Raw genomic sequence first — 224,904 nt, forward strand, 5'->3', positions numbered from 1 at the left:
TCGGTCAGTGGCAGGCGCTGACGACCGAGCAGCAGGAGGCCGTGATCGGCCGCAAGAAGGCCGACAACGTCGAGCTCGACGATGCGGCCGTCGGGCAGAAGTCCCACAAGACCCTCGCCACGATCGTGGTCGACGGTGTCGAGCACGACATCCTTCGTGACAACATGCCTTTCGGCAGCCCGGGCTCGTCGTCCTTCGGCACCTACTTCATCGGATACTCGCGCTACCTGTGGGTCATCGAGAAGATGCTCGAGAACATGTTCATCGGTGACCCGCCCGGCGCGTACGACCGACTCCTGGACTTCTCCCGCGCCACGACCGGCAGCACCTTCTTCGCGCCGTCCGCGGACTTCCTCAGCGGGTTCGCCGACGAGCCGATGCCCGTGCAGCGCATCTGACGGCAGACGAGCGGACAAGAGTCACCTCCCATCTCGCGCCGCACGCGCGTAGCGTTGATTTATGGGAAGACTCTTCTACGGAGCCGCTCAGCCGCCGATCCTCATCGAGGACCGAGCGTTGGCTCACCTCAAGATCGTCGTCACGACGAAGCTGCGCCGCAACGAGAGCTTCACCCTGTCGTGGATCCACAAGGACGGCGAGGCCCCCGGTCGATCGACCATCTGGCTGCATCCATCGATCCCGCTGCGCTTCGTGTTCGACGAGACGGAGGCACCGACGCTGAACCGTCGGTGGATCGAGGAGCTCTCTCAGACGCTCAGCAGCACGGGCGGCGTCTGCCTGACTGCGGAGATCATCGATCCCACCGAAGGCGGGGAATCGGAACGCGCAGGCGGAGGGCGGTGACCGACTCGCTCACAGGGTGAGGCGGCGGTCGACGATCTGCTGCGCGACATCGTGCAGTCGCCCACCGACAGAGCGCGCGTGTCGTCGAAGGATGGTGAAGGCATCGTCGGTGGTGACGCTGCGCTGAAACGACAGCGCGCCCTTCGCCTGCTCGATCACGATCCTGCTGTCGAGCGCGTGCTGAAGCTGCGCGGTGCGGTCGGCGTGCGCGCGGAGCGTGCGATGCTGCACCAGACCGATCGTGGCGAACTCGCCGAGTGCCTGAGCGACGGCCGCATCCTGGTCGGTGAGCACGCCGACCCTGTCGAAGAAGAGGTTCAGCGCACCGAGGTGCTGATCGCGAAGCGAGAGCGGCACCGCGTAGCCGGCGCGAAGGCCGCGTCGCACCGCGAGAGGAGCGAACTCGGGCCAGCGATCGGCGCTCGCCCGCAGATCGGGTGTCTCCACCACGCGCCCGGACCGGAAGCTGTCGAGGCAGGGGCCCTGCTCGATGCCGAGCTCTGCCTCCTCCACATCGCTCGCGCGCTCACTCGTCGAGCCCAGCACGTGGAGTTGTCCTCCGGCATCGGCCAGGACGATGCCGGCGTCGACCGCAGGGGTGAAGTGCGTCGCGGCCTCGACGAGGAGGTCCACGGTGTCGATGACGTCATAGTCCGGATCCAGAGCGTCAGCCAGGCGGCGGAAGACAGCGGTCAGGTCGTTCGGCGAGTGCGGGTCGCGGATCACATCGAACGGCATTCGGATGCGATCCTCAACTCACGCCCACGGCATGGCCCTGCTCTGCGCCCACGTTCTCGGGTTCGTGAACCAGATACAGTCCGGACGGCGCATTCGCGGTGAACGCGAGCGCGTCGATCCAGTGCCGATTGAGCTCGGGGACTTTGCCGCCGGTGTACTTGAAGACGAGGTTGCAGCCGGGGTGCATCCAGACCGAACTCCGACCTCCGCCGATGCTGGCGTCCTCCCTCCAGGTGAAGAGGAACGGCTCGCCGCGGCGCAGCTTCGTCGTCATCACGACCTGCAGATGATGGAGCGCGCGGTCGTCGATCTCCACCTTCTGATTTCCCTCGTACACGAACTTGCCCATGATGGGACGTCCCTTCGTAGATCTCCTTCTGTGCCCAGACCTACAGGGGTGGGGTGCCCCCCGCAAGGCCCTTGCAGACCGATCGAGAGTGTTCCTGCGCCGTTCGCAGGCGTCTAGGTCGGACGCCTTTTACACCCGAGACCTCGATTTCGGCAAGGGTGCTGGAACGGCTTTCTCACCCCGTTAGACCAGTGCTCACCAATCCAGCGGATCGGTCGACGAAGTCGTTCGATCCGAGACGACCCCGCACGAAGGAGCACTGATGTCGGACACTTATGGCACGACGAGCCCGAGCGGCTCGGACGCGCATCACGAGCAGGATTCAGGGAAGGCGGAGGCTGCCAAGAACGAGGCGGCCGGTCTTGCCGACACGGCCGGCGCTCAGGCGAAGGACGTGATCGGCACCGCCAAGGCAGAGGCGGCGAGCGTCGTCGGCGAGGCCAAGACGCAGGCGAAGGACCTGTACGCGCAGACCACCCGTGAGCTGAAGGAGCAGGCGCACACGCAGCAGCAGCGCCTCGCCGGTGGGCTTCGGTCGGTCAGCGACGAACTCGGTTCGATGGCTGCGAACTCGGAGGGCAGCGGTGTCGCGAGCGATCTGGTGCAGCAGGTCGCCGGACGGCTGTCGGGCGCGGCGAGCTGGCTCGGGGACCGGGATCCGGCCTCCGTGCTCACGGAGGTGAAGCGGTATGCGAGACGCAAGCCCGGAACCTTCATCCTCGGGGCGGCGATCGTCGGCGTCGCCGTCGGCAGGCTCACCCGAGCGCTGGCATCGAACGCCTCGGCAGATGACACGCATACATCTCCACGGCCGGTGACGCCGCCCCGTGAGGTCCACCCGGACCCGGCCGTACCGGTGCCGGTCGGCTCTCCCGCGGGCGGTGCCGCCGACAGCGGCGGGGCGACGGCTGCAGACCTCACCGGCGCTCCGACACGCACGGAGACAGAAGGTCTCACACCTCCGACCCGTCGCGGCGGCGCACAGACCGCCTGGACCGGATCGGGCGCACTCGGGGAGGGTGGCGATGAGCGACCCCACACCCTCTGAGACGAAGGCCGCGTCGAACTCGCTCGGCGATCTGCTGGGTGAGGTCTCGCGAGACCTGTCGACGCTGATGCGTCAGGAGCTCGCACTCGCTCGCGCGGAGCTGCGGGAGACCGCGACGAAGTCCGCGAAGGGCGCGGGCATCATGGGTGCCGCCGGCTATGCGGCGCTGATGGCGGTGTTCTTCCTGTCCGTCGCACTGTGGTGGGCGCTGGGCTCGCTCATGGGGCGCGGCTGGTCGGGCGTCGTCGTGGCCGTGATCTGGGCGATCGTCGCGCTGATCCTGTTCGTGGTCGGCCGAAGCCAGCTGAAGCAGGTCGAGGGCATGCCGCAGACCGTCGACACGGTCAAGGAGATTCCGGAAGCACTGAAGAGAAATGAGGAGAACCGATGAGTGATTCACCCGACGAGATCCGCGCGAACATCGAGCGGACGCGACAGGAGCTGGGGTCGGATGTCGACGCGCTCGCCGACAAGGTGACGCCGTCGAAGATCGTAGACCGGCAGATGGGGAAAGTGCGCGGTGCTTTCACCTCGGTGCGTGAGCGCGTCATGGGGTCGGCGGACGATGCGGGATCCACGCTCTCGGACGCCGGTGACCGCGTGACCGAGGTCAAGGACCGCGCCATCGCGAAAGCCGAGGGCAATCCGCTCGCGGTCGGCCTGATGGCCTTCGGGGCGGGGCTGCTGATCGCATCGCTCGTTCCGGCGTCGTCGAAGGAGCAGCAGCTCGCGAAGACGGTCAAGGACCAGGCCCAGCCGCTCCTCGATGAGGTCACCGACGTGGCCAAGGAGGTCGGCGAGCATCTGAAGGAACCGGCGCAGGCGTCGGTCGAGTCCGTGAGGGAAACGGCGCAGGAATCCGTGGCTGTCGTGAAGGACGAAGCGCAGACCGCGGCCGGTGAAGTGACCGATCAGGCGCAGCAGGCGCGCGAGAACATCGCGGGCAGCTGACCGCCATCGACCGGACGGACCCGTCGCACGCGGGTAGGCGACGGGTCCGTCCGTCATGAGAGGAATGAAGATGTCGCAGCCGCACACGGAGGCCCGAGACGGGAATGTCGATCCCGAGGCCTCGAGCAAGCCCGACTCCCCGGACGATCTCCACGGACGATCATGGAAGTACGTGGCGAAGAAGGCCTTCCGTGAGTTCTCGTCCGACCAGTGCACCGATATAGCTGCCGCGCTGACGTACTACGCGGTGCTGTCGATCTTTCCCGGTCTGATAGCGATCTTCTCCCTCCTCGGCGTCGTCGGTCAGGGACAGGCCGCCGGGGAAGCGGTGATCGGCATCGTCGAGCAGGTCGCCCCGGGCGACACGGCGGACGCCCTCCGGGGCCCGATCGAACAGGTCGCGGACTCGCCGGCCGCCGGGTTCGCACTGATCAGCGGCATCCTGCTCGCGATCTGGTCGGCGTCCGGGTACGTCGGCGCCTTCAGCCGAGCGATGAACCGCATCTACGAGATCGACGAGGGGCGACCGTTCTGGAAGCTCAAGCCTGCACAGCTGCTCGTGACGGTGATCACCATCGTGCTGTTCGTCATCGCGGCGATCATCCTGGTGGTGTCGGGGCCGGTCACACGAGCCATCGGCGACTCACTCGGACTCGGCACCGTGCCTCAGGCCATCTGGTCGATCGCGAAGTGGCCTCTGTTGGGGTTCATCGTCGTCCTCGCCGTCGCGATCCTCTACTACGCCACTCCCAACGCGAAGCAGCCGCGCTTCCGGTGGATCAGCCTCGGGGCGCTCCTCGCGATCATCGTGCTGGCTGTCGCCACGGCGGGCTTCGCCTTCTATGTGGCGAACTTCTCGAACTACGACCGCACTTACGGCTCCCTCGCGGGCATCGTGGTGTTCCTGCTGTGGCTGTGGATCGCCAACCTGGCGCTTCTCGTCGGAGCGGAGTTCGACGCCGAACTCGAGCGAGGTCGCCAACTGCAGGCGGGCATCGCCGCAGAGCGGGAGATCCGCCTTCCTCCGAGGGACACACGCAAGAGCGACAAAGCCGCAGAGAAGGAGCGGCAGGACATCGACGAGGCCCGCCGCATCCGCGAGCATGCCGATGCAGAATCGGGGCACCGCGAATCCGACGGGTCCGACCGTCGATGACCGATCAGCGTGCGGTCGGCGGAAGCTTGTCCACGCCGTGCCGGTTCGGCTTGTCGGGCTCCGCGGCGGTATCGGGAGACGCGTGCGCGGGTCCGGTCGGCCCCGCTTCGGACGTCGGATAGTGCGGCTCGTCGATCTCGACGGCCTTGTCTCGCTCGTCGAGAGGAGGCAGATGGTCGAGCGGTTGCTTGATGTCGTCTGGGTGGCTCATGCAGACAGGCTCCGCCACCGGTGACGTGGGCGAACAGGGGCTTGTCATCGAAAGGATGATGTGGTGGGCGACTGCTCTCCGGTGAGGCGTAGGGTCGATTCCATGCACGCCCGGCCACTTCTCGTCTATGACGGCGATTGCGCGTTCTGCACCTCGTGGGTGCAACGACTCGAACGCTGGCTCGGCAGGTTTCCCGAGGCTCAGCCGTGGCAATGGCTCGACCTCGATGAAATCGGACTGAGTTCCGCGGATGTCACCCGCTACGCGTGGCTGCTGGTCGGCGCGCGTCGGATGCGCGGACATGCTGCCTTCGCAGGATTGCTCCGCATGCAGCGATCCCGGCTGCTGCGCTTCGCCGGCGTGCTCCTCGTCACGCCCCCGTTCTCCTGGGTCGCTGCGCTGGGCTATTCGCTGATCGCGCGCTTCCGCCACCGTCTTCCCGGCGGCACGGCCGCCTGTGCGCTTCCGCGGGCCTGAGACAGCACCCGACGATCCTCCGGTTGTCAACGCCCCTTCACCCGGGCGGGCGCTCACCTAGCATCGCCGGATGGGACGCCTCAGGTATGACAGCACACTCGACCCGATCGTCATCGACGATGTGACGCTCGCGCACATGAAGATCGTCGTCGGCACGAAGCTCAGGCGGCAGGAGAGCTTCATGATGTCCTGGATCCCGGGAGACGATTCCCGCGACGGCCGACTGACCGCATGGATTCATCCGAGCATTCCGCTCGTCCTGGCGTTCGACAGCGTCGAGCCGATTCACGTGGATGCCGAGCGCGTGTCACGGATGATGAACAGCCTCAACGCTCACGGAGAACTGCTGATCGAGGATATGTAGGCCGCTCACACCACTTACATCGGGATCCCGTCGGCTGTCAAGAGAGGCGAAGTTCGGGCCGCGCGGTCCGAAGAATGAACCGCATGAACCCATCGCCCCATGCGCTTGCCGCCCACCCCTCCTCCGACATGAGACTCGCACGGACCCTCCGGAGCATCGACTACCCCGCGACCAAGGACGATCTGCTGAGGATCGCCGTCGTCGATCATCTCGAGGTCGCGACCATCGACGCCATCCACGAGCTGCCCGCCCGCGACTATCACGGAGTCGCCGAGGTGCTGAAGACGCTCGATGGCGCCTGACTGACCCGCGGGCACCGTGCAGGGTGAGGGCGAACTTGTCAATACCCTGCGATAGCGCCCGCTGTCTTCCTAACCTGGCGCCATGTCCGACCTCACCGGCGCGCCACTGACGCTCACGTGGCCGCACGAATCCGATACATCGTCGCCGTCGCGACTCACCATGCACGCGCCGCAGGGAGGTGCATGATGGGCAGATTCATCTATGAGGGCTCGATCAGGATCGAGATCGAGGATCGCGCGCTCAGCCACCTGCAGCTCGTGATCACCGCGAAGCTCCGGCGGGCCGAGCCCTTCAACTTCAGCTGGCGCGAGGATCAGAGCATCGGGGGAGGCCGCACCACCGTCTGGCTGCACCCGGGGAGTGCGCTGGTCTATCGGTTCCTCGGCAGCAGGCAGCCATCGATCAACCGGCGGTGGGTCGATGCGCTCGCATTCACCGCGAATGCCCCGACCGGGCTGTACCTGGTCGCAGAGCCGGATGAGCTGTCATCGGGGGAGAAGCTCGGAGTGCCCGCCGACCTGTAGCCGCCAGCTGCCGCGATCCTCGGTGCGAAGACGGGCTGAGGATCTTGTCAATACCCGAGAAGAGGCGAGCGGACGCGATCTATCGTGCCGCCATGAAAGGCGCTCCACTCCTGGACATCGAATACGTCCTCCCGCTGCGATGGGGGAGTGACGAGACGATGGACGATCTCACGGCCTACCTCACGCGTCTGCGCGCGTGGGCCGACGTGACGGTGGTCGATGGATCCGACCCCGACCGCTTCGCCTCGCACGCGTCGGCCTGGTCGAACCTCGTCCGGCACATCCCGTGCGACGAGACCACGGGAGCGAACGGCAAGGTGCGGGGCGTGCTCACGGGCATCGCATCCGCTCGGCACGAGCGTGTGGTCATCGCCGACGACGACGTGCGGTACGACTATCGCGCGCTCGCCGCGGTGGTCTCCGAGCTCGAACGCGCGACCCTCGTGAAGCCGCAGAACCATTTCGCTCCGCTGCCCTGGCATGCCCGGTGGGACACCGCTCGCAGCCTCCTCAATCGCGCACTCTCGGACGACTATCCCGGAACCTACGCTCTGCGGCGCTCGGCACTGCTCTCATCAGGCGGATACGATGCGGACACGCTCTTCGAGAATCTCGAGATGGAGCGCACCGTCCGCGCGACCGGCGGTCGAATCCACTCCCGACCCGACATCTACGTCATGCGGCGCCCACCCACCGCCCGGCACTTCCTCTCGCAGCGGGTCAGACAGGCGTACGACAGCTGGGCGCAGCCGCTGCGCCTCGCGATCGAGGCGGCGATCCTTCCCACGGTGTGGATCCTGCGCCACCGACCGGGCTCGCTGGCGCTCGTGCTGCTCATGATCGTCGTGCTCGCCGAGCGCGGCCGACGACGGCTCGACGGCCGTTCGGTGTTCCCGGCGACCAGTGCATTGTGGGCGCCGCTGTGGGTCGCCGAGCGTGCGGTGTGCTCGTGGCTCGCCATCGCCGCGCGGCTGCGCGGAGGGGTGCGGTACGGGGGAGCGCGTCTGAGTGTTGCCGCCCATAGTCGGCGCCGCATCCTGATGACGATCCGAGAGCGGAGAGATCGGCACGAGAATCGCCACGTCTCGTCACGCTGACTCCGGTAACCTCATGCGCATGGCCACCGCAACGACGCAGACCCCGAAACGCGAGGCCTTCGGCTCGCGCAACGTCTTCATCCTCTCTGCGATCGGCTCTGCCGTCGGGCTGGGGAACATCTGGAGATTCCCCTACGTGGCGTACGAAGGCGGAGGCGGGGCGTTCCTCATCCCGTATCTGTGTGCGCTTCTCACTGCCGGAATCCCGCTCCTCTTCTTCGACTACGCGATCGGCCACCGGTTCCGCGGCTCCGCGCCGTTGGCCTTCCGACGGATGCACCGCAGGGCCGAGCCGCTCGGCTGGTGGCAGGTGCTCATCTGCGTGGTGATCGCGGTCTACTACGCGGTGATCATCGCGTGGGCTGCGATGTACACCTGGTTCTCGGCGCAGCTGACCTGGGGGCCGGGCAACGAGAACGACTTCTTCTTCATCGACTTCCTCCGCTCGGCCGATGTCGCCGAGGTGGGCATCTCGACGGACTTCGTGCCGCAGGTCGGCCTCCCGCTCGTGGCGGTCTGGCTGATCGTCATCGTCATCATGGCGCTGGGTGTGAAGCGCGGGATCGGCCGGGCGAACATGATCCTGATGCCTCTGCTCACGGTGATGTTCGCGATCCTCGTGGTGCAGTCGCTGTTCCTGCCGGGCGCCATGGACGGGCTGAACGCCTTCTTCACCCCCAACTGGGAAGCGCTCGGCGACCCGGCCGTCTGGGCATCGGCCTACGGCCACATCTTCTTCTCGCTGTCGGTGGCCTTCGGCATCATGGTGACCTACTCGTCGTACCTGAAGCGCAAGACCGACCTCACCGGTTCCGGTCTGGTCGTGGCGTTCGCGAACTCCGGCTTCGAGATCCTCGCGGGAATCGGCGTGTTCGCGGCCCTCGGCTTCATGGCGCAGGCACAGGGGACCGAGGTGGCCGGTGTCGCGTCGTCGGGAATCGGCCTGGCCTTCATCGCCTTCCCCACGATCGTCTCTCAGGCGGCAGGCGGCTCGATCATCGGCGTCCTCTTCTTCGGAGCGCTGGTCTTCGCGGGGGTGACCTCGCTCATCTCGATCCTCGAGGTGATCGTCGCGGCGCTGCAGGACAAGCTGGGCTGGGCGCGCATCCGCACGACGCTCACGGTGTCCATCCCGCTCGCGATCGTCTCGTTGGCACTGTTCTCGACGACCACCGCGCTGTCCGTGCTCGATACCGCTGACGCCTTCGTCAATGCCTTCGGCATCATGGCCGTCGCACTGGTCGCGGTGATCGTGGTCGCATGGCTGCTGCACAAGCTGCCGGCACTCGTCGACCACCTCGATCGTCGGTCGAGCTTCCGGGTCGGGCGAGTGTGGATGCTGCTCGTCGGCGCGCTCGCGCCCCTGGTGCTCGGGTACCTGCTCGTCACCGAGCTGATCTCGAAGATCTCCGAGCCGTACGGCGGCTATCCGGGATGGTTCCTCGCCGTCTTCGGATGGGGCATGGTCATCGCGCTCGTCGTGATCGCACTGCTGCTCTCGGCGCTGCCATGGAGCGGCCGCTCCCACGCCAAGGATGATCCCGAGTACGACGAGTTCCTCACCGAGGAAGACTACGAACCGGATGCCGAGACCTCGTCGATCCCGCTGATCGCGACCTCGGAACCGCGCGCGACGGAGAAGGGAGCGGGCGCATGACCACGACAGCGGTCGTCATGATGATCATCGCGATGGTCACGATCTGGGGCGGCCTCATCGCCGCCGTCGTGAACCTCGCTCGTCACCCCGAGGCCGCGGATTCGGAGCCGGCGCCGCCCGTCGAGCTCTGACCGTCTTACCCGCACGGGGAGCGGGAATCAACCCGCTCCCCACGTTCCTCGATCCTGACTACTTTCTCTTCCAGAAGCACTGTCGACGGAAGAGGAGCCCATGAGCAGGACGCGGCCGAGATTCGATATCGACGAGTGGAGCATCGGTGCCGACGGCATCGACGTCGAGAACCTCGCCCATGAGGAGTCCGTCTTCGGCCTCTCGAACGGTCATGTGGGCTGGCGGGGGAACCTCGACGAAGGCGACCCGCGCGGCGTCGCGGGAAGCTATCTGAACGGCCTCTTCGAAGAGCACCCGATGCCGTATGCCGAAGAGGGATACGGCTACCCCGAGTGCGGGCAGAGCGTCATCAACGCGGCCAACGGCCAGCTCATCCGGCTGATCGTCGGGGACGAGCCGTTCGACGTCCGTCGTGGATCGCTCACGTCGCACACCCGTCGTCTCGACTTCCGCGCGGGAACTCTCGAACGCGAGGTCGAGTGGACCAGTCCGACCGGCCAGCGGGTGCGGATCCGGTCGACGAGGATCGTCTCCTTCGCGCACCGCTCCGTCGCTGCGGTGCGCTACCGTGTGCAGGCGCTCGGCGGTCCGGCGGACGTCACCGTCATCTCCGAACTGCTGGCGAACGAGCCGCTGCCGATCACGCACGACGACCCCCGGGTGCAGGAGCTGCTGAGCGAGCCGCTCGAGGGGGTGGCCTCGGCCGCCGACGCGCGTGCCGCCACCCTCGTGCACCGCACGAGGAAGAGCGGGCTCACGACCGCTGTCGCGATGGACCATCGCGTGAGCGGTTCTCCCCGGAACGAGCCGAGCGTCGAGACGGATGTCGATGCGACGGGCGACCGTGCGCGTACCACGGTGCGCGCATCCCTGGCTGCCGGAGAGACGCTCGAGATCGTCAAGCTCGTCGGTCATGAGTTCTCGTCCGACCTCTCGACCGCCGCTCTGCGCGACCGGGCCGAGACGGCGGTCGGCGACGCGCTGCGGGCCGGATGGGACGCACTGGTCGCCGATCAACGGGCGCGGCTGGACGACTTCTGGGAGTGCGCCGACGTGCGGGTCGACGGACCGGCACGGCTGCAGCAGGCCGTGCGCTTCGCGCTCTTCCAGGTGTTCCAGGCCTCCACCCGCATGGAATTGCGATCCGTTCCGGGCAAGGGGCTGACCGGCTCCGGATACGAGGGGCACACCTTCTGGGACTTCGAGGCGTTCGTGCTCCCCGTCCTCACCTCGACCCTCCCGCACGCCGCCGAACAGGCGCTGCGATGGCGACATTCGGTGCTCGACCGCGCTCGTGACAGGGCGGCGCAACTGCATCTGCAGGGTGCCGCATTGCCGTGGCGAACCATCGACGGCAGAGAGTCGTCGGGGTACTGGCCTGCCGGCACGGCCGCGTTCCACATCAACGCCGATGTGGCCGGAGCGGTTCTGCACTACGTGCGGGCGACAGGCGATGTCGACTTCGAACGGGAGGCCGGCCTCGAGATCCTGGTCGAGACCGCTCGCCTCTGGGCCTCGCTCGGTCGGTGGGATGCGCACGGCGGCTTCCACATCGACGGCGTCACGGGGCCGGACGAGTACTCGGCCATCGCGAACGACAACGTCTTCACGAACCTGGCGGCTCAGAAGAACCTTCGAGGGGCGGCGGCCGCTGCCCGACGGCATCCGGAGGCCGCGTTGGAGCTCGAGGTCGCAGACGACGAGATCGCGAGGTGGGAACTCGCTGCCGCGGCGATGACGGTGCCCTTCGATGACGAACGGGGCGTGCACCCGCAGTCCGCCGGATACACCGACCTCGAGCGGTGGGACTTCGAGTCGACCGCCCCGGACGAGTACCTGCTGCACGACCACTTCCCGTACTTCGACCTCTACCGCAAGCAGGTCGTGAAGCAGGCCGATCTGGTGCTCGCCCTGTTCTTCTCGCATGAGTCGTTCACCGCGGAGCAGAAGGAGCGTGCGTTCGAGTATTACGAGGCGATCACCGTGCGGGACTCGTCGCTGTCGGCGGCGGCGCAGGCCGTGGTCGCCGCAGAGGTCGGTCACCTGGATCTCGCGCTCGACTACCTCGCCGAGGTCGCGACTCTCGATCTCGACGACCTTCATGGCAACACCGGTCAGGGGCTTCATGTCGCCGCTCTCGCGGGGGTCTGGACGGCCATCACCGCGGGCTTCGGCGGGATGCGCGACAGCGACAGCGGCCTGCGGTTCTGCCCGCGTCTTCCGTCCGAGATCGACGGGCTCGAGTTCGGGGTGCGCATCCACGGCTGCGTCCTGCGTGTCGATGTCCGCCAGGCGGAGGCCACCTATCGGCTCGCCTCGGGCGACCCGCTCACCATCACCCACTACGACGAGCAGGTGACGCTCGACGCCGGACATCCCGTCACCAGAGGGATCCCACCATTGCCGCCGCGGGGGCCGCATCCCCGGCAGCCTCGAGGACGAGCGCCCCGACCGGCGCTCGAGGCGTTCAGCGGCTGAGGTGGCAGAGAGAGGAGACAATCATGTCGGATCGAACCGTCGGTCGCGCATCGATGCGAATGGCGTTCTGGTCATGGACGCTCATCATCGTGGTCGGGCTGGCGACCATGATCGCCCTGCCTCTGACGGGGAGGTGAACGAGATGCGTCGCTTCGTCAGAGACGGGGGACTCAGCCTCGTCTTCCTCGCGATCTTCGCGCTCAGCCTGATCGGGCAGTCGATCACGGGACACGCCTACAACAATCAGGAGCTGGCTCAGCACGGTCAGCCGCCCACTCCGTATCTGGAGTTCATCACCTCCTCCGACTTCCTCGTCGATGTGGCGGAGAACTGGCAGTCGGAGTTCCTGCAGTTCTTCCTCTTCATCCTCGCGACCATCTGGTTCATCCAGCGAGGATCACCTGAATCCAAGAAGCCGGGCGACGAGGGAGTGGGGTCGGACGCCGATCAACTCGTCGGAGAGCACGCGCATGTCGACTCCCCGCGCTGGGCGAAGGTGCACGGACTGCGCGGGTGGATCTACTCCAACTCGCTTCTGCTCGCGATGGGAACGATCTTCCTGCTCTCGTGGCTCGCCCAGTCGCTCGCCGGCCATGTCGTCGCCAACGAGCAGAACGCGCAGCACGGCCTGCCACCGGAGACGTGGATCGACTATGTCGTCTCGGCGGAGTTCTGGAACCGCACGCTGCAGAACTGGCAGTCGGAGTTCCTGGCTGTCGGCGCGATGGTCGCCTTCTCGATCTATCTGCGGCAGCGCGGCTCGAGCGAGTCGAAGCCCGTTGGCGTGCCGCATCACGTGAGCAGCGTCGAGTCCGAGTAGCGAGGACCTTCTCGCGTCGATCGTCAAGCCCCTGTCTGCAGCGAAGTCGGAAGGGTTGCCTGGCACGAAACCGATCGAGAGGAGCGGATGATGAAGCACGTGAAGTACGCCGAGAAGTCGGTTCTCGTGGGTGATGACGCGGCGGACACGCTGATGGACTACGCCCGGGTGCTGGCGAGTGAGGGGAGTGCCGACACGGTGACGCTGCGGGTCGTCAGCCCGGACGGGAACATCGTCGACGCGTCTTTCCTGCTCACCCCGAGCACCGAGCTCATGGTCGAGTCGACCAATTCCCAGCTCGAGGAGCCGGACAACGGGGAGACCGTGCAGGAGATGCGCGACCGCATCGCGTCGTCGCGCTCCACCGTCGTGACCGAGACGGAGCCTCCGTGGCTCCTCGAGACCACTGAGGAGATCTAGCTGCGCGCGGGGCTCAGGCCTTGCGCCACTCGTGCGACTCGATGCTCGCGCCGGCCTGCGGCCCCATCTGCAGCATCCCTCCGTCGATCACCACCGATGCTCCGGAGATGTAGGCGGCCGGCGGCGACGCGAGGAAGGCGATCAGCGAGGCGACCTCGCGTGCGTCCCCCGGGCGTCCCAGCGGGATGCCGGGGCGGTCCTGCGTGTGAGGATCCACATCCGTCTGCCCGGTCATCGGGGTCGCGATCTCGCCGGGGGCGACGCTGACCGCGCTGATCCCCGCCGAGCCCAGCTCGAGGGCGAGGTTCTTCATCAGTCCATCGAGTCCGTGCTTCGCGGCGTCGTACGCGCTCGAACCGACCATCGGCTGATGCGCATGCACGCTGGTCACGGTGATCAGACGGCCGCCGTTGCCCGCCGCGACCATCGCGCGCGCGGCGCGCTGCAGGCAGACGAAGGCGCCGGTGAGGTCGGTGTCGATGACGTGCTTCCAGTCATCCAACGAGAGGTCGAGGAACGGAGTCGACGTCCCGGTCCCCGCGTTGTTCACGAAGACGTCGAGGCCGCCCAGTTCCGCGATCAGGCCGTCGATCACGTCGCCGCACGCGGGGATGTCGGCGACGTCGAGCTGCCCCGTGATCGCCCGCGCTCCGTGGGTGCGCACCTCTTCGGCGGTCTGCTCGGCGCCCGCCTGATCGGAATGCCACGTGATCGCCACGTCCATCCCGGCGGTGGCGAGCGCCACCGCCGTGGCGCGTCCGATTCCCGAATCGCCGGCGGTGACGATCGCCCTACGGGGTGTGTGTGCGTGGTCGGTCATGCCGTTCTCCTCATCGTCGGGTCTTCTCATCCACCGGGCCTGGCGATCAGCCGGCCGTCTTCTCGTATGCGCGCATCGCCGCGTCCTGCGCGTCAGCCAGGGCATCCTCGATGGACTTGTCGCCGAGCAGCGCCGCAGTGATGGCGTTGTTGAGCTCGTTCTGGATCTCCTGACCGGCGGGCGACGAGCCGAACGACTCTCCGTACTCGACGACGTCGTAGTAGGTCGAGATCACCTGATCGAATCCGGCGTTGCCGCTCTCGGTGACCCACTGATCGCGGATCTCCTGGTCAGATGCCGGCGACCCGGTGAAGAGGCCGGTGTTGATGCCGCCGTCCTGCTCGCGGACCTCGGCGCGCGCCTCGCCAGCCGCGTTCCAGGCCCCGTCGGAGGTGAGTTCCACCATCCATGCGCAGGCAGCCGCGGGGTTCTCCGCACCGACCGGGATCACGAACGCCGTGCCTGACGCGACCGAGAAAGGCTCGCCGTCCGATGAGCGGAACGGGACCGCTTCGAGCTCGAGCTGGTCGACATACGGGGAGAGCACGTTGGGGTACCACTGGGCGTTGACCTGACCGCCGACCTGTCCCGCCACGTACTGGTTGTTGTCGCCGAAGGTGTCGAAGGAGTCGGTGAAGCTCTTCACCGACGCGAATCCGCCCTGGGCGTCCGTGATCTCCTTCAGCATCTCCAGCCCGGCGACGTTGCTCGGATCGTCGAGCGTGGGAGCCCCTTCTTCATCGTTGAGCTGCCCGCCCATCGCCAGCACCCAGAGCCCGCCCTGGCCGGTCGCGACCGGGTCGAAGCCCAGGCGGGTCGGCACTCCTCCCGACTCCTGGTAGATCTTCTCGATCGCTCCCATCAGGGCATCCGGCTTCGACGTGTCGAACTCCTCAGCCGAGACACCGGCCTCGGCGAGCACCGCCTTGTTCAGCAGGATCGCCGGCGGCTGGTAGAACTGCGGCACGGCCCACACGCCGTCCTCGTACGTCACATCGTCGACGACGAAGGGATACCAGTGATCGCGCGGCGAGACGTCGTGCGCCTCGAAGCACGCGTCCAACGGCATGATCAGATCCTGTGCCGCATACGTCGTGACGTAGCGTCGGTCCATCTGCACGACATCGGGCACATCGCCGCTCGCGATGCGGGTGGTGAACTTCTGAGCGTCGAACGCCGTGGCGTCGAGGTCGACCTCGACGTCCGAGAGCTGCTCGGCGGCATGGTCCATGCGCGAGGTGCCGACATCATCGGCGTTCTCGAAGCCCCAGGCCTTCAGGGTTCCGGTGGCATCCGCGCCGAAGTCGACCGACTCTGCGGCGCTCTCGCCGCTTCCCCCACCGCACCCGCTGAGCAGCAGAGCGGATGCCGTCACGGCGGCGGCGGCTCCGAGGATTCGTGTCTTCATGTCGTTCTCCATTCATGTGGGGGCGGATACCCGCCCTGCGGGATAGGGATCAGCCCTTGCGCCCCTGCGTCGCGACGCCCTCGATGAAATACCGCTGGCCGAAGGCGAAGAGCAGCAGCATCGGCAGGGTCACGATGAGCGATGCCACCATCACGTACTGGTAGTCGCCGTGACCACCGGCCGTCGGGCTGTACTTCGTCATCGCGTAGGCGATGCCGAGAGGCGCGGTGAACTCGTCGACGGATCCGGCGTTGAGGTAGATCAGCGAAGCCTGCAGGTTGTTCCAGCTGGCCTGGAACTCGAAGAGGAACACGATCACGAACGACGGGATCGAGAGCGGCATCGCGATGCGCCAGAACAGGCCCCAGGCGCTCGCTCCGTCGAGTCGCGCGGCCTCGAACAGCTCTCGGGGAAGTCCGAGGAAGAACTGGCGCTGCAGGAAGATGTAGAAGGCGGAGCCGAACAGGTTCATGCCCCACAGCGGAACCCAGGTGCCGAGCATGCCGGTCTGCTTCCAGATGAGGTAGACCGGGATCATCGTCACCGCTCCCGGCAGCATCATCGTCGCCAGCACCAGCCCGAACAGCAGCTTGCGGCCCGGGAATCGGAAGTAGGCGAACCCGAAGGCCACGATCGAGCTCGAGATGGCGACGGTGCCCGCAGCGAGCAGGGCGATGGCGACGCTGTTCCACACCCAGCTCAGCAATGGCAGCTGATTCCACACCTCGATGTAGTTCTCGGGAACGAAGGTGCGCGGGAAGAGACTGTTGTCGAACACCTCTCCCCGGGGCTTCAGGCTCGCGGCGATCAACCAGACGAAGGGGTAGAGGAACAGCAGGCCGAAGCCGATCAGAACGATCGTGAGCAGGATTCTTGCGACCAGGCTCTTCGGTCGAGCGAGGCGTCGACGTCTGCGCGGCTGCCCGGGGGTCGTGACCGAGACCGTGTCGGTGCGCGGTTCCGGTCCGGGAGGCGGGGTGAGCGGGACAGGTCGGATCGTCGTCGACATCAGCGGTCTCCCTCGTAGTAGACGAAGCGGTTGCCGACCTTCACCTGGATGAGCGTGATCAGCATGATGATCACGAACAGCAGCCAGGCCATCGCGGCCGCGAAGCCGAAGTCGAACTGGCGGAAGGCCTGCTGGAACAGGTAGATGGCATAGAACAGCGACGCCTCGGGGGAGGCGTTGCTCTGATCTCGCCAGAACAGCAGATAGGCCTGGTCGAAGATCTGGAAGGCCGCGATCGAGAGGACAATGACGTTGAAGAACATCGCTCCTGAGATCATCGGCAGAGTGATCGAGAAGAACCGGCGGATGGGCCCCGCGCCGTCGAGCGACGCCACCTCGTAGAGTTCGGTCGGCACGTTCTTGAGCGCGGCGAGGAAGATGACCATCGTTCCGGCGACCGTCCAGAGCGTCATGATGACGATGCTCGGTTTGACCCATGCCGGGTCGACCAGCCACTGCGGCCCCGAGATGCCGAACACGCGGAGGAACTGGTTGATCGCCCCCGAGTTGCCGTTGAGCAGGAGGAAGAAGACGGCGGCCGTGGCGACGGCGGGGGTCATCTTGGGCAGGTAGTAGAGCACGCGGAAGAAGCCGGCGCCGCGGCCCACCCGGTTGAGCAGCAGTGCGAGGACGAGCGCGAAGATGATCTCGAGAGGCACGGCCATCACGACGTAGAACAGCGTGTTGGCGAGCGAGAGCCCCACCCGAGGGTCGTCGAAGAGCTCGGCGTAGTTGGCGATGCCGATCGGACGCGCCGAGTTGGTGGCGAGGTTGTAGTTGCTGAACGAGATGTAGAGGCTGTACGCCATCGCACCCGCCGTGAAGATCAGGAATCCCAGGATCCAGGGCGAGATGAACAGGTATCCGGCCAGGACCTCACGCCTGTTGTACGGATCGCGCTGCCGTCGCTGCGGGTGTGCCGTCTTCATGAGACGAGAAGTTAGACGCGCGGGGAGAAACCGGCCCGGGGCTTGTCACCGACCGGTTGTTGTGCAACTCTCGGACTTCGTAGGTGCCTCCATCGCGCGGGCAATCCGGTGGCGGTATCGTGAAGAGCACTATGAGTGAGTCATTCGACGATGCGCTGAACGATCTGGAGCGCTCCGGTCGTCAGCTGGACGCGCTCAGTGGTTTCTTCGTCGATCGGTTCCCGGTCACGGGTGCCGCGGTCTCGACCGTAGGGGACGTGCTCGGGAGCGAGACGATCTCCGCGACCGACGACGTGGCGGCACGCCTGGATGAGCTCCAGTTCGACCTCGGCGAAGGCCCGTGCTGGGAGGCCATGCGCACCTCTGCCGCTGTCCTCGAGCCCGACTTCCGGCACCGCGGCGTCTCTCGGTGGCCCGCTTTCGCCTCGGCTGTGGAGGACGACGCGGAGGTCGCGTCGATGTTCGCCTTCCCGCTGTCGGTCGGCGAGATCAAGATGGGGGCGGTCGACCTCTACTCGACAGCACCCGTGGCGCTCACTCCGAGCGAGTGCACGCAGGCGCGCGCCATGGCGGATGTGGTGAGCCGGCATGTGCTGAGGGACGCGCTGTCGGACTTCGCGGACAACGACGCGCAGACGGGCATCTACTCTCGACGAACCGTGCACCAGGCGACCGGCATCGTGCTCGCGCAGCTCGACATCGGTCCGGACGACGCGCTGCTCATGCTTCAGGCGCGGGCGTTCTCGACCGGGCAGCGCGTCATGGAGGTCGCGCAGGCGGTGGTGGACGGCTCTCTCCGCTTCTCGCGCACGTCAGGCGGCATCGAGGCGGGCTCATGACGACGCCTACCCGCGAGGCTCGGTTGTTGGAGCTCTTCGCCACCCTCGCCGACACGATGGTCGACGACTACGACGTCGTGGATCTGCTGCAGACACTCGTGGATGCGTGCCAGGAGCTGCTGGATGCGAGCGACGCCGGAATCCTTCTCGCCGACCCCTCCGGTGAACTCGAACTCGTCGCATCCACGAGCGAGGCGACCGAGCTCGTCGAGGTGATCCAGCTCGCCGCAGAGGCGGGACCCTGCATCGAGTGCTTCCTGACGGGGACAGCGGTGTCGGTTCCCGACATCGCCGCCGGTTCAGAGAAGTGGCCGGTCTTCCGCCAGGCGGCGTTGGAGAACGGCTTCGCGTCGATCGAGGCGATACCGATGCGGCTGCGGAACACGACGATCGGCACCCTCAACCTGCTCCGATCCGATACCGGGTCGCCGCCCCCTGAAGACCTCTCCGCGGCGCGAGCGTTCGCCGATGTGGCAACGATCGGGATCCTGCACGAGCGCAGCCTCCGAGAGCAGGAATCGCTGTCGTCGCAACTGCAGACCGCACTGAACAGCCGGGTGATGATCGAGCAGGCCAAGGGTGTGGTCTCGTTCACGGCGGGGGTGCCGATCCCCGATGCCTTCACGCTCATGCGCACCTTCGCCCGTGATCGCGGCCTGCGTCTGAGCGAGGTGGCTGAACGCATCGTGCGGCGGGACATCAGGCTTGAATCACCTGAATCCTGAAAGCGCAAGGGGGGTCGACCTCGCACACGATCGGGCCTAGCGTGAAATCGCTGCCCCGGACCCGGTAGCGGAAATGCAACCGTCGAGAGTCCCGGGAGTGATCATGAAGTCCCTCATCACCCAGGTCGGCACCTACCTGACGGGTGACGCGACCGCAGACGCGGTGCTGGAGTACTGGAAGGCGTTGGCGGAGGAGCGGCGCTCGGATGTCGTGGAGATCCCCGTCGTCGGCCCCGCGGGCGGTCGGTCGAGTGTGCGGGTGACGCTCGGTGCCATGCTGCCGATCGCGGTGGCGCACTCGGAGTTGTCGCCGCAGATCGAGGACGATGATGGCGCAGCTGAGGGGATCCGGGCCCGTGCTCTGGCGCTTGTGCCGACGGCGACCACGGCATTCGAGCCTGACGACGTCCGTGAGGTGTTCGACGCCGAATGCGACTCGGGCCCCGTCTGAGCGCCGGTCGCCGACGAGCGAGCTAGTCGCCGTCGGAGGCCCACTCCAGGCGGGACAGAGCCCCGACATCGAGCGAGTACCGCCCGTCGATCTGAATACAGGTCAACAGGGTGTGTCCGCATCCGCGACACAAGAGGATCACGCCGGCCGGATCCAGTTCTGCGACCGCGTCGCCGAGCACGGCCTTGCGATCGCAGCGCGTGCAGGTGGCCCGAGCACCGGTCATGTCCCTGCCGAACACCTCGATCAGGATCCCGCCAGCGGCGTTGCCGTCGACTCTCGTGCGATGGCCGGGGTGGGCAGCCTCCATCAGGCACCTCCGAAACGCTCGGTACGGATGCGGTCGGGCGGATGCCCCGCCGCGACGAGCAGATCGGCGACCGCCTCGACGAAGCGGGTCGGCCCGCAGACGTATACCGAGGGGCGCTGGGCGGCGGGGATGGTCGAGGCCTCGAGCGTCGCGGCATCCACCCTGCCCGCGGGGCGAGCGAAGCCGACCGGTGCCGAGCGGCTGTACGCCCAGTCGACGCTGAAGGCGTCGTCGGCGAGATCGCCCAGTTCGGCCGCGTAGAAAGCGTCGTCCGCGGAACGCACCGCGTACAGGAGCCGCATCGGTGCGGAGCTGGCCGAGCGCGCATGCTCCCGGGCCATCGCGAGGAGCGGCACTATCCCTGACCCGCCCGCGATGAGCTGAACGGGCTCGGGCTGGGCAGGGGTCCACACGAAGTAGGCGCCGATCGGACCGCGGACCTCCAGCTCGTCGCCGGGCCGGACATCCTCGACGAGATACGGAGAGACCTCGCCCTCCGGCACCTCGTCGACGGCCAGCTCGAGCACGTCACCCTCTCCGGACGATGCGAGCGAGTACGACCGCACGGCCTGATAGCCGTCCTCAGCGGTCAAACGCACATCGACGTGCTGTCCGGCGAGATTCCCCGGCCACCCGTCGACCCGGAGGGAGAGCACGCGGCCATGGGGTGTGGCTCGTCGGACCTCGATGACACTGGCGACAAGCCACAGCGACGACGAGGTCACCAGTAACGCTCCTCTTTCCACGGATCGCCGTACATGTTGTATCCGTTCTGCTCCCAGAACCCCGGTTCGTCGTTCTCGAGAAGATCCAGGCCGTGGACCCACTTCGCGGATTTCCAGAAGTAGAGGTGGGGGACGAGAAGCCGGGCGGGACCGCCGTGCTCTGCCGCGAGCGGCTCGCCCTCGAACTCGAATGCGATCCACGCCTTGCCGCCGGTCAGGTCGGCGCGGGGAACATTCGTCGTGTACCCGCCGTAGGAGAAGACCCGCGTGAAGTCGCCGTCTCCGGCATCCTGCAGCAGATGATCGAGCGAGACTCCGCGCCACTGCGTGCCCAGCTTCGACCACCGCGTCACGCAGTGGATGTCGGTGGTGATCGTATCGATCGGGAGCGCCTGCAGCTCATCCCACGACCAGGTGCGTCGAATGCCGTCGAGCCCGACGACCGCGAACTCCCAGGTGTCGGTCGCGACTCGGGGTGTCGGTCCGGCCGAGAGCACCGGGAAGTCCTCGGTGAGGTACTGACCCGGGGGGAGCCGGTCATCCGACTCGCGTCGCCGGGCGCCGAAGCCGCGGGAGATCACAGCCATGATCGCCTTCTTTCGTTGGTCCCACTCATTCCACCCGATTGAACGGGCGGACGCCTCCTGCAGGTGTCGAACGCGGCACGCGCGGGTCGCCCCGATTCTAGGACCGTGGGGCGCGGTGTCGCACCATTCGAGGGCGGAGAGCGCCGGACGGCGTCTCCGCCCTCGAGAGGTCAGACGACCTCGGCAGCCGCCTCGACGATGAACTGGATGACGTCCTGGGGGAGGGCGCGCATCACGAGGTGCGGTGCGTCGAGTTCGATGACGCGACGGAAGTTGCCGCGGGTGTAGCCGAAGCGCTCGACGTCCGGGTTGATGGTGTGGTCGGCAGCGGACACGATGCCGAAGGCAGGCTTGTTCTTCCACGCAGCGACCGGTGCGGCCTCGCTGAACGCAAGGGCTGCGAGGGGGCGCTGTGCCACGGCGAGGACCTCGGAGATGGCGGGGTCGATGCCGGCAGCGAAGACCTGCGGGAAAGCCTCGACCTTGACCGAGACGTCCGTGCCGTCCTCGGCGCCCGGATTCGGGAACGGTGTGTAGACGAGGTTGGCGGCCAGCTCGGAGTCGGGGAACCCGCCCTGCAGCTGGCCGAGGCTCTCGCCTTCTTCGAGTGCGTAGCCCGAGAGGTAGACCAGCCCCACGACGTTGTCCGCAGCACCGGCGACCGTGATCACTGCGCCACCGTACGAGTGGCCGACCAGGAGGACGGACCCCTCGATCTTCTCGACGACAGAGCGGATGTACGCCGAGTCGCCGAGCAGACTGCGGTTGGGGAGGGCGGGGACGACGACCTCGTGGCCGAGATCGAGAAGACCGCGAGTGACGGGCTCGAAGCTCGCGGCGTCGGCGAATGCGCCGTGGACGAGGACGATGGTGAGGTTCGACATGGTTTCCTTTCGGGGGTGGTGGTTATGACGCTAGGTTCGGCGGCCGATCCTGTGGTGTCCCTCCCAGGGTCCCCATCCGGCGGGCGTGCTGCGTCCTACTATTTGAGCGAGAGTGCGGGATGACACCAGCGGGAGAGCATGAACGAACAGCGGACGCCGGTGTCGGAGTATCTGCGGGCTCGGCGCAATGTGCTGCAACCCGAGGATGTCGGCCTGCCCCGTACCCCGGGACGACGCGTCGTCGGGCTTCGCCGCGAAGAAGTGGCGGCACTCGCAAGGATCAGCCCGGAGTACTACGTGCGGCTCGAACGCGGCCATGACCACCAGCCGTCTGCGCAGGTGCTGCTGGCGCTCGCCCAGGCGCTGAAGCTGGACGACGCCGCCACGACGTATCTGCTGCGGTTGAACAGCGGGTGGAGTCCGTCTGCGATGGAGCGATCACCTGCCTCCCAGAAGATCCCGGAGTCCGTCTCAGCGCTTCTGCGAACACTGCAGGACGTGCCCGTAGTCGTCGTCGACGGCAACCAGGACGTACTCGCTGCCAACCCCCTCGCGCAGGCTCTCCAGCCGGCTTCGATGCAGCCGGGACGGAATCTCCTCCTGGCCACTTTCAGTGCCGGCGCGCGGGACCGGGTCGGTGAGACCTGGAGGAGTCTGGCCGAAAGGCTTGTGGCGTCATTCCGTCTGCGGAGCAATCCGAACGATCCCCGTTTTCGGGAACTCCTCGCGAACCTGCTTATTCAGGATGCCGACTTTCCGGGGATCTGGGCACGGCACGAGGTCGCGGATCTCAGCTTCGACACCACCCAGCACCGGATCGAGCCGTTCGGAGTCGTGACCGTCTCCTGGCAGCACTTGCAGGTACCCGGTACTGACACCTATCTCGTGCTGTTCGCGGATCCACCGGGCTCGCCTGCCGCGGCGGCCATCCGCTACCTCGCCGAGTCGATCCGCTGAGCGGGCACCTGTCGGGTGCGTGACCACAGTTCGCGCACTGCGGCCGCCGAAGAGTCGTCGGCGGGAATCCACAGCAGCACTCTGTGGTCGCTGCCATCCGCCGATATCCGCGCCTCGTACTGCTGCCGTCCTGTCATCGGGTGGAACACGTCGATGAGCTGGGAGGCGGGGCACTCATCGAGCTCGGTCCGCGCCCACTGCTCCCTGAATTCCTGGCTGTGCGCCCCGAGCTCGCCGATCAGGTGCGCGAAGCGGGGGTCCTGTCCGAATTCGACGAGGTTCGCGCGCAGCAGGCCGGCGACCTGTCCGGCGATCTCACTCCAGCGCCCCAGCGTCTCGGCCGCTTCGGGATTCAGGAAGAATGACCGCGCGAGGTTGTTTCCGACGGTGAACGCGGCCGTCAGGGCCATCGCCAGAGGCGTCGTCGACACGACATCCAGATGACGGTTCACGACCACCGTGATCTGGGGTGATGGTGATCCGGAGTGCTCCATTGCTGTCTCGCGATCCATGACGGCCACGATACCTTCGGCCTCGGGCCCCACAGGGTCCCTCTCAAGGCCTGCCACGGGGCGTCCAGGCGTGCACAATGCCCTGCAGGCCCCGCCGAGTCAGGGGCTGCGATTATCGTGTCTTCTCATAGTCCGCCGCCAGCCAGTCGTGTCGCATGGGAAAGGTGTCGAGTGAGCCGTCATACTCCACTCGGATCCGAACGCACGCTGACCGTGCGCGGGATGCGGTTCCGCGTGATCGAGAGCCGGGCGGATGACGCGACCGAGACGATCGTGCTGATCCACGGCATCGGGATGTCTCACCGCTACTTCGCGCGACTGCACCACGTGCTCGCTCGGTCGGTTCGCGTCGTGTCCCTCGACCTGCCGGGGTTCGGGGGGCTCCCCAAGCCCGGCCACGACATCACGATCGAAGAGATGGCCGACGCCATCCGAGAGCTGGTGGTCGCAGTGAGCACCCGCCCGGTGATTCTCGTCGGCCACTCGATGGGAGTCCAGTGGGCAGTCGAGACCGCGGTTCGCCATCCGGCGCGGATCGCCCGAGTGGTCGCGATCGGGCCGGTCGTCGACGACGCGCATCGCAGCCTCGGCGCACAGGCGCGTGCGCTGGCTGTCGACACGTTGGGGGAGACCCCGGCCACGAACGTCATCGTCTTCAGCGACTACGTGAGGTGCGGCCCGCGCTGGTATCTGCGACAGGCTGCTCACATGCTGCGTTATCCCACCGAGGATCGGGTTGGGAGTCTCACCGTGCCGCTGCTCGTCCTCCGCGGAGCGAAGGACCCGATCGCCGGTGCCGCATGGTGCGATCGCCTCGCGTCCAGCGCCCGCGACGCGGACATCGTCGCGATTCCCGGCAGACATCACGTCGTACAGCGATCTGCGCCGGATGCGGTTGCAGACAGCATTCTGGAACCGACACCGGGATGGCGGTCGGGGCGACCGTCGGAGTCGCCGCGCCGATAGTGCTCCTTCGATCAGCGCGATGTCAAGACCGTCTCCGACGAGAGTCGGGATTCGTAGCGTGGCCGCATGAATCGCACTCGATCCTTCACCGAGGTGGCACCCGGCTTCTTTTGCGTATCGGTCGCCGAGGTGAACTGCTACCTGATCAAGACAGGCGATGGACTCACGCTCGTCGACGCAGGACTGCCCGACAGTCGACGACCGCTGCACGCGCTGCTCGAACACCTGGGCGCCCGCGAGTCGGACATCGACGCGGTCATCCTCACCCACGGGCACTTCGATCACGTCGGAGTCGCCTCGAGCATCCGCGCTCACGGGGCGACGGTGCTCGTGCATTCCGCGGACGCGCGCCTCGCCCGGCATCCGTACAGCTATCGACCTGCGAGTCCGCGGGTGCCGTATCTGCTCTCGCACCCGCGCGGCATCCCCGTGATCGCTCGGATGGCGGCGCACGGGGCGCTCGGCGTGCGCGGCGTGGACGCCCTCGGTCGGATCCACCACGGGCAGCCCGTCGACGCCCCCGGTGCGCCGACCGCGCTCTGGACTCCCGGTCACACGGCAGGGCACTGCGCCGTGTTCTTCGAGGACGAGGGGATCCTGCTCTCGGGCGACGCGCTCGTGACCCTCGATCCCTACACCGGCGAGGCAGGTCCCCAGATCATCGCGCGCGCCGCGACCGCCGACACCGCACGGGCGCTCGCCTCGCTCGACACACTCGCCGAGACGTCGGCTCAGCTCGTGCTGCCCGGACACGGCGTGCCCTGGCGCGACGGGATCGCGGCGGCGGTCGCGGAAGCCGCACGACGCGGCGCCCACTGAAGACGGGCGCCGCGCCATCCGTGCTCAGCGCGATCGACGGGCGCGCTGCACCGCTGCCGCAGTCGCCGCGACGGCGAGGATCCACGGGCCCGCGACGATGATGGGGTCGAGCCAGGCGTGCCGCAGATCGCGGCGTCCGCGTCCGAATCGAGATGCGATCGGGCGGTGGCGCGGTTCGGAGGTCACACCGGTCAGGGTCACGGGATCGTCGGGCCGGGTCGTGAGGAAGGACCTGGCGTGAGCGGTGACGGCATCGATCCGGTCGCCGAGCACGAGCAGCAGCCACCGGGTGTTCTTCGTCTCACTGAACCGGTCGTACGCGAATCGACGGATCACGCCGGAGACCCCGTGCAGCGGCTGGGCGGTGCCGAACACGGGAGGGAGCATCGAATGCTCGATCGACTTCTCCCGCCGGGGGTCTTCGTCCTGACGCTCGGGGAACGTCCACCGAGCCCCCGTGTCCGGAAGGTCATCCCGCTGGTCCCAGGTTCTGCGGTGCTCAGGGTCGAGATCGGCGCCCCACCCGGGGATCCGCTCGCGCAGCTCGTCGGCGGAGGGCGCGAGGCCCGGACGATCGGCCGTGTAAGGCATGATCACTCCTCTCCGACGACCACGAGCGGTTTGACGCAGTCGTCCAGCTTGGCGGAGAACACGTGATAGGCCTCCGCGATGTGCTCCAACGGGAACCGGTGGGTGAGAAGCTCCGACGGGCGCACATGGCCGTCCCGGATGTGTTCGAGCAGCCGTGGCCACTGGCGCTTGACCGGAGCCTGATTCGCGCGGAGGGTGAGCCCCTTGTTCACGACATCGCCCATGCGCACAGCCGAGGTGAGCGGGCCGTAGGCACCGATGACCGAGACGGTGCCGCCCTTGCGCACGGAGTCGATGGCCCAGTTGAGTGCGACGGGTGACCCGCCCTGGAGCTTCAGCTTCGCGCCGGTGACGTGCTGGACGACGCTGCCGTCCGCTTCTGCCCCCACGGCGTCGATCACGACGTCGGCCCCCAGATAGCCCGTCGCCTTCTTCAGCGCGAGCACGATATCTCGCGCCTCGGCGAGATGGATGGTCTCGGCGTGGGCGAACGTGCGCGCCTTCTCGAGTCGGTAGTCGATGTGGTCGACGGCGATCACGCGTCCCGCGCCGAGGAACCACGCCGAACGCGCGGCCGCCAGGCCGACTGGACCCGCGCCGAAGACGACGACCGTGTCGAGCGGAGCGATCTCGCCGAGCTGGGCACCGAAGTACCCGGTCGAGAACGCGTCGGTCAGCAGGAGGGCGTCCTCCGAACTCAGCCAGTCGGGGATGACGGACGGGCCCACGTCGGCGAACGGGACGCGCACGAACTCCGCCTGACCGCCGTCGTATCCTCCCGTGCTGTGCGAGTAGCCGTAGATCCCGCCGACCGCGGTCGCGTTCGGATTCACGTTGTGGCAGTTCGAGAAGAGCCCGCGACTGCAGAAGAAGCACGAGCCGCAGTAGATGTTGAAGGGAACCATGACCCGATCGCCGCGCTGCAAGGTCTGGACCGAGGAGCCCACCTCTTCGACGACGCCGACGATCTCATGCCCGAAGGTGTGACCGATGCGCGTGTCCGGCATCATGCCGTGGAACAGGTGCAGGTCGGAACCGCAGATGGCCGCCCTCGTCACCCGGACGATCGCGTCGTTCGAGTGCTGGATGCGTGGCTCCGGTTTCTCTTCGACCCGCACCTTGTACGGGCCGCGGTAGGCCATCGCCTTCATCTCGGTGCCTCCGTCTGTCGGTGCAGTGTGGTCATGGTCGTGCGCTCCTTCGACTCGCTTATCGGGTTATCCGTCGGCTCCCCGCCGGTCGGGTCGGCCCCCAGCGCCGACCCCGACCGGACGTCGTGGCCTCACTCCTTGTTCGTCATGTCCTGAACCGCTCCCGCCACCTTCTCGACGACGTTGGGCAGCTCCGTCGTGCCGTAGAAGCGCGAGTCGGGGTGCGTGGGCGGAGGCATCGGCGCGGTGGTCGTCGGACCCTCGTGATAGCTGAACTCGCCGTGGCCGTCAGGAGTGGGTCCGCTCGCCCAGCTGCCCTCTGCGGCGGCGGGGCCGTCGCTGAAGTTCAAGTACTGGTACGAGACGTCGCGGTGCTCCTTCGACAGCGGGAAGTTGCTCGGGACGGGAAGGGTCTCGGCGCCTTCGGCCTTGAGCTCCTCGACGGCGGCGAGCCACTGGTTCTGGTGCATGGTGTCCCTCGCGAGCAGGAAGCTCAGAAGATCGCGCACTCCGTGATCGTCGGTCATGTGGTACAGCCGGGCGACCTGCACGCGGCCCTGCATCTCGGCGTTCGCGTTGGCGGTGAAGTCGGCGAGCAGATTCCCGCTCGATGTGATGTACGAGCCCTGCCACGGGTTGCCGTTGCTGTCGACGGGTCGCGCTCCGGCGCCCGCGACGATGCCCTGCTGGACGTCGGTGCCTCCGATGATCGCGGCGACCGTCGGGTCGTCCTGGACGGCATCCTCGGTGATTCCGAGCGGCGACTTCTCGAGCAGCTGCGCGATCATGATCGCGAGCATCTCGACGTGACCCATCTCTTCGGCACCGATGCCGAAGACCAGGTCGCGGTACTTGCCGGGGATGTGCATGTTCCACGCCTGGAACTGATACTGCATGGCGACCGTGATCTCGCCGTACTGGCCGCCCAGGACCTCCTGGAGCTTTCGGGCGTAGACGGCATCCGGGGCTTCGGGGGTGGCGGTGAACTGAAGTTCCTGACGATGGAAGAACATGGCTGCCTTTCTGGTCGGATCGTGATGGGTGCCCATGAGACCGGTTCTCGCTGCGACGGAATAAGGGCTTCACAGACCGCCGGGCGACGAGGATAATCCGCGAACCGGATCCGGAGAACTGAGCGACTCGAGGATTGAGTTCCGCGTTTTCTGCTCATAAACGTGTTGTTCGTGCTAGCTTCACTCGTAAAACAGTTGTTCTAGCCACGGAGTCACATTGCTGAGTAGTTCTGCTGTTTCCGCTGATTCCACTCAGCCCCCGGAAGCCCCCGCTTCGCCCGAGAAACTCGCACGCGACAACATGCCGCTCGCCACCTTCCTGGCTGTGGAGAAGGCGCGGTCGGCGACGCACGTCGATCTGGACGACCTTCTCTCCGCCGCCCGCCTGGGCCTCGCCCGCGCGGCCATGTCGTATGACGCCGCGCGTGGCATTCCTTTCGGTGCGTTCGCGAGCAGCCAGATCAACTGGGCGATGCTGTCGGAGATGCGTCGCGCCGACCCCGCCGGCGAGCGAGGACGCGACAAGATCGAGCGCGTGAGAGTCGCCGCCGAGGCGGTGCTCGCCCGCTCCGGCCGAGCCGCGAGCACGGCGGAGCTCGCGCGGGAGTCGGGGCTCACCGCCGAGGTCGTCTCGGAGATGATGAAGCTCGACGAGATGGTGCGCACCGCGATCAGCTTCGAGGAGCACTTCGACGCCGAGACCGGCCGACAGGCGGTCGATCTCACCGACAGCGTCATCCTCCCCGAGCACGCCGTCGAGCAGTCCGAGACGCGAGCGATGATGAACCGAGTGGTCGACGCTCTGCCCACGGCGATGCAGCAGGTCGTGCGCGGCATCTATCTCGAAGACCGCATGGTGAAGGACATCGCCGAAGAGCTCGCCGTCAGTCATGCCTATGTGTCGAAGCTGCGCTCGCGTGGTCTCGAACTGATGCGCGAGGCCATGGAGGCCTGGGAGAACGGCACGACGGGTGACCGATCGACCAAGGCCAGGGCCGAGTTCTTCGAGGCGCTCTTCGGGCCCGTCCGCGCCGAGATCCGCGACCGGTCGAGCGAGCTCCTCGCCGCCGTGTGACGCGACCCGTGGAATCTTCCGGATCCGTGGTTACGCCGGCGGCCGATGTCGCGAATATCGGTTGTGCAGGCCCACGGATGGGCCCGCGTCCAGCCCCATAACCACGGAGGAATTCTCATGGGTCTTCAGATCGCAACCAACGTCGGTGCACTCAACGCGTACCGCAACCTCTCTGTCAACCAGAACGACGTCTCGAAGTCGCTCGAGAAGCTCTCGAGCGGTCTGCGCATCAACCGTGCAGCCGATGACGCCGCCGGCCTCGCCATCTCCGAGGGCCTGCGTTCGCAGGTCAACGGTCTGAACGTCGCAGCCCGCAACGCTCAGGACGGCATCTCGGTCATCCAGACCGCAGAAGGCGCGCTCACCGAGGTCCACTCGATCCTGCAGCGTGTCCGCGACCTCGCGGTCCAGGCCGGCAACGACTCGAACAACACCGAGTCGCGCGACGCCATCAAGACCGAGATCGACTCGCTGGGCGAGGAGCTCACCCGCGTCGCCGCCAGCACGAACTTCAACGGGATCAAGCTGCTCGACAGCGCGAACACCCTGACGTTCCAGGTCGGCGCAGGCTCCGAGGCCGCCGAGGACCAGATCGGCGTCACGCTGACCGACTTCTCGGGCCTGGGCGCCACGATCGGCGCTCTGACGGTCGACACCGCGGCCAACGCACTCACCTCGATCGGCGCGATCGATGACGAGATCACGGCCGTCTCGACCGCTCGTGCGGGTCTCGGTGCGGTGCAGAACCGCTTCGAGTCGACGATCAACTCGCTGCAGGTCTCGGCCGAGAACCTCGCCGCAGCGAAGAGCCGCATCGCGGACACCGACATGGCCGCCGAGATGGTCAAGTACACCGCCTCGAACATCCTGCAGCAGGCCGGCACCGCCATGCTCGCTCAGGCGAACCAGTCGGGCCAGGGCGTCCTGCAGCTTCTCCGTTGAGTCGCTGCGCCTGAGGCGCACAGGGCGCCCGGGCGGAGTCACCTCCGCCCGGGCGCCTTCCTGTAGGACACTCTTGACCGCAACGCACGGAAGACGACCGGGATGAAACTCGACGGACTGGTATCAGGGCTCAAGACCGAAGAGCTCATCAAGGCGCTCATGGACGTCTCGGCGATCCCGAAGACGCTCATCACGAACAAGATCACCGACCGCAACTCGGTCATCACCAACCTGCAGTCGCTGAACAAGACGCTGCAGGAGCTCGTCGACAAGGCCAAGACCGCCGCGGGACCCAGCTCTCTGGCATCCTTCACCGCGTCCTCGTCGTCCGAGACGGTCACGATCACCGCCGGCAGCAAGGCGACCGCATTCTCGACCGCCATCGTGGTGGATGCCGTCGCCACAGCGCACTCCGTCGTCACCGCTGCCGCAGGGGGAACAGCGTGGGGCGGCACCTTCACCCTCGTGGGATCCGACGGCGAAGCCGTCGAGGTCACTCCGCTGGGCACCGGTCCGCAGGACCTCGCGAAGGCGATCAACGCGTCGAAGGCCGGCGTGAGCGCGACCGTCGTGCCCGCGGGAACGGATGCCGACGGCAAGCCGCTCTCGCGCATCCAGCTCACCTCCGCCGAGACCGGCGCGGCTGGTGCCTTCACCCTGCACCGCGGAACCGCGGCGGAGGTCACCTCCGGAACCGCGGTCGATCTCGGTGCCGCCCCCGGCGCCGCACTGCTCACCCAGGGCGCGGATGCCCGCATCCGCCTCTTCGCCGGCACCGACGCCGAGCAGACCCTGAACAGCGCGAGCAACACCATCACCGTCGGAGAGGGCATCGAGATCACCGTCACGAAGGCCAGTGCCGACCCCGTCACCGTGACCGTCGCACGCGATGCGAAGAAGCAGAGCTCGACGGCGGAGGCGTTCGTCAAGGAGATCGCCGCGCTGCTGGTGCGCATCGACAACGGCTCGAAGGCGACCATCGGCGAGGTCGGCGAGACCACGACCCTCGGCGTCTTCACCGGCGACAGCACGGTGCGAAACCTCCGCGGCGCGCTGGCGACCGCCGTGCAGCATCCGATCGACGGCATCTCGCCCTCGACGATCGGCATCACCGTCAGCGACAAGGGCGTGCTCTCGTTCGACGCCGAGAAGTTCGCCGCAGCTCTCGCAGAAGACCCGGAGGGCACGCAGGAGCTGTTCTCGGCGGTCTCGGCGCGGGTGCAGGACGTGACGACCCAGTACTCCGACAAGTACGACGGCCTCCTGACCAAGCGCATCACCGGCCAGGAGGACGAGGTCAAGACGCTCAAGACCCAGGTCGAGCGCTGGGACATCCGGCTCGAACAGCGCCGCGCCACCCTCGAACGCACGTACGCGCAGCTCGAGGTGCAGCTCTCGAAGCTGCAGTCGCAATCGTCGTGGCTGACCAGCCAGCTCGCCGGACTCACCCCGTCGGATTCCTGACCTCGTCCTCGTGACATCGCATCGCATCGGAGCACGTACTCATGGCACTCACCTCACTCGACCGGGCCAAGCAGCAGTATCTGGAGCAGCAGGTGGCCTCCGCCACGCCTGAGCGCCTTCTCGTGTTGCTCTACGACCGCCTCCTGGTCGACATCGAGCGCGCGGACGCCTGCCAGGAAGCGGGGGAGTGGGCGGCTGCGGGGAACCACCTCGTGCACGCGCAGCAGATCGTCGCCGAGCTCAACGGCTCGCTCACCGATGAGTGGGACGGCTCTGCAGAGCTGCACGGCGTGTACACCTACCTCACGGGACGCCTGATCACCGCCAACATCGCTCGAGACCGCGCGGCCACCGCGGAATGCCGAGCTCTCGTCGTGCCGCTCCGTGAAGCGTGGCATGCGGCGGCTGCGGCGGTCTCGTCGACCGCGCAGACCCCCATCACGGCCCTGGCCTGAGCGATCGTGCCCGACACTCTCTCGGCCTGGCTGACGGTGCTCGACCAGTTCGAGCGCGCCCTCGACGCCGCCGACGAGCACCTCGACGAGCAGTCCTTCGAGGCGCCGGACGGCCCCGTCCCCGAGGAGCTGCGTGAGCGTGCCGAAGCCGTGCTCGCGCGGCAGCAGCTCATGATCGGCGGACTCGTCACATCGCGCGCCAATGTGGCTCGCGAGATCGCCGCACTGCGGCGCGTGCCGACCTCCACCCAGAATGTGCCGGCATATCTCGACGTCGAGGGTTGAGCACAGCGGTTACATGGATGCCCGGGTGTCGCGATAGTCGGCACAGAGCACGGATCGCTCGACGATTGGCCAGGGATCGGCCTCTCCACCAACATCCCGGAGTGCCCCCGTGCTCGAATCCGTCACGTCCTCTGCGCTCATCAGCGCGCTCGACGGGCTGGCCCTGCGCCAACGCTCGATCGCCGAGAACATCGCCAACGTCAACACGCCGGGCTACCAGGCCCAGCGCGTGCGGTTCGAGGATGAACTCCGTTCTGCTGTCCAGGGCGGCTCCGGAAGCGTCGCCGCGACGGTCGAGCGCTCGCTCGAGCCGACCAGGCTGAACGGCAACAACGTCAACCTCGACACCGAGACGCTCTCGACCATCGACACCGTGCTGCGTTTCCAGTTCGCGAGTCAGGCGATCGGCGGTCAGGCGGCCTCGATCACCAAGGCGATCGGGCAGGCCTCCGCATGACCTTCGACGCGATCGGCATCGCCGGCACCGGCCTGACCGCGCACCGCAAGTGGCTCGACGCGCTCAGCGACAACATCGCCAACGTGAACACCGCGACACCCGCAGGCCAGGAGGCGTTCCGGGAGAAGTTCGTGACCGTGCAGGCCGGCACCGACAGCCCCGGCGTGTACGTCGCCGGCGTCGTCGAATCCGAGGCCGACGCGAAGCTCGTGTACGACCCCGAGCACCCCTATGCGAACGAGGACGGCTACGTGCAGTACCCGAACGTCGAGCTCGGCGACCAGATGAGCATGCTGATCCTCGCCCAGCGCGGATACGAGGCGAACGCCGCTGTCGTCGACCGGGCGAAGACGACCTACGAGGCAGCGCTGCAGATCGGCCGCAACTGATGTCGGGCATCGAGGCCATCGGTGCCTCCGGTGTCGCGCCGCTCTCGGCGCTCAGCTTCGAGACGGGCCCGGACGCGACCAGCGCTCCTGCCTCCGGCAACGCCTTCGCCACGACGCTCTCGGGGGCGATGGAGAACCTGCAGCAGCTGCAGTCGACGTCGAACGAGCTCGCGGTGCAGGCGGTCACGGGAGACCTGCAGGACATCCATCAGGCGATGATCGCGTCGACGCGCGCCTCGGTGACGCTCGACCTGGTGGTGGCCGTGCGTGACCGCAGCGTCTCGGCGTTCAACGAGATCATGAGGATGCAGGCCTGACGATGCCCAAGATGCTCACGACCTACTACGACCGCGCCAAGCAGGTCGTCTCAGGATTCTCCCTCGCACAGCGCACGATCGCCATCATCGGTGTCGCGCTGCTCGTGATGGGCGCCATCGCCCTCGGCGCGTGGCTCACCAAGCCGCAGATGAGCCCGCTCTTCACCGGCCTGAGCGCCGGCGACGCGTCGGCCGTCGTCGAGCAGCTGAAGTCGGCAGGCGTGACCTACGAGCTCGCCGAGGGAGGCGCGACGATCCTCGTTCCCGACGACCAGGTCTATCCGCAGCGTCTCGCGGCGGCATCCGCCGGGCTGCCCGGCGACACCAGCGAGGGCTACACCCTGCTCGACGAGATGGGTGTGACGGCGAGTGAATTCCAGCAGTCGGTGACCTACAAGCGTGCCATCGAGGGCGAGCTGGCCAGCACGATCGGCGCGATGGAGGGCATCTCGACGGCGTCGGTGCAGCTGGCGATCCCGGAGGAGAGCGTCTTCGTCTCGGAGCAGCAGAGCCCGACCGCATCCGTGTTCGTGAAGACCCGCAACGGCTCAGGGCTCAGCGACGAGAAGATCGAGGCGATCGTGCACCTCACGAGCGCCGCCGTGCCGGGGATGACGCCGGAGGACGTCGCGGTGACCGATCAGGACGGCCGCGTGCTCTCGGCGGTCGGCACCGGGCTCACCGGGAACTCCTCGAAGCAGGCGACTGAGCATGAGGCCAAGGTCGCGGCATCCGTCAGCAAGATGCTCGAGACGATCGTCGGACCCGGCAACGCGACGGTGACGGTATCGGCCGATGTCGCGAACTCCACATCCGAGCGCATGGACGAGACGTACTCGGCCCCCGAGGGCGAGCTGAGCGCATCGGAGCAGACCAAGACCGAGACGTACAACGGCGGCGAGGGTGGAGGTGCCGGCGTGCTCGGCCCCGACAACATCGCGGTTCCCAACAACGCCGAGGGGACCGGCGCCTATGAGTTCGAGGAGACCTCTCGCAACAACGCCGTCAACAAGTCGACGGAGAAGACCATCACCCCCGCCGGAGAGGTGACGCGGCAGACCGTCAGCATCGCGCTCAACCGAGGGACGGTCACCGGAGTGACGGCGAACCAGATCGAATCGCTCGTGGCATCTGCGGCCGGGATCGACGTCGAGCGCGGCGACGAGATCGCCGTCGAGTTCGTCGAGTTCAACCAGGCGGGTGCGACGGCGGCGCAGACAGCGCTGCAGGCGGCGGAGGCCGAGCGCGACGCGCAGTTCCAGCAGGAGCTGCTGCGCTCTGCGATCATCGGCGGCGCGATCCTGCTCGCGGCGATCATCCTGATCGTCTTCCTCGTCGTGCGCCGCAAGATGAAGCGTCGGGTGATGTACACCGAAGACGGACCGATCGAGTACTTCGCGACGGTCACCGAGAGCGAGGAGCAGAAGCTCCGCTCGCTCAGAGGGCTGAAGGAGGCCGAGGCGATCATCGCCCCGGCGCCGACCAAGCTGCTGCCGTCCGCGTCGGCCGATCTCGACGACGAGCCCGAGCCCGACAAGGTGCTGGTCGAGCGCCGTCGCCGGGAGATCGACGACCTCGCCAAGCGCGAACCCGACACGATCGCCAGCGCACTGGCCGACCTGATGGATGAGGCGACCGTATGAGCGCGCTGACCGAGCTGCTGGACGCGCAGGCCGACACGGTCGAGGTGTCGGCCGTCGAGGCGCCGGCACCCGTGGCTGCGCCGGAGATGAGCGGACTGCGCAAGGCCGCGATCGTGCTGATGAACATGGATCGCGCCGCCAGTGCCGAAGTGCTCCGCCACCTCGGCGAGGAGCGGTCCGAGATGCTCGCGGCCGAGCTGACACAGCTCGGGGGAGTGGACGTGGCCTCGACGGCCCGTGCTCTCGGCGAGTTCCGGCGCATCGCCACCGGCGGCTCGGTGCCGTCGCGGGGCGGACAGGAGCTCGCCACCGGACTGCTCGAGACGGCATTCGGCCGCGAGAAGGCGGTCGGGATGGTCGGCCGAGTCATGTCGCAGGGGTCGGTCTCGTTCGACTTCCTCAATGCGGCGGACCCGGCCCAGCTCGCCACGATCATCGAGGGTGAGCTTCCGACCACCGTCGCCGTCGTACTGGCCAATCTCAGAGCCGATCGTGCGGCGGCGGTTCTCGCCGCCCTGCAGGATCCCCTGCGCACGGACGTCGCTCAGGCGATCGCGACGATGGGCACCGCCACGCAGGAGGCGATCTCCATCGTGGCCGACTCGCTGCGCTCACGCACCGGCGTCTTCGCGATGCGCGACAACCATGAGTCCATCGGAGGCGTGCAGCCTCTCGTCGAGATCATCAACCGCTCGGACACCGCGCTCGAGAAGTCGCTCCTCGCAAGCCTCGAAGGCCGTGATCTCGCCCTGGCCGAGGACATCCGCAGCCGCATGGTCACGTTCGCCGACATCGCGCGCCTCGAGGATCGCGACGTCCAGCGGGTGATGCGCGGTATCGACCTGCGCATGCTCGCCCTCGCGCTGAAGGGCGCGGACGACCAGATCACCGACAAGGTGAAGAGCAACATGACGGAGCGCAACCAGGAGAACCTCGCTGAGGAGACCCGAGTCCTCGGTCCCGTGCGCATGCGTCAGGTCGATGAGGCCAGAGCCGAGATCGTGCGCATCATCCGCGACCTGGAAGCCGCGGAGGAGATCACGATCTCGCGCGAAGACGAGGATGAGCTCATCGAGTGATCCCTCTGACGGCAGGTGAGTCGGCCGATCCGGTTACGGACGCAGCCGGGTGTCGCGATAGTGGGTCTGGAGCACGGATCGCTCGACCTACGGGCCACGGACAGGCCTCGCCCTTCGATTCCGAGGTGTCCGCCGTGCTCGATTCCGCCTTCACGCCACTGGTCGTGCCGCGCGTCGGCGAGACGCCCATGGACCTCCGCGGCGAGGCCGACAGGGCCCGCACCCGTGGCTATGCCGACGGCTTCGTCGAGGGCCGCAGGCTCGCCCTCGACGAGGGAGAGGTGCAGCACGCCGCGCAGCAGCAGCGGATGCACGAACTCCAGGAGCTGTACCTGCATGAGCGCGGCTCGGGTCTGCGCGCGTTGGAGAGCGCGCACGCGGCCCTCGACCGCCGCATCGACGAGCTGAGCATGCTCGCCGCCGATCGCATCGAAGAGCTCGCCGTCGCCCTCGCCACCACGATCCTCGGAGCAGAGCTGTCGGATCCGGCACGTTCGGCGGCGCATGCGCTGCGCCGGGCGCTCACGGAGATGCCGGCGGAGCGCTGGACAGGGGTCGCCTTCAGCGAGCAGGACGTCGCAGTCCTGCAGGACGAGATGTCGTCGATCGACGCGTTGCGCGGCATCCGGATCTCCGCCTCTCCGGCCGTGGACAACGGCGGCGCCATCGTCGAGATCGAGAACGGGGCCGTCGACACGCGCATCACGTCGGCGCTCGCCCGCGCGGCCGCAGCACTCGACGGCGACGAACAGGATGCCGAGGTGATCGTGTGATCACCGCGACGCGGTCGTGGAACCGTGCGCTGCTGGCAGCGCGCCCGGAGCGCTCAGGAACCGTGAAAGCCGTGCGAGGGCTCGGCGTCGAGGTGCTGGGCATCGACGGCGCGGTCGGCGACCGCATCCGCATCGACGCGACTGACGGCCGTGTGGTGGATGCCGAGATCGTCGCCGTCGACGGAGCCGCCGCCCGCTGCATGCCGCTGGGCAGGCTCGACGGGATCACCGCCCGTGCCCGGGTGCGGCACGGGGGAGCGCCGCTGCAGGTGCCGACCGGACGAGCGCTGCTCGGACGCGTGCTCGACGGACTCGGGCGACCGATCGACGGCAAGGGGCCGCTCGACCGGGGTGTCGCTCCCGTCTCGCTCGACCACGATGCGCCGAGCGTCATGGATCGCCAGCGCATCGATCGTCAGCTCGGCCTCGGCGTTCGCGTGCTCGACACGATGACGCCGGTGGGCTCGGGGCAGCGTCTCGGGCTCTTCGCCGGCTCGGGCGTCGGCAAGTCGTCGCTGATGTCGATGATCGCCCGTGGCTCCACTGCCGATGTGAACGTCATCGCCCTCGTCGGGGAGCGCGGTCGCGAGGTGCGCGAGTTCCTCGAGGACGACCTGGGCCCCGAGGGTCTGGCGCGGTCGGTGGTGGTCGTCGCGACCTCGGATCAGCCCGCGATGGCGCGCCTGCGCTCGGCATTCGTCGCGACCAGGATCGCCGAGGCGTTCCGCGACGACGGCCTCGACGTGGTGCTGATGATGGACTCCCTCACGCGCGTCGCCATGGCGCAGCGCGAGATCGGGCTCAGCGCAGGCGAACCGCCCGCCACCCGCGGGTATCCGCCATCGACGTTCTCGGTGCTGGCCCGCCTGCTCGAGCGCGCAGGAACCGGACCCGTCGGATCGATCACCGGCCTGTACACGGTGCTCGTCGACGGCGACGACCACAACGAGCCGATCGCGGACGCCGCGAGAGGAATCCTCGATGGCCATGTGGTGCTCGACCGCGCGCTGGCGATCCGCGGACACTTCCCCGCGATCGACGTGCTCGGCTCGGTGTCTCGCGTCGTGTCGAAGATCACCACTCCTGAGCAGCGTCAGGACGCGGTGATGCTGCGCAGCGTCCTGGCGGCTCGTCGCAGCGCGAACGACCTCATCGAGATCGGCGCCTACCGCCAGGGAGCGAACCCGATGGTCGACGCCGCCCTCGCGCACGAAGGCGCGATCTCGCGCTTCCTCACCCAGCGGATGGACGATCTTGCGGCATCCGACGACTCCTGGCAGCGGCTCGCCGCCCTCACCACCGACTTCGGAGGACTCACCCCATGACCTTCCCACTGGCTGGCCTGCTGCGCGTGCGCGGCGCCCAGGAGCGTGTCGCCGCCGAGCAGCTGTCGCGTGCGAGCGCGGAACGGGCGCAGGCCGAGCTCGACGAGCAGACCGCGATCTCGAGCCTCGCCGACATCAGCGCGCAGATCGACGATCCACGAGCGCTGATGGCCATGGCCGCCGCTCGCGCCGCGGGACGCAGCACGCTCAGCGATCTGCAGGCGCTCGTCGAGATGAGGCGCGGCACGGAGTCGGAGGCGAAGTCGGCCCACGTCGAAGCGCGGCGCGACCTGAAGGGACTCGAGCGGCTCGAGAGCACCCACCGCGTGGAGGCGACCAAGGCCGAGCTCGCCGCGGAGCAGTCGGCGCTCGATGAGATCGCTGTGGTCCGCACCGCGCGACGTGAGGGGAGCGCCGCATGACCGGGCTCGCGGCGGTGATCGCCCGCGTCGACGCGATCGAGACGCAGATCGTGTCGCTGGATCCGGCAGGCCGCGCGGCGGCGGCGTCGGCTGCAGCGACCGCGACCGCGGCGACCGCCGAGACATCGGCGGCGAGCGCGACGACGTTCGCTGGAGTCCTCGAAGCGGCGAAGGCGGCGTCGACCCCGGAAGCACCCGCTGCCGGCCAGACCCCCCAGACTGCGGCGGCAGCCGGCACGGGAGCGGGCGGCGACGCGAGCGCTGAGGTCATCTCGGCGCTGCAGACGCTGTTCTCGGCCAATGCCACCGGCGCAGACGGCTCGACGGCGTCGATGCAGAAGATCATCGAGATGCTCCGATGACCGCCGTGGGGCTGCTCGCGACGGTGGCGGGTTCAGGAACCGGCGAAACGGAGACAGGTGGACGATTTTCGGCCGTTTCGGGCTCTCTGTTCGGCGACGCGCTGATCGCCGCTGGCCGGGTGCTCGACGGTGCGACGGATCAGGACGCAGCGACGCTCACGCCGGACGGACAGGACGCGCCGACTGCCGAGGAGACTGCGGCATCCGACGACGCGAGCGGGGCAGAGGCGCCGATCGCGACCATGATGCACCTCACCGCGCAGTTCGCTCCGGCCGCGGCTGCGGCGGCCCCTGCATCCACGTCGACGCCTGCTCAGAGGACGCCGGATGCGACGACGCTCGATGGGACGACGCTCGTGCAGACGGCGCCGGAGGCGTCGGAGGCAGCGGGGAGCGCCCGCAGCGCTCTCCCCGCTCCCGCCGCAGCGTCGGGTGAGGCGCGCCCTGCCGAGCTCCCCACAGGCCCGGCCGCGGCAGCCGTCGAGACGGGCGCGACGGTGACCTCCCCGCCTCTCGGCGTGTCGGCGCCGGAACGGACACCTGCGCCCGAGATCTCATCGGCATCGGCGTCGGCGTCGGCGAGGGGCGCTGACGGGGCGCCTCCGGTGGCCGGCGCCCGAGTGCGCCCGGAGACCCTGTCGAGCGACGCTCCCCGTGACGCTCCGGTGACGGGTCAGCAGGACCCGGCGGAGGGCGTTGCCGACCCGGCGACATCCTCCGCTGCCGCTGCGGCTCCGCGGTCCGAGTCCCCGCGGAACGCGGCACCGTCGACTCCGATCCCGACCACCGTCGGCGTCTCCGCTGCGTCCGTGATGGGCGGCCAGGCAGAGCCGCTGCCGTCGAGCGACTCCGTCGATCCACTGCCGGGTCCGCAGCCCGGGTCGCCTGCGACGACTCTCGCTCCGGTCGCATCTCCGGCTGCGGCGACGGCCATGCCCGTGTCCTCGCCCGAAGCGGCCGCGTCGACCAACCGGGCCGTCGCCGCGCAGGTCGCACCCGTGGTGGTGAGCATCGCGCAGCGCCCGATGGGCACCCATCAGCTCACGATGACGGTGAACCCGGACAGCCTCGGCCCCGTCACCGTGCGCGCGCACATCAGCGCGGCGGGCGAGGTGCAGGTCGAGCTCAGCGGCGCCACCGATGCAGGGCGCGACGCGCTGCGGACCATGCTCGTCGACCTTCGCCGTGATCTCGCCGCGGTGATGCCGCACGCGACTCTCAACGTCTCCCACGGGGCATCGGCGGACACCGCCGGAGACCGCGGCCAGCAGGGCGCGGGCGATGCGTCACCGGAGCAGGGCTCCGGTGATCGCGACGCGCAGCGCGGACGCTCCGACCAGCGCCGCGGGGCCGAGCAGAGCCCCGATCTTTCCCGCATCATCCCGACGACGTCCTCTGCCGTATCCGGTGCAGGGCTCGACATCTTCGCCTGAGAGGACGACCGAATGACTGTCGACGCAGTGACCGCACCGAGCTCCATCCACACGGGAGGGACGACCGATCCCGCAGCCCGCAAGCAGGTGCTCGACGGCGAGGTGTTCCTCAAGCTGCTGGTGACGCAGCTAACCCACCAGGACCCCTCGAGCCCGATGGACACGAACGAGATGATCTCGCAGACGACCCAGCTCGCCATGATGGAGCAGCTCACCACGCTCGCCGACAACGGCGCCGAGGCCTTCGCCCTGAACATGCGTCAGGCGGCGAGCGCCCTGATCGGACAGGAGGCGAGCTACAAGGACGCCGACGGCAAGACCGTCTCGGGCATCGTGACCAAGGTCTCGTTCGACGGACCGATCCCGCAGGTGACCATCGGCGACAAGACGGTCGCGCTCGACGTCATCACCGGAGTCGTGACCGCACCGACCACCCCCGCACCGACCACCCCCGCTGCGCCCACCCCCGCCGCAGTCTGACCCCGTCTCACCCAGGAAGAGAGAAACCCCATGCTTCGCTCGCTCTACTCCGGAATCTCCGGCCTCCGCTCGCACCAGACCATGCTCGACGTCACGGGCAACAACATCGCCAACGTCAACACGGCAGGGTTCAAGGGCTCGTCCGTGCTGTTCCAGGACTCGCTGTCCCAGCTCATCGGCAACCCGGGCATCCCCGACGACGAGGTCGGCGGTCGCAACCCCGCCCAGGTCGGTCTGGGCGTGCAGGTCGCCGGCGTGCGCACCAACTTCGCTCAGGGTTCGGCCCAGGCGACAGGCCGCGGTGGCGACCTGATGATCTCGGGCGACGGCTTCTTCGCGGTCCGAGCCGGCGGAGAGACCCTCTACACGCGGGCGGGCGGCTTCTCGTTCGACCCCACTGGCAAGATGGTGACCGCCGACGGCTCGATCGTGCAGGGCTGGTCGGCGCAGGACGGCGTGGTGAACACGGGGCAGGCGACCGGCAACATCGTGCTGCCGCTCGAGGCGGTGTCACCTGCGAAGGCGACGACCTCGGCGACGGTGACCGGCAACCTGCCCTCGACCGCCGCGGTCGGTGACGAGCTGGTGCGCGACGTGACCGTCTACGACGCCCAGGGCACGCCGTCTACCCTCAGCCTGACCTTCACGAAGACGGCGGCCGGATGGGACGTGACCGAGCCGACCAGTGGCGCGACGGGGGCGCTGACCTTCACCGACGGCAAGCAGGCCGGCGCAGGCCTCACGCTCGCAGCCGGCGCCGTGAGCGTCGACCTGGGTGCGGTCACGGGCTACGCGAACATGTCGACGGTCGCCGTGACGGAGCAGGACGGATCGGCTGCCGGCACGTTGAAGTCCTACAGCATCACCGGCGACGGATCCATCGTCGGCACGTTCAGCAACGGTGCGACGCAGACGCTCGGCAAGATCGCCATGGCGACGTTCGCGAACCCCGAGGGGCTGGAGAAGGCGGGCGGCACGGCCTACCGCGCATCCGTGAACTCCGGAGCTGTGCGCATCGGGGAGCCGGGCCAGGCCGGTTTCGGCAACCTCGTCTCGGGTGCGCTGGAGATGAGCAACGTCGACCTCTCGCAGGAGTTCACCAACCTCATCGTCGCCCAGCGCGGGTTCCAGGCCAACGCGCGCATCATCACCACGAGCGACGAGGTCCTGCAGGAGCTCACGCAGCTCAAGCGCTGATCGCGTGCGCCGACTCGGTCGGACACGCGCGACGAGGCCCGCCCCTGGTTACCGGGGGCGGGCCTCGTCGCGATAGTCGGAGCAGACTTCCCCCTCTCATCCGAAGCCCGGAGAACCCCCGATGATCATCGTCACCCGCCTCGACCGCACCCGGTTCGCGGTGAACCCCGACCTGATCGAACGCATCCACGCCTCGCCGGACACCACTCTGCACATGGTCGACGGTCATGTGTACGTGGTCGAGGAGGATCTCGACGCCCTGATCGATCTGATCGTCGCGTACCGGGCGCGCGTGCTCGGCGCAGCCCAGGCACTGACCTCGCAGACGGGGGCATGACGGTGGATCCCGCATTCATCATCGGGGTGATCCTGGCGTTCGGCGCGCTGGTGGCGATGATCACGATGGAGGGGGCGAGCTTCGAGGCTCTGCTCATTCCGGCGCCCATGATCCTCGTGCTCGGCTCGACGATCGGCGTCGGCATCGCCAGCCACACCCTCCGCGACACGATCCTCGCTGTGAAGAGCCTCGGGCGCATGGTCAGGGGCCCGAAGATGACGCCGGAGGCGGTCATCCCCTTCCTTGTGGGGTATGCCGAGAAGGCCAGGGGTGAAGGTCTGCTGGCACTGGAGCAGGAGCTCGACTCGGCACCCGATGCATTCACCCGACAGGCGCTGCAGGCTCTCGCCGACGGAACGGATGCCGAGGATCTGCGCACGGTGATGGACGACGAGATCGCCGCGACGTCGTCGCGCAACCGCGTGGCATCGAAGTTCTTCGGGTCGCTGGGCGGATATGCGCCCACTATCGGGATCGTCGGCACCGTCGTCTCGCTGACGCACGTGCTCGAGAAGCTCGACGAACCCGACCACCTCGGGCCGATGATCGCCGCGGCCTTCGTCGCCACGCTCTGGGGTCTGCTCTCGGCCAACTTCATCTGGAACCCGATCGCCGGTCGCCTCGGACGGATCGGAGCCGTCGAGCTCGAGCGGATGACCCTGGTCTCGGAGGGCATGCTCGCCATCCAGGCCGGAAGCGCACCGCACCTGCTCCAGGAGCGCCTCGAGGCGCTGTCGACCGTGAAGCCCAAGGCCACCAAGAAGAAGCGCGAGCCCGAACGGGCAGAGGGCGTGCAATGAGCACAGCCCGTCGAGCTCGCGGGCGCGGGCATGAAGATGACTCGCACGATGAGCCGGACGAGCGCTGGGCCGTCTCGTACGCCGACATGGTCACGGTTCTGATGTGCCTGTTCATCGTGCTCTTCGCCGTGTCGAACGTCGACAAGACGAAGTTCGAACTGCTCGCGAACAGCCTCGCCACGGGCTTCGGGCAGGAGAGCACCGAGGGCGGTGCCGACACGGCCGAGGGAGTGATCGTGCCGCCTGAACTGCAGGACGATGACGGGGTGGTCGACCTCGCGGCGCGGGCCGAGATCGAGTTCGAGTCGCTCGAGGGACTGCGCGATCGCATGAGCACCTCGCTGGCGGCACAGGGCCTGCAGGACACGGTGCAGTTCGTCATCGACGACCGAGGGCTCCAGGTGGGGCTGGTCGGCGCAGAGACGTTCTTCGCCGACAACAGCACCGACCTCTCGGCGAAGGCGGACGCCGTGCTCGACACGATCGGAGACGTGCTCGTCACGGTCGACAACCAGGTGAGTGTCGAGGGGCACGCCGACCACCGCGTCTCCGCCGCACCCTTCGCCACCAACTGGGAGCTGTCCGGCGGGCGCGCGACCCAGGTGGCGCGGTTCCTCGTCGAGCACGAAGGCGTCGGAGGACCCCGTGTGAAGGCGACGGCGTTCTCCGACACCCGACCCATCGTGCCGGGCGACACCCCTCAGGCGCTGGCCAGCAACAGACGCGTCGACATCATCGTCGAATCGAACGAAGAAGAGCAGGTGAGAGCGCTGATACCCGCTCTCGCGGCTGCTGCGAACAACTGAGCTCACGTGAACACCACCGTCGAGGAGACCGTCATGACCGCATCCGCCGTGCTCGATGACCCCGCCCTGCGCCATCCGGCATACGATTTCGGACGCCCCGCCCAGCTCGGACGCGAGAGCACCCGCCATCTCGAAGCGGCCTTCGAGTCGTTCGCCCGCCTGTGGTCGTCCCAGCTCACGGCGAAGATCCGCGTGCGCGCCCACCTCGCACTCGAGACCGTCGAGCTCGTGTCCTACGAGGAGTACGCCGACACCCTGCCCGGCACGACGGCCATGGTCGCCGGCTCGTTCGCCGACCGCGACGAGCCGTGCGTCGTGCAGTTCGGTCTCGACAGCGCCCTGCTGTGGGTGGTGCAGATGATGGGCGGCAGGAGCACGTCGCTTCCCGAAGCCCGCACATTCACGCCGATAGAGCTCGCCCTCGTCCGCAACCTGATGGAGGGCACCTTCGAGCACCTCCACGCCAGCCTCGGCGCCCTGCTCCCTGGTGCACCGCGCTTCACCGCGGTGCACTACAACCCCCAGTACATGCAGGTCATCTCCGCGACGGCGGCGGTGATCGTCGCCCGATACACCATGCGTCTCGGCGATTCCGAGTCGACCGCGACGGTGATGCTGCCGGCGACCGCGGTCGTCGACCGCCTCGCGGCCACGGGATCGGACGCTGCATCGGCGCATTCGACGGATCAGACCCTGGAGCAGGTGCGCAGCACGCCGTTGGAGCTGACGCTGCGCCTCGCGCCCATCACGATCGGCACCGGAGAGATCCTCGATCTCGCACCGGGCGACCTGCTGCGCCTGCCTCACCCCGAGACCCGGCCGTACGAGCTCATGGCCGGGCAGACCCGGATAGCTCTCGCGACACCGGGCAGCAGAGGCTCGCGCCTCACCTGCAAGATCACGACCACCCATGAGGAGACCCACTGATGAGCACCTTCCACGAGACCGCCATCGCCGCGGCGATCGCCGGCAAGCTGCCGTTCGGCTACCCCGTGATCCCGGCACCGTCCACCGACCCCGGCGCGTCGGGCGACGCGGTGGTCGTCACCTTCACGGGCAGCCCCGGGGCCCGGATCGCGATCCAGGTCATCGACCCGTCGCAGCTCGAGGACGGCTCCAAGAACGCTCAGCTGGCCGATCGCCTGCACCCGATCTTCGAGGCGGCCGCCGCCGTGCTCGGCAGCGGCTCGCTCGGCGACGGAGCCGTGGTCGACGCCGCCGAGGTCTTCACCGATTCGGGGACCCAGGTGTTCGACATGGTCGACGCCGACGGCAGCGTCGTGGCGCGCGCATCCGTGCGCATCGACGGAGCCAGGGCGGCATCCGCGTCGGGTCCGCAGCGGCTCAACCGCATCGCGGGGGTCGAGATGGAGCTCGTGGTCGAGATCGGGCGCACGCGGATGCCGGTGCGCGACGTGCTCTCGCTCGAGCCGGGCCGTGTGGTCGAGCTCGACCGCGCCGCCGGGTCTCCCGCCGACATCAAGCTCAACGGCCGACTGATCGGGCACGGCACGGTCGTCGTCGCCGAGGGCGACTTCGCGATCCGCGTCGAGCGCATCCTCGACAGCGCCGAGACGGTCTGAGCGTGGACGACATCCTCGTCGCGCTCCGTGCGATCGTCGCGCTGGGAGCGGTGCTCGGGCTGCTGCTCTTCCTGAGCCGCCGCCTGCAGAAGTCGCAGGCGAAGGGCGTGAGTCCGCTGGCAGGGCTGATGCCGAAGAAGCTCGCCAAGCTGACCGAGCTCGTGCCGACGCGGCCCGCCGCGGCGCCGCGTGCGCGCCCGGAGAAGATCACCGTGGTGGCGAGGTCGGGCATCGGCGGCAAGGCACAGCTCGTCGTGGCGGAGTTCGGCGGCATCCGCTACGTGCTCGGCGTGACGGAGCACGGGATCAACGTCGTCGACACCCAGGAGGCTCCTCCTCTCGAGCAGGAGGAGGTCGTCTCCTCGGACGTACGATCCGCCTCCGTCGAGATGCCCGATGACATCGTCGACCGCGCGCTGCGCTCGGTCGCCTGATACGCGGTCAGCGCATCGGCCGACGCGGTTACGTGCACCTCGTGATGTCGCGATAGTCGACTGCGAGCACGGATCGCTCGACCCCCTGGCTACGGATCGGCCACGCCACCCATCTTCGGAGTGCCGCCGTGCCCGCATCCGCCGCAGTCGCCGCGCCGACGTCTGCGCGCGCACCGCGACTGCCTCGCCGCGTGTGGGTGCTGCTCGCCGCGGTGCTCGTCGTCGTGACCGCACTCGTGCTGCTGCAGGCCACAGGGGCGCACGCAGCGGCGATGCACGTCCCGACTCAGGTCGGTGACGGCGAGGGCGACGGCGTGACGATCAACGGCATCAACGGGGCGCCGTCCGACAGCATCATGACGTTGCTGGGCATCACCGTGCTCAGCGTCGCTCCGGCGCTGCTGCTGATGATGTCGAGCTTCACCAAGATCTTCGTCGTGCTGGCCCTCACCCGGAACGCGCTCTCGCTGCCGTCGATCCCGCCGAACCAGGTGCTGGCCGGTCTCAGCCTGTTCCTGACGCTGTTCATCATGTGGCCGGTGCTCACCGACATCAACACCGTCGCCGTCGCGCCGTTCACCGACGGCCAGATCGACTTCGGCAGGGCGTTCGAGCTCGCCCAGGAGCCCCTGCGGCAGTGGATGCTCTCGTACACGCGCGAAGAGGACATCGCGCTGATGCATCGCGCAGCGCAGATGGAGAACCCCACCGACGCCGCGAGCATCCCGCTGCAGACGCTCGTCCCGGCCTTCATGATCAGCGAACTGCGCGCGGCGTTCCTGATCGGGTTCATCATCTTCGTGCCGTTCCTCGTCATCGACCTGGTGGTCGCGAGCGCACTCATGTCGATGGGCATGATGATGCTGCCGCCCGTCATGATCTCGTTGCCGTTCAAGATCCTCCTGTTCCTGCTCATCGACGGATGGGGCATGGTCATCACCGCGCTCGTCCAGTCCTACAACGGGGGTGGCGGGTGAACCCCGAAGCGGTCATCGACATCGGTCAGGCGGCGCTCATCGTCGGTGCGAAGCTCTGCGCGCCCCTGCTCATCACCGCCCTGGTGGTGGGCTTCGCGATCTCGCTGCTGCAGTCCATCACCCAGGTGCAGGAGATGACGATCTCGTTCGTGCCGAAGCTCGTCGCCGTCGGCATCGCGCTCCTCGTCACGGGGCACTGGATGATCGCCGAGATGATCGCGTTCACGAACGAGATGTTCGCGCGGATACCGTCGCTGCTGAACGGCGGCTGATGAACATCCCGATCGATTTCACCTGGCTGGAGGCGACCTCGCTCGCCTGCGTGCGGATCACGGCATTCCTGGTGCTCGCCCCGCCGTTCAGTCACGGCACGATCCCGATGCGGATCCGCGCGATGCTCGGCGTCGGTCTCGCTCTCGCCGTGTCGCCGGTCGTGACCGCAGGATATGAGCGCCTCGACACCGGGGCCTTCATGCTCGCACTGGCAGGGCAGGCCCTCACGGGGGCGCTCCTCGGCTTCCTCGTGATGGTGCTCTTCAGCGCGATCCAGGGCGCCGGCCACCTCGTCGACACCTTCGGCGGGTTCCAGCTGGCTCAGGCCTTCGATCCCGGCATGGCGATCAACGGCGCACAGTTCACCCGACTGTTCCAGATGACCGCGATCATGCTGCTGTTCGCCTCCGACGGATACCAGCTCGTGCTCGGCGGTCTGTTCCGATCGTTCGACGCGGTGCCGGTCACCGGCATGATCGATCTCGCCAAGCCCGCCGAGGCGCTCGTCGGCGCTGCGGGACAGATGATGCTCAGCGCGGTGCAGATCGCGGGACCGCTGCTCATCGTGCTCTTCCTCGCCGACGTCGGACTCGGTCTGGTCAGCCGCGTCGCGCCCGCCCTGAACGCCTTCGCGATGGGCTTCCCGATCAAGATCGGTCTCACGCTCCTGCTCGTCGGATTCGTCTACGCGGCGCTCCCGAGCGTGGTCGCCGTGATCGCCGAGGAGGCTGCGCGACTGCTCCTGGGGGTGACCCGATGAGCGAGACCGACACCGGCGAACGCACCGAGAAGGCGACCGAGCGTCGCCTGAAGGAAGCGCGGAAGAAGGGCCAGATCGGCCGCAGCCAGGACTTCACGGCCTGGGTCTGCATCGCCGCCGCGGCCGTCATGATGGTGCCGACGATCGCCTCGGGCACGCAGGTGGTCACAGAGCTCTTCCTCGCCGTGACGCCCGTCGCGATGAACCCCACCGACGGCGCCGCCATGGATGTGCTGAGCTCGGCCATCACCTCGCTCGGGGGCATCCTGCTTCCGATGCTGGTGGTGGTGCTGCTCGCCACCACGGCCACCGCGGTCGCGCAGGGCGGCATCCACCTGCGCGGCGTGACCATGCGCACCGAGCAGTTCAACATCGTGTCGGGCGTCAAGCGCGTCTTCGGCCGGCAGGCGCTCTGGGAGGGCGCCAAGGCGCTGCTGAAGACCGTGGCCATCGGGCTCGCACTGTGGATCGTCGTCTCGGGTCTCGTCCCGGTACTGATGGCCAGCGGCAGCCACAACATCACCTGGCTGCTCGAGCAGGCGGCCGGGGGAGCGGTCGCGCTGCTGCAGGTCGCCGTGGCGGTGGGCATCCTGCTCGCAGCGATCGACGTGGCGGTGGTCATGCGGCGCAACCGCAAGCACACGCACATGACGAAGAACGAAGCCAAGGACGAGCACAAGAAGACCGAGGGCGACCCGCTCGTGCGCTCCCAGCGCCGCTCGCGGCAGCTCGCCATGAGCCGCAACAGGATGATCGCCGCGGTGGGCGACAGCGACGTCGTGCTCGTGAACCCCACGCACGTGGCGGTGGCGCTGCGCTACGAGCCGGGCAAGTCGGCGCCACGGGTCGTGGCGAAGGGCGCGGGGATCGTCGCGCAGAAGATCCGCGAGAAGGCGGAGGAGAACGGCGTGCCGATGATCAGGGACATCCCTCTCGCACGTGCGCTGCACTCGGCCTGCGAGATCGGGCGGGAGATCCCCGAAGAGCTCTACACCGCGGTCGCCCAGGTGCTCGCCTTCATCGAGCACCTCAAACGTCGAGGCTCGGCCAGGGGAACGCACACGATGCCCTTCGCCAGCACCAGGGACCGCGGCCTGTGAGTCCGGCCGCGAGCACATCAGAACGAGCAGAGAGAATCAGAAGGCGAGACGCATGATCGGTCAGCTGTTGTCCAAGGGGGCTGTTCCCGTCGGTGTGGTGGGGATCATCCTCCTGCTCATCGTGCCCATCCCGACCGGTCTGCTCGACGTGCTCATCGTCCTGAACATCTCGTTCGCGCTGCTGATCCTCCTGACCGCGATGTTCGTGAAGAAGCCTTTGGACTTCTCGGTGTTCCCGAGTCTGCTGCTCGTCGCGACCCTCTTCCGGCTCGGCCTCAACGTCGCGTCGACCCGCCTCGTGCTCAGCGAGGCCCACGCGGGTCAGGTGATCCAGGCGTTCGGTCAGATCACCATCAGCGGCTCACTCGTGATCGGTGCCGTGATCTTCCTCATCCTCACAGTCATCCAGTTCGTCGTGGTCACCAAGGGTGCCGAGCGCGTCGCCGAGGTGGGCGCGCGCTTCACGCTCGACGCCATGCCGGGCAAGCAGATGGCGATCGACGCCGACCTGAACGCCGGTCTGATCACGGATGACGAGGCGCGCAGGCGACGCGCAGAGGTCGCCGCGGAGGCGGACTTCTACGGTGCGATGGACGGTGCGTCGAAGTTCGTCAAGGGAGATGCGATCGCGGGCATCGTGATCGTGGTCATCAACTTCGTCGGCGGCATCATCATCGGCATGGTGCAGCACGGCATGGAGGTCGGCGAGGCGCTCGAGACCTACAGCATCCTCACCATCGGCGATGGGCTGGTGACCCAGATCCCCGCCCTGCTCATGGCGGTGTCGACCGGCATGATCGTCACGCGTGAGAACGCGGAGGCCGAGATGGGTCAGGCCGCCGGCCGTCAGCTCATGCAGTCCCGCAACGCCCTGGTGATCACCGGACTCGCCGCCATCGCCATGGGGTTCATCCCCGGGATGCCGCTCGTGATCTTCCTGGCGATCGGTGCAGTACTGCTGTTCGCGGCATCCCGCGTGAAGGCGAACGAGGACCGCGATGCCGCACGTGAGGCGGATGCCCTGCAGCAGGAGGCCGTCGAGGCCGGCACCGAGGGCCCGGAGGATCTCATGGACCGGATGCGCGTGCACGCCCTCGAGATCTCGCTGTCTCCCGACATCGTCGATCTCGCCTCAGGGGGAGCGGGAGATCTGCTCACCCGGGTGAAGTCCCTCCGCCGCAAGCTCGCCCTCGACATCGGCATCCTCATGCCGCCTGTGCGCACGCGGGACAACATCGAGCTGCCCGCGCAGACGTACTCGATCCTCATCGCCGGGGTCGAGGCCGGACGCGGGTCGGTTCCTCGGGGCCACGTTCTCGCGATCGGCACGGGACTCGAGCAGCTTCCGGGCACGGCCGTGGTCGACCCGGTGTTCGGTCTCGAGGGCAAGTGGGTGCCCGCCGAGATGTCGCACGCCGCCGACATGGCCGGCGCGACGGTGATCGATCGGGCGAGCGTCATCATCACCCACCTCTCCGACATCGTGCAGAGCCAGGCCGACCGCCTGCTCTCCCTCGAAGACGTCCGCCAGCTGACCGAGCACTTGAAGCAGTCCAGCCCTGCGACGGTCGAGGAACTCACCCCGGCCGTGCTGTCGCTCGCCGCGATCCAGCGCGTGCTGGCGGGGCTCCTCTCCGAGCGGGTGCCGATCAACGACCTGGCGCGTATCTACGAGGCGCTCGCACTCCGAGGCAAGACGTCGACGGAGACGGCGGGTCTCATCGACGCGGCCAGGGCGGCGCTCGGGCCGGCGATCGCCTCGCGCTTCGCCGAGGACGGACGCATCCGGGTCGTCATGTTCGAGCCGATCCTCGAGCAGCAGATGCTCGAGGGCATGCGCGTCGTCGACGGTCACCCGCAGATCGTGCTGACGCCGGAGGCGACGATGCAGGTGCTCGAGAACGTGCGTCGCACTGTCGCCGAACTCGACCAGGTCGGTCCGGAGCCCGTTCTGGTCTGCGCGCCGTCACTGCGACAGGCGGTGCGTCGGATGGTGTCATCGCAGGTCAGCGGCCTTCCGGTGCTCTCCTACGACGAGGCTGCGGCGGGCGGTCTCGCGACCGACGTGGTCGGCGTCGTCCGCATGACGCAGTCGGCTCTTCCCAGCGGCGCGTTGTAGCGTTCGATTCTGCTCATTTATGAGTTGAGTGCGATACGTTTGTGAGCAGAGGGCGCACCGGCGCTCACGCCATGGAAGGCAGACGACGCATGCTGGTACTGACGAGACGCGCCAACGAGAGCATCGTGATCGGCGACGACATCACCGTCACGATCCTCGCCGTGACGCCGAGCGGTGTCCGTGTCGGCATCGACGCCCCTCGCGACAAGCGCATCAACCGCGCCGAGATCGTCATCGCCGTGAGCGATGCGAATCAGGAGGCCGTGCAGACCTCCTCCGGCGACTCCGCCGAATCGCTCATTCTCGGCGCCCTGGGCAGAACCACCCCTGCTCCATGATCGGACGCTCGGAGTGTCATCTCCGGGACTCCGAGTTACTGCGTCGAGCGTTGTCGCGATAGTCGTTCATGTGACGGGCGATCCCGTCATGGAAACCGCGACATGACGAGGTGACGAATCGTGGCCGCTCACGACCTGAGCATGCAACTGATGCGAGAGCGCGATCTGCTGGAGGTGCTGCTGTTCAAGCTCGACGAGCAGCAGATGCTGCTCGCGACCGGACGCAACCGGTGGATCCACCATGCGGCGAACGAGATCGAGCGGGTCCTCGCGGCCATGCCGACCGTCGCACTGTCGCGCGACACGCTGGTCATCGCGGTGGCTGACGAGTGGGGCGTACCCGAGGCGACGACGCTCCGCGATCTGATCGAGGCTGCGCCGACCGACGCGTGGCGCGAGATCCTGTCGGGTCATCTCGAGGCCATGACCACTCTGGCCGACGAGATCGGCGACATGAAGAAGGTCAACGAGCAGCGTCTGCGCACGGCGATCCGGGTGACGCAGGAGACGATCGCCGGCCTCGGGGTGCCGACCGGCGAGTACGACACGCACGGCGACGTCGTCCGCGGCGCGGACGCCCGACTTCTCGACACCAGGGTCTGAGGTAACCATGTCTTCCTTCGCAGGGCTCCGCCTCGCAGAATCCGCGCTCTCGGCCGCACGCGCGGGGATGACCGTCACGGGTCAGAACATCGCCAACCAGACGACTCCGGGCTACACGCGCCAGCGGGTGGAGCAGACCTCGCTCTCGGCGCCGGGGCAGACGGGGCTCTGGCCATCCGGCATCGCCATCGGCGGGGGAGTGGGCGTGACCGGGATCGCGAGGCTCGGCGACGACATCCTCGATGCCCGTGTGCGCGACGCGCTGTCGACCTCCGGCTTCTGGTCGGCTCGTGCGACGGCAGCGAGCCGCGCAGAGGACGTGCTGGCCGAACCCACGAAGGACGGTCTCGCCGCGAACCTCAACAGGTTCTGGTCGGGCTGGTCCGACCTCGCCAACACGCCGGATCCGGCAGCGGCGCAGGTCGTGCTCTCGAATGCCGACGTGCTCATCGGACAGATCGCGGAGGGCTACCAGACCATTGCGGGGCAGTGGAACGACCTGCGCAGTCAGGTCGACGGTCAGCTCGCCGACGTCAACGCCGCTGCGAGCCAGGTGGCCACTCTCAACGGGCAGATCAGGGAGGCGCTGCAATCGGGGCGCAACGCCAACGAGCTCATGGATCAGCGCAGCGTCCTCGCCCAGCAGCTCTCGTCGGCCGTCGGTGCGAAGGGCATCGTCGAGCCGGACGGCACACTGACTCTTCGCGTCGACGGCAATGCGCTCGTGTCGGGCGACAGCAGCCGAGCGCTCGTCGCAAGCGGACCGCGTGACATCGCGGACGCAGGTCGGATCACCGTCTCATGGGCGGATCGACCGAACCTCGCGGTGCCGATCACGGGTGGCGTCGTCGGCGGCACGATCAGCGCTCTGGCCCCCGCGTCCGACGGGGGGACGCTCGCCGGTGTCGCGGCCGCCTACAACGAGACGGCGACCGCGCTCGCGACCGCCGTGAACGACGTGCACCGCACCGGCGTCACCTCGTCGGGGGCGGCCGGAGGCGACTTCTTCGCGCTCGACGGTTCGGGTCCGGCGGCGCTGGGACTCCGTGTCGTCCCGACGGGACTCGATCAGCTGGCACTGGCAGCGCCGGGTGCGGGCGCGAAGGACACCACCATCGCCGACCGCATCAGTGCGCTGGGGACATCTGCGGCGGGGCCCAGCAAGACGTGGTCGACGTTCGTCACCGGCTTCGCAGTCGCCGTCGCCGGGGATCTGCAGCGCGCGGACATCGCCGATATGGGCGCGGTCGCGGCGGTCACCGCGCAGCAGTCGAACGCCTCGGTGGACGGCGATGAGGAGACGATCAACCTCCTGACCTACCAGACCGCATACCAGGCGGCGGCTCGCGTTCTGACGGCCGTCGACGAGGCACTGGATCTGTTGATCAACCGCACCGGCCTCGTCGGCCGCTGACTCTGGGGAGAGTGAAATGATCGGTCGAATCACGACCAGCACCATGACGCAGCAGTCGCTGCGCACACTGCAGACCAACCTCGCGGATCGCGCACGGCTGCAGGATCAGGCCGCGTCGCAGCGCGCCTTCCGCTCGCCGAGCGACGATCCGGCCGCCGCGGCCACGGCGCTCGGTGTGCACGGTGATCAGGCGCGCGTCGCTCAGTTCGCCCGCAACCTCAGCGACGGGATGGCGTGGGTGACCACGGTCGACACCGCTCTCGGCGCGAGCGCCGATCTGCTCAACCGCGCGCGTGATCTCACCGCACAGGGAGCGAACTCGGGCGCGCTGAGCCCGACCGCTCGCGAGTCGATCGCCCAGGAGCTCGAGTCGATCAGCGCAGAGCTGCTCGCCAAGGCGAACACGAGGGTGCTCGGCCGCAGCGTCTTCGCGGGAACGAGCGATGCGGGAGCCGCGTTCGATCCCACCACCTTCAGCTTCAACGGAGGCGCGGGCGACGGTGTGCATCGCCGCATCAGCGAGAACGAGACCGTGCGCGTGGACTTCGACGGTGCTCAGGCGTTCGGCGAAGGGGCCGACAGCGCCTTCGCCCTGCTGAACGACATCGCGGCCGAACTGCGCAGCGGTGCCGAGGTCGGCTCGCGTCTCGGCGACATCGATGCGCGGCTGAAGGACGTCACCGCGGCTCGCGGATCCACGGGCGCTCGTCAGGTGCAGATCGAGCGGGCGTCGGCGCAGAATCTCTCCTCGTCGATCGACCTCGAAGCGCGCCGTGCCGAGGTCGAGAACGTCGACAGTCTCGAGGTGCTCGTGCACCTGCAGTCGGCCGAGCTCGTGTTCCAATCCGCCCTGCAGGTGACGGCCCGCTCGCTGCAGACCAATCTGATGGAGTTCCTGCGATGAGCGCACCCACTGACCGGACGACGGCGACGGTCGACGTCGAGTTCGCTTCGCCGATGCCCGGACTCGCTCCGCACACGTCTTTCACCCTCGAGCAGATCGACGGAGCGGAGGGCCTGCACGCGCTGCGCGCGACGGATGCCGACGTCCGCCTGTTCCTCCTCGACCCGCGATCCGGGGACTACGGCTACGAGCCGAGCATCCCCGCGGACGTGCGGTCCGAGATCGGCGCCGCCGACGAGTCGGAGATTCGGGTGTTCGTCGTGGCGAACCCCTCTGCCGACGGCGTGTACATCAACCTGCGTGCGCCGATCCTGATCCACACCGGATCCGGCCGTGCCGCACAGGCGATCCTCGAGGATCAGCGCTACCCGATCCGCGCCCTGCTGGGTGCCTGAGCAGGGCGTGACGTTCGACGGCTCTTTCGACAGGTGGACTCCCGGCACGGGGAGAATTCCGAGATTCACCGCATATACCAAGGAAGAGCATCTATCCTCTAAGAGCACAGGCTGGGGTACTGGCGGGATCCCGGCGTCGTCGCAGGAGATCGGGACCTGGGGCACGTCATGGATGCGGTTGGTAGGGGTACAGCGCACGACGCTCGGTGACGAGCGACATTCCATGGGACGGAAGACGACATGAGCACATCAAGGACGCTCGAGACGAATCGGGTGAGCAAGCGGGAGTTCGTGCAGAGATTCGCACGACGCGGTGGCATCTCGGTTCAGGCCGCACAGACGGCGTACAACGCGATGATCGACGAGCTCCTCGACCTCGTGGGCCGCGGGAACACGGTCACACTCACCAACTTCGGCAAGTTCTATCCGCAGACGCACAAGGGGCACCGGGTGCAGTTCGCGAAGGACGACGGAGACGCCGAGGTCAACGACTACACCGTGCTGAAGTTCTCCGCGACGCGCGAGGTGAACCGCCGCGTCAAGGTGAACGATTAGTCATCGTTATCTGAACGTAAACGAGAATCCCCGGAGGTTTTGGCCTCCGGGGATATTTCTTGCCCGTCGCACCCCTAGTCTGTAGTCAGATGTAGTTCTGGCCACTGGGGAGAGGCCGCGCTGTGAGTCGCTGGGGAGGGCTTGCACTTACAGTGAAAGAGGCGAATCCGATGCCTATGCGTGCCCGCAACCAGCTCGTGGTCGATCACCTGCACATCGTCGGTGCGGCGACGGCATATGTGGCGTCTCGACTCACGCATGTCTCCCGTGACGACCTCGCCTCTGCCGGTGCGTTCGCGCTGGTCCGCGCCGCCGAGAAGTTCGACGCGACCCTCGGCGTGCCCTTCGGCGCGTTCGCTCGAGGACGCGTCAACTGGGCGCTGAAAGACGAGCTGCGGTCGATGGACTGGGCGCCTCGAGATGTTCGGGTGCGAGCCAAGCAAACGACGAAGGTCCGACAGACACTCACGGCCGCCCTCGGTCGCACGCCCACTGTGGCGGAGATCGCGGCAGCCATGGGCGTCGACACCGCCGTCGCGCGCGAAGGGCTCGCCGACGCCGAGCGTCTGCTGACGAGTCTCGATGCGCCGGACGCACCGGAGATCGTGTGGACCGGTTACCTGCCCGAGGAGCTCGCGATCGCCTCCGAGCGCGACGAGTTCCTGCGGCGCGCCGTCGACGCGCTGCCCGAGCGCAAGCGGGCGATCATCACGGCGATCTATTTCGAGGACCGCACGGTCAAGGATCTCGCGGAGCAGCTGGGCGTCTCCCACGCCGCCGTCTCGCAGCAGCGTGCGGAAGCGGTGCGCATGCTTCGAGATGCGCTGGATCGGCACTACGCCGACACCCCTCAGCGTGAGGCGGCACCGGCAGCGCGGTCCTCCGCGTCGGCGCTGGACGCGTACTTCGAGCGCCTCGCGGCCGGCGGTCAGCGGTTCACGCGCGCGATACTGTCGCACGCGGTCGGCGTCTGATCCGTCGCGCGCACGCGCGTGGCCGCAGGGCCGTCAGAGACCGAAGCCGTAGCTGGGCTGACCCACCAGGATGAGACTGACCGTCGTCGGGTAGACCTCGGGCTCTTCATCCTCATCGTCGAGCAGCTCGAGCTTGTGGATCGGCACGAAGATGCCGCCGTCCGGCTCGAAGATGAGATCCTTCGGCACGAACGAGGCGAAGATCGACCGTGTCGCGTGGCGCAGCTCGAACGTGCGACCGACGTCGCCGCGCTCGAAGAGGTTCATCTCGACCTCATCGGACCACACCTTGCCGTCGGGGAAGCGAGCCTCGATGCGATAGGTGCTCGGTTCGACCGCCTTGATGTTGAGATCCTCCACGACGTCCGCGAACAGTGCGTCCGGCTGCTCGAGTTCGAAGGCGATGGCGCGGAGGTGGTCGTAGTTGAGGCGAGCGCGACGCGAGAACAGTGCGACGTTCTCGATCTCGTCCGGGTCCGCGTGCGGGGCCTGATCGATGAGGTACTGGCGCACCTCGTCGGGACCGGGGTACTCGAATCGCATGTGGTAGTGGAACCGGCCGGGGCGATTGACGATGTACGTGCTGACGTCGCTGATGTCGTTCACCGTGAGGCAGTAGATGCGCTTCACGGACGAGAGGCCGTCGAACAGGGACAGGAACTGGTTCTGTCGATTGCCTCCCTCTGCGCCCCCGCGGCGGCCAGCGGGGAAGATCTTCTCGAACTCGTCGAAGATGATCAGACACTCGTCGAGGGTGTCCAGGAACTCCACGATGCCGTCGTTGTCCTCTGAGACGATCACGACGGGCAGGCACTGCTCGAGGGCCTCCTCGGCGACCATGCGAAGGAACAGCGTCTTGCCGATCCCCTTGTCGCCGGAGAGCATCACGCCCAGGCTGCGGTCCGAGAGGGCGTAGGACCGGAAGATCTTGTCGACCTTCCTGTCTCGGCCGCCGTAGACGCGCTCGGTGCCGACGGTGAGGTCGTCGATCTTGATCAGGCTGAAGCCCTCTTTCGAGGTGAAGTGCACCCGATAGGTGCCGAGAGGGAACTCATGATGCGTGCGGACGGCGTCGTCGTAGACGCGGACGTGTCCGCCCGTCTCGATGTAGGTGCTGGTCAAGATCCTTCTCCTTTGCTCCCCGTGTTGATATATCGGTTGCGATCGGACTGCCGTAAGGCGTTCGGCGAGATATTTTCGCAGTACCCTGAGCGGACAGCGGGCGTGGGGACGCCCGGGTCAGGGGAACCGCTATGGGGACGAACGCAGGCGAGCAGCCGATCGCGGGGTCGATCGTCATCGTGGTCGAGGCCGCGCCGCAGGGGCTGCTGCAGTACACGCTGGATCCTGACGATCGTCAGCCCGAATGGCAGGTGATCCTCATCGCCCATGACGATGCCGTGATGGGCGCCGCGACGACACCGGAGCAGACGGCGGAGCTGCTGGTGCGCGGCAGCGTCGAGTGCATCAGGCAGAGCATCCCGAGCCTCGAGGTCGGCGGACTCACCATGCGGCCGGAGCTCGGGCCGAACGACAACGCCCAGATCGTCGCCGCCGGCGAGGCCACCTTCCTACAGTCCGAGTGGGATGCGGTCGTGAAGCAGGCGGGCGATCTCCCCGAGGGCTGAGCGCGAGCGTGCCACTCCCGGCGGCACCGTCAGGCCGGCGTCAGGAACGCGTCGACGATCAGCGCCCCGCGGATCTCGCGAAGCTCGTCGATGATGCGATCGATTCCCCGCGCGGTCACCGAAGGCATCTGCAGATCGTGGGGTCCCAGTGGTTCGAGCCGTCCGGTGCGAACCCGGATGACCTCCCAGCCGGCGGAGCGCAGCGCGCGATCCTTGCGGAGATCGGTCTGCTCGCGGGTGCCGACATGCTCGAGTCCGTGGCGCCCGACCGTGTCGTACTCGATCGCGACACGGAGCTCCGGCAGCAGGATGTCCGGCCACACCTCGGTATGGCGGAAGAACGGGCGAGAGACTTTGACCGCGTTGACACCGGTCGTGACGGAGATGCGGGCGGCGAGCATCGCGCGGAGTCTGGCCTCGGCGGCGGATGCCGGTGCCGGGGCGCAGACGCTGGAGAAGGCTTCGCCGGAGAGGAGATCGGGGGTCTTGCTGCAGAGGGTGAGCGGGCGTTTCGGCCGCCGGGGTATCGCGCGGGCTTCGCCCAGCACGACCGGCTGGGGCCTGGCGAGCGTCGAGCATTCCGGGCACCACGCCGACTGGCGGCGCACCCGACCGGGGCGTTCGCGCTGCTCAGCGGGGGTGGCGGCGAAACGATGGCCCACTCGGCATTCCCAGCACAACAGCACATCGGCCGCCAACGGCACCTGCGAGAGTGCGATGCCGTGATTGAGTTCGGGGTGGTACTGGCGGATCAGTTCGGGGTAGGCGGCCCACTGCGAACGATAGGTGCCGATCTCGTAGGGCACCTCCCGTCCTCGCGAGAACTGGCGTCTCGCCCACCACGACTGCACGGGTTCGGTCACGTCGGGCAACCTACCGGGCACTCCGGACATCGCCAGGAGGGGCTGGACGTGACAGACTCGCGGAGAGCAATGAGTCCGATGAACGGACAGAGGGAGTCGTCATGCCGCAGCGGATCGTGATCAGTGGCGCATCGGGCCTGATCGGCACGGCGCTCGCCTCGTCGCTGCGGTCGGACGGTGTGGAGGTGACGACCCTCGTGCGTCGCCCTCCGCGTGATCCCTCCGAGGTGCAGTGGATGCCGGGGGAGCGCGAGCTCGACCCCGATGTGCTGGCGGGCGCTGTCGCCGTGGTCGCGCTGGGTGGTGCGAGCGTCGGGCGTCTGCCTTGGACGCGACGGTATCGCCGCGAACTCGTCGAGTCCCGACTGACGGGCACCCGCACGCTCGCGACGGCGGTGCGCACTCTGCGAGACGATGCTCCGGCGTTCGTGTCGGCATCCGCTGTCGGCTACTACGGCTCGGCGCCGGGCGAGGTGCTGACCGAGGCGTCGCTCGCGGGCGACACCTTCCTGGCGCAGCTGTGCGTCCGATGGGAGCAGGAGGCGCTGCGCGCGGGGGAGCAGACGACGGTCGCGCTGCTGCGCACCGCTCCGATCATCCATCGCAAGGGTGTGCTGAAGCCGCTCATCCAGCTCACTCGCTTCGGGGTCGCCGGTCCGATCGGGCCCGGCACCCAGATCTGGCCATGGATCTCTCTCGACGATGAGGTGCGCGGCATCCGACACGTGATCGACCAGCGCCTCGAGGGGCCCGTCAACTTCACCGGGCCGACGCGTGCCTCGGCGAACGACATCGGTCGCGCCCTCGCGAAGAGGATGCGCCGACCGTTCTGGATCCCGGCTCCTGCCTGGGCCCTCCGGCTCGCGCTGAGTCGGTCGGCCGCCGATTCGCTGCTGCTCTCCGATGCGGACGTCAGACCCGGCGCGCTCGAAGGCTCGGGCTTCGAGTTTCGGCACAGGACAGCCCAGCAGGCCGTCGACGCCGCGCTGTGATCGGGCGACGACGACGGCCGTGCAGGCTCAGTGCCCGTGCGGGTCGCGCCGATTGAGTGTCTCGACCACCTGCGCATAGTCTCCCCGTGCTTCGCCGTAGCGCAGGAACTTCACGTTCTCGACCTGGATCTCGGTCGCATCCGGCTGGGTCTCGATCAGGTCGACAACCTCGCTGACGAACTCGTCGAGCGGCATCGCGAACTCGCTGGTCTCCTGCCCCGGCATGAGCGAGGTGCGGACGGAGGGCGGTTCGAGCTCGAGCACGCTCACACTCGTGTCGGCGAGCTGCAGACGCAGAGATTCGCTGAGCATGTGGATGGCCGCTTTCGTCGCGTTGTAGGTGGGCGTCACGCGAAGCGGCGCGAAGGCCAGACCGGACGACACGGTCATGATCGTCGCGTCCGGCATGGTGCACAGGTGCTCGATGAAGGCCGCGATCAGCCGGATCGGACCCAGGAGGTTGGTGGTGACGGTGGCCTCGGCGTCGTCGAGGAACCCCTCGGGCGACGTCCAGTCCTCGACCCGCATGATCCCGGCCATCGGGATGACCACGTTGAGCGAGGGGTGGGCGGCCATGACCGTCTGCGCGGCCGCCCGGATGCTGTCGGCGTCCGTCGTATCGATCCGGACGGTGTGGATGCCCGGGTTCGCCGCGGCGATCTCGTCGAGCAGCTCGGCGCGACGCCCGCCCACGATCACGCTGTTGCCCCGATCGCTGAGCCGCAGAGCGAGGGCGAGGCCGATACCGCTCGTGGCACCGGGGATGAAGATGGTGTTTCCGCTGATGTTCATACGTCCACTCTTCGTGCTCTCGCCCAGGCCCTCCAGAGATGGCGCATCCAGGGATCGGGCGTCCCTGGATGCGCGAGGCAGAGCACGAGATACTGCAGAGGTGGACAGAGAAGCACTGGCCGAGTTCCTCGTGCGTCGCAGGGAGCAGCTGAAGCCGTCCGACGTCGGCCTCGGTGCGGGGGCGCGTCGACGCACCCCCGGGCTTCGACGCGAGGAGGTCGCGCAGCTCGCCGCCATGTCGACCGACTACTACGCGCGGCTCGAGCAGCAGCGCGGGCCGCAGCCCAGCGTGCAGATCCTCGGCTCGCTCGCACGGGCGCTGCGTCTGACCCCCGACGAGCGTGACTACCTGCATCGGGTCTGCGGACACAGCGCACCGGACCGCACGATCTTCACCGACTACGTGCATCCGGGGATGCTCCGCGTGCTCGACCGGCTTCACGACACGCCCGCATTCGTCGTCTCCGCGCTCGACGAGGTGCTGATCCAGAATGACGCAGCACGCGCTCTGCTCGGCGACGCGAGCGGTCTGGAGGGGATCGAGCGCAGTGGGATCTACCGCTGGTTCGCGCACCCGGACGATGAGCGCCGGCGGTACCCGGAGGAGGATCATCCGCGTCACAGTCGTGTGCTCGTGGCCTCCCTCCGATCCGCCTATGGCGCCCTGGGCGAGCGGTCTCGCGCCGGCGAGATCGTCCGCGAGCTCGCGTCGCGCAGCTCGGAGTTCGCACAGCTGTGGGAGGTGCACGAGGTCAGGCGGCGCTTCGAAGACCACAAGGTCCTGATCCATCCCGAGATCGGTCCGATCGAAGTCGACTGCCAGGCGCTGTTCACCGAAGACGAATCCCAGGCGCTCATCGTCCTGACAGCGGCGCCGGGCAGCGACGCCGAGAGCAAGCTCGAGCTGCTCAGAGTGCTCGGGACGCAGCGCGTCTGAGAGCCGTGACGCGCCGTCGTCCGAGGCTCTACGACCGAGACGCCTCAGGACGCCTCAGGACTCCTCGTGCGATGCGGGATCCGCGTCGAACAGTCGCCCATCGGGGCGTCCGAGCGCCGTGATCGCCTCGACCTCCGCATCCGACAGCACGATCGCTCCGGCCGCGAGGTTCGACACCTGATGCTCGAGCGACGACGCCTTCGGGATCGCGACGGTCTCGCGTGCCACATGCCAGGCGAGCACGGTCTGCGCGGAGGAGATCCCATGGGCGGCAGCCACCTCGCCGATCACCCTCTCCTCGATGAGTTGCTTCGCCCGACCGAGAGGACTCCATGCTTCGGTGAGGATGCCGTGCTCCCGGTGGTAGGCGAGCTGATCGGTCTGCGGGAAGTACGGGTGCACCTCGATCTGGTTCACGACGGGCCTCACCCCGGTCTCCCGCTCGATGCGCTCGAGGTGCTCCGGCAGGAAGTTCGAGACGCCGATCTGCCTCACGACGCCGCGCCGCTGAGCGTCGACCAGCGCCTCCCAGGCCTGCACGTACTCGTCCTGCTGCGGGTTCGGCCAGTGGATCAGATGCAGATCGATCGCGTCGACCCCGAGCCGCGACCGGCTCTCCTCGATGCTCGTCCGCGCCTTCGCACGCGGGTGATGGCGTCCGGGCAGCTTGGTCGTGACGATGAGCTCTGCGGCGTCCACGTCGGATGCGCGCACGCCGCGACCGACTGACCCCTCGTTCTCGTAGTTGAAGGCCGAGTCGATCAGGCGGTATCCGGCCCCGATCGCCGTGGTGACCGCATCCGCACCCGCGTCGCCGTCGAGCGCGTATGTTCCGAGTCCGAGAGCCGGAAGAGCGAAGCCGTTGTGTGCCGTGAAGTGAGGAAGAGCCGTCATGGCGCCAGCGTACGCTGGAGCGATGAGCGTGGTGCAGAGGATGGCGTCGGATGACGGTGTCCCCGATAATGCCGAGCGGTGTCCCTGTGGCTCCGGAGATCTCTTCGGCGGATGCTGCGGCCCGCTGCTCGGCGGCGCCGCTGCGCCGACGGCCGAACGCCTGATGCGCTCCCGGTTCACGGCGTTCGCGATCGGGGATGCCGCGTACCTCCTGGCGTCCTGGCATCCGTCGACCCGTCCGACCGACCTCGACCTCGACCTCGACGTGGTGTGGCGGCGGCTCGTGATCATCGATCGGGTCGACGGCGGACCCTTCGACCGAGAGGGCGTGGTCGAGTTCGAGGCGTTCTGGCGGCAGGATGCCGAGCGCGGTTCGCTGCGTGAACGGAGCCGCTTCGTGCGGGAGGAGCGCAGTTGGCTGTACCTCGACGGACAGGTCGGGTGATGGACGGGGCTGGGCAGCGACTAGATTTGAGAGCGTGAACGCCAGCCCAGAACACCAGCGCATCCTGCTCGACGTCGCCGACCTGGACCGGCGCATCGCGCAGGCTGAGCGCGCGCGCACCAAGCCGCCGCAGGCCGCTCGCATCGCCGAGCTCGTCGCCATCCGTCAGGAGCAGCTCCGAGAGCTGACGACTCTGACGGGTGTGCGCGATGACGTTCGCACCGAGCTCACGCGTCTCGAAGCCGATGTGAAGCTCGTCGAACAGCGTCGCGCCCGTGACGCCGATCGACTGGCCACGGCGACGAACTCGAAGGAGGCGCAGGCTCTCGAGCACGAGATCGCCAGTCTCGCCAAGCGCCAGAGCGATCTCGAGGATATCGAGCTCGACGTCATGGGGCGCGTGGAGGACGCAGACGCGGCGGTCGCCGCTCAGCAGGCACTGCTCGGGACGACCACCGCGGAGGGCACCGCGCTCACCGCTCAGGTCAAGGCCGACGTCGCCACTGCGACCGATCTGATCGCGCAGTTGACTCGCGACCGTGAGGCGGTCACGGCGACCCTTCCGGCGCCGCTCCTCGCCGAGTACACGCGTCGCGCTGCGAACAGTGCCGGTGCGGCGCTGCTCACCCGCGGAACGTGCGAGGGATGTCGGATCCTGCTCCCCGGCACCGACCTGAACGACATCCGCAATGCGGCAGACGACCTCGTGGTGTCCTGCCCCGAGTGCGGGTGCATCCTGGTGCGCACCGAGGAATCCGGGCTGTGATCCGCGCGCCGCGAGCGCGACGGCGGTGAGCTCGCGGCTCCAGACCGAACGTCGGATCGCCCTGGTCAAGGGCGCGACCGGTGCATACATCGCCGTGGAGCTCGACTCGGACGATGTCGAGGTCGCGCGCACAGAGCTCTCTCCGACCGAGATGCCGGTGTGGGTGGCCGAGCAGGAACGCGTCGATCCGCCCCGGTGGGTGATCCGCAGCGCCCGGGAGATCTACCCCGTGCTGCTCGCCTCGGGTGTTCTTCTCGGCCGATCGCACGATCTGGTGCTCTGCCACGCGATCCTCCGCGACACCGACACCGTCGCTCGTCCGCTCGCACCGTCCGCATCGTGGGTGCGACGCGAACCCGTCGACGACGCACCGGCATTGTTCGAGGTCGCCGAGCACAGCGATTCGCACGACCCCGTGGCGGATGCGCTCGATCAGTACCGCGAGCAGCGCCGAGTCCTGCGCGACAGCAAGGACGGGCGGCTGACCCTGCTCACGTCGGCCGAGTCGTCGGGTGGCCTCATCGCCGAGGAGATGCGCGCTGCCGGTCTGCCGTGGAACGAGTCCGTGCACGACGGCATCCTCACCGAGATCCTGGGCACTCGACCGATCGCGGGTGGCCTTCCCAGCCGCATGGTGGCTCAGGGTGAGAGGGTGCGCTCGATCCTCAGCGACCCCACGCTCAACCTCGAGAGCCAGCCGAAGCTGCTGCGCGCTCTGCACCGCGTCGGCGTGCAGGTCGAGTCGACGAGCCGGTGGGAGCTCGCCCAGCACAGCCACGCCGTGGTCGAACCGCTCCTGGCCTACAAGAAGCTGTCTCGGCTGCTGAGCGCGAATGGGTGGGCCTGGCTCGCCGAGTGGGTGCACGACGGCCGGTTCCGACCGATCTACATCACGGGCGGCGTCGTGACGGGACGATGGGCATCGGCGGGTGGCGGCGCCCTCCAGCTGCCGCGCAATCTGCGCGCCGCCGTGCGCGCTGACGACGGATGGACGCTCGTCGTCGCGGATGTCGCGCAGCTCGAGCCGCGGATGCTGGCCGGCATGGCCGGTGACCGCGCGATGGCCCGGGCGGCCCAGGGCAAGGACCTCTATGAGGGTGTCGTCGAGTCCGGCGCGGTCGCCACGCGAGAGGAGGCCAAGTACGCCGTCCTCGGGGCGATGTACGGCGCGACCACCGGTGACAGCGGCAGGTTGGTCCCTCGATTGCGCAAGGTGTACCCGCGCGCGATGGCCCTCGTCGACCGCGCCGCCCGTTTCGGAGAGGACGGGGGAGTCGTCTCGACGTGGTTGGGACGATCGTCTCCTCGCCCGTCGACGGAGTGGGAGGCGATGCAGGCTGCGGCTACGGGCGCGGATGCCGACCCTGCCGAGGTCGCCCTCGCCCGGCGTCGGGCCCGGGACTGGGGTCGCTTCACCCGCAACTTCGTGGTGCAGGGGACCGCAGCCGAGTGGTCGTTGATCTGGTTGGCTGAGATCAGGCATCGCCTGCAACTGCTCCCCGTCGCGGAGCGCGAAGCGCCGGCATCCGGGATCTTCGGCGCCCGCGCACACCTGGCCTTCTTCCTGCACGACGAGGTGATCCTGCATGTCCCGCAGGAGCAGGCGGATGCTGCGGCCGACGCGGTGCGCGAGGCCGCGGCTGTGGCCACCCGCCGCCTCTTCGGCAACTTCCCGATCGAGGTGCCGCTCGATCTCCGCATCGCGGAGTCGGCGGAGAAGTAGCGCAGCCTGGTCGTAGACTGGAGCTGTGAATGGGTCGACTGGACGGCCGCGTGGCGGGCAACCGCACCGAGGAACGTCCGGGCTCCTCAGGGCAGGACGGTGGGTAACGCCCACCCGGAGCAATCCGCGAGAAAGTGCCACAGAGAGCAGACCGCCCCGCAAGGGGTAAGGGTGAAAGGGTGGTGTAAGAGACCACCGGGGGCCATGGTGACATGGCCCGCCAGGTAAACCTCGTCCGGAGCAAGGTCAGACAGAGGATGTTGACGCGGCTCGCCGAGTCCTCGGGTAGACCGCTAGAGTGCCACGGCAACGTGTCGCCGAGAGAGATGGCCGTCGAAGGGGCGAAGAACCCCGGAACAGAACCCGGCGTACAGGTCGGCCCATTCGCACCCACCTCCTGAGCAGGGCCGCGCTGGCTTCCTGGCCGGATGCTCGATAGCGTTCGGGCATGTCGAACCGTCCTGCCGCCACGGCGCTCCTCGCGGCTCTGTCACTCGCAGCGCTCAGCGGGTGCACCGCCACGATGCCTGAGGTCGCAGCGACCACGGCAGCCGTTCAGCCCGCGGCTGTGCCGACGCCGAGCGACACGCCCGCGCCGACACCGACCCCACCCGCAGAGGCGAGTCGCTGCACGGTGCTGTCGATGATCTCGATCCCGGGATACAGCGAGGGAGACGAGGAACCCACCTTCTACGCGACATGGAACGGTGTCGCACCGGTGGACAACGGCGAGACCGACTTCGCTCGCGGCACGGTCACGCATACGTCAGACGGGCTCATCTCGACTTACACGGTCGCGGCGGGGGATGCGCCATCCGCCGTGAGGGAGCGGCTGTGCACGGACGTCTATGCGGCGATGACTTACAGCCGTCTGGGTTCGATGCTGTACCCCGGCGATGTGCTCACGCTGGGACCGGGAGCCATGGAGCCGCTCGTGACGGAGCCGTTCGTGAGCGAGCCGCAGCGTCAGTGAGAGCGGGGGAGCGTGGCGATCGCAGTTGCATTGCCGAGCAAGTCTTTTGCTTAGCTAGTTATCTTGATATGTTGTGCGCGTGACCGCGACTTCTGGGTCACCTGCCAGCAGGTCCCCAGCATGCTGGCGAGCGCCCCGCGAATTCCCCAGGTTCCCCGGGGCGCTCTTTTCTCTCGCTCACAGCATCGCCAGCGGTCGTCACGCCAGACGGTCCCGTCCCGGCTGATCCTCTCGAGGCGTGGAATCTTCGAGCTTCCTGCGCGCGAGGTTACGTCGCACCAGCGGCCAGAACAGCACGAGCACGCCGGTGGCGACGAGGCTCGTCCAGACCTGGGTGCGACCCCCTTCGCTGAACATCATCACGACGATCACCGCGGCGATGCATGCGATCAGGAGCACGTTCAGCCAGGGGTGCAGCCACATCTTGAGTTTCAGGTTCGCCACCTCTTCCGGCGTCATCTTCTGGCGGAGTCGCCACTGTGTGACGGCGATGAAGACGTACACGAACAGTGCGACCAGGCCCGCCGAGTTCATGATGAAGTCGAAGATGCCCGATCCCGGGGTGAAGAAGTTCACGAGCGTCGCGATCAGGCCGCCGCTGGTCGAGGCGAGCAGCGCCATCACCGGGACACTGCTCTTCGACCGCTTCGCCACGATCTTCGGCGCGAAGCCCTGCTCGGCGAGGGCCGCGAACATGCGCGACGCCGAGTACAGGCCAGAGTTGAGCACCGAGATCACCGCCGTGAAGATGACGAGCTGCATGATCATGCTCGCGCCCGGGATGCCGAACTGCTCGAGGGCGTAGGTGAAGGGCGCGTTGGCGACGTCGGTCGGCACAGGCAGTTCGTTCCAGGGCACCACGGTGACGATGATGAGCACCGAGCCGACGAAGAACAGCAGGATGCGCCAGATGATCGTGCTCGTCGCCTGACGGATGCCCTTGGCGGGATCCTCCGATTCGGCGGAGGCCATGACGGCGATCTCGGTGCCGAAGTACGAGAAGATCACCAGGGCCACACCCGTGAACGCGACTCCGAAGCCGTTCGGGGCGAATCCGCCGTGTTCCCAGAGGTTGGAGATCGACACCTCCGAGTTCGGCCACAGGCCGAAGGCGAACAGCAGACCCGCGCCGAGGAAGACGACGATCGCGAGCACCTTGACGCTGGCGAGCCAGAACTCCACCTCGCCGAACGCGCGCACCGAGATGATGTTCGTGCCGACGAAGATGCCGATGAGGATCAGCGACCAGGCCCATGACGGCACGGCGGGGAACCAGCTCGCCATCGTCTCGCCGCCCAGCACCGCCTCATACGCGAGGACTCCGACCCAGAAGTACCAGTACAGCCATCCCACGAGGTAGGCGGCCCAGTTGCCGAGGCCCACTCGCGCATATTCCATGAACGAGCCGATCGCCGGGCGCGACGCCGCCATCTCGCCCAGCATGCGCATGGCGAGGAAGACGAGCAGGCCGCCGATGAGGTACGACAGCACGGCGGCCGGACCCACGGCGCGGATGACATTCCCGGATCCGACGAACAGGCTCGCTCCGATGATGCCGCCGAGGGTGATCATGGTGACGTGACGCGACCGCAGCTTCTTCGCCTGTGGTCTGTCGACGGGCACCATCCCGGCTGTCGTCTCCGGCGATACCGGCCGGTCCCATGATGATTCGGATGGTTCGTTCATCTCGACGCTGCCTTTCGTTGCCGTCCGGTCTCACCGTCGAGGCGCAGACGGGCGGGGTGCCATGGTGTCACGTCGCCGGGCCGCCGCGCGGGTGATCCGGTGAGACGCGCCGCAATCCCGGACGCGACGAAGGCCCCGCCGGATCGGCGGGGCCTTCGTCGTCTCTGTGGTCGGGGAATCAGTCGCCGGCGAGCGAAGCCGCGCCGATGATGCCGGAGTTGTTGCGGTGGATCGCCGGGACGATCGGTGTCTTGAGGTCGAGAAGCGGGAGGAAGTCACCGGCGTTCTTCGACACTCCGCCGCCGACCACGAACAGGTCGGGGCTGAAGAGGAACTCGATGTGCGAGTAGAACTTCTGCAGACGTTCCGCCCACTCCGCCCAGCTGAGTCCCTCGCGCTCGCGCGCCGAGGTGGCTGCATACGTCTCGACCGACTCGTACTCGCCGAAGTTCAGGTGGCCGAGCTCGGTGTTCGGCAGCAGGACTCCGTCGTACAGGAATGCCGAGCCGATGCCCGTGCCGAGGGTCGTGAGCAGCGTGAAGCCGCGCACATCCCGCGCCGCGCCGTGGCGGGCCTCCGCGACGCCGGCGGCATCCGCATCGTTGACGAAGACGATGTTGCGCCCGAGCCCGTCGCGGAAGAACCGCTCGGCGTCGAAGTCGATCCATTCCTTCGAGACGTTGGCGGCCGAGAGCGTCTTGCCGCGCTTGACGATCGCCGGGAACGCCACGCCGAGGGGAAGAGTCGTGTCCTTGACGTCGAGCGTCTTCAGAACCGTCTGCACGGCCTGCAGGACGTCCTGCGGTGATGCGCCCTCAGGAGTGGGTACGCGTACCCTGTCCGAGGCCATGGTGCCGTGCTCGAGGTCGACCAGACCTGCCTTGATACCCGTGCCGCCGATGTCGACGCCGATCGCTTTTGCCATGCTGGTTAGCTTAGCGACCACGCTCAGCGCCAGTAGGATCGATGACACCACGTGAAGAAGGGGATCGGCCATGTCGAACGGCGATGAGAAGTACTGGTACAACCTGGAGACCGGCCAGGTGGAATTCGGCATGATCTCCGCATCGGCCGACCGCGTCGGCCCCTTCGACACCGAGGCTGAGGCGTCTCGGGCTCCCGAGAAGCTCAAGGAGCGTTCGCGCGCCTGGGCTGAGGAGGAAGCAGCCGAGAGCGGCTGGGACGCCGGTATCGGCAAGGCCGAGTGACCGTGGACAAGCAGAGGGATTTCGTCCTCCGGACGATCGAAGAGCGCGGCGTCAAGTTCGTCCGCCTGTGGTTCACCGATGTGATTGGCACGCTCAAGTCCGTCGCCATCGCGCCGGCCGAGGTCGAGGGCGCGTTCGCCGAGGGCATCGGATTCGACGGCTCGGCCATCGAGGGCCTGACCCGCAGCTACGAGTCCGACCTGCTCGCCCAGCCCGACCCCACCACCTTCCAGACCCTGCCGTGGCGCGGCGAGATCGACCCGACCGCGCGCATGTTCTGCGACATCACGACGCCGGACGGCCGTCCTGCCGTCTCCGACCCCCGCCATGTGCTCAAGCGCACGCTCGCCAAGGCGGCGGATGCCGGATTCACGTTCTACACGCACCCCGAGATCGAGTTCTACCTCCTCAAGTCGTCGTCGTTCGGTCCTGAGGGTCCGGTTCCGGTCGACTCCGCCGGCTACTTCGACAACGTTCCCGGCGGCACGGCACACGACTTCCGCCGCCGTTCCGTGCGGATGCTCGAGGATCTCGGCATCTCCGTCGAGTTCAGCCACCACGAGGGCGGCCCGGGTCAGAACGAGATCGACCTGCGCTACGCGGACGCGTTGACGATGGCCGACAACGTCATGACCTTCCGCACCGTCATCAAAGAGGTCGCGATCGAGCAGGGCGTCTACGCCACCTTCATGCCGAAGCCGCTGAGCGGTCACCCCGGAAGCGGCATGCACACGCACATGTCGCTCTTCGAGGGCGAGCGCAACGCGTTCTATGAAGAGGGCGCCAAGTACCAGCTCTCCAAGACCGGACGACACTTCATCGCCGGCCTGCTGCGACACGCCAACGAGATGGCGGCGGTGACCAACCAGTTCGTGAACTCCTACAAGCGGCTCTGGGGCGGCGACGAGGCTCCGAGCTTCGTCACCTGGGGCCACAACAACCGCTCCGCTCTGGTGCGCGTGCCGATGTACAAGCCCAACAAGGGCGGTTCGTCGCGTGTCGAGTACCGCGCGCTCGACTCGGCAGCCAACCCGTATCTCGCGTACGCCCTCATGCTCGCGGCCGGCCTCAAGGGCATCGAGGAGGAGTACGAGCTGCCTCCCGAGGCCGAGGACAACGTGTGGTCGCTCAGCGACGCAGAGCGCCGCGCGCTCGGCTATTCTGCGCTTCCGGCGAGCCTCGACCACGCGCTCGAGTACATGGAGAGCTCCGAGCTCGTCGCCGAGACCCTCGGCGAATCGGTCTTCAACTACGTGCTGCTCAACAAGCGCAAGGAGTGGGAGGCCTACCGCGGCCAGGTCACTCCGCTGGAGCTGAAGAACAACCTCGAGCTGCTCTGAGCGTCGCCGATGGCCCGTTCGGACGACTCCGTCTCTCTCTCCGCGCTGGCCAGGCTGGGGTTCGCCGAGCTCAGTGAGGCGGCGGCAAATCTCACCGAGCTCGCGACCCTGATCGGAGTCGAGCGCTCACTTCTGCTCAGCGAGGCGGACGCGGCCGACCCCGATGCGGCGGTCGAGGGGATGCTGCGCGTGGCACGGCGCGATGCGGCACCCATCGCCGCCCTGTTCACCGACCAGCGGGCGCGCCGACGTGCGTGGCGGGTGTTCGGGGCGTCGCAGGGCTTCGCCGACTTCTTCCTGCGGCATCCGACCGAGATCTCGGTGCTCGGCGACACGTCCACCGAACTGCCGTCTGCGCACGAGCTGCGCGATCGGATGCTCGAGGCCGTCGGAGCGCGCGACGGATTCGCCGAGTCGGGCGATGACAGCGCGGTGGTCACGCTGCGTGTGGCGTATCGCCGCAACCTCGCTCTGATCGCCGCGATCGACCTGACGGCGCACAATCCTGTGCGCATCGTCGCGGATGTCGCCGCCGCGCTGGCCGATATCGCGGGCGCGGCGCTGGAGGCATCTCTGGCGATCGCGCGCCGGCGGCTGGTCGACACGATGAGTCGCGAGCAGGTCGCGGCCACGCAGCTGGCGATCATCGGCATGGGCAAGGCGGGTGCACGCGAGCTGAACTACGTCAGCGATGTCGATGTGATCTTCGTCGGCGGAACCGCAGACGAGGACGCCGTCCCGGAGTCGCGCGCGATCGACATCGCGACCCGTCTCGCGAGGGAGACGATGCGAGGACTGAGCGGCATCGAGGTCGAGCCCCCGCTGTGGGAGGTCGACGCCGCGCTCCGTCCCGAAGGCAAGCAGGGCGCGCTCGTCCGGTCGCTCGGCTCGCACCTGGCCTACTACGACCGCTGGGCGAAGAGCTGGGAGTTCCAGGCGCTACTGAAGGCGCGACCCCTCGCGGGCGATGCGGAGCTCGGCGCCGAGTACATCGCCGCCGTGCAGCCGAAGGTCTTCTCCAGTGCCGCGCGTGAGAACTTCGTCGACAGCGTGCAGCGCATGCGCGAGCGGGTCATGGAGCACATCGACCCCGAGGATGCCCCGTACCAGCTCAAACTCGGCTCGGGCGGCCTGCGGGACATCGAGTTCACCGTGCAGCTGCTGCAGCTCGTGCACGGCCTCACAGACCCCCGTCTGCGCACGCGGGGCACACTCGAGAGCCTCGACGCCCTGGTGGAGGGCGGCTACATCGGCCGGGCCGAGGCTGCGTCTTTCGCCGATGACTACTGCGTGCTGCGGTTGATGGAGCACAGGTTGCAGCTCCGCGAGCTCAGCCGCACCCACCTGATGCCCCGCACACCGGCGGGCCTTCGGGTGCTCGCGCGCAGCACCGGCCTGGGCGAGTCCGGTGAAGCGATCTGGGCGCGCTGGGAGAGCGTGCGGCGGGAGGTGCGCGACATCCACACCCGCCTGTTCTACCGGCCTCTCCTGAGCGCTGTGGCGGCGCTGCCGGAAGAGGAGCGCACGCTCTCCACGGCACAGGCGCACGACCGGCTCATGGCGATCGGCTTCCGCGATCCGGCCGGCGCCCTGCGCCACATCGGTGCACTCACCACCGGATTGAGCCGCAAGGCGACCATCCAGCGGCATCTCATGCCTGTGATGGTGCGCTGGTTCGCCGACGGCAGCGACCCCGACTATGCGTTGATCTCGTTCCGTCGCATCAGCGAACGCCTCGGCGACACTCCCTGGTTCCTCCGGATGCTGCGTGATTCCTCGGGCGCTGCCGAGAGCCTGACGCGCCTCCTCTCGTCGTCGCGCTACGTCGGCGAGCTCATGGAGTGGATCCCCGAGTCCGTCGCCTGGCTCGACAGCAGCGAGCTGCTGCGGCCCCGCAGCGGGGCCGCTCTCGACGAGGAGGCCAGGGCCATCCAGACGCGGCACAGGAACGTCGGCGACGCACTGCAGGCGGTGCGAGCGCTGCGGCGGCGCGAGCTGCTGCGAACGGCGATGGGCGGCGTCCTCGACGTGCTCTCGATCGAGCAGATCGCGACGTCCCTGACCGAGATCACCGACGCGACGATCCAGGCGGCGCTGCGCGCGGTCCGCCGCGAGATCGTCCCGCTCGACGATGAGGCGCTCGACTTCGCGGTGATCGGCATGGGGCGGTTCGGGGGAGCGGAGCTGGGCTTCGGCTCCGATGCCGACATCCTCTACGTGTACGACGCGAACGGCGTCGATCCGCAACGCGCGCAGACGCTCGCCACGCGCATCGTCGCCGGCCTCCGAGAGCACCTCACCGACCACCGTGTGCCGTTGGACCTCGATGCCGATCTCCGTCCGGAGGGACGCAACGGACCCGTCGTCCGATCGATCGAGGCGTATGCGGAGTACTACCGGCGCTGGTCGCTCTCCTGGGAGGCTCAGGCACTCCTGCGGGCGAGAGGCGTGGCGGGCAGCGCGACTCTCATCGAGAAGTTCACCGCCCTCGCCGACAGCATCCGCTACCCCGCCGAGATCGACCTGCAGGGAACCCGCGAGATCAAGCGCATCAAGGCGCGAGTCGAGGGGGAGCGGCTGCCTCAGGGAGTCGATCCTCGTCGACACCTGAAGCTCGGTCCGGGCACACTGAGCGACGTCGAGTGGCTGGTGCAGCTGCTCCAGCTGCAGCACGCCCATGACGTACCGGCCCTGCGCACCACGTCGACGCTCACGGCGCTCCAGGCGGCCGTCGACGCAGGCTACGTTCCCGCCGAATCCGCCGATCTCCTCCGGGCCGCGTGGCTGCTGTCGAGCCGTCTGCGATCCGCGATCACCCTCTACACGGGCAAGACGAGCGACGTGCTCCCGACCGATCCGCGCGACCTCGACGCCATCGGTCGGCTGCTCGGGTACCCCGACCGTTCGGCGAGCATTCTCGACGACGACTACCTCGGCGTGACCCGACGTGCGCGCCGGGCATTCGAGCAGCTCTTCTACGGCTAGCCTGGCTCCATGACGATCTCGAAGCTCGGTGTGATCTGGAACCCCTCGAAGGTCGACGGGGACTCGCTGCGCGCAGCCGTCGCCGAGACCTTCGTGTCCGACGGTGTCGGCACTCCTGTCGAGTGGTGGGAGACCAGCATCGAGGACCCGGGGCGGGGAATGGCCGCCGAAGCTGTGGCCGCAGGCTGCGACGTGGTGATCGCCGTCGGCGGCGACGGCACCGTCCGGGCGGTCGCTGAATCGTTGGCGGGCACGGACGCCGCGCTGGGCATCGTGCCGCAGGGCACGGGCAACCTGCTCGCGCGGAACCTCGAGATCCCCCTGAACGACATCCCCGCCGCGTTGGTTCGGGTGCGCGACGGCGAGCCGCAGCGGATCGACATGGGCTGGGTCGACCACGACGGCACCGAGCACGCGTTCGTGGTGATGGTCGGTTTCGGCATTGACGCGCAGATGCTGGTCGAGACCGACGAGGACCTGAAGAACCGAGCCGGATGGATCGCCTACGTCGAGGCGATGGGACGTGCTCTCGCCGGCACCGAGATGACCGACATCACCCTGACGCTCGACGATCAGGAGCCGCAGGGGCTTCGCGGTCACACCATGCTGATCGGCAACTGCGGCATGCTGCAGGGCGGCATCCGTCTCCTGCCGGATGCAGTGCTCGACGACGGGTTGCTCGACATGCTGCTCGTGAGCGCCGAAGGGCCCCTCCAGTGGCTCGACACCGTCCGTGCCTTCGTGTGGGAGAACGGCATCCGTCGCATGATGGGCAATGTCGACACCGCTGTGAGCACCGACTCGACGACGCACATCTCCGCGGAGCGGGTGCGCGTGCAGCTCGCGTCACCGCAGATGTTCGAGATCGATGGCGAAGAGGTCGGACACATCTCCGACTTCACCGTGCGGGTCCAGCCCGCCGCCCTCACCGTTCGCTGAGGGTTCCCGGTGGGACGACCTTGCTGTCCTGCGTCGGGAAGACGACCTTCTGCACGATGATGATGATGCTCGCGGCGACGGGGATGGCGACGAGTGCGCCGAGGATCCCGCCGAGTGCGCCACCGGCGACGGCCGCGATCACCACGAGCGCTCCGGGAACGGCGACCGCCTTGTTCATGATTCGCGGGGACAGGACGTATGCCTCGATCTGCATGTAGACGAGGTAGTAGCCGAACGCGATGAGAGCGGTCACCGGGCTCACGATGAGGCAGATCAGCGCATTGATGATCGAGGCGCTCAACGTTCCGACGAGCGGGATCATCGAGCCGATGAAGGCGATCAGCGCGAGAAGCGCCGGCACGGGGGCTCCGATGATGCTCAGCACGATCAGGCTCAGGATGCCGTTGATGAGCGCCAGGCTGGCCTGCCCCATCACGTAGCGCCCGACGGCGCCGGAGACGTCTTCGAGGAGTCCTCCGAAGGTGTCGCGCTGGTAGGACGGGACGAAGCGCACCGCGACGCGCTTCATGCTGCGAAGCGAGGCCATGAAGTACAGGGTCAGGATGAGCACGATGGTGACGCCGGTGAAGCCGCCGGCGATGCCGGCGCCGACCGCGAAGACTCCGCCGCTGATGTTGAGGATGTTGCCCGGATCCTGGACGAAGCTCAGCACGCCCTGCGCCGCGTCGTCGAAGGTGGAGCCGAACTGCTCGCTCACGTCCTTGAACCAGGCGCTGGACATGAAGTCCTCGACCATCTTCGGGCCGTCCTGGATCAGGTTGGTCACCTGCTCGATGAGAAGAGGCACGATGGCCAGGATGATGCCGGCGAAGACCAGGATCACGACGGACACGACGATGGCGACGGCGGCCGGGCGAGGGAGCTTGCGTTCGATGAACGAGACGATCGGGTCGAGCCCGAGTGCGAGGAAGATCGCCACCCCGATGTAGACCAGCACCGTGGCGAGCTGGTTGACGATTCCGCCGAGCATGAGCGCGACGAGCACACCCAGAGCACCGAGGAGGCCGAACATGAACGGGTTGATCCGGGCGATCGCCGCGGCCGCTGTCTTCGGCTGCGCGGGAGGAGTCTCGGTGGTGTGGACCCTCTTCGGCTGCAGCCTGTCGTACTTGCGGCGCATGATGGCCCCCCACTTGTGTTCATTCGGACCCCTCAGTTGACCAGTAGGGGCGGGTGAAAGCAAGCGCGACACGGTCGTGCGAGCGGCGGATCCCCCATGCGGGGGATGCGGTGACCGCCAGGCGTTCGTACGGTGGATGACGTGACGGATGCAGAGAAGGATTCCCAGAAGAAGCCTCAGAACGGTCTTGCAGTCGGCCTCGGCCTGGGCATCGCCGTCGGTGCGGGGCTCGGACTCACCGTGTTCGACAACCTCGCACTCGGAATGGGCCTCGGCCTCTCGATCGGCGTCGCGATCGGCGTCGCTGTGGATTCGCGCGCCGGCGAGTGAGAACTTCCGCGACCGGGGGGATGCCGCGGGCTCGCGTAGTCTTCAGAACATGGCGAAGCGGGGTGGACGGGGTGCACGGTGGCGGTACCGCCGCGAGTGGCTGCTGACTGCGGTGTCGGCGCTGCTCTTCGCCTACATGGTCGGGCTCGTGCTGGTCACGCTGACCTGGAGCGTCGCGTACTCCCTCCCGCAATGGATCCTCATCGGAGTCATGGTGACCGGGTCGGCCGTGCTGCTCGCGTGGCAGGTGCGCAAGGTCCGCGGGCTTCGACGCAGCCACGACCGGTGAGCTCGGCGCCGCCGTCCGTCGCCCAGGGCTACACCGTAGCGGGCGCGTAGGCCCATCCCGGCCCGGCTCGAACGAGCAGCCTCCCTCTCCGAAAAACTGGACGCGGAGCCGGGGTGAGCTCACGCGCCTAGGGCGGGACCGAGAAAGACTCTACGCGAGACGCACAGAGAGCCCGCCAGGCATGGCCTGACGGGCTCTCTGTGCGATTCGGCGGACCTACCCCCGGAATCCCGCGGGATCTGGTTACACCCCGAAGTACAGCTCGTACTCGAACGGGTGCGGGCGCTGAGCCATCGGCAGGATCTCGTTCTCGTACTTGTACGAGATCCAGGTCTCGATGAGCTCCTCGGTGAAGACGCCACCCTCGAGGAGGAACTGGTGGTCCTCCTTCAGTGCGTCGAGCGAGTCGAGCAGCGAGTTCGGGACCTGCGGGATGTTCTTCGCCTCCTCGGGGGGAAGCTCGTAGAGGTCCTTGTCGACGGGCTCGTGCGGCTCGATGCGGTTCTTGATGCCGTCGAGGCCGGCCATGAGCTGCGCGGCGAAGGCGAGGTACGGGTTGCCCGATGCGTCAGGCGCGCGGAACTCGATGCGCTTGGCCTTCGGGTTGGAGCCCGTGATCGGGATGCGGATGGCAGCCGAGCGGTTTCCGGCCGAGTAGACCAGGTTGACCGGAGCCTCGAAGCCCTTGACCAGACGGTGGTAGCTGTTCAGGGTCGGGTTCGTGAAGGCGAGCAGCGCCGGAGCGTGCGCCAGGATGCCGCCGATGTACCAGCGAGCGATGTCGCTGAGCTGACCGTAGCCGGCCTCGTCGTAGAAGAGCGGCTTGCCGTCGTTCCACAGCGACTGGTGCGTGTGCATTCCCGAGCCGTTGTCGCCGTACAGCGGCTTCGGCATGAAGGTGGCGACCTTGCCCCACTCTTCGGCGGTGTTCTTGACGATGTACTTGAACTTCAGGATGTCGTCCGCCGAGTGCACCATGGTGTCGAAGCGGTAGTTGATCTCCTGCTGGCCGGCGGTGCCGACCTCGTGGTGCGAGCGCTCGAGGATGAACCCGGCGTCGATCAGCTTCAGGGTGATGTCGTCGCGCAGGTCAGCGGTCTTGTCGACCGGGCTGACGGGGAAGTAGCCACCCTTGTACGGGGTCTTGTTGGCGAGGTTTCCGCCCTCTTCCTCACGACCGGTGTTCCACGCGGCCTCTTCGGAATCGACCTTGTAGAAGCTCTCGCCGGCGGTGACCGAGTAGCGCACGTCGTCGAAGATGTAGAACTCGGCCTCGGGGGCGAAGAACGCCGTGTCGGCGATGCCGGTGGAGGCGAGGTACTTCTCGGCCTTCTTCGCGACCTGGCGCGGGTCCTTCGAGTAGATCTCTCCCGTGCGCGGGTTGTAGATGTCGAAGATCATCACGAGGGTGCTCGCCTCGCGGAAGGGGTCCATGTATGCCGTCGTGACGTCAGGGATGAGCTGCATGTCGGACTCGTGGATGCTGGCGAAGCCACGGATCGAAGAGCCGTCGAACAGCTGTCCGTCCACGAAGAAGTCCTCGTCGACAGTGGCCGCAGGGATGTTGAAGTGCTGCTGAACACCAGGGAGATCAGTGAATCGGATGTCAAGGAACTTGACGTCGTTCTCCTTGATGTAGGTCAGCACCTCGGACGAATCTTTGAACATGTACGACTCCTGGATTGCGGATCGATGGCTTCACGGCCATTGTGCACAGTACGTGCGGGGCGTTACCCCACGGTATCCGCTTTGTTTCGAGCATGTTACGCGCCGGTAGGCTGGATACGTGACGGACGCTGTGAACACGTACCCCGGAGAACGACTCGGAATGCCGCAGACGGGGACGGGCAGCATCGCCCGCCCTGGACGGCGAATCGGGGCCCTTCTCATCGACTATGTGGCTGCGACGATCATCGCCACCGGGTTCCTCGGCTACGACCAGTTCGCACTGCCCGCCGAGGCCGGCCTCACCGTGTTCGCGCCGATGGCGGTCTTCGCCCTGCTGCAGATCCTCTTCGTCCCGACGGCCGGCGGAAGCCCCGGGCACCGTATCCTCGGCATGCGCGTGGTACGTCTGGGCGGCGGCTGGGTGGGGATCTGGCGTCCGATCGTCCGCACCCTGCTGATCATCATCGTGATCCCGGCGGTCATCTGGGACGCCGATCAGCGAGGAATCCACGACAAGGTGACGGGACTCGTGCTCATCCGCGCCTGATCGGGCTCACTCCTTGCCGCGATTGCGGCGTCTGGCCTCGCGCGGAGCGCGACCGCCGAGGAACGAACGGGCAGGGTCGACGATATAACCCTGTCGCAGCGCCTCGCGACCGATGAGCATGCGGAAACCCATCTCGTCCCGGTTGCTCAGCGTGACCTCCGCGAGCACCTCCCGATCATGCAGACGGATCAGCATCTCGACGACGAGTCGCTCCTGGGCATGGCCCGATGAGCTGCGCACGGCGCGGCGATCATGCACAGGGGACTCGACGATGACGGCATCCTCCTGGCTGTCCTGCCAGGGCTTCACACGGAACCGAACCCACGACACGCCGTCGCGCTCGAACTCCTGGATCTGGAATGCGTGCAGCGAAGAGGTGCGCGCGCCCGTGTCGATCTTGGCTTTGAGCCAGTCGACTCCGAGATCAGGCAGGCTCACCCATTCTCGCCACCCGATAAGGGTGTTTGAATGGGATGACTTACTCACCCGACCATCCTGGCAGGAAATCCCCCGTGAAGATCGCAGTGCTCTCCCGCGCGCCGCAGGCGTACTCCACCCAAAGGCTGCGCGCCGCTGCGCTCCAGCGAGGTCACAACGTCAAGGTGCTCAACACGCTGCGATTCGCGATCGACCTCACCGCAGACGAGCCCGACCTGCACTACCGGGGCCGTCAGCTCAGCGACTACGACGCGATCCTGCCTCGCATCGGCAACTCGATCACCTACTTCGGCACCGCCGTGGTGCGCCAGTTCGAGCAGATGGACGTCTACACGCCGAACACGGCGAACGGGATCTCGAGCGCGCGGGACAAGCTCCGCGCGAATCAGATCCTCTCGCGCCACAACATCGCGATGCCTCCCACGGCCTTCGTCCGCAACCGTGCGGACGTCCGTCCGGCGATCGAACGCGTCGGGGGTGCTCCTGTCGTCATCAAGCTCCTCGAGGGCACGCAGGGGATCGGTGTGATCCTCGCGCCGCAGGTGAAGGTGGCCGAGGCCATCATCGAGACGCTGCACTCGACCAAGCAGAACGTGCTGATCCAGAAGTTCATCTCCGAGAGCCGCGGGCGCGACATCCGCGCTCTCGTCGTGGGCGACCGCGTGGTCGCCGCGATGCGGCGATCGGCGGCGGGTGACGAGTTCCGCTCGAACGTCCACCGTGGAGGCTCGGTGGAAGCCGTCGAGCTCGATCCGATATACGAGCGCGCAGCCGTGCGCTCAGCCCAGATCATGGGGCTCCGCGTCGCCGGAGTCGACATGCTCGAAGGCGACGACGGCCCGCTCGTCATGGAGGTCAACTCGTCGCCTGGCCTGCAGGGCATCGAGACGGCCACGAAGCTCGACGTCGCAGGCGCCATCATCGACTACATCGCCGGCCAGGTCGCATTCCCCGAGATCGATGTGCGTCAGCGCCTGACCGTCTCCACGGGATACGGGGTCGCCGAGCTGATGGTGCACGGAGCTGTCGACCTCGTCGGCAAGACACTCGGCGAAGCCGGACTGTGGGAGCGCGACATCACCGTGCTCACGCTGCACCGCGGCGTCTCCGTCATCCCGAACCCGCGCAAGCACGTCGTCCTCGAGGCCGAGGATCGGCTCTTCTGCTTCGGCAAGCTCGACGAGATGCGGTCGATGGTTCCGGAACGTCGCCGTCGCCGCGCCAAGGTCCGTCGCCTTCCGCGTCAGCCGCTGTCGGAGTGAACGACGAAGCGCGGCCGCCCTCGCGATGAGGTGCGGCCGCGCTTCTGCGTGTGCGGGGGTCAGCTCAACGCGGACGCTGCGCCCGGACCTTGGTGGGGTCGATGCCCTTCGGGATCGGCAGCGACGAGATCGATTGCGACACGGATTCGATGCGTCGGATGACGGCACCCATGGTGGCCTTGTCGATGACCCTCGGAAGCTTCTTGATGGTCTTTGCGAGGTCGGCGATCGCGACGTCGTCGTCGCCGTGGCCGACGTAGAGCACCGTGACCGGCACGCCGTGGGCCACACGGGCGGCCTTGCTGCGCTCATCGTTGACCAGTCGGGTCAGACGGCCGCGGGAGCCCTCTCCGACGACCACGACGCCGCCGCGACCCACGGTGCGGTAGACGGCATCCTGCGTCTTCGGGTTGATGCCGACCGGCGTCTCGGATCCCTGCCAGTTGCGGCCGAGGCTCGTGCTCAGCACGTGGCCCGTGGCGCCGGGCATGCCGTCGATCTTCTGGTACATCGCAGAAGTCGACAGGCGCGTCATCAGGAACATCGCGCCGAGCAGGCCGAGCATCAGACCGGAGATGCCCCAGAGGATGAGAGTCCACACCTGGAACGGCGGGATCAGGTAGCCGACGATGAGGCCGATGAGGACACCGATGACCAGCAACGCGATCTGGGCCCAGGGCAGCCAGGGGTAGATCTCCCTCGTGAACTTGAAGAGGGACTTGATCTGGGAGAAGAATCCCGGACGCTTCTCGGGCGCGGACGTGCGGTTTGCCATGTGCATAAGAATACCGACTCCGGGGTGCGCTGATGGCGTCGTTCGCGTCGGGCGGATTCGGGCGCCTCGTCTTCTCCTGCACACGCGGCCGATTCCTGCGCATGCGTGCACATCAAGCGATGTCTGTGCGGGAGCGCCGTGCGATGCGATGACATGGGGGAATGGCGGAGACGGAAACGAAGGCGAGCGGTGCGGCACTGGTGCCCGGTGCGCATCGGACGATCAGGAGGATCGACGCGGACGAGGGGCCGTACACGGGAACGCTGGTCACCCGAGGCGCGGCGATGGCCGTTCTGGTGGACTCCGCCTCGATCAGCGGGTGGGCTGGGTGGGACCACGCCGGTGACGACCACGTCGCGGGGCCGCTCGACATCGTGCGGCGCGCCGACGGGCACGACGCGCTGCTCCCATGGTGCACCGAGAGGGTCGCGACGTTCGTCGGTCGTCGCGCGGCAGCCGACGTCGCGCTCGGCTCCGGGGAGATGACGACCCTGGTCGCCAGCATCCTGCGAGGTCTGGGCGAGCTCGGACGGACCGACGAGCACGAACACACGGGTGGCTGGTGGCTCACGGATGACGGGCGACCGACTTTCGTGATCGGCGCAGGCGAGACGGCACGGACGGCAGCGGCGGGTCTCGTCGCGCGGATTCGCGAGGACTGCGTCGACCGCGCACTCGGTCGCCTGCTCGTCACGATCGAGGAAGGGCTGAGCGCTGCCACAGGACGGCCGGGGATGCCGATGCGACAGCTCGAGGGGTGGGAGGCGGACCTGTTCGACACCGCGGCGCCGAAACCGCTGAGACGCGATGTGCATGCGCCTGAGCTGGCAAGAAGTGCGGACGCAGCGATCCGCGCAGCGGTCGTGCGACCCGACGCGCGAAGTCGGGTGAGAACTCGTGCCACTCGACCCATGGCGGATAGCCGCGTGCGCGCTGTGACGTCTCGCGTCGTCGCGCCCTTGCTGCGGCGCCTCGACCTCTGGCGGGGCGCGATGCTCTTCGTGGTCGCGCGCCGGCATCGGAGAGACGCGGATCGAGCACGCGCCGCCCGCGTCGACAGCAGTGTGGAGGCCCCCACAGCGGGCGTCCGAACCCCCGTGCGACGTGGGCGGAGGGCGATCGTCGCAGCGGCTGCGGCCGTAGCGGTGCTCGCCGGCGGACTCCTCTGGCCGGGAGGCGCGACAGGGGAACCGGGCGACGGGGGTGCCGCGGCGGTGCCGACGAGCGCTCAGGACGCGGAGCAGATCGACTCTGCGTCCGCCGATCCGTCACCGGCGGCGACGCCGACGGCACCCGAACCGACGCCGGACGAGTCCCCGAAGGGATCACCGCCCGAGCGAGCCGATCCGGAGGATCCGGTCGAGGCGGCGCACCACCTCATCGACGCGATCAGGACCTGCGCGGCGAACGACGACGCGGTCTGCGCCGAAGCGGTCGCTCAGGGGTCCATCGGGGTCGCGGACGCATTGGCGGGAGGTGAGGGAGTGCTACAGCTCGAACCCGTGGACGAGTACGGGGATGTCGCCGTGATCCGAGCTTCTGCGTCGGGAGGGGAAGAGGACGGTGCGGAGTCCGCGGCCGGGGAGCGCATGGTCGTACTCGTCCGGGTGGCAGAGAAATGGCTGGTCCGCGACGTGTACGACGTCGCGGACCAGCCAGGATGATGCGGTGGTCAGGCTCCGAGCTGAGCGGCGAACTGCGCCGACTCGAGGCGGGCCTTCACAGCACCGAGGAAGCGAGCGGCGTCTGCTCCGTCGATGATGCGGTGGTCGTACGAGAGAGCGAGGTACACGTACGAGCGGACGGCGATCGCGTCTGCGCCGCCGACCTTGACGAGACCGGGGCGCTTGACGACCGTTCCGGTGCCGAGAATCGCCGACTGCGGCAGGAAGACGACCGGAGTGTCGAACAGCGCGCCACGCGAACCCGTGTTGGTCAGCGTGAACGTGCCGCCGGCGAGCTCGTCGGGCTTCAGCTTGTTGTCGCGCGTGCGTGCCGCGAGGTCGGCGATCTCATGCGCGATCTCGGCGATGTTCTTCGACGCGGCGTCGCGCAGCACCGGCGTGAGCAGACCGCGCTCGGTGTCCACGGCGATCGAGACGTTCTCGGACTCGGGGTAGACGATCTGCTCGCCGTCGACCGTGGCGTTCACGATCGGGAAGGCGCGCAGAGCCTCAGCGGCAGCGAGGGCGAAGAACGGCAGGAACGACAGCTTGTCGCCCGTCTTCTCGAGGAAAGACGCCTTGACGCTGTCGCGGTACTCCGCCAGAGCGGTCACATCGACCTCGACGACCGTCGTGAGCTGTGCGGTCTGCTGCATCGACTCGACGGCGCGCTTGGCCAGAACCTTGCGCAGGCGCGACATCGGCTGCGTGGTGCCACGCAACGGCGAGACCTCGAGCGGAGCGGGCGCAGCAGGGGCGGCCGCAGCGGCGGGTGCCGCCGACGCGCTCTCTGCGGCCTTGAGCACATCTTCCTTACGGATGCGTCCGCCGACGCCGGTACCGGTGACACTGGCCAGGTCGACGCCCTGCTGCGAAGCCAGACGGCGCACGAGCGGGGTCACGTACAGGTTGTCGCTCTCGGTCGGGAGGGACAGCTTCTGCTCGGCCGGAGCCGGAGCCGATGCCGCCGCGGGCGCGGGCTCGGACGGCGATGCCGGCGGGGCGGGGGCGACAGGTGCGGACGCACCCTCGCTTGCCGGAGCCTGCTGCACGGGGGCTTCTGCCGCGGGAGCAGCAGGCGCCTCTGCCGCAGATGCGGGAGTCTCGGTGGGAGCGGCAGGAGCCTCGGCGGCCGGAGCCTGCGCAGCCGGTGCGGCGGCGGGAGCTGCTCCAGAACCGACACGAGCAAGCACAGCGCCGACCTCGACGGTCTCGTCTTCGGCGGCGACGATCTCCTGCAGCACGCCGGCGACGGGCGAGGGGATCTCGGTGTCGACCTTGTCGGTCGAGATCTCCAGCAGTGCCTCGTCGACCTCGACGGTGTCGCCGATCTGCTTGAGCCAGCGGGTGACGGTGCCTTCGGTCACACTCTCGCCGAGTTCGGGGAGGACGATGTCCGTGGCGTCGCCTGCGGGGGCAGCGGCCGGGGCAGCCGCGGCAGCGGGCGCAGCTTCGGCAGCAGGAGCGGGCTCCGAGGGGGCCTCGGCCTGCGGTGCGGCAGCCTGAGGCGCCTCCTCCGCGGCCGGCGCTGCGGCTGCAGGAGCATCCTCGGCAGGAGCAGCGGCGCTGCCGTCGCCGATACGCGCGAGCAGCGCGCCGACCTCGACGGTCTCGTCCTCGGCGACGAGGATCTCCTCGATCACACCGGTGACGGGCGAGGGGATCTCGGTGTCGACCTTGTCGGTCGAGATCTCGAGCAGGCCCTCATCCGCCTGAACGGTGTCTCCCACCTGCTTGAGCCAGCGGGTGACGGTACCCTCTGTGACGCTCTCGCCGAGAGGGGGGAGGACGACGGATGTGCTCATGACTGAGTCTCCTTCAGGAAGTTAAATGACGCGTGTCTAGCTTAGTGAACTGTTCACCGGTTGGTGTTCAGAGGGCGTGCAGCGGCTTTCCGGCGAGCGCGAGGAAGGCTTCACCGAGCGCCTCGCTCTGTGTGGGATGCGCATGGATCAGGGGGGCGATGTCCTCGGGGTGGGCCTCCCACGCGACGGCCAGCTGGCCCTCGGTGATGAGCTCGCCCACTCGGTCGCCGAGCAGATGGACACCGATGACCGGCCCGTCCTTGAGTCGGACCACCTTCACGAGGCCGGCTGTGCCGATGATCTCGCTCTTGCCGTTGCCGGCGAGGTTGTACTCGTACGCCACGACAGCATCGGCGCCGTGCTCGGCGACGGCAGCCTCCTCCGTGACGCCGACCGAGGCGACCTCGGGGCTCGAGTACGTGACCTTCGGGATCTGGATGTGGGGGACGTGCGCGGGGGAGAGGCCGGCGATGCGTTCCGCGACGGCGATGCCCTGCTGGAAACCGCGGTGAGCGAGCTGCAGACCGGGCGTGATGTCTCCGACGGCCCAGAGCCCGGGCACACCGGTGCGCAGGTCCTGATCGACCGTGACGAAACCACGATCGAGAGTCACGCCGGCCTCTTCGAAGCCGAGGTCGGCCGTGACCGGACCTCGTCCGACCGCCACGAGAAGGTAGTCGGCGGTGAACTCCTTGCCGTCCTCCAGCGTGACGGTCACCGAGCTGTCGTCCTGCGTGGCGCTCTGGTAGCGGATTCCGAGGGAGTACTGGATGCCGCGGCGGCGGAACGCCCGTTCGAGGCCCTTGCTCATCGCGATGTCCTCGTTGGGCACCAGGTGCGGCAGCGCTTCGATGATGGTGACCTCGGTGCCGAACGAACGCCAGACGCTGGCGAACTCCACGCCGATCACGCCGCCGCCGAGCACGAGCACGCGCTCGGGGATCACGTCGAGCGACAGCGCCTGTTCGCTGGTGAGGATCCGCCCGCCGATCTCGAGTCCCGGGAGGGTCCGGCTGTACGAGCCGGTGGCGAGGATGACATCGGCGCCGACGTAGACGTCGTCGCCCACGCTCACCGACCGGTCGGCGTTCAGGCGACCGAAGCCGGCGACGGTCGTGATGCCGCGGGCCTTCACCAGGCCCTCGAGGCCCTTGTACTTCTTCGCGACGATCCCCTCGCGGTATGCGCGCACCCCGGCGGGGTCGATTCCGTCGAGGGTCGCGGAGATGCCGACGTGGGCGGCGTCTCGCACATGCTCGGCGACCTCGGCCGCGTGCAGCAGCGCCTTCGTCGGGATGCAGCCGCGGTGCAGGCAGGTGCCGCCGACCTTGTCCTTCTCGATGAGCGCGACGGACTTGCCGAGCTCGCTCGCACGCAGAGCAGCGGCGTACCCGCCGCTGCCTCCGCCCAGGACGACGATGTCGAAGGTGTGCGTGGTCATGGTCATGCCTCCTTGTGGGATGCTTCGGCGAACGCGATGATCGACCGGACCATCGCTCCGGTGGGGCCCTTGTCGGTGAAGCCGTACGGTGCGCCGTTGTGCTCGCCGGAGCCGGCGATGTCGAGGTGCACCCACGGGATGCGCGGGGCGTCCTGCTCGTCGGAGACCCGGCCGACGAAGCGGCGCAGGAAGAGGCCGGCGTACGACGCCCCACCCATCCGATCGCTCATGTTGGCGTTCTGCATGTCGGCGATGGGGGAGTCCAGCGAGTCCTCCATGTAGGCCGGGAGCGGCATGTGCCACGCGAGCTCATCGGCGGCGTCGGCGGCGGCGAGGAACTCCGCGACGGCGTCGTCGTCACCGAACACGCCGGTGTGGCGGTGCCCGAGAGCCATCACGATCGCTCCGGTGAGAGTCGCGACGTCGATGATGACGTCGGGGTTCTCGCGGCTGGCCGCGACGAGACCGTCGGCCATGACCAGGCGCCCCTCTGCATCCGTGTTCGGAACCTCGACGGTCGTGCCGTCGAGGATGCGGATGACGTCTCCCGGACGCAATGCACGACCTGACGGCATGTTGTCGGTGATGCAGAGCCAAGCGGTGACGTGCACGGGCAGGGCGAGAGCGGCGATCGCCCGCAGTGCTGCGACGCTCGTCGCGGCACCGGCCATGTCGAACTTCATGCCGACCATCGAGGCCGCCGGCTTGAGCGACAGCCCACCGGTGTCGAACGTGATCCCCTTGCCGACGAGTGCGATGTGACGTGTGGCGTTCGCGGGTGCGTAGTCGAGACGGACGAGGCGCGGCGGCCTGTCGGAGCCCTGCGCGACGCCGAGGATACCGCCGAAGCCCTGTTCGGCGAGCGACTTCTCGTCGAGGATCTCCACCGAGACATCCGCCAGCCCGTCGACGCTGTCGGCTGCGCTCTGTGCGAGCTGGGCCGGGCTCTGCCACTCGGCCGGGACGAACACGAGATCCTTGATGAGGGCCATCGCCTCGCCGACGGCGATGGACCTGGAGAGTGCGGACTCGTCGAGGTCGGCATGCAGCAGGACGGAAGACGCGCGGGTCTTGCCCGACTCCTTGCGGTAGCCGTCGAACCGGTAGCCGCCGAGCACGGCGCCCTCTGCGGCGGCGGCCGCGAACTGCTCGAGACCGGGAGCCAGGGCCACCGAGACCGTCTCGAAGCCGGTCAGAGACCGGAGGGCTGCGCCTACGGCGTTGCGCACGGCGGAGGCATCGGGCTCACGGCCCACGCCGACGACGGCGAACGGCAGGGTCGTGACCTCGGGGGCGTAGGCCCGCGTGAACGACGAGGCCGAGCCGGTGTGGCCGACGGCCTGCAGGGAGTCGGCGAGTCCGGGGTAGCCGGTCAGCGACTCTGCGGAGTCCGAGATCTCGGGGATGACGAGCACTGCGGCGTCTGCAGCGCTTCCTGGGAACTGATCTGAGGTGCGCGAGAGCGCGGGAAGCGTCATACCTCCATCCTAGGAGGGTCGCGCGCCCGGGTGCCGAGCGGGTGTTCGCTCTCAGCTTGAAGGTCACCGCCCGGCCGTCCGAAGCTGCTCGTAGCATTGACTCATGCCCTTCTCCGGAGAGATCCATGAACGTGTAGCGAACGCACCGGTCGTGCCGCGCGGACTGCCCCTTGTCCTGCTCCTGACGGGTTTCACCGACGCAGGCAGCGCCGTCTCCGGGCTCATCGAGCACCTTCGCGAGACGACGTCGCCCGAGCCGATCGCCGTCTTCGACAACGACGTGCTGCTGGACTACCGCGCCCGCCGCCCGGTGATCTCCTTCGACCAGGATCACCTGACCGAGTTCCGTCCTGCCCGGCTGGAGCTCTCGCTGGCGACCGACGCCCTCGGCCAGAAGTTCCTCCTCCTCGCCGGTTACGAGCCGGACTTCGCCTGGAACGAGTTCGCGCGCACCGTGCTCGAGCTCGCCGACGAATTCGAGGTCTCCGGACTCAACTGGGTGCACTCGATCGCGATGCCGGTCCCGCACACCCGCCCCATCGGCACGACGGTGAGCGGCAACCGCCGTGAGCTCACCGTGGCTCACTCGGTATGGCGCCCGCGCACCCAGGTGCCGGCCACTGCGGGGCATCTCCTCGAATTCCGCTTCGCGGAGCACGGCGAGCGCGTCGTCGGGTTCGTGCTGCTCGTGCCGCACTACCTCGCCGAGACCGAGAACCCCGACGCCGTGATCGCGGCAGCCGAGAAGCTGATGGCCGCCACGGGCCTGGTCATCCTGCTCGACGAGGTGCAGGAGCGCCGCCAGGACTACCTCACGCGCGTCGACGACCAGGTGCTGGGCAACGATGAGCTGCAGCAGATGGTGCAGGGGCTCGAGCGCCGCTACGACGCGTATATGGCCGGTCGTGATCCTGAGGACGGGTCGTACGACGAGGGCGGATTCAACGAGCGCGACCTGCCGAGCGCGGACGAGCTCGCCGCAGAACTCGAGCGCTACCTCGCCTCGCGCCCCAGCGGCGACGAGGACAAGCCGGGTCGCGGCTGACATCGAGCGAGCGAACTTGGGCGGATTGCACCTGCATGCCCACACGTGTGCGATACTAGGACTCTGACCCGTTGTCAATCGATCTTTCCGGAGATTGGACTTGACAAGGGTCTTACTAGTGTCCGAAATGCTCCGGGGCCTGCGAGCGGCCCCGTGAAAGGCGAAACGTGACTCCTGCCACGACGAAGAAGACCCGGACGAAGAAGACCGCCGACGCTCCCGAGGTCGATGCTCCGGTCGAGGAGGCCGCTGAGAAGCCGGCGCCCAAAACCGCCGCGCAGCGTGCCGCTGCCAAGCGCGCGCCCGCGAAGAAGAAGAAGGCCGATGACATCGTCGAAGACGACGAGACTCCTCCCGCCGCAGAGCCCGATGAGGACGATGAGGACTCCAAGCCGAAGTTCACCGAGCCTCTGCCCACGGGAGCGATCGTCATCTCGTCGAACGACGACGAAGACGTGCCCGTCTACTCCACCCAGATCACCGGTGCGACCGCCGACCCTGTCAAGGACTACCTGAAGCAGATCGGAAAGGTCGCCCTGCTGAACGCGGCCGAAGAGGTCGAGCTCGCGATGCGCATCGAGGCCGGCCTGTTCGCCGAGGAGAAGCTCTCCACGATGACGGCCGCCGAGAAGGCCAGCCAGCTCGGGCTCGACCTGCAGTGGGTCGCCCGCGACGGTCAGCGCGCGAAGAGCCACCTGCTCGGTGCGAACCTCCGCCTCGTCGTCTCGCTCGCCAAGCGCTACACCGGCCGCGGCATGCAGTTCCTGGACCTGATCCAGGAGGGCAACCTCGGTCTGATCCGCGCCGTCGAGAAATTCGACTACACCAAGGGCTTCAAGTTCTCGACGTACGCCACCTGGTGGATCCGTCAGGCGATCACCCGCGCGATGGCAGACCAGGCCCGCACCATCCGCATCCCCGTGCACATGGTCGAGGTCATCAACAAGCTCGCCCGCGTGCAGCGCCAGATGCTGCAGGACCTGGGCCGTGAGCCCACGCCCGAAGAGCTCAGCCGCGAGCTGGACATGACGCCCGAGAAGGTCGTCGAGGTGCAGAAGTACGGCCGAGAGCCGATCTCCCTGCACACGCCTCTCGGTGAGGACGGCGACAGCGAGTTCGGTGACCTCATCGAGGACACCGAGGCAGTGGTCCCCGCGGATGCCGTGGGCTTCACGATGCTGCAGCGTCAGCTGGAGCAGCTGCTCGACTCGCTCTCCGAGCGTGAGGCCGGTGTCATCCGGATGCGCTTCGGACTCGGCGACGGACAGCCCAAGACCCTCGACCAGATCGGTGACACGTTCGGCGTGACGCGTGAGCGCATCCGTCAGATCGAGTCGAAGACGATGGCGAAGCTCCGCCACCCGAGCCGCTCGCAGTCGCTGCGGGACTACCTCGAGTGATGCAGGCGAACGAAGGCAAGGCGCTCGAGGCGAGCGTCGACGGCAAGAACTACGCGCGCATCCCGCTGCGGACGCGCGTCGTCATGCCGAACGACGACCTCGACTCCGTCGTCCTGGAGTACGCGAAGGAAGCTGTTCAGCCCGGTGACCTGCTGTTCGTGACCGAGAAGATCGTGGCGATCACGCAGGGCCGGTCGTACCGGCTCGACGAGATCACGCCCCGTCCGCTTGCGCGCTTCCTGTCGCGATACGTCGTCCGCACCTCCTACGGCATCGGTCTCGGCATGCCCGAGACGATGGAGATGGCCTTGCGCGAATGCGGCACCCTGCGGATCCTCTTCGCAGCCGGCGTCTCGGTGATCACCAAGGCCTTCGGGCGCCGCGGTGACTTCTACCGCATCGCAGGTGACAAGGCACGCGCCATCGACGGCCCGACGAAGAACACGATCCCGCCGTACAACCAGGCGGTCGTCCTCGGACCGAAGAACCCGCGTGAGGTGGCCCTCCGTCTGAAGAAGATGCTCGGCGGCGACCTCGAGGTCGCCGTCGTCGACATCAACGACATCGGCGGCAACATCCTCGGCTCGACGCTCGACAAGGCGGGGGAGCGTCGGCTCGTCCAGATCCTGGGCGACAATCCTCTCGGCCAGGCGACGCAGTCGACCCCGATGGGGATCGTCCGCGAGGTCTGACCTCCGCGTGATCGACGCCTCAGCAAGAAGGGCCCGGATGCTCAGCATCCGGGCCCTTCTTCATGCCTGCCGCGGTCAGAACCCGATCGCGGCCTGGTAGCGCGGCTTGTGCCCTGTGCGGATCCCGGTGACGCTCGGCTTGTTCTCGTACACGCCGGCGCCCCAGTTGCCCTCGACGAGCACCGGACCGTCAGGCGTGACCACGACATCCCAGCCGACGTACTGGATCTGCGGTACGACGCGCGCGACCTGATCGACGAACTCGCGGACCTCGTCCATCATCGGCAGCTGGAAGTCGGCGATCGGGAAGCCGGAGTCCGGGTGCGTGACGTGCACGTGGCCGTGAGAGTCGTATCCGGATCCCACAGAGTGACCGTTCTCGTCGAGCATCGTGTAGAAGCCGCCGAAGCTCATCTGGTCGCTCACCGCTCCGCGTCCGAACTTCTGGGCCATCGCGAGGATGTGCGTCTTCTCGCCATCGAAGAATGCGGTGATGCGGGTGGTGTTCACGGTGCCGGGGCACACGGCCGCGAGGTCGGCGTGCTGGCGGATGACCTCTTCGACGAGGACCTGCTTCTTCGAGAGCAGCTCGGCGTGGAACGCATCCCAGTCGGTCACGTCGGCGGCGTGGTAGCGGTGGACACCCGTGCCCGCCTGGCCGTGCGTCTCCTTCACGACGATCGTGCCCTGGCGCTCGGTGAATGAACGCAGCTCGTCCGCGTTGCCCTGCGTGATGAGCATCCACTCCCTCTTGAGGAAGGCATCGAAGACGGCGTTGAACTCTGCCTTGTCATGGAACAGGTGCCGATAGTCGGGGTGGTCGTACTTCTGCGAGATCTCGTTCGACACGGGGTGGGTCATGAACGTGTCGCGCTCCGCCTTGGTGAGGATCGCGAAGTCGTAGTCGATGTAGTCCTGGAACCCGACGTTGTGGCGGCCCGCTGACCACAGCATGTCGACGACCACGAGGGGAACGGCCTTGCCGTGCTGAGAAGACGCCTCTTTGGCCCTCTCGATGACCGAGGCGACGTCGATGCGGCGAGCACGCGCCAGCAGATAGCGGACGCGGGGCGCGAGGGAAAAGCGTGACATGGATCTCCAAGTTCGGGGTCCCCTCCAGTCTACGGTGGGTGCGTGGAGCATCCTGAGAAGGCGGAGCTAGGCTGGAAACGTGTGTGAGAAGACATCCAGCTCCCGCCCGCGCGCGATGATCTCGCGGTCGGCGCTCGCGGTCGCATCCGCTGCCGCCGTCGATGCAGGGGGACGCGTCGCCGACCTCCGCCGCGATGCCTGGGGGCATGGGGTGCTCTCCGTCGCACACGCGGTGGTCGCCGCCGGTGCGGAGGCCGTGCTGGTCGACCATGCCGAGGAGGTCGAGGCCCTGGCTCTCGAAGGCATCGACGCCGTGACGACCGGCGCGCCGGATATCGACCCCTTCCTGCTCTACGGGCTCCCCGATGCGGAGGGAGCACTGAGCGCGAGGCCGGTCATGCGGCTCGTCGGCAGAGTGCTTTCCACGAAGCCGCTCAGGGCCGGAGACGCGGTCTCCTACGGCTACACCCATCGAGTGGCCCATGACACGACGGCCGCACTCATCACCGGCGGCTACGCCCAGGGGATCGTGCGCGCGCTGGGCAATGCCGCCCACGTGGAGATCGACGGTGTGCAGCGCCCGATCATCGGGCGTGTCGCGATGGATGTGTGCGTGATCGATCTGCAGGGATCCGCCGCCGTCACCGTGGGCGCCGAGGCCACCTACTTCGGAGGTCGCGGGCCGGCCGCTCCCGGGCTCGCCCGATGGAGCGCCGTCACCGGACTCACGATCGCCGAGCTCGTCACCGTCGCGGGTGCACACGCGGAGCGGGGGTGGGAGGCATGAGTCGGCCGGAGCTGCGGATCGACACCGACCTGTTCCGAGCGAACATCCGCGCGGTCCGCGATCGCATCGCCCCGTCGGAGCTCATGGTCGTCCTCAAGGACGACGCGTACGGTCACGGACTCCGGTGGGCCGTCGAGGCGGCGAAGGACACGGGCGTCGAGTGGTACGGGTCATACGACGTCCGAAGCGGGGTCGAAGCACGACGCGTGCTCGGCGACACCGGTCGGATCTTCGCGTGGGTCACCTCGACGGACGAGGAGATCGACGACGCGCTGCGCGCCGACATCGACCTCGGCGTCGGATCGGCGGAGTACCTGGCGCGCATCACCGCCAGGGCTGCGCATGCCGGCGCGCGGGCACGTATCCACCTCAAGATCGACACGGGGCTGCATCGCAACGGTCTGCTCCCGGCCGAGTGGGAGCGCACCGTCGCCGATGTGCGCGCGGGTGAAGCGGCGGGACACCTCGAGCTCGCCGGGATCTGGAGCCATCTCGCCGAGGCGAGCGACGACGAGGACGACGATGCTCAGGCCCTGTTCCTCGATGCCGTCCGTGTCGTGGAGCAGTCCGGACCGACGCCCGAGGCGCTGCACCTGACGGCATCCGCTGCGTCCTGGTGGCGGCCGGAGCTCCGCGGCTCGCTGTCTCGGATCGGGGCGTTCTGCTACGGCGTCCGCTCGGCGGAGGGACCCGACCTGCCGGGTGTCACGCCGGTGGCCGAGCTCACGGCGACGGTCCGGAAGATCTCGGACGGGAACGCTCAGGTCGGCGTCGGGTCGTTCGACGGCATCCCGTCCACTCTCGCAGGAGCAGACGTGGGCACCCCGGGCGGATCTCGCGAGCTGCTGCGGATCGACGAGACGACGTCGCTGGTCCAGGGGTGGCCGGGGATGCAGATCGGCGACTCGGTCTGGCTGTTCGGCGCGGGCGAGCACGGAGAAGCGAGTGCGACGACCCTCGCCGAGCGCGTCGACTCCGTCGGCGAGGAGATCCTCACCCGGCTCACGAGCCGCGTGCGCCGGGTCACCACCCCTTAACGAAGGCGGAGCCCGTCTGATGACGGGCTCCGAGGCGGATCGAACCGCGATCGATCAGTCGATCAGTCGTGCGGTCTCGTCGTGCCAGCTCGTTGCGATGCTGCGGAGCTTCTCTTCGTACTTGCGACCGTGGTGGGCGCAGAACAGGAGCTCGGATCCGTTGACCTCGGCGGCGATGTAGGCCTGAGCGCCACATGAATCACAGCGATCCATGGCGGTCAGGCGGAACTCGACGGCGGAGGTCTCACGTTCGGTCGTTGCGTTCATCTCGGGGCCTCCTTGAGTGTCGGGTTCGCTGGCTGGGCGTGTTCAATACAACCACGCTGGGGCTGTGTGCATGCCCGGTTTGCGGCGTGTTTCGCTCAGCGCGTACGCGCGGGTGCCGTACTGAGGGCTCCCGGGGAGTGTCTGCGGCTGGTGGAGAGGCATCGCGAATAGACTCGGAGATTGTGACCGCCGAGTATTCCGCCCATCATCTCCAGGTGCTCGAAGGGCTCGAGGCCGTCCGCAAGCGCCCAGGTATGTACATCGGCTCGAACGGATCCCCGGGCCTGATGCACTGCCTCTGGGAGATCATCGACAACGCCGTCGACGAGGCCGTCGCGGGCAACGGCTCGAAGATCGACATCATCCTGCATGAGGACGGCAGTGTCGAGGTCCACGACCGCGGTCGCGGCATCCCCGTCGACGTCGAACCGCGCACCGGTCTCACCGGCGTCGAGGTCGTCTTCACGAAGCTGCATGCCGGCGGCAAGTTCGGTGGAGGCTCTTACGCGGCATCCGGTGGTCTGCACGGTGTGGGCGCCTCTGTGGTGAACGCCCTCTCGGAGCGGCTCGACGTCGAGGTAGACCGAGGTGGCAAGACCTATGCCATGTCGTTCCATCGCGGCGAGCCCGGACTCTTCGCCGACAAGGGTGAGAAGCGGCCGGACGCTCCGTTCACCCCGTTCCAGGACAAGAGCGAGCTGCGGGTCGTCGGCAAGGCGCCGCGCGGCACGAGCGGAACACGTATCCGCTATTGGGCTGATCACCAGATCTTCACGAAGGATGCCGCGTTCCAGCTCAACGACCTGGTGACTCGCGCACGTCAGACGGCGTTCCTCGTCCCAGGGCTGGAACTCGTGATCCGCGACGAGCGCGCGGCCAACGGCGCCGAGGTCGAGGGCCAGCCGATCGAGACGTCCTACCGGTACGACGGCGGCATCTCGGAGTTCGTCGAGTACCTCGCGAACGACGCTCCCGTCACCGACACCTGGCGCATCCAGGGCGAAGGCACGTTCAAAGAGACAGTGCCGGTGCTGCAGGCCGACGGCCACATGATCGCCACAGAGGTCGAGCGCGTCTGCGCCGTCGACATCGCGATGCGGTGGGGCACCGGCTACGACACGACCACGCGGTCGTTCGTCAACATCATCGCGACCCCCAAGGGCGGCACCCACCAGCAGGGCTTCGAGCAGGAGCTGCTCAAGGTGCTGCGCTCGCAGGTCGAGCAGAACGCACGTCGATTGAAGGTCGGCAGCAACGACAAGCTCGAGAAGGACGACGTCCTCGCCGGGCTCACCGCGGTGCTCACGGTGAACGTCCCCGAGCCGCAGTTCGAGGGCCAGACGAAGGAGATCCTCGGCACCCCGGCCGTGCGTCAGATCGTGGCCCAGGTGCTCCGGAAGGATCTCGGCGCCCGATTCAGCTCGACGAAGCGCGACGACAAGAGCCAGTCGACGCAGCTGCTCGACAAGGTGGTCGCGGAGATGAAGGCACGAGTCTCCGCTCGTGCCCACAAGGAGACCCAGCGCCGAAAGAACGCGCTCGAGTCCTCGACCCTTCCGACCAAGCTGGTCGACTGCCGCACGAACGAGGTGGAGCGCAGCGAGCTGTTCATCGTCGAGGGAGACTCCGCGCTCGGCACAGCGAAGAACGCACGGAACAGCGAGTTCCAGGCGCTGCTGCCCATTCGCGGAAAGATCCTCAACGTCCAGAAGGCGTCGGTCGGCGACATGCTGTCGAACGCCGAGTGCGCATCGATCATCCAGGTGATCGGTGCGGGCTCCGGCCGCAGCTTCGACATCGACGCCGCGCGGTACGGCAAGGTCATCCTGATGAGCGACGCCGATGTCGACGGCGCGCACATCCGCACGCTCCTGCTCACGCTGTTCTATCGCTACATGCGGCCGCTCATCGAGCATGGCCGCGTGTTCGCCGCGGTGCCGCCGCTGCACCGCGTGATCGTGATGAATCCGGGCTCCAAGCCCAACGAGACCATCTACACCTACAGCGAGCAGGAGATGCACGCCCTTCTCGCCAAGCTCCGCAAGTCGGGCAAGCGGTGGCACGAGCCGATTCAGCGTTACAAGGGACTCGGCGAGATGGACGCGGAGCAGCTCGCCACGACCACCATGGAACGCGGCGGCCGCCTGCTGCGCCGGGTGCGCATGGAGGATGCCGAGGCGGCGGGTCGCGTGTTCGAGCTGCTGATGGGCAACGAGGTCGCGCCTCGACGTGAGTTCATCATCGATTCGTCCGATCGCCTCTCCCGGGAATCGATCGACGCCTGATCGTTCAGCGCCTCAGCGCCAGAGCCGCGCGGTAGACATCGAGCAGCGCGTCGCGGTGGGCGTTCGGCAAGCGGCGTGGAACAGAGCTCAGACCAGAGTGCGGCCGATGCTCCCGATCACGCCGTCCACCGGCTGACCCGATGCGTCGCGTCGTGCGCCGGGTTCGGGGAGCTTGCGCACCGCACCCGTCGGATCGACGGCCTGCGCCGGGCTCGGCCCGACCCAGGCGACCATGAGGCGGTCCTCGCCCTTCAGGAAGGCGTGGGCACGGACTCCGCCGGTCGCTCGGCCCTTCGAGGGATACTCCGCGAACGAGGTCACCTTGGCACGTCCCGGTTCGGTACCGGGCAGGCTGCTGTCGGAACCGGAGACCGTGGCGACGACGGCATCGGCATCCGGAGTGACAGCGCCGAAGAACAGCACGGACGCGCCGGCCCCCAGCTTCATGCCCGCCATACCGCCGGCTGGCGCTCCCTGCGGGCGCACGGCTGAGGCCGAGAAGCGCAGCAGCTGGGCATCCGTGGTCACGAACACGAGGTCTGCGTCATCCTGAGCCTCGACAGCACCCACGACCGTGTCGCCGGGCTTCATGCCGATGACCTCGAGGTCGGGACGCACGGGGAGCGTGGAGGGAACGATCCGCTTGACTGTGCCCTGGGCCGTGCCCAGGGCGATCGGGACATCGCTGTCGAAGCGCACGAACGCGAGGATCCGCTCTCCGCGGGTTGTGATCCCGAGGTAGTCGCGCAGCGGCGCGCCTGCCGCGAGCTGCACGGAAGACGACGGTACCGACGGCAGATCGACGGGGGAGAAGCGCAGCACGCGCCCTTCCGTCGTCAGCGCACCGATCTCCGCGCGCACCGTCGTGTCGACGGTGGTCAGGATCGCGTCGTGCTTGCTTCGTCGGGCCGGCAGCGTGAGCTCCTGCCCCTCGGCGAGGTCCACGCGCACGGCGCGTCCGGTGGTCGACAGCACGAGCACGGTGGGAGCATCGGCGATCTGCAGGTCGACGGCCCCCTTCGTCGCGCGCGGCTTCGGGGGCGCGGCGTTCATCAGGAGCGTACGGCGAGGAGTGCCGTAGGCCTCGGCTGCGGCATCCAACTCCTGTGCGACCACTGCGCGCAGCAGGGCCTCACTCGACAGGAGATCGCGGAGTCTGGCGATCTCGGCGAGCAGCGCGTCGCGCTCGGTCTCGAGCTCGATGCGCGAGAACTTCGTCAGACGCCGCAGGCGCAGCTCGAGGATGTACTCCGCCTGCAGTTCGCTGAGGTCGAAGACGGACCGCAGTCGTGCGCGCGCCTGCTCGGAGTCGTCGGAGGAGCGGATGACCTGGATGACCTCGTCGATGTCGAGGATCGCGATGAGGAGCCCCTCGACGAGATGCAGACGCTCTTCGCGGCGAGCGAGGCGATAGCGGCTGCGGCGCGTGATGACCTCGAGCCGGTGCGCGACATAGACGCGCAGCATCTCCTTGAGCCCGAGGGTGCGCGGCTGGCCGTCGACCAGAGCCACATTGTTGATGCTGAAGGAATCCTCGAGAGGCGTGAGCCGGTAGAGCTGCTCGAGGACGGCGTTGGGGTCGAACCCGGTCTTGATGCCGATCGCGACGCGCAGGCCGTGGTTGCGGTCGGTGAGGTCGGTCACGTCGCTGATGCCCTGCAGCTTCTTCGACTGGACGGCGTCACGGATCTTCTCGATCAGTCGCTCCGGCCCGACCATGTACGGCAGCTCGGATACGACGATGCCGGTACGCCGCGGGCCGAGTGGCTCGACCGACACCTTGCCGCGCACCTTCAATGCGCCGCGTCCGGTCGCGTATGCGTCCTTGACTCCGTCGAGACCCATCAGGATGCCGCCCGAGGGGAAGTCCGGTCCGGGGACGAACTCCATGAGCTCTTCGGTCGTCGCGTCGGGATTCTCGAGCAGGTGGGTGGCGGCGGCGACGACCTCGATCAGGTTGTGCGGTGCCATGTTGGTCGCCATGCCGACGGCGATACCGCTCGCTCCGTTGACGAGCAGGTTCGGGAAAGCCGCGGGCAGCACGGACGGCTGCTGGAACTGGCCGTCGTAGTTCGGGATGAAATCGACGACGTCCTCGTCGAGGTTCTCGGTGAGCGCCATCGCGGGGGAGGCGAGACGCGCCTCGGTGTAGCGCGCAGCCGCGGGACCGTCGTCGAGCGAGCCGAAGTTGCCGTGTCCGTCGACCAGCGGCACGCGCAGCGCCCACTCCTGGGCGAGGCGCACGAGGGCGTCGTAGATCGCCGAGTCGCCGTGCGGGTGCAGCTTTCCCATGACCTCGCCCACGACGCGGGCGCTCTTGACGTGACCGCGGTCGGGACGGAGGCCCATCTCGGCCATCTGATACAGGATTCGTCGCTGCACGGGCTTCAGGCCGTCGCGAGCGTCGGGCAGAGCCCGCGAGTAGATCACCGAGTAGGCGTACTCGAGGAAGGAACCCTGCATCTCTGTCTCGAGATCGATGTCCTGGATGCGCTCAGGGGCGAGCTCGGCAGGCGGGGTCTTCGGCATGGGCATCCTGAATGGTGCGAGGCTGAGGGCGTACGGGAGCCTGTGTCAGACTGGCTCGGATGTCCCTCATTCTACCGTCCGAGTCGCCGGCAGCCCGGAGCGTCGTCGGGGTGGCGGACGACGTGTTCGCCGCTCTGCGCGGTGAGTCCGCGACCCTGCCGCGGGCTGAGTCCGTCGTCCTCGTGCTCATCGACGGCCTCGGCGCCATCAGTCTGCGCGCCCATGCCGGCCACGCCAGAGCGCTCACCGCCGGCATGGCGAAGAAGGATGTCGCCCATTCGGTCTTCCCGTCGACCACCGCGGCGGCTCTCACCAGCATCCTCACGGGCACATGGCCCGGCCAGCATGGACTGGTCGGCTACCGGGTCCTCGATCCCGACAGGGACGTGCTGGTCAACCAGCTCACGGGCTGGGAATCGGAAGGTCTCGATCCGGCGACGTGGCAGGCGGCTCCGACGGTCTTCGAGCGCGCCAGGTCAGAGGGTCGTCCGACCTTCGCCGTCGGCGTCGCGGCGTACGCGGGGAGCGGGTTCACCCGTGCGACGCTGCGCGGTGCCGACTTCGTCGCCGCCCAGACACCCGCCGAGCGAGTGGAGGCCGCATACGACCTCGCGGAGCGCCACCCGGGCTCGCTCGTCTACTGCTACCTGCCCGAGGCCGATAAGGCGGGGCACAGATACGGCCTCGACTCCGCGCACTGGATCGCCGCGCTCGAGGAGATCGACGCCGCGCTCTCACGACGTGTGCCGCCGGGTGTCGGTGTGCTCGTGACGTCGGACCACGGCATGCTCGACGTGCCGGCACACCGGCAGATCGTTCTCGAGGCAGAGCACCTCGAGGGAGTTCGCCATCTCGGTGGGGAACCGCGGATGCTGCACGTCTATGTCGAACCGGATGCCGACGCATCTGCGGTCGCCGAGCGGTGGGTTCGTGACCTCGACGGCGTCGCTGATGTCGGAACCCGGGATCAGGCGATCGCGACGGGGTTGTTCGGCCCGAAGGTGACCGAGGCGGCCTCGTCGCGGATCGGCGATGTCCTCGTCGTGGCCCGGGGCAACGGTGCCGTCTACGACGGCACGGCTGCAGACCAGCGCGGCCGTGGAATGATCGGGCAGCACGGGGGACTGACTCCGGAGGAGCGTCAGGTTCCGCTGCTCAGGTTCGGAGCCTTCGCGCGCTGAGTCCTCGCACTCGTGCCGGGTGCCGGTCTACTCGTCGGTGCGGGCCCCGAAGACGATCTCGTCCCACGACGGCATCGCGTTGCGGCGTCGACGGCGACCGTTGCCCTCGTTCGCGGGCTCCGGTGCGGGCTCCGGCTCGTCACTCTCCGCAGGAACGCTCTCGAAGGCGTCGAACAGCGCGATCGGACTCTGGTCCGTGTTCTCGTCGTCCGGCTCGTCGAGGATCGGTGCGGTCTCGCGCTGACCCCGCCGGCGTCGCAACGCCTCGAGCAGGTCGGCGGTCTCGGGGCTCGTCGTCGCGGACTCCGGTGCGCGCTTGATCGCGGCGTCCTGCGCCGCTGCCATCGAGCGCTCTGGGGCGATGCTGTCGTCGACCTCGGCTTCGGGCGCCGGGAGCAGACGTGGCCCGAATGCGCCGGAGTCGAAACGGCTGTCGTCCTTGTAGGGCGATGCCTGCCGCTCGGCCTCGACGGCGCGCAGTCGCGGGATGAGTCCGTCCGGCAGCGAGCCCTGGCGAGACAGCTGGGTCGCATCGGCGTTGAGCGGTGCGAGGGCGCTGCGGCGGGGGTCGAAGCTCCAGCGAGCGTCGTGCTCGACCTCGTTGGCGGTGAACTCGAGCTTGATGATCCAGCCGCTCTCGTCCTTCCAGCTCGCCCAGCGCTCGGCAGAGGCCTCGACCTCTGACAGCTTGGCTCGGATCGCGGTGCCGAAAGTCGGCTGAGCGTCGGGCTCGACATCGCTGCCGATCAGGACGGGTACGGCGAGCGCCTGGCCGATGACGTGCTCGCGCTCGGCGAGAACGGGTCCTTCGAAGCGGATGACGTCGTCGACGCCGATGCCGAGGAGGGCCGCGACCTCGGGCGCCGTGAGACCGGCGCGGATCTGAGCCTGGATGTCGCGCGGGCTCGCCGCGAGACGCTGAGCAGCCGGCTCGCTCTGTCGCGTCGCCCGACGGATCTCTCGGTGCAGGACGTCGTCGATGGGCAGCGCGAACCGCTCGCCCGACTCGGTCGCGAGTACGAGCAGTCCTGCTTCTGTGCCGACGATGGTGACGTTTTCCATGCGAATGCCCCTCTGATGGGTGTGCGTTCATGGTGTCACGCGGGGCCGCTCAGAACCGGGAATAGTCTGGGCGTGCCGTGAGTTTGGTCTGTCGCAGCCGCGGGCATTTGCTTATTCCTCCGCGGTCATGCAAACTATGGCCGCCGATTACCCCGACGGCGCACCACCCACTCGCATGAAAGTGGAGATTTACCACATGGCAACCGACTACGACGCTCCCCGCAAGAGTGAAGACGACTCCGAGTCGATCGAAGCCCTCAAGGAGCGTGTGCCGGACAAGCTCTCCGGCTCATCGGGAGACGAAGACGCGGACAACCCGTCCAGCTTCGACCTCCCGGGAGCGGATCTCTCCGACCTCGAGCTCGATGTCGTCGTGCTGCCCGCGCAGCAGGACGAGTTCACCTGCATGAACTGCTTCCTCGTGAAGCACCGTTCTCAGCTCGACCACGAGGGCGCATCCGGCCCCATCTGCAAGGAGTGCGCCGCCTGAGCGCACCATAGAGCGAGATCTCACGCGCCCCCGACCGCTTGGTCAGGGGCGCGTCGTCTTTCCGGCCTTGAGCGGCGTGATCGATCCCGCAACGTGCTCAGGCGGGCGGCGTGGTCAGCGCTGGGCCGCAACGATCGCGGCGGCCAGCCGATCGGGCGTGCGCGACGAGATGGTCCAGGTGTCGACGGGATCGTCGGGGTCGATGTTCGGAACGACGACGATTCCGTCGACCCCGCCCCGGATCAGATGCCAGCCTCGCGCCGGGAGCCCCGGTCCTCGAGCCTGGCGCGCCTCTTCGCCGTTCAGCGCCCGTGGTGTGCCGAGGTGTCGGACGTCGATATGCGCTCGACCGGCCCGCAGCACATCGCCGTCGACCGAGACGGGCGGGGCGAGTGCGAGGAAGGCGATCACGAGGAGAGCCGAGACCGCTGCGCCGACGACCAGGGCGATGGTCGAGCCGACGGGCACGAAGATGAGCGCCACCATGGGGCCCGCCAGAGCGACCGTCACCAGCAGCCACAGGCTGGGGGACAGTCTCTCGCGGTAGTGGATCCGCGCGTCAGGAGCGATGTTCTGCATTAGCCTCGTGGGGTGACTGATTCCGTTGATGTCCCCATTATCACCTCTGTGGTGCCCGGCTATGCCCACCCCGGTGATGCGGGCGCCGATCTCGTCGCAGCCGAGGCCGTCCACCTGGCACCCGGCGAGCGGGCGCTCGTGGCCACCGGAGTGCGCATCGCGCTGCCCGAGGGATACGCCGCATTCGTGGTGCCGCGCAGCGGGCTCGCGGCCAAGCACGGGATCTCGATCGTCAACTCGCCCGGCACGGTGGATGCCGGCTATCGCGGTGAGATCAAGGTGAGCCTGATCAACACCGACATCCACAGCGCGTACGATGTCGCCGTCGGCGATCGCATCGCGCAACTGATCGTGATGCCCGTGACCCGAGCCGTGTTCATCCCGGTCGAGGAGCTGCCAGAGAGCGTCCGCGGCGAGGGTGGCTTCGGCTCGACGGGCTACCAGGCAGGATCCCATTCCCCTTCGGCAGGACAGACCAATGACTGACAACAACGCGACTCCTTCGAAGTCCGCACCGGACGACCGGGCGACACAGGGCCCGTTCGACGACTCCGAGGCGAACCCCGTCCGGCCCTACATCGATCTCGGCGGCATCAAGATCCTTCCGCGCGAGGGCCTCAACCTTCGGCTCGAGGTCGAAGAGCAGTCCAAGCGCATCGTGGCCGTCGGGCTCGACTACGCCGATTCGTCCCTGCAGGTGCAGCCTTTCGCGGCACCGCGCTCGGGCGGCCTCTGGGACGAGACCCGGGTGCAGCTGCGTGATCAGGTGCGCACCCAGGGCGGCCGGGTCGAGGAGCGGGACGGTCCCCTCGGCAAGGAGCTCCTCGCCGAGGTTCCCGCGGCGGCCAACGAGGGATCCGAGCTGCGCCTCGCGCGCTTCATCGGCATCGACGGGCCCCGCTGGTTCCTTCGTGGGGTCATCGGCGGAGCCGCGGCATCCGATCTCGAAGCGGCCGCCAAGGTCGAGGATCTGTTCCGGTCGATCGTCGTCGTGCGCGGTGGCGCTCCGATGCCGCCGCGCGACCTGATCCCGCTGAAGATGCCCGCGACTCCCGGCTCCGCGTGACCACCCCGGCCCCGGAGCCCGAGCGCGAGCAGAGCGCGTCGGACATCGTCGGCGCGGCTCTCGGCGGCGCCGCTCGCCGAGCGGGTCTCGACCCGAACGAGAGCGGCGCGACGCACCGTGTGGTGTGGTCCGCGATCGGCGGATGGCGCGGCATCCTCGAGTCCGTCCTTCCGAGCCTCGCGTTCGTCATCCTCTTCACCATCCGCCCCGAGCCGCTGATCGTTCCTCTGGGCGTGTCGGTCGGGCTCGCCGCGGTGTTCACCGTCGTGCGGCTGATCCAGAAGTCACCCCCGTCTGCGGCCATCGGCGGTCTCGTGGCCGCCGCAGCCGCGGCTGCGCTCGCGCTGTGGACGGGCCGCGGCGAAGACAACTTCGTCCCCGGCCTCATCACCAACGCCGTCTATGGCACCGGCATGCTGGTGTCGGCGCTGATCGGCTGGTCGCTGATCGGTCTCGCGGTCGGTTTCCTGATGGGGGAGGGCACCGCATGGCGGCGCGACCGTCGCAAGCGTCGTGCCTTCCTGTGGCTCGGCGTGGCCTGGGCCGCTCTGTTCTTCGCACGTCTCGCAGTGCAGTTGCCGCTGTACCTCGCCGGAGACGTCACCGCGCTCGGCACGCTGAAGCTGATCATGGGCCTGCCGCTGTTCGCGCCGCTGATCGCCGTCACCTGGCTTGTCGTGCGCGCGCTGTATCCGCGCGGCGCCGATGCCGACAAGGCCGCTCAGCCGTGATAGATTTATCTTGACATCAAGATAAATTGCAGGCTTTCGCCTGAGGGCTGAGCGGAGCAGACTGGTTAGGTCTGCCTTGCTAGCCGCAGGGGCTCGCTGGCGAGCAAGATGGAGGCGCCTGTCGCTCCCATCCGAATAGAAGGAGACGGATTCGTGTCCACGGTGAACAGCTTCGGTGCCAAGAGCACCCTGACGGTCGGCAGCACCGACTACGAGATCTTCCGCATCGACACGGTGCCCGGTTTCGACAAGCTCCCTTTCAGTCTGAAGGTCCTCCTCGAGAACCTGCTTCGCACCGAGGACGGCGCGAATGTGACCAAGGCGCAGATCGAAGCACTGGGTTCGTGGGATGCCGCGGCTGAGCCGAGCACCGAGATCCAGTTCACGCCGGCCCGTGTGGTCATGCAGGACTTCACCGGTGTTCCCTGCATCGTCGACCTCGCCACCATGCGCGAGGCCGTCACGGCGCTGGGTGGCGACGCGAACAAGATCAACCCGCTCTCGCCCGCCGAGATGGTCATCGACCACTCGGTGATCGCCGACCTCTTCGGTTCCGAGAACGCCCTCGAGCGCAACGTCGAGATCGAGTACGAGCGCAACGGCGAGCGGTACCAGTTCCTGCGCTGGGGCCAGACGGCATTCAGCGACTTCAAGGTCGTTCCCCCCGGAACCGGCATCGTGCACCAGGTGAACATCGAGCACCTGGCCAAGGTCATCTACGACCGTGACGTCGACGGAGTGCTGCGCGCCTACCCCGACACCTGCGTCGGCACCGACTCGCACACCACGATGGTCAACGGCCTGGGTGTGCTCGGGTGGGGCGTCGGCGGCATCGAGGCCGAGGCCGCGATGCTCGGCCAGCCCGTGTCGATGCTCATCCCGCGCGTCGTCGGCTTCAAGCTCTCGGGCGAGATCCCGGCCGGCGTCACGGCTACGGACGTCGTGCTGACGATCACCGACCTGCTGCGCAAGCACGGAGTCGTCGGCAAGTTCGTCGAGTTCTACGGTGAGGGCGTGGCATCCGTGCCGCTGGCCAACCGCGCGACGATCGGCAACATGTCGCCCGAGTTCGGTTCGACGGCGGCGATCTTCCCGATCGACGACGTGACCCTCGACTACCTGCGTCTGACCGGCCGCAGCGACGAGGCCGTCGCGCTGGTCGAGGCGTACGCGAAGACCCAGAAGCTCTGGCACGACGCATCGCAGGAGCCCGTCTTCAGCGAGTACCTCGAGCTCGACCTCGGCACTGTGGTGCCGTCGATCGCCGGCCCGAAGCGCCCGCAGGACCGCATCCTCCTCTCCGAGGCGAAGTCGCAGTTCGAGCAGGACATCCTGGCCTACGCCGCACCGTCGACCTCGGACGACGTCGTCGACCTCGAGTCGAAGCACTCGTTCCCCGCCTCCGACCCGGGCAACGCGCCCGGTGAAGAGGAGCCGCGCACCACCCGGCCCGTGCACATCAACAGCGGCGCACCGGCGAACGCGTCGAAGCCCGTGCCGGTCACCACTCCATCGGGTGAGAAGTACATCCTCGACAACGGTGCAGTGACCCTCGCGGCGATCACCTCGTGCACCAACACCTCGAACCCCTCGGTGATGATCGCCGCAGGTCTCGTCGCCCGCAAGGCGCTCGAGAAGGGCCTGAAGCAGAAGCCCTGGGTCAAGACCACCCTCGGCCCCGGCTCGAAGGTCGTCACCGACTACTACGAGAAGTCCGGACTCGACAAGGACCTCGAGGGCCTCGGCTTCTACACCGTCGGCTACGGCTGCACCATCTGCATCGGAAACTCGGGTCCGCTGATCGAAGAGGTCTCCGCGGCCATCAACGATCACGACCTCGCCGTGACCGCCGTGCTCTCGGGCAACCGCAACTTCGAGGGCCGCATCAGCCCCGACGTGAAGATGAACTACCTCGCGAGCCCGCCGCTCGTCATCGCCTACGCCCTCGCGGGGTCGATGCACTTCGACTTCGAGAACGATGCGCTCGGCAAGGGATCCGACGGCAACGACGTGTTCCTCAAGGACATCTGGCCGACACCCGACGAGGTGCAGGAGATCGTCGATTCCTCGATCTCGCGTGAGCAGTTCATCAAGCAGTACGCGACCGTCTTCGACGGTGACGAGCGCTGGCGCAGCCTGCCCACCCCGGACGACGACATCTTCCAGTGGGACGAGAACTCGACGTACGTGCGCAAGGCTCCGTACTTCGACGGCATGACGATGGAGCTCACCCCGGTGCGCGACATCGAGGGCGCCCGCGTCATGGCGACTCTGGGCGACTCGGTCACGACCGACCACATCTCGCCCGCCGGCAACATCAAGCCCGGCACCCCCGCGGCGCAGTACCTCATGGAGCACGGGGTCGACCGCAAGGACTTCAACTCCTTCGGATCGCGTCGCGGCAACCACGAGGTCATGATCCGCGGCACGTTCGCGAACATCCGCCTGAAGAACCTGATGGTCTCGGCTGTCAACGACGGCCAGGTCGTCGAGGGTGGCTACACCCGCGACTTCACCCAGCCCGGTGGACCGCAGTCGTACATCTACGACGCGAGCATGAACTACCAGGAGCAGGGCACGCCCCTCGTCATCTTCGGTGGCAAGGAGTACGGTTCGGGATCGTCGCGCGACTGGGCGGCGAAGGGCACGAGCCTCCTCGGCGTCAAGGCGGTCATCACCGAGAGCTTCGAGCGAATCCACCGTTCGAACCTGATCGGAATGGGCGTCGTCCCGCTGCAGTTCCCGGCCGGTGAGAGCTGGGAGTCCCTGGGTCTCGACGGCACCGAGATCGTCTCGATCTCCGGTCTCGAGGAGCTCAACAACGGCGTGACCCCGAAGACGGTTCGCGTCACGGCCACGCCGAGCGAGAACTCGCCCGAGGGCAAGCAGGTCGTCGAGTTCGACGCGGTCGTCCGCATCGACACCCCCGGTGAGGCGGATTACTACCGCAACGGCGGCATCCTGCAGTACGTGCTGCGTTCGCTGGTCTGATCGCACGATCGGAAAGGGCTCGGTTCTTCGGAACCGGGCCCTTTCCGCGTCCCGGGGGCGGTGTCAAGGGGGAGTCGCTCTCCGAGCTTTCCCGGGTGCCCGGGGTAGGATCGAGCAGGCGTCCGTACCGGAATCGGCGCCGCGAACGGTGCCTAAGAGGAGGTGCAGATGCCCATTCTTCCGAGCATCTCAGGACCCCGTGACCTCGACTCCCTGTCAGAGGATCAGCTGATCGAACTCGCCGGTGAGATCCGCGAGTTCCTCGTCGAGAACGTGTCGCGCACCGGCGGGCATCTCGGCCCCAACCTCGGTGTCGTCGAGCTCACGATCGCTCTGCACCGCGTCTTCTCGTCACCCGACGACCCCTTCATCTTCGACACGGGGCACCAGTCCTACGTGCACAAGCTCCTCACCGGTCGCCAGGACTTCTCGTCTCTGCGAGTGCGCGGTGGACTCGCCGGGTATCCCCAGCGCGGCGAGAGCCCTCACGACGTGGTCGAGTCCTCGCACGCGTCGAGCTCGCTCAGCTGGGCCGACGGTGTGTCGCGCGCGCTGACCGCCACGGGGCGGGCTGACCGTCACGTCGTCGCCGTCGTCGGCGACGGAGCACTCACGGGCGGCATGACGTGGGAGGCGCTCAACAACATCTCCGACGACAACGATCGCAACCTCGTGATCGTCGTGAATGACAACGGTCGTTCCTATGCGCCGACCATCGGCGGCATGTCCCGGTTCCTCAATCGGGTGCGCACCGCGGCTGCGTACAAGGAGCTGCACCACAAGTCGGACCGACTCTTCCGTGCGTTCGGTCCGGTCGGCCGCGCGGTGTTCCGCGGGGTGCGCGGCGGCACCCACGGCTTCCTCTCGCGGTTCACGAACAACGAGGCGCTGTACTCGAACCTCGACATCAAGTACCTCGGCCCGGTCGACGGGCACGATCTCCCCGCCCTGCTCGAGACGCTCGAGCTGGCCAAATCGTACGGTGCGCCGGTGATCGTGCACACGATCACCGAGAAGGGCCGCGGCTACCAGCCTGCTCGCGACGATGAGGCCGACCAGTTCCATGCGGTCGGACGCATCGACCCCGCGACCGGCGAGACACTCTCTTCCAGCGGAACGGGCTGGTCCGACGTGTTCTCCGAGTCGCTCGTCGCCATCGGAGAGCGTCGAAGCGATGTCATCGCGATGACCGCAGCGATGCTGCGACCGACCGGTCTCGCGCCGTTCGCCGAGCGCTTCCCCGATCGCGTGTACGACGTGGGCATCGCCGAGCAGCACGCCGTCGCGTCGGCCGCAGGTCTCGCCTTCGGAGGTCTGCACCCCGTCGTCGCGGTCTACGCCACCTTCATGGGGCGCGCCTTCGACCAGGTGCTCATGGACGTCGCTCTGCATCGGGCGGGCGTGACCTTCGTGCTCGACCGCGCCGGCGTCACCGGCCCGGACGGTCCCAGCCACCACGGCATGTGGGATCTCGCGATGCTGCAGATCGTCCCGCACATCCGCATCGCCGCGCCGCGTGACGGAGCCCGGTTGCAGGAGGCCCTCGATGAGGCGGTGCTCGTCGACGATGCGCCGACCGTCATCCGCTTCCCGAAGGGCGACGTCGCGGCGGATCTTCCGGCGATCGAGCGGCTGCACGACGGCGTCGATGTGCTCGCCCGCGGCGAGTCCGAGGATGTCCTGCTCATCGGCATCGGCCCGTTCGCCGCGCTCGCGATGGACGTCGCAGAGCGTCTGCGCGCTCAGGGCATCGGCGCCACGGTGATCGATCCGCGCTGGGCCATCCCGGTGCAGCCCTCGATCGTGAGCATGGCAGCTCGTCATCGTCTGGTCATCACCATCGAAGACGGCATCCGCGTCGGCGGCATCGGCACGCGTGTCCGGCAGGTGCTTCGCGAGGCGGGCATCGACACCGCCGTCGACGAGCTGGGGCTTCCTGACGAGTTCATCGATCACGCGTCGAGGGACCAGATCCTCGCCGACGCCGGTCTCACCGCATCGAAGATCGCGCAGGACGTCGTGTCGCAGGTGCTCGGGACTCGGATCCCCGTCGCTCGGGATGCGGGTACGAGCGGGACGGTCGATCTGCCGCTGCACGAACGCCGCTGACCGGCGTCGCCACCGCGTGACGGCGGATGACGGTCACAGACCGTTCGACCGCTGCGATCAGTTGAGAGCGTGGAGTGCGGCGACCGCCTGCGCCCCGCGATCGGTGTCCCGGAGCGCGGCCGAGAGCAGATAGCCGTCGGTGAGCGCGTCACCGGTGACCATGACGCGTACCAGCTCGACGCCGCATGCCCGACGCACCTCGTCGGCGCTGGCCGCGATCACGCGGGTGTTGATCTCGTCGTTGTGGGGCAGCTCCGCGCCCTCGAGGCCGCGGATGACGTCGCGCAGTGCGGCGCCCACGATGTTCGAGGCCCGTTCTTTGACGTTCACGACGTCGAGTTCGAACACTCGGAGATCTCGTCCGGTCGGGATCGGTCGCCACTCGAACGACGCGTGCACCCGGTGCTGATGGCCGCTCGCCCCGGTCATCTCGCGCGCGGGCAGATCCGTCGCCCTGCAGCGCACATCGATCAGTCGATACCAGTAGAACAGGGGGAACGCGCCATGCGACCCCGGATCGAGGACCACGACCTCGCCGACCGCTCCGCCACGTGAGGTGGGGCGCCGTTGCGGGCGGTTCCGGATGATCGGCTTGCCGTTCCGGGTGCGGATCGCAGCCCACCCCTCATCGACCGTGACGATGAAGATCTTCAGCAGCGCCGGCACGACCAGCAGGATCGTGAGGATCGCCGTGCCGGTCTTGAAGAGCCCCGACATTCCCTTGCCGCCCAACATCGAGAGGAGCATGTCCATGCCACCACTGTGCCCCCTCGATCGCGTTCGGAGCGCTCTCTGAGCGGCGCTGGCGAAGGTGTTCATTCGCTGTTCCGTGCTCGTTACCCGGTGTGCCGTGACGCGGATACGGTTGGCGGCGGTCGCGCGGATGCGGCGTCGTCAGGAGAACGTGGCGAGGATCTCGGCGACCTCGGATTCGACGAACGCCCTCTGCCGCTCCCGGTCGTCGTCGACGAGGCCGAGCCGGGTGCGGCGATCGAGGACGTCGTCGGCGGTCATCGCGCCCTCCGCGCGGACGGCGAAGTCGATGGTCGCTGGGGAGATGTGCCCCCGGCCCCCGCTGTCCTCGGCCCTCATCGCGGAGTCGGTGAGGCGGAGGGATACCGTGCGGCTCGCGCCGGCGTCGAGCCCCGCCGATGCCACGGCGAGGTCGACCGCATCCTCCGCCATCCGCCGGTAGGTGGTCAGCTTGCCTCCGAGGACGTTGACGAAGCCGCGCTCGGAGACGCGGACCAGGTGCCGACGGGAGATGTCCGCCGTCGACGCCGCACCGGTGTCGACGAGCGGCCGCAGGCCCGCGAACGATCCCCTGACCTGCGTGCGCGTGATCGGGACGGTCAGTACTCGGTTGAGGTTCGCGAGCAGGAACTCGATCTCGCCCTCGGTCGGCTCGGGGACCCGCGGAACAGGGCCCGGCGCATCTTCGTCAGTGAGTCCGACGATCACGCGGCCGTGCTGCTGCGGCAGCGCGAACACAAAGCGGCTGATCGACCCCTCATGCGGAATGGTCAGTGCCGAGGACGGGTCGCCGAGATCCGCGGCATCCAGCACGATGTGCGTTCCGCGGCTGGGCCGCACGGTGATCGACTCGTCGAGGCTTCCGGCCCAGACGCCGGTGGCATTGACGACGGATCGGGCGCGCATGTCCAGACGCTCGCCCGTCAGCACGTCTTCGGCGGTCGCGCCGTCGACGCGCAGCTCGAGCGCTCGGACGCGGGTGAGGACGCGGGCGCCCAGACTGGCGGCTGTCCTGGCGACGGTCACGACCAGGCGGGCGTCGTCGATCAGCTGCCCGTCGTAGGAGAGCATCCCTCCGCGCAGCCCAGCTCCGGCGAGCGACGGGAAGAGCCGCTGTGCCGTACGCGCCGAGACGAGACGCGGCGGGGGGAGGAACCGGCGCGGCGTGCCCGCTCGCATCCGCAGCAGATCACCCAGGGCCATCCCGACCGCGCCGGCTGCGCGCTGGCGGGCCGTCAGCCCTGTCGTGAAGGGCAGCAGCTGCGGGAGAGAGCGAATGAGGTGCGGCGCGATCCTGGTCATCAGCAGGTGACGCTCGAATGCGCTCTCCTTCGCCGTGGCCACATCGCCGGTGGCGAGATAACGGAGTCCACCGTGCACCAGTTTCGAGCTGAATCGGCTGGTGCCGAACGCGAGGTCCTCGCCTTCGAGAAGAGTGACGCTCAGACCCCGCGAGGCGGCGTCGAGCGCGACACCGACCCCCGTGATGCCTCCGCCGATCACCAGAAGGTCGACGGTCTGCTCCGCGGCCAGGGAGAGCTCTGCGGCCCGACGCGCGACGTTGAGGTCGGGGGAGTGCGCGGTCATGGCCGCAGGAGCCCGTCGAGGGCTGCTCGCAGCTCGCGCTCCCAAGACTCCTCGGAGAGGAGCTCCGTTACCGTTCCGTGCGAGAGCACGGCCGACTGCGCGATGAGCAGCAGCATGACGGCAATCTCGTCGGGATCGCCGTGCCTCACCGATCCTCCCTGCTGCGCCGCACCGATCGCGGTCGCCAGCCACCTCAGGATGAGTCTCTGGCTCGAACCCACACGCTGCAGCGTGTAGCGGGTGAACGCCTCCGGTTCATCGGCGAGAAGCCGTCCGTACACGTCGTCGGCGCGGAAGAGGGTGGAGAAGCGGAGAACGTCGTCGACGAGTCCGTGTCGGCTGGTCGCGTGCGTGGGGAACTGCGCGAGGATCACCGCGACTCTGCGCAGGAGCGCTGAGCGGACGACATCGTCGGCGTCGTTCCAGCTGCGGTAGATCGTCGGCCGGCTGTGCCCCGCGCGCCGAGCGAGCTCTGCGATCGTGACGCCATTCACGCCTCGTCGACCGATCAGCGCATCGGCGGCGTCGAGGATGCGCGACTGCGTGGCATCCCACTCCGGAGCGCGGTCGGACATCGCGTCGAGCACCAGTTGACGTTCTTCCATGATCTGTCACACTGTAACGCATGGGCTCAGAGAACGGCAGGGTTGCCGTGACGACGGAGATGCGATGGAACGGCTGGGGCGATCCCGCCAGGGCGTCGGATCTGCCGCGCGCCGTCCGGATGATGCTGCCGTTGCTGCTCGGTCGCGTGCACAAGCCCGCGACGCCCGTGGAACTCGCCGAGGTGGCGCTCGCGCCGTCGTCGCTCCAGGAGGACGATCTCGAGGGACTGGCCGCCGTCGTCGGCGCGGAGCACATCGACATTTCGAGCGAGACGCGCATCCGCCATGCCGGGGGACGTTCGACGACGGACCTTCTCCGGCGCCGTAGACCTCAGCAGACTTCCCCTGACGCGGTGGTGCTGCCGGGGACCCACGATGAGGTCGCGGCGGTGCTCCGGGCGTGCGTCGACCGGAGGATAGCCGTGATCCCGTTCGGCGGTGGGACGAGCGTGGTGGGCGCTCTCGATCCCGAACGCGGCACGCACCGCGCTGTCGTCAGCCTGGATCTGCGCCGGCTCTCGGGCCTCATCCACTTCGACGAGGCGAGCGGCGAAGCGATTCTCGCCGCCGGAACGACGGGGCCGGATGCTGAGGCGCTGCTCGCGGCCAGGGGGTTCGAACTCGGTCACTACCCCCAGAGCTTCCGGTACGCCACGATCGGAGGGTTCGCCGCTGCACGCTCGTCAGGTCAGAACTCGGCAGGGCATGGGCGATTCGACTCCATGGTCACCGGGCTGAGAGTCGCGACGCCGACCGGCGACATCGAGCTCGGACGGTCGCCGGGATCTTCAGCCGGGCCCGATCTCGTCCGCGTCTTCCTGGGGTCGGAGGGCATCTTCGGCGTCATCACCGAAGTGAGAGTGCGCGTTCATCCGGTACCGCGTGACCGCCTCTTCGAAGCCTGGACCTTCGCGGACTTCACGCAGGGCGTCGAGGGACTGCGCCGCGTGACGCAGCACGGTGGCGGCCCGACAGTGCTGCGTCTGTCGGATGAAGCCGAGACGGCGGTCAGCCTCGCCCAGGTCGGTCGGATCGGGCGGGCCCTCGCGAAGGGCGCGAGCCTCGTCACCGTCTATGAGGGAGACGACATCGCCGAGCGTCGGGGGCGCACATCGGCGATCCTGGCGGCGGCCGGTGGGATCTCGTCGGGTGAGGGCGCCGCAGAGGGGTGGCTCTCCGGGCGCTTCGACGGTCCGTATCTGCGCGACTCGCTGCTGGATGCAGGAGTGTTCTGCGAGACGCTCGAGACGGCGACCACCTGGTCGAACCTGCTGCACCTCAGAGCGGCGGTCACGTCGGCTCTTCGCGCAGGATTCGAGGATGCCGGCGCCCGGTCGTACGTGATGTGCCACGTCTCGCACGTCTATCCCACCGGAGCCTCGCTGTATTTCACGGTGATCGCGAACCTCCGATCCGAACCGCTCGACACCTGGACGCAGATCAAGCGACGCGTGAACGATGCGCTGCTCGCGGCGGGCGGTACCATCAGCCATCACCATGCGGTCGGTCGTGATCATGCCGCCTGGCTGGAGCAGGAGATCGGAGACACGGGGGTGCGAATCCTCGCGGCCATCAAGCGGGAGCTCGATCCGACGTGGATCCTCAACCCGGGAGCGGTCATCTCGTCGGATCGGTCGCGCGGACGTGGCTGAGCACATCGCGGTGCTGTCGAACCCGTTCGCAGGAAAAGGTCGTGGTGCCCGAGAGACCGAGGTCGCCGTGGCGCACCTGCGATCCCGAGGAGCGGACGTGCGGGCGTACACGGGCGAGTCGGCGGCATCGAGTCGGCTCCTGGCGACTCGGGCGCTCGACGCGCGCCCGGGGGTGCTCGTCGTGGTGGGCGGAGACGGCACGCTGTCCGGCATCCTCGACGTGGTCTGCGCTGCGGGGGTTCCGGTGGTCCTGGTGCCTGCGGGCACGGGCAACGACCTCGCTCGAGCCCTGGGCCTGCCGCGTCGCGACGCGGTCGCTGCGGCCGAGCTCGCTCTGACGGGTATCCCGCGCACGATCGATGTCGGCGAAGTCCGCGCCGCCGACCGCGTCGATCTGTTCCTGACGATCGCCGCCCTCGGGTTCGATGCGAAGGTGAGCGATCGGACCAATCGGCTGCGCTGGCCGCGCGGCGTGCTGCGCTACTACCTGGCGCTGGTCGTGGAGCTCGTGCGACTGCGGCCGATGGATTTCACCGTCTCCCTCGATGGCGCGGAGCCGGTTCACGTGCCGGGAACGCTCGTCGCCGTGGGCAATACGCCGAGCTACGGAGGTGGCATGCCTCTCTGCGTGGGCGCCGCCGCGGACGACGGGATGCTGGACATCGTGCACGTCGCGCCGCTGACCCGGCTCCGCCTGCTGCGGCTGTTCCCGCTCCTGCTGCGCGGAGTGCATCTCGCTCGACCGGAGGTGACGCGGCGCCAGGCTCGTACCGTGACAGTGAGCGCGCCTGGACTCGTCGTCTACGCCGACGGAGAGCGCATCGCCGAAGATGAGTGCACGATCGGAATCCGGCGCTCCGCGCTGGCCGTCCTCGTCCCCTCAGGTGCCGGAGGGACACCGTGAACCACAGGTCGGCTTCTCCTCACCACGCCCAGGACTTCGACGAGGACGTCGTCGTCATCGGCTCGGGGTTCGGCGGATCGGTCGCTGCGTTGCGGCTCGTGGAGAAGGGCTACCGTGTCCGCGTGTACGAGGCGGGCCGACGCTTCGAGGACGAGGACTTCGCGAAGACCAGCTGGGACGTCCGCCGCTATCTGTGGGCACCGAGGCTCGGCTGTTTCGGCATCCAGCGCATCCATCGCCTGCCGCACGTGATGATCCTCGCCGGGGCGGGCGTGGGCGGAGGGTCTCTCAACTATGCCAATACGCTGTACCAGCCCGGCGGAGCGTTCTTCGCGGATCCGCAGTGGGGCGCTCTCGCAGACTGGGAGGAGGAGCTGGCGCCGCACTATGCGACGGCGAAGCGGATGCTCGGGGTGGTCGAGCGCTACCCGCACTCCGGACCCGTCGAGCGCATCATGGCAGGAGCGGCCGAAGATCTCGGCGTAGGAAGCACATTCCGACACGCGCCGGTCGGGGTCTGGTTCGGCGCGCCGGGAGTTCGGACGCCCGATCCCTTCTTCGGTGGGGAGGGGCCGGACCGCACCGGATGCACTCTCTGCGGCAACTGCATGGTCGGATGCCGCGTCGGCGCGAAGAACACGCTCATGAAGAACTACCTGGCGCTGGCCGAGAGGCGAGGCGCCGTCATCGAAGCGCTGCGCACCGTCACCGAGGTGCGTGCCCTGGCAGACGGCGGCTTCGCCGTGACGACGGAGCGCAGCGGAGCGTGGTTCCGGCGCGACCGTCGCACCGTGAGCGCGCGTCAGGTGGTGCTCGCCGCGGGAACCTGGGGCACGCAACAGCTGCTGCATCGGATGAAGCTGTCCGGGGCCCTTCCGCGGGTCTCCGATGCGGTGGGTCGCCTGACGCGGACCAACTCCGAGGCTCTCGACGGTGCCGTCGCCGTCGCCGTTCCGGCGTCCCTCGAACTCGCGCACGGTGTCGCGATCACGACCTCGTTCCACATCGACGAGAGCACTCACGTCGAGAATGTGCGGTACGGGCCGGGATCGAACCTGATGGGGGCCCTCGCATCGCTGATGGTGCCGGGCGACCGAGGTCTCGGAGGCCGTCTCGTGAGTGTGCTGGGCCAGGTCGTCCGCGCACCGATCCGTCAGTTGCGTCTGGGCTCGCTCCGACGTTGGAGCGAACGGGGCATCATCGCACTCGTGATGCAGACCCTGGACAATTCGCTCACTCTGTCGCTCCGGCGCAGATTCGGGCGGATGGTCATGACGAGCGCGCAGGGGCACGGCGCACCGAACCCCAGTCATCTTCCGCAGGCTCATCGCGCGGCTTCGGCGATCGCCGCGCGTGTCGAGAAGGACGGCGGGGTCGCCGCCGAGCCTCGCGGATCCTGGCCCGAGATCTTCGGGATTCCGCTCACCGCCCACTTCCTCGGCGGAGCGGTGATCTCTGGGGCGCCCGAGACCGGTGTCGTCGACCCCTTCCACAGGGTGTGGGGTCACCCGGGGCTGCACGTCATGGACGGCGCAGCGGTTCCCGCGAATCCCGGGGTGAATCCGTCGCTCACGATCACCGCGCTCGCTGAGAGAGCGATGTCGTTCTGGCCGCGTTCCGGTGAGCTCGACGAGCGTCCTGCACCGTAGACACGGAAAAGGGGGCCGCCGGACGGCGGCCCCCCAGAGGTTCAGCTCAGCGGTGCTCGATGCCGCGGATCTGCGGAGTGTGGAACTCTCCGCCGAACGCGCGCTGCGAGGCGCCCTCGCGGTCGAGGTAGGGCGAAGCCCCACCATCGATGAAGGGCCAGCCCGCGCCGAGGATCAGGCACAGGTCGATGTCCTCGACCTCGGGTACGACGCCCTCGTCGAGCATCATCTTGATCTCGCTCGCAAGGCCGTCCTGCACCCGGTGCAGGATCGTCTCGGCCGACGCGGGCGTCTTGCCGACAGCGGGCTTCAGCAGCTTCTCGGCCTGCTTCGTCCAGCCGGTCACACGACCGCCCTTGTCCTTCTCGATGACCCCGTCGAGCTCCGCGAGAGCGTGGAAGTTCTCGTTCGCGTAGAAGCGATCGGGGAACGCGTGCGCCATCGTGTCCTGCACGTGGGCGGCGACCTTCCATCCGACGAGATCGATCAGCTGGAAGGGACCCATCGGGAGTCCGAGGGGCGCGAAGGCCTTCTCGACATCCGTGATCGGGGTGCCCTCGTACACCGCGCGAGCCGCTTCGCCCATGACCTTGGCCAGCAGACGGTTCACGACGAAGCCCGGCGCGTCGGCGGTGAGGACCGCGTTCTTGCCGAGATTCTTCGCGACGACGAACGCGGTCGAGAGCGCCGCCTCCGAGGTCGTCGGTGTCTTGACGATCTCGATCAGCGGCATCACTGCCACCGGGTTGAAGAAGTGGAAGCCGACGAGGCGCTCGGGGTGAGCGAGCTTCGCGCCGATCTCCTCGACCGAGAGCGAGGAGGTGTTGGTCGCCAGGATCGCGTCCTCGGCGATGATCTTCTCGATCTCGCCGAACACCTGCTGCTTGACGCCGACCTCCTCGAACACGGCCTCGATGACGAAGTCGCAGTCCGCATAGAGGTTCTTGTCGGTCGTCCCGGTCACGAGCGCGCGCAGCTTGTTCGCGGAGTCCGCATCCAGGCGGCCCTTGGTCTCGAGCTTGCCGATCTCCTCGTGGATGTAGGCCACGCCCTTGTCGACGCGCGCCTGATCGAGGTCGGTGATGAGTACCGGCACCTGCAGCTTGCGCACGAAGAGCAGGGCGAACTGGCTCGCCATGAGACCAGCGCCGATGATGCCGACCTTCGTGACCTTCTTCGCAAGTGCCTTGTCGGGGGCTCCCACCGGACGCTTCGCACGCTTCTGCACGAGGTCGAAGGCGTACATGGATGCTGCGAACTGGTCGCCCGTGACGAGTTCGGCGAGCGCCTCGTCCTCACGGGCGAAGCCCTCCGCCTTGGTGCCGCTCTTGGCCTTGTCGAGCAGGTCGAGTGCGGCGTAGGGCGACTTCGGGACGGTGCCGATCTTCGATTCCAGCATGCCGCGTGCCATCTTGATGGCGATCGGCCACTTCGTGAGTCGCTCGATCTTGCCCGGCTCGTTCCTGCGCTCGACCTTCTTGCCGCCGAGCACGGCGTCCGCCCACGCGAGCGAGTTCTCGAGATAGTTCGCGGCGGGGAAGATCGCGTCGACGATGCCGAGGTCGAACGCCTGCTGCGGCTTCAGCATCCGGTTCTGCTTGAGCGGGTTCGAGATGACCACCTCGAGGGCGTTCTCGATCCCGATCAGGTTGGGCAGCAGGTAGGCGCCGCCCCAGCCGGGGATGATGCCGAGGAAGACCTCGGGGAGTGCGATCGCCGCGGCGGAGGCGTCGACCGTGCGGTAGGTCGAGTTGAGTGCGATCTCGAGTCCGCCTCCGAGTGCGAGTCCGTTCACGAAGGCGAACGACGGAACGCCGAGCTCCCCGAACTTTCCGAGCACCTTGTGGCCGAGCTGCGCGATCAGGCGAGCGTTGTCCCGCGACCCGACCTTGCTGATGTCGGAGAGATCGGCGCCGGCGGCCAGGATGTACTGCTTGCCGGTGATGCCGACCGCCTGGATCTCGCCGGCTGACGCACGAGCGGCCAGGCCGTCCAGCGTCTCACCGAGGGCGGTGAGCGTCGCCGGCCCCAGAGTGTTCGGACGCGTGTGGTCGCGTCCGTTGTCGAGGGTGATCAGTGCGAGCACCTTGCCCGACGCGAGACGGATGTCACGCACGGGGGAGTGCGTGATCACCTCGCCGTCGGTGAGCGCCTGGATGGGGGAGAAGTCAACGTTCGCGTACTGCTCGGAAATCGAGTGGGCCATCAGGCTTACTTCCTCTTCTTGCCGTCGAAGTGCGGGTTCTCCCAGATGACCGAGCCGCCCTGTCCGAGACCGACGCACATGGCCGTCAGGCCGTAGCGCACATCGGGTCGCTCGGCGAACTGCGCCGCGAGCTGGATCATCAGACGCACGCCGGATGCCGCGAGCGGGTGGCCCAGCGCGATCGCGCCGCCCCACTGGTTGACGCGGGGGTCGTCGTCGGCGATGCCGAAGTGGTCGAGCAGCGAGATCACCTGGATGGCGAAGGCTTCGTTGAGCTCGAACAGGCCGATGTCGGCGATCGTGAGTCCGGCCTTCTTCAGGGCCTTCTCGGTCGAGGGAATCGGGCCGATTCCCATGATCTCCGGCTGCACGCCTGCGAAGGCGAACGAGACCATGCGCATCTTCGGCGCGAGACCCAACTCCTTGACCGCGCCGCCTCCGGCGAGCAGTGACATCGTGGCGCCGTCTGTGAGGGGCGACGAGGTTCCGGCGGTCACACGGCCGTGCGGGCGGAAAGGAGTCTTGAGGGCCGCGAGGTCCTCCATGGTGGTCTGCGGACGACGACCTTCGTCCTCCGTCGCCAGGCCCCATGCGCCGTCGGCGGTCTTGGTCGCGACGGGCACGAGATCCGGCTGGATCTTGCCCGCGTCGTACGCCGCCTGCACCTTGTGCTGGCTGAGCATGCCGAATCGATCGGAGCGCTCCTTGGTGAGGTGCGGGAAGCGATCGAAGATGCGCTCGGCCGTGACACCCATGTTCAGAGCGCCGGGGTCGACCATGCGCTCCGCGACGAATCGCGGGTTGGGGTCGGCGTTGCCGCCGATCGGGTGGTGACCCATGTGCTCGACCCCGCCGGCGAGCGCGAAGTCGTACATGCCGACCCCGATCGATGCTCCCATCGTGGTGACGCTCGTCATCGCTCCCGCGCACATGCGCTCGACGGCGAGTCCGGGCACCGTCTGCGGGAGTCCTGCGAGGATCGCCACGGAGCGCCCGAGGGTCAGGCCCTGGTCTCCGGTCTGGCTGGTCGCGGCGATGGCGACGTCGTCGATGCGGTCGGCCGGAACGGCTGCGTTCCGCTCCATCAGGCCGATGGTCGCCTTGACGGCGAGGTCATCAGCGCGGGTGTTCCAGTACATGCCTTTTTCGCCGGCGCGCCCGAAGGGGGTGCGCACTCCATCGACGAAGAAGACGTCCGAGATCTCGGCCACTCTGCCTCCAAGTTTGTGCGGTGGCCTCAGTCTATGGAGGGCCGGAAACGGGGCGGAATCGGTTGGATCGAACCTACGAAGCCGGTGCGGACGCCTCGTCGGGCGTTTGCGCCGCCTCTACAAAGGCGTCCGCGATCTTCTGTGCAGTCTGTGCAATCTGCCACGGGCGGGCACCCAGCGCGGCGAGTGCCTCGCCGATGGCCTCGGGCGTCGTTCCCGGTACATCCCACGCCACACGGCGCAGGTGATCGGGGGTGAGCAGGTTCTCGGTCGGCATCCCGAGTTCCTCGGCCGTGGCCTCGACGACCGGGCGGGCGGCTTTGAGTCGCGCGTCGGCCTCCGGATTGCGATCGGACCAGGCTCGCGGCGGCGGCAGCGTATCGCTGGGAACCCGCTCCCGGGGAAGCTCCTCCGTGGCACGTCCGTCGACCATCGCCTGCCACCAGCGGTCGAGCTGGGTGCGGCTCGCTCGGCCCTGGAACTCCTTGATCCCGGCGAGCGCCTGCTTGCTCTGCGGGTTCGCCAGCACGGCCGCGATGAGCGATCGGTCCGGCACCAGACGGCCGGGAGAGACGTCCTGATCCTGGGCGAAGCTCTCGCGAGCCTGCCACAGTGAGCGAGCGACCGCGAGGTTCCGCGCGCCGCGCACCTGGTGCAGTCCGCTGAGTCGTCGCCAGGGGTCTTCGCGAGGAGGCTTCGGCAGTCGGGCGAGCGTGGCGGCGAACTCCTCGGCCGCGTACTCGGTCTTCCCCTGCTCCTCGAGCTCCGCCTCCAGAGCCTCGTAGACGTCGATGAGGTGCAGCACATCGAGTGCCGCGTACTCGAGCCATGCAGCGGGAAGGGGTCTGGTCGACCAGTCCGCCGCGGAGTGCTCCTTCTTGAGCGTGATGCCGAGCGTGTTCTCGACGACCGCGGCGAGTCCGACTCGGTCATGACCCAGCAGTCGCGATGCGAGCTCCGTGTCGAAGATCGTGTGGGGGAGCAGATCGAGTTCGCGCAGAGACGGAAGATCCTGGCTGGCGGCGTGGAACACCCACAGGGCGTCGCCGATGGCCTGCTGCAGAGGGCTGAAGTCGCCGAGAGCGGGAGGGTCGAACAGGAAGACCCCCGCGTCGCGGCGGAACACCTGCACGAGATAGGCGCGCTGGGAGTAGCGGAATCCGGATGCCCTCTCGACGTCCACGGCGACAGGCCCAGTTCCTGCGGCCAGTGCGGCGCATGCCGCGTGGAACTCCGAGACGTCGGAGATCACGGAGTATTCAGTCACGTGCTGCCTTTCGCGCGCCGATAACGGCGATGCCCTCGGAACCGGGCGGAAGACCCGCCAGCATCCCGACCAGTTCGACCCAGGCCTCGACATGGGGTGTGAAGGGGCCCTCGGGTGTCCAGGACGCCCTCAACTCTATCTGTGCGCCGTCTCCTTCGTCGGCGAGTCCGCCGAACCCCTTCGACAGGGTCTTGGTCGACGTGCCCGACGCGGAGTGGTAGCCGGCGCCTCTCGAGTCGAGTGCATCGACGAGCCAGGACCACGTGACGTCGGCGAGCAGGGGGTCGGTGCCGATCTCGGTCTCGAGCGGCGCCTGGGCGAAGATCACGATCCGCCAGTCGCCGTCCCATGCGGCGGGGTTGTCGGGATCATGCAGCAGAACGAAACGTCCCGTCCCGTATGCCGACTCTCCGCCGTCGTCCGGGCGGACGTCGGCTGCGAGGGCGAGGGCGTGCGGAGCGAGGCCCTGCGGCGTCGCTATCTCGCGGATGGTGATGTCTGAGCGGAAGGCGATGTCGCGCAGTTCAGCCACGGCGGCGTCGAAGATCGTCCCGGCATCGGGGTGTGCGGTCACGGCAACAGGCTAGAGTCAGGAAGCGATGAAGAGTCTCAGGCACGCCGTTGCACTCCTTGTCCCTGCTCTGCTCGCTCTGGGGACGGCGCTGGCTCTGCTCGTCTTCAGCGTCGCCCGTCGGGTCGTCATGCCGGCGAAGCGACCGGCGAACGTCGAGATCCTCGCCGTCGACACCGGGGCGCAGACGATCGAGCTCACCCGGACGCGGGACACCGAGCTCCCGGGTCGATACGGACTCTTCACCTCGGGAACGTATGGCTACGTCAAGCTCGGCGCGGTGCTGAGCGCTGATGCCACCACCGTGAGGCGCAAGCTGCTGACGCAGATCGAACCGGGCGCCCGCGTCGACAGGAGCGCGGCGTTCAGCGGTTGGTACTACTCCACTCCCGGCGAGCTCCACCTGCCCTCGCAGAATGTGCTCATCGGTTCCCCGGCCGGGCCATGCCCCGCCTGGCTGTTCCCGGCCGACTCCTCGACGTGGGTGATCCAGGTCCACGGACGAGGGGTCACCCGAGCCGAGTGCCTTCGTGCCGTCCCCGTGCTGCACGCCGCGGGCTTCCCGAACCTCGTCGTCTCGTACCGCAACGACGGTGAGGCGCCGCGCAGCCGAAGCGGTGCGTACGCTCTGGGGGCTTCGGAGTGGCGCGACGTCGATGCGGCGGTGTCGTATGCGCTCCGACACGGCGCCGATCGAGTGATCCTGATGGGATGGTCGATGGGCGGAGCGGTCGCGATGCAGACCGCCCTGAACTCGGGCAACCGCGACCGCATCGTCGGTCTCATCCTCGAGTCGCCGGTGATCGACTGGCGCAGCGTGCTGCGATTCCAAGCGCGCGAGTCCGGCATGCACGCACCGCTGCCGGACCTCGCGATGGGCGCACTGTCCGTCCCGTTCACCGCGCGGCTCAGCGGCGCGGAGAACGCGATCCCGTTCGACAGCCTGGACATGGTGTCGCGCGCCGACGAGCTGTCGGTGCCCATCCTCATCCTGCACAGCGACGACGACGGATTCGTGCCCGCCGATGCATCGCACGCACTCGAGCAGGCCAGACCCGACCTGGTCACGATGCCCCGCTTCACGGTCGCCCGGCACACCAAGATCTGGAACTACGACCAGGCAGGGTGGAGCGATGCCATCACCGGATGGCTCGCAGCGCAGGGGTTCAGCGCTTCTGCATGACCTGCTTCTTGGCGCGCATCAGCATGCCGGTCATGCCGCCGATGCGCAGCGGCGACACCGCGCGGGTGAGACCGATCGACTGCGGATAGTCGTCGGGGATCGCGAGAACCTCGTCAGGGGTGAGGCCGGAGATGCCCTGCACGAGGATGCTCGCGAATCCGCGCGTGGTCGGCGCCTCGGGCGGGGCGGTGGCGTGCATGGTCACGATTCCGTCGGCGACCTCGACGTAGATGTAGACCGGTGACTGGCACTCCGCGACGCGCTCGCACATCTCGGGGTGATTCGCGACCTCTTCGGAGACCTCCGGCAGCTCGTCCGAGTACTCCAGCAGGAGCAGCAGTCGATCCGCCTCGGGGGTCTCGAGGAATCCGTCGCGGATCTCGGCGAGGGTGTCAGGAACGTGCGTGGTGCTCATCCCTGTCATTCTCCCACGATCAGAGGGATCCGGGCTCCGCGCCGGTCACGATCGGGACCCGCACCGCGCTGCCCCACTCGGTCCACGAGCCGTCGTAGTTGCGGACGTTCTCGAATCCGAGCAGGTGCTTGAGGACGAACCACGTGTGGCTCGAGCGCTCTCCGATGCGGCAGTACGCGACGACCTCGTCGCCATCGGCGAGTCCGGCCCCGTCACGATAGATCGCGTCGAGTTCGGCCCGCGACCGGAAGCCGCCGTCCTCAGCCACGGCCTTCGCCCACGGCACGCTCTGGGCGGTGGGGATGTGCCCCGCGCGCAGGGCTCCCTCTTCAGGGTAGGCCGGTGCGGTGGTGCGCTCACCGCTGTACTCCTCGGGAGAGCGCACATCGATCAGCGGGCTGCCGATGTGAGCGAGGACATCCTCCTTGTATGCGCGGATCTCCGAATCGTCGCGTTCGACCACGGGATACTCCGTCGGCGTGATCTGCGGGGCGTCCCGGGTGATCTCGCGGCCCTCGGAGATCCAGCGATCGCGTCCGCCGTCGAGCAGCCGAACGTCCTCGTGGCCGAAGAGCGAGAAGACCCAGAGCGCGTAGGCGGCCCACCAGTTGTTCTTGTCGCCGTAGATCACGACGGTGTCGTCGCGGGAGATGCCCTTGGTGCTGAGCAGCTTCGCGAAGCCCTCGCCGTCGACATAGTCGCGCACGACGGGATCATTGAGCTCGGTGTGCCAGTCGACCTTCACGGCGCCGGGGATGTGGCCCGTCTCGTACAGCAGCACGTCCTCATCGGATTCGACGACGACCAGGCCCGGTGTGCCGAGGCGCTCGGCCAGCCACTCGGTGCTCACGAGACGGCCGGGCTCGGCGTACTCGGCGAACTTTGACGAAGTGGTGTCGAACTCGATGGCCACAGGGATCTCCTCAGACGGTGAGCGGCGATGATGCAGGGGACGACGGCGTAATGTGGAGCCGATACTTCGACGATAGATCCACGCCGTGCGCCCTGCACCCGATTCGTAAGACTTCGACACAGGTGCGCCCCCGACACAGGACCGTGATGACCGACACGCCCAGCCGCACGGGCATCGTGCACCTGACAGATCGACAGCCGACCGTCACCGGTCCCGAGATGCTGGCCAGCCTCGTGCCGCCGCCGCAGTTCGACGGTGCGACGTTCGAGAGCTATCGTGCCGATGCGGCCTACCCCTCGCAGGAGGACGCCAAGGAGACGCTCATCCGGTTCGCCGGACGCGGTGCTCCGCTCAAGCGGGGCGGATTCTTCAGCCGAGCCAAGAAGGAGCCGGAGACGAAGCCGGGCGTCTATCTCGACGGCGGATTCGGCGTCGGCAAGACCCACCTGCTGGCGTCGATCTATCACGCGATGCCCGCGCGCAGGAAGTACTTCGGCTCGTTCATCGAGTACACGGCTCTGGTCGGTGCGCTCGGCTACAAGAACACCGTCGACCTGCTCAAGGGTGCAGACCTGCTGTGCATCGACGAGTTCGAACTCGATGACCCGGGCGACACCATGGTCATGACTCGGCTCATCGGTGAGCTGGTTCCCACCGGCACCAAGCTCGCGGCGACCTCGAACACTCCGCCGAACGCACTGGGTGAGGGCCGCTTCGCCGCACAGGACTTCCTCCGAGAGATCCACGCGATGTCCGACAGCTTCCAGACGATCCGCATCGACGGTGTCGACTTCCGCCAGCGGGCGCTCGACGGGCACGCCGTCGTGAGCGACGACGACTCCTATGCCCGCGCGATCGACGAGGGGGCGGGGCACGGAAACGCGTCCGACGATTCCTTCGCCGACGTCATCCGTCACCTGGCCCGGGTGCACCCCTCGCGGTATCTGCGGATCATCGCCGAGCTGGATCTCGTGGGCCTGCGGGATGTGCGGGTCCTGACCGATCAGTCCGAGGCTCTGCGATTCGTCGCGTTCGTCGACCGCGTGTACGACGCGCAGATCCCGATCGTCGCCACCGGTGTGAGCCTCGACCAGGTCTTCGCAGAAGAGATGCTGAACGGGGGATATCGCAAGAAATACCTGCGCGCTGTCTCCAGACTCAATGCACTTACACACGCGGATCGCAGTGTCGCGTAACGCAGTGTTCACACACGCGGCGTCTCTGTAACGCCACCGCAACAAACCTCACGCATTCCGGAAATCGGGCCTCGTCACACTGAAGCTCTCAGTTTCCCGAATGTGAGGTTTGACTATGGATGCTCCAGGCAACATCTCCTGGGCGATCACCGCGACCGCCCTCGTACTGCTCATGACGCCCGGCGTCGCCTTCTTCTACGGCGGTCTCGTCAAGGCCAAGAGCGTCGTCAGCATGATGATGATGAGCTTCGGCTCGATCGGTCTCGTCGCCGTCCTCTGGATCCTCTTCGGATTCTCGATGAGCGCGGTCGACAGCCCGACGGCATTCGCCGGCAACCCCTTCGCCGACTTCGGTCTCTCGAGCCTCGCGGCCGGTGAGGGCTCGAACGTCGCACTTCTCGGAGTCGCCTACGGCGCGACCTTCGCGATCATCACCGTCGCGCTCATCTCGGGCGCCATCGCCGACCGCGCGAAGTTCGGCAGCTGGCTCATCTTCGCCGGTGTCTTCGCCACCGTCGGATACTTCCCCGTAGCCGCATGGGTCTGGGGCGGCGGCTGGATCATGAACCTCGGCACCACGCTGTTCGGTGAGGACAGCGGCATCGGCGTCATCGACTACGCCGGTGGTACAGCGGTGCACATCAACGCCGGCGCCGCGGCTCTCGCCCTCGCGATCGTCCTCGGCAAGCGCATCGGCTTCCAGAAGGGCATCCTCAAGCCGCACAACGTGCCGCTGACGCTCCTCGGCGCAGCGCTGCTGTGGTTCGGCTGGTTCGGCTTCAACGCCGGCGCGGAGTGGCTCGCAGAGGACATGGGCGGCGTCGGACTCATCGGCCTGAACACCCTCGGCGCCACGGCGGCGGCGATCCTCGGCTGGATCCTCATCGAGCGCATCAAGGACGGCAAGGCAACCTCGGTCGGTGCAGCGTCCGGCGCGGTCGCCGGTCTCGTCGCCATCACCCCGGCCTGCGCGAACCTGACGCCCGGATGGTCGCTGCTGCTCGGTGCCGTCGCCGGCATCGTCTGCGCGCTGGCGGTCGAGATGAAGTTCCGTCTCGGCTTCGACGACTCGCTCGACGTGGTCGGCATCCACCTGGTGGGTGGCCTCATCGGAACGCTGTACCTCGGCTTCTTCGCCACCGAGACCGGTCTGTTCGTCGGAGGGGACGCACGTCAGCTCGCCGTCCAGGCGATCGCAGCGCTCGGTGTGCTGATCTACTCCTTCGTCGTCGCCTTCATCATCGGCTTCGCGATCGAGAAGACGATCGGCTTCCGCATCACGAGCGAAGACGAGATCGCCGGTGTCGACCAGGTCGTCCACGGCGAGGAGGGCTACGCGCTGGCCGACGCCTGACCTGCCGTTAGGGTGACCGTGTGAGCAACACCAACGGCATCCTGGCACGACTCGCGGAGATCCTCTTCACAGCACTGGGATCTGACCGGGCGTCTCGGACGAAAACTCGTCCGAGACGCCCGGTCTCGCGTCTGCGCACCTCCGAGGAGGTTCTTTCCGCCTCAGGGGAGTCGAGAGGGGCGTCGCGCGGCACCGAGACACGGCGGGTCGACCCCGACCGGATCGATGACCTCCGCATCGGCTACGCGCCCGACCGGGACGGCGCCCCTGACGCGGGTGAGATCATCTGGACCTGGGTGCCCTATGAGGAGAACGACGGTCGAGGCAAGGATCGGCCGGTGCTCGTGATCGGGCGCGAATCCGCGGAACGTGTCTATGCGGTGCGGATGACGAGCAAGCCGCACGACGGCGACCGCGACTATCTGTCGATCGGCTCCGGCGGCTGGGACGCGCAGGGACGGGAGTCCTGGGTCGACATCGAGCTGCTGTACAGCGTGCACGAGAGCGGACTGCGCCGTGAGGCCGCGGTGCTCGACCGATCGCGCTACGGGGAGGTCGCTTCGGCTCTGGCTCGACGATACGGCTGGGCGACCGCCTGAAGCCCCGACACGTGTGACCCGGTCGCAATCCGTTCGACGAACGGCTGCGAACAGTCTGTGAGTCGCAGGATGCGACGACACCACAGGAGGAATCATGCGTTTCATCCCCACCAAGGTCCATGGAATTCTCGACTACATCGTCGGAGTGGCGCTGATCGCCGCTCCGTGGCTCTTCGGCTTCGCGAGCATGGGCGGCCCCGCCGTGATCATCCCGATCGTGCTCGGAATCGGGCTCATCGTCTACAGCCTCTTCACGAAGTACGAATGGGGGCCGTTCGGCGTCATCCCGATGCCCGTCCACCTCGTGTTCGACATCGTCGCGAGCCTGTTCCTGGCGCTGTCGCCGTGGATCTTCGGCTTCTCGACGGAGGCGCCGAACGTCTGGGTGCCGCACGTGGTCGTCGGCGTCGCCGTGATCGTGGTCGTGCTGTTCTCGCAGCCGCAGCCCGCGAAGGTCAAGGCCACCGCTCGCGTCTGATGGCGGACGAACTCTGAAGCCCCGCACGGAACGTCGGCCCTGTGCGGGGCTTCAGTTCTGCAATGCCGCCGCCACCCAGCGCGCGTAGAGCTGCCAGGGGTCGTCCAGCGTGCGCAGTCCATCGATGTGGGCCGCGAGAGACGGGGTGAGGGTGAACCACTCGCCGCCCTCCCGGATGTCGGCGAACTCGCGGTGTCTCGATTGCTCCACCGCACGGCCACCCGGCTCGAACGCGAGGAGCTCGTCGTGGCGGATGCTCGCGAGTCGGTGACGCGGCCGGCGGCTGGTGCCGATCTTCACCCGACGGTCGTAGCGGATGTAGTAGACCACCTCGACCACCGGGCGGGGGAGGTCGGGATCGGGGGAGTCGCCGTAACGCCACCCGCACCAGTCGCACAGCAGCGCGGTGGTCACGCGCACCGCGTCTCCATGGCCGCAGAGCGGACAGGGGCTCGGGAGCGGAGTGCGCGGCATGGTCGGAACGCTACCGCCGGCCACCGACGTCAGACCTCTCCGCGACTTCTCTTCACCCCGCGCGGCATCCATCTCCACCACATGAAGTGATGGTCCCCCTGCTCGACATCGAACAGCCTCCCGCACACGGCGCATTCGGTGACATAGGTCATCGACCAGCCAGGGTCACTCGTCGAGAGGATGCTGACGTGGCCGAGCGCCTGTTCCTTCTCGGGGTCATTCGTGAGCAGCCCGGGGTAAGCGGCGCACCAGCACTCCCTGTCGCGATACTGTTCGAGTTTGGTGAGCGCGTGCGCCAGATGGGCGTTGTTCGAATAGATCATCCCGCCCAGATCGAGCCTCGTCGCCTCGCGCCGGAGCTGCGGAAGCGCGGCGACGAGGGGGTCGAGAGTCGCGGCATCCCGCGAGCGGATCGTCTCCCACACCGCGTGCATCACGCGTCCGCGATCTCCGGAGAGGAAGTCGTCGAGCAGGGTGGGCATGCCGCAACGCTAGCAATCGGAAGATCGGCGCTGGCTCCCGCGCCCTCGCGACATGAGAAAACCCCGCGGCATCTCAGATGCGCGGGGTTCTGTGGTGGGCGATACCGGACTCGAACCGATGACCTCTTCCGTGTGAAGGAAGCGCGCTACCAACTGCGCCAATCGCCCATACCTGCGGGGTACGTCAACCGATACTACCCGACCGTCGGAGGCCAAGTTGACCACCCTGCGAGACACGCGCGAGATTCGGTTTCGGTTTGGACAGTCGCCGATCATCGGCTAATGTTTCATAAGTGCCCGGGACCACAACCGGGAACAACGCGGATGTAGCGCAGTTGGTAGCGCACAACCTTGCCAAGGTTGGGGTCGCGAGTTCGAGTCTCGTCATCCGCTCAAGTGCAGGGGCCTTCTTCGGAAGGCCTTCGGCACGTGGGGTCAATCCACACGGTGGCGTGGCCGAGCGGCTAGGCACCGGCCTGCAAAGCCGTTTACACGGGTTCGAATCCCGTCGCCACCTCTCAGTAACTGAATAGCCCCAACGGGCGCGATTGGCGCAGCGGTAGCGCGCTTCCCTGACACGGAAGAGGTCACTGGTTCGATCCCAGTATCGCGCACAGACAAACCCCCGGTTCTCCGGGGGTTTTTTGTTGTCCCCATGACGGGGCGCAGCAGTCACCGGCGGCGGTCACCCCGAGACCGGGGACGACCGCTTGACGACCTCGTACGCTGCGAGCGCCGCTTTGCGGGTGGCGGCGAGATCGACGATCGGCTCTGTCGGGGCATCCGACGCCCACACCGAGATGTACAGGCCGTGCGGGTCGAACTTCTTCGCCTGCAGCTCGGGATTGAAGACGCGGAAGTACGGAGCGGCGTCGGCGCCGGATCCTGCCACCCACTGCCAGTTGAACGGGTTGCTCGCGCCGTCGGCGTCGACCAGGGTGTCCCAGAACCACTCCTCGCCGCGCCGCCAGTCGATGAGCAGGTTCTTCACGAGGAACGAGGCCGTCACCATGCGCACCCGGTTGTGCATGAAACCTGTGTGCCACAGTTCGCGCATCCCCGCATCGACGAGCGGGATCCCGGTATCGCCGCGCTGCCACGCCTCGAGTTCCGACGGCTTGAGCCGCGGCCAGGGGAAGGCGTCGTACTGACGACGGAGGTTCTTCGTGGCGATGTCCGGTGCGTGGAACGTCGTGTGCCAGGCGAATTCGCGCCAGCCCAACTCCGAGAGGAACCCGGCCGCGCCATCGGCCTCCACCGCCGCGTGCCACACGGTGAACGGGCTCAGCTCGCCCCACCGCAGACGCGGTGACAGCAGTGACGTCGCGCCCGCCGACGGCTCATCCCGCGCGCGATCGTACGAGCCGATGTCGTCATGCAGGAACGTACGCAGCCGAGCTCTGGCCGCCGGCTCACCGGGCTCCCAGGCGTCGCGGAGCCCGCCGGCCCAGTCGGGGCGGGTCGGCAGCAGATCCCAGTCGACGAGATCGTCGGACGCCGGGGGCTGGGGCACCCCAGCGAGACTCCGGGGCGCGGGGAAGGGCGCTCGCGGCGTGGGGAGGGAGAGACATGCCCGCCAGAACGGCGTGAACACCGAGAAGTGGGTGCCGCCGCCGGTCTTCACCGTCCACGGTTCGTGCAGCAGCGACGCCTGGAACGACGTGACCTCGTGGCCGTCCGCGCGCAGCGCCGCCTTGAGCGCGGTGTCGACCTCGCGTTCGGCGCCCCCGTATCGCCGGTTCCAGAAGACGGCCGTCGCGCCCGAGTCTGCGACGGTCTCGCGGACGATGCGTTCGGCAGGACCTCGACGCAGCGTCAGAGTGGCGCCGAGTTCCCGCAGCGCGTCGTCCAAAGACGCGAGGGAGTGGTGGAGCCACCAGCGTGCGGCTCCGCCGAGCGGTCGGATGCCGGGGGACTCCTCGTCGAGGACGAACAGCACGACCAGTGGTTCACCGCGTTCGATCGCCGCCCTGAGCGCCGGATTGTCGGCGAGTCGAAGGTCGTCGCGGAGCCAGACGAGCGAGGGAGAGGCCATGGCTCCATTCTGACGGGGTGGACGGAACGAGTGGGCGGGCTTGCGCTGCCAGCTGCTCAGCGGATACGAGGCACTGCGCGCATCCGCGGTCGAGCCGGCTCAGTCGTCGCCCACAGCGCCCAGACGACGAGAAGAGGCTGGAGGAAGAGTCGTCCCAGACGCCGCGCCTCGGTGTCGAGCCCCGGGGTGGACCGGTGAGTGCGCCACTGGTGCACGTTTCCCGGGAACACGGCGACGAAGAACGCGGCGGTGGCGATTCCGACACGCCGTCTCTCGTTCGGCAGCAGGAGCAGCCCGGCGGCGAGGGCGACCTCCGCGGCGCCCGACGCGATGATGATCGCCTCCTTGTCGAGACGAGTGGCCCGAGTCGCCCAGTCAGGCACGACGACGCGGAAACCGCGGGTGCTCGTGAAGTGGACGATGCCGATCGCACCCAGTGCGAGTGCGAGGATCCAGCGCGCCAGTGGTCTGATCATCCGCTCACGCTACCCCGGCGGAATCGGAGCTCACGGGTGTCGCCCGGGCGCGTCGCGGCAGGTCTGCCCGCTCAAGTGGCGGCCTTTGCCAGACTGAGTGCATGACCGTCCTGCGCATCAGCATCCTCTTCGTGCTCGCCGCCGTCGCCGAGATCGGCGGCGCGTGGCTGATCTGGCAGGCCGTGAAGGAGAACCGTGGCTGGGTCTTCGCTGTGCTCGGCGTGATGGCTCTCGGTGCGTACGGGTTCATCGCGGCGCTCCAGCCTGACGCGAACTTCGGACGTGTGCTCGCCTCGTACGGCGGGGTGTTCATCGCCGGATCGCTCGCGTGGGGCATCATCGTCGACGGCTTCAAGCCGACCGTCTGGGACTGGGTCGGCTCGGCGATCGCGCTCGTCGGCGCGGCGATCATCATCCTCGCTCCCACGGCGGCGAACACCGAGTCCGAGGTGGCGTCGTAGCGGTCAGCGGCCCCCGGGCATGCGAGTAGCCTAGATCCAGACCCAGATGGAGTGTGCAGTGCCTGAAAATGCTCAGCCGAAAGACGGCTTCGCCCTGTTCTCTGACCGTTCAGTCGTCGCCATGCGCGTCAACGGGACCCTCAAGGACCTCGCCGCGACAGTGACGGATGCCGACGAGGTCGAGCCGGTCACGATCGACAGTCCCGACGGGCTGAACATCCTGCGTCACTCGGCCGCGCACGTGCTCGCGCAGGCGGTGCAGCGGATCAACCCGCAGGCGAACCTGGGCATCGGGCCGCCCATCACCGACGGCTTCTACTACGACTTCGGCGTCGACACCCCGTTCACGCCCGAAGACATCAAGGCCATCACGAAGGAGATGCAGCGCATCGTCCGTGAGGGGCAGCGCTTCGTGCGTCGTGTCGTCACGGACGACGAGGCGCGGGCAGAGCTGGCCGACGAGCCGTTCAAGCTCGAGCTCATCGGTCTCAAGGGCGGCAAAGAAGCCGCCGAGGGCGCCTCCGTCGAGGTCGGCGAGGGCGAGCTGACGATCTACGACAACACGACCCGCGACGGCGAGGTCGTCTGGAAGGACCTCTGCCGCGGGCCGCACCTGCCCAACACCCGCATGATCGGCAACGGCTGGGATCTGACCCGCATCGCCGCCGCATACTGGCGGGGCAGCGAGAAGAACCCGCAGCTGCAGCGGATCTACGGCACCGCCTGGCCGTCGAAGGACGAGCTGCGTGAGTACCAGCACCGCCTCGAGGAGGCCGCCAAGCGCGACCACCGCCGTCTCGGTAAGGAGCTCGACCTCTTCTCGTTCCCCGAGGAGATCGGTTCGGGTCTGTCGGTCTGGCACCCCCGTGGCGGCATCGTCCGCGGCGAGATGGAGCAGCACGCTCGCAGGCGCCACATCGAGGGCGGCTACACCTACGTGTACACCCCGCACATCTCGAAGGAAGACCTCTTCCTCACCTCGAACCACCTCGTGACGTACAAGGAGGGTATGTACCCGCCGATCGTCATGGACGAGGAGCGCGACGACGAGGGCAACATCACGAAGCAGGGCCAGGACTACTACCTGAAGCCCATGAACTGCCCGATGCACATCCTGATCTACAAGGAGCGCGCGCGCAGCTACCGCGATCTGCCCCTGCGGTTCGCCGAGAACGGCACCGTCTATCGCAACGAGCTCTCCGGTGCGCTGCACGGCCTCACCCGAGTGCGCGGCTTCACTCAGGATGACTCGCACCTGTTCGTCACCCCCGATCAGCTCGAGGGCGAGGTCGCGAAGGTCCTGGAGTTCATCCTGTCGATGCTGCGCGACTTCGGTCTCACCGACTTCGAGCTCGAGCTGTCGATGAAGGATGACGAGAAGTCCAAGTGGATCGGCTCGGACGAGTTCTGGGAATCGTCGACCGATGCTCTCCGCCGGGTCGCCGTGGCATCCGGCCTGAAGCTCACCGAAGTCCCCGGCGAGGCCGCGTTCTACGGACCGAAGATCGACCTCAAGACGCGTGATGCGATCGGCCGCACCTGGCAGCTGTCGACCGTGCAGGTCGACCCGAACCTGCCTGAGCGCTTCGAGCTCGAGTACATGGACAAGGACGGCCAGAAGAAGCGTCCGATCATGATCCACCGTGCGCTGTTCGGCTCGATCGAGCGGTTCTTCGCGATCCTCCTCGAGCACTACGCCGGCGACTTCCCGGTGTGGCTGTCGCCCGTGCAGGTCGTGGGAATCCCCGTCGCCGACGAGTTCGCCGACTACCTGGGCGAGATCGTCCAGACGCTGCGCACGCAGGGCGTGCGCGCCGAGCTCGACGCCTCCGACGACCGGATGCAGAAGAAGATCCGCACGCACACGACCGGCAAGGTCCCGCTGCTGCTGATCGCGGGCGAGAAGGATCGCGACGCGGGCACCGTCTCGTTCCGCTACCGCGACGGCACGCAGGAGAACGGCGTGCCGATCACCGATGCAGTAGCGCGCATCCGCGCAGCGATCGATGCACACACTCTCGTGCAGACAGCAGGGGACCTGGCGTGACGTCCTCGGAGTCGTGGGAGGACGCCGGCGAGTTCGCGGGCGTCCCCGACGAGTTCCAGCGGCTCTGGACGCCGCACCGGATGGCCTACATCCAGGCTGGTCCTGAGCCACTGCGCGAGGAGTGTCCGTTCTGCGAGGCTCCGAAGTTCCCGGATGCCGAGCGGCTGATTGTCGCCCGGGGGGAGACGGCCTATGTGCTGCTCAACCTCTTCCCGTACAACTCCGGACACCTGCTGGTGTGCCCGTACCGCCACATCGGCACCTACGACCAGGCGACACCCGAGGAGGTCGCCGAGATCGGGGCACTGACCCAGATCGGCATGCGCGTGCTCCGCGAGGTCTCGCGCTGCGACGGCTTCAACATCGGGATGAATCAGGGTGCCGTCGCCGGTGCCGGAGTCGACGGCCACCTGCACCAGCACATCGTGCCGCGGTGGACGTCGGACGCCAACTTCTTCCCGATCATCGCCAAGACCAAGGCCCTGCCCCAGCTGCTCGGCGAGGTGCGCGAAGCCGTGGCGAACGCCTGGCCGACGACGGCGTAGGCCACGGCTCGGAATCGCGGGTCAGCGCACCTGGCGTGCCGTGAACTGCATCCGAGGGTTCGCGTAGAACTCCTGCGCTTCGACGAGCTGCAGCTCGCGCGCACCCGACTCGAGGGTCGCGGCGAGCAGGTCGAACACGCTGGACGCGGTGCGCTCGAGCGCCGTCTTCGCGTCACCGGATCCGACATAGTGGGCCGTGAAGAGCGCCGCGGTGACGTCGCCCGAGCCGTTCGCCTTCATCGGAAGCCGAGGCGTCTGCACGATCCAGGCTCCTGCGGCGTCGGCCACGAGCATCTCGATCGTGTCGTCCTCACGGTCCGGCCGCTCGACGCTCGTGACCAGCACCGTGCTCGGTCCCATCGCCATGGCCAGGTCGACCGAGGCCAGGGTGGACTCGAGCGTGTCGGGCTCGGTGCCGGTCAGGAACCCGAGCTCGAACTGGTTCGGGGTGATGATGTCGGCAGCCGGCACGACCTTCTCGCGCAGCAGGATCGGGATGGCCGGGGCGACGAAGCACCCTGACTTCGCGTTGCCCATCACCGGATCGCAGGCGTACACGGCGGCGGGATTGGCGGCCTTGACGCGCGCCACGGCGTCGATGATCACATCGCCGATGCCCTCGCCGCCCTGGTAACCGCTCAGCACCGCGTCGATCTCGCCGAACACGCCGCGCTCCTCGATGCCCGTGATGACCTCGCGCACGTCGTCCGGCGAGATGAGCGGACCGCGCCAGGCGCCGTAGCCGGTGTGATTGGAGAAGTTCACGGTGTAGACCGGCAGAACCTCGACGCCGATGCGCTGCAACGGGAAGACCGCGGCGGAGTTCCCGACATGCCCGTACGCGACGGCGGACTGGATGGAGAGGACCTTCATTCCCCGATCCTTTCTTTCAGAGCGGGAATGCTCCCGCGGCGGTGGGTCATCGTGCGGCCGATACGAGGTCGGCGACGAGTGTCGCAGTGTCGTCTTCGGACAGATCATGCACTGTGAGGCGCAGATGGCGCGACGGATCGGCGCGTTCGTCGAGGGCGAAGTCGTCGCCGGTTCGAGCGAGCCAGCCCCGACGCATGAGGCGTTCGGCGACGATGCGCGCCGGCTTCGGCAACTCGATCCACAGGCTCAGACCGTCGGTGGCGGGGGAGTCGAGGCCATGCTCACGCAGCCGCGACGCGAAGGCCGCATTGCGTGCCGCGTAGTGCTCGCGGGCGTCGGCGATGCGTGCGAGCACCGACTCGTCGGTCAGCTGCGTGAGCGTGAGACGCTGCAGCAGGTGGCTGACCCAGGTGGTTCCGGGACTCAGACGCATGGCGAGGCGCTCTGCCGTGGTGGCATCCGTCGCCGCGATGGCGAGGCACATGTCCGGCCCGAGGAACTTCGAGACCGAGCGCACCAGCGCGAACCGCCGGTGGTCCGGGCCGATCAGCGATTCGTAGGGACGCTGCGACAGCATCGAGAAGTGATCGTCCTCGATGATCAGCACGTACGGATGAGCGGCGAGCACGGCGCGCAGCTCCGCCGCACGAGCGGCCGTGAGACTCGCCCCCGTCGGGTTCTGAGCGCGCGGGGTGCAGATCACCGCTCGCACGCCGGCATCCAAGGCGGCGCGCAGCCCCTCGACCGTCATCCCCTGTTCGTCCACCGGCACGGGAACGGCCCGATACCCGCCGAGTCGGACCGTGTGGATGCTCGCCAGGAAGCAGGGATCCTCGAGTGCGACGGCATCGTCGCGCATCAGCGCCTGCGCGAGCAGTCGCTCGACGGCGTCGACGGCGCCGCTCGTGACGGTGATGCCGAAGTCGAGGTGACCGAGATCATGCGCGATCCATTCGCGCGCCCAGTCCTGCAGCCCCGGGTCGATGACGGGCTCGCCGTAGAGCACCGGACGACCGGCCACCGTGGCCAGCGCAGGCGATGGATCGGGGATCAGTCGAGGGTCCGGGTTGCCGGTCCCGACGTCGCGCAGCACCGTATCGGAGGCGTAGCCCTCCTGGGCCACCGACTCGAGACCGGCGATGACCGTGCCGGCGCGACCTCGGGAGATCACGAGCCCGGCCTGAGCGAGCTGTCGGTATGCGGCGACCGCGGTGTTGCGATTGACTCCGAGGGTCGTGGCGAGCTCCCGCACGGGAGGGAGGGGACTGCCGGCGCGCAGCACACCGCGCTCGCGCAGACCGCGCACGCTGTCGGCGATGTCCGCTGCGGTCGTTCCGGTGATCTGGTCGCTCATGTGTCCTCACCTCCGATTCTAGGTCGTTCCGGACAGTGCTACTGTTTGGCCTAGATCAAACGAGACATCGTTCGACACACTCATGCACATCGTGCTTCCCCGACAGGAGCTCTCATGACCGAACAGACCACCACCGGATCCTCGCGCGTCAAGCGCGGTCTCGCCGAGATGCTCAAGGGCGGCGTGATCATGGACGTGGTCACCGCCGATCAGGCCAAGATCGCCGAAGACGCGGGCGCCGTCGCCGTCATGGCGCTCGAGCGGGTTCCCGCCGACATCCGCGCACAGGGCGGTGTCTCGCGCATGAGCGACCCCGACATGATCGACAGCATCATCGCGTCGGTGTCGATCCCCGTCATGGCGAAGGCACGCATCGGCCACTTCGTCGAAGCGCAGGTGCTGCAGGAGCTCGGCGTCGACTACATCGACGAGTCCGAGGTGCTCTCTCCCGCCGACTACGTGAACCACATCGACAAGCACGGCTTCGCTGTGCCCTTCGTCTGCGGTGCCACCAACCTCGGTGAGGCGCTGCGCCGCATCAATGAGGGCGCGGCGATGATCCGCTCCAAGGGTGAGGCCGGCACGGGGGATGTCTCCGAGGCGATGAAGCACATCAGGAAGATCCGTGGCGAGATCGCGGCTCTCACGGCTCTTCCGAAGGACGAGCTGTTCGTCGCGGCGAAAGAGCTGCAGGCGCCGTACGAGCTCGTGGCCGAGATCGCCGAGACCGGCAAGCTCCCCGTCGTGCTGTTCGTCGCGGGTGGCGTCGCGACCCCCGCGGATGCAGCGATGATGATGCAGCTGGGCGCCGACGGCGTCTTCGTGGGCTCGGGCATCTTCAAGTCCGGCAACCCGGCGGAGCGCGCCAAGGCGATCGTCAAGGCGACCACCTTCTTCGATGACGCCAAGGTGATCGCCGAGGTCTCACGCGGACTCGGCGAGGCCATGGTCGGCATCAACGTCTCCGACCTCCCCGCGCCGCACCGCCTGGCCGAGCGTGGCTGGTAGTCCACGGGTCGGCGTCCTCGCGCTGCAGGGCGACGTGCGCGAGCACGCCGCCCTACTCGCGGGACTCGGAGCCGAGGTGGCGCTGGTGCGCCGCCCGGAGGAGCTTGCGTCTGTCGACGGTCTCGTCATCCCCGGCGGCGAGTCCAGCGTGATCGACAAGCTGTCGCGCACATTCGGGATGCAGGAGCCGATCAGGGACGCGATCGCTGCGGGGCTCCCCGTGTATGGGACATGCGCCGGGCTGATCCTTCTCGCCGATGAGGTACTCGACGGCATCGAGGGACAGCAGTCATTCGGCGGCCTGGACATCGCCGTACGCCGAAATGCCTTCGGACGCCAGACGGAGTCCTTCGAGATGGACCTCGACGTTCCGGCGCTCGGTGAGGTGCCCGTGCACGCGACGTTCATCCGAGCTCCGATCGTCGAACGCGCAGGCGAGCGGGTCGAGGTGGTCGCCTCGCTTCCGGACGGCAGAATCGTCGCCGTGCGGCAGGGGCCACTCGTCGGCACCAGCTTCCACCCCGAGGTCGACGGCGAGACGCGCTTTCACGAGCTGTTCCTCGCGGGAGTCCGGGAGCGCACCTCGCGCCGTTGACGCCATGCCGTGCGACCCGCCACGGACCGGCGCGTGACAGGCGAGGGCCCGAGGTCGGACTATTCTCGTTCGAGTGACTGGATCCAGGGCTGAGGCCGCATATGCGCGTGCCGTCACCGCATTCAGCACCCCGACACTCGATCTGCTGCACGGTCGGTTCGCCCCGTTCGTGGTCGCGTCGCTCACTCTTCTGTTCACCGCCGACCGGGCGTCTGTCGCGGTCGCGGATGCGCACGCCGAGCTGGGCGAGGTGCTCGATGAACTCCGAGCGGCGGGGTACGACGACGACAGGCGGCTTCCGTCCGGGAGCGGCCGGGACGTGTGCCGGAACTGGGTGCGCCTCGGCTGGCTGATCCAGCAGATCGACGACGACGTCGAGGTCTACCGCCTGTCTGCGCATGCCGTCGCAGCACTCGAGATATCCGGCCGCACCGGCGGAGGGCGCACGCGCGTGTCCAACTCCCGCGTGCGCACCCTCCTCGACGCGGTCGACCACCTGTCGGTGAGCGCGGAGGTCGACCCGGTCCGGCGGCTGGCGCGTCTGTATGACGAACGCGATCTGCTCGACGCAGAGATCGCTCGCATCCAGGAGACCGGGCATGCCGACCCTGCCGACGATGAGGAGCTCCTCGAGGAGGCCGAGAACGTCCTGCACCTGGCACGCGAACTGCCCGCCGATTTCACGCGCGTCGCCGAGTCGCTCAGGTCGATGCAACGCGACGTCGTCGCCCACCTGCGCAGGGACGAGAGACCGACGAGCGAAGTGCTCCGCGAGTATCTGCAGCGCGCCCAGGATGTGATGCAGTCGACAGCGGAGGGGCGCGCGTTCGCAGGAGCCCTGCGTCTGATCGGCGACCCCGATCGCATCGATGCCCTCACGGAGCAGCTTCGCGGACTGCTCGGCCGGCCCTTCGCCCGTATGCTCGACGGCGCGCAGCGCGCCGAGCTCGACGCCATCGGTCGACGCGTAGAGCAGGGGGTGGAGGAGGTGCTGGCCGCGCAGCGCCGCGCTTCGCACGTGATCACCGGCCAGGTGAAGACGCACGATCCGCTGCGCGATCGTCAGATCGACGACCTCCTGCGCGACGTCATCGCCGGGCTCCATGGGTGGTCCGGCCCGGCGACGGTCGTCGACCCGGTGCGCAGCATGCCGCTGATCGACCTCGGGCATCTGCGTCAGACCACCAGCGATATCCGCCCGCCGCGTGCACCGGCGCCCCTCGCCGACGCCGATGACGTCCACTTCCTCGATCACGACACGCGCGCCTGGGGTGGTCCGAGATATGCCGAGCTCGAGGAATACGTCGCCGGACTGGGGACGGACTTCGACCTCGCCGATGCCTTCCGGTCGGTGCCCGACGCGGCTCGGCGCCCTGTCGATCTGCTCGGTCTGCTCGAGATCGCGCACCGGAACGGCCTCACCGAGGGAGATGGCATCTCGACGGTCGAAGCATTGCGCCCGGACGGCACGAGCAGGCGATTCGCATTCGGCGCCGTGACCGCCCGCAGCACGAAAGAGGATTCAGATGATGAGTGACGACGACCTCACCACAGCCGGCGCGGACGAGGGGTTCATCGCTCCGACGGCGATGGAGGACGACCTCGAGGCGCACTTCCCCGGCGATCGCGGCACGCTCGATCCCGAGATCAGGCGCGTGCTCGTGCACCTGCTCCAGCGGCGTTTCATCTCGATGGAGCGCAACCGACGTGAGTGGACGCTGCTGCTCGAGCACCAGCAGGTGATCGAGTCGCGGCTCAACGACATCTACCTGCGTCTGATCATCGATCACGCCAGAGGGTTCGCGTACAAGCAGCAGCTGCGCTCTGACGAGGTCGAGATGCCCGTGCTGCTGAAGGACTCTCCGTACTCGCGCGCCGAGACGCTCGTCCTGGTGCACCTGCGGACCGTCTACCAGCGCGAGTCCGCGTCCGGCGAGGGTTCAGTGCGGATCGACATCGAGGACGTCGAGCAGACCGTGCTGAGCTACTTCGCGGACGTCGACGGCGGAACCGCGAAGCAGCAGCGCGCCATCCGCAGCGCATTGGATCGGCTGGATCGAGAGGGCATCGTGCAGGAGGAGACCAGCGGACGCTACCGGATCACCGCGCTCGTCGAGGTGGTGCTCAGTGCGGAGACGCTCAAGGAGCTGCGGGAGTGGCTGCGATCCCAGGCGGTGGTGGCGCGATGACGATGATGGACACGCTCTTCGGGATGATCCCCGCGAGCTCACGCGGTCAGCAGTGGGTCGCGGAGGAGCTCCAGCTCATCAACTGGGGCGGCTACGACGGCGGTCCCCACCGCGTGCGGTTCTCGCCCGATGCGACCCTGCTGTGCGGCGGATCGGGGTCGGGCAAGTCGACGCTCATGGACGGCTACATCGCGCTGATGATGCCGCACACGACGCCCTTCAACGGCGCGTCCAACGGCGGCGTCACGGGCCGTCCCCGCGGCGACGAGCAGCGGAACATCCTGTCGTACGGGCGCGGCAAGATCGACGAGTCCCGCACCGAGGAGGGGACGAAGCTCCGCGTGCTGCGCGGCGACGGCGAGGACACCTGGAGCGCCGTCTCGATGACGTGGTTGGATCACGACGGCTCGCGCTTCACGGCGGTGCGCGGGTGGTACATCCCCGCGGACGCCCGCACCCTCGAGGACACCACGCGATTGCGGGCCACGATCGACGGCGCCTTCGACCTCTCGCAGCTCGAACGCGCTGCGGTCCAGCGACTCAGTGACGCGGCGGTGCGCGCCGTCGGGCTGGAGCCCGTGGCGACCGACCGCGAGTTCTCGGCTCGACTTCACGCCGTGCTCGGCATCGGCGCGGCCGGTTCGGGGGCGAAGGCGATCAGTCTTCTGGCCCGCATCCAGGCCGGTCAGCAGATCACGACGGTCGACGACCTCTACAAGAAGCTCGTGCTCGAGGAGCCCGAGACGATGGCGACCGCGGACGCGGTGGTCGCTCATTTCGATGAGTTGGAGAGCACCCGGACGCGGATGCTCGTCGCCAAGCAGCAGGTGGCGGCTCTCGAGCCGATCCGCGAGATCTCGCAGCGCATCGAGGCGGCGTCGGCGCGGATGAGCGTCGTGGACGAGGTCGGGGTCTTCTCGGAGCCGACCTCCCTCGCGTCCCTGTGGAGCGCCGAGCGCCGCCTCGATCTGCTGCGCGAGGTGGAGGCGGATCTGCGTGACCGCACCCAGGCGCTGCAGCTGGCCGTCCGCGAGAAGAACGCACTGATCGCCGCCGCCGAGCTCGAGCGGGAGGGGCTGCTCGACGTCCTGCGGCAGTCCGGAGGCGACCGCCTCGAGACCGCTCAGCGCGAGCTGCGGGGTGTCGAGCGCCGACTGGAGGACGTCCAGCGCGAGCGGGCGCGCTTCGACAGCGTCGCCAGGGAGCTCGGCGCCGAGGTGCGCACCGCATCCGATTTCGAGGAACTGCTCGCCCGCGTCGGCCGGGAGCTCCCGCAGAGCGGACTGCGCGGAGCCCGCTCCGCCTTCGCCGATGCAGAGTCGTCGCGCCGAGCGGTCGAGAGCGAGCTGAGTCGGGCGCGTGCCGAGCAGGACCGCACCCGTGAGCTCCGCGGGAGCATTCCCGCGCATCTGCATGAGGCGAGAACTCTCCTCGCCCAGGCGGCCGGGCTCACCCCGACGGATCTGCCCTTCGTCGGTGAGCTCATCGAGGTGCGCACCGAGTTCGAGCCCTGGCGGGACGCGTTCAACCTCGCCCTCGGCGGGTTCGCGCGGACGTTGCTCGTCGATGTCGCGGACCTCGGGCGGTTCCGTGCGGCCATCGAGTCGGTGCGCATCGCTGAGCGGATCAGCTACGAAGGCGTCCCGACGGGCGTCGCCGAGTCTCGGACGGCGGACCCTCGCACGCTCCCCGGTCGTCTCGATCACCGATCGACGCCGTTCACCGGATGGCTTCAGCAGCGACTCCGTGAGCGGTTCGAGTACGTGTGCGTGGACTCGTCGACCGAGCTCGCCGAGCACCCTCGCGCGCTGACGCTCGCGGGGCAGGTGTCGCACGGAGACCGCGGGTCCCATGGCGGGCATGGCCGGGCGAACATGCTCGGATTCTCGAACGCGCGCCGTCTTCGCGAGCTCGACGAGCAGATCAGCCAGCTCGAGAGCCGCCGCGATGCTGCGACTCAGGCCGCTGCGGACGCCGAGGCCGACCTCGACCGGATCGAGGCGACGTCCAAGGCGCACGCGAAGATCGAGGACCTCACCTGGGATCAGATCGACGTCGAGGCCGTCACGGCGGAGCGCGCGCGATGGGTCGCAGTGGAGGCGGAGGTCACCGACGAGAACCCGAAGATCGCCGAGCTGAAGTCGCAGGCCGAGGAGCTCAGAAAACGGGTCGGCCGTCTGCGCGACGAGAGCTCCCGACTCGGGGGAGACCTCACACTCGCTCAGGACCGTTGGGTGGAGGTCACTGACCAGGTCGACGACTGTCAACGGATCGTCGATGCGGCTGAGGCGGCCGAGATCGCGCTGGAGGAGCGGCATCGTTCGTTCCTCGACGCGCGCTTCCTCGGAGCAGACGCGGCCGTCAGCGTGACGGCGTCGGAGCGCCTCGCTCACCTCGACGCCGCATTGCGCACGGCCGCGACCAGACTGCTCGAGGATCGCACGTCGGCAGCCGCGGCGCACGCCGAGCAGCGTGAGCAGATGCGACGCCTGATGACCGGCTTCCTCGAGCGCTGGGATACGCTCACGATCCTCCCCGACCCCGACGAGTCGGTCGCGGAGTTCGAGAGCATCCTCGTGGCGCTCGAGACCAACGGCCTGCACGAGCTGGAATCCGAATGGCGAGACAGCCTCCTCAAGCTCTCCGGAAACGATCTGACGAGCCTGGATTCGACGCTGGGTCGTGCACTGCGCGAGATCAAGAACCGCATCGACCCGATCAACAGGATCATGGAGGAGCTGCCGTTCTACGACGATGATCACCGTCTTCAGATCACACCGCGCGAGAACCAGTCCGAGGCGCGCAGGCGATTCCGCAAGGAGCTTCGCGAGGTGCGCAGCCTCATCGACGCAGCGGAGACGGATGTCGATCGTGAGAGCGTCTACCGGAGGATGAGCCGTCTCATCGGTCGGATGCGACGCACAGCTCCCGACTTCGCCGAGCTCATCGACGTGCGCAACCATGTGCGGGTGAGCGCGGAGCGGGTCCATGCGACGACCCGGGAGCATGTCGCGCTCTACGACCACATCGGCGAGAAATCGGGTGGAGAGTCGCAGGAGCTGGTCGCCTTCATCGTGGGGGCGGCACTGCGCTACCAGCTCGGCGACGCGGGTGCCGAGCGTCCGAGGTATGCACCCGTGTTCATGGACGAGGCCCTGATCAAGGCGGACGCGCACTTCACGAAGCGTGCGATCGGAGCATGGCGGGGTCTCGGCTTCCAGCTCGTGATCGGCGCGCCGAACGACAAGTACAGCGCCATCGAACCGCATGTCGACGTGGAGTACGACATCCTCAAGGACACGCGCGGCCGCTCCTGGGCACGGCCGAAGGTCGGTCTGCCCGCCGAGTGACACCGGCGATAATGGTCAGCGCGACACGAGAGTTCGGATCGCGCCGACCGTGCGGTCGATGTCGTCCCGGGTCGTCGCCCAGGACGACATCGAGCAGCGCAGCGCAGCGCGACCTCTCCACTCGGCCCCGGTCATGGCGGCGGTGCCCTCCACGAGCACGGCCTCACCCAGCCGTCGCGTCGCCTCATCGGAATCGAGACAGAACATGACCTGCGTGTAGTCGACGTCGTTGAGGATGCGGATGCCGTCGATCGTCGTGAGCCCCTCGGCCATCGCCACCGCGTTCTCGTGCAGCCTGTCGATCAGGTTCGAGATGCCGTCCCGTCCAAGGCTGCGCATCGCCGCCCACGCGGGCACGCCGCGTGCGCGACGGGACAGTTCCGGCGTCACGTCCCACGGGTCCAGACTCGTGTAGATGAGGTAATCGCCACCCGTGCGGAACGCGGCGATGGAGTCCGCAGGGTCGCGGACGATCGCCATGCCGCAGTCGTAGGGCACGTTGAGCGTCTTATGCGCATCTGTCGCCCACGAATCGGCGTCGGACATGCCCGCCGTCAGCGGCTGCAGCGACTCGGAGGCCGCGGCCCAGAGGCCGAATGCGCCGTCGACGTGCACCCAGGCTCCGTGCCGATGGGCTATCGGTATGAGGGCTGCGAAGTCGTCGAATGCGCCGGTGTGCACTTCTCCGGCCTGTAGACAGACGATGGTCGGTCCTGAGCCGTCCGCGAGGACGCTGTCCAGGGCGTCCGGTCGCATGCGCCCCTGCGCGTCGGATTCGACGGCAGTGATGCCGGTGCGTCCGATCCCCAGGAACCGCGCTGCACGGTCGATCGACCCATGGCGGTCGGCACCTACGACGAAGCGCATCTGCGGAGATCCGTGCAGTCCCTTCTCGCTGAGGTTCCAGCCGACTCGAGCGAGAACGGCGTTCCGTGCCGTCGCGAGGCAGGTGAAGTTCGCCATCTGGCCGCCGGTGACGAATCCGACGCTCGCGTCGTCGGGCAGGCCCAGGATGTCGAGCATCCACCGGCCGGCTATGCGCTCCAACGCCACGGTCGTCGGCGTGAGCAGGGCGGATCCCGAATTCTGGTCCCAAGCGGACACGAGCCAGTCGGCGGCGAGGGCAGCGGGGTGCGTGCCGCCGATGACGAACCCGAAGAATCGTCCTCCGGGGATCGCGACGAGACCGGGGTCCGCCCGCGACACGATCTCGCCGATCACCCCTTCCGGGTCCATGCCTTCGGCGGGCAGGGGGCCGCCGAAGGCGTCGAGCATCTCGGCGAGGGTCGCCCGCGGCCACACCGGTCTGTCGTCGAGCGACCCGAGGAACTCGAGTGCTGCTCGGTGGGCGGCGTCCAGTCCGCGGATCCTGTCATCGTCGACGCTCTGGTCCATGTGTCAGGACTACACCCACGCCTGCCCTCACACCAGAGCGATCACGGGAACAGGAGGCCGCCGCTCCGTGTGCGGCCACAGGCCGCGGGCATGGTTCGATAGAATGGACGATGCCCTGGGCCGTGCCCACGGGCGGATACGACGAGCGGAGAATTATGTCCGGGCATTCCAAGTGGGCCACCACGAAGCACAAGAAGGCCATCATCGACTCCAGGCGCGCCAAGTCCTGGGCCAAGCTCATCAAGAACATCGAGGTCGCGGCCAAGCTCGGCGGAGCCGACCTGCAGGGAAACCCGACGCTGTTCGACGCGGTGCAGAAGGCGAAGAAGACGTCGGTCCCGAAGGACAACATCGATCGCGCAGTGAAGCGCGGCGCGGGCATCGGCGGCGAAGCGGTCGAGTACACCTCGATCATGTACGAGGGATACGGACCCAACGGCGTCGCGATGATGATCGAATGTCTGACCGACAACAAGAACCGTGCTGCGGCCGAGGTCCGCACTGCTCTCAGCCGCAACGGCGGAACCCTCGCCGACCCGGGCAGCGTCGCCTACAACTTCAGCCGCAAGGGCGTGATCGTGGTCGGCTCCGAGGGGACCACCGAGGATGACGTGATGATGGCCGCGCTCGAAGCGGGGGCCGAAGAGATCGAGCCGCACGCCGAGGGCTTCGAGATCATCACCGAGGCGACGGATCTCGTGACCGTCCGCAGCGCGCTGCAGGAGGCGGGAATCGACTACGAATCCGCCGACGTCGAGTTCGTGCCGAACCTCAAGGTCGAGATCGACGCCGACACCGCTCGCAAGATCTTCCGCCTCATCGATGCACTCGAAGACAGCGAGGACGTGCAGAACGTCTTCACCAACTTCGATCTCACCGCCGAGGTGCAGGCCGAGCTCGAGAACGACGACGCGTAGGCGCGCCGACCGCGTGCCGTCGGACGAGACGCTTAGCCTGGGGGAGTGACCTCCTCCTCGCTTCGCGTGCTCGGCATAGACCCGGGTCTCACCCGGTGCGGCGTGGGGGTCGTCGACGTCGACCGGGCTCGACGAGGGACGCTCGTGCATGTCGGAGTCATCCGCTCGGCACCCGATCTCCCGATCGGCGAACGACTCGCGATCGTCGCCGCAGGCATCCGAGAGGTGCTGGAGCTCCATCGGCCCGATGCTGTCGCGGTCGAGCGCGTGTTCGCGCAGCAGAACAGTCACACGGTGATGGGCACGGCGCAGGCGAGCGGCGTGGCTCTGCTGCTCGCTGCTGAGGCAGGACTCCCGGCGGCCACGCACACTCCGAGCGAGGTCAAGGCGGCGGTCACCGGCTACGGCTCGGCGGACAAGCGTCAGGTGCAGACCATGATCGCCCGGATCCTGCGCCTGGATGCGCCGCCGCAGCCGCCGGATGCCGCTGACGCCCTCGCGATCGCGCTCTGCCACGCGTGGCGTCGGGGTGCAGCGGGCGTCCCGGGCGCGGATGCGCTCACCCCGGCCCAGAAGGCATGGGCCGACGCGGAGCGTGTCGCTCGAACATATCTACGATCGGGTGCGTAGGCTGGGCGGATGATCTCCTCGCTGCACGGCGCTGTCCTCCACTCGACCGCCGATCAGGTCATCATCGACGTCGGGGGAGTCGGGTTCTCCGTCTCGGTGCCCACAGACGTGGCTCACACCGCGACCGTCGGCGAGAAGCTGATGCTGCACACGAGCCTCATCGTGCGCGAGGATGCGCTGTCGCTCTACGGGTTCGCCGACCGCAGCGAGCTGGAGATCTTCGGTCTGCTGATCAGCGTGACCGGCGTCGGGCCGAAGTCGGCGCTGGGGGTGCTGTCGCATCTCACCGTCGACCAAATCGCGGAAGCCGTGACATCGGAGGATGACGCCCCGTTCCGCCGTGTCTCGGGTATCGGCCCCAAGACCGCCAAGCTCATCGTCCTCCAGCTCGCGGGCAAGGTGCATCCGGTGGGCGCGGCGTCGAAGCCCGCCGCGAACGGACCCGTCGACGTCGTCGGTCAGGTCGCTGCCGCGCTCGTCGGTCTGGGGTGGTCCGAAAAGGTCGCCGCCGAGGCCGCCGCGCAGACGGCCGCGGAGGCCTCTGAGGCCGAGCGGGCAGCCGTCGCACCGCTGCTGCGCCGCACGCTCGCACTGCTGGGGCCGGCGCGTGTCTGACATCCGCGACGCCGCCGAGCCCTCGGACGACACCGAGCTGGCGATCGAGGGAGCCCTGCGACCCACGAGCCTGGGTGAGTTCGTCGGTCAGCAGAAGGTGCGGGGGCAGCTCCAGCTGCTCCTCGATGCCGCACGGATCCAGAATCGCCCGCCCGACCACATCCTGCTCGCGGGCCCGCCCGGGCTCGGCAAGACCACGCTGGCGATGATCGTCGCGCACGAGAGCGAACGTCCGCTGCGCCTCTCGAGCGGACCGGCGATCCAGCACGCCGGCGACCTCGCCGCGCTCCTCTCGAGCCTCGTGCCCGGCGAGGTGCTGTTCATCGACGAGATCCACCGGATGGCGCGGTCGGCGGAGGAGATGCTCTATCTCGCGATGGAGGACTTCCGCATCGACATCATGGTGGGCAAGGGCGCGGGGGCGACCAGCATCCCGCTGGACCTCGCACCGTTCACGCTCGTGGGTGCGACGACGCGCTCGGGTCTGCTGCCGAACCCGCTGCGGGATCGCTTCGGCTTCACCGGTCACCTGGAGTTCTACGAGGAGGCGGAGCTCGAGCGCGTCATCGCACGCTCGGCCCTCATGCTGGGCGTCGATCTGCCGCGGGATTCGCTGTCGGAGATCGCCCGTCGCTCGCGCGGCACTCCTCGTATCGCGAACCGCCTGCTGCGTCGAGTGCGCGACTATGCGCTCGTTCACGGCGGCGGCGCGGCCTCCCTGGTCGGGGTCAAGGCCGCGCTGGAGCTCTACGACGTCGACCCCATCGGACTGGACCGCCTCGACAGAGCGGTGCTCGAGGCGCTCGTTCGGCGCTTCCGCGGGGGTCCCGTGGGGCTCAGCACGCTCGCGGTCGCAGTGGGCGAGGAGGCCGAGACGGTCGAGAGCGTCGTCGAGCCCTATCTCGTGCGCATCGGATTCCTGGGTCGCACACCTCGAGGTCGCGTCGCCATGCCGGAGGCCTACAGCCACCTCGGCATCGCGCACCCGGACGGGGCGCTCCGACTTGATGACCTATAATCGCTGAAGACTTCCCCTGATAGAACTGCGCGACCGTCCTGTGGTGCGCGCACCTGAGAAAGGCCCTTTGCCACCATGCCCATGGAAATCCTCCTCTTCGGCCTTCTCGCCGTTCTCGTCGTCTTCATGTTCGTCAACGGACGCAAGCGCCAGAAGCAGATGAAGGCTGAGCAGGAGGAGAAGGCGACCAAGACCGTTCCCGGGGTGAAGGTGCTCCTCCAGGGTGGTATCTACGGCACGATCGTGGCCTACGACCACGACGACCTCGACTCGCCCGCGCTCGTCGAGATCGCTCCCGGCACCGTCATCGAGGTGCACAGCCAGGCGATCCTGCGCATCGTCGAGCCCAAGGACGCGATCGAGACCGACCCGGCAGTGCTCGCCGCCGAGGATGCACCGATCGTGAACGACGTTCCCGTCGTCGACGACGCTCCGGCCCTCGAGACTCCCGAGGAGACCCGTCGCCGTCTCGAGCGCGACGCCGACGACAAGTAGCCTTCGCGCTGCACCACCTCGGCACTCCGGCATCTTAGAAAGCTGATCACACGTGGCCACTTCTTCCCCGGTCCGTCATGCCTGGCGGGTCCTCATGGGCCTGCTCCTGGTGACGGGCGTCCTCTTCGGCATCAACGCGCTCGGCGTCCACGTGTTCGAGAAGAGCTCCTGGACCCCTGAGCTCGCGCTCGACCTGCAGGGCGGCACGCAGATCGTGCTCAGTGCCGAGACCGAGGACGGCGCTGCGCCCTCCCCGGAGCAGCTCGATCAGGCGGCCGCGATCATCCGCCAGCGCGTCGATGCGTCCGGTGTGGCCGAGGCCGACATCACCACCGAGGGCGGCCGCAACATCGTGGTGCAGATCCCCGGTGTCGCAGACGAGCAGACGCGTGCGCGCATCCAGTCCAGCGCGCAGCTGGAGTTCCGCCCGGTGCTCGCCACGACGGCCGGCACCAATCAGTACGTGGGTGAAGACGGCAACGAGACGGCGTATCCGACCCCGGACGACTCGCTGAACGCGACGCCGACGGCCGAGCCGACGGACGCGAGCGACCTCGCCTGGGTGACCGACAGGCTCGCCGCGGAGTTCCAGGCCTACGACTGCGCCAACCCCGAGAACGACCCCTCGAACGCGCCCAAGGACCAGCCGCTCATCGCGTGCGATCCCTCGGGCCAGGCGAAGTACCTCCTCGGTCCGACCGAGCTCACGGGTGACGCCATCACCGACGCATCCGCGGGTCGCGACCCGAAGACGGGCGCATGGCTCGTCCAGCTGACGATGAACGGCGACGGCGCCGAGGCCTTCGGCGAGGTGAGCACCCGTCTCAACCAGAACCGCCTCGCGGAGCTCTCGCCGCGTGATCAGTTCGCCTTCGTCCTGGACGGATCGGTGATCAGCGCACCGCGCATGAACGGACAGATCCTCGACGGTCGCCCGAGCATCTCGGGAGACTTCAACCAGGAGTCGGCGACCGCCCTCGCCGACCAGCTCAAATTCGGCGCCCTGCCCCTGAGCTTCGAGGTTCAGAGCTCCGACACCATCTCCGCGACCCTCGGCACCCAGCAGCTTCAGATCGGTCTCATCGCGGGCCTCATCGGTCTCGCACTCGTGGCGATCTACTCACTGATCGTCTATCGGGCGCTCGGCTCCGTGATCATCGCGTCCATCGCCGTGATGGCGGTTCTGACGTACATCATCATCTGCATCCTCGCGTGGCGATTGGGCTTCCGCCTGTCGCTCGCCGGCGTCGCGGGCCTCATCGTCTCGATCGGCTTCACCGCCGACTCGTTCATCGTGTACTTCGAGAGGATCCGAGACGAGCTCCGCGACGGAAAGTCGATCACCTCGGCGGTCGAAGATGGCTGGGGCAGAGCGAAGCGCACGATCTACATCTCGAAGTCGATCAACATCCTCGCGGCCGTGGTGCTGTACATCCTCGCGGACTCCACTGTGAAGGGCTTCGCCTTCACTCTGGGGCTCACGACCCTCATCGACGTGTTCATCTTCGTGATCTTCACGCACCCGGTGATGCAGCTGCTCGCCCGCACCAAGTTCTTCGGCGGGGGCCACAAGCTCTCCGGTCTCGATCCCGAATCGCTCGGTGCGGTGTACCGCAGCCGATCGCAGTTCCGTCAGGTGTCGACCGCCACCGCGGGCCGCGGGGCGAAGAACGCCAGAGCCAAGGGCGAAGCCGAGCGCCGTCAGACCATCGCAGAGCGCAAGCGCGCCGAAGCACTAGCCGGTGAGAGAACCACCCGCACCGGAAGCGAGGGGGACGCCTGATGGCTTCCATGAACGAGTTCGGTAACAACCTCTACACGGGAAAGACGTCCTTCCCGTTCGTCGGCAAGCGCCGCCTGTGGTTTATCATCGCGATCGTGCTGGTCGTCGGCTCGGCGCTGGTGCCGCTCATCCGCCCGATCCAGTTCTCGATCGAGTTCACGGGCGGGTCGCAGTTCACCGTGCAGGCGCCCGACAGCTTCGAGCAGGAGACCGCGAAGACCGCGGTGCAGTCGGTCGTACCCGGCGCGGCGACCAAGGTCGTCGTGGTGGGCGGCAACGACATCCGCGTCCAGACCGATCAGATGAGCGCCGCCGAGACGCAGCAGGTCTCCAACGCCCTCGCCGATGCCTACGGCGTCGAGCCCGAGAGCGTGACCTCGTCGTTCATCGGACCGGCGTGGGGTGAGAACGTCACCAAGCAGTCCCTCTGGGGTCTCGCGATCTTCCTCGCACTGACGTTCCTGATCCTCGCGATCTACTTCCGGACCTGGAAGATGTCCGCGGCAGCGATCCTCGGCCTGCTCGACGTCCTCGTCATCACGGTCGGCGTCTACGCCCTGGCCGGGTTCGAGATCTCACCGGCCGCGGTCATCGGATTCCTGACGATCCTCGCCTACTCGCTGTATGACACCACGGTGGTCTTCGACAAGATCAGGGAGAACACCACGGAGGACGGCGAGAACTCGACGCGAACCTTCGGCGAGTCGGTCAACCTGGCGGTGAACCAGACGCTCATCCGATCGATCAACACCTCCGTCGTCGCCGCACTGCCGGTCGGCGCGGTCCTTTTCATCGGAGCCTTCTGGCTGGGCGCCGAGTCCCTCACGGACATCTCGCTCTCGATCTTCGTCGGCATCCTGGTCGCGACCTACTCGACCCTGTTCGTGGCCGCGCCGCTCTACTCGCTCTTCCGCGAGAACGAGCCGCAGATCGCGGCACGAGATGCCAAGATCCGCGAGGCACGAAGCCTCGCGACCGCAGAGGCCCGATAGTCCCCGCTCCGCGGGGCCGCACCCCGTGGAGCACGCGTAAGCTGTTGTGATTCGGAGGTGAGCGGATGGCGGAACCGCAGACGGCGTCGCAGGGCTCCAGCCTGAGACGACTGGTTCCCCGCATCTTCTCCCGCGCGCCCAGGATCAACGACCTCGACAACCTGATCCGCACGGTCCGTGCGAATCACCCGCGAGGCGATCTCGCCGTCATCGAGCGCGCCTACGCCGTGGCCAAGGAGAAGCACACCGGCCAGCAGCGCCAGAGCGGCGAGCCCTACATCACGCACCCGCTCGCCGTCGCGCAGATCCTCGCGGAGATGGGCCTGGGTCCTCGAGCCATCGCTGCTGCACTGCTGCACGACACCGTCGAAGACACCGGCTATGCGCTCACCGACCTCACGGCGGAGTTCGGCGACGAGGTCGCGATGCTCGTCGACGGCGTCACCAAGCTCGACAAGGTCAAGTACGGCGAGAGCGCCCAGGCCGAGACCGTCCGCAAGATGATCGTCGCGATGTCGAAGGACATCCGCGTCCTGCTGATCAAGCTCGCCGACCGCCTGCACAACGCCCGCACGTGGGGATTCGTCCCGCCCGAGAAAGCTGCGAAGAAGGCCAAGGAGACGCTCGAGATCTACGCGCCTCTGGCCAACCGCCTCGGTATCCAGGCGATCAAGTCCGAGCTCGAAGACCTCTCGTTCGCCGTGCTGCATCCGAAGATCTACAACGAGATCCACAACCTGATCGCCCAGCGCACCCCGCAGCGCGAGAAGTACCTCGCTCAGGTCGTCGAGGAGATCGACGAGGACCTGCGCGATCTGCGCATCCGAGGCAAGGTCGTCGGGCGTCCGAAGCAGCTGTACTCGGTGTACCAGAAGATGGTCGTACGAGGCCGTGAGTTCGACGACATCTACGACCTGATCGGCATCCGCGTGCTGGTCGCGTCGGTGCGCGACTGCTACGCGGTGCTCGGCGCCATCCACGCGCGCTGGACGCCGCTGCCCGGTCGCTTCAAGGACTACATCGCCACCCCGAAGTTCAACCTCTACCAGTCGCTGCACACCACGGTGATCGGACCGTCGGGTCGGACGGTCGAGATCCAGATCCGCACGCACGAGATGCACCAGCAGGCGGAGTACGGCGTCGCCGCGCACTGGATGTACAAAGAGCGGATGAACGGCGGCAAGACCGAGGTCCGCGCCGCCGACAACGACATGGCGTGGCTCGCGCACATCTCGGACTGGCAGGCCGAGACGGCGGATCCCGGCGAGTTCCTCGACTCTCTGCGCTTCGAGATCGGCGCGAAAGAGGTCTACGTCTTCACGCCGAAGGGGCGCGTCGTCGGGCTACCGGCGGGTGCGACGCCGGTCGACTTCGCGTACGCCGTGCACACCGAGATCGGCCACCGCACGATGGGCTCGAAGGTCAACGGGCGCCTCGTGCCGTTGGAATCGGAGCTCAAGAGCGGTGACGTGGTCGAGGTCTTCACCTCGAAGAACCCCGACGCCGGCCCTAGCCAGGATTGGCTCGGCTTCGTCAAGAGCACCCGCGCACGCAACAAGATCCGCGGATGGTTCACGAAGGAGCGTCGCGAAGAGGCGATCGAGCAGGGCAAGGAGGCCATCGCTCGCGCGATGCGCCGCCAGAACATGCCGCTGCAGCGCCTGATGAGCCAGGACTCGTTCGCCGAGGTCGCACATCAGCTCCGCTATGAGGACGTCTCTGCGCTGTATGCCGCCGTGGGCGAAGGTCACGTCTCCACGCAGTCCGTGCTCGAGAAGGTCACCGCGCTGGTCGCGGCGACCGATCCCGCCACAGGTCCGATCGACCTCCCCGGCAGCATGCCGTCGCGGGAGCCCCGGGCAGGGGATTCGGGTGTCCTGGTGCGCGGAGCATCGGACATCCTCGTGAAGGTCGCGAAGTGCTGCACTCCGGTTCCCGGAGACGAGATCGTCGGTTTCGTGACGCGTGGCAGCGGCGTGTCCGTGCACCGCACGGACTGCCCGAACGTCAAGGCGCTCGCGAGCGAGGAGGACCGCTTCGTCGAGGTGTCGTGGGCCCCGACGACGAAGAGCGTCTTCCGGGTGCAGATCCAGGTCGAGGCCCTCGACCGTTCGGGGCTGCTCTCGGATGTCACCCGGGTGCTGAGCGAGCATCACGTCAACATCCTGTCGGCGACCGTCAGCACCACCGACGAACGCCTCGCCATCAGCCGCTTCGTCTTCGAGATGGGCGATGCCGTCCACCTCGACCGGGTGCTGAACGCGGTGCGTCGCATCGACGCGGTGTATGACGTGTACCGCGTCACCTCGTCCTGACGAGAATCCTCTCGAGCGCGCCGCGTCCGGCGCGCTTTCCCGGCACGCGGGTCATGCGCTCGAGCTCCCGAAGCGCAGCGGATATGAGATCCGGTTCGGCGTCGGCGAGGAGCACCATCCACCGATGCAGGGATCCGTCGCGGTGGAGTCCGAGAGCGAGATCGACCATGGTGCGCTCCGGCGTCATCACCGGTACGCCGCCGATCACGACGAGATCCGACGGCGGCAACGCTGTGTCATGAAGGATCACTCGTGCAGGCAGAGCGGGGCGGATCCGATGGCTCACTGCGCGCCGGACGTGATGGCGTGCAGGGGGAGTGTCACCGGCACCGTGGATCCATGCTGCCGTCGGGCCGGAGGCGGCCGTGTCCGCAGGGACGAGGGGCGCGAGCGCGGCTGCTCTCGCGGTTGCGCTCTCGACGAGATCGGCGGGGATGTAGCCCTCGCCCAGATCGACGAGATGCCCGTCGAGCCTCGCCGCGCTGAGTTCGGGGATCGTGAGGCGTTGGCCGGGCAGATACAGGAACGCGGGATGCATCACGCCAGTCTGGCGCGGTGCATCCCGCGTACTGATTCGATCCGGAGATCTGTGGAGAAGGTCAGCCGCCGAGGGCGTTGAGCCAGGTGCGGCGCGCTTCGAGTGCATCCGCCGCGGCCTTGGCGGCCTTCTTGTCTCCCGACTTCTCTGCGGCGGCCAGCTCGGACTCGAGCTTCTCGATCGCCTCGAGCAGCTGCGAGCTCATGTCGTTGGCGCGTGCCTTGGTCTCGGGGTTGTTCTTCTTCCAGTCGACCTCTTCGCGTGCCTTGAGCGCCTGCTCGATCACACGGAGACGATCGTCGAGAGCGCGCTCCTTCTCGCGGGGGAAGATGCGGCCGATCTCATCCCACTGGCGCTGGATGCCGGTGAGCAGCGCGCGGGCGCGCTTGATGTTCGGCTCGTCTGCGACTGCCTTGGCCTCTTCGAGAAGGGCCTGACGCGCTTCGATCTTCGGGGCGGAGTCCGCCTCTTCAGCCGCCGACTGCTCGGCACGAGCGGAGTACAGCGCGTCGCCGGCTGCCTTGAATCGCGCCCAGAGCGCGTCGTCGGCCTTGCGACCAGCGCGACCGGCGGCCTTCCACTCGTCGAGCAGACTGCGATACGCGGGGATGCCGTCGACTCCGCGAGGAGCGAGAGCCTCCGCGCGCTCGACCAGCCGCGTCTTGGCGTCACGAGCGGTCTTGTGGGTGTCGTCGAGCTCGGAGTAGAACGCGCGGCGTGCCTTGTCGACGGTGCCGCGCGCATCACGGAACCGCTTCCAGAGCTGCTGGGACACCCCCTTCGACAGACGAGGGCCGTTCTGCTGCTGCGCCTGCCACGCGTCGAAGAGTTCGCCGAGCTCGGCGGTCACCTGCTTCCACTGCACCTTCGAGAGGTCGCGGGCTGCGATCGCCTCGGCGCGCTCGACGAGAGCCGTGCGCTCGGCGATGGCCTTGTCGACCAGCTCCTTGGCCTGCTGGGCCTCCTGAGCGGTCGCCTCGGAGAGCGAGGAGGTCAGCGTGTTCAGACGCTCACGGAGTCCGGCGAGGTCGCCCACAGCGGCAGCGTCGGTGGCCTCGGTGAGAAGATGACCGGCCTGCTTGACCAGGTCACCCGCAGACGCGCCGCCGGCCTGGTGACGCTGCTCGAGCGTGTGCACCTTGAACGCGATGTCCTCGTACTTGCGCACGAAGTAAGCGAGTGCCTCGTCGGGGGTGCCGTCGGGATACTGCCCGACCACGCGCCACTCGTCGCCCTCGCGAACCTCGACCGTGCCGTCTTCGGCGACACGGCCCCACTTCGCTGCCTCGGCACTCGATGCGGAGGTCGCGGGCGATGCTGCGGCTGCGGGAGTCGCTGCAGTGGGCTTGGTCAGCTTTCGCGGCAGCGGCGCTGCCGGGGGAGCGGGAATGGGGGGAGTCGGCTTGGACGGCTCAGACACGGTGATTCTCCTTGCGCGGTAGGGCCCGCGGGAGGCGGAAAGGACGAGCTTCAGCCTAGTACGAGAGCGAGGTTGCAGTGTGGTCGTCGAATCTCACAATGGCCGTTACCGTTCTGTGAGCGAATCGTTCGACGCACGAAACACCGCGCGTCACATGCGGGAAACACCAGGCTCCTATCGTCGCCATCACGACGTCCCCCGGCGATTGGAGCAACATGAGCGAGGTCCTCCTCACACCCCAGGAGATCGTGGTGGTCGGTGCAGGGATGGTCGCGCATCGATTCGTGGAGAGCCTGATCAGCCGAGCCGAGACGCCGATGCATGTGACGGTGATCGGAGACGAGGCGCGTCGACCGTACGATCGGGTCGGACTCACCGGGTTCTTCTCGGGGGCCACTCCCGAGGAGCTCGAACTCGATCGCTCGGTGTTCGACGACTTCCGCGTGCGATTCCTCGCCGACGACAGGGTGCTGCGGATCGATCGCTCGGCCCGCACCGTCACGACGAGGTCGCGCACGAGCATCCCGTACGACACCCTTGTTCTCGCGACCGGCTCCTACGCCGCGAAGGTCGCCGTGGACGGTGCGGACCTGCCCGGCTGCTTCGTCTATCGCACACTCGACGACGTCCAGGGCCTCAAGGACTTCGTCGAGCGGCGAGGACGCATGCTCGGTCGTCCGCTGCGCGGCGCGGTGATCGGCGGAGGGCTCCTCGGGCTCGAGGCCGCCGGCGCTCTGCAGGGAATGGATGTCGACGCCACCGTCGTGCAGTACTCCGATCGCCTGATGTCGGCTCAGCTCGACTCAGCGGGTGGAGGGATGCTCAAGCGTCTGCTCGAAGCGCGTGGCATCTCGGTGCGCACCGGATCGAGAACGACTCGGCTGGACCCGGATGACTCCGGCGCGGTCACGGCTCTCGAGTTCCAGGACGGATCGATCGAACGGGCGGACGTCGTGGTCTTCACCGTCGGCGTGCGTCCCCGGGACGAGCTGGCGCGCAATGCGGAGATGCAGGTGGACTCCCGCGGCGGTGTGATCATCGACGATCGGTGCTCGACGTCCGACCCCCACATCCTGGCGATCGGCGAGGTCGCCAACTTCGACGGTCGCTGCGTCGGACTGGTGGCTCCCGGATACGCCATGGCAGAGGTGGCGGCGACGCGCCTGCTCGGAGGCGATGCGGCGTTCCCCGGCTACGACGACTCCTCCAAGCTGAAGCTCTCGGGCGTCGATGTCGCGAGCTTCGGCGATGCGATGGCCACGACTCCCCATGCGCTCGACGTCGTCTATGCGGATCCTGTGGCCGGTGTCTATAAGAAGCTCGTGCTGTCGGATGACGCTCAGACGCTGCTCGGTGGGATCCTCGTCGGCGATGCGGCGGCCTACGGAGCGCTGCGTCCCCTCGTCGGCGCGAAGCTCGGCGCCGACCCGGCCGCCTACCTGCTGCCGGAAGGCGGGAACGAGGCTCCTGGTGGCGAGCTGCCGGATGAGGCCGTGGTCTGCTCGTGCTCGAATGTGACCGCCGGGCGCATCCGCCGGGCGGTGCACGACGAGGGGTGCACGGACGCCGCCGCGGTGAAGGGCTGCACGAAGGCCGGGGCGACCTGCGGATCCTGCGTGCTGATGGTGAAGAAGGTCGTGGGGCAGGAGCTCACCAAGCTCGGCCAGACCGTGTCGCATGCCCTCTGCGAGCACTTCGATCTCTCGCGCCGCCAGCTCTTCGACGCGGTACGGGTGGCTCAGCTCACGACGTTCAGTGGCATCGTCGAGCGCTTCGGGCGCGGCCGAGGGTGCGACATCTGCAAGCCGGCGATCGCCAGCATCCTCTCGGTGCTCGTGGGCGCGCACGTGCTCGACGGCGAGAACGCCACGCTGCAGGACACCAACGACCACGTGATGGCCAACATGCAGAAGGACGGCACGTACTCCGTCGTCCCGAGGATGGCCGGTGGCGAGGTCACCCCGGAGGGACTGATCGCGATCGGGCAGATCGCGAAGGACTTCGCGCTGTACACGAAGATCACCGGCGGGCAGCGGATCGACATGTTCGGAGCGCGGCTCGAACAGCTTCCGGTGATCTGGCAGCGTCTGGTCGACGCGGGCTTCGAGTCGGGGCAGGCGTACGGCAAGTCGCTGCGCACGGTGAAGTCGTGCGTCGGGTCGACGTGGTGCCGCTATGGCGTCCTCGACGCGGTCGGCATGGCCGTCAAGCTCGAACTGCGCTATCGGGGGCTCCGTGCTCCCCACAAGCTCAAGCTCGGCGTCTCGGGCTGCGCTCGTGAATGCGCGGAGGCGCGGGGCAAGGACGTGGGAGTCATCGCCACCGAGACGGGGTGGAACATGTATGTCGGCGGCAACGGCGGCTTCACGCCGCGGCACGCGCAGCTGCTCGCGTCGGACCTCGACGACGAGGGTCTCATCAGGGCCATCGACCGCTTCTTCATGTACTACATCCGCACCGCCGATCGTCTGCAGCGCACGGCTCCCTGGTGCGAGGAGCTCGAGGGCGGACTCGACGGGCTGCGGAGTGTGATCTTCGACGACAGCCTGGGCATCTGCGCCGACCTCGATGCCTCGATGGCGCAGCACGTCGATCGCTACGAGGACGAATGGGCGGCCACCCTCGCTGACCCCGTGAAGCTCGAACGGTTCCGGTCGTTCGTCAACGCGGCCGATACGGCGGATCCGTCACTCGCCTATGTCTCTGAGCGCGGGCAGATCCGCCCGGCGTCGCCGGAGGAGCGTCGCGCCGGAGGCATCCTGATCGCCGGAACCGCTCTGGAGGTGCGCCGATGACCGTCGCGATGGACTCCACCACGCATGTGCGGGTATGCACGCTCGAGGACCTCGAGGTCGAACGAGGGCGAGCCGCTCTCTTGGACGGACAGCAGGTGGCACTGTTCCTCCTCTCGGACGGCACCGTGCTCGCAGTCGACAATCTCGACCCGTTCAGCGGAGCCAATGTCATCTCCCGCGGGATCGTGGGAAGTCGTGGGGATGTCCCCACGGTCGCATCCCCACTCCACAAGCAGATCTTCGATCTCCGCACCGGTGAGTGCATCGAGACCCACGGCAAGCCCCCCGCAGCACTGCGGGTGTGGCCGGTCGCGATCGACGACGGCGTCGTGTACGTCCAGATGCCGGAGAGCGTCGGATCATGAGGCGGACGCGTGTGGGCAGGGTCGACCTCGTCGGCGGTGGGCCGGGTCCCGCCGACCTCATGACGGTGCGCGCCTATCGCCTGCTGATGGCGGCCGACGTCGTGGTCGCCGATCGCCTAGGTCCGTTCGCGGAGCTCCGGAACGAGCTCCCGTCGCACGTCGAGGTCATCGATGTCGGCAAACGACCGGGTCACCACCCCGTCCCTCAGCACGAGATCGATGCCCTCCTCGTCGAACGCGCCCTCGCCGGCCACCGCGTGGTGCGGCTGAAAGGCGGCGATCCCTTCGTGCTCGGTCGCGGGGGAGAAGAGGTTCTCGCGTGTGAGGCCGCCGGTGTGCCGGTCAGTGTGACCCCGGGCGTCAGCAGCGCGATCTCGGTGCCTCAGGCCGCGGGGATCCCGGTGACCCATCGCGGCGTCGCGTCAGCGGTGCACATCATCAACGGGCACGGCGACCTCACCCCGAGTGCGCTCGCATCTCTGTCCGATCCGACGGTCACCACCGTCGTCCTGATGGGCGTGGCCTCGCTGCCTCGCCTCGCAGCCTCGGCCGCGTCGCACGGGGTGTCCGGCGACATCCCCGTGGCGATCGTCGAGAACGGTCACACCGAACGACAGCGGACCATCCGCAGCACCCTGGCGACGGCGGCGCAGGACGCGGCCGCTGCGCAGGTCGTGAACCCGTCCGTCATCGTGATCGGCGAGGTGGCTCGCGCGGGACTGCTGCTGCCGACGAGGGCGATGATCGCGGAGAGCGCCACATGACGACCGCGCGCACGCTCGACTCGGCGCTGGCCGGATGCACGATCATCGTCGCCGCAGACCGCCGCTCGATCGACCTGGCGACAGCCCTCGAGCGTCGCGGTGCGGTGGTCCATCGCGCGCCGGCGCTGAGCATCGTCACCAACTCCGACGACGCGCAGCTTCTCGCCCGCACCGAGCAGGTGATCGCCGCTCCTCCGGACATCGTGATCGTCACCACGGGCGTCGGGTTTCGCGGATGGATGGATGCCGCGCACGAGCACGGCCTCGACGGACAGCTCGACGCGGCACTGCAGGGCGCGCACTTCGTCGCACGGGGACCCAAGGCGCACGGCGCGATCCAGCAGGCGGGTTTCACGGCTGACTGGGTCGCCGAATCCGAGACGTCGGCCGAGGTCGGCGAGTACCTCCTCGCCTCCGGGGTCGCGGGCAAGCGGATCCTCGTGCAGCATCATGGCGCCGGATCGGACGGCCTCGACGAGTTGCTGGCGGATGCCGGAGCCGAGGTGCTCAGCATCACGGTCTACCGGTGGGGGCCGCCGCCGGATCCTGAGGTGGTGCGGCGTTCGGCATTGCAGGCGGCGGCCGGCGAGGCGGACGCCGTGCTGTTCACCTCGGCCCCGGGAGCGGCGTCGTGGATCGCGGTGGCAGAGGAGTCCGGCGCGCTCGAGCGCATCAGGAGACGCGCGGAGTCGGGCCGCCTCCTCCTGGCGTGCGTGGGCCCGATCACGGCCGCGCCGCTGCACGGCGCGAACCTCCGCACCACGATCGCCGACCGGGGACGACTCGGATCCCTCGCTCGAACGGTCATCGCGCATTTCGGCGGCGGGAGGGCACCGTCACTCCCGACCGACGCGGGTCTGGTCGAGGTACGCAGCGGCGGAGTCCTCGTGGACGGCATGTTCATCCCGCTCTCGCGGTCGGCTGCCGCCTTGATCGAGGCGCTCGCCTCTGCGGGCGGGCGTGTGCTCTCGCGCGCCGAGCTCGGGGGCGTTCTCCCCGGCGCCGAGCGCAACGGACATGCGGTCGAGGTGGCTGTCGCACGGCTGCGGGAGGCTCTCGGCGGCAACGAACTCGTGCACACGGTGGTGAAACGCGGCTACCGCCTGGCGGTCACCGAGTACTGAGCGAGGTGCGCGCGGGGGAGTGCGGGCAGTGAACGCCCCGTGTCCGCCACCCACAGGGACCGTGGTCTATCCGGCGGGGGCCTCAGTGGGTGCAGGCTCCGGCGTCGCGGGGTCTGTCGGCACGGGCGCCTCCGTCGGCTCGACGGTAGGCGAAGGCGAGGGGGCCGGGGGATTCACCTGCGCGTGAACGACCTGGCTCACCACGGCTCCGGCGACGATGAGCACTCCGGCGACGACGGCGATCGTGTTGTCGCGGGTGCGACGCCGGATCTGACCCTCATGCCACGTCTTGCGGGCGGTGTGCAGACGTGCGCGCTCCACCTCGGTGCGCGACTGCTGCGTGCTCTTCCCGCGTCCGGCCATTGCGTGCTCCCTTACTGGACGTGAATGTGCAACGTCGCCTGAGAGCCTACCGTCGAGATCGCGTCACGCCGTTCCCACCCGAAGTGTCGGTGCCCCGCGTTAGCCTGGACGGATGACCTCCGCCTCCGCACTGCTCTCCGGGCAGACGCCTCTCGCCGTGCGAATGCGCCCCGTGTCGCTCGATGAGGTCGCCGGTCAGAAGCACCTGCTGCGCGCGGGTTCCCCGATCGTCGCACTCGCCGACCCTGCCGCGACATCCCCGGGTGCCGTCTCGATCATCCTGTGGGGTCCGCCCGGCACCGGCAAGACCACTCTGGCGCAGGCGATCGCACGCTCATCGGGCCGCCGGTTCGTCGAGCTCTCCGCGATCACCGCCGGCGTGAAGGACGTGCGCGAGGTCATGCAGGAGGCGATCACCCAGCGCGACCTCTATGGCCAGACGACGATCCTCTTCCTCGATGAGATCCATCGGTTCACCAAGGCGCAGCAGGACGCCCTGCTCCCGGGCGTCGAGAACGGCTGGGTGCTGCTGATCGCGGCGACCACCGAGAATCCCTCGTTCTCGGTGATCTCGCCGTTGATGTCGCGATCGCTGCTCCTCACGCTCCAGCCGCTGACGGATGACGACATCGGGCTCCTGGTCGATCGGGCGGTGACCGATGCGCGCGGTCTCAATGGCGCGGTCACCCTGGCCGACGACGCGCGCGCGGCGCTGATCCGGCTGGCGTCGGGCGATGCGCGGCGTGCGCTCACCGGACTCGAGGCGGCAGCGGCCGTAGCCCTCTCGAAGGGGGAAGAAGGCGCGGTGCCCGCCGCGACGGCGGACGACGTCGCTCAGGCCGTCGACAAGGCGCTGCTGCGATACGACCGTCAGGGAGACGAGCACTACGACGTCATCAGCGCGTTCATCAAGTCGATCCGAGGATCCGACCCGGATGCGGCCCTGCACTATCTCGCGCGGATGATCGAGGCGGGGGAGGACCCTCGCTTCATCGCTCGGCGCCTGGTCATCTCGGCCTCCGAGGACGTGGGCCTCGCCGACCCGCAGGCGCTCTCCATCGCGGTCGCGGCCGCGGACGCCGTCGCGTTCATCGGAATGCCGGAGGGGCGGATCCCGCTCGCCGAAGCGACCGTCTATCTGGCCACGACAGCCAAGTCGAATGCGGCGTACGTGGGAATCGACCAGGCGATCGCCGACATCCGCTCCGGGGGGTTCGGACGCGTCCCGCTGCATCTGCGAGACGCGCACTATCCGGGCGCGAAGCGGCTCGGTCACGGCCGGGGATACGTCTACCCGCACGACAGCGAGTTCGGCATCCTGCCGCAGCAGTACCTCCCTGACGAACTGCGCGGAAAGCGGTACTACGAACCCAAGAACCTGGGTGCCGAGCGCGACATCTCGGCTCGCCTCGAGCGCATCAGACGCATCCTCGACGGGCGCTGACGCGAATCTGTTAGACTTGATCGGCTCGAAACCGTGTTTTCGGGCATCTCCTCGTTCACACCACACCTTGCTGGCGCCCCGGCGTGCGCTCCAAGGCAGAACGCGGACGATACGTCCGTGAGTCGTGAAAGACGCGACCACGTCATCGGAAGGAACACTTCGTGACCACGAAGTCCCAGGACCGCCGCAAGGTACGTCTGAGCCGTGCCCTCGGCATCCCGCTCACCCCGAAGGCCGCCCGCTACCTCGAGAAGCGTCCCTACGCTCCGGGTGAGCACGGCCGCACCAAGCGCAAGGCAGACAGCGACTACGCCGTCCGTCTGCGTGAGAAGCAGCGTCTGCGCGAGCAGTACGGCATCCGCGAGAAGCAGATGCGCAACACGTTCAACGAGGCTCGCCGTCAGGACGGCCTGACCGGTGAGAACCTGGTCGAGCTGCTCGAGATGCGTCTCGACGCCCTCGTCGTGCGTTCGGGCTTCGCCCGCACCACCGCGCAGGCTCGTCAGCTCGTCGTGCACCGTCACATCCTCGTCGACGGCCAGCTCGTCGACCGCCCGTCCTTCCGCGTGAAGCCGGGTCAGCTCATCCACGTCAAGGCCAAGAGCGAGGGCACCGAGCCCTTCCAGGTCGCAGCGGCCGGCGGTCACGCCGAGGTCCTGCCTCCCGTTCCCGGCTACCTCGAGGTCGAGCTCGACAAGCTCCAGGCTCGCCTGGTTCGTCGCCCGAAGCGCGCCGAGGTCCCCGTGACCTGTGAAGTGCAGCTCGTCGTCGAGTACTACGCAGCTCGCTGAGTTCCAGCTTTTCCGCAGAAGGCGTCGGGGTCACCCGACGCCTTCTGTCGTTTGCGCATACGATGGTGACACCGCGCCTTCGCGGGTCAGAGGCAAGGATGACGACATGAAGAACGTGCTGTGGTTCCTGATCGGTGTGATCGGCGGATTCGTCGCTGCGCATTTCATGAACAAGGACCCGCGCGGTCACGACATCCTCGCCGAGGTCGACGCTCGCTTCAACGAGTTCACCGGCATCATCGGCGACTCGTACCGCGAGCAGCAGGCGCGACTCGTAGACCCCGCGGACGACTGATCGCGCGCGGTCTCCCGGCCGCTGCCGCATCATCGCCCCGCCCTTCCACACCCTGTACGCAAGGACACCTGGCACCCCTATGAAAACTGCGGAGATCGCGCAGCGCTATCTCGACTTCTTCGAGAAGAACGACCACGTCATCGTCCCCTCGGCCTCTCTGGTCAGCGACGATCCGTCGCTGCTGTTCACGGTCGCCGGAATGGTGCCGATGATCCCGTACCTCACCGGAGTCGTGCCCGCACCGCACCCGCGCATCGCGGACCTGCAGAAGTGCATCCGCACCAACGACATCGAAGAAGTCGGGAAGACCGCGCGTCACGGCACCTTCTTCCAGATGATGGGCAACTGGTCCTTCGGCGACTACTTCAAAGAGGGCGCGATCCGCTACGCGTGGGAGCTGCTGACGAGCTCGGAGGCAGACGGCGGCCTCGGTTTCGACGAGAAAGACCTCTGGGTCACCGTCTACGAGACCGACGACGAGGCTGAGGCCATCTGGCGCGACATCATCGGCCTGAAGCCGGAGCGCATCCAGCGTCTGGGGCGTGCGGACAACTACTGGAACACCGGTCAGCCCGGTCCCGGTGGCCCCGACAGCGAGATCTTCTTCGACCGAGGTCCCGCGTACGGCAAGGACGGCGGTCCCGCGGCCGACGACTCGCGGTTCCTCGAGATCTGGAACCTCGTGTTCATGCAGGACTTCATCGACAACATCCGCGGCAAGACCGAGTTCGACATCGTGGGCGAGCTGCCCCAGAAGAACATCGACACCGGCATGGGACTCGAGCGCGTCGCGTTCCTCAAGCAGGGCGTCGAGAACATGTACGAGACGGATCAGGTGCGCCCGGTCCTCGATCGCGCGGTCGAGCTCTCCGGCCGCCGTTACGGTGCAGTCCACGAAGACGACGTGCGCTTCCGCGTCGTGGCCGACCACGTGCGCTCGTCCCTCATGCTGCTGTCCGACGGCGTCCGCCCGTCCAATGAGGGCCGCGGATACATCCTCCGCCGCCTCATGCGCCGCACGGTGCGCTCGATGCGTCTGCTCGGCGTCGACGAGCCGGTCTTCCCCGAGCTCTTCGCCACGTCCCGTGATGCAATGAAGTCGGCATACCCGGTGCTCGAGAAGGAATGGTCGACTCTCTCGGCCTCCGCCTTCGCCGAGGAGGAGACCTTCCGGCGCACTCTGGCGCAGGGGTCGACGATCCTCGATCTCGCGCTGGACGAGACGAAGAAGGGCGGCGGGGCGGCGCTGAGCGGCTCCGAGGCGTTCCTGCTGCACGACACGTACGGCTTCCCGATCGATCTCACGCTCGAGGTCGCTGAGGAAGCAGGTCTCGCGGTCGACCGTGAGGCGTTCGACACCCTGATGCAGGAGCAGCGCTCGCGCGCCAAGGCGGACGCTCGCAACCGCAAGCGTCAGCTCGCGGACGTCTCGGTGTACCGCGATCTCCGTGCGCTGGGCGAGACGGGCTTCGACGGCTACTCCGAGCTGGAGGTCGACTCGCGCATCCTCGGCATCCTGGTCGAAGGGCAGCCGGCCCGCACCGCCTCAGAGGGGCAGATCGCCGAGGTCGTGCTCGCCGAGACGACTCTCTACGCCGAGTCCGGCGGTCAGGTCGCCGACAAGGGCGTCATCGTCGGGCCGGGCTACGAGCTCGAGGTGCTCGATGTGCAGCGTCCGGTGCCCGGTCTGATCAGCCACACGGTCGAGGTCACTCGCGGGGCTGTAGCCGTGGACGACCCCGCGACCACGGTCGTCGACGCCGCCAACCGACGCGCCGCCAGGCAGGCGCACTCGGCGACGCACCTCGTGCATGCGGCGCTGCGTGACACGCTCGGACCGACCGCCACGCAGGCCGGTTCGCTCAACCGTGCCGGGTACATGCGTTTCGACTTCTCGTGGTCTCAGGCTCTCTCGGCCGACACGCGCACCGAGATCGAGGAGATCACCAACCGCGCGGTCAACGACGCCCTCGAGGTCACGACTCGCATCGTGACGCTCGACGAGGCGAAGGAGGCCGGTGCTATGGCGCTCTTCGGTGAGAAGTACGGCGACGTCGTGCGGATGGTCGACATCGGGGGTCCGTGGTCGCGCGAACTCTGCGCGGGCACGCACGTCACCACGAGTGCCGAGATCGGCCTCGTCAGCGTCGTCGGCGAGTCGTCGGTCGGCGCGTCGAACCGCCGCATCGAGGCCCTGGTCGGCCAGGACGCGTTCCGGGAGCTCGCTGCAGAACGCGCGCTCGTGTCGCAGCTGACCACCTCGCTCAAGACCCCTCGCGACCAGCTCGCCGAGCGCATCGCGGATCTCTCCGCCAACCTCAAGGCGGCCGAGAAGCGCATCGCCCAGTTCGAGTCCAAGGAGCGCGCGGGCCGTGTCCCGGCCATCGCCGATGCCGCGAACCGCGTCGGCGCGTTCCGTGTGGCCGCGCAGTCGCTCGGTGAGGTGGCGTCGGCCGACGATGTGCGCGAGCTCGTCCTCGGCGTCCGCGACCGTCTCGGTTCCGACCCCGCCGTCGTCGCTCTCGGCGCTGTCGTGAACGGACGCCCGGTGGTGGTCGTCGCGACGAACGATGCCGCGCGCACCGCCGGAGCGAAGGCCGGTGCCCTCGCGAAGCGCGCCGCCTCCGTACTCGGCGGCGGCGGAGGAGGTCGTGACGACGTCGCTCAGGGTGGTGGCACAGATGTCGCGGCCCTGCAGGCAGCGCTCGAGGCCGTGTCGCAGGAGCTGCAGTCAGCGTGAGCGGCTTCCGCCGCGGCGTGCGGCTCGGTGTCGATGTCGGGCGTGCCCGGGTCGGCGTCGCCCGCTGCGATCCGGACGGCATGCTCGCGGTGCCGGTCGAGACCGTGCAGCGCAACGACACGTCGATCGACAGGATCGCCGCGATCGCCGAGGACTTCGACGTGCTCGAGTTCGTGGTCGGGCTGCCGGTCAATCTGCAGGGCGCCGACACCGCGTCGACGACCGACGCTCGCGAGTTCGCCGCGGCTCTGCAGGCGCAGACGGGCACTCCCGTCCGGCTCGTCGACGAGCGCCTCAGCACCGTCACCGCACACGCCGCTCTGCGTTCTTCGGGCAGAACACAGAAGAAGTCTCGTAGCATTGTGGATCAGATCGCCGCGGTGATCCTGCTGCAGCAGGCGATCGACACGGAGAAGAGCACCGGAAACCCGCCCGGTGCCACGATTCCGCTCGACGAGGAGTCCCCCCGATAATGCCCGAACGCGAGAGCGCTTCGCCTCAGCACGATCCGGATGCCCGTCTGGGCGATCTGTTCGAGAACCTTCCCGACCCGTCGCCGCAGATCCCGACGGTCGACAACACCCCGCCCGCTCCAGGGTCGCGCCGGGCGGCGCGTGAAGCCGCGGCTGCGCAGCCCGGGGCTCCGGCCGGGCCAGCCGCCGCCCCCGCGGACCGCTCGTCGTCGGACGATGCGTCGACCAGCGCGATGCCCGCACTGTCCGCGGACGAGCCCGTTGCCGCCCGACTTTCCGAAAGCGAGTCCTCCGTCGGCGAGGCGGCCGCGGACCGAGCCGAATCCGGCTCGGGGTCGGAAGCATCTGCCGGCGCCGCGGTGGGCGCCGCGTCGGGGAGCGCGGCAGCAGGCGGACGCCTCGAAGACCTCTTCCACGCGCATCCGGAGCACGATGCCGGCCACCCAGCGCCCGCGAAGAAGAAGCGCCGCACGGGCTGCCTGGTGGCGCTCGTCATCGTCCTCGCCGTGATCGGCGGCATCGTCGGCGCGGGATTCTGGGCGTGGGGCACCTACGGCGACAAGATCAGCGAGGCGCTCGGATGGGGCGACCCCAAGGACTGGGAGCCCGGGCTCGCATCCGGCGAGGTGCTCGTCACCATCCATGAGGGCGACACCGGCGCTCCCGTGTCCACCGCGCTCTACGAAGCGGGCGTCACGCGCACGGAGGACGTCTTCTACGACTACCTGGTCACCGAGAACGTCGCGGTCACCTTCTATCCGGGCATCTACAGCCTGAAGGAGAAGATGACAGCCGAGGCGGCGCTCGAGGCACTGCAGGACCCCGCCAACAAACGCGAGAACTCTGCGAGCGTGGGCGAGGGCGCGACCATCGAATCCTCCCTGCCCGACATGGCCGAATCGCTCGGCATGCCCATCGAGGAGCTCCAGGCGGCGGTCGACGCCGACCCTGCGACCTACGGCGTGACCGCGCAGAGCCTCGAGGGGTGGCTGTTCCCGGCCGTCTACACGTTCGATCCGGGAGTCACCGCCACCCAGGTCATCCAGCGGATGGTCGACCGCACGAAGGAATCGCTGACAGAGGCCGGGGTGCCGGCAGAGGATGCTCAACGCGTGCTCACGATCGCCTCGATCATCCAACGTGAGGGCCTCACCGCAGACTTCCCGAAGGTGTCTCGTGTGATCGAGAACCGCCTCGACATCGACATGAAGCTGCAGATGGACTCGACGGCGCAGTACGGCTACGGTTCGCTGCACGAGGGCGTCGTGTCGAGCTCGGCGGAGGCGCTCGAGGACGACAATCCTTGGAACACCTACGTGCACACCGGCCTGCCGGTCACGCCGATCGCGAGCCCGAGCTTCGCTGCGATCGACGCGGCGATGCACCCCGCAGACGGCCCCTGGCTCTACTTCGTGACGACGAACCTCGCCACCGGAGAGACCCAGTTCTCGGTCACCTACGAGGAGCACCTGCAGGGAGTCGAGAAGTGGGAGCAGTGGTGTCAGGAGAACCCCGACGGGGGTTGCTCGGCCGGATGAGCTCCCCGCGGCTCGCAGTCTGGGGCGACCCGATCGCGCACTCCAAGTCTCCGCAGCTGCACGCGGCCGCCTACCGTGCGCTGGGCCTCGATTGGGAGTACACGTGTCGCCAGGTCGACGACGTGGCGTTCGACACGGCTCTGGCCACTCTGGACGGTTCGTGGCGGGGGCTCTCGCTCACGATGCCGCTGAAGGAGAAGGCGCACAGCGCGTCGGTCACGCACGATCGCTATGCCGACCTCACCGGAGCAGTGAACACGCTGCTGCTCACCGACGGCATCCGCGGCTTCAACACCGATGTCGGCGGGATCCTCGACGCCCTGGGCGAGCAGGACCTTCGGGGAATCGGTGATGTCCGCATCCTCGGCGCCGGCGCCACGGCATCCTCGGCTCTGGTCGCGTGCGTCGAGGCCGGGGCCCGCACTGTCGATGTGAGGGCGCGCCGTCCCGAACGGGCAGCCGGACTGGTGGCTCTCGGACGGAGACTCGGCGTCTCGATCACGACCTCGACGTTCGATGCCGACGCCGACGATGTCGGGCTCACCGTCGCGACGCTCCCCGGAGGCTCCGTGCTGGACGAGGCGACGTCAGCGCGCCTCAGCGAGAGCGGGGGCGCGCTGTTCGACGTCGCGTACTCACCCTGGCCGTCGGCGCTCGCATCGGTGTGGCGCGGGGGGCGGGCCGTCTCCGGGGAGGCGATGCTGCTGCGTCAGGCCGTGCGCCAGATCCGCATCTTCCTGCACGGAGACCAGAGCGTTCCGCTCCCCTCGGAGGAGGTCGTGGTCGCCGCGATGGAAGCCGCACTGTAGTCACCGGCTGTCACGCGGCACGATCCGAGGCGAAACGCGTGGGAGACTAGACCAATGCTCCGCGTGCTCACGGCCGGCGAATCGCACGGCCCAGAACTCATTGCCGTCATGGAGGGTCTGCCTTCGGGCGTCCCGGTGTCCTCCGAGGCGATCCAGGCCGATCTCGCACGACGCAAGCTCGGCTACGGTCGAGGGTCTCGCATGAAGTTCGAGCAGGACGAGCTGACGATCTCGGGCGGCGTCCGCCACGGCAAGACGCTCGGAAGCCCGATCGCTCTTCGCATCGGCAACACGGAGTGGCCGAAGTGGATCGAGGTCATGAACCCGGAGCCGGTCGAGCTGACAGACAGGTCGCGTGGCCGGAGCGCACCGCTGACCCGCCCGCGGCCGGGACACGCCGATCTCGTCGGCATGCAGAAGTACGACTTCGACGAGGCTCGACCCATCCTCGAACGTGCCAGCGCCCGAGAGACGGCGGCCAGGGTGGCGCTCGGCGCCATCGCGCGCTCGTTCCTCGGCGAGCTGGGCATCCGTCTCGTCAGCCACACCCTCTCGATCGGCCCGGTGCGCGTGCCCGACGGCGCCGCGCTGCCGACCCCGGACGACGTGGACCGGCTGGACGCCGATCCGCTGCGTTGCTTCGACGCGTCGACTTCCGCCCTGATGGTGGCCGAGGTCGATGACGCGAAGAAGGACGGCGACACGCTCGGCGGGATCGTCGAGGTGCTCGCCTACGGTCTTCCGCCCGGACTCGGCTCGCACGTCCACTGGGATCGCCGTCTGGACGCGCGGCTGGCGCAGGCTCTCATGAGCATCCAGGCCATCAAGGGCGTAGAGGTCGGCGACGGCTTCGAGACCACACGACGACGCGGATCCGCGGCTCACGACGAGCTGTTCGCGACGTCAGACGGCATCTCGCGCGGCTCCGACCGCGCCGGAGGCACCGAGGGCGGGATGTCGACGGGCACGGTGTTGCGCGTTCGTGCAGGCATGAAGCCGATCGCCACCGTGCCGCACGCGCTGCGCACGATCGACATCGCGTCCGGCGAGGATGCCACGGCGCACCATCAGCGATCCGACGTGTGCGCCGTGCCTGCGGCAGGCGTCGTGGCCGAGGCCATGGTCGCCGTCGAGCTCGCCAACGCCGTGCTCGAGAAGTTCGGCGGCGACAGCATCGGCGAGACGCGCCGCAACCTCGACGCCTACCTCGCTGCGATCCCGGCCGAGCTGCGGACGACGCCTGCGTCCGAGGCGGCGCTCATCGCGCATGACGAGCGCGGCTGACCCGCTGTCGCTGGTGCTCGTCGGCCCGATGGCGGCGGGCAAGACCAGCGTCGGTCGTCGTGTCGCGCGCAAGCTCGGCGTCCCTTTCGTCGACACGGACAAACGGGTGGTCGCGGTGCACGGCCCGATCCCCCTGATCTTCGAGGAGCACGGGGAGTCGCATTTCCGCGCGCTCGAACGCGCCGAGGTCGCAGAGGCGCTGCGTGCGGGCGGCGTGATCTCGCTGGGCGGGGGAGCGGTGACCGACCCTGCGACCAGGAGGCTGCTGCTCGACCACCCGGTCGTCTTCCTGACGGTCACCCCCGCAGCGGTGGCTGACCGCATACAGAGCGGCGGCCGACCGCTGCTCGCGGGCGACGACCCTGTCGGGCGATGGACGCAGATCTTCGAAGAACGTCGAGACTGGTATGACGAGGTGGCATCCGTGACGTTCGACACGTCGCGGCGCCCCATGCAGCGCATCGCCGACGACATCGCGGCGTGGAGGAGAGAACTGGGATGACTACGACAACCATCAGCGTGACGGGCGAGAACCCCTACGACATCGCCATCGGGCGGGGGATCCTCGATCGGGTGTCCGCGGCACTCGATCCCGGAGTCCGCAAGGTGCTGGTCGTCCACCCGCCGACCCTGGCCGCGCGTGCGGCAGAGCTTCGTGACAGGCTGCTCGCCGATGTCGAGAACGGTCCGCGGGAGGTCCTGCTCGCCGAGGTGCCGGATGCCGAGCAGGGCAAGCGCATCGAGGTCGCCGCCTTCTGCTGGCAGGTCATGGGGCAGGCTGACTTCACGCGCTCGGACGCGGTCGTCGGATACGGCGGAGGCGCCGTGACCGACCTCGCCGGATTCGTCGCGGCGACCTGGCTTCGCGGCGTGCAGCTCGTGCAGGTGCCCACCACCGTGCTCGGCCTCGTCGATGCCTCCGTGGGCGGCAAGACGGGGATCAACACCGCTGAGGGCAAGAACCTCGTCGGAGCGTTCTGGGCTCCCCGTGCGGTGATCGGCGATCTCGACGAGCTGGCGAGCCTCAGCCCGAACGAGGCGACCGCCGGATTCGCCGAGGTGGTGAAGGCGGGGTTCATCTGGGCACCGGAGATCCTCGACATCATCGAAGCCGATCCGGTGCGCGCCGTCGACTCGACCACACCGGAGTTCCGGCGTGCGGTCGAGCTCGCGATCGACATGAAGGCCCAGGTCGTCTCGGACGACTTCCGCGAGGCGGGGCAGCGCGAGATCCTCAACTACGGCCATACGCTCGGCCACGCCATCGAGCATGCCGAGCGCTACCGCTGGCGGCACGGCGCGGCGATCTCGATCGGCATGCTGTACGCCGCCGAGCTGTCGCGACTCGCGGGGCGACTGTCGGACTCCGCAGCGGAGCGCCACCGCACGATCCTCGAGTCGCTGGGCCTTCCGACCGGCTACCGTGCCGGTGCGTGGCCGCAGCTGCTGGCGACGATGCAGCGCGACAAGAAGAGCCGCGGCGGCATGCTGCGCTTCATCCTTCTCGACGACATCGCGAAGCCCACCGTGCTGCAGGCACCCGATGAGTCGCTGCTCTTCGCCGCCTACCAGGAGATCGGCGAATGACCCGCCGCATCCTGCTCGTGAACGGGCCGAACCTCAACCTGCTCGGCAGTCGCGAGCCCGAGGTCTACGGCACGGCGACGCTCGCCGATGTGGAGCGACTCACCGCTGAGGCGGCCGCAGCCGAGGGCTTCGAGATCCGCGCTGTGCAGAGCAATCACGAGGGTGTGCTGATCGACGCGATCCATGCCGCGCGCGCGGACTGCGCGGCGATCATCATCAATCCGGGCGGGCTCACGCACACGAGCGTGTCGCTGCGCGATGCGCTCACGGGAGTCGCGCTGCCGTTCGCCGAGGTGCACATCTCCGACGTGTACGCACGTGAGGAGTTCCGGCACCACTCGTACCTGCACGATGTCGCTGCGGTGCGGGTCATCGGCGAGGGTGTCGACGGCTACGCGAGCGCTGTGCGGCAGCTCGCAGCGCTGATCCCGTAGAATCGACTCTCGGCCCACCCCAGTCCAGACCGGACGCGAGCGGCCCCCAGACTCGAGAAACGGAAAGTCCAGCGCATGGCATCTACCGCAGACATCAAGAACGGCGTCGTCCTGAGCATCGAGCGGCAGCTCTGGAGCGTCGTCGAGTTCCAGCACGTCAAGCCCGGCAAGGGTGGCGCCTTCGTGCGCACCAAGCTGAAGAACGTCATGACCGGAAAGGTCGTCGACAAGACGTTCAACGCCGGCGCCAAGGTCGAGATCGAGAACGTCGACCGTCGCGACTTCACCTACCTCTACACCGATGGTGACGGGTACGTGTTCATGGACCAGACGGACTACGACCAGATCACGGTCCCCGCTGCGACCGTCGGCGACGCGAAGAACTTCCTGCTCGAGAACCAGCAGGTCACGATCGCGCTCAACAACGGCAACCCGCTGTACATCGATCTCCCCGCGTCCGTGATCCTCGAGATCACCTACAGCGAGCCCGGTGTGCAGGGCGACCGCTCGTCGGCGGGAACGAAGCCGGCCACGCTCGAGACGGGCTACGAGATCCAGGTGCCGCTCTTCGTCGAGACCGGCACCAAGGTCAAGGTCGACACGCGCACCGGCGACTACCTCGGTCGCGAGAAGTAAGGCGTGAGCGCCCGTACGAAAGCGCGCAAGCGCGCACTCGACATCCTTTTCTCCGCCGACGTCCGTGGAGACGAGATCGCGGTGACCCTGGCCGCAGAGGCCAAGCGCGCCGCGAGCGAACCCGCTCGCGAGGCCTCCTGGCTCTACGCCCGTGAGGTGGTGGACGGCATCATCGACCACCACGACGAGATCGACGAGCAGATCACGACCCACAGCCGCGATTGGAGGATCGAGCGCATGCCCGCGGTCGATCGCGCGCTGCTGCGCATCGGCGTCTGGGAGATCCTGTTCAATGACGCGGTGCCGACCGCTGTCGCCATCGATGAGGCGGTCGAACTCGCCAAGGAGTTCTCCACCGACGATTCGGGCGCGTTCGTGCACGGCGTGCTCGCACGCGTCTCTCGCGCGGCCTGAGCGACGACTCGGGACGCGGTCTCCGAGATGTCGGAGGCCGCGGGAAGGATGGGGCCATGCCCGCGCCGCACGTCGATCTTCGCGACCTCATGCAGATCACCGATGTCGGGGGCTACCAGCGCGGTCTCGCGTACTTCCGCGAGGGCAATGTGCTCGACGTGGTGTGGCACGAGGATCTGCTCGAGCTCGAGGGCCATGTGCGCGGCAGCTCGGACGCCCAGTATGTGACCGAGATCGTCTTCCTCTCGTCCAACGGGACGAGACGGGTTCGGACGACCCGCTGCACCTGCCCGGTGCGGAGCGGCTGCAAGCACGTGGTCGCCACGCTGCTCGCGTCCAATGTGCACGAGTACTCGCAGCAGGCCGCGGCTCTCCAGCGGCAGCCCGACGCGGAGCAGAAGCCCGCCGCACCGCGCACCGCCGCAGTGGCGTCGTGGCGGACCCTGCTCGACCCTGCGGTGTCGCAGCACCCGCAGCGCCTCGCTCTCGGCATCGAACTGCGTCACCGTGAGTCTCGGAGCGAGAACCACTGGGGGCCGCGCCCCGTCCGGGCGGCGACCGCGCGCGATCTCGCCCGCCCGAGCGGTGAGCTGCTTCTGGCGATCCGCCCGATGATGCGCAGCGCGCAGACCGGTGCATGGATCCAGGGCGGCGCAGGCTGGGATGCGGTCCGTCGCGACGCCTCGCAGTTCGGTCGCGACCAGAACCGCTGGTTCGGGGATCTCCTCAGCATCTCGCGGGACTCGCTGCTCTCCGGCAATGCCGGCGAGTGGCTCGTCCTCGACCAGGTCGAGTCGCCGCTGCTGTGGAGGCACCTCCGATCGGCCACCGACGTCGGAATCCCTCTCGTTCCCAGTCAGAAGAGCGCCTCGGTGCGGATCGCATCCGCGGCCGACGTCTCCGCGAAGATCAGTCGCACCGAGGAGGGTGCTCTGGAGGTCGCCGCCGACGTGCGCATCGACGATCGAGTGATTCCCGCCCGCGAGGTGCATCCGATCGGTCGTACGGGTGTCTACGCGGCGAGCCTCGTGGGTGCGCGGATCGAGGTCGTCCTCGCCGAAGTGTCGTTGAGCGAGCAGACACGCGCCCTGCTCGCGGCCTCCGACCCTATCCTCGTGCCGGCCGACGACGAGCAGGCGTTCATCGCCGACGCCTATCCGCTTCTGGCCCGGCGCAGCACCGTGCGCACGGTCGGGGAGGTCGCGCTTCCCGACGTGCCCGAACCGGAGGCGGTGCTCACGGTCAGCTACGAGCGCGGCGACGTCGTCAGCTACGCATTCGAGTGGTCGTACGGTCCGTTCGGCCGAGTGCCGTTCGCGTGGAATGACGCAGCGGTGCGAGATGCCGAGAGCGAGACGATCAGACGCGCGGCGATCGAGGCGGCATGGCAGGAGTTCCGCACGACGAGCTTCCGCCCGAGCGGTTCGTTCCACGACATCGATGCGGCGGCGTTCATCGCGGAAGGCGTTCCCGCGCTCGAGGCTGTGGGCGTCCGCGTCGAGTCCCACGGAGAACGCAAGGCGTATCGCGAGCTGACGGGGGATCCTGAGGTCAAGGTCACGACCGTCGAATCGACCGACTCGGACTGGTTCGATCTCGGCATCCTCGTGACGATCGACGGTCGACTCATCCCGTTCGGACCGCTGTTCACGGCGCTGAGCAGGGGGCGCAAGAAGCTGCTCCTCTCCGACGGCGGCTACTTCTCGCTCAACCACCCGTCGCTGGATCGTCTGCGTGATCTCATCGAGGAGGCGGGCGAGCTCGACGAGTGGGAGACCGGTCCGCGCATCAGTCGCTACCAGACCGATCTGTGGGAGGAGTTCGAAGACCTCGCCGACGAGGCCCAGCCGGCTGTCAGCTGGCGCGCCACGGCCGACGGGCTCCGTCAGGCCACGGGGGTTCCGCCGACGCCCGTTCCTGCGGGAGTGCAGGCCGATCTCCGCCCTTATCAGAAGGCCGGCTTCGACTGGCTTGTCTTCCTGTGGCGTCACCGACTGGGCGGGATCCTCGCCGACGACATGGGCCTGGGCAAGACCCTGCAGCTCCTCACGTTCGTCCAGCACACGCGGGATGCCGGCGAGACGAGACCGTTCCTGGTGCTGGCCCCCACGTCTGTCCTGAGCACGTGGCGGTCGGAGGCGGCCCGATTCACTCCCGGGCTTCGTGTCTCCATCGTCGACAGCACGAGCGGGAAACGGGCCGACGTCCTGAGGGCGGCGGCCCGGTCGAGCGATCTCGTCGTGAGCTCGTACACGGTCGCCCGACTAGACGAAGAGGAGTTCCGCGAGATCGAGTGGGCCGGACTGATCCTCGATGAGGCCCAGTTCGTCAAGAACCCCAAGACGCGGCTCCACCGCGCCATCTCGACATTCCATGCCGACGTCACGTACGCGGTCACGGGAACCCCGATGGAGAACAGCCTCTCCGAGCTGTGGTCGCTGCTCAAGCTCGCCGCCCCCGGCCTTTTCCCCTCGGCTCGGAAGTTCAAGGACCGCTACATCCAGCCGATCGAGAAGGGCAAGGTGCCCGAGAACGAGGAGGGCGGCGAGTACCGCGCACGGCGCCTCGCTCAGCTGCGTCGTCGTGTGAGACCCCTGATGCTGCGACGTACCAAGGAGCTCGTCGCTCCCGACCTGCCGGCGAAGCAGGAGCAGCTGCTCGAGGTCGAGCTGAGCCCGGCGCACAGGGCCCTCTACGACGTCGTGCTGCAGCGCGAACGGCAGAAGGTCCTGGGGCTGATCGACGACCTCGATCGCAACCGCTTCATCGTGTTCCGCTCGCTCACCCTGCTGCGCATGCTGAGCCTCGCTCCCGCGCTCGTCGACGAGGCCGACGCCGAGATCGGGTCGAGCAAGCTCGACACACTGCTCGAGCGCGTCGCCGAACTGCAGGCCGAAGGGCACCGTGCTCTGGTCTTCAGCCAGTTCACGTCGTTCCTCGACCTCGCGGCTGCCCGGCTCGAGGCCGCCGGCATCCCGTATGCGCATCTCGACGGCTCGACGCGCCGCAGAGAGCAGGTGATCGACGGCTTCAAGTCGGGGGAGCAGCCGGTCTTCCTCATTAGCTTGAAGGCGGGTGGGTTCGGACTCACGCTGACGGAAGCCGACTACGTGTTCCTCCTCGATCCGTGGTGGAATCCCGCGGCCGAGGAGCAGGCGATCGACCGCACGCACCGCATCGGTCAGACCAATCAGGTGTTCGTCTACCGGATGATCTCGACCGGCACGATCGAGGAGAAGGTGCTCGAGCTGCAGCGCCGCAAGGCCAGGCTCTTCACCGCGGTGATGGACGACGACGAGCTGTTCGCGCAGTCCCTCACCGCAGACGACATCAAGGGTCTGTTCGACGGCGCGTGATTTCTCCCGGCCGGGTCACCGCGTCCGCCCAGGACCCCGTCGGTAGAATCGAACGGTTCACTTCAGGAGGAATGCATGCGGATCACGGGACTCGGCCACGCCGGGATGTTCATCGAGACGGTCGGCGGGAACATCATCTGCGACCCGGTTCTCGGGCCCTCGTTCTTCGGCTCGTGGTTCCCGTTCCCCGACAACCGCGGGCTCGACTGGGAGCGTTTCGGACGCGAAGCGGACTTCCTGTACATCTCGCACCGGCACCGCGACCACTTCGATCCGCGGCTCCTCGAGCGCTACATCCGCAAGGACATCGAGGTGCTGCTGCCCGAGTACCCGATCGATGACCTCGAGCAGGACATCAGGGCGCTGGGCTACACGAACATCACCTACGCCCCGGCCGGCGAGATCATCGAGCGCGGCGATCTGAAGATCATGATCACTCCGCTGCGCGCTCCGAGCGACGGACCCATCGGAGACTCGTCGCTGAGCGTCGACGACGGCACCGGCTCGGTGCTCAACCAGAACGACTCGCACCCGCTCGATCTCGACACGCTGCTGCACTTCGGCAAGCCCGACGCGTACTTCACTCAGGTCTCGGGTGCGATCTGGTGGCCCATGGTCTATGCCCTGCCGCTGGATGCGAAGCAGAACTTCGCGAAGCTCAAGCGCGACGCGCAGAACAAGCGGGCGATGTACTACATCGACAAGGTGGACGCGCCTCACGTCTTCCCGATGGCCGGTCCGCCGATGTTCCTGCGCGACGAGCTCTTCGATTTCAACGGCGTCGGGCGCAACGGCGAATCGATCTTCACCGACCAGAAGCAGTTCCTGGCCCACATGAAGGAGCTCTCGCCCCAGTACGACGGACATCTGTTCGTGCCGGGCACGGTGGTCACCGTCGAGAGCGGCTCCGTGTCCACCGAGCAGTCGCTCTATACCGAGGCCGAGCTCGCCCACATCTTCGACGAGAAGTGGGACTACCTCGAGGAGCAGCGCGCCTCCCGACAGCGGGAGATCCGTGACGAGGAGGCGTCGCGCGCCGAGGTCATGCCCGCCGCCGAGATGCTCGAGGAGCTGAAGACCTGGTGGGAGCCGCTGCTGAAGAAGTCGCGCACGATCCGACTCGGAGTCGGGGGATGCGTGCGCTTCAGGATCGGCGACCTCGACATGGTCGTGGACTTCCCCCGCGCGAAGGTTCGCGAGTACGCGGGCGAGGAGTGCATCTACTGGTACACGATCCCCGCCGACCTCGTCTCGACGAACATCCGCGACCACGAGATCGACTGGTCGAACTCGATCTTCCTCTCGATGCAGTTCGAGGTGGGGCGCAGCGGAAAGTTCAACGAGTTCCTCACGACGTTCCTCAAGTGCCTCTCGGTCGATCGCATCGAGTACGTCGAGAACTGGTATCAGGAGCAGACGGACCAGACCGAGGATGCCGAGATCGGCGACTGGGTCGTGCAGCGTCGCTGCCCCCACCTGCGCGCCGACCTGACCAAGACCGGAAAGGTCGACGACGACGGCATCCTGACCTGCAGCATGCACGACTGGAAGTGGGACCTCAACACAGGCCGCTGCCTGTCGACGAGCGGCCACCCGATCCGCTCCACGAAGATCGACGAGGTCACCGACGCAGTGCTTCGCGAGGCCAGCTGACGTGGTTCGTTCCTCGCACCCGCACGGATCGGGGCGCGACGCTCGAACGCCGATGCCGATGTTCACGGGGCCTCTCCGCGGGGCTCGATGGATCACCCGCTCCACGCCGGAACGGCTGATCCGGGTGGCCGTGGAATTCCTCGAGGACGCCGGTTTCGAGCAACGGCACGATGGCTTCGACGAGAAGCTGAGAGGCCGCGGATCCGAGTGGACGGCCGTCGCGCTGGAGATCGGGGACGAGGAGAAGTCGAAGAGGCGCGCACTGCTCGGGCTCGTGATCGACGAACTCCCGTTCCCCGTCCCCCGGGCGTTCCAGCGTGTGCTGTCGCCGACGCTGGTCGTCGTCGCGTCCCGTCCCGTCGGACCCCTCGTGTCGGAGCTGATCGTCTTTCCCCACACCTCGCGTCGCGGTGCGCCGCCCTACTCGAGAGCCGCGGCTCCTCGCGTGCGCGACGCCCTCGAGCAGATCACCGCGGCAGCGGGCCTGGAAGGCGCGATGCTCTCGCACGAGTCGCTCGCCGGAGTCCCGGATGACGGTTCCCCCGTCTCGCAGGCGGTCGTCCGAGAGGTCCTGGGCTGGCACTGACGCACGCTAGACTGGTGCCATCAAGCAACCTTTAACACCGTCCTGTGAGGCGGAGAAGGGAGCGGCCGATGTCTGCACGAACCGTGCTGCACGAAGCCGATATCTCGCGGGCTCTCACCCGTATCGCGCACGAGATCCTCGAATCCAATCGAGGGGCTGAGAACCTCGTCCTGCTGGGCATTCCGACCCGCGGCGTCACTCTCGCCCACCGCCTGTCCGCAGCGATCGGCGCCATCGCGCAGACCACCGTTCCGGTGGGGGCTTTGGACGTCACGCTCTTCCGTGACGACCTCGCCTCGCAGCCGACGCGTTCTCCGCGGCCCACGGACATCCCTGCCGGCGGGATCGACGGCAGGACCGTCGTCCTCGTCGACGACGTGCTGTTCTCCGGCCGCAGCATCCGCGCCGCACTCGACGCGCTGCAGTCGATCGGTCGCCCGTCGATCGTCCGCCTCGCGATCCTCGTCGATCGCGGCCACCGGGAACTCCCGATCCGCCCCGACTTCGTCGGCAAGAACATCCCGTCGTCTCGCCAGGAGCGCGTCAACGTCCGGCTGACCGAGCACGACGGCACCGAAGAGGTGACGATCGAAGCATGAGACACCTGCTGGATACCCGCACCCTCGACCGAGAGTCGGCTCTACGCATCCTCGATGTCGCCGAAGACATGTCCGACACCCAGTCGCGCGAGGTCAAGAAGCTTCCGACCCTTCGCGGCAAGACGGTCGTGAATCTGTTCTTCGAGGACTCGACCCGCACCCGCATCTCCTTCGAAGCCGCTGCGAAGCGCCTTTCAGCCGATGTGATCAACTTCGCAGCCAAGGGCTCGAGCGTGTCGAAGGGCGAGAGCCTCAAGGACACCGCCCAGACGCTGCAGGCGATGGGAGCGGATGCGGTCGTCATCCGCCATCCCGCCTCCGGCGCCCCGCAGACCCTCGCGACCAGCGGGTGGATCTCCGCCGGAGTCGTGAACGCCGGCGACGGCACGCACGAGCATCCGACCCAGGCTCTCCTCGACGCGTTCACGATCCGCAAACGGCGCTTCGGCGCCGACAGCCGCGGTCGTGATCTCGCCGGCATCCGGGTCGTGATCGTCGGCGACGTGCTCCACTCCCGCGTCGCACGGTCGAACGTCTGGCTGCTCGCCACGCTCGGCGCCGAGGTCACCCTGGTCGCGCCGCCCACCCTGGTGCCGCAGAACGTCTCGCTCTGGCCTGCGAAGGTCGTCTACGACCTCGATCAGGCTCTGGTAGACGGTCCGGACGCCGTGATGATGCTCCGCATCCAGCTCGAACGGATGAGCGCTGCATATTTCCCCACTGAGCGGGAGTATTCCAGGCGATGGGGTCTGGACGCACTGCGTGTGGCCGGCCTTCCGGACGGTAGCATTGTGATGCACCCCGGACCCATGAACCGAGGGTTGGAGATATCCTCCGAAGCCGCAGATTCCCCGCGCTCGACAGTGCTGGAACAGGTGACGAACGGGGTGTCCATCCGCATGGCGGTGCTGTACCTGCTCCTTGCAGGAGAACGAGACGACGAACGAGGGGGAGACCAGTGAGCGAGACCCTCGTCATCACCGGAGCACAGCTTCTCGGTGCCGAGCGCGCCGACATCATCGTGGAGAACGGGCAGATCTCCGAGATCGGCACCGGACTGAGCCGCTCCGGTGCGCGAGTCATCGACGCCGACGGCCTGGTGGCCCTTCCCGGACTCGTCGACCTGCACACCCACCTCCGGGAGCCGGGCTACGAAGCCTCCGAGACGATCCTCACCGGGACCCGTGCTGCGGCGGCAGGCGGGTTCACGGCGGTGTTCGCGATGCCGAACACCTCGCCGGTCGCGGACACGGCCGGTGTGGTCGAGCAGGAGCTCGCCCTGGGCGAGGCCGCCGGGTACGCGACCGTGCAGCCCATCGGCGCCGTCACCGTGGGTCAGAAGGGCGAGCGCCTCGCCGAACTCGGTGCGATGGCCACCTCGCGCGCCCAGGTGCGCGTCTTCAGCGACGACGGCTTCTGCGTCTTCGATCCGCTGATCATGCGGCGCGCACTCGAGTATGTGAAGTCGTTCGACGGAGTCATCGCGCAGCACGCTCAGGATCCACGCCTCACCGAGGGCGCCCAGATGAACGAGGGCACCGTGTCGGCCGAGCTCGGACTCGCCGGATGGCCGGCGGTCGCGGAGGAGTCGATCATCGCTCGCGATGTGCTCCTCGCGGAGCATGTCGGATCCCGACTGCACGTGTGCCACCTGTCGACGGCAGGCTCCGTCGACATCATCCGCTGGGCGAAGAAGCGGGGGATCAACGTCACGGCCGAGGTCACCCCGCACCACCTCCTGCTCACCGATGAACTGGTGCGCGGCTACGACGCTCGCTACAAGGTCAACCCGCCGCTGCGCCGTGAGGAAGACGTCATGGCGGTGCGCGAGGGCCTCGCCGACGGCACCATCGACATCGTGGCGACCGATCACGCCCCGCACCCGAGCGAGCACAAGTCGTGCGAGTGGCAGGCCGCAGCCAACGGCATGGTCGGACTCGAGAGCGCCCTGCGCGTCGTGCACCAGTCGATGGTGCAGACCGGCCTGATCGGCTGGGAGGACGTCGCCCGGGTGATGAGTGCGGCCCCCGCGCGGATCGGACGTCTGTCCGATCATGGGCTGCCCCTGCAGGCCGGTGCTGCTGCGCAGATCACCCTCTACGACCCGTCCGCCGCCGGCGTCTTCACCGAATCCGACCTGCACGGTCGGAGTGTGAACTCGCCGTACCTCGGTCGCGACCTCCCCGGCCGCGTCGAGTTCACGATCCACCGCGGGCTGCTGACAGTCGACGGCGGATCCGTGGTCGAGGAGCTGAACGCATGAGCACGCGCGACATCGCCATCGCGATCACGATCGCCGTGGCGGCACTCGTCCTGGTCGCCATGTTCACGGCGTGGCGCCGACGACTCCGACGCGACTCGGGTCTGGCGGCTCCCTTGGGCGTGCCGGAGCATGCGGAGGTCCTCGACCGTCACGAGGTGCTCTACGTCTCGACGACGAAGCACGATCAGCCGCTGGAGCGCCTCGCCATCCGGCCGCTCGCCTATCGCGCCAGGGGAGAGGCTGCGGTCACCGATCGCGGACTCGCACTCTGCCTCGACGGTGCGCCGACCGTCTTCCTCGCCTCTGCACGACTCGCGAGCGTCGACCGCGCCACGGTGACGATCGACCGCGTCGTCGAACCGGGTGGACTCGTCCGCGTCGCCTGGAATGCGGACGACGACACGATCGTCGACTCGTATCTCCGGGTCACCGACGGCGATCCCCAGAACTTCATCTCAGAACTGCAGCGCCTCGTCCCCGCCACGGACGACACCGCCGCCCCCGACACAGGAGCAACGTCATGACAGCCCTCCCCGAACCCGCCGTCCTCGTCCTCGAAGACGGGACCCGCCACGTCGGCCGTGCATACGGCGCGCTGGGCACCACCTTCGGCGAGGTCGTCTTCTCGACCGGCATGTCCGGATACCAGGAGACGCTCACCGACCCGTCGTACGCGGGCCAGATCGTCCTGCAGACGGCCCCGCACATCGGCAACACCGGCATGAACGACGAGGACCCTGAGTCCCGTCGCATCTGGGTCGCCGGCTACATCGTGCGCGACCCCTCACGAGTCGTCTCGAACTGGCGTGCGACCGCTTCGCTGGACGAGATCCTCGAGCGGGACGGCATCGTCGGCATCAGCGGCATCGACACCCGATCGATCACGCGGCACATCCGCTCTGCCGGGTCTATGCGCGGCGGCGTCTTCTCGGGCGAGGCCGCGCAGATCGACGCCGACGAGCAGCTGCGCCTCGTGCGCGAGGCGCCTCAGATGGCCGGCCAGAACCTCTCGGCGCAGGTCTCGGTCGACGTCGCCACGGTCACGACGGCGATGGGGGAGCGGGTCGGCAATCTCGCCGTCCTCGACCTCGGCGTCAAGCAGGCCACGATCGACAACCTGGCGGCCCGTGGCTTCGAGGTGCACGTCCTGCCTCAGAACGTCACGATCGATGACATCCGTGCGATCGATCCCGTCGCGGTCTTCTACTCGAACGGCCCTGGCGACCCCGCAGCCTCCGGCGACCACGTCGAGCTGCTGCGCTCGGTGCTCGACGACGGGCTGCCCTTCTTCGGCATCTGCTTCGGCAACCAGCTGCTCGGCAGGGCGCTGGGTCTCGGCACCTACAAGCTGCCGTTCGGGCACCGCGGCATCAACCAGCCCGTACTCGACAAGTCCACCGGACGCGTCGAGATCACCGCGCACAACCACGGGTTCGCCGTGGATGCGCCGCTGGAGGGCTCGTTCGACAGCCCCCAGGGCTACGGCAAGGTCGAGGTCAGCCACATCGGCCTGAACGACAACGTGGTCGAGGGCCTCCGCGCTCTCGACATCCCGGCGTTCTCGGTGCAGTACCACCCGGAGGCTGCGGCCGGACCGCACGACGCCAACTATCTCTTCGACCGGTTCCGTGACATGGTCATCGCCAGCAAGAAGGACACCAAGTAATGCCCAAGCGCGACGACATCAACTCCGTTCTCGTCATCGGCTCCGGCCCGATCGTCATCGGTCAGGCGTGCGAGTTCGACTACTCCGGCACCCAGGCCTGCCGCGTCCTGCGCGAGGAGGGCGTGAGGGTCATCCTGGTCAACTCCAACCCGGCGACGATCATGACCGACCCCGACTTCGCCGACGCGACGTACATCGAGCCGATCACCTGGCAGGTCATCGAGACGATCATCGCGAAGGAGCGTCCCGACGCGATCCTGCCGACCCTCGGCGGGCAGACGGCGCTGAACGCCGCGATCGAGTTGCACAACCACGGCATCCTCGAGAAGTACGACGTCGAGCTGATCGGTGCGAGCTTCGAAGCCATCAACAAGGGCGAGGACCGCCAGATCTTCAAGCAGCTCGTCCTCGATGCCGGCGCCGACGTCGCCCGCAGCATCATCGCGCACACCATGGACGACCTGCTCGAGGGAGCGGCCGAGCTGGGCTACCCGCTCGTCGTGCGCCCCTCGTTCACGATGGGCGGTCTCGGGTCCGGCTTCGCCTACGACGAGGCGGATCTGCGTCGCATCGGCGGTGCCGGTCTGCGCGACTCTCCGACCACGGAGGTGCTCCTGGAGGAGTCGATCCTCGGCTGGAAGGAGTACGAGCTCGAGCTCATGCGCGACACCGCCGACAACACGGTGGTCGTCTGCTCGATCGAGAACGTCGACCCCGTCGGCGTGCACACGGGCGACTCGATCACCGTGGCTCCCGCTCTGACGCTCACGGACCGCGAATACCAGAAGCTCCGCGACATCGGCATCGACATCATCCGCGCGGTGGGCGTCGACACCGGCGGCTGCAACATCCAGTTCGCCATCGACCCGAGCAACGGGCGCATCATCGTCATCGAGATGAACCCTCGCGTCTCGCGCTCGAGCGCCCTGGCCTCCAAGGCCACGGGGTTCCCGATCGCGAAGCTCGCCGCGAAGCTGGCGCTCGGCTACCGTCTCGATGAGATCCCGAACGACATCACGGGCGTCACCCCCGCGAGCTTCGAGCCCACGCTCGACTATGTCGTCGTCAAGGTGCCGCGGTTCGCGTTCGAGAAGTTCCCGGCCGCTGACGCGACGCTGACGACCACCATGAAGTCGGTCGGCGAGGCGATGGCGATCGGCCGCAACTACGCGACCGCGCTGCAGAAGGCGCTGCGCTCGCTCGAGAAGCGCGGTTCCAGCTTCCACTGGGGCGCGGAGAGCCGTTCCGTCGACGAGCTGCTCGAGATCTCGAAGGTCCCGACGGACGGTCGGATCGTCACCCTCCAGCAGGCGCTGCGCAAGGGCGCGACGGTCGAGCAGGCGTTCGAGGCCACGGCGATCGATCCCTGGTTCATCGACCAGATCGTCCTGATCAACGAGGTCGCCGAGATCGTGCGCACGGCACCGGAGCTCGACGCGGCGACGCTGCGCTACGCCAAGGAGCACGGCTTCTCCGACGCGCAGATCGCGGAGCTCCGCGGCGAGAAGGAAGCGGAGATCCGCGGCGTGCGCCACGGACTCGGCATCCGTCCGGTGTTCAAGACCGTCGACACCTGCGCCGGCGAGTTCCCGGCTCTCACGCCTTACCACTACTCGAGCTACGACTTCGAGACCGAGGTCACACCGTCCGATCGCACCAAGGTCGTGATCATCGGATCGGGTCCGAACCGCATCGGTCAGGGCGTCGAGTTCGACTACTCGTGCGTGCACGCGTCGTTCGCCCTCTCGGATGCCGGCTTCGAGACCATCATGGTCAACTGCAACCCCGAGACGGTGTCCACCGACTATGACACGTCCGACCGGCTCTACTTCGAGCCGCTCACGCTCGAGGACGTGCTGGAGGTGCTCGACGCGGAAGCCGCGAGCGGCACCATCCTCGGCGTCGTCTGCCAGCTCGGCGGCCAGACGCCGCTGGGGCTCGCAAAGGGCATCGAGGCAGCCGGCTACCAGGTGCTCGGCACCAGCCCCGAGGCCATCGACATCGCCGAGGAGCGCGAGCTGTTCTCGCAGCTGCTCGACACGGCAGGCCTCATCGCCCCGCGCCACGGCACCGCTGTGGACGCGGACGGCGCGGTGGCCGTCGCCGAGGAGATCGGATACCCGGTGCTCGTGCGTCCGAGCTTCGTGCTCGGCGGACGCGGCATGGAGATCGTCTACAGCTCCGAGTCGCTGCGCGAGTACTTCGTGCGCACGGCGGGCGAGGTCATCATCGAGGAGGGCAAGCCCCTGCTCGTCGATCGCTTCCTCGATGACGCGATCGAGCTCGATGTCGACGCCCTCTACGACGGCACCGAACTGTTCATCGGCGGCGTGATGGAGCACCTCGAAGAGGCCGGCATCCACTCGGGCGACTCGAGCTGCACCCTTCCGCCCGTCTCGCTCGGCCGCACCGACATCGACCGGGTGCGCGAGGCGACACTCGCGATCGCGAAGGGCGTGGGCGTCCGTGGCCTGCTCAACGTGCAGTTCGCGATCAGCGCCGGCGTCCTCTACGTGATCGAGGCGAACCCGCGCGCGAGCCGCACCGTGCCCTTCGTCTCGAAGGCGCTGGGCATCCCGATGGCCAAGGCCGCGAGCCGTGTGATGGTGGGGTCGACGATCGCGGAGCTCCGCGCCGAGGGCATGCTGCCCGAGCAGGACGGCTCGCGAGTGCCCCTCGACGCCCCCGTCTCGGTCAAGGAGGCCGTGCTTCCGTTCAAGCGGTTCCGTACGGCCGACGGCAAGACCGTCGACTCGATCCTCGGCCCGGAGATGCGCTCGACCGGCGAGGTCATGGGCATCGACCGCGACTTCCCGACCGCGTTCGCCAAGAGCCAGGCGGCCGCGTACGGCGGAATGCCGACCTCCGGCACGGTGTTCATCTCGGTCGCGGACTCCGACAAGCGCGCCGTGATCCTGCCGGCGCATCGCCTGCAGCAGCTGGGGTTCACGATCGTGGCCACCGAGGGCACTGCCGAGATCCTCTCGCGCAACGGCATCGCGGTGACGGTGGTCGAGAAGTACAGCGAGACCCAGGAGTCCGGCGCGACGAACGTCGTCGACCTCATCAACGACGGCTCGATCGACATCGTCGTGAACACCCCGTCCGGGGGCGCGGCGCGTGCAGACGGCTATGAGATCCGCGCGGCGGCTGTCGCGGCCGACAAGGCGCTGTTCACCACGATGGCGGTGCTCGGCGCCGCCGTGAGCGGTATGGATGCAGCGCACGAGGGCTTCCAGGTGAAGAGCCTGCAGGAGTACGCCCTCGACCGGAAGGCCGCAGTGTGAGCGCACGCTTCGGCGAACGGGTCCGTGTCGCCCTCGCGGCGCACGGCCCGCTGTGCGTGGGCATCGACCCGCACGCCGCCCTGCTCGGATCCTGGGGCCTCGGCGACGACGCCTCGGGCGTCCGGGAGTTCGGGCTGCGCACGGTCGAGGCCGCGGCGGGCCGTGCCGCGATCGTGAAGCCTCAGGTGTCGTTCTTCGAGCGCTTCGGATCCGCAGGATTCGCGGCGCTCGAAGAGGTCATCGCAGCTGCGAGGGACGCCGGCCTCCTCGTGATCGCGGATGCCAAGCGCGGCGACATCGGGTCGACCATGGACGCCTACGCGGCTGCCTGGCTCACCCCGGGGTCTCCGCTCGAGGCTGACGCCCTCACCGTGAACCCGTTCCTGGGTGTCGGCGCGCTCGACGGCGCCTTCGCCCTCGCCGATCAGCACGACAAGGGTCTGTTCGTGCTGGCTGCCACGAGCAACCCCGAAGCCGAGGTCCTGCAGCGCTCGATCTCCGAGACCGGCCGTGCCGTCTCGGCGGACATCGTCTCGGTGGTCTCGGCGCGCAACACCGAGCACACGCCCGCAGGGGAGTGGGGGAGCTTCGGCTTCGTCATCGGCGCGACCGTGGACTGGACGGATGCCGGCATCGCCGCCTTCGCACCGGTGGCACCCATCCTCGCTCCGGGATTCGGCACGCAGGGTGCGACGCCGTCAGACCTGCACCGCCGGTTCGGTTCGATGAGCGCCGCCGTCATCGCGAGCGAGAGCCGCAGCATCCTCTCGGCCGGACCCGCCGGTCTCGCCGCCGCCATCGACGCCCGCGTCGCAGAGTACAGGGAGGCCGGCCGTGGCTGAGTCCCGTCCCGTCCCCGAGGTCGACCGCGCTGCCGCCGCACGCAAGGCGGTCGAACGGCGCCGCGCCCGCGCATCGCTCAAGCGCGATCTGACCACGCGTGTCGTCACACCGCAGGCCGTGCTCGAGCGGGCGACCGCAGACCCGGACTCGGTCGAGGGGTCCATGCGCATCACGGACTTCCTGCTCGCTCTCCCTGCGATCGGCGCGGGCAAGCGCGACCGCATCCTGGCAGAGCTGCACATCTCGCCGGTCAAGCGACTGGGAGGGCTCGGCGTCCGCCAGCGGGTGGCGCTCTCGCAGTGGCTCGACGCGCGCTTCCCGCTGCTCGAGCCGCGTGGCGCACGAAGCCGTCTGCTCGTGCTCGCCGGGCCCACGGCAGTCGGCAAGGGCACCGTCGCCGCCCACATCCGTGAGCACAACCCCGAGATCCATCTGTCGGTCTCGGCGACGACGCGCGCACCGCGACCTGGCGAGATCGATGGCGTGCACTACTACTTCGTCGACGATGCGGAGTTCGACCGTCTGATCGCAGACGACGAACTCCTGGAGTACGCCGTCGTCCACAACAAGTCGCGCTACGGCACGCCGCGGGCTCCGATCGACGCCGCTCTCGCTGCAGGCAAGACCGTGCTGCTCGAGATCGACCTGCAGGGCGCGCGCCAGGTGCGCAAGGCGGAGCCTGCTGCCACGCTCATCTTCCTGCTGCCTCCGACCTGGGACGAACTCGTCCAGCGGCTGGTCGGACGAGGCACGGAGGGCGCGGAGGAACGCGCTCGCAGACTGCGCACCGCGAAGGTCGAATTGGCAGCGCAGAACGAGTTCGACCACCTCATCGTGAACGAGGACGTCGCCGCTGCGGCCGCGGAGGTCGTAGAATTGTCTTCGAGCTCTGCGCGCTGAGCGTCTTCGCGCGCCCGCTTCACCGTCTTCGCGACGATCCCGTCGCCTGATCAGGAGGTCCCACCATGGCCGGACACCACACCAACGGAATCATCGATCCCCCCATCGACAACCTGCTCGACCGGGTCGACTCGAAGTACGAGCTCGTGATCTACGCCGCCAAGCGCGCCCGTCAGATCAACGACTACTACTCCGACCTCCACGAGGGCAACCTGTTCGACAACGTCGGGCCGCTCGTCGACTCGTCCGTCGAGGACAAGCCGCTGACCATCGCTCTGCACGAGATCAACGAGGACAAGCTCCGCCTCCGTCACGCCGAGTGACGTCCGATGACCGCACCGCCGACTGATGTCGGCGGTGCGGTCCATCATGGGAGCCACCCCCTTCCTGCTGTCCGATTCCGTTCTGGAGCCCTGATGAGCGCGCTGCGTCTGTTCACGTCCGAGTCCGTCACCGAGGGGCACCCCGACAAGATCTGCGACCAGATCTCGGACAGCATCCTCGACGGACTCATCGCGAAAGATCCCGGCTCCCGGGTGGCCGTCGAGACGCTGGTGACCACCGGTCTCGTCCACGTCGCCGGAGAGATCCGCACCGAGGCGTACGTCGACATCCCGACGATCGTCCGCCAGGTGGTCAACGGCATCGGCTACACCTCGAGCGAGACCGGCTTCGACGGAGACTCCTGCGGTGTGAGCATCTCGGTGGGAGAGCAGTCGACCGACATCGCCCACGGCGTCGACAACGCCCAGGAGCACCGCGACGGCGGCTCCATCGATCCTCTCGACGGCCTCGGCGCTGGCGACCAGGGCATCATGTTCGGCTTCGCGACGAACGAGACCCCGCAGCTCATGCCCATGGCTGCGTGGACCGCGCATCGCATCGCGGAGCGGCTCAGCGAGGTCCGACGATCGGGTGCGCTGCCGTTCCTGCGCCCGGACGGCAAGACCCAGGTCACTCTCGGATATGAGGGCTTCACCCCCAAGACGGTGGATGCCGTCGTGCTGTCGACCCAGCACCACCCCGACATCTCGCAGGACGACCTCAAGGCTCAGGTGCGCGAGCACGTGATCGATCCGATCCTGGCCTCCACGGGGCTCGATCTCGGCGACCTCACGTACTACATCAACCCCGCCGGTCCGTTCGTGACGGGCGGCCCCAAGGGCGATGCCGGACTCACCGGACGCAAGATCATCATCGACACCTACGGCGGAGCGGCGCGACATGGTGGCGGTGCCTTCAGCGGCAAGGATCCGTCGAAGGTCGACCGCTCCGGCGCCTATGCCACGCGCTGGGTGGCCAAGAACGCGGTCGCCGCAGGACTCGCCGACCGTCTCGAGGTCCAGGTCGCCTACGCGATCGGGGTCGCTCGTCCGGTCGGTCTCTACGTCGAGACATTCGGCACGGGCAAGGTGTCCGACGAGGTGATCACGCGCGCCATCGACGAGGTCTTCGATCTGCGTCCCCAGGCGATCATCGAGCAGCTCGACCTCCTGCGCCCGATCTACGCGCAGACCGCCGCCTACGGGCACTTCGGACGGGAGTTGCCGGAGTTCACGTGGGAGCGCACCGACCGCGCGGAAGAGCTGCGGCGCGCTGCAGGACTCTGAGGGCCGCATGCCTGATGGCGTCCCTTCTCCTCTGACATCGCAGAGTCGGAGGATCGCGCGCGTGCTCTTGGACTCGCCGCTTCCACAGTTGGATCGTCTCTTCGACTACGCCGTGCCTGCGGAGCTCGGAGACGTCCCTCTGGGCGTGCGCGTGCGTGTGCCCCTGCGTACCGCCGGTCGTGTCATCGACGGCTACGTCGTCGAACTCGACACCGAACACGATGGCGACAGGCCACTGTCCGAGGTCGACAGTGTCGTATCCCCTGTGGCGGTGCTTCCGGAGCGTCTCTACCGCCTCGCGCGCCGCGCCGCCGATCGCGCTGCGGGCTCCGCCTCCGACGTCCTGCGGCTCGTCATCCCGAAGCGCCAGGTGCGGGTGGAGAAGGCCTGGAGCGACGACTCCCCGGAGCTCGCCCCATCAGACGAAGCGCTCTCGGCCGCATCCGAGCTGATCGCGTCCTACGACTCGCTCGCCGATGTGCTCGATGCAGGCGGCCGGGCCGCGGTCGAGGCGATCCCCGTGCGCCATCAGGACGATCCCGGGTGGGCGGCTCTTCTCGCGTCCACAGCGGCGCGGACGCTGGCAGCAGGCCGTTCGAGTGTTCTCGTCGTGCCTGACCACCGCGACCTCGATCAGCTGCTCGCCGCTCTCGGCTCGTATGTCCCTGACCAGGCCGTCGTGCGCTTCGACTCGCGCCAGACGAACCCCGATCGGTACCGCGCGTTCTTGCGCTCGCTCGAGGACGCGCCGTGCATCGTGGTGGGCAATCGTTCTGCGGTGTACGCGCCGGTTCGTGCGGGCGTCGTCGCTGTGTGGGACGACGGCGATCCTCTCCTCGGCGAGCCGCTCGCGCCGTACATCAACGCACGGGACGCTGCTCTCCTCCGTCAGGAGCAGGAGGGATCCGCACTGCTGTTCGTCGGCCACACCCGCACCACCGACGTCGAACGCCTCGTCGCCCACGGATGGCTGCAGGATGTCCGGGCCGCGCGTCGGGTGCTGCCGCGCGTGATCCTCAGCACACCCCAGGAGATGGATGCTCCGACTGCACAGCGGATGCCGTCGTCCGCGTTCCTCTCCGCACGCAATGCTGCAGCCGAGGGACCGGTGCTGGTGCAGGTGTCCCGACCGGGGTTCGCCCCGTCGCTGGTCTGCGCCGAATGCCGGGCGCCTGCACGGTGCGCCCACTGCGGCGGACCGCTCGGAGCCAAGCACCGTGGTGCCGTGCCGGTGTGCGCCTGGTGCGGCAGGGGAGCCCGAGCGTGGGCGTGCCCGACGTGCTCGTCGACCAAGCTGCGCCTCGCGTCCTCGGGCAGCGAACGGACGGCGGATGAGCTGGGCAAGGCGTTCCCCGGAATCCGGGTCATCGTGGCAGACAGCGCTCATCCGGTCGAGCGCGTCGCCGACAAGCCGGCCCTCGTCGTCGCGACACGGGGGGCCGAGCCGCTGGCTGAGGGCGGATACCGTGCCGTGGTCCTGCTCGACGGACCAAGGATGCTCCAGGCTCCCGACCTGCGGATCGGCGAGTCCTGTCTGCGCTGGTGGTCGAACGCGGCTGCACTCGCGGCTCCCGGTGCTCCCATCCACCTGGTCGGCGTCGACGGAGCGATCGCGCGAGCGCTTGCCACCTGGAGCCAGTCCGCCTATGCGAGGACCGAGCTCTCCGAACGTGCGCCGTTGCACATGCCGCCGGCTGCGAGGGTCGCGCTGGTCGAGGGGTCGACGGCATCCGTGGCGAGAGCGCTGGCGTCGCTGCAGGAGCTCGCTCTGCCCTCCGACGCGGTACTCGGCCCGGTGCCGATCGAGTCTGACGACTACCCGCCGCGTGTCAGGGCCCTGATCCGGTTCGACTACAGCGCGGGTGCCAGGGTCGCTACCACGTTGCGGGCCGCGGTCGTCGCCGAAGCGGTCAGCAACCGGCGGGGCAAGGGCAAGTCGACTCGGAGCGCCCTCACGGTTCGACTCGATATCCTCGATCCGGAACTCTGAACGCGAAGAACCACCTCGCGCTCCGATTTCACCCGATCCACCCCCGCATCCCTCCGGAGCACCTTCATGCGTCTCGTCTTCGCCGGCACACCGTCGGCAGCCGTCCCCACACTCCGCCGCCTCGCGGCCGAGCACGACATCGCTGCGGTCGTCACCCGCCCGGACGCGCCGCTGGGCCGCAAGCGGGTGCTCACGCCGTCGCCTGTCGCTCACGCCGCCGACGAGCTCGGACTGCCGGTCATCAAGGCGGCTCGCCTCGACGACGACGCGACGGCCGCCATCACCGCGCTCGGTGTCGAGCTCGGTGTGATCGTGGCGTACGGCGGACTCGTTCGCGAGCCGCTGCTCTCCGCACCGACGAAGGGCTGGATCAATCTGCATTTCTCGCTCCTCCCGCAGTGGCGCGGTGCCGCACCCGTGCAGCGCGCACTGATCAACGGCGATGCGCAGATGGGTGCCAGTGTGTTCCAGCTCGTTCCCGCGCTCGATGCCGGTGATGTCTTCGCGACGCGGGTCGTCGCGGTCGCTCCCGAGGCGACGGCGGATGCCGCACTCGACGCACTCGCTCTCGATGGCGCCGAACTGACGGCGGAAGTGGTCGCGGCCATCGCCGACGGCACTGCGCGCGCTGTGCCCCAGGAGGGGGAGGCGTCGCTGGCCCCGAAGCTGACTCTCGACGATGGTCTGCTCGATTGGACCCGCCCGCTCAGCGAGGTGTTCGCGCGGTTCCGTGGAGTCACCCCCGAACCGGGCGCCCACACGACCGTCGACGGGATCCGCCTCAAGGTGCTGGCGGCCACTCCCTCGGAAAGCGACGTCGCCCTCGCGCCGGGCGCGTTCACCGCGACCAAGTCCGCTCTCCTCATCGGAACGGCCTCGGCCCCGCTCGCGGTCACGCGTGTGCAGCCCTCGGGCAAGGGCGCGATGAGCGCGGTCGACTGGTGGCGCGGGCAGCGCGACACCGAGAACCTGCGAGCCGGCGCATGAGCGGGCGGCAGGACGACGACGCACGTCGCGAGCCGCGTCGCGGCGAGTCCGGCCGCGGATCCCGTTCGGGACCGAGCACGCCGCGCGATCAGCGTCCACGTGACGGCCAGGCTCGGGGCGGGAAGCGCGACGCACAGTCCCGCGGCCCGCAGCGCACGGCGCCGCAGCGCACGGTGCAGCCTGCGCGGCGCGTGGCCTACGACGTGCTGCGGGCGGTGTCGGAATCGGATGCCTACGCGAACCTGATCCTTCCGGCCGCGATCGCGGACGCAGGACTCACTCCACAGGACGCCGCTCTCGCCACAGAACTCGCCTACGGCACACTGCGACGCCGCGGAACGTATGACGCGATCATCGCCGCGGCCGCCGACAGGCCTGTCGAGGAGATCGACGCCGGTGTGCTCGACGCGCTGAGACTCGCGACCCATCAGCTGCTCGCGACCCGCGTCGCGTCGCACGCGGCCGTCAACGAGTCGGTGAACATCGTCGCCGGCACCCAGGGCCGCGGTGCATCCAGCTTCGCGAACGCCGTGCTGAGGCGAATCTCCCGCGAGACGCCGGGGGAGTGGGAGCAGCGCATCGAGTCCTCCGCCCGGTCCGACGACGAGCGGCTGGCGCTGCGCTCCGCTCACCCCGTCTGGGTCATCCGTGCCCTGCGTCGCGCGTTGGCCGCTGAAGGTCGCGTCGAGGAGCTCGACGACCTCCTCGACGCCGACAACGCCTCGCCGGAGGTCACTCTCGTCGCTCTGCCCGGCCTCGCCGAGCCCGGGGAGCCACGTCGACCGTATGCGCCGACGGCCTACGGATCTCCGGGCGGCGACCCGCACCACGTGATCGCCTCCTCGGGCGGCACGGTGCGTGTGCAGGATGAAGGGTCGCAGCTCGTCGCACTGGCTCTCGCCGAAGCTGCGCCGATCCGTTCCGGCGAACGCTGGCTCGACCTGTGCGCAGGCCCCGGCGGCAAGACGGCGCTGCTCGCGGCGGTCGCGCGACAGCACGATGTGTCGCTGGAGGCGAACGAGGTGGTGCCCACCCGTGCGCGACTCGTCCGCAACGCCCTGCGCGCCGTGCCCGCCGATGTCGTGGTTCATGAAGAGGACGGCCGCACGTTCGGCACCTCCCACGCGGGCCAGTTCGATCGCATCCTCGTCGATGCGCCGTGCACGGGACTCGGGGCTCTGCGGCGGCGGCCCGAGGCGAGATGGCGCAAGACCCCCGGTGATGTCGCCGAGCTGGTGCCGCTGCAGGTCGAACTGCTCTCGGCGGCCCTCGACGCGCTGGCGCCCGGCGGCATCGTCGCGTACGCGACCTGCTCGCCGCATCTCGCCGAGACGACGGGCGTCGTCCAGGAGGTGCTCCGTGGCCGCACCGACATCACCGAGCTCGATGCGCGTGCGGTCCTCGAGGGTGTCGTGACCTCACCGATCGATCTCGGCAGCGACGGCACCGGGCGGGTCCAGCTGTGGCCACACCGGCACGGGACCGATGCGATGTTCCTCGCGCTCCTCCGACGAGCCGACACCGATCAGCGCGACGCCAGCGCCGAGCAAGGAGACTAGAGAGTGGACCTGCCCCGCGCACCGCGCATCAACCCCAGCATCCTGGCCGCCGACTTCGTGAACATGCAGCGTGATCTCGCCAAGATCGCCACTGCCGACTTCGCGCATGTCGACGTCATGGACAACCACTTCGTCCCGAACCTCACGTTCGGGCCGCAGATGGTCGAGCGGATCCAGGCGACCAGCCCGATCCCGCTCGACGTGCACCTGATGATCACCGACCCCGAGCGGTGGGCTCCCGCGTATGCGGAGCTCGGTGCCGCGAGCGTCACGTTCCACCTCGAGGCCGCCGCCGATCCGATCTCGCTGGCCCGCACTCTGCGCAGCATCGGGGCGAGGGCCGGAGTGGCGATCAAGCCGGACACCCCCGCGGACGGTCTCTACAGCGTGCTCGAGGAGTTCGACCAGATCCTCGTGATGACCGTCGAACCAGGGTTCGGCGGGCAGGGATTCATGCCCGAGACGATGCCGAAGCTGCGCGCTCTCGCCGACGAGGCGAAGCGGCGAGGGTCGAACGTCTGGCTGCAGGTCGACGGCGGGATCTCCGATGCGACGATCGAGGCGGCGGCCGCCGCCGGCGCAGACACCTTCGTCGCAGGATCCGCGGTCTACGGCGCCGACGACGTCGAGGCGGCCGTCACCCGGCTCAGAGACCGCGCCAGAGCCGCTAGCCTGGAATCGTGAAGACTTTCGACGAGCTGTTCGCCGAGCTCAGCGTCAAGGCCGAGACCCGCCCCGAGGGATCAGGCACGGTTGCAGAGCTCGACGGCGGCGTGCACACGATCGGCAAGAAGATCGTCGAGGAGGCTGCCGAGGTCTGGATGGCGTCCGAGTACGAGTCCGACGAGGCCGCTGCAGAGGAGATCTCGCAGCTGCTGTACCACGTGCAGGTGATGATGCTCGCGAAGGGCCTGAGCCTGCAGGACGTCTACCGACATCTGTGAAGCGCTCCGCCCCACTCGCTTCGATCTGAAGGCATCCCATGCTGCGCATTGCTGTTCCCAACAAGGGCTCTCTCTCCGAGACGGCCGCCGACATGCTCGCGGAGGCCGGCTACGCCGGTCGCCGTGACCCCAAGACGCTCCACGTCGTCGACAGCGACAACGACGTCGAGTTCTTCTACCTCCGTCCGAAGGACATCGCGACGTACGTCGGCTCCGGCGCCATCGATGTCGGCATCACGGGTCGCGACCTGCTTCTCGACGCCCGCATGCCCGGCGCGCGCGAGATCGAGGCGCTCGGCTTCGCCGGCTCGACCTTCCGCTTCGCCGCGCCCTCGGGGCGCTACACCGAGGTGTCCGAGCTCGACGGTCTGCGCATCGCGACGTCGTATCCCGGTCTCGTCGACGCGTTCCTCGATGAGCGCGGAATCGCGGTCGACCTCGTGCCGCTCGACGGTGCGGTGGAGTCCGCCGTGCGCCTCGGTGTGGCCGACGCCGTGGCTGACGTCGTCGAGACGGGCACGACACTGCGTCAAGCGGGGCTCGACGTCTTCGGTCCCGTGATCCTGCAGTCCGAGGCCGTGCTGATCGCCGGTCCGCAGGATGCCGAGGGATCCGAGACGCTTCTCCGCCGTCTCCGCGGCGTCATGGTGGCCCGCCGGTTCGTGATGATCGATTACGACCTGCCGCTCGCTCTGCTCGACGACGCCGTGAAGATCGCCGGCGGCATCGAGTCTCCCACCGTCTCGCCCCTGCGCGACCCCGAGTGGGTCGCGGTGCGGGTCATGGTGGCCCGCGCGCGGGTCAACCCCGTGATGGATGCGCTCTACGCTCTCGGTGCCCGAGCGATCCTCGTCACGGCGATCCACAACGCGAGGCTCTGATGGCGCTCGCGAGTCGCGTCATCCCCTGCCTAGACGTCGCCGCCGGCCGCGTCGTCAAGGGAGTCAACTTCGAGAACCTGCGCGACATGGGCGACCCGGTCGAGCTTGCCCGCCACTATGCGGCGCAGGGCGCCGATGAGATCACCTTCCTCGACGTGACCGCGACGGTCGATGCACGCGCGACGACCTACGACGTCGTCCAGCGCACCGCCGAGCAGGTGTTCGTGCCGCTGACGGTCGGCGGGGGAGTCCGCAGCGTCGACGACGTGTCACGCCTGCTGTCCGTCGGAGCCGACAAGGTCGGTGTGAACTCCGCTGCGATCGCGCGCCCCGAGCTGATCGGCGAGATCGCCGACCGCTTCGGGGCGCAGGTGCTCGTGCTGTCGCTCGATGTCAAGCGGGCCGACACGACCGCATCCGGCTTCGTGGTCACCACCCACGGCGGACGCACGCAGACCACCCTCGACGCACTCGACTGGGCGCGAGAGGCCGCTGAACGCGGCGCGGGCGAGCTGCTCGTCAACTCGATCGACGCCGACGGCACGCGAGACGGCTTCGATCTCGAGCTGGTGAAGCTGATGCGCGAGGCGGCCTCGGTGCCCGTGATCGCGTCGGGCGGAGCAGGCAAGGCCACAGACTTCGCTCCGGCGATCAAGGCCGGGGCGGATGCGGTTCTGGCAGCCAGCGTGTTCCACACCGGCGCGCTCACGGTCGGCGACGTGAAGGATGCACTGCGTGCGGAAGGAGTGCTCGTCCGATGAGCGACGTCGAAGAGCGCATCGCGCAGGTCGCCTTCAATGACGACGGTCTCGCACCGGTGATCGTGCAGCAGTGGGACACTGCAGAGGTCCTGATGCTCGCCTGGGTGGATGCCGAGGCGCTGCGACGTACCCTCACCACCGGACGTGCGGTCTACTGGTCTCGATCCCGCCGGGAGTACTGGCGCAAGGGCGACACCTCGGGCAACATCCAGGTGGTGCACGAGGCGCGGCTCGACTGCGACGGCGATGCGATCCTGCTTCGTGTCGACCAGACGGGACCGGCCTGTCACACGGGCACGCGTACCTGCTTCGACACGACCGACCTGCAGGCCGTCGAGGGGGGCTCCGCAGAATGACGCTCGCACGCAGAGGCCGGTCGATCGCCGTCTCGGGGTTCCTCCTCTCCGGTGCGATCGGCATCATCTCGTCGACGCAGACCTGGCTGACCGTCGCGCGCACCGATGCGGGAGAGGCGATCCTCGTGTCGGGGGCGTCCGCGCTGCCCTTGCTCGCGCCTCTCAGCCTCGCCGTGCTGGCGCTCGGCATCGCGCTCTCGATCGTCGGTCCCGTGCTCCGGCTGATCTTCGGCGTGCTCGCCACCGCTGCCGCGCTCTTCCTCGGGTGGACGACGCTCCAGTTGGTGCTGACCGAGCCGCTGAGCGCCGTCGGCCCCACCGTCACCGAGACGACCGGTCTCGCCGGGAGCTCGGCGATCACGGACGTGGTCGCCGGCATCGAGCTCTCCGCCTGGCCCGTCATGACGCTCATCGGCTGGGTCATCCTGCTCGCGGCATCCCTCGTCGTGCTCGTCACGTGGCGCCGCTGGAAGCGCGGCGGCCGCCGCTACCGCACCGATGCCGCACATGTGGACGCGACCGCCGGCCCCGTGGACGCGATCGATTCGTGGGACGACCTGTCTCGCGGAACCGACCCGACGCGATGACCCCGATAGACTTGACCCGAACCAGCACGTCGTCCCCCGGAGGAGACCATGACCAACCCGATCGCTGACCCCGGCCACGGACACTCGCCTGCCGCATGGACGGGCGTCATCATCATGCTCGCCGGCTTCACGATCGGCACGCTGGCGTTCTGCCTCGCCGAGTTCAGCCCCGTCTGGGTCGCCCTGATCTGGGTCGGCGCGGCCATCATCCCGATCGGCGCGCTCGTGGGCTGGCTGCTCGCGAGGGCCGGCTACGGCGTGAAGGGCCCCAAGTACTCGCCGAAGGCGCACTAATGGTGCTCGCCGACCTCACGGCCGGCGCAGTCGCAGACGCTGAGCGTCGCGCTCTCACCAGGCCACTGGCCGAGGTGGAACGCGATGCTCTCGCACGCCCCGCCGCCAAGGAGGCCCTGGCGTTCCTCGCTCCCGCCGAGCGCGTGAAGATCATCGCCGAGGTGAAGCGCGCGAGCCCGTCGCGTGGCGCCCTGGCCGAGATCCCGGATCCCGCTTTCCAGGCGTCGCTGTACGAGACGGGCGGCGCGTCGGCGATCAGCGTCCTGACCGAGGAACGCCGGTTCGGCGGCAGCCTCGCCGATCTCGAAGCTGTCACCGCGCGCGTGTCCCTTCCCGTGCTGCGCAAGGACTTCATCGCGAATCGATATCAGGTCCTCGAAGCACGAGCCGCCGGTGCCGATCTCGTACTGCTGATCGTCGCGGGGCTCGAGCCGCATGTGCTCCGTGAGCTCTTCGGCTTCATCACCGAGCTCGGCATGACGCCGCTCGTCGAGACGCACTCGGCCGACGAGCTCGAGGTCGCGATCGATCTCGGGGCATCGCTGATCGGCGTCAATGCGCGCGACCTGAAGACCCTCGAGCTCGACCGCGATCTCTTCGGCCGTCTCGTCGACCGGATCCCTGAGACCGCGGTCAAGATCGCGGAATCCGCGGTCCTCACACCTGAAGACGTCAGGCACTACCGCTCAGCGGGCGCTGACGTCGTCCTGATCGGGGAGGCGCTCGTCACGGGCGACCCGGTCGCCACACTCAAGAGCTTCCTGGAGGCGTGATGAGCCTGCGAGACCAGCACGGTCCACTGTTCGGCGACTACGGCGGACGCTACATGCCCGAGTCGCTGATCGCCGCGATCGACGAGCTCTCGGCGGCATACGCCGACGCGATCGTCGATCCGGTCTTCCGCGACGAGCTGGCGTCTCTGCTCAGCTCCTACGCCGGGCGCCCGTCGCCGCTCACCGAGGTCGCCCGGTTCGCCGAGCACGCCGGCGGAGCGCGAGTGTTCCTCAAGCGCGAGGACCTCAACCACACCGGCTCGCACAAGATCAACAACGTGCTGGGGCAGGCGCTGCTGACGAAGCGCCTCGGCAAGACCCGCGTGATCGCCGAGACGGGGGCAGGCCAGCACGGCGTCGCCACGGCTACCGCTGCCGCTCTCTTCGGCCTCGACTGCACCATCTACATGGGCGAGGTCGACACCGAGCGCCAGGCGCTCAACGTCGCGCGGATGCGACTGCTCGGCGCCGAGGTGATCGCGGTCACCTCCGGATCGCGCACGCTGAAGGACGCGATCAACGACGCGTACCGCGACTGGGTGGCGAGCGTCGAGACGACCAACTACATCTTCGGCACCGCGGCGGGGCCGCACCCGTTCCCCGCGATGGTTCGGGACTTCCAGAAGATCATCGGCGAAGAGGCTCGCCAGCAGCTGCTCGACGAGGTCGGCCGACTGCCTGACGCGGTCATCGCGTGCGTCGGAGGCGGCTCGAACGCGATCGGAATGTTCGATGCGTTCCTCGACGACGCCGGCGTGAAGCTCTACGGAGTCGAGGCGGCCGGCGACGGCGTCGACACACCTCGCCACGCGGCCTCCATCGAGCGTGGGCGTCCCGGCATCCTGCACGGCGCGAAGACCTACGTCCTCCAGGACGAAGACGGCCAGACGGTCGAGTCGCACTCGATCTCCGCAGGTCTCGACTACCCGGGCGTGGGCCCGGAGCACTCCTGGCTCGCCGACATCGGTCGCGCCGAGTACATCCCGGCGACCGACGACGAGGCCATGCAGGCGCTGCGCCTGCTGAGCCGCACCGAAGGCATCATCCCCGCCATCGAGTCCGCCCACGCCCTCGCGGGCGCCCTGCGCCTCGGACGTGAGATGGGTCCGGACGCCGTGCTCGCGATCTGCCTGTCGGGTCGCGGCGACAAGGACATGGACACCGCAGCCCGCTACTTCGACCTCTACGACGCCGAGGCGCTCGCGCACGATGTCGCCGACGAGAGCGACGCCGAAGCAGCCGCGTCGAAGGGGGAGCCGGAGCTGTGAGCCGCGTCGAACAGGCGATCGCCGCCGCCCATGACGCGGGCCGCAGCGCTTTCGTCGGATACCTCCCCGTCGGCTACCCCGACCTCGAGACGAGCATCCGCGCCGCCATCGCCCTCGCCGAGAACGGCGTCGACATCATCGAGCTCGGACCGCCCTACAGCGACCCGGTGATGGACGGCGCCGTGATCCAGGAGGCGACCACCGCGGCTCTCGCGAACGGCTTCAAGATGAAGGACCTCTTCACGGCCGTGCGCGCGATCACCGACGCCACCGATGTGCCCGTCCTGGTCATGACGTACTGGAATCCGGTGTTCCAGTACGGCGTCGATCGCTATGCGGACGACCTGCTGGCCGCGGGGGGAGCGGGCCTGATCACGCCCGACATCACCCCTGACGTGGCAGGGGAGTGGATCGCAGCGAGCGAGCGCACGGGCCTCGACCGCGTCTTCCTCGCCGCGCCCACCTCGACCGACGAGCGCCTCGACCTCGTCGTGAAGTCGTCCACCGGCTTCGTCTACACCGTCTCGACCATGGGCATCACCGGTGAGCGCACCGAGCTCGACCGCGCTGCGCGCACCCTGGTCGGACGCCTTCGCGAGCACGGCGACATCCGCGCCTGCGTCGGGATCGGCATCTCGACCGCCGAGCAGATCGCCGGAGTCTCCGAATACGCGGACGGCGCCATCGTCGGCACCGCACTCGTCCGCGCCCTCTGCGACGGCGGCATCCCCGCCCTCGCAGAGGTCACCCGAAACCTGGCGGTCGGCACGTCGTCGGCACGCCCCGTACACGAGAACTAGAATCGCACTCATGTCCCTCGCGCTCCACAGCACCTTCAGCGGCGTGCTCGCCAGCATCCCGAGCCCCACGGTCTCCTACATCGACCTCGGCCCGCTCCGGATCCACTTCTACGCGCTCTGCATCATCGCCGGCATCATCGCGGCGGTACTGCTCACCAACCACCGCCTCACCAAGCGCGGTGCAGAGCCGTGGGTCGTGATCGACATCTCGATCCTCGCCGTTCCGCTCGCCATCATCGGCGCGCGCATCTTCCACGTCCTGACCCACCCGAACTTCTACTTCGGCGAGGGCAGGAACACCTGGAATCCCTTCGAACCCGGATCCGTCTGGGCCATCTGGGAGGGCGGTATCGCCATCTTCGGCGCCCTCATCGGCGGCGCAGTGGGCGCGTACCTCGGATGCCGCTGGACCGGCATCCGCTTCTGGACCTTCGCCGACGCACTGGCACCCGGGCTCCTGCTCGCACAGGCCATGGGCCGTTTCGGCAACTGGTTCAACAACGAGCTCTACGGTCTGCCCACCGACCTGCCGTGGGGCCTCGAGATCCCCTCCGACAACTCCGCGTTCCCTCCCGGCCTTCCCGAGGGCACGCTCTTCCACCCCACGTTCCTGTACGAGGTGATCTGGAACGGTCTCGGCGTGATCGTGCTGCTCTGGCTGAGCCGCAAGGCGACCGCGTTCCAGTGGGGAAAGCTCTTCGCCATCTACCTCATCTGGTACAGCGCCGGACGTGTGGTCTGGGAGTCGATCCGCATCGATCCGAGCGAGATCATCCTGGGTCTCCGCAGCAACGTGTGGGCCGCCATCATCGGCATCATCGTGGGCATCGCGATCCTCATCGTCCAGTCTCGCCGTCACCCCGGTCTCGAGCCGTCGCCCTACCAGCCCGGCCGCGGCCGGAAGGACCTCGACGCTGATGTAGAATCGCAGAACAATCCCTCCGATTTCGTGGACGTGAGTGAGCCTCCGTCCGAAGAAGTCGCCGCAGGAGCCAGCGCCACAAGCACCGCTCCCACGGACTCGGAAGGCGCTCGATAGCCCACCGGTCCGTGCGGACCCCATCGCATCCACCCGGCCAATGACGCCCCCGGGTCATCCGAAGATCTGAGGACGGTACTGGTGTATTTTCAGCCTCCCTACGGCGCTTCCGGCGCTTACCCCCCGAAGCAGGGCATGTACAACCCGGCGTTCGAGAAGGACGCCTGCGGCCTCGCCATGGTCGCGACCCTCCGCGGCGAGGCGGGCCACGACATCATCGCGCTCGCGCTCGAAGCGCTGCGCAACCTGGAGCACCGCGGGGCGATCGGCTCGGATGCCGGCACCGGAGACGGCGCGGGCATCCTTACGCAGATGCCGGACGCGTTCCTGCGCGCCGTCACCGACTTCGAACTGCCCCCGGTCGGCGAGTACGCCGCAGGCCTGGCATTCCTGCCGCGCGATTCCAGCGAGCGCCGCCAGCAGAAGGCCGGCATCGAGAAGATCGCCCGCTCGGAGGGACTCCGCGTCCTCGGCTGGCGCGAGGTTCCGACGGTCAACGACAACCTCGGAAAGCTCGCCGACGAGGCACGTCCCGCCTTCGAGCAGCTCTTCGTGAGCGCCGGGGGAGCGACGCACTCGGACGCCCCGCTGACCGGCATCGCCCTCGACCGCGTCGCATACCGACTGCGCAAACGCGCCGGTCACGAGCTCGGCGCCTACTTCGTGACGCTGTCCGCCCGCACTCTCGGCTACAAGGGCATGGTCACGACGCTGCAGCTCGAGCCGTTCTACCCCGACCTGCAGGACGAGCGCTTCATGTCCGAGCTCGCGGTCGTGCACTCCCGCTACTCCACGAACACGTTCCCCTCCTGGCCGCTCGCTCAGCCGCTGCGCATGCTCGCGCACAACGGCGAGATCAACACGGTCGGCGGCAACCGCAACTGGATGCGCGCTCGCCAGTCGCAGCTCGAATCCGAGCTGCTGGGCGATGTCGCGCCGCTGCTGCCGATCTGCACCGACGGTGCCAGCGACTCCGCGTCGTTCGACGAGGTGCTCGAGTTGCTCACCCTCACCGGCCGCAGCCTGCCGCACGCCATCATGATGATGGTCCCCGAGGCGTACGAGAAGCAGTCCGACATCTCTCCGGAGCTTCGTTCGTTCTACGAGTACCACTCGAACCAGATGGAGCCCTGGGACGGCCCGGCGGCGCTCATCTTCACCGACGGCACCGTCGTCGGCGCGACCCTCGACCGCAACGGGCTCCGCCCCGGGCGCTGGACCGAGACGACCGACGGCCTCATCGTCATCGGCTCGGAGACCGGTGTGCTCACCTTCGAACCCGAGCGGATCAAGCGTCGCGGACGCCTGCAGCCCGGCAAGATGTTCCTCGTCGACACGTCGCAGCGACGCATCATCGAAGACGAGGAGATAAAGCACGATCTCGCGACCATGCACCCGTGGCAGGAATGGCTGGATGCCGGTTCCGTGCGGCTCGCCGACCTCCCCGAACGGGAGCACATCGTGCACCCGCCCGCATCGATCACCCGCCGTCAGCGCACCTTCGGCTACACGGAGGAGGAGGTGCGCATCCTGCTGACCCCGATGGGCCAGAACGGTGTCGAGCCTCTCGGCGCGATGGGATCCGACACTCCGATCGCGGTGCTCAGCAAGCGTCCCCGCCTGCTCTTCGACTACTTCACTCAGCAGTTCGCGCAGGTGACCAACCCGCCGCTCGACTCGATCCGCGAAGAGGTCGTCACGAGTCTGAAGCTCGGTCTCGGCCCCGAGAGCAATCTGCTCACCTGGGGTCCCGACCACACGCGCACGGTGTCGCTCGACTTCCCGGTCATCGACAACGACGAGCTCGCGAAGATCCGTCACATCGACAAGGCTCTTCCCGATCGCTCCAGCGTGACGATCAGGGGCCTGTACCACTTCGACGCCGGCTCGAACACGCTCGAGAAGCGTCTGACCGAGATGTGCGACGAGGTCGATGAGGCCATCGAGAGCGGTGCCGAGTTCATCATCCTGTCGGATCGCGACTCGAACAAGGATCTGACCCCGATCCCTTCGCTTCTCATGGTCTCGGCCATCCATCACCACCTGATCCGTCGTGAGAACCGCATGAAGGTCGGTCTGATCGTGGAGGCGGGTGACGTCCGCGAGGTGCATCACGTCGCGACGCTGATCGGATACGGCGCGTCGGCGGTGAACCCGTACCTCGCGATGGAGACCGTGGAGCACCTGGTGCGCACCGGTTACATCACCGGCATCAGCCCCGAGAAGGCCGTCCGCAACCTGATCTACGCGCTCGGCAAGGGCGTGCTGAAGATCATGTCGAAGATGGGCATCTCGACCGTCTCGTCGTACGCCGGCGCACAGGTCTTCGAGGCCGTCGGTCTGAGCGAGGAGTTCATCGACAAGTACTTCACCCGCACCGAGTCGAAGCTCGGCGGCATCGGGATCCAAGAGATCTTCATCGAGAATCAGGCTCGTCACGACTACGCCTACCCGGAGGATGAGGCTGCTCGCGCTCACGAGCGCCTCTGGACCGGTGGCGAGTACCAGTGGCGTCGCGACGGTTCCCCGCACCTCTTCAACCCGGAGACGGTGTTCAAGCTGCAGCACGCCACACGCGAGCGCCGCTACGACATCTTCCGCGAGTACACCAGGATGGTCGACGATCAGGCGGCGGAGCTCAAGACGCTGCGCGGTCTGTTCTCGCTGCGGACCGGTACGCGCAAGCCGGTGCCGCTCGACGAGGTCGAGCCGGTCTCGGCGATCGTCAAGCGGTTCTCGACCGGCGCGATGAGCTACGGATCGATCTCGAAAGAGGCTCACGAGACTCTCGCGATCGCCATGAACAGGCTCGGCGGCAAGTCCAACACGGGTGAGGGCGGGGAGGATGCCGACCGTCTGCTCGATCCCGAGCGCCGCAGCGCGATCAAGCAGGTCGCCTCGGGACGCTTCGGTGTCACCAGCCTGTACCTCACCGAGGCCGACGACATCCAGATCAAGCTCGCCCAGGGTGCGAAGCCCGGCGAGGGCGGTCAGCTACCCCCGCAGAAGGTGTATCCGTGGGTCGCGCGCACGCGCGGCGGAACACCCGGTGTGGGACTCATCTCGCCCCCGCCGCACCACGACATCTATTCGATCGAAGACCTGAAGCAGCTCATCTTCGACCTGAAGCGGGCCAACCCCGAGGCGCGTATCCACACGAAGCTCGTCAGCCAGTCGGGCATCGGCGCGGTCTCGGCGGGTGTCGCGAAGGCTCTGAGCGACGTCATCCTGGTCTCAGGTCACGACGGCGGCACGGGCGCGAGCCCGATGAACTCGCTCAAGCACGCGGGAACGCCGTGGGAGCTCGGCCTCGCCGAGACCCAGCAGACGCTGATGCTCAACGGCATGCGCGATCGCGTGGTCGTGCAGGTCGACGGCCAGCTCAAGACGGGACGCGATGTCATCATCGGCGCTCTGCTGGGCGCGGAGGAGTTCGGATTCGCGACGGCTCCGCTCGTCGTCAGCGGCTGCATCATGATGCGCGTCTGCCACCTCGACACCTGCCCGGTGGGCGTCGCGACGCAGAACCCCGTGCTGCGCGAGCGCTTCACCGGCAAGCCGGAGTTCGTCGTGAACTTCATGGAGTTCATCGCCGAAGAGGTGCGCGAGATCCTGGCCGAGCTCGGCTACCGCTCGATCGATGAGATCGTCGGCCGCACCGAGCTGATCGAGGCGAACGCCGCACTCCAGCACTGGAAGGCGGAGGGCCTCGACCTGAGCCCCGTGCTCGAGGGACCGGCATTCCCGGCGAGCGAGCCGCGTCGCAGCCGCCGCACGCAGGATCACGAGCTCGAGAAGCACTTCGACGTGCAGCTCATCGACATCGCCAAGCCGGCGCTCCTCAACGGCGAACCGGTGGTGGTCGAGCTGCCGATCGCGAACACCGAACGCGCCGTCGGGACGATGCTGGGTCACCAGGTCACCTCCCGACACGGCGCCGCGGGGCTTCCCAGCGGCACCATCGACGTCACGCTGCACGGCACCGCCGGTCAATCGCTCGGCGCTTTCCTGCCTTCTGGGATCGTGCTTCGACTCGAGGGCGACGCGAACGACTACGTCGGCAAGGGGCTCTCGGGCGGCGACATCTCGATCCGTCCCGCTCGCGGGGCTGCCATCGCTCCGCACGAGAACGTGATCGCCGGCAACGTGATCGGCTACGGCGCGACGTCCGGGACCATGTATCTCTCCGGGGTGGTCGGCGAGCGATTCCTCGTGCGCAACTCCGGCGCGACAGCCGTCGTCGAGGGAGTGGGCGACCACGCGCTCGAGTACATGACGGGCGGCGTCGCGGTGATCCTCGGCTCGACGGGTCGCAACCTCGGCGCCGGCATGTCCGGGGGAGTGGCCTACATCCACTCGCTCGACAGCGGCAAGATCAACGCCCAGTCGCTCGGCAGCGGCGAGCTCCGGCTCGAACCGCTCGACCGAGCCGACCTCGAAGTGCTGCGGAGCCTGATCGTGGCACACGTGGAGCGCACGGCCTCGCCGCTCGGCTCCGACATCCTGGCACGGTTCGATGAGACCGCAGGCCAGTTCACGAAGGTGCTTCCTCGCGACTACGCGGCAGTCCGCAGCATGCGCGAAGAAGCAGTCGCCGAGGGCATCGACCCCGACGGCGACATCGTCTGGAACCGCATCCTGGAGGTGACCGGTGGCTGATCCCAAAGGTTTTCTGAAGGTCACAGAACGTGAGCTTCCCCCGCGTCGCCCTGTGCCGGTGCGCATCATGGACTGGAAAGAGGTCTACGAGCCCGGCGACCAGGCCGTCCTGAAGCGGCAGGCAGGTCGCTGCATGGACTGCGGCGTGCCGTTCTGCCATCAGGGCTGCCCGCTGGGCAACCTGATCCCCGAGTGGAACGACCTGACCTGGCGCGGCGAGGGCCGTGCGGCGATCGATCGCCTGCACGCGACCAACAACTTCCCGGAGTTCACCGGTCGCCTGTGCCCGGCACCGTGCGAGAGCTCGTGCGTGCTCGGCATCAACCAGCCTCCTGTCACGATCAAGCAGATCGAGGTCTCGATCATCGACGAGGCGTTCGCCAAGGGCTGGGTCGAACCGCAGCCACCGGCCCGCCTGACGGGCAAGACCGTCGCGGTCGTCGGGTCCGGCCCTGCCGGTCTCGCCGCTGCTCAGCAGCTCACGCGCGCCGGTCACACGGTCGCGGTGTTCGAGCGCGACGACCGCATCGGCGGCCTGCTGCGTTACGGGATCCCCGACTTCAAGATGGAGAAGGGGCAGCTCGAGTCGCGCCTTCGCCAGATGCAGGAAGAGGGAACACGCTTCCGCGCCGGAGTAGAGATCGGCAAGGACATCTCGTGGGCCGACCTGCGCGCCCGCTACGACGCCATCGTGATCGCCACCGGATCCACGGTTCCGCGCGACCTGTCTATCCCTGGTCGCGACCTCGACGGAGTGCACTTCGCGATGGAGTACCTGGTCGAGTCGAACCACGCGGTCGCCGGTGACAAGGTGCCGGAGCAGATCACCGCCGAGGGCAAGCACGTCATCGTGATCGGCGGCGGTGACACCGGTGCGGACTGCATCGGCACCGCACACCGTCAGGGCGCGATCAGCGTCACGAACCTCGCGATCGGCAAGCAGCCAGGCACCGAGCGACCGGGCCACCAGCCCTGGCCGATGATGCCGACGCTGTTCGAGATCTCGTCGGCACATGAAGAGGGCGGCGAGCGGGTCTTCCTCGCCTCGACCGTCGAATTCCTCTCGAACGATGTGGGCGAGGTGCGCGCGCTCCGCGTCGCCGAGACCGAGTTCATCGACGGCCGCCGGGTTCCCAAGAGCGGGACGGAGCGCGAGATCCCCGCAGATCTCGTACTGATCGCGATGGGCTTCACCGGCCCGGAGCAGGACGGCTACTCCGAGGACACCCTCCCGCAGGTGACCGACCGCGGTGCCTTCCGACGTGATGACAGCTACGAGTCCACGGTTCCCGGCGTCTTCGTCGCCGGCGATGCCGGTCGCGGACAGTCGCTGATCGTCTGGGCGATCGCCGAGGGCCGCGCGGCTGCGGCGAACGTCGACCGATTCCTCATGGGGACCACCGTGCTGCCCGAGCCGGTGCGACCACATGAAGTCGCTATCGGTCTCCAGCCCGCGTAGGCTGAGCGGCGGCACCGTCGCCTGATTTCCATCCCCCACTACCCTGGAGCAATCTTTGAGACGCGCGAAAATCGTCGCCACCCTGGGCCCCGCCACCTCCACGTACGAGACCGTGCGTGCACTCATCGACGCCGGAGTGGACGTCGCCCGTCTGAACCTCAGCCACGGTGACTACTCCGTGCACGAGAACAACTACGCCAACGTCCGTCGCGCTGCCGACGATGCGGGCCGCGCCGTCGCCATCCTCGTCGACCTTCAGGGACCGAAGATCCGTCTCGGCAAGTTCGAGAACGGTCCCTACGAGCTCGCCGAAGGCGACATCTTCAAGATCACGACCGAAGACATCATCGGCAACAAGGAGATCTCGGGCACGACGTTCAAGGGCCTGCCCAACGACGTCAAGCCGGGCGACTTCCTGCTTATCGACGACGGCAAGGTCCGCGTCGAGGTCGTCGAGACCGACGGAGTCACCGTCACGACGCGCGTGATCGTCGCGGGCGCCGTCTCGAACAACAAGGGCATCAACCTGCCCGGCGTCGCCGTCAACGTCCCCGCGCTCAGCGAGAAGGACGAGGACGACCTCCGTTGGGGCCTGCGCATCGGCGCCGACCTCATCGCCCTGTCGTTCGTCCGCAACGCCGAAGACGTCAGCCGCGTGCACGAGATCATGGCAGAAGAGGGCGTCAAGGTTCCCGTCATCGCCAAGGTCGAGAAGCCGCAGGCCGTCGACGCTCTCGAGGAGATCGTCGACGCGTTCGACGCGATCATGGTCGCCCGTGGCGACCTCGGGGTCGAGCTGCCTCTGGAGGCCGTGCCGATCGTCCAGAAGCGCGCTGTCGAACTGGCACGCCGCAACGCGAAGCCCGTCATCGTCGCCACTCAGATGCTCGAGTCGATGATCAACAGCCCGGTGCCGACGCGCGCCGAGACCTCCGACGTCGCCAACGCCGTGCTCGACGGCGCGGATGCCGTGATGCTCTCGGGCGAGACCAGCGTGGGTGACTACCCGGTCGTCGTCGTCGAGACGATGGCTCGCATCATCGAGTCCACCGAAGAGCACGGACTCGAGCGCATCGCCCCGCTGACGAACAAGCCGCGCACGCAGGGTGGTGCGATCACTCTCGCCGCTCTCGAGGTGGCCGAGTTCGTCGACGCGAAGTTCCTTTGCGTGTTCACCCAGTCGGGTGACTCGGCGCGTCGTCTCTCGCGTCTGCGCTCGCGCATCCCGATGATCGCGTTCACACCCGAGCCGAGCATCCGCCGTCGCATGGCGCTCACCTGGGGCATCCGCTCGAAGCTCGTCGACATGGTCCAGCACACGGACCTGATGTATCTGCAGGTTGACGACTATCTGCTCAGCAGCGGACTCGCCGTCGAGGGTGACAAGGTCGTCGTGATCTCCGGTTCCCCTCCCGGAATCGTCGGCTCGACCAACGACATCCGCGTGCACAAGGTCGGAGACGCCGTGAACGGCGCGGCTCCGATCTACAAGGAAGCCACGGTCTGATCCAGGCAAGAGGCGAAGGGGCGGAGCCACGGTTCCGCCCCTTCGTCGTATCCGTCGCCGGGGAGTCCTGGCGGTTGGTATCGTCTGGCGTGACGGATGCGGCGCGGCCACCAGGGGAGGGGACATCATCGATCTCGTGAGACGGGCCCGCTGGTGGATCGCGGACTACGCCTATGCCGCCTACTGGCAGGTGCGCTCGGCCTTCGACCGCCGCGATCCGTCTTCGTTCGCCGGGGGCCATGCTGCTCCGATCGTCATCCTTCCCGGGGTCTACGAGACATGGCGCTTCATGCAACCGCTGATCACGGCCCTGCATGATCGCGGCCATCCGATCTACGTGGTCGATGCCCTGAGACGCAATCAGCGTCCCGTGCGGGATGCAGCGCGGGTCGTGACGGCCTTCCTCGAGCGCGCGGACCTGTCCGACGTGCTGCTCGTCGCGCACAGCAAGGGTGGACTCGCGGGCAAGCTCGCGATGGCCGGCCCGGCGGGGACTCGAGTACGCGCCATGTTGGCGGTCGCGACTCCCTTCGGCGGTTCCCGGTACGCACGGATACTCCCTGTCCCGTCCCTGTGGGCCTTCGCCCCCTCGCATCCCTCGATCGTGGAGCTCGCTCGGCATCAGGACGTGAACGAACGGATCGTATCGGTGTACGCAACCTTCGATCCGCATATCCCCGAGGGCAGCGAACTGCCGGGTGCGCGCCGGAACGTCCGGCTCGACACAGGCGGGCACTTCCGGATCCTCGCGGATCCTCGCGTCCTCGGCGAGGTCGCGTCTCTCTCCGAACCCTGAGCGGGTCGACCTCGGCGCCCGCGGCACCGTCTCGGGACCGGTCGGCGCCGCGACATGACGGTTTCTCAGCGCATGACGGATACTCTGGTGCTGGCGCACGCCGTGACAGACCACGCGGGCGCCGTGCCCATGGATGAAGCGACCATCGAACCCGCCACGGACGCGCGCCTCGACAGCGCCCGGCCGCCGTGCGGCGTGCCCGTTGCGGGTCGTTCGGAGGCCCCGGCCGACCCTGCTGCGGTGATGGCTGATCCGATGACGTCGTCGAAGCCCGGCAGCATCGGGGTCCGCTATCGCCTCAAGCGTCGATTCCGAACGTGCGACGCGATCGCGTGCGTGCCGGTGCCGCTCGCGCAGACGCGCATCGCCGAGACGATCGCGGCGGACGACGGAGCCCGCATCTACGGTGGCGGCACCTACATGCCCGTGCTGCGTGACGGAGCCCCGGTTGACGCCTCCGACGAGAACCTCGACGCGATCATCCGTGCGGCGGTGCCGACACGGGTCGTGCTCGCAGAGCATCCTGCCGTCGCGGAGCGCGAACTGCACGCGGCCATGCGGCCCGCGCTGGATCGCTACCTCCTCATCGACGATGAGATCTGGTCACTCGTCTGAGGGCTGTTCTCTGATGTGCCGGCGGTGGGACTCGAACCCACACGCCCTTTCGGACAAAGCATTTTGAGTGCTCCGCGTCTGCCATTCCGCCACGCCGGCTCGTGTGTCGCGTCTTCGACTTTAGCGCAGCGGATCAGTGTCGATCCTCACGCGCCGCGGCATCGGGGGACCTCAGAGGCGCTCTCCACTAGGATGGATCTGTGACCGAGCAAGAACAGGCAGCCGAGCAGCCCACGTCATCCGCACCCCGACGCGTCGTCGTCGCCGAGGACGAGTCGCTGATCCGTCTCGACATCGTCGAGATCCTCCGCGACAACGGCTTCGATGTCGTCGGCGAGGCCGGCGACGGAGAGACCGCCGTGGCGCTGGCGACCGAGCTGCGCCCCGATCTCGTCATCATGGACGTCAAGATGCCGCAGCTCGATGGCATCAGCGCCGCCGAGAAGCTGCACAAGGGCAACATCGCACCCGTCGTCCTCCTCACGGCATTCAGCCAGAAGGAACTCGTCGAACGGGCCAGCGAGGCCGGCGCCCTGGCCTATGTGGTCAAGCCGTTCACGCCGAACGACCTGCTGCCCGCCATCGAGATCGCTCTCGCTCGCCACGAGCAGATCATCACGCTCGAGGCCGAGGTCGCCGACATGGTCGAGCGCTTCGAGACCCGCAAGCTCGTCGACCGGGCCAAGGGACTGCTCAACGAGAAGATGGGCCTTTCCGAGCCCGAGGCGTTCCGCTGGATCCAGAAGGCATCGATGGACCGCCGCCTGACGATGCAGGACGTGGCGAAGGCGATCATCGAGCAGCTCGCTCCGAAGAAGTAGCCTTTGCTTCCACTCGACGCAGAGCATGTTCTGCGTCCGGTCCGGATCGGCGACGGCGCGGCCCTCGCAAGAGCGTACTCCGCGAATCGCGACCATCTCGCGCAGTGGGAACCGCTCAGGGCTCCGGAGTTCTTCACTCCGGAGTGGCAGGAGTTCCATGCGGAGCAGTGCGTCATCGAAGCGTCGGCCGGTCGGAACATCCGGTTCGTGATCGAGTCGTCCGATGGTGAGATCCGCGGAAGGATCAACCTCAACAACATCGTCCGCGGGGCTTTCTGGAATGCGGACCTGGGCTACTGGGTCGACAGGACGCGTCTGCGGCGGGGACTCGCTTCCCGCGGCGTCCACCGGGTCGCCGAGTACGCCCGCGACGAGGTGCAGCTGCACAGGCTGCAGGCAGCGACCCTCCTGCACAACTCTGGTTCACAGCGTGTGCTCGCCGACAACGGCTTCGAGCGCATCGGCATCGCGCCGCAGTACCTGCGCATCGCGGGGGAGTGGCAGGATCACCTGCTGTTCCAGTTGCTGCTGGTCGAGCCGCTCAGCCTGCCGCGGGAGCGTCCTTGATCATGTTGGTGATCCGGATGGTCGAGCAACGACGCCCCTGATCGTCGGTCACGACGATCTCGTGCACGGTGATGCTGCGGCCGAGATGGACGGGTGTGCAGACGCCCGTCACGACACCCGACGTGGCGGAGCGCGTGTGGGTGGCGTTGATGTCCACCCCGACCGCGAGTCGGCCCGGGCCCGCGTGCAGGTTCGCCGCCATCGAGCCGAGCGACTCGCCGAGAACCACGTAGGCACCGCCGTGCATGAGGCCGACGGGCTGTGTGTTCCCCTCGACCGGGAGCGTCGCGACGCATCGCTCGGTGGTGAACTCGAGGAACTCCATGCCCATCTTCTGAGCGAGAGCACCCATTCCGCGGGCTGTCGCCCAGTCGAGTCCTGCACTGGTGGCAGTGTCGCTCATGGTTCCTCCTCAGCGGGTGTCTGTCGTCCTCGTTAGGCTGACAGGGTGACGGACTCCGCAAAGCCTACCCTCATGGTCGTCGACGGCCATTCGCTCGCCTATCGTGCCTTCTTCGCCCTCCCGGTCGAGAACTTCACGACGAAGGACAATCAGCACACGAACGCCATCTACGGCTTCCTGTCGATGCTGGTGAACCTCATCAAGGCCGAGCAGCCGACGCACATGGCGATCGCGTTCGACACCTCCCGTCATTCGTTCCGCACCGATCAGTACCCCGAATACAAGGCGACGCGGTCGGAGTCCCCGCAGGAGTTCCGGGGTCAGATCCCGCTGCTGCAGGACTGCCTCGCGGCGATGTCGATCCCGGTGCTCACCAAAGAGGGCTTCGAGGCCGACGACATCCTCGCGACGCTCTCGACGCAGGGCGCGGAGCAGGGATACGACGTCCTGGTGGTCTCCGGAGACCGCGACACGATCCAGCTTGTCACCGACGACGTCACGCTGCTGTACCCGTCCGTGCAGGGCGTCTCGCAGCTCAAGCGCTACGACCCGGTGACCGTGCAGGAACGCTACGGAGTGCGGCCCGAGCAGTATCCCGACATCGCGGCTCTCGTGGGAGAGACGAGCGACAATCTCCCCGGCGTGCCCAAGGTGGGGGAGAAGACCGCCGTCAAGTGGCTGACGCAGTTCGGTTCGCTCGACGACCTGCTCGAGCGAGCCGATGAGATCAAGGGGGTCGTGGGCGGCAACCTGCGCGATCACATCGAGGACGTGCGCCGTAACCGTCGGCTCAACCGACTGCTGCGCGACGTCGAGCTTCCCGTCGCTCCCGACGACCTCGCGGTCGCCCCGATCGACGCTCAGGCCGTGCGCGACATCTTCGCCCGCCTCGAGTTCCGCACCCTGCTGCCCCGTGTCTTCGAAGCAGTCGGCGCCGGCGAGGTCGCCGACGATCCGGCCGCGACGGTGGTGCTGCCCGAACCGACTCAGGTCACCGCAGCCGAGTTCGTCAGCTGGGCCGACGCGCAGACGGACGACGTCGCACTGCGTATCGTCGTGCAGGGCGGGGCACCGACGCGTCTCGGCGCTGCGACCGCGAGCGAGCTCCGCGAACTCGACTGGAACGATGACGACATCGAGGTGCTGAGACCGTGGCTCGAGTCGACGCGCCCCAAGGTGCTGCATGATGCGAAGCCCCAGGTGAAGACGCTGCTGCGCCTCGGCATCCGGCTCCAGGGACTCGCTTACGACACCAGTCTCGCCGGCTGGCTGCTGCGACCGAGCTTCCCCGACAAGACCCTGTCCGACCTCGTCGAACGCTATCTCGGAGAGAAGCTCCCCGAGGCGGATCCCTCGCAGCTCGTGCCGGAGACCGAGGGCGCCACCCCATCGCAGGAGGCCTGGTTCGCGCTCCGCGTCGCCACGGCTCTGCGTGACGACATCCCCGAGTCGGTCGCCGCTGTGCTCACCGACATCGAGCTTCCGACCCTGCTCACCCTGGCCGACATGGAGGTCGCGGGAGTCGCGGTGTCGCACGACGTCCTCTCGACGTTCTCGGGCGAGCTGGCGACGCGCGCCGACCGCCTCGCACAGGAGGCGTTCGGGATCGTCGGTCGCGAATTCAATCTCGGATCTCCGAAGCAGCTCCAGGAGGTGCTGTTCGACGACCTGCAGCTGCCCAAGACCCGCAAGACGAAGACCGGTTACTCCACGGATGCTGCGGTGCTCGCCGATCTCCAGGAGTCGCATCCGCATCCTTTCCTCGGTCTGCTGCTGCAGCACCGTGAGGCCACGAAGCTCCGTCAGATCATCGAGTCGCTCGACACCGCGATCGGAACCGATCACCGTGTGCACACGACGTATGTGCAGACCGGAAGCCAGACCGGGCGCCTGTCGAGCACAGACCCGAACCTGCAGAACATCCCGGTGCGCACCGAGGAGTCGCGTCGCATCCGTAGCGCGTTCCAGGTGGGAGAGGGGTACGAGTCGCTGCTCACCGCCGACTACTCGCAGATCGAGATGCGCATCATGGCCCATCTGTCCGGCGACGAAGGCCTCATCGAGGCGTTCAACAGCGGTGAGGACCTCCACCGCTTCGTCGGCGCGCGAGTGTTCGGGGTCGAACCGAGCGAGGTGACGTCCGCGATGCGCACGAAGGTGAAGGCGATGTCCTACGGCCTCGTCTACGGTCTCTCCGCGTTCGGCCTGTCGAAGCAGCTCCGCATCGAGCAGTCCGAGGCGAAGCAGCTGATGGTCGAGTACTTCGCGCGGTTCGGAGCGGTACGCGACTACCTCCGGGCATCTGTCATGAAGGCCAAAGAGGTCGGCTACACCGAGACCATCTTCGGGCGGCGGCGACCCTTCCCCGACCTCGCGAGCCCCAACCGCGTGCTGCGCGAGAACGCAGAGCGCGCAGCGCTCAACGCACCGATCCAGGGCAGCGCGGCCGACATCATGAAGATCGCGCTGCTGCACATCCACGAAGACCTCAGGTCGGAGGGACTGTCCTCGCGTGCGCTGCTGCAGATCCACGACGAACTCGTCGTCGAGGTCGCACCGGGGGAGTGGGACGCGGCCGAGCGGATCGTTCGGACTCGCATGGGCGATGCGGCGGATCTCACCGTGCCGCTCGACGTGCAGGTCGGGCGCGGGCAGGACTGGAACGAGGCGGCGCACTGATTCCGACCGCGCGTCCGTGACGACGGATGCGACCGCGAGGGCCGACAGCCCCGGCGACGGGTACCAATATCCTGTGCCGGGGCGCAGGGCTACGCTGGAGGGATGACCTCTTCCTCTCGCACACCGTCTGCCATCGACAGAGTCGCCGATGAGTGGGTCGACACCATCGCGGTGCTCGCTCCGACGCTCGGCACTTACATCGGCCGGGACGACGTCAACGACCGTTTCGGCGACCTGAGCCCCGAGGGGCACGAGGAGATCGTGCGAGCGACTCGTTCGACCCTTGCCGCGCTCGAAGCGCTCGAACCCGTGGACGCGATCGATGAGGTCACCAAGACCGATCTGGCCGCCGAGCTGAGTCTCGACCTCGAACTGCACGATGCCGACTGGCACCTGCGCGACCTGAACGTCATCGCGTCGGCGGCGCAGGACGTACGGTCGGCCTTCGACCTGATGCCCACCGCGACGGCGGACGACTGGAGCGTCATCGCCACCCGCCTCGCCGCGGTCCCTGATGCGCTCCGGGGCTACACCGAGACCCTCCGTGCAGGCATCGCCGCCGGAGTGACCCCCGCACGCCGTCAGGTCGTGGAAGTCGCGACGCAGATCGATCGCTATACCGCCGATGACGGATTCTTCGCTGCATTCGTCGCCGAGGCAGCGCCTCAGGAAGGCAATCTCCCCGCATCGCTCGCCCGTACTCTGGCCGACAACTCGGCCGCCGCTCGGGTCGCCTACGACGAGCTCCGCAGCTTCCTCGCTGACGAGCTGGCATCGGCAGCGACTGAGACGGACGCCGTCGGCCGAGAACTCTACGCGCTCAACTCGCGACGTTTCCTCGGAGCGACGATCGACCTCGACGAGACCTATGAACGGGGCCGCGAAGAACTCGCCCGCATGGTCGCGGAGCAGACCGCGATCGCGAACGAGATCCTGCCCGGAGCCACCGTCGAAGAAGCTGTCGCCCATCTCGAGGCCGACCCGTCCCGCAAGCTCGTGGGCACCGATGCTCTACAGCGCTGGATGCAGGAGACGAGCGACCGTGCCGTCGCAGAGCTCGGCGCGACGCACTTCGACATCCCGGAGGCGATCCGGACCCTCGAGTGCATGATCGCTCCGACGCAGGAGGGCGGCATCTACTACACCGGCCCCACCGACGACTTCTCACGCCCCGGCCGGATGTGGTGGTCGGTGCCCGAAGGCGTCACCGAGTTCGACACCTGGCGGGAACTGACGACCGTCTACCACGAGGGCGTCCCGGGACACCACCTGCAGATCGCCCAGGCGGTCTACAACCGCGCGGAGCTCAACTCCTGGCGCCGTCTGCTCGCAGGGACGTCGGGACACGCCGAGGGATGGGCGCTGTACGCCGAACGTCTGATGCAGCAGCTCGGCTACCTCGACGACCCGGCGGACAGGCTCGGCATGCTCGACGGTCAGCGGATGCGCGCAGCCCGCGTCGTGCTCGACATCGGCGTACACCTCGGCAAACCTCGTCTCGACGGTCAGGGCACGTGGGATGCCGACTACGCCCTGGACTTCATGCGCAAGAACGTGAACATGTCCGATCAGTTCGTGCAGTTCGAGGTCAACCGGTATCTGGGCTGGCCGGGGCAGGCTCCGTCGTACAAGGTCGGGCAGCGCATCTGGGAGCAGGTGCGCGACGCGTATCAGGCGGAGCGTGGCGCGGACTTCGATGTGAAGGAGTTCCATAAGCGCGCGCTCGACATGGGCGGGGTCGGACTCGACACGCTCCGCACGGCACTTCTGAATCGCTGAGGGAATGCCGCGCCGGTGTGCGCTGTTCATTCAGCTGAATAGAAAGGGCTGACATGAGCATCGAGTTCGGACTGGACACCTTCGGAGACATCACGAGAGGCGACGACGGCGAGCTCCTGACCGGCGCGCAGACGATCCGCAACATCGTCGAGCAGGCGGAGCGAGCCGACAGCGTCGGTGTCGACTTCTTCGGTGTGGGGGAGCACCACCGCGAGGAGTTCGCGGTGTCGTCCCCGGAGATGGTGCTCGCCACCATCGCAGGGCGCACAGAGAACATCCGCCTCGGCACCGCCGTCACCGTGCTCTCCTCCGACGACCCGGTGCGCGTCTTCGAACGGTTCTCGACACTCGACGCGCTATCCAACGGACGCGCCGAGGTCGTGCTCGGGCGCGGATCGTTCATCGAGTCCTTCCCGCTCTTCGGATACGACCTGCGCGACTACGACGCGCTCTTCGAGCAGAAGCTCGATCTCTTCGTCGAGCTCCTCAAGGAGGAGCCGGTGACCTGGTCCGGCTCGATGCGCGCATCGCTCGAGAACGCGAATGTCTTCCCGAAGACGGAGAACGGTCTGCGCACCTGGGTGGGTGTCGGCGGCAGCCCCGAATCCGTCGTGCGGGTCGCCCGCCACGGACTGGGCCTGATGCTCGCGATCATCGGAGGTCCTGCGGGGCGATTCCGTCAGTTCGTCGACCTCTACCACCGCTCGATCGCATCCTTCGGCACGACGTCGCATCCGATCGCGGTGCACTCGCCTGGTCACATCGCCGATACCGACGAGGAGGCGTGGGAGGCCGCGTACTCCGGTTTCGAGGCGATGAACAACACCATCGGTCGCGAGCGCGGGTGGCCTCCCTACAGCCGGGCGCGGTTCCAGAACGACGTCGGTCCCGCGGGTGCCCTCTACGTCGGTTCTCCCGACCGGGTCGCGGCCAAGATCGCCGACACCGTCACGACGCTCGGACTCGGGCGATTCGACATGAAGTACGCCACCGGCACGCTGTCGCACGACTCGATGATGCGCAGCATCGAGCTCTACGGGTCCGAGGTCATCCCTCGGGTGCGCAAGCTGCTGGCCGCCCAGGACTGACGCGGGACTCGGCAGCGCGGCGCTCCCCTCTACGATGAGGGGATGGCCAACACCGCGCTGCCGAGCCGGGCGTCCATCGCCGGGCGTCTCGATGAGCTTCCGTTCACGCGCCGCCACCTTCGTCTGCTCACAGGATCAGGCGTGGGGTGGGCTCTGGATGCGATGGACGTGGGACTCATCTCGTTCATCCTCGCCGCACTCACCCAGCAGTGGGGCCTGACGAAGGCGGATGCCGGGTGGATCGCCTCCGTCGGCTTCATCGGAATGGCGATCGGCGCAACGCTGGGCGGACTTCTCGCCGACCGGCTCGGACGGCGCCAGGTCTTCGCTCTGACGTTGCTCATCTACGGCATCGCCACCGGAGCGAGTGCGCTCGTGAGCGGCCTCGCCGCGCTTCTCGTGCTGCGCTTCCTGGTGGGGCTGGGGCTCGGCGCCGAGCTTCCCGTGGCGTCGACGTACGTGAGCGAGTTCGCGCCGGCGCGCATCAGAGGCCGACTGATCGTCATACTCGAGGCGTTCTGGGCGGTGGGATGGACGGCGGCCGCACTGATCGGCTTCTTCGTGATCCCCGCGTCCGACGCCGGCTGGCGCTGGGCGTTCGCCCTCGGCGCGATCCCCGCGGTCTACGCACTGATCGTGCGCTGGGGACTGCCGGAATCACCTCGGTGGCTCGCGTCGCGCGGGCGCATCGCCGAGGCCGATCGCATCGTCTCGGCGTTCGAGGCCGACGCCGGTGTCGAGCCGGGGCCTGCGATCAGACGCGAGCCGATGTCGCGGGCGATCGCCGTGACGACGCGAGCTCGTCTGACGACACTGTGGAACGGCGAGTTCCGCGTGCGCACCCTGTGTCTATGGGTCGTCTGGCTGTGCGTCAATTTCGCGTACTACGGCGCCTTCATCTGGATCCCCAGCATCCTGGTCGATGCAGGCTTCGATCTCGTCCGCTCGTTCGGTTTCACTCTCATCATCACGCTCGCGCAGCTTCCGGGTTACGCCGTCGCCGCGTGGCTCATCGAGGTGTGGGGTCGACGCACGACGCTGTCGGTCTTCCTGATCGGCTCGGCGGTCTCGGCCGTCTTCTTCGGCACGTCGACGACCGAAGCCGCGATCATCGCCTCGGGCATGGCTCTCTCGTTCTTCAACCTGGGCGCATGGGGTGCGCTGTACGCGGTCACCCCGGAGATCTACCCGACCTCGCTTCGCGGCACCGGCGCGGGATGGGCCGCCGGAGTGGGGCGTATCGCGTCCATCATCGCTCCGCTCGCGGTGCCGGTCGTTCTCGTCGCCGGGGGCGCGCCGGTGCTGTTCGCGGTGTTCGGCGCGTGCTTCGTGGTCGCGGCCGCGGCGGCGTGGGGCCTGGTCGATCGCGGCGGGATGGCGCTCGACGACCGCTGATGCGCCTGGTGTCGGCGAGCGGGAATAGGCTGTCGAGGTGACAGACGTTCGCTATGTGGCCATCGGAGATTCCTTCACCGAGGGAGTGGGTGATGTGCTGCCCGACGGCCGCGAGCGAGGCTGGGCCGATCTCGTGGCTCAGGGGTGGGCCGATGCCGCCGGCCATTCGATCAGCTATGCCAACCTCGCCATCCGCGGCAAGCTGGCTTGGCCGATCGTCGAGCAGCAGCTGGAGCCGGCGCTCGCGCTGCGCCCGACCCACCTGTCGTTCAACGGCGGAGGCAACGACATGCTGCGGCCGCGGACCGACCTCGAGCACATCGCTGACGCGTTCAGCCGGGTCCTGCGCCGCTGCGACGAAGAAGGCGTCACCCTGATCCTCCTCTCCGGAGCGAATCCGAGCGGCCAGCTCCCGATGGGATCGCTCGTGCAGCGGCGAGGCGACCAGCTCTCGGATGCCGTGCTTCGACGCGTCGAAGGGCGCGACGATGTCGTGCGCGCATTGAACTGGCCCGACCGCGAGTTGGCAGATGCGAAGTACTGGTCCGAGGACCGCCTGCACATGAACGCCGCCGGTCACCACCGAGTCGCCGCACGGGTGCTGCAGGGGCTGGGCTACGAGCCTCCGTCGACCTGGTGGTCACCGACAGCCCTCACCGCGGGCGGCCCCGCGGGGCTCGCCTACTATCGAGAGTTCGTCGGCCCATGGGTCAGGCGACGCGTCACGCGCACCTCGTCCGGTGACGGACGTGCCGCGAAGTACCCCGACTGGGTCGAGAGGGTGCCGCAGGCGTGACCGATATCGAGATGCGACCGATCCGGGGCGGGTCGGTCACACTGCATGATGCGCGCCGAAAGGTGGAACGCACCGTCAGTCTCGAGGATTTCGAGATCGGCGTCTTCCCGATCACCGAGGAGCAGCTGGCGGAGATCCTTCCGATCTCCTCACGCCATCCCCGTCGACCGGCCGCGGACCTGAGCTGGTTGCGCGCGATCCACTTCTGCAACGCCGCATCGGAGTGGGAGGGATTCGACCCGGTCTACCGATTCGACGGCGAGGACGTCACCTGGGACGTGACCGGAGAGGGCTATCGTCTCCCGACTGAAGCCGAATGGGAGTACGCGTGCCGGGCAGGGTCGACGGGGCCGCACTATGCACCTCTCGCCGAGGCCGCGTGGACGAGTGCCGACGGTGTGTCGGCTCCCCAGGAGGTCGGCGGCAAGCTGCCCAACCTCAACGGGCTGTTCGACATGCTCGGCAACGTGTGGGAGTGGTGCTGGGATCTGCTGGATCCCGCGCGATACGACGACTATCGCGTGTTCCGCGGGGGCGGCTTCGCAGACGATTCGTGGAGCGTCCGCGCCTCGGTGCGTCGCGGGGGAGGACCCCGCATGCACCATGAGGACGTCGGGCTTCGAGTCGCGCGCGGCGCGTATGAGACTCCGGGAGAAGCTCAGGGGTGGTCGACGCGCGCCGACCAGGAGAGAGCAGCGTTCGACGGCCCGGTGCCGTTCGGCTGGACGCCGTTGCGGCGCCCAGGGCGCTGAATCGCTCGAGGCCGTCTCATCGCGACATGGGCCTGATCATGTACCGGCTCGGTCCCTCCGGCTCGGAGAAGCCGAACTTCGCGTAGAGGCCGTCCGCATCGCTGGTGGCGAGCATGATGCGCTTCACGGTCGAGGTCTCCTGCAGATCATCGACGATGCCCTGCACGAGCATCCTTCCGATTCCGATTCCGATTCCGAGTCCTCGTTCGAGAAGGTGAAGCTCGGGGGCATGAGCACCATCCTAGGATTCCTCAGCGTCGCCGCTCAGGATCCAGCCCCATCCGGATGCGGGTGCGCTTGCGTTCGATCACGATGAAGGTGACACCGAGGATCCACAGCGGGATGGGCATGAGGAACGCCACTCGGAACGCCTCCAGCGAGTAGGTCTCCGGCGTCCCCGCGCCCTGCAGGTCGAGTGCGAGACCGATGAGGAAGATCGCGATGAGAGCGGCGATGAAGCCACCGGCATTCGTCACTCCTGTGGCCGTGCTGAGACGATGCGAGGGGTTGTGCGTGCGCGCGTGGTCGAAGGCGATCATGCTCGCCGGGCCTCCCGTCGCGAGCGCCACGGCGAGGACGTAGAGCAGCCAGAGCGGAGCCGGTTCGGGCAGGGCGAGGACGGCGACCCATGCGACGACCTGCACCCCGACGGCCGGAAGGACGAGTGCGAGCGAACGCTGATTCGGCAGCCGACGCGAGAGGTCTCCGATGATGGGGCCCAGTGCCATTCCGGCGATCACATACACCGAGATGATGCCCGCAGCATGCGCCGTGTCGAGCCCCTGCGCTGCGGTCAGGAAGGGCATTCCCCAGAGGAGGATGAACGCCGTGCCCGCGAAAGGTGTCGTGAAGTGCGACCAGAACGCGAGGCGGGTGCCGGGGTGCGCCCACGCGGCGCGGATGCCGACACCGGTGTCGATCGCCGACGTGACGACGCGGATGACACCCGTGTCGGTGTTGACCGTCACGTCGGCCCCACGCTCCGCCGGGTGATTGCGGATGACGAGCGCGACGAGAATGGTGAACAGCACGCCGAGCCCCGCGATGCTGCCGAAGGTGATCGTCCACGTCGTCGCGTGCAGGAGTGCGGCGAGGGGCACGAGTGCGATCAACTGTCCCGCCTGCCCGATGATGCCGGTGAACTGGACCATGATCGGCCCGCGCTGCGCAGGGAACCACGTCGCCACGAGCCGCAGCACGGCCGGGAAGATCGCCGCGTCGCCGGCGCCGAGCAGGATGCGCGCGAAGATCGCGATGCCGATGCCGGGGGAGAGGGCCATGGTGAGCTGACCTGCAGCCATGAGCAGCATGCCGATCGTCATGATCGGGCGCGAGCCGAAACGGTCGAGCAGGATGCCGATCGGAATCTGCATTCCGCCGTAGACGGCGAGTTGGACCACGGCGAACAGCGCGAGGGTCGACGCGTCGGCCTGGAATCGATCCGCGGCCTCCACCCCGACGGCGCCGAGGGAGGTGCGGTTCGTGATCGCCAGGACGTAGGCCGCGACGCCGACACCCCAGATGAGCCAGGCTCTCCATCCCGGGGCGGTCACGGGGGAGCGGGGAACCTGATGCACTCCTCCCACGGTACTCCTGGTCGCGACCTCCCCTGTCGCGCAGCCCGCCCTCTCGGTTGTCTGGCGCATGTCGGATGCTGTCGCTAGCGTGGCCGCATGACACCCGCACCCGTGCACCACGCCATCAACTACGTCGAACTCGTCGTCAATGATCTTGAGACGGCGAAGCGCTTCTACCGCGACGCCTTCGGATGGGTTTTCGTCGACTACGGTCCCGCCTATGCAGGGATCGCCTCGCCCACAGGCGACGGATCCGAGGTCGGCGGGCTGCTCCTCTCCGATCAGGGGCGCCCGCCCGGTGGCCCTCTCGTGCTGTTGTACTCCGACGATCTGGATGCCACCCAGGTGGCGATCACCGAGGCCGGCGGTGCGGTCGTGCAAGGTCCGTACGAGTTCCCCGGCGGCCGCCGCCTGCACTTCCTCGACCCCAGCGGCAACGAGCTCGGCGTCTGGTCTTCACGCTGAGGGCAGAATGAACCTGTGACCGAACAGCCTGATCTCGACACACTCATACGCCCCGAGCGCGCCTCTGTCCGCATCCGGCGGACGAACCTGCACGGTTCCGACGCGGTTGCGGTGACCCATCTCGTGCGGACGTACCTCCTCCAGACCGAGGACGAGAAGCGGGAGCACGGGGTCGCAGTGCCATCCCCGCCCGGCACGCTGCCGCCGCATTACAGGCAGGAGGCTGATGACCCCGCTCTGGCGTACGCCGGGTGCGTTGTGCTCATCGCAGAGCTGGACGATCAGCCCGTGGGAGTGGTCGTCATCCGGCCGGTCGCCGGAGAAGCAGAAGTCAAGAGGTTCTGGACGGATCCGAGCGTGCGGGGACGAGGCGTCGGCGGTGCTCTGCTCGATGCCGCCCTGGAGGTCGCGGGTTCCCCTGTCCGGCTGTCCGTCTGGCATTGGCGTGATGCGGCGATCCGTCTGTATGAATCCCGGGACTTCCTACGTGTCGAATCCTGGGAGGATCGCGAGGCCCTCGTGTGCATGGTGCGACACCGCGACACTTTGCCCTTGCGCTAACCGTCCAGGTGCAGAATACTTTGCTCTATGGCTAACCATGACGACGTGAACGGAGTGTTCCTCGCGCTCGCAGACCCGACGCGGCGGGAGGTGATCCGGATTCTCGGATCGGGTCCGGCGAGCGTGGGGGAGTTGGCGAAGTCGTTCGCGATCACGCTGCCCTCTTTCATGAAGCACGTGCGCATACTGGAGGGGAATGGTCTCATCCGCACGACCAAACGCGGACGCGTGCGCACCTGCAGCCTCGACCGCGATCGACTCGCCACCGTGGGGGACTGGCTCGACGATCAGCGCCGAATCTGGGATTCCCGTACCGATCGACTCGAAGCGGTCGCTGCAGGACTGGAGGGGCCCCGATGATCGACACGCTGGTGGCTGGGACCCCCGAGGCCCCGTGACGAACACATCCGGCCGAGCGGGCGCAAGACCCCTTCCTGGTCGCCTGCGGACGGCGCGCCTGATCCTTCGGCCGCAGACCGCCACGGACGCGACCGTCTTGCACACGCTCTGGACCGAGCGGGATGAGCGCG

General features: G+C 67.9%; 226 protein-coding genes, 5 tRNA genes and 1 other RNA gene (2 of these 232 cut by a window edge). 175 read left to right on the top strand and 57 right to left on the bottom strand.

Translation table 11 applies throughout. From position 1 onward, the window contains the following. Both ACZZZF_RS01750 and ACZZZF_RS01755 read left to right on the top strand, forming a co-directional pair. Positions 1-398, top strand: partial view of a Dyp-type peroxidase gene (locus tag ACZZZF_RS01750; protein WP_463496819.1) — the end only. The gene continues 580 nt to the left of window position 1, outside the view; the window shows 398 of its 978 coding nt (coding positions 581-978); the start codon falls outside the window, past its left edge; its stop codon occupies positions 396-398. 61 nt (positions 399-459) lie between these two features. Next, on the top strand, positions 460-804 hold the full coding sequence (locus ACZZZF_RS01755; protein ID WP_072591357.1) for a DUF7882 family protein: 345 nt from the start codon (positions 460-462) through the stop codon (positions 802-804). Between the two features lie 9 nt (positions 805-813). On the opposite strand, the gene ACZZZF_RS01760 is transcribed toward ACZZZF_RS01755, so the two are convergent. After that, positions 814-1,542, bottom strand: coding sequence for a GAF and ANTAR domain-containing protein (locus ACZZZF_RS01760; RefSeq protein ID WP_463496822.1), 729 nt, complete (start codon positions 1,540-1,542; stop codon positions 814-816). 13 nt (positions 1,543-1,555) lie between these two features. Further along, positions 1,556-1,891 carry a DUF7882 family protein gene (locus ACZZZF_RS01765; protein ID WP_400341089.1) on the bottom strand — a complete coding sequence of 112 codons (336 nt, stop codon included), beginning with the start codon at positions 1,889-1,891 and terminating at the stop codon, positions 1,556-1,558. 262 nt (positions 1,892-2,153) lie between these two features. On the opposite strand from ACZZZF_RS01765, the gene ACZZZF_RS01770 reads away from it, so the two are divergent. The 4 genes from ACZZZF_RS01770 to ACZZZF_RS01785 all read left to right on the top strand — a co-directional run bounded on the left by ACZZZF_RS01770 (position 2,154) and on the right by ACZZZF_RS01785 (position 5,046). After that, positions 2,154-2,939, top strand: a complete 786-nt coding sequence (locus ACZZZF_RS01770; RefSeq protein WP_463496825.1) for a hypothetical protein — start codon at positions 2,154-2,156, stop codon at positions 2,937-2,939. Continuing rightward, complete coding sequence (locus ACZZZF_RS01775; protein ID WP_295101355.1) at positions 2,917-3,330, top strand: phage holin family protein; 414 nt, start codon at positions 2,917-2,919, stop codon at positions 3,328-3,330. Before ACZZZF_RS01770 ends, ACZZZF_RS01775 begins: the two co-directional genes overlap by 23 nt. Beyond that, on the top strand, positions 3,327-3,890 hold the full coding sequence (locus ACZZZF_RS01780) for a DUF3618 domain-containing protein (protein WP_320488465.1): 564 nt from the start codon (positions 3,327-3,329) through the stop codon (positions 3,888-3,890). Before ACZZZF_RS01775 ends, ACZZZF_RS01780 begins: the two co-directional genes overlap by 4 nt. A gap of 64 nt (positions 3,891-3,954) precedes the next feature. Then, positions 3,955-5,046 carry a YihY/virulence factor BrkB family protein gene (locus ACZZZF_RS01785; protein WP_372983464.1) on the top strand — a complete coding sequence of 364 codons (1,092 nt, stop codon included), beginning with the start codon at positions 3,955-3,957 and terminating at the stop codon, positions 5,044-5,046. Between the two features lie 4 nt (positions 5,047-5,050). Here the strand turns inward: ACZZZF_RS01785 and ACZZZF_RS01790 are convergent, their stop codons facing one another. Beyond that, a complete protein-coding gene (locus tag ACZZZF_RS01790; RefSeq protein ID WP_053096369.1) occupies positions 5,051-5,257 on the bottom strand; it encodes a hypothetical protein in 207 nt (68 codons plus the stop codon). A gap of 102 nt (positions 5,258-5,359) precedes the next feature. Between ACZZZF_RS01790 and ACZZZF_RS01795 the strand changes: the two genes are divergently transcribed. The 10 genes from ACZZZF_RS01795 (at position 5,360) to ACZZZF_RS01840 (ending at position 13,529) form a co-directional block, all read left to right on the top strand. Then, positions 5,360-5,734 (top strand): thiol-disulfide oxidoreductase DCC family protein, encoded by a 375-nt coding sequence (locus ACZZZF_RS01795; protein ID WP_463496828.1) that lies wholly within the window; start codon positions 5,360-5,362, stop codon positions 5,732-5,734. Positions 5,735-5,804: 70 nt separating this feature from the next. Continuing rightward, on the top strand, positions 5,805-6,098 hold the full coding sequence (locus ACZZZF_RS01800; RefSeq protein WP_056278853.1) for a DUF7882 family protein: 294 nt from the start codon (positions 5,805-5,807) through the stop codon (positions 6,096-6,098). An 83-nt stretch (positions 6,099-6,181) separates the two neighbouring features. After that, complete coding sequence (locus ACZZZF_RS01805) at positions 6,182-6,400, top strand: DUF2795 domain-containing protein (protein ID WP_187249711.1); 219 nt, start codon at positions 6,182-6,184, stop codon at positions 6,398-6,400. Positions 6,401-6,586: 186 nt separating this feature from the next. Next, entirely contained in the window at positions 6,587-6,925 is a 339-nt protein-coding gene (locus ACZZZF_RS01810) for a DUF7882 family protein (RefSeq protein ID WP_072591349.1), read from the top strand. A gap of 92 nt (positions 6,926-7,017) precedes the next feature. Further along, positions 7,018-8,022 (top strand): glycosyltransferase family 2 protein, encoded by a 1,005-nt coding sequence (locus ACZZZF_RS01815; RefSeq protein ID WP_463496830.1) that lies wholly within the window; start codon positions 7,018-7,020, stop codon positions 8,020-8,022. Positions 8,023-8,041: 19 nt separating this feature from the next. Then, positions 8,042-9,679, top strand: a complete 1,638-nt coding sequence (locus tag ACZZZF_RS01820; RefSeq protein ID WP_463496833.1) for a sodium-dependent transporter — start codon at positions 8,042-8,044, stop codon at positions 9,677-9,679. Continuing rightward, positions 9,676-9,810 carry a methionine/alanine import family NSS transporter small subunit gene (locus ACZZZF_RS01825; protein WP_072591348.1) on the top strand — a complete coding sequence of 45 codons (135 nt, stop codon included), beginning with the start codon at positions 9,676-9,678 and terminating at the stop codon, positions 9,808-9,810. Before ACZZZF_RS01820 ends, ACZZZF_RS01825 begins: the two co-directional genes overlap by 4 nt. A gap of 100 nt (positions 9,811-9,910) precedes the next feature. Beyond that, positions 9,911-12,289, top strand: a complete 2,379-nt coding sequence (locus ACZZZF_RS01830; protein ID WP_463496835.1) for a glycoside hydrolase family 65 protein — start codon at positions 9,911-9,913, stop codon at positions 12,287-12,289. Between the two features lie 142 nt (positions 12,290-12,431). Further along, positions 12,432-13,109, top strand: coding sequence for a DUF6766 family protein (locus ACZZZF_RS01835; RefSeq protein WP_463496838.1), 678 nt, complete (start codon positions 12,432-12,434; stop codon positions 13,107-13,109). Positions 13,110-13,199: 90 nt separating this feature from the next. Next, complete coding sequence (locus tag ACZZZF_RS01840) at positions 13,200-13,529, top strand: hypothetical protein (RefSeq protein WP_463496841.1); 330 nt, start codon at positions 13,200-13,202, stop codon at positions 13,527-13,529. Positions 13,530-13,542: 13 nt separating this feature from the next. On the opposite strand, the gene ACZZZF_RS01845 is transcribed toward ACZZZF_RS01840, so the two are convergent. Genes ACZZZF_RS01845 through ACZZZF_RS01860 form a run of 4 tightly spaced genes read right to left on the bottom strand, consistent with a single transcriptional unit; the run spans position 13,543 to position 17,695 of the window. Next, a complete protein-coding gene (locus ACZZZF_RS01845; RefSeq protein ID WP_463496844.1) occupies positions 13,543-14,349 on the bottom strand; it encodes an SDR family oxidoreductase in 807 nt (268 codons plus the stop codon). 46 nt (positions 14,350-14,395) lie between these two features. Continuing rightward, the gene (locus tag ACZZZF_RS01850; protein WP_463496847.1) at positions 14,396-15,757 is read right to left on the bottom strand and encodes an ABC transporter substrate-binding protein; all 1,362 of its coding nucleotides are present in this window, start codon (positions 15,755-15,757) and stop codon (positions 14,396-14,398) included. Between the two features lie 49 nt (positions 15,758-15,806). After that, positions 15,807-16,766, bottom strand: a complete 960-nt coding sequence (locus ACZZZF_RS01855; RefSeq protein WP_295101371.1) for a carbohydrate ABC transporter permease — start codon at positions 16,764-16,766, stop codon at positions 15,807-15,809. Continuing rightward, positions 16,766-17,695 carry a carbohydrate ABC transporter permease gene (locus ACZZZF_RS01860; RefSeq protein WP_463496850.1) on the bottom strand — a complete coding sequence of 310 codons (930 nt, stop codon included), beginning with the start codon at positions 17,693-17,695 and terminating at the stop codon, positions 16,766-16,768. The genes ACZZZF_RS01855 and ACZZZF_RS01860 overlap by 1 nt, the downstream gene beginning before the upstream one ends. 131 nt (positions 17,696-17,826) lie before the next feature. Here ACZZZF_RS01860 and ACZZZF_RS01865 point away from each other — a divergent pair, with 131 nt between their 5' ends. The 3 genes from ACZZZF_RS01865 to ACZZZF_RS01875 all read left to right on the top strand — a co-directional run bounded on the left by ACZZZF_RS01865 (position 17,827) and on the right by ACZZZF_RS01875 (position 19,710). Beyond that, complete coding sequence (locus ACZZZF_RS01865; protein ID WP_400341080.1) at positions 17,827-18,534, top strand: GAF and ANTAR domain-containing protein; 708 nt, start codon at positions 17,827-17,829, stop codon at positions 18,532-18,534. Beyond that, positions 18,531-19,259 (top strand): ANTAR domain-containing protein, encoded by a 729-nt coding sequence (locus ACZZZF_RS01870; protein WP_463496853.1) that lies wholly within the window; start codon positions 18,531-18,533, stop codon positions 19,257-19,259. Before ACZZZF_RS01865 ends, ACZZZF_RS01870 begins: the two co-directional genes overlap by 4 nt. Positions 19,260-19,362: 103 nt before the next feature. After that, positions 19,363-19,710, top strand: a complete 348-nt coding sequence (locus ACZZZF_RS01875; protein ID WP_463496856.1) for a hypothetical protein — start codon at positions 19,363-19,365, stop codon at positions 19,708-19,710. 22 nt (positions 19,711-19,732) lie between these two features. On the opposite strand, the gene ACZZZF_RS01880 is transcribed toward ACZZZF_RS01875, so the two are convergent. The 4 genes from ACZZZF_RS01880 to ACZZZF_RS01895 form a co-directional block, all read right to left on the bottom strand. Further along, positions 19,733-20,020: a DUF6510 family protein gene (locus ACZZZF_RS01880; RefSeq protein ID WP_400341078.1), complete on the bottom strand. Its 288-nt coding sequence runs from the start codon at positions 20,018-20,020 to the stop codon at positions 19,733-19,735. Then, positions 20,020-20,745, bottom strand: a complete 726-nt coding sequence (locus ACZZZF_RS01885) for a ferredoxin reductase (protein WP_463496859.1) — start codon at positions 20,743-20,745, stop codon at positions 20,020-20,022. Before ACZZZF_RS01885 ends, ACZZZF_RS01880 begins: the two co-directional genes overlap by 1 nt. Beyond that, entirely contained in the window at positions 20,742-21,332 is a 591-nt protein-coding gene (locus tag ACZZZF_RS01890) for a sulfite oxidase-like oxidoreductase (protein ID WP_053096353.1), read from the bottom strand. The genes ACZZZF_RS01885 and ACZZZF_RS01890 overlap by 4 nt, the downstream gene beginning before the upstream one ends. A gap of 170 nt (positions 21,333-21,502) precedes the next feature. Then, complete coding sequence (locus tag ACZZZF_RS01895) at positions 21,503-22,216, bottom strand: alpha/beta hydrolase (protein WP_463496861.1); 714 nt, start codon at positions 22,214-22,216, stop codon at positions 21,503-21,505. Between the two features lie 138 nt (positions 22,217-22,354). Here ACZZZF_RS01895 and ACZZZF_RS01900 point away from each other — a divergent pair, with 138 nt between their 5' ends. Then, positions 22,355-23,173, top strand: coding sequence for an MmyB family transcriptional regulator (locus ACZZZF_RS01900; protein ID WP_463496864.1), 819 nt, complete (start codon positions 22,355-22,357; stop codon positions 23,171-23,173). On the opposite strand, the gene ACZZZF_RS01905 is transcribed toward ACZZZF_RS01900, so the two are convergent. Continuing rightward, the gene (locus tag ACZZZF_RS01905) at positions 23,149-23,685 is read right to left on the bottom strand and encodes an MmyB family transcriptional regulator (RefSeq protein WP_372983475.1); all 537 of its coding nucleotides are present in this window, start codon (positions 23,683-23,685) and stop codon (positions 23,149-23,151) included. The two genes, ACZZZF_RS01900 and ACZZZF_RS01905, sit on opposite strands and share 25 nt — an antisense overlap. A gap of 171 nt (positions 23,686-23,856) precedes the next feature. Here ACZZZF_RS01905 and ACZZZF_RS01910 point away from each other — a divergent pair, with 171 nt between their 5' ends. Together ACZZZF_RS01910 and ACZZZF_RS01915 are read left to right on the top strand one after the other, a co-directional pair. Next, a complete protein-coding gene (locus ACZZZF_RS01910) occupies positions 23,857-24,651 on the top strand; it encodes an alpha/beta fold hydrolase (RefSeq protein ID WP_463496866.1) in 795 nt (264 codons plus the stop codon). A 66-nt stretch (positions 24,652-24,717) separates the two neighbouring features. After that, positions 24,718-25,470 (top strand): MBL fold metallo-hydrolase, encoded by a 753-nt coding sequence (locus ACZZZF_RS01915; protein WP_463496869.1) that lies wholly within the window; start codon positions 24,718-24,720, stop codon positions 25,468-25,470. A gap of 24 nt (positions 25,471-25,494) precedes the next feature. Here the strand turns inward: ACZZZF_RS01915 and ACZZZF_RS01920 are convergent, their stop codons facing one another. The 3 genes from ACZZZF_RS01920 to ACZZZF_RS01930 form a co-directional block, all read right to left on the bottom strand. Beyond that, on the bottom strand, positions 25,495-26,061 hold the full coding sequence (locus ACZZZF_RS01920; protein WP_372983478.1) for a hypothetical protein: 567 nt from the start codon (positions 26,059-26,061) through the stop codon (positions 25,495-25,497). Positions 26,062-26,063: 2 nt separating this feature from the next. After that, positions 26,064-27,212: a zinc-dependent alcohol dehydrogenase gene (locus tag ACZZZF_RS01925; RefSeq protein WP_463496871.1), complete on the bottom strand. Its 1,149-nt coding sequence runs from the start codon at positions 27,210-27,212 to the stop codon at positions 26,064-26,066. Between the two features lie 131 nt (positions 27,213-27,343). Next, positions 27,344-28,225, bottom strand: a complete 882-nt coding sequence (locus ACZZZF_RS01930; protein ID WP_215174776.1) for a manganese catalase — start codon at positions 28,223-28,225, stop codon at positions 27,344-27,346. A gap of 217 nt (positions 28,226-28,442) precedes the next feature. On the opposite strand from ACZZZF_RS01930, the gene ACZZZF_RS01935 reads away from it, so the two are divergent. The 35 genes from ACZZZF_RS01935 (at position 28,443) to ACZZZF_RS02105 (ending at position 56,695) form a co-directional block, all read left to right on the top strand. Further along, the gene (locus ACZZZF_RS01935; RefSeq protein WP_463496874.1) at positions 28,443-29,300 is read left to right on the top strand and encodes a sigma-70 family RNA polymerase sigma factor; all 858 of its coding nucleotides are present in this window, start codon (positions 28,443-28,445) and stop codon (positions 29,298-29,300) included. A gap of 117 nt (positions 29,301-29,417) precedes the next feature. Continuing rightward, positions 29,418-30,242, top strand: coding sequence for a flagellin N-terminal helical domain-containing protein (locus ACZZZF_RS01940; RefSeq protein WP_053096345.1), 825 nt, complete (start codon positions 29,418-29,420; stop codon positions 30,240-30,242). A gap of 102 nt (positions 30,243-30,344) precedes the next feature. After that, positions 30,345-31,706, top strand: coding sequence for a flagellar filament capping protein FliD (gene fliD / locus ACZZZF_RS01945; RefSeq protein ID WP_463496876.1), 1,362 nt, complete (start codon positions 30,345-30,347; stop codon positions 31,704-31,706). A gap of 41 nt (positions 31,707-31,747) precedes the next feature. Then, on the top strand, positions 31,748-32,161 hold the full coding sequence (gene fliS / locus ACZZZF_RS01950) for a flagellar export chaperone FliS (protein WP_463496879.1): 414 nt from the start codon (positions 31,748-31,750) through the stop codon (positions 32,159-32,161). A gap of 6 nt (positions 32,162-32,167) precedes the next feature. After that, on the top strand, positions 32,168-32,446 hold the full coding sequence (locus ACZZZF_RS01955) for a hypothetical protein (RefSeq protein WP_056278839.1): 279 nt from the start codon (positions 32,168-32,170) through the stop codon (positions 32,444-32,446). A 109-nt stretch (positions 32,447-32,555) separates the two neighbouring features. Next, complete coding sequence (gene flgB, locus ACZZZF_RS01960; protein WP_463496882.1) at positions 32,556-32,903, top strand: flagellar basal body rod protein FlgB; 348 nt, start codon at positions 32,556-32,558, stop codon at positions 32,901-32,903. Then, positions 32,900-33,292: a flagellar basal body rod protein FlgC gene (flgC, locus tag ACZZZF_RS01965; protein ID WP_053096340.1), complete on the top strand. Its 393-nt coding sequence runs from the start codon at positions 32,900-32,902 to the stop codon at positions 33,290-33,292. Before flgB ends, flgC begins: the two co-directional genes overlap by 4 nt. Then, complete coding sequence (gene fliE / locus ACZZZF_RS01970) at positions 33,292-33,609, top strand: flagellar hook-basal body complex protein FliE (RefSeq protein ID WP_056278838.1); 318 nt, start codon at positions 33,292-33,294, stop codon at positions 33,607-33,609. The genes flgC and fliE overlap by 1 nt, the downstream gene beginning before the upstream one ends. A 2-nt stretch (positions 33,610-33,611) precedes the next feature. After that, positions 33,612-35,252, top strand: a complete 1,641-nt coding sequence (gene fliF, locus ACZZZF_RS01975) for a flagellar basal-body MS-ring/collar protein FliF (RefSeq protein ID WP_072591342.1) — start codon at positions 33,612-33,614, stop codon at positions 35,250-35,252. Beyond that, complete coding sequence (gene fliG / locus ACZZZF_RS01980; protein ID WP_230100771.1) at positions 35,249-36,331, top strand: flagellar motor switch protein FliG; 1,083 nt, start codon at positions 35,249-35,251, stop codon at positions 36,329-36,331. The genes fliF and fliG overlap by 4 nt, the downstream gene beginning before the upstream one ends. A gap of 134 nt (positions 36,332-36,465) precedes the next feature. After that, a complete protein-coding gene (locus ACZZZF_RS01985) occupies positions 36,466-37,104 on the top strand; it encodes a FliH/SctL family protein (protein WP_463496885.1) in 639 nt (212 codons plus the stop codon). Beyond that, positions 37,104-38,429 (top strand): FliI/YscN family ATPase, encoded by a 1,326-nt coding sequence (locus tag ACZZZF_RS01990; protein WP_056279097.1) that lies wholly within the window; start codon positions 37,104-37,106, stop codon positions 38,427-38,429. Before ACZZZF_RS01985 ends, ACZZZF_RS01990 begins: the two co-directional genes overlap by 1 nt. After that, complete coding sequence (locus tag ACZZZF_RS01995; protein WP_072591340.1) at positions 38,426-38,851, top strand: flagellar export protein FliJ; 426 nt, start codon at positions 38,426-38,428, stop codon at positions 38,849-38,851. Before ACZZZF_RS01990 ends, ACZZZF_RS01995 begins: the two co-directional genes overlap by 4 nt. Next, complete coding sequence (locus ACZZZF_RS02000; protein WP_295101403.1) at positions 38,848-39,213, top strand: hypothetical protein; 366 nt, start codon at positions 38,848-38,850, stop codon at positions 39,211-39,213. The genes ACZZZF_RS01995 and ACZZZF_RS02000 overlap by 4 nt, the downstream gene beginning before the upstream one ends. Continuing rightward, on the top strand, positions 39,210-40,646 hold the full coding sequence (locus ACZZZF_RS02005; RefSeq protein ID WP_463496887.1) for a hypothetical protein: 1,437 nt from the start codon (positions 39,210-39,212) through the stop codon (positions 40,644-40,646). Before ACZZZF_RS02000 ends, ACZZZF_RS02005 begins: the two co-directional genes overlap by 4 nt. Positions 40,647-40,658: 12 nt before the next feature. Continuing rightward, positions 40,659-41,126, top strand: a complete 468-nt coding sequence (locus tag ACZZZF_RS02010; protein WP_463496891.1) for a flagellar hook capping FlgD N-terminal domain-containing protein — start codon at positions 40,659-40,661, stop codon at positions 41,124-41,126. Positions 41,127-41,156: 30 nt separating this feature from the next. Beyond that, the gene (locus ACZZZF_RS02015) at positions 41,157-42,323 is read left to right on the top strand and encodes a flagellar hook protein FlgE (RefSeq protein ID WP_053096332.1); all 1,167 of its coding nucleotides are present in this window, start codon (positions 41,157-41,159) and stop codon (positions 42,321-42,323) included. A 121-nt stretch (positions 42,324-42,444) separates the two neighbouring features. Beyond that, positions 42,445-42,660, top strand: a complete 216-nt coding sequence (locus ACZZZF_RS02020; protein WP_042541095.1) for a flagellar FlbD family protein — start codon at positions 42,445-42,447, stop codon at positions 42,658-42,660. A gap of 2 nt (positions 42,661-42,662) precedes the next feature. After that, positions 42,663-43,460 carry a motility protein A gene (locus ACZZZF_RS02025; protein ID WP_187249883.1) on the top strand — a complete coding sequence of 266 codons (798 nt, stop codon included), beginning with the start codon at positions 42,663-42,665 and terminating at the stop codon, positions 43,458-43,460. Further along, complete coding sequence (locus tag ACZZZF_RS02030; RefSeq protein WP_053096330.1) at positions 43,457-44,266, top strand: OmpA/MotB family protein; 810 nt, start codon at positions 43,457-43,459, stop codon at positions 44,264-44,266. Before ACZZZF_RS02025 ends, ACZZZF_RS02030 begins: the two co-directional genes overlap by 4 nt. Before the next feature lie 33 nt (positions 44,267-44,299). Beyond that, entirely contained in the window at positions 44,300-45,193 is an 894-nt protein-coding gene (locus ACZZZF_RS02035; RefSeq protein WP_285365411.1) for a flagellar motor switch protein FliM, read from the top strand. After that, positions 45,193-45,849 carry a FliM/FliN family flagellar motor switch protein gene (locus tag ACZZZF_RS02040; RefSeq protein WP_053096328.1) on the top strand — a complete coding sequence of 219 codons (657 nt, stop codon included), beginning with the start codon at positions 45,193-45,195 and terminating at the stop codon, positions 45,847-45,849. Before ACZZZF_RS02035 ends, ACZZZF_RS02040 begins: the two co-directional genes overlap by 1 nt. 2 nt (positions 45,850-45,851) lie before the next feature. Continuing rightward, on the top strand, positions 45,852-46,283 hold the full coding sequence (locus ACZZZF_RS02045; RefSeq protein ID WP_072591336.1) for a flagellar biosynthetic protein FliO: 432 nt from the start codon (positions 45,852-45,854) through the stop codon (positions 46,281-46,283). A 128-nt stretch (positions 46,284-46,411) separates the two neighbouring features. After that, a complete protein-coding gene (gene fliP, locus ACZZZF_RS02050) occupies positions 46,412-47,260 on the top strand; it encodes a flagellar type III secretion system pore protein FliP (RefSeq protein ID WP_285365412.1) in 849 nt (282 codons plus the stop codon). Then, positions 47,257-47,532: a flagellar biosynthesis protein FliQ gene (gene fliQ, locus ACZZZF_RS02055; protein ID WP_042541106.1), complete on the top strand. Its 276-nt coding sequence runs from the start codon at positions 47,257-47,259 to the stop codon at positions 47,530-47,532. Before fliP ends, fliQ begins: the two co-directional genes overlap by 4 nt. Further along, positions 47,532-48,293 carry a flagellar biosynthetic protein FliR gene (locus ACZZZF_RS02060; RefSeq protein WP_042541108.1) on the top strand — a complete coding sequence of 254 codons (762 nt, stop codon included), beginning with the start codon at positions 47,532-47,534 and terminating at the stop codon, positions 48,291-48,293. Before fliQ ends, ACZZZF_RS02060 begins: the two co-directional genes overlap by 1 nt. Further along, the gene (locus tag ACZZZF_RS02065) at positions 48,290-49,393 is read left to right on the top strand and encodes an EscU/YscU/HrcU family type III secretion system export apparatus switch protein (protein WP_056278827.1); all 1,104 of its coding nucleotides are present in this window, start codon (positions 48,290-48,292) and stop codon (positions 49,391-49,393) included. The genes ACZZZF_RS02060 and ACZZZF_RS02065 overlap by 4 nt, the downstream gene beginning before the upstream one ends. 52 nt (positions 49,394-49,445) lie before the next feature. Next, the gene (locus tag ACZZZF_RS02070) at positions 49,446-51,512 is read left to right on the top strand and encodes a flagellar biosynthesis protein FlhA (protein ID WP_072591335.1); all 2,067 of its coding nucleotides are present in this window, start codon (positions 49,446-49,448) and stop codon (positions 51,510-51,512) included. Between the two features lie 89 nt (positions 51,513-51,601). Continuing rightward, positions 51,602-51,850 carry a carbon storage regulator CsrA gene (gene csrA, locus ACZZZF_RS02075; protein ID WP_463496894.1) on the top strand — a complete coding sequence of 83 codons (249 nt, stop codon included), beginning with the start codon at positions 51,602-51,604 and terminating at the stop codon, positions 51,848-51,850. Positions 51,851-51,970: 120 nt separating this feature from the next. After that, positions 51,971-52,453, top strand: a complete 483-nt coding sequence (flgN, locus tag ACZZZF_RS02080; RefSeq protein WP_053096323.1) for a flagellar export chaperone FlgN — start codon at positions 51,971-51,973, stop codon at positions 52,451-52,453. Positions 52,454-52,460: 7 nt separating this feature from the next. Next, on the top strand, positions 52,461-53,867 hold the full coding sequence (gene flgK / locus ACZZZF_RS02085) for a flagellar hook-associated protein FlgK (RefSeq protein WP_056278825.1): 1,407 nt from the start codon (positions 52,461-52,463) through the stop codon (positions 53,865-53,867). 16 nt (positions 53,868-53,883) lie between these two features. Further along, positions 53,884-54,771, top strand: a complete 888-nt coding sequence (gene flgL / locus ACZZZF_RS02090; protein WP_072591334.1) for a flagellar hook-associated protein FlgL — start codon at positions 53,884-53,886, stop codon at positions 54,769-54,771. Beyond that, complete coding sequence (locus tag ACZZZF_RS02095; RefSeq protein ID WP_072591333.1) at positions 54,768-55,166, top strand: flagellar assembly protein FliW; 399 nt, start codon at positions 54,768-54,770, stop codon at positions 55,164-55,166. The genes flgL and ACZZZF_RS02095 overlap by 4 nt, the downstream gene beginning before the upstream one ends. 240 nt (positions 55,167-55,406) lie before the next feature. Next, the gene (locus ACZZZF_RS02100; RefSeq protein ID WP_053096320.1) at positions 55,407-55,721 is read left to right on the top strand and encodes an HU family DNA-binding protein; all 315 of its coding nucleotides are present in this window, start codon (positions 55,407-55,409) and stop codon (positions 55,719-55,721) included. Positions 55,722-55,891: 170 nt separating this feature from the next. Further along, complete coding sequence (locus ACZZZF_RS02105; protein WP_053096318.1) at positions 55,892-56,695, top strand: sigma-70 family RNA polymerase sigma factor; 804 nt, start codon at positions 55,892-55,894, stop codon at positions 56,693-56,695. Positions 56,696-56,728: 33 nt separating this feature from the next. Here the strand turns inward: ACZZZF_RS02105 and ACZZZF_RS02110 are convergent, their stop codons facing one another. Next, positions 56,729-57,817, bottom strand: coding sequence for an AAA family ATPase (locus ACZZZF_RS02110; RefSeq protein ID WP_053096315.1), 1,089 nt, complete (start codon positions 57,815-57,817; stop codon positions 56,729-56,731). A 131-nt stretch (positions 57,818-57,948) separates the two neighbouring features. On the opposite strand from ACZZZF_RS02110, the gene ACZZZF_RS02115 reads away from it, so the two are divergent. Then, entirely contained in the window at positions 57,949-58,323 is a 375-nt protein-coding gene (locus ACZZZF_RS02115; protein WP_056278823.1) for a hypothetical protein, read from the top strand. Positions 58,324-58,352: 29 nt separating this feature from the next. Here the strand turns inward: ACZZZF_RS02115 and ACZZZF_RS02120 are convergent, their stop codons facing one another. After that, entirely contained in the window at positions 58,353-59,186 is an 834-nt protein-coding gene (locus tag ACZZZF_RS02120) for a zinc-ribbon domain-containing protein (RefSeq protein WP_463496896.1), read from the bottom strand. 101 nt (positions 59,187-59,287) lie between these two features. Here ACZZZF_RS02120 and ACZZZF_RS02125 point away from each other — a divergent pair, with 101 nt between their 5' ends. Then, complete coding sequence (locus tag ACZZZF_RS02125; protein WP_187249695.1) at positions 59,288-60,178, top strand: TIGR01777 family oxidoreductase; 891 nt, start codon at positions 59,288-59,290, stop codon at positions 60,176-60,178. 27 nt (positions 60,179-60,205) lie between these two features. Here ACZZZF_RS02125 and ACZZZF_RS02130 read toward each other — a convergent pair whose 3' ends face one another. Then, on the bottom strand, positions 60,206-60,970 hold the full coding sequence (locus ACZZZF_RS02130) for an SDR family oxidoreductase (protein ID WP_463496898.1): 765 nt from the start codon (positions 60,968-60,970) through the stop codon (positions 60,206-60,208). A gap of 100 nt (positions 60,971-61,070) precedes the next feature. Between ACZZZF_RS02130 and ACZZZF_RS02135 the strand changes: the two genes are divergently transcribed. Continuing rightward, entirely contained in the window at positions 61,071-61,907 is an 837-nt protein-coding gene (locus ACZZZF_RS02135; protein ID WP_463496901.1) for a helix-turn-helix transcriptional regulator, read from the top strand. A gap of 54 nt (positions 61,908-61,961) precedes the next feature. On the opposite strand, the gene ACZZZF_RS02140 is transcribed toward ACZZZF_RS02135, so the two are convergent. Next, positions 61,962-62,801 (bottom strand): aldo/keto reductase, encoded by an 840-nt coding sequence (locus tag ACZZZF_RS02140; RefSeq protein ID WP_463496902.1) that lies wholly within the window; start codon positions 62,799-62,801, stop codon positions 61,962-61,964. A gap of 22 nt (positions 62,802-62,823) precedes the next feature. On the opposite strand from ACZZZF_RS02140, the gene ACZZZF_RS02145 reads away from it, so the two are divergent. From ACZZZF_RS02145 to ACZZZF_RS02165, 5 genes are all read left to right on the top strand, one after another. Further along, complete coding sequence (locus tag ACZZZF_RS02145; protein WP_053096300.1) at positions 62,824-63,246, top strand: YchJ family protein; 423 nt, start codon at positions 62,824-62,826, stop codon at positions 63,244-63,246. Positions 63,247-63,280: 34 nt separating this feature from the next. Next, positions 63,281-64,012, top strand: a complete 732-nt coding sequence (locus tag ACZZZF_RS02150) for a zinc ribbon domain-containing protein (protein ID WP_463496905.1) — start codon at positions 63,281-63,283, stop codon at positions 64,010-64,012. 25 nt (positions 64,013-64,037) lie between these two features. Further along, a complete protein-coding gene (locus ACZZZF_RS02155; protein ID WP_463496907.1) occupies positions 64,038-65,735 on the top strand; it encodes a bifunctional 3'-5' exonuclease/DNA polymerase in 1,698 nt (565 codons plus the stop codon). A 30-nt stretch (positions 65,736-65,765) separates the two neighbouring features. Continuing rightward, positions 65,766-66,122: RNase P RNA component class A (gene rnpB / locus ACZZZF_RS02160), an RNA gene on the top strand. 61 nt (positions 66,123-66,183) lie between these two features. Further along, positions 66,184-66,708 (top strand): hypothetical protein, encoded by a 525-nt coding sequence (locus ACZZZF_RS02165; protein ID WP_400341057.1) that lies wholly within the window; start codon positions 66,184-66,186, stop codon positions 66,706-66,708. Positions 66,709-66,906: 198 nt separating this feature from the next. On the opposite strand, the gene ACZZZF_RS02170 is transcribed toward ACZZZF_RS02165, so the two are convergent. Together ACZZZF_RS02170 and ppgK are read right to left on the bottom strand one after the other, a co-directional pair. Beyond that, positions 66,907-68,394 (bottom strand): amino acid permease, encoded by a 1,488-nt coding sequence (locus ACZZZF_RS02170; RefSeq protein ID WP_463496909.1) that lies wholly within the window; start codon positions 68,392-68,394, stop codon positions 66,907-66,909. Between the two features lie 178 nt (positions 68,395-68,572). Beyond that, positions 68,573-69,319, bottom strand: coding sequence for a polyphosphate--glucose phosphotransferase (gene ppgK / locus ACZZZF_RS02175; protein ID WP_053096292.1), 747 nt, complete (start codon positions 69,317-69,319; stop codon positions 68,573-68,575). A 70-nt stretch (positions 69,320-69,389) separates the two neighbouring features. Here ppgK and ACZZZF_RS02180 point away from each other — a divergent pair, with 70 nt between their 5' ends. From ACZZZF_RS02180 to ACZZZF_RS02195, 4 genes are read left to right on the top strand one after another with little or no spacing between them, the layout of a single operon-like run. Beyond that, positions 69,390-69,602: a hypothetical protein gene (locus ACZZZF_RS02180; protein ID WP_053096290.1), complete on the top strand. Its 213-nt coding sequence runs from the start codon at positions 69,390-69,392 to the stop codon at positions 69,600-69,602. A 2-nt stretch (positions 69,603-69,604) separates the two neighbouring features. Next, a complete protein-coding gene (glnA, locus tag ACZZZF_RS02185; protein ID WP_042541155.1) occupies positions 69,605-70,942 on the top strand; it encodes a type I glutamate--ammonia ligase in 1,338 nt (445 codons plus the stop codon). A gap of 9 nt (positions 70,943-70,951) precedes the next feature. Further along, a complete protein-coding gene (locus ACZZZF_RS02190) occupies positions 70,952-73,927 on the top strand; it encodes a bifunctional [glutamine synthetase] adenylyltransferase/[glutamine synthetase]-adenylyl-L-tyrosine phosphorylase (protein ID WP_463496911.1) in 2,976 nt (991 codons plus the stop codon). A 9-nt stretch (positions 73,928-73,936) separates the two neighbouring features. After that, positions 73,937-74,866 (top strand): diacylglycerol/lipid kinase family protein, encoded by a 930-nt coding sequence (locus tag ACZZZF_RS02195; protein WP_053096286.1) that lies wholly within the window; start codon positions 73,937-73,939, stop codon positions 74,864-74,866. Here ACZZZF_RS02195 and ACZZZF_RS02200 read toward each other — a convergent pair. Then, positions 74,853-76,007 carry an AI-2E family transporter gene (locus tag ACZZZF_RS02200; RefSeq protein ID WP_463496914.1) on the bottom strand — a complete coding sequence of 385 codons (1,155 nt, stop codon included), beginning with the start codon at positions 76,005-76,007 and terminating at the stop codon, positions 74,853-74,855. The genes ACZZZF_RS02195 and ACZZZF_RS02200 overlap by 14 nt on opposite strands. A 141-nt stretch (positions 76,008-76,148) precedes the next feature. Between ACZZZF_RS02200 and ACZZZF_RS02205 the strand changes: the two genes are divergently transcribed. Both ACZZZF_RS02205 and ACZZZF_RS02210 read left to right on the top strand, forming a co-directional pair. Then, entirely contained in the window at positions 76,149-76,337 is a 189-nt protein-coding gene (locus ACZZZF_RS02205) for a hypothetical protein (protein WP_053096284.1), read from the top strand. 49 nt (positions 76,338-76,386) lie between these two features. Then, complete coding sequence (locus ACZZZF_RS02210) at positions 76,387-76,626, top strand: hypothetical protein (RefSeq protein ID WP_372983497.1); 240 nt, start codon at positions 76,387-76,389, stop codon at positions 76,624-76,626. Between the two features lie 243 nt (positions 76,627-76,869). Here the strand turns inward: ACZZZF_RS02210 and glnA (ACZZZF_RS02215) are convergent, their stop codons facing one another. Further along, positions 76,870-78,294: a type I glutamate--ammonia ligase gene (gene glnA / locus ACZZZF_RS02215; RefSeq protein ID WP_053096279.1), complete on the bottom strand. Its 1,425-nt coding sequence runs from the start codon at positions 78,292-78,294 to the stop codon at positions 76,870-76,872. A gap of 160 nt (positions 78,295-78,454) precedes the next feature. Between glnA (ACZZZF_RS02215) and ACZZZF_RS02220 the strand changes: the two genes are divergently transcribed. After that, the gene (locus tag ACZZZF_RS02220; protein WP_463499902.1) at positions 78,455-78,841 is read left to right on the top strand and encodes an RDD family protein; all 387 of its coding nucleotides are present in this window, start codon (positions 78,455-78,457) and stop codon (positions 78,839-78,841) included. A gap of 6 nt (positions 78,842-78,847) precedes the next feature. Here ACZZZF_RS02220 and ACZZZF_RS02225 read toward each other — a convergent pair whose 3' ends face one another. Then, complete coding sequence (locus ACZZZF_RS02225; RefSeq protein WP_053096276.1) at positions 78,848-79,327, bottom strand: ATP-dependent zinc protease family protein; 480 nt, start codon at positions 79,325-79,327, stop codon at positions 78,848-78,850. Between the two features lie 26 nt (positions 79,328-79,353). Here ACZZZF_RS02225 and ACZZZF_RS02230 point away from each other — a divergent pair, with 26 nt between their 5' ends. Further along, positions 79,354-80,541 (top strand): RimK family alpha-L-glutamate ligase, encoded by a 1,188-nt coding sequence (locus tag ACZZZF_RS02230; protein ID WP_053096274.1) that lies wholly within the window; start codon positions 79,354-79,356, stop codon positions 80,539-80,541. A 64-nt stretch (positions 80,542-80,605) separates the two neighbouring features. Here the strand turns inward: ACZZZF_RS02230 and ACZZZF_RS02235 are convergent, their stop codons facing one another. Then, positions 80,606-81,316: a DUF4191 family protein gene (locus ACZZZF_RS02235; RefSeq protein ID WP_463496916.1), complete on the bottom strand. Its 711-nt coding sequence runs from the start codon at positions 81,314-81,316 to the stop codon at positions 80,606-80,608. Between the two features lie 161 nt (positions 81,317-81,477). Between ACZZZF_RS02235 and ACZZZF_RS02240 the strand changes: the two genes are divergently transcribed. Next, positions 81,478-82,980, top strand: a complete 1,503-nt coding sequence (locus tag ACZZZF_RS02240) for a hypothetical protein (protein ID WP_463496919.1) — start codon at positions 81,478-81,480, stop codon at positions 82,978-82,980. Between the two features lie 8 nt (positions 82,981-82,988). Here ACZZZF_RS02240 and sucB read toward each other — a convergent pair whose 3' ends face one another. From sucB to ACZZZF_RS02255, 3 genes are all read right to left on the bottom strand, one after another. Continuing rightward, positions 82,989-84,785 carry a 2-oxoglutarate dehydrogenase, E2 component, dihydrolipoamide succinyltransferase gene (gene sucB, locus ACZZZF_RS02245; protein WP_463496921.1) on the bottom strand — a complete coding sequence of 599 codons (1,797 nt, stop codon included), beginning with the start codon at positions 84,783-84,785 and terminating at the stop codon, positions 82,989-82,991. Between the two features lie 67 nt (positions 84,786-84,852). Further along, the gene (gene lpdA / locus ACZZZF_RS02250) at positions 84,853-86,226 is read right to left on the bottom strand and encodes a dihydrolipoyl dehydrogenase (protein WP_463496923.1); all 1,374 of its coding nucleotides are present in this window, start codon (positions 86,224-86,226) and stop codon (positions 84,853-84,855) included. Between the two features lie 2 nt (positions 86,227-86,228). Then, positions 86,229-87,704: a leucyl aminopeptidase gene (locus ACZZZF_RS02255; RefSeq protein WP_463496925.1), complete on the bottom strand. Its 1,476-nt coding sequence runs from the start codon at positions 87,702-87,704 to the stop codon at positions 86,229-86,231. 103 nt (positions 87,705-87,807) lie between these two features. Between ACZZZF_RS02255 and ACZZZF_RS02260 the strand changes: the two genes are divergently transcribed. The 3 genes from ACZZZF_RS02260 to ACZZZF_RS02270 all read left to right on the top strand — a co-directional run bounded on the left by ACZZZF_RS02260 (position 87,808) and on the right by ACZZZF_RS02270 (position 90,841). Then, a complete protein-coding gene (locus tag ACZZZF_RS02260) occupies positions 87,808-88,749 on the top strand; it encodes a proteasome assembly chaperone family protein (RefSeq protein WP_053096264.1) in 942 nt (313 codons plus the stop codon). A 167-nt stretch (positions 88,750-88,916) separates the two neighbouring features. Continuing rightward, positions 88,917-90,149: an RNA polymerase sigma factor gene (locus ACZZZF_RS02265; RefSeq protein ID WP_053096261.1), complete on the top strand. Its 1,233-nt coding sequence runs from the start codon at positions 88,917-88,919 to the stop codon at positions 90,147-90,149. Further along, positions 90,149-90,841: a coenzyme F420-0:L-glutamate ligase gene (locus ACZZZF_RS02270; protein ID WP_053096259.1), complete on the top strand. Its 693-nt coding sequence runs from the start codon at positions 90,149-90,151 to the stop codon at positions 90,839-90,841. Before ACZZZF_RS02265 ends, ACZZZF_RS02270 begins: the two co-directional genes overlap by 1 nt. Positions 90,842-90,916: 75 nt before the next feature. Here the strand turns inward: ACZZZF_RS02270 and ACZZZF_RS02275 are convergent, their stop codons facing one another. Next, positions 90,917-91,933, bottom strand: a complete 1,017-nt coding sequence (locus ACZZZF_RS02275) for a sugar-transfer associated ATP-grasp domain-containing protein (RefSeq protein WP_053096256.1) — start codon at positions 91,931-91,933, stop codon at positions 90,917-90,919. 79 nt (positions 91,934-92,012) lie between these two features. Between ACZZZF_RS02275 and ACZZZF_RS02280 the strand changes: the two genes are divergently transcribed. Further along, positions 92,013-92,720, top strand: coding sequence for an alanine racemase (locus ACZZZF_RS02280; RefSeq protein ID WP_230101208.1), 708 nt, complete (start codon positions 92,013-92,015; stop codon positions 92,718-92,720). Beyond that, positions 92,717-93,757, top strand: a complete 1,041-nt coding sequence (locus ACZZZF_RS02285; RefSeq protein ID WP_463496928.1) for an alanine racemase — start codon at positions 92,717-92,719, stop codon at positions 93,755-93,757. Before ACZZZF_RS02280 ends, ACZZZF_RS02285 begins: the two co-directional genes overlap by 4 nt. A 54-nt stretch (positions 93,758-93,811) precedes the next feature. Here ACZZZF_RS02285 and ACZZZF_RS02290 read toward each other — a convergent pair whose 3' ends face one another. Continuing rightward, positions 93,812-94,024: a DUF7455 domain-containing protein gene (locus tag ACZZZF_RS02290; RefSeq protein WP_042540282.1), complete on the bottom strand. Its 213-nt coding sequence runs from the start codon at positions 94,022-94,024 to the stop codon at positions 93,812-93,814. A gap of 182 nt (positions 94,025-94,206) precedes the next feature. Here ACZZZF_RS02290 and ACZZZF_RS02295 point away from each other — a divergent pair, with 182 nt between their 5' ends. Further along, positions 94,207-96,309 carry a DNA gyrase/topoisomerase IV subunit B gene (locus ACZZZF_RS02295; protein ID WP_082297819.1) on the top strand — a complete coding sequence of 701 codons (2,103 nt, stop codon included), beginning with the start codon at positions 94,207-94,209 and terminating at the stop codon, positions 96,307-96,309. 87 nt (positions 96,310-96,396) lie between these two features. On the opposite strand, the gene ACZZZF_RS02300 is transcribed toward ACZZZF_RS02295, so the two are convergent. Continuing rightward, positions 96,397-98,838: a DNA gyrase/topoisomerase IV subunit A gene (locus tag ACZZZF_RS02300; RefSeq protein WP_082297818.1), complete on the bottom strand. Its 2,442-nt coding sequence runs from the start codon at positions 98,836-98,838 to the stop codon at positions 96,397-96,399. Between the two features lie 59 nt (positions 98,839-98,897). On the opposite strand from ACZZZF_RS02300, the gene ACZZZF_RS02305 reads away from it, so the two are divergent. Beyond that, positions 98,898-100,019 carry an alkaline phosphatase family protein gene (locus tag ACZZZF_RS02305; RefSeq protein WP_463496931.1) on the top strand — a complete coding sequence of 374 codons (1,122 nt, stop codon included), beginning with the start codon at positions 98,898-98,900 and terminating at the stop codon, positions 100,017-100,019. 27 nt (positions 100,020-100,046) lie between these two features. Here ACZZZF_RS02305 and sepH read toward each other — a convergent pair whose 3' ends face one another. Beyond that, entirely contained in the window at positions 100,047-101,081 is a 1,035-nt protein-coding gene (gene sepH, locus ACZZZF_RS02310) for a septation protein SepH (RefSeq protein WP_053096248.1), read from the bottom strand. 196 nt (positions 101,082-101,277) lie between these two features. On the opposite strand from sepH, the gene ACZZZF_RS02315 reads away from it, so the two are divergent. Continuing rightward, positions 101,278-101,571: a DUF4193 domain-containing protein gene (locus ACZZZF_RS02315; protein ID WP_042540214.1), complete on the top strand. Its 294-nt coding sequence runs from the start codon at positions 101,278-101,280 to the stop codon at positions 101,569-101,571. A gap of 114 nt (positions 101,572-101,685) precedes the next feature. Here the strand turns inward: ACZZZF_RS02315 and ACZZZF_RS02320 are convergent, their stop codons facing one another. Further along, positions 101,686-102,150: a DUF3093 domain-containing protein gene (locus ACZZZF_RS02320; protein WP_056278808.1), complete on the bottom strand. Its 465-nt coding sequence runs from the start codon at positions 102,148-102,150 to the stop codon at positions 101,686-101,688. A 12-nt stretch (positions 102,151-102,162) separates the two neighbouring features. Between ACZZZF_RS02320 and dut the strand changes: the two genes are divergently transcribed. The 5 genes from dut to dxs all read left to right on the top strand — a co-directional run bounded on the left by dut (position 102,163) and on the right by dxs (position 109,047). Then, positions 102,163-102,636: a dUTP diphosphatase gene (dut, locus tag ACZZZF_RS02325; RefSeq protein ID WP_053096244.1), complete on the top strand. Its 474-nt coding sequence runs from the start codon at positions 102,163-102,165 to the stop codon at positions 102,634-102,636. Beyond that, positions 102,629-103,216, top strand: coding sequence for a DUF3710 domain-containing protein (locus tag ACZZZF_RS02330; protein ID WP_056278806.1), 588 nt, complete (start codon positions 102,629-102,631; stop codon positions 103,214-103,216). Before dut ends, ACZZZF_RS02330 begins: the two co-directional genes overlap by 8 nt. Continuing rightward, the gene (locus ACZZZF_RS02335) at positions 103,213-103,947 is read left to right on the top strand and encodes a DUF3159 domain-containing protein (RefSeq protein ID WP_372983504.1); all 735 of its coding nucleotides are present in this window, start codon (positions 103,213-103,215) and stop codon (positions 103,945-103,947) included. The genes ACZZZF_RS02330 and ACZZZF_RS02335 overlap by 4 nt, the downstream gene beginning before the upstream one ends. A gap of 108 nt (positions 103,948-104,055) precedes the next feature. Next, positions 104,056-106,938 (top strand): aconitate hydratase, encoded by a 2,883-nt coding sequence (locus ACZZZF_RS02340; RefSeq protein WP_171821918.1) that lies wholly within the window; start codon positions 104,056-104,058, stop codon positions 106,936-106,938. Between the two features lie 168 nt (positions 106,939-107,106). Then, the gene (dxs, locus tag ACZZZF_RS02345) at positions 107,107-109,047 is read left to right on the top strand and encodes a 1-deoxy-D-xylulose-5-phosphate synthase (protein WP_056278804.1); all 1,941 of its coding nucleotides are present in this window, start codon (positions 107,107-107,109) and stop codon (positions 109,045-109,047) included. 57 nt (positions 109,048-109,104) lie between these two features. On the opposite strand, the gene ACZZZF_RS02350 is transcribed toward dxs, so the two are convergent. The 3 genes from ACZZZF_RS02350 to ACZZZF_RS02360 all read right to left on the bottom strand — a co-directional run bounded on the left by ACZZZF_RS02350 (position 109,105) and on the right by ACZZZF_RS02360 (position 111,992). Continuing rightward, positions 109,105-109,800 carry an SPFH domain-containing protein gene (locus ACZZZF_RS02350; protein ID WP_053096235.1) on the bottom strand — a complete coding sequence of 232 codons (696 nt, stop codon included), beginning with the start codon at positions 109,798-109,800 and terminating at the stop codon, positions 109,105-109,107. A gap of 141 nt (positions 109,801-109,941) precedes the next feature. Continuing rightward, positions 109,942-111,387 carry a glycerol-3-phosphate dehydrogenase/oxidase gene (locus ACZZZF_RS02355; RefSeq protein WP_463496934.1) on the bottom strand — a complete coding sequence of 482 codons (1,446 nt, stop codon included), beginning with the start codon at positions 111,385-111,387 and terminating at the stop codon, positions 109,942-109,944. Then, on the bottom strand, positions 111,384-111,992 hold the full coding sequence (locus tag ACZZZF_RS02360) for a TetR/AcrR family transcriptional regulator (RefSeq protein ID WP_463496938.1): 609 nt from the start codon (positions 111,990-111,992) through the stop codon (positions 111,384-111,386). The genes ACZZZF_RS02355 and ACZZZF_RS02360 overlap by 4 nt, the downstream gene beginning before the upstream one ends. Before the next feature lie 20 nt (positions 111,993-112,012). Here ACZZZF_RS02360 and ACZZZF_RS02365 point away from each other — a divergent pair, with 20 nt between their 5' ends. The 3 genes from ACZZZF_RS02365 to ACZZZF_RS02375 are packed head-to-tail and all read left to right on the top strand — an operon-like array spanning position 112,013 to position 116,197. Then, positions 112,013-113,644: an FAD-binding oxidoreductase gene (locus ACZZZF_RS02365; protein ID WP_463496941.1), complete on the top strand. Its 1,632-nt coding sequence runs from the start codon at positions 112,013-112,015 to the stop codon at positions 113,642-113,644. After that, on the top strand, positions 113,637-114,548 hold the full coding sequence (locus ACZZZF_RS02370) for a YegS/Rv2252/BmrU family lipid kinase (protein ID WP_463496943.1): 912 nt from the start codon (positions 113,637-113,639) through the stop codon (positions 114,546-114,548). Before ACZZZF_RS02365 ends, ACZZZF_RS02370 begins: the two co-directional genes overlap by 8 nt. Then, on the top strand, positions 114,545-116,197 hold the full coding sequence (locus tag ACZZZF_RS02375) for a GMC oxidoreductase (RefSeq protein ID WP_463496946.1): 1,653 nt from the start codon (positions 114,545-114,547) through the stop codon (positions 116,195-116,197). The genes ACZZZF_RS02370 and ACZZZF_RS02375 overlap by 4 nt, the downstream gene beginning before the upstream one ends. Before the next feature lie 46 nt (positions 116,198-116,243). Here ACZZZF_RS02375 and ACZZZF_RS02380 read toward each other — a convergent pair whose 3' ends face one another. The 4 genes from ACZZZF_RS02380 to ACZZZF_RS02395 all read right to left on the bottom strand — a co-directional run bounded on the left by ACZZZF_RS02380 (position 116,244) and on the right by ACZZZF_RS02395 (position 121,455). Continuing rightward, a complete protein-coding gene (locus tag ACZZZF_RS02380; RefSeq protein WP_463496949.1) occupies positions 116,244-118,403 on the bottom strand; it encodes a 3-hydroxyacyl-CoA dehydrogenase NAD-binding domain-containing protein in 2,160 nt (719 codons plus the stop codon). A gap of 5 nt (positions 118,404-118,408) precedes the next feature. After that, complete coding sequence (locus ACZZZF_RS02385) at positions 118,409-119,614, bottom strand: thiolase family protein (protein WP_463496951.1); 1,206 nt, start codon at positions 119,612-119,614, stop codon at positions 118,409-118,411. Positions 119,615-119,687: 73 nt separating this feature from the next. Further along, positions 119,688-120,881, bottom strand: a complete 1,194-nt coding sequence (locus ACZZZF_RS02390; RefSeq protein WP_053096223.1) for a ribonuclease D — start codon at positions 120,879-120,881, stop codon at positions 119,688-119,690. Next, entirely contained in the window at positions 120,874-121,455 is a 582-nt protein-coding gene (locus tag ACZZZF_RS02395) for a DUF3000 domain-containing protein (protein ID WP_056278798.1), read from the bottom strand. The genes ACZZZF_RS02390 and ACZZZF_RS02395 overlap by 8 nt, the downstream gene beginning before the upstream one ends. A 25-nt stretch (positions 121,456-121,480) precedes the next feature. Between ACZZZF_RS02395 and ACZZZF_RS02400 the strand changes: the two genes are divergently transcribed. Next, entirely contained in the window at positions 121,481-122,635 is a 1,155-nt protein-coding gene (locus ACZZZF_RS02400; RefSeq protein ID WP_056278797.1) for an alpha/beta hydrolase family protein, read from the top strand. Here the strand turns inward: ACZZZF_RS02400 and ACZZZF_RS02405 are convergent. Continuing rightward, positions 122,619-123,050 carry a SufE family protein gene (locus ACZZZF_RS02405; RefSeq protein WP_072591311.1) on the bottom strand — a complete coding sequence of 144 codons (432 nt, stop codon included), beginning with the start codon at positions 123,048-123,050 and terminating at the stop codon, positions 122,619-122,621. The genes ACZZZF_RS02400 and ACZZZF_RS02405 overlap by 17 nt on opposite strands. 19 nt (positions 123,051-123,069) lie before the next feature. Beyond that, positions 123,070-123,963, bottom strand: coding sequence for a sulfurtransferase (locus ACZZZF_RS02410; RefSeq protein WP_053096216.1), 894 nt, complete (start codon positions 123,961-123,963; stop codon positions 123,070-123,072). A gap of 146 nt (positions 123,964-124,109) precedes the next feature. Between ACZZZF_RS02410 and zapE the strand changes: the two genes are divergently transcribed. The 4 genes from zapE to ACZZZF_RS02430 all read left to right on the top strand — a co-directional run bounded on the left by zapE (position 124,110) and on the right by ACZZZF_RS02430 (position 127,590). Beyond that, a complete protein-coding gene (gene zapE, locus ACZZZF_RS02415) occupies positions 124,110-125,159 on the top strand; it encodes a cell division protein ZapE (protein WP_056278794.1) in 1,050 nt (349 codons plus the stop codon). Positions 125,160-125,274: 115 nt separating this feature from the next. After that, positions 125,275-126,513 carry an ammonium transporter gene (locus tag ACZZZF_RS02420; protein WP_053096211.1) on the top strand — a complete coding sequence of 413 codons (1,239 nt, stop codon included), beginning with the start codon at positions 125,275-125,277 and terminating at the stop codon, positions 126,511-126,513. A gap of 20 nt (positions 126,514-126,533) precedes the next feature. Further along, positions 126,534-127,112, top strand: coding sequence for a type II toxin-antitoxin system PemK/MazF family toxin (locus ACZZZF_RS02425; RefSeq protein ID WP_463496953.1), 579 nt, complete (start codon positions 126,534-126,536; stop codon positions 127,110-127,112). A gap of 94 nt (positions 127,113-127,206) precedes the next feature. Continuing rightward, a complete protein-coding gene (locus ACZZZF_RS02430; RefSeq protein ID WP_053096209.1) occupies positions 127,207-127,590 on the top strand; it encodes an SPW repeat domain-containing protein in 384 nt (127 codons plus the stop codon). A gap of 51 nt (positions 127,591-127,641) precedes the next feature. Here ACZZZF_RS02430 and ACZZZF_RS02435 read toward each other — a convergent pair whose 3' ends face one another. From ACZZZF_RS02435 to ACZZZF_RS02445, 3 genes are all read right to left on the bottom strand, one after another. Further along, positions 127,642-128,004, bottom strand: a complete 363-nt coding sequence (locus tag ACZZZF_RS02435) for a GIY-YIG nuclease family protein (protein ID WP_320488360.1) — start codon at positions 128,002-128,004, stop codon at positions 127,642-127,644. A gap of 89 nt (positions 128,005-128,093) precedes the next feature. Next, a complete protein-coding gene (locus ACZZZF_RS02440; RefSeq protein ID WP_463496956.1) occupies positions 128,094-128,546 on the bottom strand; it encodes a hypothetical protein in 453 nt (150 codons plus the stop codon). A gap of 92 nt (positions 128,547-128,638) precedes the next feature. After that, positions 128,639-128,714, bottom strand: a tRNA-Val gene (locus ACZZZF_RS02445). 152 nt (positions 128,715-128,866) lie between these two features. Here ACZZZF_RS02445 and ACZZZF_RS02450 point away from each other — a divergent pair. The 3 genes from ACZZZF_RS02450 (at position 128,867) to ACZZZF_RS02460 (ending at position 129,160) form a co-directional block, all read left to right on the top strand. Next, positions 128,867-128,939 (top strand) — tRNA-Gly (locus ACZZZF_RS02450). 53 nt (positions 128,940-128,992) lie between these two features. After that, positions 128,993-129,063: transfer RNA gene (locus tag ACZZZF_RS02455), tRNA-Cys, on the top strand. Positions 129,064-129,088: 25 nt separating this feature from the next. Further along, a tRNA-Val gene (locus ACZZZF_RS02460) sits at positions 129,089-129,160 on the top strand. A 71-nt stretch (positions 129,161-129,231) separates the two neighbouring features. On the opposite strand, the gene ACZZZF_RS02465 is transcribed toward ACZZZF_RS02460, so the two are convergent. Further along, on the bottom strand, positions 129,232-130,581 hold the full coding sequence (locus tag ACZZZF_RS02465; protein ID WP_463496958.1) for a cryptochrome/photolyase family protein: 1,350 nt from the start codon (positions 130,579-130,581) through the stop codon (positions 129,232-129,234). Between the two features lie 56 nt (positions 130,582-130,637). Next, positions 130,638-131,057: a DoxX family protein gene (locus tag ACZZZF_RS02470; protein ID WP_053096202.1), complete on the bottom strand. Its 420-nt coding sequence runs from the start codon at positions 131,055-131,057 to the stop codon at positions 130,638-130,640. 101 nt (positions 131,058-131,158) lie between these two features. Here ACZZZF_RS02470 and ACZZZF_RS02475 point away from each other — a divergent pair, with 101 nt between their 5' ends. The 3 genes from ACZZZF_RS02475 to ACZZZF_RS02485 are packed head-to-tail and all read left to right on the top strand — an operon-like array spanning position 131,159 to position 134,110. Further along, a complete protein-coding gene (locus ACZZZF_RS02475) occupies positions 131,159-131,518 on the top strand; it encodes a YnfA family protein (RefSeq protein ID WP_053096200.1) in 360 nt (119 codons plus the stop codon). A gap of 46 nt (positions 131,519-131,564) precedes the next feature. Then, positions 131,565-133,565: a threonine--tRNA ligase gene (gene thrS, locus ACZZZF_RS02480; RefSeq protein ID WP_053096198.1), complete on the top strand. Its 2,001-nt coding sequence runs from the start codon at positions 131,565-131,567 to the stop codon at positions 133,563-133,565. Then, positions 133,562-134,110, top strand: a complete 549-nt coding sequence (locus tag ACZZZF_RS02485) for an HIT family protein (RefSeq protein WP_053096196.1) — start codon at positions 133,562-133,564, stop codon at positions 134,108-134,110. Before thrS ends, ACZZZF_RS02485 begins: the two co-directional genes overlap by 4 nt. 21 nt (positions 134,111-134,131) lie before the next feature. On the opposite strand, the gene pdxY is transcribed toward ACZZZF_RS02485, so the two are convergent. Continuing rightward, positions 134,132-134,983: a pyridoxal kinase PdxY gene (gene pdxY, locus ACZZZF_RS02490; protein ID WP_320488356.1), complete on the bottom strand. Its 852-nt coding sequence runs from the start codon at positions 134,981-134,983 to the stop codon at positions 134,132-134,134. A gap of 46 nt (positions 134,984-135,029) precedes the next feature. After that, a complete protein-coding gene (locus ACZZZF_RS02495) occupies positions 135,030-136,337 on the bottom strand; it encodes an aminotransferase class I/II-fold pyridoxal phosphate-dependent enzyme (RefSeq protein WP_053096192.1) in 1,308 nt (435 codons plus the stop codon). A 114-nt stretch (positions 136,338-136,451) separates the two neighbouring features. Between ACZZZF_RS02495 and pdxS the strand changes: the two genes are divergently transcribed. The 5 genes from pdxS to ACZZZF_RS02520 all read left to right on the top strand — a co-directional run bounded on the left by pdxS (position 136,452) and on the right by ACZZZF_RS02520 (position 143,479). Continuing rightward, positions 136,452-137,345 (top strand): pyridoxal 5'-phosphate synthase lyase subunit PdxS, encoded by an 894-nt coding sequence (gene pdxS, locus ACZZZF_RS02500; protein WP_056278787.1) that lies wholly within the window; start codon positions 136,452-136,454, stop codon positions 137,343-137,345. Next, entirely contained in the window at positions 137,335-137,940 is a 606-nt protein-coding gene (gene pdxT, locus ACZZZF_RS02505; protein ID WP_053096188.1) for a pyridoxal 5'-phosphate synthase glutaminase subunit PdxT, read from the top strand. The genes pdxS and pdxT overlap by 11 nt, the downstream gene beginning before the upstream one ends. A 73-nt stretch (positions 137,941-138,013) precedes the next feature. After that, a complete protein-coding gene (locus tag ACZZZF_RS02510; protein ID WP_463496960.1) occupies positions 138,014-139,477 on the top strand; it encodes a DUF3375 domain-containing protein in 1,464 nt (487 codons plus the stop codon). Continuing rightward, positions 139,470-140,129 carry a DUF4194 domain-containing protein gene (locus tag ACZZZF_RS02515; RefSeq protein ID WP_053099121.1) on the top strand — a complete coding sequence of 220 codons (660 nt, stop codon included), beginning with the start codon at positions 139,470-139,472 and terminating at the stop codon, positions 140,127-140,129. Before ACZZZF_RS02510 ends, ACZZZF_RS02515 begins: the two co-directional genes overlap by 8 nt. Continuing rightward, on the top strand, positions 140,126-143,479 hold the full coding sequence (locus ACZZZF_RS02520; protein ID WP_463499904.1) for an ATP-binding protein: 3,354 nt from the start codon (positions 140,126-140,128) through the stop codon (positions 143,477-143,479). Before ACZZZF_RS02515 ends, ACZZZF_RS02520 begins: the two co-directional genes overlap by 4 nt. 15 nt (positions 143,480-143,494) lie before the next feature. Here ACZZZF_RS02520 and ACZZZF_RS02525 read toward each other — a convergent pair whose 3' ends face one another. After that, on the bottom strand, positions 143,495-144,874 hold the full coding sequence (locus ACZZZF_RS02525; RefSeq protein ID WP_463496963.1) for a pyridoxal phosphate-dependent decarboxylase family protein: 1,380 nt from the start codon (positions 144,872-144,874) through the stop codon (positions 143,495-143,497). 155 nt (positions 144,875-145,029) lie between these two features. Here ACZZZF_RS02525 and ACZZZF_RS02530 point away from each other — a divergent pair, with 155 nt between their 5' ends. From ACZZZF_RS02530 to ACZZZF_RS02565, 8 genes are all read left to right on the top strand, one after another. Beyond that, a complete protein-coding gene (locus ACZZZF_RS02530; RefSeq protein WP_053096182.1) occupies positions 145,030-145,791 on the top strand; it encodes a YebC/PmpR family DNA-binding transcriptional regulator in 762 nt (253 codons plus the stop codon). A 45-nt stretch (positions 145,792-145,836) separates the two neighbouring features. After that, on the top strand, positions 145,837-146,421 hold the full coding sequence (ruvC, locus tag ACZZZF_RS02535) for a crossover junction endodeoxyribonuclease RuvC (RefSeq protein WP_295102283.1): 585 nt from the start codon (positions 145,837-145,839) through the stop codon (positions 146,419-146,421). Between the two features lie 9 nt (positions 146,422-146,430). Then, on the top strand, positions 146,431-147,036 hold the full coding sequence (gene ruvA / locus ACZZZF_RS02540; protein WP_463496965.1) for a Holliday junction branch migration protein RuvA: 606 nt from the start codon (positions 146,431-146,433) through the stop codon (positions 147,034-147,036). Continuing rightward, positions 147,029-148,054: a Holliday junction branch migration DNA helicase RuvB gene (ruvB, locus tag ACZZZF_RS02545; protein WP_053096175.1), complete on the top strand. Its 1,026-nt coding sequence runs from the start codon at positions 147,029-147,031 to the stop codon at positions 148,052-148,054. The genes ruvA and ruvB overlap by 8 nt, the downstream gene beginning before the upstream one ends. An 81-nt stretch (positions 148,055-148,135) precedes the next feature. After that, on the top strand, positions 148,136-148,549 hold the full coding sequence (locus ACZZZF_RS02550; protein ID WP_053096173.1) for a preprotein translocase subunit YajC: 414 nt from the start codon (positions 148,136-148,138) through the stop codon (positions 148,547-148,549). Between the two features lie 52 nt (positions 148,550-148,601). Further along, positions 148,602-150,332, top strand: a complete 1,731-nt coding sequence (gene secD / locus ACZZZF_RS02555; RefSeq protein WP_053096171.1) for a protein translocase subunit SecD — start codon at positions 148,602-148,604, stop codon at positions 150,330-150,332. Further along, on the top strand, positions 150,332-151,324 hold the full coding sequence (secF, locus tag ACZZZF_RS02560) for a protein translocase subunit SecF (RefSeq protein WP_053096169.1): 993 nt from the start codon (positions 150,332-150,334) through the stop codon (positions 151,322-151,324). The genes secD and secF overlap by 1 nt, the downstream gene beginning before the upstream one ends. A 65-nt stretch (positions 151,325-151,389) precedes the next feature. Beyond that, positions 151,390-153,639, top strand: coding sequence for a RelA/SpoT family protein (locus ACZZZF_RS02565; RefSeq protein ID WP_053096167.1), 2,250 nt, complete (start codon positions 151,390-151,392; stop codon positions 153,637-153,639). Here the strand turns inward: ACZZZF_RS02565 and ACZZZF_RS02570 are convergent. Together ACZZZF_RS02570 and ACZZZF_RS02575 are read right to left on the bottom strand one after the other, a co-directional pair. Continuing rightward, positions 153,626-154,177, bottom strand: a complete 552-nt coding sequence (locus ACZZZF_RS02570; protein ID WP_463496968.1) for a type IV toxin-antitoxin system AbiEi family antitoxin — start codon at positions 154,175-154,177, stop codon at positions 153,626-153,628. The two genes, ACZZZF_RS02565 and ACZZZF_RS02570, sit on opposite strands and share 14 nt — an antisense overlap. A 61-nt stretch (positions 154,178-154,238) precedes the next feature. Then, complete coding sequence (locus tag ACZZZF_RS02575; RefSeq protein ID WP_285365566.1) at positions 154,239-155,603, bottom strand: DUF349 domain-containing protein; 1,365 nt, start codon at positions 155,601-155,603, stop codon at positions 154,239-154,241. A 209-nt stretch (positions 155,604-155,812) separates the two neighbouring features. Between ACZZZF_RS02575 and nirB the strand changes: the two genes are divergently transcribed. Genes nirB through ACZZZF_RS02595 form a run of 4 tightly spaced genes read left to right on the top strand, consistent with a single transcriptional unit; the run spans position 155,813 to position 160,645 of the window. Beyond that, positions 155,813-158,392 carry a nitrite reductase large subunit NirB gene (nirB, locus tag ACZZZF_RS02580; RefSeq protein WP_463496970.1) on the top strand — a complete coding sequence of 860 codons (2,580 nt, stop codon included), beginning with the start codon at positions 155,813-155,815 and terminating at the stop codon, positions 158,390-158,392. Further along, the gene (gene nirD, locus ACZZZF_RS02585; RefSeq protein ID WP_463496972.1) at positions 158,389-158,757 is read left to right on the top strand and encodes a nitrite reductase small subunit NirD; all 369 of its coding nucleotides are present in this window, start codon (positions 158,389-158,391) and stop codon (positions 158,755-158,757) included. Before nirB ends, nirD begins: the two co-directional genes overlap by 4 nt. Next, the gene (cobA, locus tag ACZZZF_RS02590; RefSeq protein WP_053096161.1) at positions 158,754-159,521 is read left to right on the top strand and encodes a uroporphyrinogen-III C-methyltransferase; all 768 of its coding nucleotides are present in this window, start codon (positions 158,754-158,756) and stop codon (positions 159,519-159,521) included. The genes nirD and cobA overlap by 4 nt, the downstream gene beginning before the upstream one ends. Continuing rightward, entirely contained in the window at positions 159,518-160,645 is a 1,128-nt protein-coding gene (locus tag ACZZZF_RS02595) for a uroporphyrinogen-III synthase (protein ID WP_463496975.1), read from the top strand. The genes cobA and ACZZZF_RS02595 overlap by 4 nt, the downstream gene beginning before the upstream one ends. Positions 160,646-160,711: 66 nt before the next feature. Here the strand turns inward: ACZZZF_RS02595 and ACZZZF_RS02600 are convergent, their stop codons facing one another. After that, positions 160,712-161,008, bottom strand: a complete 297-nt coding sequence (locus ACZZZF_RS02600; RefSeq protein ID WP_053096157.1) for a hypothetical protein — start codon at positions 161,006-161,008, stop codon at positions 160,712-160,714. Between the two features lie 112 nt (positions 161,009-161,120). Between ACZZZF_RS02600 and ACZZZF_RS02605 the strand changes: the two genes are divergently transcribed. From ACZZZF_RS02605 to ACZZZF_RS02825, 45 genes are all read left to right on the top strand, one after another. Next, on the top strand, positions 161,121-162,452 hold the full coding sequence (locus ACZZZF_RS02605; RefSeq protein WP_082297813.1) for a replication-associated recombination protein A: 1,332 nt from the start codon (positions 161,121-161,123) through the stop codon (positions 162,450-162,452). A gap of 161 nt (positions 162,453-162,613) precedes the next feature. Further along, the gene (rpsD, locus tag ACZZZF_RS02610; RefSeq protein WP_052677824.1) at positions 162,614-163,243 is read left to right on the top strand and encodes a 30S ribosomal protein S4; all 630 of its coding nucleotides are present in this window, start codon (positions 162,614-162,616) and stop codon (positions 163,241-163,243) included. A 106-nt stretch (positions 163,244-163,349) separates the two neighbouring features. Continuing rightward, positions 163,350-163,538: a hypothetical protein gene (locus tag ACZZZF_RS02615; protein ID WP_053096155.1), complete on the top strand. Its 189-nt coding sequence runs from the start codon at positions 163,350-163,352 to the stop codon at positions 163,536-163,538. A gap of 79 nt (positions 163,539-163,617) precedes the next feature. Beyond that, positions 163,618-166,278, top strand: coding sequence for an alanine--tRNA ligase (alaS, locus tag ACZZZF_RS02620; protein WP_463496977.1), 2,661 nt, complete (start codon positions 163,618-163,620; stop codon positions 166,276-166,278). Further along, positions 166,275-166,751: a Holliday junction resolvase RuvX gene (gene ruvX, locus ACZZZF_RS02625; RefSeq protein WP_053096151.1), complete on the top strand. Its 477-nt coding sequence runs from the start codon at positions 166,275-166,277 to the stop codon at positions 166,749-166,751. The genes alaS and ruvX overlap by 4 nt, the downstream gene beginning before the upstream one ends. Beyond that, positions 166,751-168,289, top strand: coding sequence for an endolytic transglycosylase MltG (gene mltG / locus ACZZZF_RS02630; protein ID WP_463496979.1), 1,539 nt, complete (start codon positions 166,751-166,753; stop codon positions 168,287-168,289). The genes ruvX and mltG overlap by 1 nt, the downstream gene beginning before the upstream one ends. Further along, a complete protein-coding gene (locus tag ACZZZF_RS02635; protein ID WP_463496981.1) occupies positions 168,286-169,098 on the top strand; it encodes a shikimate dehydrogenase family protein in 813 nt (270 codons plus the stop codon). Before mltG ends, ACZZZF_RS02635 begins: the two co-directional genes overlap by 4 nt. Before the next feature lie 54 nt (positions 169,099-169,152). Further along, entirely contained in the window at positions 169,153-170,382 is a 1,230-nt protein-coding gene (aroC, locus tag ACZZZF_RS02640; RefSeq protein WP_463496983.1) for a chorismate synthase, read from the top strand. Then, entirely contained in the window at positions 170,366-170,884 is a 519-nt protein-coding gene (locus ACZZZF_RS02645; protein ID WP_363520671.1) for a shikimate kinase, read from the top strand. The genes aroC and ACZZZF_RS02645 overlap by 17 nt, the downstream gene beginning before the upstream one ends. Continuing rightward, positions 170,881-171,969 carry a 3-dehydroquinate synthase gene (gene aroB / locus ACZZZF_RS02650; protein ID WP_463496985.1) on the top strand — a complete coding sequence of 363 codons (1,089 nt, stop codon included), beginning with the start codon at positions 170,881-170,883 and terminating at the stop codon, positions 171,967-171,969. Before ACZZZF_RS02645 ends, aroB begins: the two co-directional genes overlap by 4 nt. Continuing rightward, a complete protein-coding gene (gene aroQ, locus ACZZZF_RS02655) occupies positions 171,966-172,403 on the top strand; it encodes a type II 3-dehydroquinate dehydratase (protein WP_056278775.1) in 438 nt (145 codons plus the stop codon). Before aroB ends, aroQ begins: the two co-directional genes overlap by 4 nt. A gap of 75 nt (positions 172,404-172,478) precedes the next feature. Beyond that, positions 172,479-173,039: an elongation factor P gene (gene efp / locus ACZZZF_RS02660; RefSeq protein ID WP_053096137.1), complete on the top strand. Its 561-nt coding sequence runs from the start codon at positions 172,479-172,481 to the stop codon at positions 173,037-173,039. A gap of 3 nt (positions 173,040-173,042) precedes the next feature. Beyond that, positions 173,043-173,453, top strand: a complete 411-nt coding sequence (gene nusB / locus ACZZZF_RS02665; RefSeq protein ID WP_053096135.1) for a transcription antitermination factor NusB — start codon at positions 173,043-173,045, stop codon at positions 173,451-173,453. A 56-nt stretch (positions 173,454-173,509) separates the two neighbouring features. Further along, the gene (locus ACZZZF_RS02670; protein ID WP_363520678.1) at positions 173,510-176,809 is read left to right on the top strand and encodes a DEAD/DEAH box helicase; all 3,300 of its coding nucleotides are present in this window, start codon (positions 173,510-173,512) and stop codon (positions 176,807-176,809) included. 75 nt (positions 176,810-176,884) lie between these two features. After that, positions 176,885-178,462, top strand: coding sequence for a Rieske 2Fe-2S domain-containing protein (locus ACZZZF_RS02675; RefSeq protein ID WP_463496987.1), 1,578 nt, complete (start codon positions 176,885-176,887; stop codon positions 178,460-178,462). A gap of 52 nt (positions 178,463-178,514) precedes the next feature. Further along, complete coding sequence (locus tag ACZZZF_RS02680; RefSeq protein WP_150115069.1) at positions 178,515-179,048, top strand: hypothetical protein; 534 nt, start codon at positions 178,515-178,517, stop codon at positions 179,046-179,048. A 68-nt stretch (positions 179,049-179,116) separates the two neighbouring features. Next, the gene (gene pyrR, locus ACZZZF_RS02685; RefSeq protein ID WP_056278772.1) at positions 179,117-179,647 is read left to right on the top strand and encodes a bifunctional pyr operon transcriptional regulator/uracil phosphoribosyltransferase PyrR; all 531 of its coding nucleotides are present in this window, start codon (positions 179,117-179,119) and stop codon (positions 179,645-179,647) included. Then, positions 179,644-180,609, top strand: coding sequence for an aspartate carbamoyltransferase catalytic subunit (locus ACZZZF_RS02690; protein WP_463496989.1), 966 nt, complete (start codon positions 179,644-179,646; stop codon positions 180,607-180,609). Before pyrR ends, ACZZZF_RS02690 begins: the two co-directional genes overlap by 4 nt. Next, positions 180,606-181,910 carry a dihydroorotase gene (locus tag ACZZZF_RS02695; RefSeq protein WP_056278771.1) on the top strand — a complete coding sequence of 435 codons (1,305 nt, stop codon included), beginning with the start codon at positions 180,606-180,608 and terminating at the stop codon, positions 181,908-181,910. Before ACZZZF_RS02690 ends, ACZZZF_RS02695 begins: the two co-directional genes overlap by 4 nt. Continuing rightward, complete coding sequence (locus ACZZZF_RS02700; protein ID WP_320488322.1) at positions 181,907-182,434, top strand: PH-like domain-containing protein; 528 nt, start codon at positions 181,907-181,909, stop codon at positions 182,432-182,434. The genes ACZZZF_RS02695 and ACZZZF_RS02700 overlap by 4 nt, the downstream gene beginning before the upstream one ends. Beyond that, positions 182,431-183,576 carry a glutamine-hydrolyzing carbamoyl-phosphate synthase small subunit gene (gene carA, locus ACZZZF_RS02705; RefSeq protein ID WP_394194110.1) on the top strand — a complete coding sequence of 382 codons (1,146 nt, stop codon included), beginning with the start codon at positions 182,431-182,433 and terminating at the stop codon, positions 183,574-183,576. The genes ACZZZF_RS02700 and carA overlap by 4 nt, the downstream gene beginning before the upstream one ends. Then, positions 183,576-186,863 (top strand): carbamoyl-phosphate synthase large subunit, encoded by a 3,288-nt coding sequence (carB, locus tag ACZZZF_RS02710; protein ID WP_463496991.1) that lies wholly within the window; start codon positions 183,576-183,578, stop codon positions 186,861-186,863. Before carA ends, carB begins: the two co-directional genes overlap by 1 nt. Then, a complete protein-coding gene (pyrF, locus tag ACZZZF_RS02715) occupies positions 186,860-187,705 on the top strand; it encodes an orotidine-5'-phosphate decarboxylase (RefSeq protein WP_053096118.1) in 846 nt (281 codons plus the stop codon). Before carB ends, pyrF begins: the two co-directional genes overlap by 4 nt. Then, positions 187,698-188,606: a guanylate kinase gene (gene gmk, locus ACZZZF_RS02720; RefSeq protein ID WP_187249657.1), complete on the top strand. Its 909-nt coding sequence runs from the start codon at positions 187,698-187,700 to the stop codon at positions 188,604-188,606. The genes pyrF and gmk overlap by 8 nt, the downstream gene beginning before the upstream one ends. 65 nt (positions 188,607-188,671) lie before the next feature. Further along, entirely contained in the window at positions 188,672-188,929 is a 258-nt protein-coding gene (gene rpoZ / locus ACZZZF_RS02725) for a DNA-directed RNA polymerase subunit omega (protein WP_042536631.1), read from the top strand. A 93-nt stretch (positions 188,930-189,022) separates the two neighbouring features. Continuing rightward, on the top strand, positions 189,023-190,216 hold the full coding sequence (gene metK / locus ACZZZF_RS02730; protein WP_053096114.1) for a methionine adenosyltransferase: 1,194 nt from the start codon (positions 189,023-189,025) through the stop codon (positions 190,214-190,216). A gap of 7 nt (positions 190,217-190,223) precedes the next feature. Continuing rightward, positions 190,224-192,206: a primosomal protein N' family DNA-binding protein gene (locus ACZZZF_RS02735; RefSeq protein WP_463496993.1), complete on the top strand. Its 1,983-nt coding sequence runs from the start codon at positions 190,224-190,226 to the stop codon at positions 192,204-192,206. A gap of 66 nt (positions 192,207-192,272) precedes the next feature. Continuing rightward, positions 192,273-193,193, top strand: coding sequence for a methionyl-tRNA formyltransferase (gene fmt / locus ACZZZF_RS02740; protein ID WP_463496996.1), 921 nt, complete (start codon positions 192,273-192,275; stop codon positions 193,191-193,193). After that, positions 193,190-194,752 (top strand): RsmB/NOP family class I SAM-dependent RNA methyltransferase, encoded by a 1,563-nt coding sequence (locus tag ACZZZF_RS02745; protein ID WP_463496999.1) that lies wholly within the window; start codon positions 193,190-193,192, stop codon positions 194,750-194,752. The genes fmt and ACZZZF_RS02745 overlap by 4 nt, the downstream gene beginning before the upstream one ends. Positions 194,753-194,755: 3 nt before the next feature. Beyond that, positions 194,756-195,436, top strand: coding sequence for a ribulose-phosphate 3-epimerase (gene rpe, locus ACZZZF_RS02750; protein WP_053096108.1), 681 nt, complete (start codon positions 194,756-194,758; stop codon positions 195,434-195,436). Beyond that, positions 195,433-195,696, top strand: a complete 264-nt coding sequence (locus ACZZZF_RS02755) for a phosphoribosyl-ATP diphosphatase (protein ID WP_017202142.1) — start codon at positions 195,433-195,435, stop codon at positions 195,694-195,696. The genes rpe and ACZZZF_RS02755 overlap by 4 nt, the downstream gene beginning before the upstream one ends. A 38-nt stretch (positions 195,697-195,734) precedes the next feature. Then, positions 195,735-196,577: an ATP phosphoribosyltransferase gene (gene hisG, locus ACZZZF_RS02760; RefSeq protein ID WP_053096106.1), complete on the top strand. Its 843-nt coding sequence runs from the start codon at positions 195,735-195,737 to the stop codon at positions 196,575-196,577. Further along, positions 196,577-197,338: an imidazole glycerol phosphate synthase subunit HisF gene (gene hisF, locus ACZZZF_RS02765; protein WP_463497000.1), complete on the top strand. Its 762-nt coding sequence runs from the start codon at positions 196,577-196,579 to the stop codon at positions 197,336-197,338. Before hisG ends, hisF begins: the two co-directional genes overlap by 1 nt. Further along, positions 197,335-197,694 carry a phosphoribosyl-AMP cyclohydrolase gene (gene hisI, locus ACZZZF_RS02770; protein WP_056278765.1) on the top strand — a complete coding sequence of 120 codons (360 nt, stop codon included), beginning with the start codon at positions 197,335-197,337 and terminating at the stop codon, positions 197,692-197,694. The genes hisF and hisI overlap by 4 nt, the downstream gene beginning before the upstream one ends. Then, the gene (locus tag ACZZZF_RS02775) at positions 197,691-198,281 is read left to right on the top strand and encodes a Trp biosynthesis-associated membrane protein (RefSeq protein WP_463497002.1); all 591 of its coding nucleotides are present in this window, start codon (positions 197,691-197,693) and stop codon (positions 198,279-198,281) included. The genes hisI and ACZZZF_RS02775 overlap by 4 nt, the downstream gene beginning before the upstream one ends. A gap of 48 nt (positions 198,282-198,329) precedes the next feature. Further along, positions 198,330-198,575 carry an HGxxPAAW family protein gene (locus ACZZZF_RS02780; protein WP_053096098.1) on the top strand — a complete coding sequence of 82 codons (246 nt, stop codon included), beginning with the start codon at positions 198,330-198,332 and terminating at the stop codon, positions 198,573-198,575. 2 nt (positions 198,576-198,577) lie between these two features. After that, complete coding sequence (gene trpC / locus ACZZZF_RS02785; RefSeq protein WP_463499905.1) at positions 198,578-199,348, top strand: indole-3-glycerol phosphate synthase TrpC; 771 nt, start codon at positions 198,578-198,580, stop codon at positions 199,346-199,348. Beyond that, the gene (trpB, locus tag ACZZZF_RS02790; protein WP_053096096.1) at positions 199,348-200,616 is read left to right on the top strand and encodes a tryptophan synthase subunit beta; all 1,269 of its coding nucleotides are present in this window, start codon (positions 199,348-199,350) and stop codon (positions 200,614-200,616) included. The genes trpC and trpB overlap by 1 nt, the downstream gene beginning before the upstream one ends. Then, positions 200,613-201,416 (top strand): tryptophan synthase subunit alpha, encoded by an 804-nt coding sequence (gene trpA, locus ACZZZF_RS02795; protein ID WP_463497004.1) that lies wholly within the window; start codon positions 200,613-200,615, stop codon positions 201,414-201,416. Before trpB ends, trpA begins: the two co-directional genes overlap by 4 nt. Positions 201,417-201,426: 10 nt before the next feature. After that, positions 201,427-202,455 carry a prolipoprotein diacylglyceryl transferase gene (gene lgt, locus ACZZZF_RS02800; RefSeq protein WP_053096092.1) on the top strand — a complete coding sequence of 343 codons (1,029 nt, stop codon included), beginning with the start codon at positions 201,427-201,429 and terminating at the stop codon, positions 202,453-202,455. A 135-nt stretch (positions 202,456-202,590) separates the two neighbouring features. Further along, positions 202,591-207,114, top strand: coding sequence for a glutamate synthase large subunit (gene gltB / locus ACZZZF_RS02805; RefSeq protein WP_157538235.1), 4,524 nt, complete (start codon positions 202,591-202,593; stop codon positions 207,112-207,114). Next, on the top strand, positions 207,107-208,573 hold the full coding sequence (locus tag ACZZZF_RS02810) for a glutamate synthase subunit beta (protein ID WP_053096090.1): 1,467 nt from the start codon (positions 207,107-207,109) through the stop codon (positions 208,571-208,573). The genes gltB and ACZZZF_RS02810 overlap by 8 nt, the downstream gene beginning before the upstream one ends. Positions 208,574-208,628: 55 nt before the next feature. Continuing rightward, a complete protein-coding gene (pyk, locus tag ACZZZF_RS02815; RefSeq protein WP_053096089.1) occupies positions 208,629-210,080 on the top strand; it encodes a pyruvate kinase in 1,452 nt (483 codons plus the stop codon). Positions 210,081-210,216: 136 nt separating this feature from the next. Continuing rightward, on the top strand, positions 210,217-210,876 hold the full coding sequence (locus ACZZZF_RS02820; RefSeq protein ID WP_230100793.1) for an esterase/lipase family protein: 660 nt from the start codon (positions 210,217-210,219) through the stop codon (positions 210,874-210,876). A 72-nt stretch (positions 210,877-210,948) separates the two neighbouring features. After that, positions 210,949-211,491, top strand: a complete 543-nt coding sequence (locus ACZZZF_RS02825; RefSeq protein ID WP_187249650.1) for a hypothetical protein — start codon at positions 210,949-210,951, stop codon at positions 211,489-211,491. Positions 211,492-211,507: 16 nt separating this feature from the next. Here the strand turns inward: ACZZZF_RS02825 and ACZZZF_RS02830 are convergent. Continuing rightward, positions 211,508-211,590 (bottom strand) — tRNA-Leu (locus ACZZZF_RS02830). 101 nt (positions 211,591-211,691) lie between these two features. Between ACZZZF_RS02830 and ACZZZF_RS02835 the strand changes: the two genes are divergently transcribed. Further along, the gene (locus ACZZZF_RS02835; RefSeq protein ID WP_042536652.1) at positions 211,692-212,312 is read left to right on the top strand and encodes an ANTAR domain-containing response regulator; all 621 of its coding nucleotides are present in this window, start codon (positions 211,692-211,694) and stop codon (positions 212,310-212,312) included. Between the two features lie 3 nt (positions 212,313-212,315). Beyond that, on the top strand, positions 212,316-212,879 hold the full coding sequence (locus tag ACZZZF_RS02840; protein ID WP_463497006.1) for a GNAT family N-acetyltransferase: 564 nt from the start codon (positions 212,316-212,318) through the stop codon (positions 212,877-212,879). On the opposite strand, the gene ACZZZF_RS02845 is transcribed toward ACZZZF_RS02840, so the two are convergent. Further along, the gene (locus tag ACZZZF_RS02845) at positions 212,854-213,282 is read right to left on the bottom strand and encodes a hotdog fold thioesterase (RefSeq protein WP_056278760.1); all 429 of its coding nucleotides are present in this window, start codon (positions 213,280-213,282) and stop codon (positions 212,854-212,856) included. The two genes, ACZZZF_RS02840 and ACZZZF_RS02845, sit on opposite strands and share 26 nt — an antisense overlap. Before the next feature lie 45 nt (positions 213,283-213,327). Between ACZZZF_RS02845 and polA the strand changes: the two genes are divergently transcribed. The 6 genes from polA (at position 213,328) to ACZZZF_RS02875 (ending at position 221,771) form a co-directional block, all read left to right on the top strand. Next, positions 213,328-215,961: a DNA polymerase I gene (polA, locus tag ACZZZF_RS02850; protein ID WP_463497009.1), complete on the top strand. Its 2,634-nt coding sequence runs from the start codon at positions 213,328-213,330 to the stop codon at positions 215,959-215,961. 102 nt (positions 215,962-216,063) lie between these two features. Beyond that, positions 216,064-217,740 (top strand): DUF885 domain-containing protein, encoded by a 1,677-nt coding sequence (locus ACZZZF_RS02855; protein ID WP_463497010.1) that lies wholly within the window; start codon positions 216,064-216,066, stop codon positions 217,738-217,740. A gap of 53 nt (positions 217,741-217,793) precedes the next feature. After that, entirely contained in the window at positions 217,794-218,828 is a 1,035-nt protein-coding gene (locus tag ACZZZF_RS02860; RefSeq protein ID WP_056278758.1) for an LLM class flavin-dependent oxidoreductase, read from the top strand. A 42-nt stretch (positions 218,829-218,870) separates the two neighbouring features. Beyond that, positions 218,871-220,223: an MFS transporter gene (locus ACZZZF_RS02865; RefSeq protein WP_072591281.1), complete on the top strand. Its 1,353-nt coding sequence runs from the start codon at positions 218,871-218,873 to the stop codon at positions 220,221-220,223. Positions 220,224-220,260: 37 nt separating this feature from the next. After that, positions 220,261-221,019 carry an SGNH/GDSL hydrolase family protein gene (locus tag ACZZZF_RS02870; RefSeq protein WP_056278756.1) on the top strand — a complete coding sequence of 253 codons (759 nt, stop codon included), beginning with the start codon at positions 220,261-220,263 and terminating at the stop codon, positions 221,017-221,019. After that, complete coding sequence (locus ACZZZF_RS02875) at positions 221,016-221,771, top strand: formylglycine-generating enzyme family protein (RefSeq protein ID WP_230100794.1); 756 nt, start codon at positions 221,016-221,018, stop codon at positions 221,769-221,771. Before ACZZZF_RS02870 ends, ACZZZF_RS02875 begins: the two co-directional genes overlap by 4 nt. A gap of 16 nt (positions 221,772-221,787) precedes the next feature. Here ACZZZF_RS02875 and ACZZZF_RS02880 read toward each other — a convergent pair whose 3' ends face one another. After that, positions 221,788-221,937, bottom strand: coding sequence for a hypothetical protein (locus ACZZZF_RS02880; RefSeq protein WP_285365548.1), 150 nt, complete (start codon positions 221,935-221,937; stop codon positions 221,788-221,790). Positions 221,938-222,022: 85 nt separating this feature from the next. Further along, positions 222,023-223,348, bottom strand: a complete 1,326-nt coding sequence (locus ACZZZF_RS02885; protein ID WP_053096080.1) for an MFS transporter — start codon at positions 223,346-223,348, stop codon at positions 222,023-222,025. A gap of 96 nt (positions 223,349-223,444) precedes the next feature. Between ACZZZF_RS02885 and ACZZZF_RS02890 the strand changes: the two genes are divergently transcribed. The 4 genes in view from ACZZZF_RS02890 to ACZZZF_RS02905 are tightly spaced (at most 34 nt apart) and all read left to right on the top strand, a layout consistent with a single transcriptional unit that may run on beyond the window. Continuing rightward, entirely contained in the window at positions 223,445-223,813 is a 369-nt protein-coding gene (locus tag ACZZZF_RS02890) for a VOC family protein (RefSeq protein ID WP_053096079.1), read from the top strand. Between the two features lie 15 nt (positions 223,814-223,828). Then, positions 223,829-224,374, top strand: coding sequence for a GNAT family N-acetyltransferase (locus tag ACZZZF_RS02895; protein WP_463497013.1), 546 nt, complete (start codon positions 223,829-223,831; stop codon positions 224,372-224,374). A gap of 27 nt (positions 224,375-224,401) precedes the next feature. Next, positions 224,402-224,734 carry an ArsR/SmtB family transcription factor gene (locus tag ACZZZF_RS02900; protein ID WP_463497015.1) on the top strand — a complete coding sequence of 111 codons (333 nt, stop codon included), beginning with the start codon at positions 224,402-224,404 and terminating at the stop codon, positions 224,732-224,734. Positions 224,735-224,768: 34 nt separating this feature from the next. Next, a protein-coding gene (locus tag ACZZZF_RS02905; RefSeq protein ID WP_463497018.1) for a GNAT family N-acetyltransferase crosses the window boundary here: on the top strand, positions 224,769-224,904 show its 5' end (the start). 974 nt of this gene lie beyond the right edge of the window; the window shows 136 of its 1,110 coding nt (coding positions 1-136); it begins with the start codon at positions 224,769-224,771; the stop codon falls past the right edge of the window.

This window comes from Microbacterium sp. AC215 (assembly GCF_979258645.1).

Excerpts from the sequence above, each read along its gene's own strand:
- alaS (WP_463496977.1), top strand. The coding sequence starts at position 163,618 with ATGAAAACTGCGGAGATCGCGCAGCGCTATCTCGACTTCTTCGAGAAG.
- gltB (WP_157538235.1), top strand. The coding sequence starts at position 202,591 with ATGTACAACCCGGCGTTCGAGAAGGACGCCTGCGGCCTCGCCATGGTC.
- ACZZZF_RS02020 (WP_042541095.1), top strand. The coding sequence starts at position 42,445 with ATGATCATCGTCACCCGCCTCGACCGCACCCGGTTCGCGGTGAACCCC.
- ACZZZF_RS02300 (WP_082297818.1), bottom strand. The coding sequence starts at position 98,838 with ATGCCGAAGACCCCGCCTGCCGAGCTCGCCCCTGAGCGCATCCAGGAC.
- ACZZZF_RS02645 (WP_363520671.1), top strand. The coding sequence starts at position 170,366 with ATGACGAGCGCGGCTGACCCGCTGTCGCTGGTGCTCGTCGGCCCGATG.
- ACZZZF_RS01865 (WP_400341080.1), top strand. The coding sequence starts at position 17,827 with ATGAGTGAGTCATTCGACGATGCGCTGAACGATCTGGAGCGCTCCGGT.
- ACZZZF_RS02035 (WP_285365411.1), top strand. The coding sequence starts at position 44,300 with ATGACCGCATCCGCCGTGCTCGATGACCCCGCCCTGCGCCATCCGGCA.
- ACZZZF_RS02255 (WP_463496925.1), bottom strand. The coding sequence starts at position 87,704 with ATGACGCTTCCCGCGCTCTCGCGCACCTCAGATCAGTTCCCAGGAAGC.
- ACZZZF_RS02330 (WP_056278806.1), top strand. The coding sequence starts at position 102,629 with ATGACTGACAACAACGCGACTCCTTCGAAGTCCGCACCGGACGACCGG.
- ACZZZF_RS02900 (WP_463497015.1), top strand. The coding sequence starts at position 224,402 with ATGGCTAACCATGACGACGTGAACGGAGTGTTCCTCGCGCTCGCAGAC.
- ACZZZF_RS02890 (WP_053096079.1), top strand. The coding sequence starts at position 223,445 with ATGACACCCGCACCCGTGCACCACGCCATCAACTACGTCGAACTCGTC.
- secF (WP_053096169.1), top strand. The coding sequence starts at position 150,332 with ATGGCTTCCATGAACGAGTTCGGTAACAACCTCTACACGGGAAAGACG.
- ACZZZF_RS02340 (WP_171821918.1), top strand. The coding sequence starts at position 104,056 with ATGGAGGCGCCTGTCGCTCCCATCCGAATAGAAGGAGACGGATTCGTG.
- ACZZZF_RS01875 (WP_463496856.1), top strand. The coding sequence starts at position 19,363 with ATGAAGTCCCTCATCACCCAGGTCGGCACCTACCTGACGGGTGACGCG.
- flgK (WP_056278825.1), top strand. The coding sequence starts at position 52,461 with ATGTCTTCCTTCGCAGGGCTCCGCCTCGCAGAATCCGCGCTCTCGGCC.
- ACZZZF_RS02605 (WP_082297813.1), top strand. The coding sequence starts at position 161,121 with ATGACCTCCGCCTCCGCACTGCTCTCCGGGCAGACGCCTCTCGCCGTG.
- ACZZZF_RS02775 (WP_463497002.1), top strand. The coding sequence starts at position 197,691 with ATGACGCTCGCACGCAGAGGCCGGTCGATCGCCGTCTCGGGGTTCCTC.
- ACZZZF_RS01925 (WP_463496871.1), bottom strand. The coding sequence starts at position 27,212 with ATGAAGGCGATGGCCTACCGCGGCCCGTACAAGGTGCGGGTCGAAGAG.
- ACZZZF_RS01995 (WP_072591340.1), top strand. The coding sequence starts at position 38,426 with ATGACCTTCCCACTGGCTGGCCTGCTGCGCGTGCGCGGCGCCCAGGAG.
- ACZZZF_RS02305 (WP_463496931.1), top strand. The coding sequence starts at position 98,898 with ATGTCCCTCATTCTACCGTCCGAGTCGCCGGCAGCCCGGAGCGTCGTC.
- ACZZZF_RS01870 (WP_463496853.1), top strand. The coding sequence starts at position 18,531 with ATGACGACGCCTACCCGCGAGGCTCGGTTGTTGGAGCTCTTCGCCACC.
- ACZZZF_RS02065 (WP_056278827.1), top strand. The coding sequence starts at position 48,290 with ATGAGCGAGACCGACACCGGCGAACGCACCGAGAAGGCGACCGAGCGT.
- ACZZZF_RS02550 (WP_053096173.1), top strand. The coding sequence starts at position 148,136 with ATGGAAATCCTCCTCTTCGGCCTTCTCGCCGTTCTCGTCGTCTTCATG.
- ACZZZF_RS02615 (WP_053096155.1), top strand. The coding sequence starts at position 163,350 with ATGAAGAACGTGCTGTGGTTCCTGATCGGTGTGATCGGCGGATTCGTC.
- fliG (WP_230100771.1), top strand. The coding sequence starts at position 35,249 with ATGAGCGCGCTGACCGAGCTGCTGGACGCGCAGGCCGACACGGTCGAG.
- ACZZZF_RS01920 (WP_372983478.1), bottom strand. The coding sequence starts at position 26,061 with ATGCCTTACACGGCCGATCGTCCGGGCCTCGCGCCCTCCGCCGACGAG.
- ACZZZF_RS02515 (WP_053099121.1), top strand. The coding sequence starts at position 139,470 with ATGAGTGACGACGACCTCACCACAGCCGGCGCGGACGAGGGGTTCATC.
- ACZZZF_RS01775 (WP_295101355.1), top strand. The coding sequence starts at position 2,917 with ATGAGCGACCCCACACCCTCTGAGACGAAGGCCGCGTCGAACTCGCTC.
- ACZZZF_RS02100 (WP_053096320.1), top strand. The coding sequence starts at position 55,407 with ATGAGCACATCAAGGACGCTCGAGACGAATCGGGTGAGCAAGCGGGAG.
- ACZZZF_RS02745 (WP_463496999.1), top strand. The coding sequence starts at position 193,190 with ATGAGCGGGCGGCAGGACGACGACGCACGTCGCGAGCCGCGTCGCGGC.
- aroB (WP_463496985.1), top strand. The coding sequence starts at position 170,881 with ATGACTACGACAACCATCAGCGTGACGGGCGAGAACCCCTACGACATC.
- ACZZZF_RS02355 (WP_463496934.1), bottom strand. The coding sequence starts at position 111,387 with ATGACCGCGCACTCCCCCGACCTCAACGTCGCGCGTCGGGCCGCAGAG.
- ACZZZF_RS02365 (WP_463496941.1), top strand. The coding sequence starts at position 112,013 with ATGGGCTCAGAGAACGGCAGGGTTGCCGTGACGACGGAGATGCGATGG.
- ACZZZF_RS02570 (WP_463496968.1), bottom strand. The coding sequence starts at position 154,177 with ATGCATCCCGCGTTCCTGTATCTGCCCGGCCAACGCCTCACGATCCCC.
- hisI (WP_056278765.1), top strand. The coding sequence starts at position 197,335 with ATGAGCGACGTCGAAGAGCGCATCGCGCAGGTCGCCTTCAATGACGAC.
- ACZZZF_RS02860 (WP_056278758.1), top strand. The coding sequence starts at position 217,794 with ATGAGCATCGAGTTCGGACTGGACACCTTCGGAGACATCACGAGAGGC.
- cobA (WP_053096161.1), top strand. The coding sequence starts at position 158,754 with ATGAGGCGGACGCGTGTGGGCAGGGTCGACCTCGTCGGCGGTGGGCCG.
- ACZZZF_RS02105 (WP_053096318.1), top strand. The coding sequence starts at position 55,892 with ATGCCTATGCGTGCCCGCAACCAGCTCGTGGTCGATCACCTGCACATC.
- ACZZZF_RS02420 (WP_053096211.1), top strand. The coding sequence starts at position 125,275 with ATGGATGCTCCAGGCAACATCTCCTGGGCGATCACCGCGACCGCCCTC.
- ACZZZF_RS02430 (WP_053096209.1), top strand. The coding sequence starts at position 127,207 with ATGCGTTTCATCCCCACCAAGGTCCATGGAATTCTCGACTACATCGTC.
- nirD (WP_463496972.1), top strand. The coding sequence starts at position 158,389 with ATGACCGTCGCGATGGACTCCACCACGCATGTGCGGGTATGCACGCTC.
- glnA (WP_053096279.1), bottom strand. The coding sequence starts at position 78,294 with ATGTTCAAAGATTCGTCCGAGGTGCTGACCTACATCAAGGAGAACGAC.
- ACZZZF_RS02380 (WP_463496949.1), bottom strand. The coding sequence starts at position 118,403 with ATGGCCCACTCGATTTCCGAGCAGTACGCGAACGTTGACTTCTCCCCC.
- ACZZZF_RS02320 (WP_056278808.1), bottom strand. The coding sequence starts at position 102,150 with ATGCAGAACATCGCTCCTGACGCGCGGATCCACTACCGCGAGAGACTG.
- ACZZZF_RS01930 (WP_215174776.1), bottom strand. The coding sequence starts at position 28,225 with ATGTTCTTCCATCGTCAGGAACTTCAGTTCACCGCCACCCCCGAAGCC.
- ACZZZF_RS02220 (WP_463499902.1), top strand. The coding sequence starts at position 78,455 with ATGCCGCAGACGGGGACGGGCAGCATCGCCCGCCCTGGACGGCGAATC.
- ACZZZF_RS02115 (WP_056278823.1), top strand. The coding sequence starts at position 57,949 with ATGGGGACGAACGCAGGCGAGCAGCCGATCGCGGGGTCGATCGTCATC.
- ACZZZF_RS02855 (WP_463497010.1), top strand. The coding sequence starts at position 216,064 with ATGACCTCTTCCTCTCGCACACCGTCTGCCATCGACAGAGTCGCCGAT.
- pyrR (WP_056278772.1), top strand. The coding sequence starts at position 179,117 with ATGTCTGCACGAACCGTGCTGCACGAAGCCGATATCTCGCGGGCTCTC.
- ACZZZF_RS02780 (WP_053096098.1), top strand. The coding sequence starts at position 198,330 with ATGACCAACCCGATCGCTGACCCCGGCCACGGACACTCGCCTGCCGCA.
- metK (WP_053096114.1), top strand. The coding sequence starts at position 189,023 with ATGAGCGCGCTGCGTCTGTTCACGTCCGAGTCCGTCACCGAGGGGCAC.
- ACZZZF_RS02000 (WP_295101403.1), top strand. The coding sequence starts at position 38,848 with ATGACCGGGCTCGCGGCGGTGATCGCCCGCGTCGACGCGATCGAGACG.
- ACZZZF_RS01895 (WP_463496861.1), bottom strand. The coding sequence starts at position 22,216 with ATGTCGAACCTCACCATCGTCCTCGTCCACGGCGCATTCGCCGACGCC.
- ACZZZF_RS02635 (WP_463496981.1), top strand. The coding sequence starts at position 168,286 with ATGAGCTCCCCGCGGCTCGCAGTCTGGGGCGACCCGATCGCGCACTCC.
- ACZZZF_RS02140 (WP_463496902.1), bottom strand. The coding sequence starts at position 62,801 with ATGACGGCTCTTCCTCACTTCACGGCACACAACGGCTTCGCTCTTCCG.
- ACZZZF_RS01780 (WP_320488465.1), top strand. The coding sequence starts at position 3,327 with ATGAGTGATTCACCCGACGAGATCCGCGCGAACATCGAGCGGACGCGA.
- ACZZZF_RS02125 (WP_187249695.1), top strand. The coding sequence starts at position 59,288 with ATGCCGCAGCGGATCGTGATCAGTGGCGCATCGGGCCTGATCGGCACG.
- ACZZZF_RS02670 (WP_363520678.1), top strand. The coding sequence starts at position 173,510 with ATGCCCGCGCCGCACGTCGATCTTCGCGACCTCATGCAGATCACCGAT.
- ACZZZF_RS01860 (WP_463496850.1), bottom strand. The coding sequence starts at position 17,695 with ATGAAGACGGCACACCCGCAGCGACGGCAGCGCGATCCGTACAACAGG.
- ACZZZF_RS02260 (WP_053096264.1), top strand. The coding sequence starts at position 87,808 with ATGCCCTTCTCCGGAGAGATCCATGAACGTGTAGCGAACGCACCGGTC.
- ACZZZF_RS02190 (WP_463496911.1), top strand. The coding sequence starts at position 70,952 with ATGGCCCGTTCGGACGACTCCGTCTCTCTCTCCGCGCTGGCCAGGCTG.
- ACZZZF_RS01800 (WP_056278853.1), top strand. The coding sequence starts at position 5,805 with ATGGGACGCCTCAGGTATGACAGCACACTCGACCCGATCGTCATCGAC.
- lpdA (WP_463496923.1), bottom strand. The coding sequence starts at position 86,226 with ATGACCACGCACACCTTCGACATCGTCGTCCTGGGCGGAGGCAGCGGC.
- ACZZZF_RS02165 (WP_400341057.1), top strand. The coding sequence starts at position 66,184 with ATGTCGAACCGTCCTGCCGCCACGGCGCTCCTCGCGGCTCTGTCACTC.
- ACZZZF_RS02195 (WP_053096286.1), top strand. The coding sequence starts at position 73,937 with ATGACGATCTCGAAGCTCGGTGTGATCTGGAACCCCTCGAAGGTCGAC.
- fliS (WP_463496879.1), top strand. The coding sequence starts at position 31,748 with ATGGCACTCACCTCACTCGACCGGGCCAAGCAGCAGTATCTGGAGCAG.
- trpB (WP_053096096.1), top strand. The coding sequence starts at position 199,348 with ATGAGCCTGCGAGACCAGCACGGTCCACTGTTCGGCGACTACGGCGGA.
- ACZZZF_RS01855 (WP_295101371.1), bottom strand. The coding sequence starts at position 16,766 with ATGTCGACGACGATCCGACCTGTCCCGCTCACCCCGCCTCCCGGACCG.
- ACZZZF_RS01890 (WP_053096353.1), bottom strand. The coding sequence starts at position 21,332 with ATGGCTGTGATCTCCCGCGGCTTCGGCGCCCGGCGACGCGAGTCGGAT.
- dxs (WP_056278804.1), top strand. The coding sequence starts at position 107,107 with ATGCCCATTCTTCCGAGCATCTCAGGACCCCGTGACCTCGACTCCCTG.
- ACZZZF_RS01880 (WP_400341078.1), bottom strand. The coding sequence starts at position 20,020 with ATGGAGGCTGCCCACCCCGGCCATCGCACGAGAGTCGACGGCAACGCC.
- ACZZZF_RS01755 (WP_072591357.1), top strand. The coding sequence starts at position 460 with ATGGGAAGACTCTTCTACGGAGCCGCTCAGCCGCCGATCCTCATCGAG.
- ACZZZF_RS01795 (WP_463496828.1), top strand. The coding sequence starts at position 5,360 with ATGCACGCCCGGCCACTTCTCGTCTATGACGGCGATTGCGCGTTCTGC.
- ACZZZF_RS02405 (WP_072591311.1), bottom strand. The coding sequence starts at position 123,050 with ATGAGCACCACGCACGTTCCTGACACCCTCGCCGAGATCCGCGACGGA.
- pdxS (WP_056278787.1), top strand. The coding sequence starts at position 136,452 with ATGACCGAACAGACCACCACCGGATCCTCGCGCGTCAAGCGCGGTCTC.
- fliE (WP_056278838.1), top strand. The coding sequence starts at position 33,292 with ATGTCGGGCATCGAGGCCATCGGTGCCTCCGGTGTCGCGCCGCTCTCG.
- ACZZZF_RS01900 (WP_463496864.1), top strand. The coding sequence starts at position 22,355 with ATGAACGAACAGCGGACGCCGGTGTCGGAGTATCTGCGGGCTCGGCGC.
- fliD (WP_463496876.1), top strand. The coding sequence starts at position 30,345 with ATGAAACTCGACGGACTGGTATCAGGGCTCAAGACCGAAGAGCTCATC.
- ACZZZF_RS02040 (WP_053096328.1), top strand. The coding sequence starts at position 45,193 with ATGAGCACCTTCCACGAGACCGCCATCGCCGCGGCGATCGCCGGCAAG.
- lgt (WP_053096092.1), top strand. The coding sequence starts at position 201,427 with ATGTCCCTCGCGCTCCACAGCACCTTCAGCGGCGTGCTCGCCAGCATC.
- ACZZZF_RS02845 (WP_056278760.1), bottom strand. The coding sequence starts at position 213,282 with ATGAGCGACACTGCCACCAGTGCAGGACTCGACTGGGCGACAGCCCGC.
- ACZZZF_RS02290 (WP_042540282.1), bottom strand. The coding sequence starts at position 94,024 with ATGAACGCAACGACCGAACGTGAGACCTCCGCCGTCGAGTTCCGCCTG.
- ACZZZF_RS02200 (WP_463496914.1), bottom strand. The coding sequence starts at position 76,007 with ATGCGCCGCAAGTACGACAGGCTGCAGCCGAAGAGGGTCCACACCACC.
- ACZZZF_RS01835 (WP_463496838.1), top strand. The coding sequence starts at position 12,432 with ATGCGTCGCTTCGTCAGAGACGGGGGACTCAGCCTCGTCTTCCTCGCG.
- ACZZZF_RS01810 (WP_072591349.1), top strand. The coding sequence starts at position 6,587 with ATGGGCAGATTCATCTATGAGGGCTCGATCAGGATCGAGATCGAGGAT.
- zapE (WP_056278794.1), top strand. The coding sequence starts at position 124,110 with ATGACCGACACGCCCAGCCGCACGGGCATCGTGCACCTGACAGATCGA.
- mltG (WP_463496979.1), top strand. The coding sequence starts at position 166,751 with ATGCCCGAACGCGAGAGCGCTTCGCCTCAGCACGATCCGGATGCCCGT.
- ACZZZF_RS02865 (WP_072591281.1), top strand. The coding sequence starts at position 218,871 with ATGGCCAACACCGCGCTGCCGAGCCGGGCGTCCATCGCCGGGCGTCTC.
- fmt (WP_463496996.1), top strand. The coding sequence starts at position 192,273 with ATGCGTCTCGTCTTCGCCGGCACACCGTCGGCAGCCGTCCCCACACTC.
- sucB (WP_463496921.1), bottom strand. The coding sequence starts at position 84,785 with ATGAGCACATCCGTCGTCCTCCCCCCTCTCGGCGAGAGCGTCACAGAG.
- ACZZZF_RS02495 (WP_053096192.1), bottom strand. The coding sequence starts at position 136,337 with ATGAGCGACCAGATCACCGGAACGACCGCAGCGGACATCGCCGACAGC.
- ACZZZF_RS02350 (WP_053096235.1), bottom strand. The coding sequence starts at position 109,800 with ATGGACATGCTCCTCTCGATGTTGGGCGGCAAGGGAATGTCGGGGCTC.
- nirB (WP_463496970.1), top strand. The coding sequence starts at position 155,813 with ATGAGCGAGGTCCTCCTCACACCCCAGGAGATCGTGGTGGTCGGTGCA.
- ACZZZF_RS02015 (WP_053096332.1), top strand. The coding sequence starts at position 41,157 with ATGCTTCGCTCGCTCTACTCCGGAATCTCCGGCCTCCGCTCGCACCAG.
- ACZZZF_RS02060 (WP_042541108.1), top strand. The coding sequence starts at position 47,532 with ATGAACATCCCGATCGATTTCACCTGGCTGGAGGCGACCTCGCTCGCC.
- aroC (WP_463496983.1), top strand. The coding sequence starts at position 169,153 with ATGCTCCGCGTGCTCACGGCCGGCGAATCGCACGGCCCAGAACTCATT.
- ACZZZF_RS02600 (WP_053096157.1), bottom strand. The coding sequence starts at position 161,008 with ATGGCCGGACGCGGGAAGAGCACGCAGCAGTCGCGCACCGAGGTGGAG.
- ACZZZF_RS02235 (WP_463496916.1), bottom strand. The coding sequence starts at position 81,316 with ATGGCAAACCGCACGTCCGCGCCCGAGAAGCGTCCGGGATTCTTCTCC.
- ACZZZF_RS01760 (WP_463496822.1), bottom strand. The coding sequence starts at position 1,542 with ATGCCGTTCGATGTGATCCGCGACCCGCACTCGCCGAACGACCTGACC.
- ACZZZF_RS02005 (WP_463496887.1), top strand. The coding sequence starts at position 39,210 with ATGACCGCCGTGGGGCTGCTCGCGACGGTGGCGGGTTCAGGAACCGGC.
- hisF (WP_463497000.1), top strand. The coding sequence starts at position 196,577 with ATGGCGCTCGCGAGTCGCGTCATCCCCTGCCTAGACGTCGCCGCCGGC.
- ACZZZF_RS02030 (WP_053096330.1), top strand. The coding sequence starts at position 43,457 with ATGAGCACAGCCCGTCGAGCTCGCGGGCGCGGGCATGAAGATGACTCG.
- ACZZZF_RS01825 (WP_072591348.1), top strand. The coding sequence starts at position 9,676 with ATGACCACGACAGCGGTCGTCATGATGATCATCGCGATGGTCACGATC.
- ACZZZF_RS02700 (WP_320488322.1), top strand. The coding sequence starts at position 181,907 with ATGAGCACGCGCGACATCGCCATCGCGATCACGATCGCCGTGGCGGCA.
- sepH (WP_053096248.1), bottom strand. The coding sequence starts at position 101,081 with ATGGAAAACGTCACCATCGTCGGCACAGAAGCAGGACTGCTCGTACTC.
- ACZZZF_RS02170 (WP_463496909.1), bottom strand. The coding sequence starts at position 68,394 with ATGAACGAACCATCCGAATCATCATGGGACCGGCCGGTATCGCCGGAG.
- ACZZZF_RS01940 (WP_053096345.1), top strand. The coding sequence starts at position 29,418 with ATGGGTCTTCAGATCGCAACCAACGTCGGTGCACTCAACGCGTACCGC.
- ACZZZF_RS02520 (WP_463499904.1), top strand. The coding sequence starts at position 140,126 with ATGACGATGATGGACACGCTCTTCGGGATGATCCCCGCGAGCTCACGC.
- efp (WP_053096137.1), top strand. The coding sequence starts at position 172,479 with ATGGCATCTACCGCAGACATCAAGAACGGCGTCGTCCTGAGCATCGAG.
- ACZZZF_RS02470 (WP_053096202.1), bottom strand. The coding sequence starts at position 131,057 with ATGATCAGACCACTGGCGCGCTGGATCCTCGCACTCGCACTGGGTGCG.
- ACZZZF_RS02525 (WP_463496963.1), bottom strand. The coding sequence starts at position 144,874 with ATGGACCAGAGCGTCGACGATGACAGGATCCGCGGACTGGACGCCGCC.
- aroQ (WP_056278775.1), top strand. The coding sequence starts at position 171,966 with ATGACCCGCCGCATCCTGCTCGTGAACGGGCCGAACCTCAACCTGCTC.
- ACZZZF_RS02130 (WP_463496898.1), bottom strand. The coding sequence starts at position 60,970 with ATGAACATCAGCGGAAACACCATCTTCATCCCCGGTGCCACGAGCGGT.
- thrS (WP_053096198.1), top strand. The coding sequence starts at position 131,565 with ATGGAGTGTGCAGTGCCTGAAAATGCTCAGCCGAAAGACGGCTTCGCC.
- ACZZZF_RS01915 (WP_463496869.1), top strand. The coding sequence starts at position 24,718 with ATGAATCGCACTCGATCCTTCACCGAGGTGGCACCCGGCTTCTTTTGC.
- ACZZZF_RS01850 (WP_463496847.1), bottom strand. The coding sequence starts at position 15,757 with ATGAAGACACGAATCCTCGGAGCCGCCGCCGCCGTGACGGCATCCGCT.
- ACZZZF_RS01905 (WP_372983475.1), bottom strand. The coding sequence starts at position 23,685 with ATGGATCGCGAGACAGCAATGGAGCACTCCGGATCACCATCACCCCAG.
- ACZZZF_RS02690 (WP_463496989.1), top strand. The coding sequence starts at position 179,644 with ATGAGACACCTGCTGGATACCCGCACCCTCGACCGAGAGTCGGCTCTA.
- ACZZZF_RS01845 (WP_463496844.1), bottom strand. The coding sequence starts at position 14,349 with ATGACCGACCACGCACACACACCCCGTAGGGCGATCGTCACCGCCGGC.
- ACZZZF_RS02475 (WP_053096200.1), top strand. The coding sequence starts at position 131,159 with ATGACCGTCCTGCGCATCAGCATCCTCTTCGTGCTCGCCGCCGTCGCC.
- ACZZZF_RS01815 (WP_463496830.1), top strand. The coding sequence starts at position 7,018 with ATGAAAGGCGCTCCACTCCTGGACATCGAATACGTCCTCCCGCTGCGA.
- ACZZZF_RS02530 (WP_053096182.1), top strand. The coding sequence starts at position 145,030 with ATGTCCGGGCATTCCAAGTGGGCCACCACGAAGCACAAGAAGGCCATC.
- hisG (WP_053096106.1), top strand. The coding sequence starts at position 195,735 with ATGCTGCGCATTGCTGTTCCCAACAAGGGCTCTCTCTCCGAGACGGCC.
- carA (WP_394194110.1), top strand. The coding sequence starts at position 182,431 with ATGACAGCCCTCCCCGAACCCGCCGTCCTCGTCCTCGAAGACGGGACC.
- ACZZZF_RS01820 (WP_463496833.1), top strand. The coding sequence starts at position 8,042 with ATGGCCACCGCAACGACGCAGACCCCGAAACGCGAGGCCTTCGGCTCG.
- ACZZZF_RS02070 (WP_072591335.1), top strand. The coding sequence starts at position 49,446 with ATGATCGGTCAGCTGTTGTCCAAGGGGGCTGTTCCCGTCGGTGTGGTG.
- ppgK (WP_053096292.1), bottom strand. The coding sequence starts at position 69,319 with ATGGCAAAAGCGATCGGCGTCGACATCGGCGGCACGGGTATCAAGGCA.
- ACZZZF_RS02400 (WP_056278797.1), top strand. The coding sequence starts at position 121,481 with ATGAAGAGTCTCAGGCACGCCGTTGCACTCCTTGTCCCTGCTCTGCTC.
- rpoZ (WP_042536631.1), top strand. The coding sequence starts at position 188,672 with ATGGCCGGACACCACACCAACGGAATCATCGATCCCCCCATCGACAAC.
- ACZZZF_RS02825 (WP_187249650.1), top strand. The coding sequence starts at position 210,949 with ATGACGGATACTCTGGTGCTGGCGCACGCCGTGACAGACCACGCGGGC.
- ACZZZF_RS01840 (WP_463496841.1), top strand. The coding sequence starts at position 13,200 with ATGAAGCACGTGAAGTACGCCGAGAAGTCGGTTCTCGTGGGTGATGAC.
- ACZZZF_RS02145 (WP_053096300.1), top strand. The coding sequence starts at position 62,824 with ATGAGCGTGGTGCAGAGGATGGCGTCGGATGACGGTGTCCCCGATAAT.
- ACZZZF_RS02095 (WP_072591333.1), top strand. The coding sequence starts at position 54,768 with ATGAGCGCACCCACTGACCGGACGACGGCGACGGTCGACGTCGAGTTC.
- ACZZZF_RS02595 (WP_463496975.1), top strand. The coding sequence starts at position 159,518 with ATGACGACCGCGCGCACGCTCGACTCGGCGCTGGCCGGATGCACGATC.
- ACZZZF_RS01830 (WP_463496835.1), top strand. The coding sequence starts at position 9,911 with ATGAGCAGGACGCGGCCGAGATTCGATATCGACGAGTGGAGCATCGGT.
- ACZZZF_RS02315 (WP_042540214.1), top strand. The coding sequence starts at position 101,278 with ATGGCAACCGACTACGACGCTCCCCGCAAGAGTGAAGACGACTCCGAG.
- ACZZZF_RS02010 (WP_463496891.1), top strand. The coding sequence starts at position 40,659 with ATGACTGTCGACGCAGTGACCGCACCGAGCTCCATCCACACGGGAGGG.
- ACZZZF_RS02680 (WP_150115069.1), top strand. The coding sequence starts at position 178,515 with ATGCCGATGTTCACGGGGCCTCTCCGCGGGGCTCGATGGATCACCCGC.
- flgC (WP_053096340.1), top strand. The coding sequence starts at position 32,900 with ATGACCTTCGACGCGATCGGCATCGCCGGCACCGGCCTGACCGCGCAC.
- ACZZZF_RS02565 (WP_053096167.1), top strand. The coding sequence starts at position 151,390 with ATGGCGGAACCGCAGACGGCGTCGCAGGGCTCCAGCCTGAGACGACTG.
- flgL (WP_072591334.1), top strand. The coding sequence starts at position 53,884 with ATGATCGGTCGAATCACGACCAGCACCATGACGCAGCAGTCGCTGCGC.
- ACZZZF_RS01790 (WP_053096369.1), bottom strand. The coding sequence starts at position 5,257 with ATGAGCCACCCAGACGACATCAAGCAACCGCTCGACCATCTGCCTCCT.
- ACZZZF_RS02285 (WP_463496928.1), top strand. The coding sequence starts at position 92,717 with ATGAGTCGGCCGGAGCTGCGGATCGACACCGACCTGTTCCGAGCGAAC.
- ruvA (WP_463496965.1), top strand. The coding sequence starts at position 146,431 with ATGATCTCCTCGCTGCACGGCGCTGTCCTCCACTCGACCGCCGATCAG.
- ACZZZF_RS02465 (WP_463496958.1), bottom strand. The coding sequence starts at position 130,581 with ATGGCCTCTCCCTCGCTCGTCTGGCTCCGCGACGACCTTCGACTCGCC.
- ACZZZF_RS01805 (WP_187249711.1), top strand. The coding sequence starts at position 6,182 with ATGAACCCATCGCCCCATGCGCTTGCCGCCCACCCCTCCTCCGACATG.
- carB (WP_463496991.1), top strand. The coding sequence starts at position 183,576 with ATGCCCAAGCGCGACGACATCAACTCCGTTCTCGTCATCGGCTCCGGC.
- pdxY (WP_320488356.1), bottom strand. The coding sequence starts at position 134,983 with ATGAAGGTCCTCTCCATCCAGTCCGCCGTCGCGTACGGGCATGTCGGG.
- ACZZZF_RS02675 (WP_463496987.1), top strand. The coding sequence starts at position 176,885 with ATGCGGATCACGGGACTCGGCCACGCCGGGATGTTCATCGAGACGGTC.
- ACZZZF_RS02210 (WP_372983497.1), top strand. The coding sequence starts at position 76,387 with ATGGCGAAGCGGGGTGGACGGGGTGCACGGTGGCGGTACCGCCGCGAG.
- ACZZZF_RS02440 (WP_463496956.1), bottom strand. The coding sequence starts at position 128,546 with ATGCCCACCCTGCTCGACGACTTCCTCTCCGGAGATCGCGGACGCGTG.
- ACZZZF_RS01765 (WP_400341089.1), bottom strand. The coding sequence starts at position 1,891 with ATGGGCAAGTTCGTGTACGAGGGAAATCAGAAGGTGGAGATCGACGAC.
- fliF (WP_072591342.1), top strand. The coding sequence starts at position 33,612 with ATGCCCAAGATGCTCACGACCTACTACGACCGCGCCAAGCAGGTCGTC.
- ACZZZF_RS02180 (WP_053096290.1), top strand. The coding sequence starts at position 69,390 with ATGTCGAACGGCGATGAGAAGTACTGGTACAACCTGGAGACCGGCCAG.
- ACZZZF_RS02275 (WP_053096256.1), bottom strand. The coding sequence starts at position 91,933 with ATGTCACGCTTTTCCCTCGCGCCCCGCGTCCGCTATCTGCTGGCGCGT.
- csrA (WP_463496894.1), top strand. The coding sequence starts at position 51,602 with ATGCTGGTACTGACGAGACGCGCCAACGAGAGCATCGTGATCGGCGAC.
- ACZZZF_RS01785 (WP_372983464.1), top strand. The coding sequence starts at position 3,955 with ATGAAGATGTCGCAGCCGCACACGGAGGCCCGAGACGGGAATGTCGAT.
- ACZZZF_RS02735 (WP_463496993.1), top strand. The coding sequence starts at position 190,224 with ATGCCTGATGGCGTCCCTTCTCCTCTGACATCGCAGAGTCGGAGGATC.
- ACZZZF_RS02360 (WP_463496938.1), bottom strand. The coding sequence starts at position 111,992 with ATGGAAGAACGTCAACTGGTGCTCGACGCGATGTCCGACCGCGCTCCG.
- ACZZZF_RS02240 (WP_463496919.1), top strand. The coding sequence starts at position 81,478 with ATGGCGGAGACGGAAACGAAGGCGAGCGGTGCGGCACTGGTGCCCGGT.
- ACZZZF_RS02270 (WP_053096259.1), top strand. The coding sequence starts at position 90,149 with ATGCAGGCGAACGAAGGCAAGGCGCTCGAGGCGAGCGTCGACGGCAAG.
- ACZZZF_RS01770 (WP_463496825.1), top strand. The coding sequence starts at position 2,154 with ATGTCGGACACTTATGGCACGACGAGCCCGAGCGGCTCGGACGCGCAT.